The organism is Rhodococcus pyridinivorans (genome assembly GCF_900105195.1).
GTDB classification, from domain to species: Bacteria; Actinomycetota; Actinomycetes; order Mycobacteriales; family Mycobacteriaceae; genus Rhodococcus; species Rhodococcus pyridinivorans.
This window is the reverse complement of the sequence record NZ_FNRX01000002.1, coordinates 4586297-4816982: the sequence shown is the minus strand read 5'-3', so window position 1 is coordinate 4816982 and position 230686 is coordinate 4586297. Positions and strand designations below refer to the sequence as shown.

210 protein-coding genes, 6 tRNA genes, 5 pseudogenes and 1 riboswitch (2 of these 222 cut by a window edge) are annotated in these 230686 nt (G+C 68.3%); of the genes and pseudogenes, 119 read left to right on the top strand and 102 right to left on the bottom strand.

The genetic code is table 11. From position 1 onward, the window contains the following. From BLV31_RS22890 to BLV31_RS22850, 8 genes and pseudogenes are all read left to right on the top strand, one after another. Positions 1-443: the final stretch of an IclR family transcriptional regulator gene (locus tag BLV31_RS22890; RefSeq protein ID WP_371850704.1), read on the top strand. 451 nt of this gene lie to the left of the window's left edge; 443 of the gene's 894 nt are visible here — the last part of the coding sequence; the start codon falls outside the window, past its left edge; it ends in the stop codon at positions 441-443. A 105-nt stretch (positions 444-548) separates the two neighbouring features. Next, entirely contained in the window at positions 549-1415 is an 867-nt protein-coding gene (locus tag BLV31_RS22885) for an alpha/beta fold hydrolase (protein WP_064061690.1), read from the top strand. A gap of 169 nt (positions 1416-1584) precedes the next feature. Next, positions 1585-2763, top strand: coding sequence for an acyl-CoA dehydrogenase family protein (locus BLV31_RS22880; RefSeq protein WP_064061691.1), 1179 nt, complete (start codon positions 1585-1587; stop codon positions 2761-2763). 34 nt (positions 2764-2797) lie between these two features. Further along, positions 2798-3721, top strand: coding sequence for a VOC family protein (locus BLV31_RS22875; RefSeq protein WP_064061692.1), 924 nt, complete (start codon positions 2798-2800; stop codon positions 3719-3721). Between the two features lie 218 nt (positions 3722-3939). After that, on the top strand, positions 3940-4260 hold the full coding sequence (locus BLV31_RS22865; RefSeq protein ID WP_064061693.1) for a hypothetical protein: 321 nt from the start codon (positions 3940-3942) through the stop codon (positions 4258-4260). Between the two features lie 396 nt (positions 4261-4656). Further along, positions 4657-4908: an FAD-binding protein gene (locus tag BLV31_RS25970; RefSeq protein WP_367889063.1), complete on the top strand. Its 252-nt coding sequence runs from the start codon at positions 4657-4659 to the stop codon at positions 4906-4908. Positions 4909-5523: 615 nt separating this feature from the next. Continuing rightward, positions 5524-7488, top strand: a complete 1965-nt coding sequence (locus BLV31_RS22855; RefSeq protein WP_064061694.1) for an ATP-binding protein — start codon at positions 5524-5526, stop codon at positions 7486-7488. 114 nt (positions 7489-7602) lie between these two features. Then, positions 7603-8289 (top strand): annotated as a pseudogene (locus tag BLV31_RS22850) (MFS transporter); the annotation flags it as partial. A gap of 53 nt (positions 8290-8342) precedes the next feature. Here the strand turns inward: BLV31_RS22850 and BLV31_RS22845 are convergent. Further along, entirely contained in the window at positions 8343-8861 is a 519-nt protein-coding gene (locus BLV31_RS22845; protein ID WP_064061695.1) for a flavin reductase family protein, read from the bottom strand. Positions 8862-9117: 256 nt separating this feature from the next. Between BLV31_RS22845 and BLV31_RS22835 the strand changes: the two genes are divergently transcribed. Beyond that, positions 9118-9714, top strand: a complete 597-nt coding sequence (locus tag BLV31_RS22835) for a TetR/AcrR family transcriptional regulator (protein WP_255312751.1) — start codon at positions 9118-9120, stop codon at positions 9712-9714. A gap of 70 nt (positions 9715-9784) precedes the next feature. Here BLV31_RS22835 and BLV31_RS22830 read toward each other — a convergent pair whose 3' ends face one another. From BLV31_RS22830 to BLV31_RS22805, 6 genes are read right to left on the bottom strand one after another with little or no spacing between them, the layout of a single operon-like run. After that, entirely contained in the window at positions 9785-10915 is a 1131-nt protein-coding gene (locus BLV31_RS22830) for an acyl-CoA dehydrogenase family protein (protein ID WP_064061696.1), read from the bottom strand. Between the two features lies 1 nt (position 10916). Next, a complete protein-coding gene (locus tag BLV31_RS22825) occupies positions 10917-12149 on the bottom strand; it encodes an acyl-CoA dehydrogenase family protein (RefSeq protein WP_039585803.1) in 1233 nt (410 codons plus the stop codon). 39 nt (positions 12150-12188) lie between these two features. Then, positions 12189-13373, bottom strand: coding sequence for a lipid-transfer protein (locus tag BLV31_RS22820; RefSeq protein ID WP_064061697.1), 1185 nt, complete (start codon positions 13371-13373; stop codon positions 12189-12191). Then, complete coding sequence (locus tag BLV31_RS22815) at positions 13370-13780, bottom strand: hotdog family protein (RefSeq protein ID WP_019290114.1); 411 nt, start codon at positions 13778-13780, stop codon at positions 13370-13372. The genes BLV31_RS22820 and BLV31_RS22815 overlap by 4 nt, the downstream gene beginning before the upstream one ends. After that, positions 13777-14184, bottom strand: coding sequence for a Zn-ribbon domain-containing OB-fold protein (locus BLV31_RS22810; RefSeq protein WP_064061698.1), 408 nt, complete (start codon positions 14182-14184; stop codon positions 13777-13779). The genes BLV31_RS22815 and BLV31_RS22810 overlap by 4 nt, the downstream gene beginning before the upstream one ends. After that, positions 14181-14735, bottom strand: coding sequence for an FAS1-like dehydratase domain-containing protein (locus BLV31_RS22805; protein WP_064061699.1), 555 nt, complete (start codon positions 14733-14735; stop codon positions 14181-14183). The genes BLV31_RS22810 and BLV31_RS22805 overlap by 4 nt, the downstream gene beginning before the upstream one ends. Positions 14736-14929: 194 nt before the next feature. Here BLV31_RS22805 and BLV31_RS22800 point away from each other — a divergent pair, with 194 nt between their 5' ends. Together BLV31_RS22800 and BLV31_RS22795 are read left to right on the top strand one after the other, a co-directional pair. Then, on the top strand, positions 14930-15706 hold the full coding sequence (locus BLV31_RS22800) for an SDR family oxidoreductase (RefSeq protein ID WP_006551924.1): 777 nt from the start codon (positions 14930-14932) through the stop codon (positions 15704-15706). After that, positions 15703-16617 carry an SDR family oxidoreductase gene (locus BLV31_RS22795; RefSeq protein ID WP_006551923.1) on the top strand — a complete coding sequence of 305 codons (915 nt, stop codon included), beginning with the start codon at positions 15703-15705 and terminating at the stop codon, positions 16615-16617. Before BLV31_RS22800 ends, BLV31_RS22795 begins: the two co-directional genes overlap by 4 nt. Positions 16618-16675: 58 nt before the next feature. On the opposite strand, the gene BLV31_RS22790 is transcribed toward BLV31_RS22795, so the two are convergent. The 3 genes from BLV31_RS22790 to BLV31_RS22780 all read right to left on the bottom strand — a co-directional run bounded on the left by BLV31_RS22790 (position 16676) and on the right by BLV31_RS22780 (position 19064). Then, positions 16676-17335, bottom strand: a complete 660-nt coding sequence (locus BLV31_RS22790) for a GNAT family N-acetyltransferase (protein WP_006551922.1) — start codon at positions 17333-17335, stop codon at positions 16676-16678. Positions 17336-17425: 90 nt separating this feature from the next. Further along, complete coding sequence (locus BLV31_RS22785) at positions 17426-17899, bottom strand: nitroreductase family deazaflavin-dependent oxidoreductase (protein ID WP_006551921.1); 474 nt, start codon at positions 17897-17899, stop codon at positions 17426-17428. Position 17900: 1 nt separating this feature from the next. Further along, positions 17901-19064: a steroid 3-ketoacyl-CoA thiolase gene (locus BLV31_RS22780; RefSeq protein WP_033096885.1), complete on the bottom strand. Its 1164-nt coding sequence runs from the start codon at positions 19062-19064 to the stop codon at positions 17901-17903. A gap of 180 nt (positions 19065-19244) precedes the next feature. Here BLV31_RS22780 and BLV31_RS22775 point away from each other — a divergent pair, with 180 nt between their 5' ends. Further along, complete coding sequence (locus BLV31_RS22775) at positions 19245-20498, top strand: cytochrome P450 (RefSeq protein WP_064061700.1); 1254 nt, start codon at positions 19245-19247, stop codon at positions 20496-20498. Positions 20499-20580: 82 nt separating this feature from the next. Here the strand turns inward: BLV31_RS22775 and BLV31_RS22770 are convergent, their stop codons facing one another. Genes BLV31_RS22770 through BLV31_RS22740 form a run of 7 tightly spaced genes read right to left on the bottom strand, consistent with a single transcriptional unit; the run spans position 20581 to position 27014 of the window. Next, entirely contained in the window at positions 20581-21846 is a 1266-nt protein-coding gene (locus BLV31_RS22770; protein ID WP_064061701.1) for a hypothetical protein, read from the bottom strand. A 60-nt stretch (positions 21847-21906) separates the two neighbouring features. Continuing rightward, a complete protein-coding gene (locus BLV31_RS22765; RefSeq protein WP_064061702.1) occupies positions 21907-22482 on the bottom strand; it encodes a nucleotidyltransferase family protein in 576 nt (191 codons plus the stop codon). Positions 22483-22492: 10 nt separating this feature from the next. Next, the gene (locus tag BLV31_RS22760) at positions 22493-22906 is read right to left on the bottom strand and encodes a nuclear transport factor 2 family protein (protein WP_064061703.1); all 414 of its coding nucleotides are present in this window, start codon (positions 22904-22906) and stop codon (positions 22493-22495) included. Next, positions 22903-23784 (bottom strand): TIGR03619 family F420-dependent LLM class oxidoreductase, encoded by an 882-nt coding sequence (locus BLV31_RS22755; RefSeq protein WP_006551915.1) that lies wholly within the window; start codon positions 23782-23784, stop codon positions 22903-22905. Before BLV31_RS22755 ends, BLV31_RS22760 begins: the two co-directional genes overlap by 4 nt. An 8-nt stretch (positions 23785-23792) precedes the next feature. Continuing rightward, positions 23793-24968 carry a thiolase family protein gene (locus BLV31_RS22750; RefSeq protein ID WP_064061704.1) on the bottom strand — a complete coding sequence of 392 codons (1176 nt, stop codon included), beginning with the start codon at positions 24966-24968 and terminating at the stop codon, positions 23793-23795. Continuing rightward, the gene (locus BLV31_RS22745; RefSeq protein ID WP_019290103.1) at positions 24968-26029 is read right to left on the bottom strand and encodes a thiolase family protein; all 1062 of its coding nucleotides are present in this window, start codon (positions 26027-26029) and stop codon (positions 24968-24970) included. The genes BLV31_RS22750 and BLV31_RS22745 overlap by 1 nt, the downstream gene beginning before the upstream one ends. 13 nt (positions 26030-26042) lie before the next feature. Continuing rightward, entirely contained in the window at positions 26043-27014 is a 972-nt protein-coding gene (locus BLV31_RS22740) for a Zn-ribbon domain-containing OB-fold protein (protein WP_064061705.1), read from the bottom strand. A 90-nt stretch (positions 27015-27104) separates the two neighbouring features. Here BLV31_RS22740 and BLV31_RS22735 point away from each other — a divergent pair, with 90 nt between their 5' ends. Further along, on the top strand, positions 27105-28142 hold the full coding sequence (locus BLV31_RS22735) for an LLM class F420-dependent oxidoreductase (RefSeq protein ID WP_064061706.1): 1038 nt from the start codon (positions 27105-27107) through the stop codon (positions 28140-28142). Positions 28143-28202: 60 nt separating this feature from the next. Here BLV31_RS22735 and BLV31_RS22730 read toward each other — a convergent pair whose 3' ends face one another. Then, positions 28203-29732, bottom strand: coding sequence for an AMP-binding protein (locus tag BLV31_RS22730; protein ID WP_006551910.1), 1530 nt, complete (start codon positions 29730-29732; stop codon positions 28203-28205). 141 nt (positions 29733-29873) lie between these two features. Continuing rightward, the gene (locus BLV31_RS22725) at positions 29874-30761 is read right to left on the bottom strand and encodes a crotonase/enoyl-CoA hydratase family protein (protein WP_232333431.1); all 888 of its coding nucleotides are present in this window, start codon (positions 30759-30761) and stop codon (positions 29874-29876) included. Positions 30762-30806: 45 nt separating this feature from the next. Between BLV31_RS22725 and BLV31_RS22720 the strand changes: the two genes are divergently transcribed. The 4 genes and pseudogenes from BLV31_RS22720 to BLV31_RS22705 form a co-directional block, all read left to right on the top strand. Then, a complete protein-coding gene (locus BLV31_RS22720) occupies positions 30807-32474 on the top strand; it encodes an acyl-CoA synthetase (protein WP_019290099.1) in 1668 nt (555 codons plus the stop codon). 8 nt (positions 32475-32482) lie between these two features. Further along, positions 32483-33595: an NAD(P)H-dependent flavin oxidoreductase gene (locus tag BLV31_RS22715; protein WP_024102947.1), complete on the top strand. Its 1113-nt coding sequence runs from the start codon at positions 32483-32485 to the stop codon at positions 33593-33595. 275 nt (positions 33596-33870) lie between these two features. Further along, positions 33871-35091: a CaiB/BaiF CoA transferase family protein gene (locus BLV31_RS22710; protein WP_064061058.1), complete on the top strand. Its 1221-nt coding sequence runs from the start codon at positions 33871-33873 to the stop codon at positions 35089-35091. A 93-nt stretch (positions 35092-35184) separates the two neighbouring features. Further along, positions 35185-35412, top strand: a pseudogene (locus BLV31_RS22705) (nitronate monooxygenase); the annotation flags it as partial. Here BLV31_RS22705 and BLV31_RS22700 read toward each other — a convergent pair. The 4 genes from BLV31_RS22700 to BLV31_RS22685 form a co-directional block, all read right to left on the bottom strand. Continuing rightward, positions 35378-35899: a DUF3253 domain-containing protein gene (locus tag BLV31_RS22700; protein WP_033096870.1), complete on the bottom strand. Its 522-nt coding sequence runs from the start codon at positions 35897-35899 to the stop codon at positions 35378-35380. The pseudogene BLV31_RS22705 and the gene BLV31_RS22700 overlap by 35 nt on opposite strands. 118 nt (positions 35900-36017) lie before the next feature. Next, positions 36018-37652 (bottom strand): long-chain-fatty-acid--CoA ligase, encoded by a 1635-nt coding sequence (locus BLV31_RS22695; protein ID WP_064061059.1) that lies wholly within the window; start codon positions 37650-37652, stop codon positions 36018-36020. Between the two features lie 4 nt (positions 37653-37656). Then, positions 37657-38772: an acyl-CoA dehydrogenase family protein gene (locus tag BLV31_RS22690; protein WP_064061060.1), complete on the bottom strand. Its 1116-nt coding sequence runs from the start codon at positions 38770-38772 to the stop codon at positions 37657-37659. Positions 38773-38787: 15 nt separating this feature from the next. Continuing rightward, complete coding sequence (locus BLV31_RS22685) at positions 38788-39972, bottom strand: acyl-CoA dehydrogenase family protein (RefSeq protein WP_006551901.1); 1185 nt, start codon at positions 39970-39972, stop codon at positions 38788-38790. 132 nt (positions 39973-40104) lie between these two features. Between BLV31_RS22685 and BLV31_RS22680 the strand changes: the two genes are divergently transcribed. From BLV31_RS22680 to BLV31_RS22625, 12 genes are all read left to right on the top strand, one after another. Next, positions 40105-40290, top strand: coding sequence for a ferredoxin (locus tag BLV31_RS22680; protein WP_006551900.1), 186 nt, complete (start codon positions 40105-40107; stop codon positions 40288-40290). Positions 40291-40423: 133 nt separating this feature from the next. Then, positions 40424-41350: a 3-oxoacyl-ACP reductase gene (locus BLV31_RS22675; RefSeq protein ID WP_006551899.1), complete on the top strand. Its 927-nt coding sequence runs from the start codon at positions 40424-40426 to the stop codon at positions 41348-41350. A gap of 469 nt (positions 41351-41819) precedes the next feature. Further along, complete coding sequence (locus BLV31_RS22670) at positions 41820-42584, top strand: MlaE family ABC transporter permease (protein WP_006551898.1); 765 nt, start codon at positions 41820-41822, stop codon at positions 42582-42584. A 16-nt stretch (positions 42585-42600) separates the two neighbouring features. Next, positions 42601-43449, top strand: coding sequence for an MlaE family ABC transporter permease (locus BLV31_RS22665; RefSeq protein ID WP_024102955.1), 849 nt, complete (start codon positions 42601-42603; stop codon positions 43447-43449). A 10-nt stretch (positions 43450-43459) separates the two neighbouring features. Continuing rightward, positions 43460-44638, top strand: coding sequence for an MCE family protein (locus BLV31_RS22660; protein ID WP_064061061.1), 1179 nt, complete (start codon positions 43460-43462; stop codon positions 44636-44638). A gap of 2 nt (positions 44639-44640) precedes the next feature. After that, entirely contained in the window at positions 44641-45660 is a 1020-nt protein-coding gene (locus BLV31_RS22655; protein ID WP_064061062.1) for an MCE family protein, read from the top strand. Next, the gene (locus BLV31_RS22650; protein WP_019290089.1) at positions 45657-46715 is read left to right on the top strand and encodes an MCE family protein; all 1059 of its coding nucleotides are present in this window, start codon (positions 45657-45659) and stop codon (positions 46713-46715) included. The genes BLV31_RS22655 and BLV31_RS22650 overlap by 4 nt, the downstream gene beginning before the upstream one ends. Continuing rightward, entirely contained in the window at positions 46712-48040 is a 1329-nt protein-coding gene (locus BLV31_RS22645) for an MCE family protein (RefSeq protein ID WP_064061063.1), read from the top strand. The genes BLV31_RS22650 and BLV31_RS22645 overlap by 4 nt, the downstream gene beginning before the upstream one ends. Continuing rightward, positions 48037-49254 (top strand): MCE family protein, encoded by a 1218-nt coding sequence (locus BLV31_RS22640; RefSeq protein ID WP_024102958.1) that lies wholly within the window; start codon positions 48037-48039, stop codon positions 49252-49254. Before BLV31_RS22645 ends, BLV31_RS22640 begins: the two co-directional genes overlap by 4 nt. After that, positions 49251-50663 (top strand): MCE family protein, encoded by a 1413-nt coding sequence (locus BLV31_RS22635; protein WP_019290086.1) that lies wholly within the window; start codon positions 49251-49253, stop codon positions 50661-50663. Before BLV31_RS22640 ends, BLV31_RS22635 begins: the two co-directional genes overlap by 4 nt. Further along, a complete protein-coding gene (locus BLV31_RS22630) occupies positions 50663-51175 on the top strand; it encodes an Rv1363c family protein (protein WP_006551890.1) in 513 nt (170 codons plus the stop codon). Before BLV31_RS22635 ends, BLV31_RS22630 begins: the two co-directional genes overlap by 1 nt. After that, positions 51172-51801 carry a hypothetical protein gene (locus BLV31_RS22625; protein ID WP_006551889.1) on the top strand — a complete coding sequence of 210 codons (630 nt, stop codon included), beginning with the start codon at positions 51172-51174 and terminating at the stop codon, positions 51799-51801. The genes BLV31_RS22630 and BLV31_RS22625 overlap by 4 nt, the downstream gene beginning before the upstream one ends. 10 nt (positions 51802-51811) lie before the next feature. On the opposite strand, the gene BLV31_RS22620 is transcribed toward BLV31_RS22625, so the two are convergent. Then, positions 51812-53323: an alpha,alpha-trehalose-phosphate synthase (UDP-forming) gene (locus tag BLV31_RS22620; RefSeq protein ID WP_006551888.1), complete on the bottom strand. Its 1512-nt coding sequence runs from the start codon at positions 53321-53323 to the stop codon at positions 51812-51814. Between the two features lie 85 nt (positions 53324-53408). Next, positions 53409-53618: a hypothetical protein gene (locus tag BLV31_RS22615; protein WP_016692417.1), complete on the bottom strand. Its 210-nt coding sequence runs from the start codon at positions 53616-53618 to the stop codon at positions 53409-53411. A gap of 195 nt (positions 53619-53813) precedes the next feature. On the opposite strand from BLV31_RS22615, the gene BLV31_RS22610 reads away from it, so the two are divergent. The 3 genes from BLV31_RS22610 to BLV31_RS22600 all read left to right on the top strand — a co-directional run bounded on the left by BLV31_RS22610 (position 53814) and on the right by BLV31_RS22600 (position 56473). Then, entirely contained in the window at positions 53814-54614 is an 801-nt protein-coding gene (locus BLV31_RS22610; RefSeq protein WP_064061064.1) for an alpha/beta fold hydrolase, read from the top strand. Positions 54615-54848: 234 nt separating this feature from the next. After that, positions 54849-56240 (top strand): lysine N(6)-hydroxylase/L-ornithine N(5)-oxygenase family protein, encoded by a 1392-nt coding sequence (locus BLV31_RS22605; RefSeq protein WP_064061065.1) that lies wholly within the window; start codon positions 54849-54851, stop codon positions 56238-56240. Beyond that, on the top strand, positions 56237-56473 hold the full coding sequence (locus BLV31_RS22600) for an MbtH family protein (RefSeq protein WP_006551884.1): 237 nt from the start codon (positions 56237-56239) through the stop codon (positions 56471-56473). Before BLV31_RS22605 ends, BLV31_RS22600 begins: the two co-directional genes overlap by 4 nt. 9 nt (positions 56474-56482) lie before the next feature. On the opposite strand, the gene BLV31_RS22595 is transcribed toward BLV31_RS22600, so the two are convergent. Beyond that, positions 56483-58192, bottom strand: coding sequence for a threonine/serine exporter family protein (locus tag BLV31_RS22595; RefSeq protein ID WP_072740527.1), 1710 nt, complete (start codon positions 58190-58192; stop codon positions 56483-56485). A gap of 145 nt (positions 58193-58337) precedes the next feature. On the opposite strand from BLV31_RS22595, the gene BLV31_RS22590 reads away from it, so the two are divergent. Beyond that, a tRNA-Thr gene (locus BLV31_RS22590) sits at positions 58338-58412 on the top strand. Between the two features lie 32 nt (positions 58413-58444). Here the strand turns inward: BLV31_RS22590 and BLV31_RS22585 are convergent. From BLV31_RS22585 to BLV31_RS22575, 4 genes are all read right to left on the bottom strand, one after another. Then, the gene (locus tag BLV31_RS22585) at positions 58445-58732 is read right to left on the bottom strand and encodes a hypothetical protein (RefSeq protein ID WP_006551882.1); all 288 of its coding nucleotides are present in this window, start codon (positions 58730-58732) and stop codon (positions 58445-58447) included. 189 nt (positions 58733-58921) lie between these two features. Beyond that, on the bottom strand, positions 58922-59080 hold the full coding sequence (locus BLV31_RS25635; RefSeq protein WP_248846194.1) for a hypothetical protein: 159 nt from the start codon (positions 59078-59080) through the stop codon (positions 58922-58924). An 88-nt stretch (positions 59081-59168) separates the two neighbouring features. Beyond that, positions 59169-59411, bottom strand: a complete 243-nt coding sequence (locus tag BLV31_RS22580; RefSeq protein WP_064060439.1) for a hypothetical protein — start codon at positions 59409-59411, stop codon at positions 59169-59171. A gap of 180 nt (positions 59412-59591) precedes the next feature. After that, on the bottom strand, positions 59592-60065 hold the full coding sequence (locus tag BLV31_RS22575) for a YflT domain-containing protein (RefSeq protein WP_006551879.1): 474 nt from the start codon (positions 60063-60065) through the stop codon (positions 59592-59594). A gap of 134 nt (positions 60066-60199) precedes the next feature. Between BLV31_RS22575 and BLV31_RS22570 the strand changes: the two genes are divergently transcribed. Both BLV31_RS22570 and BLV31_RS22565 read left to right on the top strand, forming a co-directional pair. Further along, complete coding sequence (locus BLV31_RS22570; protein ID WP_019290080.1) at positions 60200-60811, top strand: TetR/AcrR family transcriptional regulator; 612 nt, start codon at positions 60200-60202, stop codon at positions 60809-60811. 71 nt (positions 60812-60882) lie between these two features. Continuing rightward, positions 60883-61752 carry a ribokinase gene (locus tag BLV31_RS22565; RefSeq protein ID WP_006551877.1) on the top strand — a complete coding sequence of 290 codons (870 nt, stop codon included), beginning with the start codon at positions 60883-60885 and terminating at the stop codon, positions 61750-61752. A gap of 17 nt (positions 61753-61769) precedes the next feature. On the opposite strand, the gene BLV31_RS22560 is transcribed toward BLV31_RS22565, so the two are convergent. The 3 genes from BLV31_RS22560 to BLV31_RS22550 all read right to left on the bottom strand — a co-directional run bounded on the left by BLV31_RS22560 (position 61770) and on the right by BLV31_RS22550 (position 63303). Continuing rightward, positions 61770-62600, bottom strand: coding sequence for a hypothetical protein (locus tag BLV31_RS22560; protein WP_019290078.1), 831 nt, complete (start codon positions 62598-62600; stop codon positions 61770-61772). A gap of 62 nt (positions 62601-62662) precedes the next feature. Continuing rightward, positions 62663-62977, bottom strand: a complete 315-nt coding sequence (locus BLV31_RS22555; protein WP_006551875.1) for a DMT family transporter — start codon at positions 62975-62977, stop codon at positions 62663-62665. Positions 62978-62990: 13 nt separating this feature from the next. Further along, a riboswitch (guanidine-III (ykkC-III) riboswitch) is annotated at positions 62991-63056 on the bottom strand. 40 nt (positions 63057-63096) lie between these two features. Then, positions 63097-63303: a hypothetical protein gene (locus tag BLV31_RS22550; protein WP_006551874.1), complete on the bottom strand. Its 207-nt coding sequence runs from the start codon at positions 63301-63303 to the stop codon at positions 63097-63099. 47 nt (positions 63304-63350) lie between these two features. Here BLV31_RS22550 and BLV31_RS22545 point away from each other — a divergent pair, with 47 nt between their 5' ends. Next, positions 63351-63644, top strand: a complete 294-nt coding sequence (locus tag BLV31_RS22545; RefSeq protein WP_033096855.1) for a hypothetical protein — start codon at positions 63351-63353, stop codon at positions 63642-63644. A 25-nt stretch (positions 63645-63669) separates the two neighbouring features. Here the strand turns inward: BLV31_RS22545 and BLV31_RS22540 are convergent, their stop codons facing one another. From BLV31_RS22540 to BLV31_RS22525, 4 genes are read right to left on the bottom strand one after another with little or no spacing between them, the layout of a single operon-like run. Continuing rightward, entirely contained in the window at positions 63670-65169 is a 1500-nt protein-coding gene (locus BLV31_RS22540) for an MDR family MFS transporter (RefSeq protein ID WP_139192989.1), read from the bottom strand. Positions 65170-65225: 56 nt separating this feature from the next. After that, the gene (locus BLV31_RS22535; protein WP_006551872.1) at positions 65226-65651 is read right to left on the bottom strand and encodes an HIT family protein; all 426 of its coding nucleotides are present in this window, start codon (positions 65649-65651) and stop codon (positions 65226-65228) included. Positions 65652-65676: 25 nt separating this feature from the next. Beyond that, positions 65677-66192, bottom strand: a complete 516-nt coding sequence (locus BLV31_RS22530) for an ArsR/SmtB family transcription factor (RefSeq protein ID WP_231412891.1) — start codon at positions 66190-66192, stop codon at positions 65677-65679. After that, the gene (locus tag BLV31_RS22525) at positions 66189-67298 is read right to left on the bottom strand and encodes a serine hydrolase (protein ID WP_033096853.1); all 1110 of its coding nucleotides are present in this window, start codon (positions 67296-67298) and stop codon (positions 66189-66191) included. The genes BLV31_RS22530 and BLV31_RS22525 overlap by 4 nt, the downstream gene beginning before the upstream one ends. A 131-nt stretch (positions 67299-67429) precedes the next feature. Between BLV31_RS22525 and BLV31_RS22520 the strand changes: the two genes are divergently transcribed. The 4 genes from BLV31_RS22520 to BLV31_RS22505 all read left to right on the top strand — a co-directional run bounded on the left by BLV31_RS22520 (position 67430) and on the right by BLV31_RS22505 (position 72442). Continuing rightward, positions 67430-68095 (top strand): nucleoside/nucleotide kinase family protein, encoded by a 666-nt coding sequence (locus tag BLV31_RS22520; protein WP_024102972.1) that lies wholly within the window; start codon positions 67430-67432, stop codon positions 68093-68095. Between the two features lie 10 nt (positions 68096-68105). Beyond that, the gene (purD, locus tag BLV31_RS22515) at positions 68106-69359 is read left to right on the top strand and encodes a phosphoribosylamine--glycine ligase (protein WP_006551868.1); all 1254 of its coding nucleotides are present in this window, start codon (positions 68106-68108) and stop codon (positions 69357-69359) included. Between the two features lie 84 nt (positions 69360-69443). Beyond that, positions 69444-71210 carry a CocE/NonD family hydrolase gene (locus BLV31_RS22510; protein WP_248846193.1) on the top strand — a complete coding sequence of 589 codons (1767 nt, stop codon included), beginning with the start codon at positions 69444-69446 and terminating at the stop codon, positions 71208-71210. 32 nt (positions 71211-71242) lie between these two features. Next, complete coding sequence (locus BLV31_RS22505; protein WP_019290068.1) at positions 71243-72442, top strand: pyridoxal phosphate-dependent aminotransferase; 1200 nt, start codon at positions 71243-71245, stop codon at positions 72440-72442. Positions 72443-72469: 27 nt separating this feature from the next. Here the strand turns inward: BLV31_RS22505 and BLV31_RS22500 are convergent, their stop codons facing one another. Next, the gene (locus BLV31_RS22500) at positions 72470-74113 is read right to left on the bottom strand and encodes a GMC oxidoreductase (RefSeq protein WP_064060435.1); all 1644 of its coding nucleotides are present in this window, start codon (positions 74111-74113) and stop codon (positions 72470-72472) included. A gap of 145 nt (positions 74114-74258) precedes the next feature. Between BLV31_RS22500 and BLV31_RS22495 the strand changes: the two genes are divergently transcribed. From BLV31_RS22495 to BLV31_RS22455, 9 genes are all read left to right on the top strand, one after another. After that, positions 74259-74873 (top strand): TetR/AcrR family transcriptional regulator, encoded by a 615-nt coding sequence (locus tag BLV31_RS22495; protein WP_006551864.1) that lies wholly within the window; start codon positions 74259-74261, stop codon positions 74871-74873. A gap of 44 nt (positions 74874-74917) precedes the next feature. Then, on the top strand, positions 74918-76339 hold the full coding sequence (gene purB / locus BLV31_RS22490; protein ID WP_006551863.1) for an adenylosuccinate lyase: 1422 nt from the start codon (positions 74918-74920) through the stop codon (positions 76337-76339). Positions 76340-76453: 114 nt separating this feature from the next. Then, a complete protein-coding gene (locus BLV31_RS22485) occupies positions 76454-77056 on the top strand; it encodes a TetR/AcrR family transcriptional regulator (RefSeq protein ID WP_019290064.1) in 603 nt (200 codons plus the stop codon). After that, on the top strand, positions 77053-77481 hold the full coding sequence (locus BLV31_RS22480) for an HIT family protein (protein ID WP_064060434.1): 429 nt from the start codon (positions 77053-77055) through the stop codon (positions 77479-77481). The genes BLV31_RS22485 and BLV31_RS22480 overlap by 4 nt, the downstream gene beginning before the upstream one ends. A 4-nt stretch (positions 77482-77485) precedes the next feature. Further along, entirely contained in the window at positions 77486-79087 is a 1602-nt protein-coding gene (locus tag BLV31_RS22475) for an L-lactate permease (RefSeq protein ID WP_024102976.1), read from the top strand. A 76-nt stretch (positions 79088-79163) separates the two neighbouring features. Next, positions 79164-80192: a Dyp-type peroxidase gene (locus tag BLV31_RS22470; RefSeq protein WP_024102977.1), complete on the top strand. Its 1029-nt coding sequence runs from the start codon at positions 79164-79166 to the stop codon at positions 80190-80192. Next, positions 80189-81007 carry a family 1 encapsulin nanocompartment shell protein gene (locus BLV31_RS22465; protein ID WP_006551857.1) on the top strand — a complete coding sequence of 273 codons (819 nt, stop codon included), beginning with the start codon at positions 80189-80191 and terminating at the stop codon, positions 81005-81007. Before BLV31_RS22470 ends, BLV31_RS22465 begins: the two co-directional genes overlap by 4 nt. 213 nt (positions 81008-81220) lie before the next feature. Continuing rightward, positions 81221-81511, top strand: a complete 291-nt coding sequence (locus BLV31_RS22460) for a type II toxin-antitoxin system Phd/YefM family antitoxin (protein WP_006551856.1) — start codon at positions 81221-81223, stop codon at positions 81509-81511. Then, positions 81508-81786, top strand: a complete 279-nt coding sequence (locus BLV31_RS22455) for a type II toxin-antitoxin system RelE family toxin (RefSeq protein ID WP_024102981.1) — start codon at positions 81508-81510, stop codon at positions 81784-81786. The genes BLV31_RS22460 and BLV31_RS22455 overlap by 4 nt, the downstream gene beginning before the upstream one ends. 56 nt (positions 81787-81842) lie before the next feature. Here the strand turns inward: BLV31_RS22455 and BLV31_RS22450 are convergent, their stop codons facing one another. The 3 genes from BLV31_RS22450 to BLV31_RS22440 all read right to left on the bottom strand — a co-directional run bounded on the left by BLV31_RS22450 (position 81843) and on the right by BLV31_RS22440 (position 83945). Then, on the bottom strand, positions 81843-82322 hold the full coding sequence (locus tag BLV31_RS22450; RefSeq protein ID WP_064060433.1) for a MarR family winged helix-turn-helix transcriptional regulator: 480 nt from the start codon (positions 82320-82322) through the stop codon (positions 81843-81845). A 58-nt stretch (positions 82323-82380) separates the two neighbouring features. Further along, positions 82381-83133 (bottom strand): cutinase family protein, encoded by a 753-nt coding sequence (locus BLV31_RS22445; protein WP_064060432.1) that lies wholly within the window; start codon positions 83131-83133, stop codon positions 82381-82383. Between the two features lie 149 nt (positions 83134-83282). After that, positions 83283-83945 carry an alpha-ketoglutarate-dependent dioxygenase AlkB family protein gene (locus tag BLV31_RS22440; RefSeq protein WP_024102984.1) on the bottom strand — a complete coding sequence of 221 codons (663 nt, stop codon included), beginning with the start codon at positions 83943-83945 and terminating at the stop codon, positions 83283-83285. Between the two features lie 120 nt (positions 83946-84065). On the opposite strand from BLV31_RS22440, the gene BLV31_RS22435 reads away from it, so the two are divergent. Both BLV31_RS22435 and BLV31_RS22430 read left to right on the top strand, forming a co-directional pair. Then, the gene (locus BLV31_RS22435) at positions 84066-84896 is read left to right on the top strand and encodes an SDR family oxidoreductase (RefSeq protein ID WP_064060431.1); all 831 of its coding nucleotides are present in this window, start codon (positions 84066-84068) and stop codon (positions 84894-84896) included. Between the two features lie 44 nt (positions 84897-84940). After that, positions 84941-85912 (top strand): phosphotriesterase family protein, encoded by a 972-nt coding sequence (locus tag BLV31_RS22430; protein ID WP_064060430.1) that lies wholly within the window; start codon positions 84941-84943, stop codon positions 85910-85912. Between the two features lie 36 nt (positions 85913-85948). Here the strand turns inward: BLV31_RS22430 and BLV31_RS22425 are convergent, their stop codons facing one another. Together BLV31_RS22425 and BLV31_RS22420 are read right to left on the bottom strand one after the other, a co-directional pair. Then, a complete protein-coding gene (locus BLV31_RS22425; protein WP_064060440.1) occupies positions 85949-86668 on the bottom strand; it encodes a 2OG-Fe(II) oxygenase in 720 nt (239 codons plus the stop codon). Positions 86669-86750: 82 nt separating this feature from the next. Next, positions 86751-87179: a MarR family winged helix-turn-helix transcriptional regulator gene (locus tag BLV31_RS22420; protein ID WP_033096969.1), complete on the bottom strand. Its 429-nt coding sequence runs from the start codon at positions 87177-87179 to the stop codon at positions 86751-86753. An 89-nt stretch (positions 87180-87268) separates the two neighbouring features. Here BLV31_RS22420 and BLV31_RS22415 point away from each other — a divergent pair, with 89 nt between their 5' ends. Further along, complete coding sequence (locus tag BLV31_RS22415) at positions 87269-89167, top strand: ABC transporter ATP-binding protein (protein WP_024102988.1); 1899 nt, start codon at positions 87269-87271, stop codon at positions 89165-89167. On the opposite strand, the gene BLV31_RS22410 is transcribed toward BLV31_RS22415, so the two are convergent. The 3 genes from BLV31_RS22410 to BLV31_RS22400 are packed head-to-tail and all read right to left on the bottom strand — an operon-like array spanning position 89118 to position 92732. Then, positions 89118-90767, bottom strand: a complete 1650-nt coding sequence (locus BLV31_RS22410) for a (2,3-dihydroxybenzoyl)adenylate synthase (protein ID WP_071936283.1) — start codon at positions 90765-90767, stop codon at positions 89118-89120. The two genes, BLV31_RS22415 and BLV31_RS22410, sit on opposite strands and share 50 nt — an antisense overlap. A 43-nt stretch (positions 90768-90810) precedes the next feature. Then, a complete protein-coding gene (locus BLV31_RS22405) occupies positions 90811-91593 on the bottom strand; it encodes a 2,3-dihydro-2,3-dihydroxybenzoate dehydrogenase (RefSeq protein WP_064060429.1) in 783 nt (260 codons plus the stop codon). Further along, entirely contained in the window at positions 91590-92732 is a 1143-nt protein-coding gene (locus BLV31_RS22400; RefSeq protein WP_024102991.1) for an isochorismate synthase, read from the bottom strand. Before BLV31_RS22400 ends, BLV31_RS22405 begins: the two co-directional genes overlap by 4 nt. Before the next feature lie 178 nt (positions 92733-92910). Here BLV31_RS22400 and BLV31_RS22395 point away from each other — a divergent pair, with 178 nt between their 5' ends. The 5 genes from BLV31_RS22395 to entS all read left to right on the top strand — a co-directional run bounded on the left by BLV31_RS22395 (position 92911) and on the right by entS (position 112734). After that, entirely contained in the window at positions 92911-100719 is a 7809-nt protein-coding gene (locus BLV31_RS22395) for a non-ribosomal peptide synthetase (RefSeq protein WP_064060428.1), read from the top strand. 94 nt (positions 100720-100813) lie between these two features. Further along, positions 100814-101842: an ABC transporter substrate-binding protein gene (locus BLV31_RS22390; RefSeq protein WP_064060427.1), complete on the top strand. Its 1029-nt coding sequence runs from the start codon at positions 100814-100816 to the stop codon at positions 101840-101842. A 110-nt stretch (positions 101843-101952) separates the two neighbouring features. Then, a complete protein-coding gene (locus BLV31_RS22385) occupies positions 101953-111330 on the top strand; it encodes a non-ribosomal peptide synthetase (RefSeq protein WP_064060426.1) in 9378 nt (3125 codons plus the stop codon). Beyond that, on the top strand, positions 111252-111473 hold the full coding sequence (locus tag BLV31_RS22380) for a phosphopantetheine-binding protein (RefSeq protein ID WP_006551840.1): 222 nt from the start codon (positions 111252-111254) through the stop codon (positions 111471-111473). Before BLV31_RS22385 ends, BLV31_RS22380 begins: the two co-directional genes overlap by 79 nt. A 10-nt stretch (positions 111474-111483) precedes the next feature. Further along, complete coding sequence (gene entS / locus BLV31_RS22375; protein ID WP_072740531.1) at positions 111484-112734, top strand: enterobactin transporter EntS; 1251 nt, start codon at positions 111484-111486, stop codon at positions 112732-112734. A gap of 68 nt (positions 112735-112802) precedes the next feature. On the opposite strand, the gene BLV31_RS22370 is transcribed toward entS, so the two are convergent. Beyond that, entirely contained in the window at positions 112803-113201 is a 399-nt protein-coding gene (locus tag BLV31_RS22370; protein ID WP_072740526.1) for a hypothetical protein, read from the bottom strand. Positions 113202-113275: 74 nt separating this feature from the next. Continuing rightward, a complete protein-coding gene (locus BLV31_RS22365; protein ID WP_072740525.1) occupies positions 113276-114709 on the bottom strand; it encodes an MDR family MFS transporter in 1434 nt (477 codons plus the stop codon). A gap of 108 nt (positions 114710-114817) precedes the next feature. On the opposite strand from BLV31_RS22365, the gene BLV31_RS22360 reads away from it, so the two are divergent. Together BLV31_RS22360 and BLV31_RS22355 are read left to right on the top strand one after the other, a co-directional pair. Beyond that, positions 114818-115705, top strand: coding sequence for a phosphoribosylaminoimidazolesuccinocarboxamide synthase (locus BLV31_RS22360; protein WP_006551836.1), 888 nt, complete (start codon positions 114818-114820; stop codon positions 115703-115705). Positions 115706-115711: 6 nt separating this feature from the next. Further along, complete coding sequence (locus BLV31_RS22355; protein ID WP_072740524.1) at positions 115712-117859, top strand: S9 family peptidase; 2148 nt, start codon at positions 115712-115714, stop codon at positions 117857-117859. Positions 117860-117942: 83 nt separating this feature from the next. Here BLV31_RS22355 and BLV31_RS22350 read toward each other — a convergent pair whose 3' ends face one another. Continuing rightward, entirely contained in the window at positions 117943-118635 is a 693-nt protein-coding gene (locus tag BLV31_RS22350; RefSeq protein ID WP_006551834.1) for a response regulator, read from the bottom strand. Continuing rightward, positions 118632-120185 carry a sensor histidine kinase gene (locus BLV31_RS22345; RefSeq protein WP_006551833.1) on the bottom strand — a complete coding sequence of 518 codons (1554 nt, stop codon included), beginning with the start codon at positions 120183-120185 and terminating at the stop codon, positions 118632-118634. The genes BLV31_RS22350 and BLV31_RS22345 overlap by 4 nt, the downstream gene beginning before the upstream one ends. A gap of 262 nt (positions 120186-120447) precedes the next feature. Here BLV31_RS22345 and BLV31_RS22340 point away from each other — a divergent pair, with 262 nt between their 5' ends. The 3 genes from BLV31_RS22340 to bluB all read left to right on the top strand — a co-directional run bounded on the left by BLV31_RS22340 (position 120448) and on the right by bluB (position 123196). Beyond that, complete coding sequence (locus tag BLV31_RS22340) at positions 120448-121812, top strand: cation:dicarboxylate symporter family transporter (protein ID WP_033096838.1); 1365 nt, start codon at positions 120448-120450, stop codon at positions 121810-121812. Positions 121813-122040: 228 nt separating this feature from the next. Continuing rightward, the gene (locus BLV31_RS22330; RefSeq protein WP_019290035.1) at positions 122041-122535 is read left to right on the top strand and encodes a glutathione peroxidase; all 495 of its coding nucleotides are present in this window, start codon (positions 122041-122043) and stop codon (positions 122533-122535) included. 1 nt (position 122536) lies between these two features. After that, a complete protein-coding gene (gene bluB / locus BLV31_RS22325; protein ID WP_019290034.1) occupies positions 122537-123196 on the top strand; it encodes a 5,6-dimethylbenzimidazole synthase in 660 nt (219 codons plus the stop codon). 82 nt (positions 123197-123278) lie between these two features. Here the strand turns inward: bluB and BLV31_RS22320 are convergent, their stop codons facing one another. Further along, entirely contained in the window at positions 123279-125405 is a 2127-nt protein-coding gene (locus BLV31_RS22320; RefSeq protein ID WP_064061094.1) for an oxidoreductase, read from the bottom strand. Between the two features lie 138 nt (positions 125406-125543). Between BLV31_RS22320 and BLV31_RS22315 the strand changes: the two genes are divergently transcribed. Further along, a complete protein-coding gene (locus BLV31_RS22315) occupies positions 125544-126248 on the top strand; it encodes a DUF2334 domain-containing protein (RefSeq protein WP_024103003.1) in 705 nt (234 codons plus the stop codon). Between the two features lie 58 nt (positions 126249-126306). Beyond that, on the top strand, positions 126307-127950 hold the full coding sequence (locus BLV31_RS22310; RefSeq protein WP_064061095.1) for an FAD-binding dehydrogenase: 1644 nt from the start codon (positions 126307-126309) through the stop codon (positions 127948-127950). Between the two features lie 94 nt (positions 127951-128044). Here the strand turns inward: BLV31_RS22310 and BLV31_RS22305 are convergent, their stop codons facing one another. After that, positions 128045-128689, bottom strand: a complete 645-nt coding sequence (locus tag BLV31_RS22305) for an MBL fold metallo-hydrolase (RefSeq protein WP_064061096.1) — start codon at positions 128687-128689, stop codon at positions 128045-128047. Between the two features lie 188 nt (positions 128690-128877). Between BLV31_RS22305 and BLV31_RS22300 the strand changes: the two genes are divergently transcribed. From BLV31_RS22300 to purM, 12 genes are all read left to right on the top strand, one after another. Further along, complete coding sequence (locus BLV31_RS22300; protein ID WP_064061097.1) at positions 128878-129273, top strand: LLM class flavin-dependent oxidoreductase; 396 nt, start codon at positions 128878-128880, stop codon at positions 129271-129273. Positions 129274-129399: 126 nt separating this feature from the next. Then, on the top strand, positions 129400-129645 hold the full coding sequence (gene purS / locus BLV31_RS22295) for a phosphoribosylformylglycinamidine synthase subunit PurS (RefSeq protein ID WP_006551824.1): 246 nt from the start codon (positions 129400-129402) through the stop codon (positions 129643-129645). Beyond that, positions 129642-130319: a phosphoribosylformylglycinamidine synthase subunit PurQ gene (purQ, locus tag BLV31_RS22290; RefSeq protein ID WP_006551823.1), complete on the top strand. Its 678-nt coding sequence runs from the start codon at positions 129642-129644 to the stop codon at positions 130317-130319. Before purS ends, purQ begins: the two co-directional genes overlap by 4 nt. Positions 130320-130667: 348 nt before the next feature. Further along, a complete protein-coding gene (locus tag BLV31_RS22285) occupies positions 130668-131018 on the top strand; it encodes a VOC family protein (RefSeq protein WP_064061098.1) in 351 nt (116 codons plus the stop codon). A 72-nt stretch (positions 131019-131090) separates the two neighbouring features. Next, positions 131091-132386, top strand: a complete 1296-nt coding sequence (locus BLV31_RS22280; protein WP_064061099.1) for a M18 family aminopeptidase — start codon at positions 131091-131093, stop codon at positions 132384-132386. An 80-nt stretch (positions 132387-132466) separates the two neighbouring features. Further along, entirely contained in the window at positions 132467-133057 is a 591-nt protein-coding gene (locus BLV31_RS22275) for a Uma2 family endonuclease (protein ID WP_006551820.1), read from the top strand. 67 nt (positions 133058-133124) lie between these two features. Continuing rightward, positions 133125-135404, top strand: a complete 2280-nt coding sequence (gene purL / locus BLV31_RS22270) for a phosphoribosylformylglycinamidine synthase subunit PurL (protein ID WP_024103009.1) — start codon at positions 133125-133127, stop codon at positions 135402-135404. A gap of 2 nt (positions 135405-135406) precedes the next feature. After that, complete coding sequence (locus BLV31_RS22265) at positions 135407-137182, top strand: alpha/beta hydrolase (RefSeq protein WP_064061100.1); 1776 nt, start codon at positions 135407-135409, stop codon at positions 137180-137182. Further along, positions 137179-137865: a CPBP family intramembrane glutamic endopeptidase gene (locus tag BLV31_RS22260; protein ID WP_081263449.1), complete on the top strand. Its 687-nt coding sequence runs from the start codon at positions 137179-137181 to the stop codon at positions 137863-137865. Before BLV31_RS22265 ends, BLV31_RS22260 begins: the two co-directional genes overlap by 4 nt. Before the next feature lie 11 nt (positions 137866-137876). Then, the gene (locus tag BLV31_RS22255; RefSeq protein ID WP_024103011.1) at positions 137877-138263 is read left to right on the top strand and encodes a sterol carrier family protein; all 387 of its coding nucleotides are present in this window, start codon (positions 137877-137879) and stop codon (positions 138261-138263) included. A gap of 98 nt (positions 138264-138361) precedes the next feature. Further along, complete coding sequence (gene purF, locus BLV31_RS22250) at positions 138362-139945, top strand: amidophosphoribosyltransferase (RefSeq protein WP_006551815.1); 1584 nt, start codon at positions 138362-138364, stop codon at positions 139943-139945. 137 nt (positions 139946-140082) lie between these two features. After that, positions 140083-141156 (top strand): phosphoribosylformylglycinamidine cyclo-ligase, encoded by a 1074-nt coding sequence (purM, locus tag BLV31_RS22245; RefSeq protein ID WP_006551814.1) that lies wholly within the window; start codon positions 140083-140085, stop codon positions 141154-141156. A gap of 225 nt (positions 141157-141381) precedes the next feature. Here purM and BLV31_RS22240 read toward each other — a convergent pair whose 3' ends face one another. The 4 genes from BLV31_RS22240 to ygfZ form a co-directional block, all read right to left on the bottom strand. Continuing rightward, positions 141382-141573, bottom strand: a complete 192-nt coding sequence (locus BLV31_RS22240) for a DUF3073 domain-containing protein (RefSeq protein ID WP_006551813.1) — start codon at positions 141571-141573, stop codon at positions 141382-141384. A 194-nt stretch (positions 141574-141767) separates the two neighbouring features. After that, positions 141768-142748 (bottom strand): asparaginase, encoded by a 981-nt coding sequence (locus BLV31_RS22235; protein ID WP_006551812.1) that lies wholly within the window; start codon positions 142746-142748, stop codon positions 141768-141770. Next, positions 142745-143446: an MOSC domain-containing protein gene (locus tag BLV31_RS22230; protein WP_064061101.1), complete on the bottom strand. Its 702-nt coding sequence runs from the start codon at positions 143444-143446 to the stop codon at positions 142745-142747. Before BLV31_RS22230 ends, BLV31_RS22235 begins: the two co-directional genes overlap by 4 nt. Then, positions 143443-144573 (bottom strand): CAF17-like 4Fe-4S cluster assembly/insertion protein YgfZ, encoded by a 1131-nt coding sequence (gene ygfZ, locus BLV31_RS22225; protein WP_006551810.1) that lies wholly within the window; start codon positions 144571-144573, stop codon positions 143443-143445. The genes BLV31_RS22230 and ygfZ overlap by 4 nt, the downstream gene beginning before the upstream one ends. A gap of 56 nt (positions 144574-144629) precedes the next feature. Here ygfZ and BLV31_RS22220 point away from each other — a divergent pair, with 56 nt between their 5' ends. The 6 genes from BLV31_RS22220 (at position 144630) to BLV31_RS22195 (ending at position 153761) form a co-directional block, all read left to right on the top strand. Beyond that, entirely contained in the window at positions 144630-145484 is an 855-nt protein-coding gene (locus tag BLV31_RS22220) for an aminodeoxychorismate lyase (RefSeq protein WP_064061102.1), read from the top strand. 241 nt (positions 145485-145725) lie between these two features. After that, positions 145726-147225 (top strand): cytochrome ubiquinol oxidase subunit I, encoded by a 1500-nt coding sequence (locus BLV31_RS22215; protein ID WP_006551808.1) that lies wholly within the window; start codon positions 145726-145728, stop codon positions 147223-147225. A 12-nt stretch (positions 147226-147237) separates the two neighbouring features. After that, the gene (gene cydB, locus BLV31_RS22210; RefSeq protein WP_006551807.1) at positions 147238-148275 is read left to right on the top strand and encodes a cytochrome d ubiquinol oxidase subunit II; all 1038 of its coding nucleotides are present in this window, start codon (positions 147238-147240) and stop codon (positions 148273-148275) included. Positions 148276-148277: 2 nt separating this feature from the next. After that, the gene (cydD, locus tag BLV31_RS22205) at positions 148278-150005 is read left to right on the top strand and encodes a thiol reductant ABC exporter subunit CydD (protein ID WP_019290026.1); all 1728 of its coding nucleotides are present in this window, start codon (positions 148278-148280) and stop codon (positions 150003-150005) included. 17 nt (positions 150006-150022) lie between these two features. Then, on the top strand, positions 150023-151669 hold the full coding sequence (gene cydC / locus BLV31_RS22200; protein ID WP_174556295.1) for a thiol reductant ABC exporter subunit CydC: 1647 nt from the start codon (positions 150023-150025) through the stop codon (positions 151667-151669). Positions 151670-151964: 295 nt separating this feature from the next. Beyond that, the gene (locus tag BLV31_RS22195; RefSeq protein ID WP_024103016.1) at positions 151965-153761 is read left to right on the top strand and encodes a BCCT family transporter; all 1797 of its coding nucleotides are present in this window, start codon (positions 151965-151967) and stop codon (positions 153759-153761) included. 75 nt (positions 153762-153836) lie between these two features. On the opposite strand, the gene BLV31_RS22190 is transcribed toward BLV31_RS22195, so the two are convergent. The 7 genes from BLV31_RS22190 to BLV31_RS22165 all read right to left on the bottom strand — a co-directional run bounded on the left by BLV31_RS22190 (position 153837) and on the right by BLV31_RS22165 (position 157850). Further along, the gene (locus tag BLV31_RS22190; protein WP_006551803.1) at positions 153837-154499 is read right to left on the bottom strand and encodes a heme-binding beta-barrel domain-containing protein; all 663 of its coding nucleotides are present in this window, start codon (positions 154497-154499) and stop codon (positions 153837-153839) included. A 184-nt stretch (positions 154500-154683) separates the two neighbouring features. Then, positions 154684-154989: a DUF1416 domain-containing protein gene (locus BLV31_RS22185; protein ID WP_006551801.1), complete on the bottom strand. Its 306-nt coding sequence runs from the start codon at positions 154987-154989 to the stop codon at positions 154684-154686. A 2-nt stretch (positions 154990-154991) separates the two neighbouring features. Beyond that, the gene (locus BLV31_RS22180; protein ID WP_006551800.1) at positions 154992-155828 is read right to left on the bottom strand and encodes a sulfurtransferase; all 837 of its coding nucleotides are present in this window, start codon (positions 155826-155828) and stop codon (positions 154992-154994) included. A 105-nt stretch (positions 155829-155933) separates the two neighbouring features. Next, a complete protein-coding gene (locus BLV31_RS22175) occupies positions 155934-156398 on the bottom strand; it encodes a DUF4395 domain-containing protein (RefSeq protein WP_072740522.1) in 465 nt (154 codons plus the stop codon). A 118-nt stretch (positions 156399-156516) separates the two neighbouring features. Further along, positions 156517-156600, bottom strand: a complete 84-nt coding sequence (locus BLV31_RS25965; RefSeq protein WP_363887211.1) for a putative leader peptide — start codon at positions 156598-156600, stop codon at positions 156517-156519. 45 nt (positions 156601-156645) lie between these two features. Then, entirely contained in the window at positions 156646-157071 is a 426-nt protein-coding gene (locus BLV31_RS22170; RefSeq protein ID WP_072740521.1) for a thioredoxin family protein, read from the bottom strand. Continuing rightward, positions 157068-157850, bottom strand: a complete 783-nt coding sequence (locus tag BLV31_RS22165) for an LmeA family phospholipid-binding protein (protein ID WP_081364962.1) — start codon at positions 157848-157850, stop codon at positions 157068-157070. The genes BLV31_RS22170 and BLV31_RS22165 overlap by 4 nt, the downstream gene beginning before the upstream one ends. A gap of 165 nt (positions 157851-158015) precedes the next feature. On the opposite strand from BLV31_RS22165, the gene BLV31_RS22160 reads away from it, so the two are divergent. The 6 genes from BLV31_RS22160 to pstB all read left to right on the top strand — a co-directional run bounded on the left by BLV31_RS22160 (position 158016) and on the right by pstB (position 164027). Next, on the top strand, positions 158016-158825 hold the full coding sequence (locus tag BLV31_RS22160) for a winged helix-turn-helix transcriptional regulator (protein WP_006551796.1): 810 nt from the start codon (positions 158016-158018) through the stop codon (positions 158823-158825). After that, on the top strand, positions 158822-159733 hold the full coding sequence (gene mshD, locus BLV31_RS22155) for a mycothiol synthase (protein ID WP_033096825.1): 912 nt from the start codon (positions 158822-158824) through the stop codon (positions 159731-159733). The genes BLV31_RS22160 and mshD overlap by 4 nt, the downstream gene beginning before the upstream one ends. 276 nt (positions 159734-160009) lie before the next feature. Next, positions 160010-161134 (top strand): phosphate ABC transporter substrate-binding protein PstS, encoded by a 1125-nt coding sequence (pstS, locus tag BLV31_RS22150; RefSeq protein WP_006551794.1) that lies wholly within the window; start codon positions 160010-160012, stop codon positions 161132-161134. 88 nt (positions 161135-161222) lie between these two features. Beyond that, a complete protein-coding gene (gene pstC / locus BLV31_RS22145; RefSeq protein WP_006551793.1) occupies positions 161223-162278 on the top strand; it encodes a phosphate ABC transporter permease subunit PstC in 1056 nt (351 codons plus the stop codon). A 3-nt stretch (positions 162279-162281) separates the two neighbouring features. Then, positions 162282-163205, top strand: a complete 924-nt coding sequence (pstA, locus tag BLV31_RS22140; RefSeq protein ID WP_006551792.1) for a phosphate ABC transporter permease PstA — start codon at positions 162282-162284, stop codon at positions 163203-163205. A gap of 45 nt (positions 163206-163250) precedes the next feature. Continuing rightward, positions 163251-164027, top strand: coding sequence for a phosphate ABC transporter ATP-binding protein PstB (gene pstB, locus BLV31_RS22135; RefSeq protein WP_006551791.1), 777 nt, complete (start codon positions 163251-163253; stop codon positions 164025-164027). An 88-nt stretch (positions 164028-164115) separates the two neighbouring features. Here pstB and phoU read toward each other — a convergent pair whose 3' ends face one another. From phoU to BLV31_RS22105, 6 genes are all read right to left on the bottom strand, one after another. Beyond that, positions 164116-164838 carry a phosphate signaling complex protein PhoU gene (gene phoU / locus BLV31_RS22130; RefSeq protein WP_072740520.1) on the bottom strand — a complete coding sequence of 241 codons (723 nt, stop codon included), beginning with the start codon at positions 164836-164838 and terminating at the stop codon, positions 164116-164118. An 85-nt stretch (positions 164839-164923) separates the two neighbouring features. After that, the gene (locus BLV31_RS22125; protein ID WP_254778518.1) at positions 164924-166786 is read right to left on the bottom strand and encodes an LCP family protein; all 1863 of its coding nucleotides are present in this window, start codon (positions 166784-166786) and stop codon (positions 164924-164926) included. Positions 166787-167556: 770 nt separating this feature from the next. Next, a complete protein-coding gene (dusB, locus tag BLV31_RS22120; protein WP_024103024.1) occupies positions 167557-168699 on the bottom strand; it encodes a tRNA dihydrouridine synthase DusB in 1143 nt (380 codons plus the stop codon). 192 nt (positions 168700-168891) lie between these two features. Beyond that, entirely contained in the window at positions 168892-169845 is a 954-nt protein-coding gene (locus tag BLV31_RS22115) for an acyl-ACP desaturase (protein ID WP_024103025.1), read from the bottom strand. Between the two features lie 205 nt (positions 169846-170050). After that, positions 170051-170653 (bottom strand): DUF937 domain-containing protein, encoded by a 603-nt coding sequence (locus tag BLV31_RS22110; RefSeq protein ID WP_019290016.1) that lies wholly within the window; start codon positions 170651-170653, stop codon positions 170051-170053. Positions 170654-170739: 86 nt separating this feature from the next. After that, a complete protein-coding gene (locus BLV31_RS22105; protein WP_006551784.1) occupies positions 170740-171201 on the bottom strand; it encodes a hypothetical protein in 462 nt (153 codons plus the stop codon). A 187-nt stretch (positions 171202-171388) separates the two neighbouring features. Between BLV31_RS22105 and BLV31_RS22100 the strand changes: the two genes are divergently transcribed. Further along, on the top strand, positions 171389-172027 hold the full coding sequence (locus BLV31_RS22100) for a hypothetical protein (protein ID WP_064061890.1): 639 nt from the start codon (positions 171389-171391) through the stop codon (positions 172025-172027). A gap of 84 nt (positions 172028-172111) precedes the next feature. Here BLV31_RS22100 and BLV31_RS22095 read toward each other — a convergent pair. Further along, a tRNA-Lys gene (locus tag BLV31_RS22095) sits at positions 172112-172184 on the bottom strand. Positions 172185-172517: 333 nt separating this feature from the next. Here BLV31_RS22095 and BLV31_RS22090 point away from each other — a divergent pair. The 8 genes from BLV31_RS22090 to BLV31_RS22055 all read left to right on the top strand — a co-directional run bounded on the left by BLV31_RS22090 (position 172518) and on the right by BLV31_RS22055 (position 177019). Next, on the top strand, positions 172518-173177 hold the full coding sequence (locus tag BLV31_RS22090; protein ID WP_006551782.1) for a TetR family transcriptional regulator: 660 nt from the start codon (positions 172518-172520) through the stop codon (positions 173175-173177). 100 nt (positions 173178-173277) lie between these two features. Then, positions 173278-173350: transfer RNA gene (locus BLV31_RS22085), tRNA-Glu, on the top strand. Between the two features lie 54 nt (positions 173351-173404). Continuing rightward, a tRNA-Asp gene (locus tag BLV31_RS22080) sits at positions 173405-173478 on the top strand. 39 nt (positions 173479-173517) lie between these two features. After that, positions 173518-173594, top strand: a tRNA-Phe gene (locus tag BLV31_RS22075). A gap of 85 nt (positions 173595-173679) precedes the next feature. Next, positions 173680-173753, top strand: a tRNA-Asp gene (locus BLV31_RS22070). Positions 173754-173977: 224 nt separating this feature from the next. Then, on the top strand, positions 173978-175216 hold the full coding sequence (locus tag BLV31_RS22065) for a glycosyltransferase family 4 protein (protein ID WP_006551781.1): 1239 nt from the start codon (positions 173978-173980) through the stop codon (positions 175214-175216). Beyond that, positions 175210-175941, top strand: coding sequence for a class I SAM-dependent methyltransferase (locus BLV31_RS22060; RefSeq protein WP_024103028.1), 732 nt, complete (start codon positions 175210-175212; stop codon positions 175939-175941). The genes BLV31_RS22065 and BLV31_RS22060 overlap by 7 nt, the downstream gene beginning before the upstream one ends. Beyond that, on the top strand, positions 175928-177019 hold the full coding sequence (locus BLV31_RS22055) for a glucosidase family protein (RefSeq protein WP_064061891.1): 1092 nt from the start codon (positions 175928-175930) through the stop codon (positions 177017-177019). Before BLV31_RS22060 ends, BLV31_RS22055 begins: the two co-directional genes overlap by 14 nt. 1 nt (position 177020) lies before the next feature. Here BLV31_RS22055 and BLV31_RS22050 read toward each other — a convergent pair whose 3' ends face one another. Next, positions 177021-177683, bottom strand: coding sequence for a class I SAM-dependent methyltransferase (locus BLV31_RS22050; RefSeq protein WP_006551778.1), 663 nt, complete (start codon positions 177681-177683; stop codon positions 177021-177023). Beyond that, on the bottom strand, positions 177658-177891 hold the full coding sequence (locus tag BLV31_RS22045) for a hypothetical protein (RefSeq protein WP_064061892.1): 234 nt from the start codon (positions 177889-177891) through the stop codon (positions 177658-177660). Before BLV31_RS22045 ends, BLV31_RS22050 begins: the two co-directional genes overlap by 26 nt. Positions 177892-178683: 792 nt before the next feature. Between BLV31_RS22045 and BLV31_RS22035 the strand changes: the two genes are divergently transcribed. Genes BLV31_RS22035 through BLV31_RS22015 form a run of 5 tightly spaced genes read left to right on the top strand, consistent with a single transcriptional unit; the run spans position 178684 to position 182090 of the window. After that, the gene (locus tag BLV31_RS22035) at positions 178684-179082 is read left to right on the top strand and encodes an ArsR/SmtB family transcription factor (protein ID WP_033096821.1); all 399 of its coding nucleotides are present in this window, start codon (positions 178684-178686) and stop codon (positions 179080-179082) included. Next, a complete protein-coding gene (arsB, locus tag BLV31_RS22030) occupies positions 179079-180176 on the top strand; it encodes an ACR3 family arsenite efflux transporter (protein WP_019290010.1) in 1098 nt (365 codons plus the stop codon). The genes BLV31_RS22035 and arsB overlap by 4 nt, the downstream gene beginning before the upstream one ends. Positions 180177-180179: 3 nt before the next feature. Further along, on the top strand, positions 180180-180593 hold the full coding sequence (locus BLV31_RS22025; protein WP_072740566.1) for an arsenate reductase ArsC: 414 nt from the start codon (positions 180180-180182) through the stop codon (positions 180591-180593). A 14-nt stretch (positions 180594-180607) separates the two neighbouring features. Further along, on the top strand, positions 180608-181669 hold the full coding sequence (locus tag BLV31_RS22020) for an ArsO family NAD(P)H-dependent flavin-containing monooxygenase (RefSeq protein WP_006551771.1): 1062 nt from the start codon (positions 180608-180610) through the stop codon (positions 181667-181669). Between the two features lie 13 nt (positions 181670-181682). Continuing rightward, on the top strand, positions 181683-182090 hold the full coding sequence (locus BLV31_RS22015; protein ID WP_064061893.1) for an arsenate-mycothiol transferase ArsC: 408 nt from the start codon (positions 181683-181685) through the stop codon (positions 182088-182090). Between the two features lie 52 nt (positions 182091-182142). Here BLV31_RS22015 and BLV31_RS22010 read toward each other — a convergent pair whose 3' ends face one another. Further along, positions 182143-182634, bottom strand: coding sequence for an ArsI/CadI family heavy metal resistance metalloenzyme (locus BLV31_RS22010; RefSeq protein ID WP_006551769.1), 492 nt, complete (start codon positions 182632-182634; stop codon positions 182143-182145). 97 nt (positions 182635-182731) lie between these two features. Between BLV31_RS22010 and BLV31_RS22005 the strand changes: the two genes are divergently transcribed. Continuing rightward, positions 182732-183091, top strand: a complete 360-nt coding sequence (locus tag BLV31_RS22005; RefSeq protein WP_006551768.1) for an Rv2640c family ArsR-like transcriptional regulator — start codon at positions 182732-182734, stop codon at positions 183089-183091. A gap of 124 nt (positions 183092-183215) precedes the next feature. On the opposite strand, the pseudogene BLV31_RS22000 reads toward BLV31_RS22005, so the two are convergent. The 7 genes and pseudogenes from BLV31_RS22000 to BLV31_RS21970 all read right to left on the bottom strand — a co-directional run. Beyond that, positions 183216-183782: pseudogene (locus tag BLV31_RS22000) on the bottom strand (LLM class flavin-dependent oxidoreductase); the annotation flags it as partial. Further along, positions 183779-184147, bottom strand: coding sequence for a carboxymuconolactone decarboxylase family protein (locus BLV31_RS21995; RefSeq protein ID WP_006551766.1), 369 nt, complete (start codon positions 184145-184147; stop codon positions 183779-183781). The pseudogene BLV31_RS22000 and the gene BLV31_RS21995, both read right to left, overlap by 4 nt. Then, entirely contained in the window at positions 184144-185043 is a 900-nt protein-coding gene (locus BLV31_RS21990) for an NAD(P)-dependent oxidoreductase (protein WP_006551765.1), read from the bottom strand. Before BLV31_RS21990 ends, BLV31_RS21995 begins: the two co-directional genes overlap by 4 nt. Further along, a complete protein-coding gene (locus tag BLV31_RS21985) occupies positions 185040-185789 on the bottom strand; it encodes an SDR family oxidoreductase (RefSeq protein ID WP_006551764.1) in 750 nt (249 codons plus the stop codon). The genes BLV31_RS21990 and BLV31_RS21985 overlap by 4 nt, the downstream gene beginning before the upstream one ends. 26 nt (positions 185790-185815) lie before the next feature. Beyond that, entirely contained in the window at positions 185816-187285 is a 1470-nt protein-coding gene (locus BLV31_RS21980; protein WP_006551763.1) for an aldehyde dehydrogenase, read from the bottom strand. A 160-nt stretch (positions 187286-187445) separates the two neighbouring features. Further along, positions 187446-188276 carry an oxygenase MpaB family protein gene (locus BLV31_RS21975; RefSeq protein WP_019290003.1) on the bottom strand — a complete coding sequence of 277 codons (831 nt, stop codon included), beginning with the start codon at positions 188274-188276 and terminating at the stop codon, positions 187446-187448. A gap of 46 nt (positions 188277-188322) precedes the next feature. After that, complete coding sequence (locus tag BLV31_RS21970; RefSeq protein ID WP_019290002.1) at positions 188323-188919, bottom strand: TetR/AcrR family transcriptional regulator; 597 nt, start codon at positions 188917-188919, stop codon at positions 188323-188325. A gap of 87 nt (positions 188920-189006) precedes the next feature. Between BLV31_RS21970 and BLV31_RS21965 the strand changes: the two genes are divergently transcribed. The 9 genes from BLV31_RS21965 (at position 189007) to BLV31_RS21925 (ending at position 197918) form a co-directional block, all read left to right on the top strand. Then, a complete protein-coding gene (locus BLV31_RS21965) occupies positions 189007-190233 on the top strand; it encodes a cytochrome P450 (protein ID WP_039587648.1) in 1227 nt (408 codons plus the stop codon). A 76-nt stretch (positions 190234-190309) separates the two neighbouring features. Then, a complete protein-coding gene (locus BLV31_RS21960; RefSeq protein WP_016693012.1) occupies positions 190310-190870 on the top strand; it encodes a TetR/AcrR family transcriptional regulator in 561 nt (186 codons plus the stop codon). Between the two features lie 75 nt (positions 190871-190945). Further along, on the top strand, positions 190946-192133 hold the full coding sequence (locus BLV31_RS21955; RefSeq protein ID WP_006551758.1) for a cytochrome P450: 1188 nt from the start codon (positions 190946-190948) through the stop codon (positions 192131-192133). Then, positions 192126-192911: an SDR family oxidoreductase gene (locus tag BLV31_RS21950; protein ID WP_064061894.1), complete on the top strand. Its 786-nt coding sequence runs from the start codon at positions 192126-192128 to the stop codon at positions 192909-192911. The genes BLV31_RS21955 and BLV31_RS21950 overlap by 8 nt, the downstream gene beginning before the upstream one ends. Continuing rightward, positions 192908-194296, top strand: a complete 1389-nt coding sequence (gene cyp51, locus BLV31_RS21945; protein ID WP_064061895.1) for a lanosterol 14-alpha demethylase — start codon at positions 192908-192910, stop codon at positions 194294-194296. Before BLV31_RS21950 ends, cyp51 begins: the two co-directional genes overlap by 4 nt. A gap of 7 nt (positions 194297-194303) precedes the next feature. Continuing rightward, positions 194304-194498, top strand: coding sequence for a ferredoxin (locus BLV31_RS21940; RefSeq protein ID WP_006551755.1), 195 nt, complete (start codon positions 194304-194306; stop codon positions 194496-194498). A 15-nt stretch (positions 194499-194513) separates the two neighbouring features. Further along, a complete protein-coding gene (locus BLV31_RS21935; RefSeq protein WP_006551754.1) occupies positions 194514-195065 on the top strand; it encodes a Cif family virulence factor in 552 nt (183 codons plus the stop codon). Further along, positions 195059-196318, top strand: a complete 1260-nt coding sequence (locus tag BLV31_RS21930) for a hypothetical protein (protein WP_064061896.1) — start codon at positions 195059-195061, stop codon at positions 196316-196318. Before BLV31_RS21935 ends, BLV31_RS21930 begins: the two co-directional genes overlap by 7 nt. Positions 196319-196340: 22 nt before the next feature. Continuing rightward, positions 196341-197918 carry a GMC oxidoreductase gene (locus BLV31_RS21925; protein WP_006551752.1) on the top strand — a complete coding sequence of 526 codons (1578 nt, stop codon included), beginning with the start codon at positions 196341-196343 and terminating at the stop codon, positions 197916-197918. Positions 197919-197967: 49 nt separating this feature from the next. Here the strand turns inward: BLV31_RS21925 and BLV31_RS21920 are convergent, their stop codons facing one another. Both BLV31_RS21920 and BLV31_RS21915 read right to left on the bottom strand, forming a co-directional pair. After that, the gene (locus BLV31_RS21920) at positions 197968-199431 is read right to left on the bottom strand and encodes an FAD-dependent oxidoreductase (RefSeq protein ID WP_064061897.1); all 1464 of its coding nucleotides are present in this window, start codon (positions 199429-199431) and stop codon (positions 197968-197970) included. A gap of 23 nt (positions 199432-199454) precedes the next feature. Next, the gene (locus BLV31_RS21915; RefSeq protein WP_024103036.1) at positions 199455-200300 is read right to left on the bottom strand and encodes an LLM class F420-dependent oxidoreductase; all 846 of its coding nucleotides are present in this window, start codon (positions 200298-200300) and stop codon (positions 199455-199457) included. Between the two features lie 163 nt (positions 200301-200463). Between BLV31_RS21915 and BLV31_RS21910 the strand changes: the two genes are divergently transcribed. Next, complete coding sequence (locus BLV31_RS21910) at positions 200464-201147, top strand: TetR family transcriptional regulator (protein WP_006551749.1); 684 nt, start codon at positions 200464-200466, stop codon at positions 201145-201147. 47 nt (positions 201148-201194) lie between these two features. Here BLV31_RS21910 and BLV31_RS21905 read toward each other — a convergent pair whose 3' ends face one another. The 6 genes from BLV31_RS21905 to BLV31_RS21880 all read right to left on the bottom strand — a co-directional run bounded on the left by BLV31_RS21905 (position 201195) and on the right by BLV31_RS21880 (position 208933). Continuing rightward, on the bottom strand, positions 201195-202022 hold the full coding sequence (locus tag BLV31_RS21905; RefSeq protein WP_037217111.1) for a hypothetical protein: 828 nt from the start codon (positions 202020-202022) through the stop codon (positions 201195-201197). Positions 202023-202191: 169 nt separating this feature from the next. After that, positions 202192-202299, bottom strand: a complete 108-nt coding sequence (locus BLV31_RS21900) for a methionine/alanine import family NSS transporter small subunit (RefSeq protein WP_006551747.1) — start codon at positions 202297-202299, stop codon at positions 202192-202194. Beyond that, entirely contained in the window at positions 202296-203900 is a 1605-nt protein-coding gene (locus BLV31_RS21895) for a sodium-dependent transporter (RefSeq protein ID WP_019289992.1), read from the bottom strand. The genes BLV31_RS21900 and BLV31_RS21895 overlap by 4 nt, the downstream gene beginning before the upstream one ends. An 84-nt stretch (positions 203901-203984) precedes the next feature. After that, entirely contained in the window at positions 203985-205103 is a 1119-nt protein-coding gene (locus BLV31_RS21890) for a lysylphosphatidylglycerol synthase transmembrane domain-containing protein (protein ID WP_006551745.1), read from the bottom strand. Then, a complete protein-coding gene (locus BLV31_RS21885; RefSeq protein ID WP_064061898.1) occupies positions 205104-206534 on the bottom strand; it encodes an HAD-IB family hydrolase in 1431 nt (476 codons plus the stop codon). Then, a complete protein-coding gene (locus tag BLV31_RS21880; RefSeq protein ID WP_072740565.1) occupies positions 206531-208933 on the bottom strand; it encodes a glycerol-3-phosphate 1-O-acyltransferase in 2403 nt (800 codons plus the stop codon). Before BLV31_RS21880 ends, BLV31_RS21885 begins: the two co-directional genes overlap by 4 nt. Before the next feature lie 164 nt (positions 208934-209097). Between BLV31_RS21880 and BLV31_RS21875 the strand changes: the two genes are divergently transcribed. Then, entirely contained in the window at positions 209098-210609 is a 1512-nt protein-coding gene (locus tag BLV31_RS21875) for a bifunctional aminoglycoside phosphotransferase/ATP-binding protein (protein ID WP_064062130.1), read from the top strand. 70 nt (positions 210610-210679) lie between these two features. Here the strand turns inward: BLV31_RS21875 and BLV31_RS21870 are convergent, their stop codons facing one another. Both BLV31_RS21870 and BLV31_RS21865 read right to left on the bottom strand, forming a co-directional pair. Then, complete coding sequence (locus tag BLV31_RS21870; protein WP_064062131.1) at positions 210680-211573, bottom strand: universal stress protein; 894 nt, start codon at positions 211571-211573, stop codon at positions 210680-210682. 148 nt (positions 211574-211721) lie between these two features. Continuing rightward, positions 211722-213254, bottom strand: coding sequence for a CYTH and CHAD domain-containing protein (locus BLV31_RS21865; protein WP_064062132.1), 1533 nt, complete (start codon positions 213252-213254; stop codon positions 211722-211724). Positions 213255-213417: 163 nt separating this feature from the next. Here BLV31_RS21865 and BLV31_RS21860 point away from each other — a divergent pair, with 163 nt between their 5' ends. Then, positions 213418-213963: a flavodoxin domain-containing protein gene (locus BLV31_RS21860; RefSeq protein ID WP_037217072.1), complete on the top strand. Its 546-nt coding sequence runs from the start codon at positions 213418-213420 to the stop codon at positions 213961-213963. A gap of 46 nt (positions 213964-214009) precedes the next feature. On the opposite strand, the gene BLV31_RS21855 is transcribed toward BLV31_RS21860, so the two are convergent. Both BLV31_RS21855 and BLV31_RS21850 read right to left on the bottom strand, forming a co-directional pair. Continuing rightward, positions 214010-214516, bottom strand: coding sequence for an SRPBCC family protein (locus BLV31_RS21855; RefSeq protein ID WP_006551738.1), 507 nt, complete (start codon positions 214514-214516; stop codon positions 214010-214012). A 28-nt stretch (positions 214517-214544) separates the two neighbouring features. Further along, on the bottom strand, positions 214545-215465 hold the full coding sequence (locus BLV31_RS21850) for a pseudouridine synthase (protein WP_064062134.1): 921 nt from the start codon (positions 215463-215465) through the stop codon (positions 214545-214547). A 174-nt stretch (positions 215466-215639) separates the two neighbouring features. On the opposite strand from BLV31_RS21850, the gene BLV31_RS21845 reads away from it, so the two are divergent. Together BLV31_RS21845 and BLV31_RS21840 are read left to right on the top strand one after the other, a co-directional pair. Next, positions 215640-216629, top strand: a complete 990-nt coding sequence (locus BLV31_RS21845; RefSeq protein ID WP_051121583.1) for an alpha/beta hydrolase — start codon at positions 215640-215642, stop codon at positions 216627-216629. Further along, positions 216619-217485 (top strand): oxidoreductase, encoded by an 867-nt coding sequence (locus BLV31_RS21840; RefSeq protein ID WP_064062135.1) that lies wholly within the window; start codon positions 216619-216621, stop codon positions 217483-217485. Before BLV31_RS21845 ends, BLV31_RS21840 begins: the two co-directional genes overlap by 11 nt. Before the next feature lie 50 nt (positions 217486-217535). Here BLV31_RS21840 and BLV31_RS21835 read toward each other — a convergent pair whose 3' ends face one another. The 5 genes and pseudogenes from BLV31_RS21835 to BLV31_RS21815 all read right to left on the bottom strand — a co-directional run bounded on the left by BLV31_RS21835 (position 217536) and on the right by BLV31_RS21815 (position 222141). After that, entirely contained in the window at positions 217536-217970 is a 435-nt protein-coding gene (locus BLV31_RS21835) for a GNAT family N-acetyltransferase (protein ID WP_072740567.1), read from the bottom strand. A gap of 81 nt (positions 217971-218051) precedes the next feature. Next, positions 218052-218723, bottom strand: coding sequence for an aspartate/glutamate racemase family protein (locus tag BLV31_RS21830; RefSeq protein WP_064060241.1), 672 nt, complete (start codon positions 218721-218723; stop codon positions 218052-218054). Between the two features lie 6 nt (positions 218724-218729). Then, positions 218730-220288 (bottom strand): annotated as a pseudogene (locus BLV31_RS21825) (NCS1 family nucleobase:cation symporter-1). Positions 220289-220428: 140 nt separating this feature from the next. Continuing rightward, a pseudogene (locus tag BLV31_RS21820) lies at positions 220429-220863 on the bottom strand (GntR family transcriptional regulator); the annotation flags it as partial. Between the two features lie 102 nt (positions 220864-220965). Then, positions 220966-222141 (bottom strand): RNA polymerase sigma factor, encoded by a 1176-nt coding sequence (locus BLV31_RS21815; RefSeq protein ID WP_072740564.1) that lies wholly within the window; start codon positions 222139-222141, stop codon positions 220966-220968. 165 nt (positions 222142-222306) lie between these two features. On the opposite strand from BLV31_RS21815, the gene BLV31_RS21810 reads away from it, so the two are divergent. Beyond that, the gene (locus BLV31_RS21810) at positions 222307-223194 is read left to right on the top strand and encodes an oxidoreductase (RefSeq protein ID WP_064060239.1); all 888 of its coding nucleotides are present in this window, start codon (positions 222307-222309) and stop codon (positions 223192-223194) included. Between the two features lie 29 nt (positions 223195-223223). On the opposite strand, the gene BLV31_RS21805 is transcribed toward BLV31_RS21810, so the two are convergent. The 3 genes from BLV31_RS21805 to BLV31_RS21795 all read right to left on the bottom strand — a co-directional run bounded on the left by BLV31_RS21805 (position 223224) and on the right by BLV31_RS21795 (position 226484). Next, complete coding sequence (locus tag BLV31_RS21805; protein ID WP_064060238.1) at positions 223224-225524, bottom strand: DEAD/DEAH box helicase; 2301 nt, start codon at positions 225522-225524, stop codon at positions 223224-223226. A 76-nt stretch (positions 225525-225600) separates the two neighbouring features. After that, complete coding sequence (locus BLV31_RS21800) at positions 225601-226023, bottom strand: organic hydroperoxide resistance protein (protein ID WP_006551727.1); 423 nt, start codon at positions 226021-226023, stop codon at positions 225601-225603. Continuing rightward, positions 226020-226484, bottom strand: coding sequence for a MarR family winged helix-turn-helix transcriptional regulator (locus tag BLV31_RS21795; protein ID WP_006551726.1), 465 nt, complete (start codon positions 226482-226484; stop codon positions 226020-226022). Before BLV31_RS21795 ends, BLV31_RS21800 begins: the two co-directional genes overlap by 4 nt. 150 nt (positions 226485-226634) lie before the next feature. On the opposite strand from BLV31_RS21795, the gene BLV31_RS21790 reads away from it, so the two are divergent. Beyond that, positions 226635-229064 (top strand): ATP-dependent Clp protease ATP-binding subunit, encoded by a 2430-nt coding sequence (locus tag BLV31_RS21790; RefSeq protein ID WP_033096806.1) that lies wholly within the window; start codon positions 226635-226637, stop codon positions 229062-229064. Positions 229065-229126: 62 nt separating this feature from the next. Here the strand turns inward: BLV31_RS21790 and BLV31_RS21785 are convergent, their stop codons facing one another. Together BLV31_RS21785 and treS are read right to left on the bottom strand one after the other, a co-directional pair. Next, positions 229127-230461, bottom strand: coding sequence for a maltokinase N-terminal cap-like domain-containing protein (locus BLV31_RS21785; protein ID WP_248846176.1), 1335 nt, complete (start codon positions 230459-230461; stop codon positions 229127-229129). Between the two features lie 56 nt (positions 230462-230517). Next, positions 230518-230686, bottom strand: partial view of a maltose alpha-D-glucosyltransferase gene (gene treS / locus BLV31_RS21780; RefSeq protein WP_033096804.1) — the final stretch only. 1655 nt of this gene lie beyond the right edge of the window; the window shows 169 of its 1824 coding nt (coding positions 1656-1824); its start codon lies off the right edge, out of view; its stop codon occupies positions 230518-230520.

Genomic DNA, 230686 nt, shown 5'->3' with positions numbered 1-230686 from the left:
CCACCGCCGGCGGCAAGGCGCTGCTCGCCGGACTAGAGCCGGAGCGGGTCGATGCCCTCTACCCCGGCCCGCAACTGCCGCGTCGCACCGAGCGGACCATCACCGATCTGTCGACCCTGCACCTCGAACTCAACCGCATCCGCCGTCGCCACGGTCTGGCCTTCGAGACCGGAGAGGCCACCGCCGGTATGTCCTGTGCGGGCGCCGCGATCCGCAGCCCTGCATCGCCGGTCGCCGCGATCTCCCTGTGCGGTCCCACCCGCCCCGGCCACCTCGAACGCATCGCGCCGCTGGTCGCCGATGCGGTCCGCACGATCTCGCGCGCGCTCTATCCCGAACTCGACACCCCTCGACGCAATCGCGCCGCACGCACGTCCGGAGCGTCGTGGTCGCCGCAGGTCATGGAGCGAATGCTCGCCACGCAGTCGAACGGCTGGATCTGACGGCCGGAGCCGGCAACATCACGCACCGCCCCGCGGCGGGCGGAACATCCCGGTGATCGGGAACGTTCGAGCCGCGTGAGGTGGATCACTGGAAACCTTCTCGTCATGACGACGGAATCGACTTTCGAGAACACGGCGAGAGAACTCGCGACCGACCGCGGCACCCTCCGCTACCACGAAGCCGGTCAGGGTGAACCACTCCTGCTGCTCCACGGCTCCGGACCGGGCGTCACCGGCTGGCGGAACTACCGCGGTGTGCTCGCCGATCTCGCCGAGCACTACCGGTGCCTCGTCCTGGAGTTCCCCGGCTTCGGCGTGAGCGACCCGTGCGAAGGACACCCGATGGCGATGGCCTCGGTCGCGGTGACCGACTTCCTCGACGGACTCGGCCTCGACCGCGTGTCGATCATCGGGAACTCGATGGGCGGCATCGTCGGGACGCAGTTCGCGATCGCGCAGCCCGAGCGGGTGAAGAAGCTCGTCACCATCGGAGGCGCCGGCCGTTCGGTCTTCGCGCCGTCGCCGGGCGAGGGCATCCGGCTGCTCATGGAGTTCACGGACGACCCCACGCGCGACAAGCTCGTCCGTTGGCTGCGGTCGATGGTCTACGACCCCGCGATCGTCACCGAGAAACTCATCGAGGAGCGGTGGGCACTGGCCACCGAACCGAAGACCCTCGAGATCGCCCGACGCATGTACAGCACCGCGGCCTTCGCTGCGGGCGCGAAGGCCGCTGCCGCCTCCGACGCCACCCCGTACTGGGCGCAGCTCCACAAGATCACCGCACCGGTGCTGCTGACCTGGGGTCGCGACGACCGTGTCAGCCCCGTCGACATGGCGATGCTTCCCATGCGCGAACTGCGCCGCGGCGAGCTCCACGTCTTCCCCAACTGTGGCCACTGGACGATGATCGAGGCGCGCGAGGCGTGGCTGTCGGCGGTGCTCGCGTTCCTTCGCCGCGACGACGCTTAGGCACCGTCCGCGCGGACTCGTAACCCGCTCCCGCTCAGCCCCATCGACCGCTCCCGCTCAGTGGAAAAACGACGATACGGGAGCGGTCCACCTGAGACCGTAGGCGTCAACGGAACCGACGCTCACCACGCCGTATCGGGGGCGTCACCCTCACAGAGCTGGAGAGATCATGGGACAGGTGCTCGACTCCGTTTCGGAGTTCGCAGACGAGATCCGCGCGGACGGCGCCGAAGGCGACACGCTGATGCGGCTGACCGACCGCAGCGCGAAGAGGCTCCGCGACGCCGGCGTCATCCGTCTCCTGCAACCGAAGGAATTCGGGGGCCTCGAGGCGCACCCGCGCGAGTTCGCGGAGACCGCCATGGCCATCGGCGCCATGGACGGCGCGACCGGCTGGGTCAGCGGCATCGTCGGTGTCCACCCGTGGGAGATGGCCTTCTTCGACCCGAAGGCCCAGGAGGAGGTGTGGGGCGAGAACCCCGACACCTGGATCGCCTCCCCGTACGCACCGATGGGTGTGGCGACCCCCGTCGACGGCGGATACATCCTCAACGGCCGCTGGTCGTTCTCGTCGGGCACCGACCACTGCGACTGGGTGATGATCGGTGCGGCCGTGGGCGACAAGGACGGCAACCGCCTGAACCCGCCACAGAGCCTGCACGTGTTGCTGCCGCGGTCGGACTACCGGATCGACCACGACAGCTGGAACGTCGTCGGCCTGCGCGGCACGGGTTCGAAGGATCTCATCGTCGAGAACGCCTTCCTCCCCGAGTACCGGACCCTGCGCGCCGAGCGCGTCATGGGCGGGGTGGCGTGGCAGGACGCCGGACGCGACGAGACGCTCTACAAGTTCCCCTTCTCGTGCATCTTCCCGCTCGGCATCACCTCGTCGCTCATCGGCATCGCCGAGGGTGCGCTGAACTGCTACATCGAGTCCCAGCGCGAGCGGGTCACGGTGTCCGGCAACGCGATCAAGCAGGACCCGTACGTGCTGTCGAACCTCGGTGACGCCGCAGCGGAGATCGCCGCGTCGCGCGCCGCCCTGCTCGAAACCGTCGACCGCTTCTGGGATCTGACCGAGCGGGGCATCGAGGTCACCTTCGAGCAACGCGCGATCGGACGCCGGACCCAGGTCGCCGCGGCATGGCGGGCCGTGCGCGCCGTCGACGAGATCTTCTCGCGGGCCGGCGGCGGCGCGCTGCAGCTGAGCAATCCGCTGCAGCGCTTCTGGCGCGACGCCCACGCGGGTCTGAGCCACGCCATCCACGTCCCCGGTTCGATCTTCCACGCCGCGACGCTCACCCAGCTCGGCGAAGAGCCGCAGGGCATGATGCGGTCGATGATCTGACATCACATCCATTACGGCGAAGGAACATTCGGATATGACGGATATTCGGGGCCTGGGTTATCTCAGGATCCAGACCACAGACATCGTACGATGGCGCGAACTCGTCGTCGACGGACTCGGCATGGCGATCGGTACCGGCCCGGAACCCGACGGCCTGTACCTGCGTGTCGACGAGCGGCGGGCACGCCTGATCGTGCTGCCCGGTGAGGTCGACAAGGCACTCGCCGTGGGCTGGGAGGTGCGCGACGAGTTCGCGCTGCGTAGCGTGCGCGAAGCGGTCGAGAAGGCCGGCATCGCCGTCGAGGTCCTCTCCGAGGAGGAGTCGACCTACCGCGACGCCGAGCAGGTCATCGCATTCGACGATCCGGGCGGCACCCGCACCGAGGTGTTCTTCGGTCCGGTGCTCGACCACAGCCCCCTCGTGACGCCGTTCGCCGGTGTCTTCCACACCGGTGAGGAGGGACTCGGCCACGTCGTCCTGCCCACCGCCGCGTTCGCGGAGTCCTACGAGTTCTACACCGAGGTACTCGGGTTCCTGCCGCGCGGAGCGACGCGGCTCGGTGGCCTGTCGGCACCGCCGCCCGTGCGACGCGTGCGGTTCCTGGGCGTCAACCGCCGCCACCACAGCCTCGCGTTGTGCCCGGCTCCCCCCACCGCCGAACCCGGTCTCGTGCACCTGATGCTCGAGGTCGAGACGCTCGACGCGGTCGGTCAGGCCCTGGACCGGGTGAACAAGTTGGGCTTCTCGATCTCGTCGACCCTGGGCCGGCACACCAACGACAAGATGGTCTCCTTCTACGTGCGTGCCCCCGGCGGATGGGACCTCGAGTTCGGTACCGAAGGCATGCTCGTCGACGAAACCTTCTACACCGCAGAAGAAATCACCGCGGACAGTTACTGGGGTCACGACTGGTCGGGCTCCGAGCCGCTCGCGGCGTTCTCGCCTCCGGTGGGCTGATCGAGTTCGTCCACCCGGATGCCTTCCGACGATGCCACGGCGTACGACGCCGTGGCATCGTCGCGTCGGTGGCCCTGTCCGATCGCCTCGGTACACCCGGGAGGGCGGCTCCCGGTGAGCGGGACCGGAAGGCGGTGCGTCACAGGCTTCGGGGAGAGTGATGTGGATTACAGATCGTGCCGGATCCTCACGCATCTCGACGCGGGCCGTCCCTACGCATGCCCGACCCGACGTCCCGAAACACCCACAACACCGAACGCACGGAACCGGCCACCTACAAGCACTGCCCGAACATGCATGTGGTGCAGGCAGGAATGACGGCATCGACCCTTGCCGAGGCCGGCTATCCGGGGGAACCGGACCTGCTCGACCTCGAACCGGGATTCTTCGATGCCCAGGGATTCCGTTCGGTGCGGCGCGAGGCGATCACCGAGGACGTCGGAGACCGCTGGCGGATACTCGACAGTGCCGTGAAGTACTGCCCGGCCTTGCTGCTACACGGGTGCCTCCATCGATGCGTTGCGCGCGCTCGTCCGTGAACACGGCCGGGGGCCGGACGATATCGAACACATCGAGGTTCGGCTCAACCCCGGCGCCTACAGCCAGCGGGTGTTCCACACGCCGGCAACGAGTATCGAACCCGACCATCGTGCCGCGATCCACGGAGCCTTCAACCTCCCGGGCGGACCGGCCAGTTCACCATGTACCAGAACGACAATCAGGCGTTCCTGGTCATCGACGAACAGGCCTACGAAGAAGGAATGGCCACACCGACTTCGAGTCCGCAACTCCGTCACCAGCCGACCTGGGTGTGAGACGGTGTCGGAGCTCGAGTCCGAAATAGGTCTTCCCGCAGGAACTCTCGGATCGACGGTGGAGCTCTACAATCGGCACGCCGAATCGGGGACGGATCCGGTCCTCGGAAAGAAGGCGGAGTGGGTGCGGCCCCTCCGATCGCCGATCGCCGCGATCGATCTGCGTGGCATGACCGAAGGTTTCACCCTGGGGGACTGCAGACCTCGGTGGACTCGGAAGTTCTTCACGTGGGCGGAGATCCGATTCCCGGTCTGTATGCGGCGGGCCGTTGTACGTCCGGCCTCTCGGCGTGGGGCTACTGCAGCGGCATCTCCCTCGGTGACGGTAGCTTCTTCGGCCGGCGCGCGGGAATGCGCGCGGCGGCGAAGTGAGTGGCACCGGGATGTCCCCTCGGATGCGATGAGCGGAGCATTCCGGATCCGGGTCCAGGAGGGCTCCGCGTCTCGTGTCGTGCGAGCGTGCCACGGGGCGATGCCGGGTTCGCGACCCCTGCCGTGCGCCGGCTCTGCAATTCGCGCCGGCGGTCGGCGACCGGACCTCGGTGCCGGGTGCGCGGCCTGATCGGGTATTCGAGCACGCGAGGATCGTTGTCGCCGTAGACGAAAAGGGCGGACCTCCTCACCGTCCTCCGCACGCATTGTGTATGTTCGACGCCGCGAACAGGGGGCATCGATGAACGAACACAGGACTGGGCACGGTTGTCGGGGGCCGGCGGGGGCGGGCTGCCGCCGGGATTCCTCGTCGTCTCCGGTGCGGAAGTGTGCGGTCCAGCCCTCGACGGCGGTGCTCGTCCTGCGGCGATCGACGGTTCGGCCGACCGGTTCGTAGGGAGCCGGTCCTCGGGCGAGGACGACCGGCACGGAATTCGTCTCCGTGCCCGGGACGAAGTATTTGCCCGAACGAGGATCTGGTGTAGAACGTTTCGGAAAGATGTAATTTTTGTCCGAAAAGCACGTTCTCTTCATTGTGAAAGGGAGATCCGAGAATTGGAGCCGAGCCGAACAGGTGCGCTGCAGATCGGTCGCTGGCGTCTCAAATACAGACTCGCGGCCGTGCTGTCGATTCCCCTCGTCCTCGCTGTCGCTCTCGGTGCCGTGCGCGTCACGACTCAGCTCGACGAGGCGCAGCGGTCGGCCGCATTGTCCGAGCAGACCGTTGTCGCGCCGGCGCTGCTCGACTTCTCCATCGCTGTGATCAGCATTACCGCCGCCACGAGCCTCGGATTCACGCCCAAGAGCGTGGCCGCGGACGATGTGACGCAGTCCATGGACACTCTGAGGGAACTCGCCGCAGGAAGCGATCTCAGCTCCGATGTCGCCGTAGAACTCGATGCGCTGCTCGCGCAGGGCGACCAGCTCTACGCCGCGGTCATGAACTCCTCCCTCGGAGCCGAGGAGTTCGGTCGCCTGACCACCGACTTCCTGGTGCGGTGCAGGGATATCTTCCGAGATCTGTTCGATCAGTTCGAGAACCACGACGCTCTCGTCGACGCCACGAACCTGCTCCTGATGTGGGACGCGCAGCTCAACCTCCTCGACCAGATGGAGTCCTTCCGGCTGCTGGCCACCAACCCCGAAGCCGCCCGGATCCTGGCGACCGGCGCCATGAACACCGAAGAGTCGACGCTGCGGCTCCTTCGAGGATCGGGGCTCGATACCGGGCAGATCGACGGGATGCTCGGCGATATCGAAGCGCGCCGTAGGTTGATCGAGAACTTCACGCCGAGCAGGCAATTCGGGGAAGACCTTCGCAACGCCGTACTTTCGGCGTCCCGGTCTTATGCGGAAGGGATCGACAGCGCCAGCGCGCGTATCATCGGGACGCTCGAAGAACTGGCGGACGAGACACGTACCGCGGCCACCCGCGACGCGCTCTTCGTCACGGCAGCACTCGTACTCGCCCTGCTCCTCGCGATAGCAGTCATCCGTTCCCTGTCGGTGCCCCTGGGACGTCTGCGAGACAACACTCTCGCAGCGGCGAACACCGAGCTTCCCGCCGCCATCGCGGCGGTCAAGGACGGAGCCGACATCGACACCGTCCGTCTCGCTCCCGTCGGCACCGATACGGACGAGGAGATCGGCGAACTCTCCCGAGCGGTGGATTCGATGAACACGCAGGCGCTGCGTCTCGCCGGCGAGCAGGCCCACCTGAGGAAACAGGTGAACGTGATGCTCGAGACGCTGGCACGCCGCAACAAGACCCTCGTCGAACAGCAACTCTCGCTGATCGAATCTCTCGAATACGAGGAGAAGGATCCCGCCCGGTTGCAGAGCATGTTCGCTCTCGATCATCTGGCGACGCGCATGCGGCGTACCGGCGAATCCCTGTTGGTTCTCGCGGGCACGCGCCCGCGTACTCGCAGCGGGCCCGCACCGCTCGGCGACGTGCTCCGCGGTGCGGTGTCCCAGGTGGAGAACTACCAGCGGGTGCAGATCGGGAACACCCCGCGCGGATATCTCGTCGGTAAGGTGGTGAACGACGTGGTGCATCTGGTGGCCGAACTCGTCGACAACGCGCTGCGGGCTTCCCCGCCCACCACTCCCGTCAGGTTCGAGTTCTCCTCCGCCGTGGAGGGTGGCCTGCTTCTCGATATCGCCGATCGCGGAATCGGTATTCCCCGAGATACCATGGAGGAGATCAATATCCGTCTCGCGGCGGGTGAGAATGCCGATGTCGACGCCCCGCGTCAACTGGGATTGTTCGTGATCGGGCGTCTGGCGGCCCGCAACGGCATGAGCGTGCGTCTGAGGCCGACCTTCGACACCGAGACGAACGCCGGTGTCACGGCGTCGGTCTACTTCCCGGCCGCTCTCCTCAGCGAGGTGCACACGGTCCAGCCCACCGTGATGACGGAACGCCCCCGCCGGCTCAGGACTGAGGAACTTCCGTCCTTGGTGCCGTCGACGACGCCCGCCGGAGGTGGTATTGCCCACGGAAAGCATCGTGGTTGACGTGTGACCCCCGACGGACCCGTCGGGAAGATGCACTGCGGACCCGGGGGCGCGGCCACGGATGCCCCGTCAAGCGTTCGATGTCGTTGTTGAAGCGTTCGAGCCGGGGTTCGCGATCCGTTGGTGGATCTGCGCGTCACCGCCCGCCGGCCCGTGCTGCTCACCAACAGTGCTTCGATCGTGGTGGGTTTCGCGATGTACGCCCAGTCGCTGATTCTTCCGCAGATCCTGCAGCTGCCGGAAGAGACCGGTCACGGACTCGGCCAGTCCATGATCATGATGGGTCTGTGCATGGCACCGGGTGGTCTGATGATGATGGCGGTCTCTCCCATCGGAGGAAAGCTCTCGGCTGGCCACGGCCCGAAGACCACGCTGCTGGTGGGCTGCTTGATCATCGCTCTGGGGTACACGGCAGGGCTGCTGTTGATGGGATCGGTCCTGGGCCTGGCAGTCGTCGCCACGATCTGCAGAACGGGAGTCGGGTTCGCATACGGTGCGATGCCCGCCCTGATCATGGGGGAGGTCCCTGCCACGGAGACGGCATCCGCCAAAAGCGTGAACAGTCTCATGCGGTCGGTCGGCACGTCCTCCGCTTCCGCCGTCGTCGGTGTCGTCCTCGCACAGATGAGCGTGCCGTTCGCCGGTCATACCATTCCCACGGAGTCCGGCTTCCGGGTCGTCCTGCTGACGGGCGCAGGCGTCGCGCTTCTCGCGGCTGTCCTCACCGTCGCCGGTCCGCAGTCGCGCCGGGCCCGTCTCGCGAAGGTTGCCGCCGGCGCGACGCCCTCCGTGAGGGTGTGACGACGACTTCCTCCGCCCGTCGGTAGCGGCGGACGGAGGAAGTATCCGCGGAGTTACCGCGCGTCGAGCCCGAACGCCCCGCGGTAGAACACCATCGGACTCCGGTCGCCGACGCACTCCAGTTCGGCGACCCGGCCGATGACGACGTCGTGATCACCCGCGACGTGCACGTCCTCCACCGATGCGTGCACCCGCAGCAGGACATCCGGCAGCGACGGAGTGTCCCAGCGGGACAATTCCCAGTGGAGACCGTCGAACTTCGGACCGCGGCTCGACCCGAAACGCGCGCACAGATCACTCTGGTCGGCACCGAGCACGTTGACGGTGAACCGGCCGACGCGGCGGATCCGCGGCCACGCGCGCCCGCGGTGATCCGCGCAGAACAACACGAGGGGCGGTTCGAGCGAGACCGACGCGAACGACTGGCATGCGAAGCCGGTGGGCCCGTCCTCGTCGAGACCGGTCACGACGGTGACGCCGCTCGCGAACCGTCCCATGGCACGTCGCATCTCGTCGGGGCCCGGCAGTTCGATCCTGTGGTCGGTGTCGCGGGCCGGTATCCGGGTCTGCATGTGGCTCACTCCGATTCGATCGTGGAGGTCGACTCCGACCGTCCTTCTCCGACTCCGACGTTACGGCCCGAGAAAGTCGGGACGGACCGGCTTCTCGCTCAGTGGACGCTCGGATCCGATGCCGTCCCAGCACGACGTCCGGTGCCCGTGCTCCCACCGTTCGGGACCGTGGACGATCCGCGATGCGACAATCTGCCGGGCGGTTCGGTGCAGAATCGACGGGTCGTCATCGTGGAAAGGGGGACCGGTGCCCAGAATAGGTAAGGCGCGGGACGGAGCCGAGCCGACCTCGGTCGAACAACGGCGACGCCATGTGCGGATCCTCGAGGCTGCAGCGCAGCTGGGGTCCGAGCACGAATTGGCCCGCGTGCAGATGACCGAGGTGGCGAAGAACGCCGAGGTCGCGATCGGCACCCTGTACCGATACTTTCCGTCGAAGACGCACCTGTTCGTGGCGTTGCTGCTCCACCGGCTCGAGCTCGGCGCCGACCGGTTGCCCGAACGGAAACCGGGGACGAGCGCGCGCGAGGCGATCACCGAGACGCTCGTCGAGATGACCCGCCGGTTCGTCGACCGACCACGCCTGGCCTCCGCGATGTTGCTGTCCAACAGCACCGCCCCGGCCTCGGTGGTTCCGGACTCCACCGAGGTGAGGCGGACGTTCCACCGAATCCTGTTCGAGAGGGCAGGCCTCGACGAGCCGACAGAGGAGGATCGCAACGCCGTGCGGCTGCTGTCGATGTTGTGGTCCGGACTGCTGGTGACCTATCTCAACGGCGGAGCGACCCTCGAGGAGACCGAGGCCGATGTGCGGAGGAGCTGCGACCTGCTGCTCGCGCACCTGTCGGAGTAGGGCACCGGAAACGACGCGAGTCCCCCTCCGCGGTCTGCGGAGAAGGACTCACGTCATCGGTGCGAGAAGACTATCCGGCCGCACCGATCGGGGGTGCGGTGTCCAGGACGTCCCCGAGGGCAGCTGCCGTCGCGTCGGCGCCGCCGAAGGTGAACGCAAGCTGCCGGCCCCACAGGAAGTAGCGGTGGATGGGGTAGTCGATGTCGGCGCCGATGCCGCCGTGCAGGTGCTGGCCGGTCAAGCCCACCCGCACACCGCCGCGGGACGCCCACCACTTGGCGACCAGGGCCGCGGAGTCGGCTTCGTCCTCGCGTCCGACGTCGATCAACCACGCGGCCTTCCGCACCGTGAGTCGGATCGCTTCGGTGTCGAGGTAGGCATCGGCCGCGCGCAATGCGACAGCCTGATTCGTCGACAGCGGGCGGCCGAACTGTACGCGCTCGGAGGTGTACTTCGCCGTTGCCCGCAGCGTCTCCTCGCACACCCCGAGCTGAACGGCAGCCAGAGCGATGCGGATACGACGACGGGTCCAGGTCGCGATCTCCTCACCGTCACCGGGCAGGACGTCCTCGGCTCCGATGTGCACGTCCGTGAAGCGCACCGCGGCTTCGGCGCCACGTCCGGTCACGGCGACCGGGACGGCCTCGACGCCGGTCGCGTCCACCGGGGCGACCACCACGGCGACCGAGTCGTCGTCGCAGCGGACCGGGACGACGACGCCGGCGATGATGGGAGCCCACGGAACGGACGGAATCTCACCGCTGATGACGAGATCGTCGCCCTTGCGGATCGCTGTCACCGTGGGGCTCGCGCCGGGGGTGTCGTCGAATGCGCCGGTCAGGACGACCGACCCGTCGATGAGCTTCGGAACGTAACGCTCGACCTGGGTTTCCGTGCCGAACTGTGCGAGCGGAAGAGCCGCACCGGCCACGGTGGACCACACGGGAACGGGTGCGACGCGGCGGCCCTGCTGCTGCAGGATCGTCGTGAGCCCGAGCATGCCCATGCCGGCGCCGCCGACGGACTCGGGCAGAGCGAGTCCGAGGATCCCGGCGTCGGCGAGTGCCTGCCACAGGGTGGCGTCGAAACCGCCCTCCTTGCGCTCCACCTCGACCACACGCTCGATCTTGGCCAGCGAACCGAAGACCTGCGACGCGAGGTCCTCGACCGCGATCAGGTCGTCATCGAGTTCGAATTCCATGTCAGCTCCTCGTCTCGGCCGGCGTCTTCACCGCAGCCTGTGCCGTCGCGTCGGGGCGCCTACGGGCGCCCAGGGTCATTCCGAGGGTCTTCGCCGCCACGATCTCGCGCATCACCTCGTTGCTGCCACCACCGAAGGTGTTGTTCTGCGCGCGTCGACCGAGCGCTTCGACGCGGCCTTCGATCACGGCGCCGTGGCTACCGGGACGCAGCAGACCGCGGGCGCCGAGCACCTCCTGCAACATTCCGTACGCGGCGACGACACCCTCGGTTCCGAACACCTTCGCTGCGGCGGAGTCGCCACCGTCGAGGGTGTTGGCCGCGATGTCCGACACCAGGCGCAGGTTCACGAGGTCGGCTGCCGACAGCAGCGCGTAGACCTCGGCGAGAGTCGAACGCACCCACGGGACGTCGAACAGCACACCGGGGCCGAAGGGCTCCTGCTTCGCCCAGGCGAGGACCTCGTCGTACATCTCGTTGGCGATGCCACCGCGGGCGGCCAGCGCGACACGCTCGTGGTTGAGCTGGCTCGTGATGAGGGTCCAGCCGCCGTTGAGCTCGCCGACGACGTTGCTCAGCGGAACGCGGATGTTCTCGTAGTACGTGACCGCTGTGCTGATTCCGCCGACGGTCTGGATCTCGGTGGCGGAGAAGCCCGGCGACGAGGTCGGCACGAGCACGACCGAGATCCCCTTGTGGCGAGGCGCGTCCGGATCGGTGCGCACGGCGAGCCAGATCCAGTCGGCGAAGATGGCCGAACTCGTGAACAGCTTGTTGCCGTCGATGACGAGTTCGTCACCGTCGATGCGTGCCCGCGTCTGAAGTGCAGCGAGGTCGGTGCCGGCACCGGGCTCGGTGTACCCGATCGCGAACTTCAGTTCACCCGTGAGGATCTTGGGAAGGAAGAAGTCCTTCTGTTCCTGCGTGCCGTACTTCATCAGTGCCGGCGCAACGGTGTTGAGAGTGACCAGCGAGACCGGTGCGCCCGCACGGATCGTCTCGTCGTAGAAAACGTACAGCGCCTCGGGATCCTCCCCGCGTCCGCCGTACTCCTCGGGCCACCCCAGGCCGAGCCAGCCGTCGGCGCCCATCTGCCGGTAGATCTTGTCGAAGACCGGTCCACCCTCGGTCTGATCGACCAGGGCGCGTCGATCGTCGTCGTCGATGATGCGGGCGAAGTACTCCCGCAGTTCGGTGCGCAGCCGCCGTGACGTGTCGGACAGCTCGGGATGCATGTGGTCTCCTGAGAGGTGGTCGGGGCCCGGGTTGCGGGCCTAACGGTCGGCCGAGAGGACGATCGCGCTGTGCGGCACCGGCGATCCGCCCGTGACGAGCACGTTGTCGAGTGTCTTCGCCGGCTGGTTCACGGAGGTGCCGCGGATGAGCCGGACGCCTTCGGCGATGCCGTTGACGCCGTGGATGTAGCCTTCGCCGAGCTGACCGCCGTGGGTGTTGATCGGCAGTCGCCCGTCCACCTCGAGGTTGCCGTCGGCGATGAAGTCCTTCGCCTCACCGCGACCGCAGAAGCCGTACTCCTCGAGCTGGAGCAGGACCATGGGGGTGAAGGCGTCGTACAGGATCGCGGCGTCGATACCTTCGGGACCGAAGCCGGCCTGTGCCCACATCTGCCGGGCGACGAGTTCGACCTCGGGCATCGCGTCGATGTCCTCGCGGTAGTAGCTGCTCATCGAGATCTGCTGAGGGCCGACGCCCTGCGCCGCGGCGGTGATGATCGCCGGAGGATGCGGAAGATCTCGCGCGCGTTCGGCACTCACGATGACCAGTGCCTGGCCGCCGTCGCTCTCCTGGCAGCAGTCCAGCAGGCGCAGCGGGTCGGCGAGCATCCGGGAGTTCTGGTGGTCGTCGATGGTGATGGGGCGCTCGTAGAACCAGGCCTTGGGATTGTTCGCCGCATGCTTGCGCGAGAGCACCGAGATCTGCCCGAAGTCTGCACTGGTCGCCCCGTACTTGTGCATGTAGGTGCGCGCCAGGAAGGCCTCTTGCTGAGCAGGAGTGAGCAGACCGTAGGGGTTGATCCAGTTCCGGTATTCCTGGTCGGTGTTCGAGTTGTACGCGAACGGCGGCGGACCGGCACCGAACCGGTGGCCCGAGCGCTCGTTGAAGGCGCGGTAGACGACCACGACGTCGGCGACACCGCTCGAGACGGCCAGCGCGGCCTGCTGCACGGGCGCGCAGGCACCGCCGCCGCCGTGAGGGATCCGGCTGAAGAACTTCAGTTCCGGGATGCCCAGCGCGCGGGCGACGGCGATCTCTGGGTTGGTCTCCATGGTGAACAGTGCGAAGCCGTCGACCTCTTCGACACCGATCTGTGCGTCCTCGAGAGCGGCGAGGACCGACTCGCACGCGAGTTGCCATTCGCTACGGCCGGAGTTTTTGGAGAACTCGGTGGCTCCGATGCCGGCGATGGCGGCGGCTCCGGAGAAGCCCTTGACGGTCATCGTGTCTTCCTCTCGTAGGGCTCCACCACGACCTCGGCAGTGACGTGGACGCCTCTGCTGTTGCGGCCCTGCACCTTCAGGGTGACGGCTGCGCCGTCGACGGCGGTCACCTCACCGTTCATGTGCATGGGGTCGCCGGGGAAACAGGGCACGCCCAGACGCAGCGACGCGCGGCGCACCCGCGCCGACGGCCCGGTCCAGTCGGTGACGTACCGGTCGACGAAACCGTTCGTGGCGTTGATGCTCATGAAGACGTCCGGTGTGCCGCGTCCGAGTGCGGCGTCCGGGTCGTGGTGCACGTCCTCGAAATCCTGCGAGGCGATCGCGGTAGCCACGATGGTGGTGCGATCCATAGGCAGGGCGAGTTGGGGAAGTTCCTGTCCGACAGTGCATTCGGCGAGGTTCATGCGTCTCCTCCGGGCTTGCGCAGCTGGGGCAGGATCTCGCCGTGTGCGTGCTCGGAGAATCCCACCTCGAGTTCCATGCCGATCTCGAGGGTGTCGTGGTCGGCGCCCGCGATGTCGGCGACGATGCGGATCCCCTCGTCGAGGTCGATCAGTCCGACGGCGAGCGGGTACTCGAAGGCCGGATCCTGCGGGTGGTGAATGACAGTCCAGCTGTGAAGCGTTCCGCGCCGTGAGGATTCGACGGTCTTCCATTCGAACGAGCGGCACGCGGGGCATGCCGGACCCGGAGGATGGCGCAGAGTGCCGCACTCGCTGCACTGCTGGATCTCGAGTCGGCCCTCACGGACGGCGTCGAACCAGAACTGGTTGTCCTGGGTGATGGTGAGCCGGGGGACGGCGGTCATCGCGTCTCCTTGTCGGTGTTCGGGTTGAACCGGAGCATCCGGAAGCGTTCCTCGGCGACGACTTCGCCGTTCTGGTCCTCGTAGCGCTTGTACAGCGTGAAGAATCGGCCGTGGCCGAGACCCGTTCGCTTGACCTCGGATACGGACTCGATCGTGTAGTGGGCGGTGATGTGGTCGCCCGGGACGAGTTCGCGGTGGTAGTCCTGCTCGACGTTTGTCGCGACGACGGAGGTGAAACCCTCCCGATCGAGGTCGGCAAGCATCCGGGAGTATGCGAAGTCCTCCACGACGCCCTCGGCGCGCTTGCGCTGCACGTCACGCCAGCGGCGGTAGCCGGCCATGATCCAGGTGGAGATCATGGCGGGCGGGCACACGACGGAGTCGCGTCCGGTCTCGCGCGCGGCCTCGGCGTCGACGTAGATCGGGTTGAAGTCGTCGTGGGCCTCGACCCAGTTTCGGATCATGGCGTCGTTGACGGCGTATCGGGCCACGCGGGGTGGTTCGGCCACCTGCCCGACGTACTTCTCGTAATCCTGCTCGACGGTCTGCATGGCCCAGTCACTCCTCTTCGACGCGCGCGTTCGTCGTCACGCTAAGTGGGGCCGACAAGCGAGTTCCCGTGATTCCCACTGAGCAGGAGCAGTGGCGGGGTGAGGGGGAGCTGGTACCGAACCAAGCGATTGCTTGGTAAGTTGTCGACGTGAGACCCGCGCATCCCGCGGGATGAATGACGTGGAGGCAGCGAATGGATCTGGGACTCGACGGCGCGGTCGTGCTCGTCACCGGGGGAATACGGGGAGTCGGTGCAGGCATCACCAGGGTGTTCCTGCGTGCCGGTGCGACCGTCGTGACGTGCGCTCGCAACGAGCCCGAACAGCCTCTCGAGGTGGACGGGCGGACCGCGGAGTTCCTGACGTGCGACGTCCGCGATGCCGATCAGGTGGCCGCGCTGATCGAGACCATCGTCGACCGCCACGGGCGGCTCGACGCCGTGGTGAACAATGCCGGCGGGTCACCGTACGCGCTGGCGGCCGATGCCAGCCCGAAGTTCCACGCCAAGATCGTGGAACTGAACCTGCTGTCCCCGCTGCTGGTCGCGCAGGCCGCCAACGCGGTGATGCAGAAGCAGGACACCGGCGGCTCGATCGTCAACATCTCGAGCGTGAGCGGATCCCGCCCCTCGCCGGGCACCGCGGCATATGGTGCGGCCAAGGCAGGCGTCGACAGCCTCGCACAGTCGCTCGCCGTCGAGTGGGCCCCGAAGGTACGGGTGAACTCGGTGGTGGTCGGCCTGGTCGAAACCGAACAGTCGCACCTGTTCTACGGAGACAAGGCCGGCGTCGCAGCAGTCGGCGAGACCGTTCCGCTGGGACGGCTGGCCCAGCCCGAAGATATCGGCCACTGCGCCGCATTCCTGGCCTCTCCGCTGTCGGCCTACGTCAGCGGATCGACATTGACCGTCCACGGCGGCGGTGAACGCCCTGCCTACATGGCAGCGGCCGAAACGAAGGAGACGAAGTGAGTGGACTGCTGGACGGGCGCGTCGTCATCGTGACCGGCGCCGGACGAGGCCTCGGTCGCGCGCATGCCCTGGCATTCGCCGCGGAAGGCGCCAAGGTCGTCGTCAACGACATCGGTGTCGGCAGTGACGGAACCGCCACGGGGGAGAGCCCCGGTGAGCTGGTCGTCGAGGAGATCCGTGCGGCCGGGGGAGAGGCCGCCGTCAACGGCGACGACGTCGCCGACTGGGCCGGCGCCGAGAACCTCGTCAGGACCGCCCTCGACAACTTCGGCCGGCTCGACGTGCTCGTCAACAACGCCGGATTCCTGCGCGACCGCATGCTCGCCAACATGAGCGAAGAGGAGTGGGACGCGGTCATCCGCGTGCACCTCAAGGGGCACTTCGCGCCGATGCGTCACGCCATGACCTACTGGCGCGCCGAGGCCAAGGCCGGCAACCCCGTCGACGCCCGCATCATCAACACCAGCTCGGGTGCCGGCCTGATGGGCAGCATCGGCCAGGGCAACTACGCCGCCGCCAAGGCCGGTATCGCGACGCTCACGATCCAGGCCGCAGCCGAATTCGGCCGCTACGGGGTAACCGTCAACGCGATCGCACCCTCGGCGCGCACCCGCATGACCGTCGGGGCCGGTGGCGCGATGGCCGAGATGATGGCCGCACCCGAAGAGGGTTTCGACGCCATGGCGCCGGAGAACGTCTCGCCGCTGGTCGTGTGGCTCGGCAGTGCCGAAGCGAAGGACGTGACCGGTCGCGTGTTCGAGGCCGAGGGCGGCAAGGTGTCGCTGGCCGACGGGTGGCGCCACGGTGAGGCGATCGACAAGGGCGACCGTTGGGATCCGAAGGAACTCGGTCCCGTCGTCGAGAAGCTGATCGCAGCGTCGCAGCCGCCGACGCCGGTCTACGGAGCGTGATGTCCCCGCGCGTTTCCGGTGGTCATCACCGGAAACGCGCACGGACGGCGTCGCCGCTCTAGGCGGGCGTGCGGACGATGAGGGTGGAGCCGGGGAAGTAGGCAGCGAGTTCGGAACGTGCCTGCTTGAGCGTGGCGGTGCCGTAACCCTGCTTGCGGAACTCGGGATGCACCCAGATCCGCACCTCGACCTCGTTGCCGGTCAGCTCGCCGAACGCGAACCCGATGGCCTTCGGCTCGTCGCCCGAAAGATCTTCGGCCACAAGCCACATGCCGGACTCGTCGTCCATCAGCTCGCTGCCGCGCTGCCGCTCGGATTCGACCTGTTCGTCGCTGTCGTCACCCAGCTGGTCGGCGCAGCGCTGCTTGAACAGCGCCGTGTCGGCCGCGCTGTGGGAAATGGGCCGCAACCGGAAATGCGCGCCGGTCGCGTACGGACGCGCCGCTGTCGTCCACTGCAGCACCGCATCGAGATCGTCGAGTTCTTCACGGATCTTCTTCCGCTCCGCCTGGGTCAGACGGCGGAACGGAAGGTTCAGCACGGCCTCCGCGCAGAACTCGTCGGTGTCGAGCAGCGAGGCGAGCTTCGCGACCGCGTCGCCCCGATCCTTGCTCTCGACGATCACGTCGAGCACCTCGTGGCGTCGTTCGAGCGCCCGGAGCAGCGCGGCCGCGATTTCCCGCCGGTCGAGCACCTTGTCGTGATCGGTGGTTTCCATCGTGCGACATCCCTTCGTCGAGAACCTGGACGTACGAGACTCAGTATTCCCGCACGGGACCGTCCCGGCGAACCGTGCCGGGAGGGACGCTCACTCGCACACGACGACGGGAATCACACGGTCGGTCCACGACTGGTAGTTGTCGAAGTCCGGGTACATCGCCGTCAGACGTGGCCAGTAGGCCGCTCGTTCCTCGTCGCTCGCGACCCGCGCCCGCATGGTCCGGATGCGCGACTTGATCTGCACCGTGGTCTCCGGGTTCGCCTGGATGTTGCGGAACCACAAGGGGTGCTTGGGCAGTCCTCCCTGGGAGGCGACGAGGACCACCTTGTCGCCGTCCTCGAGGAACAGCAGCGGGACCGTTCGCGGTTGCCCGGTCTTCCGCCCGATCGTGGTCACCAGGCACACCGGGATGCCCCACGGGAAGGCGCTTCCCACGCGCCACTTCCCGCCGATGCGACCGCCGGTCGCCCGGTACGCCGCGACGTTGAACCGCGACATCCACTTGATGATCGAGATCGTGGCCTTCGAGTCGAGGCCCTTCGGCGCCGCTTCGGTGCCCATGTCAGATGCGCTCGATGATGGTGCCCGTCGCCAGCGCTCCACCGGCGCACATCGAGATCAGAGCGGTCGACGCGTCACGCCGCTCGAGCTCGTGCAGCGCGGTGGTGATGAGGCGGGAGCCGGTGGATCCGACGGGGTGGCCGAGCGCGATCGCGCCACCGTTGACGTTGACCTTGTCCATGTCGGGTCCGTGCACCTGGGCCCAGGACAGCAGCACCGACGCGAACGCCTCGTTGACCTCGAACAGGTCGAGATCGCCGACGCTCATGCCCGCCTTCTCGAGAACCTTCGCGGTGGCCTGGACCGGGCCGTCGAGGTGGAACTCGGGTTCGGCGCCGACGAGAGCCTGCGCGACGATCCGCGCCCGCGGCTTCAGTCCGAGTGCCTTCGCGCGGTCGGAATCCATGAGCAGCACGGCCGCGGCTCCGTCGGAGATCTGCGACGAGGTGCCGGCGGTGTGGATGCCACCCTCGAGCACGGGCTTCAGCTTCGCCAGCGACTCGGCCGACGTCTCGCGCAGACCCTGGTCGCGGGTGACGGTCGCCTTCTCGCCGGTGCGGTTGCCCTCCTTGTCGACGACGGGTGCGACGACCGGCAGCACCTCGCGGTCGAACCGGCCCTCGTCCCAGGCCTGCTTCGCGAGCTGCTGTGAGCGCACGCCGAGTGCGTCGACGTCCTCGCGGGTGATGCCGCGGCGCCGCGCGATGCGTTCGGCGGCCTCGAACTGGTTGGGCATGTCGATGCTCCAGGACTCCGGCCGGCGCGGGCCCGCCTGGTCGCCGACGTTGGCGCCGAGGGGCACCTGGGTCATCGCCTCGATGCCGCAGGCGATGCCCACGTCGATGGCGCCGGTGGCGATGAGGCCTGCGATGAGGTGATTGGCCTGCTGCGCCGATCCGCACTGGGCGTCGATGGTGGTCGCGCCGACCTGCCAGGGCAGCCCCGCGTTGAGCCATGCGGTGCGGGTGATGTTGTTGGACTGGGCGCCCGCCTGGGTGACGCAGCCACCGATGACCTGTTCGACGAGCTCGGCGTCGATGCCGGCGCGTTCGACGAGTCCGGCCTGGACGGCGCCCAGGATCTCGGCAGCGTGCAGGCCCGCGAGCCATCCACCCCGCTTGCCGATCGGGGTCCGTGCGGCCTCGACGATGACTGGTGTGCCCACTTCGGGCTCCTTTCTCCTACGTTCTTCGCAAAATAGAACAGGTTTCTCCGAGAGGCAACAGAACTCGATTATCCACGGGACGTGCAGATCTCTTGGTCGCGCGGCGCGCCTGTGTTTGAATGGTTCTAGAACGTGTTACAAATCACGCGAGCGGTACTCGCCAGGGCAGGAGAGATATCAGTGGCGCAGCCGAACATCCCCGAAGACATCGACTTCACCGACCCCGATCTGTACGCAGACCGTATGCCGTTCGAAGAGTTCGCGGAACTGCGTAAGACGGCACCGGTGTGGTGGAACAAGAAGTCTCCCGACGTCGGTGGTTTCCACGACGAGGGTTTCTGGGTTGTCTCCCGGCACGAGGAGGTCCGAGAGGTCTCCCGCCGGAGCGACGTGTTCTCCAACTGGGAGAACACTGCGATTCCGCGGTTCAACGACGACATTCCTCGTGAGGCCGTCGAGCTGCAACGTCACGTCCTGCTCAACAAGGACGCCCCCGAGCACACCAAGCTGCGCAAACTCGTCGCCCGAGGCTTCACGCCCCGTGCGATCAACGGCCTGCGCGACGAGCTCGACCGTCGCTCCAAGATGATCGTCCAGGAGGCCTGCCAGGCCGGTCGGGGCGACTTCGTCACGCAGATCGCCGCGGAACTGCCGCTGCAGGCGATCGCCGACCTCATCGGTGTGCCGCAGGAGGATCGCGCCAAGCTCTTCGAGTGGTCCAACCAGATGACGGGCTACGACGATCCGGACAACACCGCCGATCCGGCGGCAGCGTCCATGGAAGTCCTCGGGTACGCCTACCAGATGGCCGCGGCCCGCAAGGAGAACCCGGCCGACGACATCGTCACCACCCTCATCGAGGCCGACATCGACGGTGACGAACTCGCTCCCGAGGAGTTCGGCTTCTTCTTCATCGTGCTCGCGGTGGCCGGCAACGAGACCACCCGCAACGCGATCACCCACGGCATGGTGGCGTTCCTCGACAATCCGGAGCAGTGGGAGATCTTCAAGCGCGACCGGCCGAAGACCGCCGCCGACGAGATCATCCGCTGGGCCACCCCGGTCACGTCGTTCCAGCGCACCGCCCTCGAGGACACCGAACTCGGCGGGCAGACGATCAAGAAGGGCGATCGCGTCGTCATGCTGTACGCGTCGGCCAACAACGACGAAGAAGTGTTCGACAACCCCCGCGAGTTCGACATCCTTCGTGATCCCAACCCGCACCTGGCATTCGGTGGAACGGGCGCGCACTACTGCCTGGGCGCGAACCTCGCACGTATGGAGATCGACCTGATCTTCAACGCGATCGCCGATCACATCCCGGACATCACGAAGATCGGCGACCCGCACCGTCTGCGGTCGGGCTGGCTCAACGGCATCAAGGAATTCCAGGTCGACTACAAGACCTCGGGTGGGTGCCCGGTCCAGCACTGACCGAACCGAACACCGACCGAACCGAACATCGAGGTCCCCGGCCGCCCCTGCGCGCCCGGGGACCTCGCACATCCCGTGTCGTCTACAGGACCTCGGACCTGCGGCCGATCCACCACATCGCGGCCCCCGCCGCGAGCACACCGGCTACCGATACACCGGTCGTGAGAACCGTCCACGAGTCCGGCGTCCACCCGGACGGAGAATCGGTGAGAGGCGTGTAGGCGGTCCATCCGAATCGGGTGAGCAGAGGCAACGCCATCACGGCGGGCAGCGAGAAGGACGCGGCGGTGACTGCGCTCGTCGACGGTAGTGCCGCGCTGATCGTGTACGCGGCTGCCACCGGAAGAACGAAGAAGGTCGCCAGGAGGTGGACGTTGTCCCAGGGCGCACGAGTGAAGATCGCCGTGATCGTGACGAACGCGAGCACGCCCACTCCGGCCGTCGGCCTCGGCGCGCGACGGCCCAGCCACGCGCCGACGGCGGCGAGCACGACCATCACGGCCGGCAGGAACCATCCGCCGGGAATCCACGAGGGAGCGGTACCCGCGGCGACGGCCACCGCGAAGGCGGCGAGCAGGACCGCTCCGCTTCTCTCGCGCAGCCACAGGGCAGCACCGATCACGAGTGGGACAGCGACGATGCCCCACAGCCATCGCCCGTTCCCGCCGGGACTCGCATCCGGAGACCACACGGCACTGTGAAGAGACCGATACAGCACGACGGCGACGAGCGGTAGGCCGATACCGACCACCGTTTCCCTCACATCCCATCGTCGTTCGTCGACCGAATCGGGAGCACCGGCACGCATCACGAGAGCCGCTGTTGCCACCGCGATGACAGTCACCGAGAGAACCGTCCACACTGTGTTGGCGGGCTGCGCCGACACCTCGAGGTACACGGCGCTTCCGGACGAGGAGGCCGCGAACTCCCGGTATTCCGCGACGGGTTCCGCGGTGAGCAGCGCGGCAACGACGCCACCGGTCATCACCGCGGGGAGCCGGGTGCCCGCAGTTCGGGCGCAGCAGACGACGAGGGCACCGAGCACCAGGCCTGCACCGACCGCCGAGACGTACATGTCGAACCGCCACGCACCCGGCAGGGCGACGACCGCCACGAGTGCGGCTCCGGCCACGACGGCGCCGAGCGCGCCCACCCGGTGGCGTAACCACAGCGCGATCGACGCGGCGACGAGCGCTCCCGTGGCAGACGCGGTGATACCCGAAGTCTCCACGGCACCGAAACCGAACCCGGTATCGAGTGGATAGGTGTCGACGCTCGGCGCGGCGAGGACGGTTCCGGCGGTGAAACTGCCGACGGCTGCGAGTGCGTAGAGAATCCAGGAGGGCACCCCCTACCTTCTCCGAGCGGTCACCGGGACGCGGCGCCGACACGCCGGGCGACGATGCGATCAGGTCAGGCGGCGAAGATCCTCGGGGGTATCGACGTCTCCGGGGTCGGCGAGCCCGGTGCAGTCGAGACGCCGCACGCGTTCACGATTGCGGGCGAGGAAGGACCGCGCGCCCTCGTCACCGGTGGCGTCGGCGGCGGCGCCGAGCGCGTCGGCGATGTCGAAGACCACCGGATGACCGGGGTGATCTCCGAAGACGGGGAGCGTGACCGTGCCCGGCCGGTGCTCGTCCAGGACGTGGCGCACCAGATCGGCCGTGATGCCGGGAAAGTCGACGACGGTGAGCGCAACCCTGTGGTGGGCTCGTGCCGCGTCGACCCCGCGGCGCAGGGATGTCGACATGCCGACGGTCCAGTCGGGGTTGTAGACCGCTGTCGCTCCGGTAGGGCACGCGGCGGCCACATCGTCGCCGAACGCCCCGACTACCACCACGACCTCGTCGCAGCCACCGCCGAGCAGTGCATCGACGACGGTATGCAGCAGGGGACGGCCACCACGGTGGGGGAGCAACGCCTTCGCGCGTCCACCCAACCGAGAGCCGTCCCCTGCTGCGAGAACGATTCCGGCGGTCGGCATACCGCCGATGCTACGAGACCGGCCGCAGAGTCTTCATCGCGCGATCCACTTCCCAGAACGCACGCAGCGACACGATCCTGCCGTCGTCGTCGACCCGGTAGACGAACACGCCCTCCGCGTCGATGAGATTGCCCGCCATCGTGGTGCGGATCGTGCCGATGTTGACGCACTCGTTGCCGCACACCAGCACGTCGTCGACGAGGAACTCGAGCTTGTCGGTGTTCGCGATGGTCATGTCGTAGAACTTCGCGATCGCCTCGGCACCGTGATGCCCCTTGCCCTCCGGATCGAAGCCGGACGGACCCACCGGATCCTCGACGCACGCGTTCTCCGCGAACAGCGCGAGCCACTCGTCCTTGCGTTTCCCGCTCGCCGCCGCCTGCGACGCCTTCGCTGCGATACGCGCCGGGTGTTCCTCGCTCATGCGGCATCCCTTCCGGGAATGTACTTGTCGGCGAACTTCCGCAGCGATTCCTGCTTCGCCTCGAGCGGGGAGTCGAAACCGTGGCCGTCGAAGATCCACGGCACCACGATGATGTCGGTGACCCCGGCGTCGGCCAGTTCGGCGTAACCGGAACCACCGAACCTGTCGACGCACACCGTCTGGATCTCGAACGGCAGGTTGCTGCGGCCGTACTCGGCCCGCAATTCGCGCAGTCGGGTGATGACCCCGACCAGATCGTCGAACCCGATCATCGCCGACGTCCAACCGTCACCGACCCGGGCCGCACGACGCAGTGCCACCTCGGTGTGCCCACCGACGTAGAGCGGTACCGGTGCGGTGGGCGCGGGACTCATCTGCAGCCGGTCGAAGTCGTAGAACTCGCCGTGATGTTCGACCATGCCGCCGTCGAGGATCAGCTTCAGAACGTCGATCATCTCGTCGACGCGCTTGCCGCGCTTCGCGTAGGGCACACCGCACCACTCGAATTCCTCCGGCGCCCAGCCGATTCCGACACCCAGTCCGAACCGGTTCCCGGTGAGGTTCGCAACGGATCCGACCTGCCGCGCCAGCAGCACCGGATTGCGGGAGCCGAGCTTGAGCACCTGGGTGTAGAACCGGATCGTCGACGTGCTCGCCGCCATCGACGCCGCGGCGATGAGCGGATCCACCCAGGGGGTGTCGGGCGTCCACATCCGCGAACCGTCGGGGGTGTACGGATAGTCGACCGTCTGCTTCTCCATGTAGAACAGGGAGTCGGGCAGTGCGATCGAGGTGTATCCGCACTCCTCGGCGGTCTGCGCGATGCCGGTGAGCTGGTCGAGTGGGGTCATCGCGACCCCGACGGTGAACGAGACCATGATGCCTCCTAATTCGTGGGCCGGTCGGAGCCCACCACCCACATGGAGAAGTACTGGGATCCACCGCCGTAGGCATGTCCGAGTGCCTTGCGGGCGCCGTCGACCTGGTGATCTCCCGCCGTGCCCATCACCTGGATCGCGGCTTCGGCGAACCGGATCATGCCCGATGCCCCGATGGGGTTGGAGCAGAGCACGCCGCCGGACATGTTGACCGGAAGCCGACCGCCGATCGCCGTCTCGCCGGCCTCGGTGAGTTTCCACCCCGACCCCTCGGACGCGAAACCGAGGTTCTCGAGCCACATCGGCTCGAACCACGAGAACGGCACGTAGATCTCGGCGCAGTCGATCTCGCCGAGCGGATCGGTGATACCGGCCTGCTTCCACAGTGCTGCGGCAGCGACCCGTCCGGCCTCCGGATTCACCTGATCGCGCCCGGCGTAGGTGGTGGGTTCGGTGCGCATCGCCGTGGCATGGATCCACGCCACCCGGCGGCCGGCCTGCTCGGCGGCCTTCGCGGTGTCCTCGTCGCCGAGCACGACCGCGCACGCACCGTCGGACGACGGGCACGTCTCGTCGTACCGGATCGGATCCCACAGCATCTGCGAGGCCTGCACCTTCTCGAGCGTGATGTCGGGCTGCTTCAGATGCGCGTACGGATTCTTCGCGCCGTTGAGGCGGTCCTTGACCGCGACCATCGCCCCGATGTGCTCGGGCGCACCGGACCGGCGGATGTACGAACGGACGTGCGGCGCGAAGTAGCCGCCCGCGCCGGCACCGACCGGCATGGTGAACGGGACCGGTGTGGACAGCGCCCACATCGCGTTCGACTCGGACTGCTTCTCCCAGGCCACCGCGAGTACCCGGCGGTGCACGCCGGCCTGGACGAGGCTTGCCGCGACGTTCGCCGTCGAGCCCCCGACGGACCCGGCGGTGTGCACGCGCAGCATCGGCTTGCCCGTGGCGCCGATGGCGTCGACCATCGACAGTTCGGGCATCATGACGCCCTCGAACAGGTCGGGGGCCTTGCCGATCACCACGGCGTCGATGTCGTCCCAGCCCACCTGGGCGTCCGTCATGGCGCGGTCGATCGCCTCGCGGACGAGGCCGGACATCGACACGTCGTGCCGCTTGGCGACGTAATGGGTCTGCCCGGTTCCGAGGACAGCTGCGGGTTGCTTCGCCATCAGTTGCGTCCCTCCAGAACGGCTACCAGATTCTGTTGCAGCACAGCACCGCTCGTCGCGTGCGCGAGTGCACGTCCGGCCGTGCCGTCCATGATCGCCTGCGCTGCGTAACCGATGCGCTCGAGACCGCCGGAGAACATCGGGTTGCCCGTCAGCGGCCCACCGGACGGGTTGATCGTCGTCGACTCGCCCAGGCCGATCGCCTCGCGCAGGATGAGTTCCTGGTGCGTGAACGGTGCATGCAACTCGGCGACGTCGAAGGCGGTGTCCCCGCCGGTGACGGCCTGCGCTGCGGCCCGGGTCGAGGGTGAGACGGTCAGATCGAGTGCGCCGAAGTTCGGTGAATCGGTGCGATGCTCGATCCCGGTGATCCACGCCGGGTTCTCGCACAGCTCGCGCGCCCGGTCGCCGGTCGCGAGGACGATCGCGGCCGCGCCGTCGGTGACGGGGGCGCAGTCGTGCTTACGCAACGGGTCGGCGATGTACGGCTGGGCGAGCAGTTCGTCGATGTCGAAGTCGCCGGAGAGTTGCGCCTTGGGATTGTCCTTGGCGGCGGCGCGGCTACGGACCGCGACCTCCGCCATCTCGCGGTCGGTCCACTTACCGGATTCGAGACCCAGGCGGGCCTGCAGGCCCGCGAGCGAGACGGAGTCGACGCCCAGAGGGGCCACGAGGTACGGATCGAGCTGCAGGGACAGGGTTCGGCGCAGAGTGCCGGCCGAGGACTTGCCGAAGCCGTACACGAGGGCGGTGTCGACCTCACCCGTGATGAGCTTGACCCACGCCTCGTAGAGCGCCCAGGCCGCATCCATCTCGACGTGCGATTCGTTGATGGGCGGGACGGCGCCGATCGCATCGATCGCCGAGATGAACGAGAATGCTCGTCCGGCAAGGTAATCGGAGGAACCCGAACACCAGAAACCGATGTCGGACTTGGTGATGCCGAGCTTGCCGTACAGCTCCTGGAAACACGGGACGAGCATCTCGACGCCGTTGGTGGTGCCGAACGTCTCGCGCACGTGCGGAGCGTGCGCGAAGCCGACGACTGCGATGTCTGTCATGTGTCCGCCGCTCTCAGAGGTGGTGTTCGAAGGTGTCGTAGTCGGCGTCGGGTTCGCCGGTGGGACGGAAGTACTCGATGTTGCGCAGCGTGTGATCCCACTCCTCGCGAGGACGCCATTTCGCTTCGACACGCATGCCCATCCGCACCTCGGACGCATCGCATTCGAGGATCAGGTGCAGGAACGGGATGTCGGCACCGTCGAGCAGTACGTAGGCGGCGACATAGGGCGGCTCGATCTGCTGGCCGAGGAACGGCACGTTCACGATGCAGAAGGTGGTGACGATGCCCTTGTCGGACACTTCCACGGGTTCCTTCGTCGGTACACCGTCGGTGGGGCTCGCACCGCGCGGGGGCACGTAGACCTTCCCGCCCGGGCCGGTGCGGCCACCGATGATCCTGCCGTCCTTCAACCCTCGCAGGTACCAGGATTCCTCGGGGGAGGCGGAGTGCCGGTAGTCCAGATCGACGGGAGTGGTGATCATCGTGACCGGATCACCCTCGGCCGCTGCGACGGTGATCGTCGCCTCGCCGGGTTCGAACGCCTCGATGTCGTGGATCGCGCCGGTGCGCTCGGCCGCCCAGCGCACGCGCACACGCAGACCCGTCTCGATGTCGTCCGGGGAGCCGACGTCGACGGCGTGCAGGAGTGCGGTGTCGGTGCCGTCGAGGCGGATCAGTGCCCAGGCGAAGGGCCGGTCGAAGGGCTGTCCGGGCAGCGGTTCGGCGTTCCACGTCCAGCTCATCACGGTGCCGGTCTGTCCGACCTCGACGACATCGGTGAGTGGTTCATGGGTGACCGCGTCGTATTCGGGGGGTGGGACGAGGACCCGTCCGTCGGATCCGCGGGCGCCGAGAATGCGGCCGTCGCGCAATCCGGTGACGAAGGCTCCGACGGTCGGCCCGGTGGATCGTGTGTAGTCGAACTTCAGATTCAGCGGTGCGCTCAGCGGTGGCTCGGCAACCGCGCTCTTTCCCAGGCTCACAATTTCGAGTAGAACAGGTTCTAGTGGTGCTGGCAAGAGCGGCGCGCGAACTGCATCTCTCCACGATTCGCCCGACAGGAAAGGCGTCCAATGAAACTGGGACTGCAACTCGGCTACTGGGGTGCTCAGCCGCCCTCGAACGCACCGGAAGTCGTTGCTGCGGCCGAGGCCGAAGGATTCGACGCCGTCTTCGCCGCCGAATCGTGGGGATCGGACGCGTTCACGCCGCTGGCCTGGTGGGGCTCGTCCACGGAACGGGTGCGGCTCGGCACGTCCGTCGTGCAGATCTCCGCGCGTACTCCGACGAGTTGCGCGATGCACGCGCTCACGCTCGATCACCTCTCGGGTGGCCGGCACATCCTCGGCCTCGGCGTCTCGGGGCCACAGGTGGTGGAGGGCTGGTACGGGCAACCGTTCGCCAAGCCCCTCGCACGGACCCGCGAGTACGTCGACGTGATCCGCAAGGTGCTCGCGCGCGAAGCGCCGGTGACCGGCGACGGACCGCACTTCCCGCTGCCCTACGCAGGCACCGGATCCACCGGGCTCGGTAAACCGCTCAAGCCCATCACGCATCCGCTGCGGTCGGACATCCCGATCTGGATCGGTGCCGAAGGTCCGAAGAACGTCGCGCTCACCGCCGAGATCGCCGACGGCTGGCTCGCGATCTACTACACCCCGCGCCTGGCGCCGATGTACGACGAGTGGCTCGACGAGGGGTTCGCCCGGCCGGGCGCCCGGCGCACCCGCGAGGACTTCGAGATCGCGGCGACCTGCCAGGTGGTGATCACGGACGACCGCGCAGGGACGATCGCGGCGATGAAACCGGTGACGGCACTGTACGTCGGGGGAATGGGCGCGCCGGAGTTGAACTTCCACGCGCAGGTCTACCGGCGGATGGGATACGAGGCCGTGGTCGACGAGGTGACCGCGCTGTTCCGTGCCGGCCGTAAGGACGAGGCGGCGGCAGTGATCCCGGACGAGATGGTCACCGAGACGATGATCGTCGGCAATGCCGACGAGGTGCGCGAAGGTGTGAAGCGCTGGGAGGCGGCCGGCGTGACGATGCTGCTGGTGGGTTGTCGCGATGTCGACCAGGTGCGCACGATCGCCGAGGTGGTGCTGCGCTAGATGCCGCCGCGGGCGGAAACCCTTCCGTGAGGACGGTTTCCGCCCGCCGCGGGCGGGGCGTCAGGAGGCGTAGGCCGCCTTCAGCTTGCCCTTCACCAGCTTGCCCGTGGGGGTGCGGGGCAGTTCGTCGACGAAGTCCACCGACCGCGGCACCTTGAAGTGGGCGACCCGCTCGCGGACGTACGCGATGAGGTCGTCGGCGAGATCGGGTGATGTGGTGGCACCGGACGACACCTGCACGACGGCCTTGACCTCCTCGCCCATCTCCGGATGGGGTACGCCGATGACGGCGACGTCCTCGACGGCCGGGTGCAGGGCGAGCACGTTCTCGATCTCCTGCGGATAGATGTTCACTCCGCCGGAGATGATCGTGAACGACTTGCGGTCGGTCAGATACAGATAACCGTCCTCGTCGAGGTAACCGAGGTCGCCGACCGTGGTCCATGTGGGATGCTCGGGATGCTGCGACGCCGCGGTCTTCTCGGGATCGTTGTGGTACGAGAACGGAACCTTCTCGTACTCGAGGTAGATGGTCCCCACCTCACCGGCCGGGAGTTCCCGCCCTTCCTCGTCGCAGATGTGCGCGGGCCCGAGCACGCTCTTGCCGACCGAACCCGGGTGTTCGAGCCATTCCTGGCTGTTGATGAACGTGATCCCGTTGGCCTCGGTGGAGCTGTAGTACTCGTAGATCACCGGTCCGAGCCAGTCGATCATCGACCGCTTGACCTCCGGCGGGCACGGCGCGGCGGCGTGGACGAGCACGCGCAGACTCGACAGGTCGTGGCGGGCACGGATCTCGTCGTCGAGCTTGAGCATGCGGACGAACATCGTCGGCACCATCTGCCCGGCGGTGATCTTGTGCTCCTCGATGTGCCGGAGCGCGGTCTCGGCGTCGAACTTCTCGGCCAGGACCACCGTGCCGCCGAGCGCGTGGATCGCCCCACCCCAGCGCAGAGGCGCTGCGTGATAGATCGGGGCGGGGGAGTAGTAGACGTCGGAGTCGGTGAGGCCGAAGAGGAACTGTGCCACCGTCACCAGCGGCTCACCGGGTTCGTCGACGCGACGTTCCGGGAGATCCGGCTGGATTCCCTTGGGGAAGCCCGTGGTTCCCGACGAGTACAGCATGATGGCGCCGCACGGTTCCTCCTCGAGCCGCGGACCGGCCCCGGCAAGGGCGTCCTCGTACGACTCGAAACCGCGCACGGCGCCGCCGAACGCGAGTCGCGCGGAACCGATCGTGACCTTCTCGCCGACCTGTTCGGAAAGCTCACCCAGCGTCGTCGAGACGATCAGGGCCTTCGCGCCGCTGTCCTCGACGATGTACGCCACCTCGCCGGCGGTGAGGTGGCTGTTGACCGCCGTGATGTACAGCCCGGACCGCATTGCGGCCCAGAACACCTCGAATGCCTCCGGCCGGTTGTCGGTGAGGAGGGCGACGACGTCGCCGGGGCGGAGCCCGGCATCGTGCAGCACTCGGGCGAGCGCCGCTGACCGGTCGTCGAGTTCGCGGTAGGTCAGGCTCCGGCCACTGTCGGCCAGGACGACGGCGAGTTTGTCCGGGGCGGTTCGGGCGTGCACTCCTGGATACATGGGGGCTCCTCATTGCCTCGACATCGCCTCGACGAACACTGTGATCTTGTGGTCTGGATCACGGCCGACAATGTAGCAGAGCTAAGGAGATGGTTGTGACCGTGCTCTCACGGGTGGGAGTGCGGTCCACAGTGGCGCAGGTCAGGAACCCGAGAACTTCGGGGCGCGCTTCTCCGCGAACGCCCGCGGCCCCTCCTTGGCGTCGGCGCTCTTGAAGACGGCGGCGCCCAGTTCGGCGTCGATCCGGAACGCCTCCTCCTCGTGCAGACCTTCCGCGTCGCGGATGGTCCGGAGGATGGCCTGCACGGCGACCGGGCCGTTGTTCGCGATCGTCTCGGCGATCTCGAGGGCCTTGTCGAGTGCGGTGCCGTCGGGGACGACGTAGCCGATGAGCCCGATCTCCTTGGCCTCGGCGGCCTTGATGTGGCGGCCCGTGAGCAGGATGTCGGCGGCGATCGTGTACGGGATCTGCCGGACGAGGCGCACGGCGGATCCGCCGAGCGGGAACAATCCCCACTTCGCTTCGGAGACGCCGAATTTCGCGCTCTCGCCGGCGACACGGATGTCGGTGCCCTGCAGGATCTCGGTGCCACCGGCGATGGCGGCACCCTCGACGGCCGCGATGAGTGGCTTCGTCAGACGGCGGCCCTTCAGTAGTGCGGGGAGCCGACTGAGATCCCACCCACCGCCGTTGCTCCGCTCGCCCTGCTCGAACTTGTCTCCGGGAGGCGCTGCATTCATGGCCTTGAGATCGGCACCCGCGCAGAACGCTCCACCGGCGCCGGTGAGGATCGCGACGCGGATCTCGGGATCGTTGTCGACGCGATCCCAGGCCTCGTTCATGATCGCCATCATTTCGCCGGACAGCGCATTTCGTGCCTCGGGGCGGTTGAGAGTGACGATCAGAACGTGGCCGCGTTGCTCGACGAGGCAATGCGGTGCGCGGGACGAAATGTCCGAATCGGCTGCGCCGGGGGCTTCGGTAGCGGACACTGGCGGGACTCCTCGCAGGATTGTGAACTGGATCATATTCAGGTCTTGTCAGAAACGGTAACACGTTCTACTTTTGTCAGCGTGGCCCTAAATATCGCAGACCTCGTCGAACACGCAATCGACCTCGTTCCCGAGCGCGTCGCGCTGGCCTCGGACGGACGTGAGGTCACCTACGCACAGCTGGAGGAACGAGCCAACCGACTTGCTCATTACCTGCGCGAACAAGGTGTGAAGCCGGGCGACAAGGTCGGCATCTACTCGCGCAACACCATCGAGGCCGTAGAGGCGATGATCGCGGTCTTCAAGATCCGCGCGATCATGATCAACGTCAACTACCGCTATGTCGAGAACGAGTTGCAGTACATCTTCGACAACTCCGACATGGTCGCGCTCGTCCACGAACGTCGCTACTCCGACAAGGTCGCGAACGTCCTGCCGAACACTCCGCTGGTGAAGACCGTCGTGGTGGTCGAGGACGGCACCGACGTCGACTTCTCGGCCTATAGCGGCATCGAATACGAAGCGGCACTGGCGCAGAGCAACCCGGAACGCGACTTCGAAGACCGCAGCGCCGACGACATCTACATGCTCTACACCGGCGGCACCACCGGTCACCCCAAGGGCGTGATGTGGCGTCACGAGGACGTGTGGCGCGTCCTCGGCGGCGGTATCAACTTCATGACCGGGGAATGGGTCAAGGACGAATGGCAGCTGGCGAAGGAGGGCGCCGAGAATCCCGGTCTCGTGCGCTATCCCATCCCGCCGATGATCCACGGTGGCGCCCAGTGGGCGCTGTTCCAGTCGTTGTTCAGCGGCGGCAAGGTCGTCATGCACCCCGAGTTCTCGGGCCACGAGGTGTGGCGCATCATCGACGACCACAAGGTCAACGTCATCTTCATCACCGGCGACGCCATGGCCCGCCCCATGCTCGACGCACTGGAGGAGGGCAACCCGGCCACCGGTCAGCCCTACGACCTCTCGACCCTGTTCGCCATGGCATCGAGTGCGGCCCTGTTCTCCCCGTCCATCAAGGACCGTTTCCTCGACCTGCTGCCCGGCAAGATCATCACCGACTCCATCGGCTCGTCCGAGACCGGCTTCGGTGGCATCGGCATCGCCGAGAAGGGCAAGACCCTCGGCGGCGGCCCCACGGTGAAGATCGACGAGTCGACCACCGTCCTCGACGACGACGGCAACCCGATCGAACCGGGTTCCGGAAAGGTCGGCATGGTCGCGCGCACCGGCAACATCCCGCTCGGCTACTACAAGGACGAAGCCAAGACCAAGGCGACCTTCCGCGAGTACAACGGGATCCGCTACTCGATCCCCGGTGACTACGCGCGCGTCGAGGGTGACGGCACCGTCACAATGCTCGGCCGCGGTTCGGTCTCGATCAACAGCGGCGGCGAGAAGGTCTACCCCGAAGAGGTCGAGGGCGCACTCAAGCAGCACCCGGCGGTCTTCGACGCCCTGGTGGTCGGTGTGCCGGACGAGCGCTTCGGCGAGCGGGTCTGCGCCGTCGTCGCCCTGCGCGAGGGCGAGCAGACGACGCTCGACGAACTCATGACGACGGCACGGTCGAAGATCGCAGGGTACAAGGTGCCGCGCGCGGTGTGGTTCGTCGACGAGATCAAGCGGTCGCCGGCCGGCAAGCCCGACTACCGGTGGGCCAAGGACCAGACCGGATTGCGTCCGGCCGACGAGGTCTACAACAACGGCGACGGCAACGGCGCCGCGGCGACGGGATAGAAGGACGCATGCAAACCGGCCTCAGCAAGAAGTTCGGTATCGAGTATCCGATCTTCGGATTCACGCCTTCCGAACACGTCGCGGCGGCGATCAGCCGCGCGGGTGGACTCGGTGTCCTCGGGTGTGTGCGGTTCAACGACCCGGAGGAACTCGACGCCGTCCTGACCTGGATGGACGAGAACACCGACGGCAAACCGTACGGCGTCGACATCGTGATGCCCGCCAAGGTGCCCACCGAGGGCACCGCGGTGGACCTCGACAAACTGATCCCCGCCGAACACCGTGCCTTCGTCAACCGCACGCTCGAAGAACTCGGTGTGCCGCCGCTGTCCGACGACGTCGGCAAGGCGAGCGGTGTTCTGGGCTGGCTGCATTCGGTCGCGCGTTCGCACGTCGACGTGGCACTCGCACACCGGCCCGCCCTGATCGCCAACGCCCTGGGGTCGCCGCCGAAGGACGTCATCGACCTCGCGCACGAGAAGGGAGTGCCGGTCGCGGCACTCGCGGGTGCGGTCGAGCACGCGAAGCGGCACGTCGAGAACGGTGTCGACATCGTGATCGCGCAGGGCTACGAGGCCGGCGGGCACACGGGTGAGATCGCATCGATGGTGCTGTGGCCCGAAATCGTCGATGCGCTCGGCGATTCCGCGGCAGTGCTCGCCGCCGGTGGTGTGGGATCGGGACGGCAGGTCGCGGCGGCGCTGGCCCTCGGCGCCTCCGGTGTGTGGATGGGTTCGTACTGGCTCACCACCTCGGAGTACAAGCTCGGGGCGGCCGCGCACGGTCCGTCGTCGATCCAGCGCGCGTTGCTCGGAGCGAGCTCGTCCGACACCGTGCGGTCGCGGATCTATTCGGGAAAGCCCGCGCGTCTGCTCAAGACCAAGTGGACGGAGGCGTGGTCGAAACCCGGTGCGCCCGAACCGCTGCCGATGCCGCTACAGAACATCCTGGTGAGCGAGGCGCATCAGCGCATGTCGGCGGCCGATGACCCCGAGGCCGTCGCGATGCCGGTCGGGCAGGTGGTGGGGCGGATGAACGAGATCCGTCCCGTCGCGGAGATCATGGCCGACCTCGTGCGGGGCTACGACGAGGCCGTCGATCGGCTGAACGAGGCGCGATAGGACCACAGTGGTGGGGTGGCAGGTGCCCGGGGTGGAGTGATCCGCCCCGGGCACCGTCCCTTTCCGGGATCTGCGTCGGCCGGGGTGTCGCCGGACAGGGGGGCAGCGGCGGTCGGGGGTGGGGGTCGACGGCTGAGGTGTGCCCGATCCGGCACTACCCTGGGGTGGACGTGACGCGAGCGGTACCGGTCGTGAATCGCACCGCAGCGGACTCGAAGCGTTCACCGAGGAGGAGGCCGTTCACCTCGGTTACCGAGCAGAGGACGGAAGACGCAGTGACACAGGCCGAGTCGCAGGCAACCGGAGCGCTCACGGACATCAGGGTGCTCGAACTGGGCACCCTGATCGCCGGGCCGTATGCAGGACGCCTGCTCGGCGACATGGGCGCCGACGTCATCAAGATCGAGGACCCGAAGCGGCCCGACCCGCTCCGCACCTGGGGGCAGGGCGAACGGGACGGGCACCGCTTCTTCTGGACGGTGCACGCCCGCAACAAGCGGTGCATCACCCTCGATCTGCGGGCGCCCGACGGGCAGGAACTGTTCCGGCGTCTCGTCGCCGAGTCCGACGTGGTGGTCGAGAACTTCCGTCCCGGCACGCTCGAGAAGTGGGGGCTCGGCTACGACCTGCTCTCCGAGATCAATCCGGGCATCGTGCTGGCTCGCGTCTCCGGATACGGGCAGACCGGTCCCAAGGCCGGGCAGGCCGGCTACGCGTCCGTGGCCGAGGCTGAGAGCGGTCTGCGGCACCTGAACGGCTATCCCGGGCAGGCGCCCCCGCGACTCGCGCTCTCCCTGGGCGACTCCCTCGCCGGGATGTTCGCCGTGCAGGGCGTCCTCGCCGCGCTGCTCGGCCGCGAACGGACCGGACGCGGGCAGGTCGTCGACGTGGCGCTCACCGAGGCGTGCCTCGCGATCCAGGAATCGGTGATCCCCGACTACGACGTCGCAGGCGTCGTCCGCGGCCCCTCCGGCACCCGGCTCGAGGGCATCGCCCCGTCGAACCTGTACCGGACGTCCGACGACATGTGGATCGTCATCGCCGCCAACCAGGACACCGTCTTCCGTCGCCTGTGCGCGGCGATGGAGCGCCCCGAGCTCGCCGACGACCCGCGCTTCGCCGACCACCTCGCGCGCGGCGTGAACCAGGACGAGCTCGACGCCCTCATCGGCGAGTGGGCGGCGACGTGGACGCTCGACGACCTGCTGGCGCACCTGTCGTCGTCGGGTGTGGTGTCCGGGCCGGTGAACACCGTCGCGGAGGTCGTCGCCGATCCGCAGTTCCGGGCACGGGACATGATCGTTCCGCATCACGACGAGCGCACCGGCGCAGACGTACTCGGCCCCGGTGTGGTGCCGACGCTCACCGGGACGCCGGGTTCGGTGCGTCGTGCCGGCCCGCCCGTCGCGGGATACGACAACGCGGCGGTCTACGGCGAGATCCTCGGACTGAGCGACATCGAGCAGAAGGAACTGCGCGAGCGCGGAATCATCTGAGGTACGCAACGCGAGGCGAAGGCTCGCAACGTCGGCAGTCACTACCGGTGTTGCGAGCCTTCGTCCGTTGTTGCGTGCCTTCCGCGCAAGGTCACCCCGCAGGTGGAGGTGGCGCTGCAGCATCCGAAGGTCACGCTCATCGCCAACGCACTCGGCACCCCGCCGGCCGACATGATCGAGCACATCCACACAGTCGGTCGCAAGGTCGCGGCGCTGTGCGGTTCGCCGAACCAGGCCCGCAAGCACGCCGACGCCGGTGTCGACATCATCATCGCTCGGATTCGTCTCACCGGGAGGGACGAGGGTGCTCGAGGTTCGGTCCGGGTGCAATCCGGATCGGGCCTCGTGCCGTCTCCATGTCCACCGGCTCGCCCTTCTGCGTGATCACCACGTGGCCGCTGCGTTCGAGTTCGGCGGCCACCGAGCGTGCGGCGTCCATGAGGTCGCGCCACGAGTCGCCACCCGCGACCCGCGCGGCGTCGCTGGGACAGATGGTGGACGGATCCCGTTCCCGGAGCAGCGCGCAGATCGTGGCCGCCAGCCGTTCACGATCCGCATACTCGTCGCGTGGTTCCCACCACGGATGCCCGCGTTCACCGAGCGCGACCTTCGCGTCCTGGACGCGGTGCCGTGCGGAGTCGCCGTCGCTCTTCACGAGACGCCGAGCGCGCATCAACTCCGCCACGAGTTGCTTTTGCAACGGTTCAGGAATCGTGGGGTCGGTGGCACGCCAGCGCCGCCCGTTCACCACCACATATCTGCCGTCCGGCGTGCGCTCCGCCCCTCCGGATGACCCGTCGGTGTCCATCGGTCCCGCCCGTCACTCGACTCGACGGCGACGGAAGTCCTTCCGGACTTGTCGCCGAACAACCACCGTCGCGGCACAACTGTACGCGCGGGAGCGCGTCGGCCGAGGGGCGACGACGCTATCGCGCAGAAGTGCCGAGGGAGGCCGGTTCGAGAAGCTGCACCAGTTCGTCCGACAACAACCGGAATTCGGAATCGCCACGTTCCCGAAGCCACACCGGATCGCTGCAGGACCAGCGTTCGGCGGCCAGAGAACGGGTCAGGACCTTGAAGGTCGCGGTGCGGGGGAACTCGCTGCAGACACGGATCAGACCGGGCATCTGCTTGGGGCCGAGATCGGTCTGTGCATCGAGGAAACGCGCGAACGCGACCGGGTCGAAGTCGGAGCCCGCCGCAGGGATCACCGCGGCCATCACCCGGTCGCCGACGTTGCGATCGGGCACCCCGTACACCGCGACCTGAGCGAAGCCCTCGTACCGCATCAGGATGCGCTCGATGGGCGCCGCACCGAGATTCTCACCGTCCACCCGGAGCCAGCCCGAACTGCGCCCGGCGAAGTACACGAAACCGTTCTCGTCCTGGTAGGCGAGGTCGCCGCTGTGATAGCGCCCGTCGCGGAGGCGTTCGGCGTCGGCCTCGGGATTGTTGTAGTAGCCGTCGAACAGACCGGCACCGCGCACGTTGACGAGCTCGCCCGTCGCGGCGTCGGCGTTGGTGATCCTGCCGTTCGCGTCGAACACCGCTGCCGGGCAGCGTTGCCCCGTCTCGGGATCGAGGATCTCGATGCCCTCGGGAAGTCTGCCGAGGGATCCGGCCGGGGCGTCGGGTGCCGAGGCGATCGCGATGCCGCCCTCGGTCGAGCCGAAGCCGTCGACCACCCGCGCGCCGAAACGGCGGGTGAACTCGGCGACGGCGGTGGCAGACGCCTCGTTGCCGTACATGATGCGCAGCGGGTTGTCGTGGTCGTCGGGGTGTTCGGGTGTCGCCACGATGTACGACAGTGGTTTGCCGACGTAGTTCGCGAAGGTCACGCCGTAACGGCGGACGTCGGGAAGGAAACCCGACGCCGAGAACCGGCGACGCAGGGCGATGCTGCCGCGCGCGGCGAGTCCGATCGACCAGCCGGCGATCATCGCGTTGGAGTGGAACAGGGGCATCGACACGTACACGGTGTCGTCGGAGCCGAGACCGAACCGCGTGGCGAGCATCGTCGCGGGATCGGTGAACTTGCGGTGCGTGCACCGCACGGCCTTCGGGTCGCCGCTCGTGCCCGACGTGAAGATCAGCATGAACAGGTCGTCGGGGGAATGCGCGGCAGTCTCCACGACCGTGCCGGCGAACGGGGCGAGCATCGCCGTCCACTCGGGGGAGTCGACGTCGATCACCCGCACGTCGCCGAGATCCACACCGTCGAGCAGGGACGCATGTGCGGCCTCGGTGAACATGACCCGGCAGTCGGCGAGCGCGATGTCGCGGGCGAGCGCCGCACCGCGCCGGGTCGTGTTCAGGCCCACCACCACCGAACCGGAGAAGGCCGCGGCGCCGAGCAGCAACGAAAACTCCGGGACGTTGTCCATGAGGATCCCGATGTGCTTCGGTGCCGGGCCGTCGAGCAGGTCGCGCAGCAATGCGGCGCGTCGCCGGGACTGTGCGACGTGTTCGCGCCAGGACAGTTCGGTCTCCTCGAAGCGCAGTCCTCGATCGTCGACGTCGGCGAGTCGTTCGAGCAGTTCGGTGACGGTGAAGGCGGTCATGCGATCAGGCCGGGACGGCGGCGAGTTCGCGTCCGAGCGCGCGCAACTGGTCGGTGGCGGAGCCGAGCAGGAACTCGTGGTGCTTGGCCGCGAGGAAGTAGCGGTGCACCGGATGGTCCTCGTCGAGTCCGACACCGCCGTGCACGTGCACGGTGGTGTGCGCGACACGGTGTCCCGCATCGGCAGCCCAGAAGGCCGCGGTGCGCAGGGCGTCGTCGTGACGCTCACCCGAAACCATGCGGAAGGCGGCCTGCCACAACGTCAGACGCACCGCCTTGACGTCGATATAGGCGTCGGCGAGTCGCTGGGAGACGGCCTGGAAACTGCCGATCGGGCGGTCGAACTGGACGCGTTCGCGCGCGTACTGCGCGGTGAGCTCGAGCGCCTGCTCGAGGACGCCGCACTGGTAGGCGGCGGAGCCGAGCAGGCTGCGGTCGCGCAACCACGTCGCCACGGCGAGGCCGTCGGTGCCGAGGACACGATCGGCCGGGAGCGCGACCTGCTCGAGGGTGACGATGCCGCGACTGTCGAAGTCGGTGGTCTGCTGACGGGTGATCGAGACACCCGGATCGTCGGGTCGCACGAGGAAGACCGACACCGAGTCGCCGATGGTGGCCGGGACGAGGAAACCGTCGGCGACCGGCGCCGAGTCGACGACGATCTTCACGCCGTCGAGCACGTGACCGTCGCCCGTGGCCTGCGCCCGGGTCGCCGGGGTCGTGGGATCGGGGTTCAGTTCCTCGGCGAGCGCGGCGGAGAGGATCTGCTCGCCGGTCGCCGCAGGGCGTCCCCACTCGGCCTGCTGCTCGGCGGCGCCGAACTCCGCGATCGCCGACGCGCACGCGGCGATCGAGCCGATGTACGGGACGGCGGCGACGCCGCGGCCGAGTTCGCGCAGGATGCTCGCCTGCTCGAGCGGGCCGTAACCGTCTCCGCCCAGCGACTCGGGAAGAGCGGCGCCGAGCACGCCCGACGATGCGAGCGTGTCCCACAGGGTGCGGTCGAGGCGGTCCTCGGAGGCGTCGAGTGTGCGCAGGTGCTCGTTGGTGACGATGTCCGCGACGATGCTGCGGGTCAGTTCTGCGAGATCCTGCTGGGCCTCGGTAAGGGTGAAGTCCACGGTGCGCGTCCTTTTCTAACGCTTGGCGGGCGGCTGGCCGAGAGCGGTCATCGCGATGATGTCGCGCTGGACCTCGTTGGTGCCGCCACCGAAGGTGAGGATGAGGGAACTGCGGTGCATGCGTTCGATCCGTCCGCGGAGCAGCGCGCCGGCCGAGTTCTGCCGTACAGTCGCCGCGGGTCCGAGGACCTCCATGAGCAACCGGTAGGCCTCGGTCGCGAATTCGGTTCCGAACACCTTGTTGGCGGAGGCGGCCTCCGGGCCGAGCGGGGTCGTGCCGGCGCTCGAGGCGATGTCCCAGTTCATCAGCTGCAGGTATTCGGCCTCGGCGTGGACGCGTGCCAGGTTGATCTGGACCCATTCCTGGTCGATCACCCGTCGCCCGTCGGGCAGATGCGTCTCCTGCGCCCAGCGCCGGACCTCGGTCAGTGCGGTGCGCACGGGGCCGGCGGAGGTGAGCGCGACCCGTTCGTGGTTGAGCTGGTTGGTGATGAGCGCCCAGCCGCCGTCGACCTCGCCGACGAGTGCGGACGCCGGGACGCGTACGTCCTGGTAGTAGGTGGCGCTGGTGTCCGGACCGGCCATGGTGTGCACGGGGGTGTACGAGAATCCGGGAGTGTCGGTCGGCACGATGAAGACGCTGATCCCCTTGTGCTTCTTGACATCCGGGTTGGTGCGCGCGGCGAGCCAGACGTAGTCGGCGTAGGCGATCAGGCTCGTCCACATCTTCTGCCCGTTGATGACCCACTCGTCGCCGTCGCGCACCGCGGTGGTGCGCAGGGAAGCGAGGTCGGTGCCGGCGCCCGGCTCGGAGTAGCCGATCGAGAAGTGCAGTTCCCCTGCGGAGATGCGGGGGAGGAAGAACTCCTTCTGCTCGTCCGTGCCGTAGTGCATGATCGTCGGCGCGACCGAGTCGATGGTGAGGAACGGGACGGGCGCGCCGGCGATGGCCGCCTCGTCGGTGAAGATCAGTTGGTCCATCGCGGAACGGTTCTGGCCGCCGTACTCCTCGGGCCAGCCGAGGGTGAGCCATCCGTCCTTGCCCATCTGCTGCACGACCTCGCGGTACACGTTGCCGACGCCGTACTCCCCGGTCGTGGCCGCGAGCGCCTCGCGGCGCTCGGGTGTCATGATCTGTGCGAAATAGGCCCGCAATTCCTCGCGGAGGGCTTGTTGCCCGGGGGTGTAGGAGATGTCCACGAACGCTCCGTTTCGTCGCTGCGTGTCCCCGCGAATCGTCTCTGTGGGATCATCGCGAATCATTGCACAGAATTGGAACGCGTTCTAGTCTGGACTCGATCGGTCGGCGCGAATGTGAAGCGAGGTCCCGGAATGGATGTCAAGGTCGACTTCGACCGCTGTGAAGCGAACGGCGTGTGCGTCGGGCTGGCGCCCGACGTCTTCGATCTCAACGACGACGACGAGCTGATCGTCACGCATCCCGTACCCGAGGGTAGCGAGGACGTCGTCCGCGAGGCCGTCGCCCAGTGCCCGCGTGCGGCCCTCGCCGAGGCATGAGCGTCGGACGGTGACCGGCACCGACCCTTGTCGGGAAAAATAACAAGTTCTACATTCTCGGTGCCCCCGGGTCCTGGTGGGGAGAGTACCGGCGTGCGGCCGGCAATCGGCCCGAATCTCGAGGAGTACGTGGATGAGCGCGGACGCCAACGGTGGCGCGGAGAACGACGATCGGGTGTCTCTCGAAGGGCGGGTCGCCGTCGTCACGGGAGCCGGAGCGGGACTCGGACGTGCCGAGGCGCTCGCGCTCGCGCGGGCCGGAGCATCGGTGGTGGTCAACGATCTCGTGGAGAACGACGCGGTGGAGGACACCCTCGCGCGGATCCGCGATCTCGGTGCCGAGGCGGAGTTCGTGCCCGGCAGCGTCGCCGAGCGTGAGACGGCCGATGCGATGCTCGCCGCGGCGCACGGCAAGTTCGGTGGTCTCGACATCGTCGTCAACAATGCAGGCATCACGCGGGATCGGATGCTGCCCAACATGTCCGACGACGAGTGGGATTCGGTGGTCGCCGTGCACCTGCGTGGTCACTTCCTGTTGTCCCGCAATGCCGCGGCCTACTGGCGCGACCGGTCGAAGCAGGAGGGTGGCCCCGTCTACGGGCGTCTGGTCAACACGTCCTCGGAGGCCGGTCTGCTCGGGCCGCCCGGGCAACCCAACTACGGTGCCGCCAAAGCCGGCATCACCGCGCTCACCCTCTCGGCCGCCCGGGGTCTCGAGCGGTACGGGGTCCGGGCGAACGTGATCTGCCCCCGCGCGCGCACGTCGATGACCGAGGCGGTCTTCGGCGACGCGCCGGACGACGGCATCGATCCGCTCTCGCCCGACCACGTCGCGAATCTGGTCGCCTATCTCGCCTCCCCGGCGGCCGATCGCGTCAACGGGCAGGTCTTCATCGTCTACGGACCCATGGTGGCCCTGATGGCCGCGCCGGTCGTCGAGCAGCGTTTCGACGCCGACGGGCAGTGGACCCCCGCAGCGCTCGCCGACGAGCTCGGCGGTTACTTCGCCGATCGTGATCCAGGCCGGACATTCTCGGCCTCGGCGGCTCTCGATCTGTAGTTCCGGCATCCCCTGCTGTTCCTGTTCGGGGACAGCAGGGGATGCCGTGTCTTCGTCTCCGGGCCGGGATCCTGCAACTACGGGTGACGGACACCGGGGTTCCGGTAGCGTCACGCCCACTCGGGCCGTTCCTCCGGCTCTCGCCCGGCCCCGCGTTTTGGCCTGGTACGTGTTCTAATTTTTTCCCCTCCTGCGACGACCCGATCGGGCCGTGACGGCCTCTCGTGCCGAGGTGATCGAGCTCGGGCCCGGCGTCGAGAATCTCACCGAAATCCCAGGGTAAAACCACTTATGAGCGTGTCGATGCGCGTCGGTCGACGCCCGTGTGTCCGTTCGGACGGAAATGGATCGAGATGCCCCTCGACGGATCTTTGACAGGTGAACACGTTCTAGTTACTATGACCCGGGTCACAGCACACGCCATCGATCGGCCGCGCGCCGACGACGTGAGGATCGAAGGGGGTACACGATGGTAGACCTCCTCGAGGTTCCCTTACGGGCCGTCGGCGGACTGTTCGCCATGACCGGCGAGACCGCCCGGGCGGCCTTCCGTCGCCCCTTCCAGCGGCGCGAGTTCATCGACCAGGCATGGTTCGTCGCACGCGTCTCGCTCGTGCCCACCGTGCTCGTCGCGGTGCCGTTCACGGTTCTGGTGAGCTTCACCCTCAACATCCTGCTCCGGGAGATCGGCGCGGCCGACCTCAGCGGAGCGGGTGCGGCCCTCGGCGCGGTGACGCAGGTGGGTCCCATGGTCACGGTGCTCATCGTCGCCGGTGCCGGCGCCACCGCGATCTGCGCCGATCTCGCGGCGCGCACCATCCGCGAGGAGATCGACGCGATGCGTGTGCTCGGCATCGATCCGATCCAGCGTCTCGTCGTGCCCCGGGTGCTCGCGTCCACCGTCGTTGCCCTACTGCTCAACGGTCTCGTGTGCACGATCGGCATCCTCGGCGGGTTCGCCTTCTCGGTCTTCCTCCAGGACGTCAACCCCGGCGCGTTCATCAACGGCATCACCCTGCTCACCGGCTTCGGAGAACTGATGATCTCCCAGGTCAAGGCGGGGCTGTTCGGCATGATCGCGGGGCTGGTCGCGTCCTATCTCGGTCTCAATGTCAAAGGTGGAGCGAAGAGTGTCGGCGACGCCGTCAACCAGACGGTCGTGTTCGCGTTCATGGCGCTGTTCGTGGTCAACCTCCTCGTCACGGCCGTCGGCATCAAGCTGACCGCGGGATGAGGGGAGCGGAGATTTCATGGCAGTGATGTCCTGGCGCTTCCCCCGTGCGGTTCGGCGCATGACACGTGCGTCGTCCACCGTGGACCGGGTGGGGGAGCAGGCGCTGTTCTTCGGGCGCGCCCTCGCGACGGTCCCCCGGGCGCTGATGCACTACCCCAAGGAGACGGTGCGTCTGGTCGCCGAGATCAGCATGGGCACCGGCGCACTCGCCGTCATCGGCGGCACCGTCGTGATCGTCGGCTTCCTGACGCTCTTCACCGGCGGCATCATCGCCGTGCAGGGCTTCAGCTCACTCGGCAACATCGGTGTCGAAGCGCTCACCGGCTTCTTCGCGGCCTTCATCAACGTGCGTATCGCGGCCCCGACGATCGCCGGCATCGGGCTGGCGGCCACCATCGGCGCCGGCTCCACCGCCCAGCTCGGCGCCATGCGTGTCTCCGAGGAGATCGACGCGCTCGAGACCATGGCGATCCCGTCCATCCCGTATCTGGTGTCCACGCGCGTGCTCGCCGGGATGATCGCGATCGTCCCGCTGTACTCGCTCGCCGTGATCGCCTCGTTCGTCGCGAGCCGCTTCGCGACGGTGGTGCTCTACGGCCAGTCGGCGGGCGTGTACGACCACTACTTCACGACCTTCCTGATACCCACCGACATCCTGTGGTCGTTCGTCCAGGCCATCGTGATGGCGATCGCCGTGATGCTCATCCACACCTACTACGGTTTCACCGCAGGTGGCGGCCCCGTCGGTGTGGGTGTCGCGGTCGGCAACGCGGTGCGGGCCTCGCTCGTCGCGGTCGTCACCGTCACCCTGCTCATCTCGCTCGCCGTCTACGGCGCGACCGGCAACTTCAACCTGTCGGGGTAGGGCGCGCGACATGGACACTCCTTCGTGGAAGAAGAAGTTCGCCGCCTTCGGTCTCGTGGGCGGCCTCGCCGCGATCGTCGCGGTGGCACTGACGATGTTCGCCGGTGGGTTCACCTCGACGGTCCCGCTCACCGTCACCTCGACCCGGTCGGGTCTGGTGATGGAACCCGACGCCAAGGTGACGATGCGCGGCGTCGAGGTGGGCCGCGTGGCGTCGATCGAGCACACACCGGCCGGTGCGGTCCTGCATCTCGACATGCAGCCCGGGCAGATGCAGCTCATCCCGTCGAACGCACGGGTGGCGATCGAATCCACCACCGTCTTCGGTGCCAAGTTCGTCGACATCGTCGTCCCCGACGATCCGTCCTCGGTGCCGATGCAGGAAGGCGCCGTAATCGCGGCCGACAACGTCACCGTCGAGCTCAACACGGTCTTCGAGCACCTGTCCGACGTGCTCGCCCAGATCCAGCCCGAGAAGCTCAACGCCACCCTCGGCGCGCTGTCGGAAGCGCTCAACGGACGCGGCGACGCCCTCGGTGCCGCCCTGGCCGAGGCCGATGCGTATCTCGTCGAGATGAATCCGTCGCTGCCGCAACTGCAGGCCGACCTCGTCTCGGCTGCGCAGGTGACCGACGTCTACGCCGACACGGCCTCCGACCTCATGACCACGATCGGCAACGCCATCGACGTCGGCAACACCGTCGTCGACGAACAACAGCAACTCGATCTGCTACTGATGAACCTCACCGGTCTCGCGAACACCGGACGGGACGTCCTGGGGGAGAACGAAACACAGTTGACCACCGCACTCGACAGCCTGAGCCGCACCACCGGCCTGCTCGGTGAGTACTCGCCGCAATTGACCTGCTTCATCGTCGGTCTCAACGACGCCCGGGTGGCGTTCGAACCGATGGCCGGCACCGGGGAGTACGCCGCGCTGATGCTGAGCACCAGCTTCATGGGTGGCGCGACGCCGTACAACGACGCCCAGGATCTGCCCGTGGTCGGCGCGACCGGCGGACCGAACTGCTGGGGCCTGCCGAACTTCGACCCGCGCCGCGACGGTCACGCGCCGTTCGTCGTGTCGAACACCGGCGAAACGCCCTACAAGCCCGCAACGGAAGCCTGGATCCGCTACCCGACGATCTTCCAGTACCTGTTCGGCGACCATCTCGCGGGCGGGCGGTGACCATGAGAGCGACCACCGTCAAGTTCCTGATCTTCGCCGTCACGATGACGTTGATCTTCGCCGGGCTGGCCGTCGTGTTCAGCCAGGCGCGGTTCACCGGCACCGAGAACTACCGGGCCACCTTCACGGACGTCTCCGGTCTCGGTGCCGGCGACAAGGTCCGCATCGCCGGGGTGCAGGTCGGTTCGGTTAAGACGGTCGACATCGGCCGCGACAACACCGCCGAGATCGAGTTCGACGTGGATGCGAAGCACACGCTGTTCACCGGCACCCGCGCCACCGTGCGATACGAGAACCTCGTCGGCGACCGGTATCTCGAACTGCTCGAAGGTGCCGGCAGCGTCGACGTCCTGCCCGCCGGTGGCAACATCCCGATCGAGCAGACCGAACCCGCCCTCGATCTCGACCTGCTCCTCGGCGGGTTCAAGCCGCTGTTGCAGGGCCTCGACGCGCAGCAGGTCAACGACCTCTCCGGAGCTCTGTTGCAGGTCTTCCAGGGGCAGGGCGACACGCTCGTGTCGCTGCTGGGGAACACCAACTCGTTCACCAACTCACTCGCCGACCGCGACCAGCTGATCGGCGACGTCATCGACAACCTCAACGCCGTCCTCGGCACGATCGACGATCACGACCGCGAGTTCGAGAACACGATCGAACAGCTGCACACCCTGGTGGGCGGGCTGTCCGCCGATCGTGATCCCATCGGCGCGTCGATCCCGCCGATCGCCTCCGGCACCGCGGATCTCGCCGCGCTGTTGCAGAACAACCGGCCCGACTTGCAGACGGTCATCGCCGAGACGAACCGCACCATGACCCAGCTCGACCTCGGCAAGGATGACATCAACCGCACGCTCGAACGCCTGCCCTCCGACTACAAGAAGCTCATCCGCGTGGGTGCATACGGAAACTTCTTCCAATTCTTCCTCTGTGCCAATACTTTCAAGTTCTCCGGACCGGACGGAACCACCATCCGGTACACCACGGCGAACCACGACACGGGAAGGTGTGCGAAGGTCGAATGAGTGCACCCCGTGACCCCAACTACATCCGGACGGGCATCATCGGCCTGGCCGTGTCCGCCGCGATCGTTCTCGCCGGTCTGCAGTACGACCAGCTGCACTTCCTCTCCGGGGGTCTGAGCTACTCGGCGCGCTTCCAGGACGCCGGCGGTCTGGTGCCCGGCGACGACGTCATGCTCGCCGGCGTGAACGTCGGCGACGTCACCGAGGTGCGCCTCGACGGTCAGGCCGTGCTGGTGAGTTTCCGCATCCGGGACGGTATCGGGCTCGGCGACACCACCGGAGCCGACATCAAGACCAACACCGTGCTCGGCCGGAAATCGCTGGCGCTGCGCCCCGGTGGCGACGGTGTGATGCGCCCGAACTCGATCATCGGTATCGAGCACACCAATTCGCCGTACTCACTGACCGACGCACTCGGCGATCTCACGACGACCGTCTCCGAACTCGACACCGATCGCATCAACGACTCGCTCGACGCGCTGTCGCAAACCCTCGAGAACACCCCGCCCGAGATCCAGGGCGCCCTGGAGGGCATGACCCGCCTGTCGCAGTCGATCAACGCCCGCGACGAGTCGTTGCACCAACTGCTCGAGCGTGCCGAGAGCGTGACGGGCATCCTGGCCGAGCGCAGCGACCAGGTCAACGCGCTCATCGTCGACGCGAACGCCCTGTTCGGCGAACTGAGCCTGCGCCGCGACGCCATCACCGAACTGATCGCGAACATCTCCTCCGTCTCACGTCAGCTCACCGGGCTCGTGCAGGACAACCAGGCGCAGATGGCACCGACACTCGAGAAGCTCAACCTCGTGACGGCCAACCTGCAGGCGAACAAGGAGAACATCGCCGGGGCGCTCGACGGCCTGGGCCCGTACATCAGCGCACTCGGGGAATCCGTCGCCAGCGGACCGTTCTTCAACGCCTACGTGTCCAACATCCTGCCGGCGCCGTGGTGGAAGGCCATCGTGGACAGCCAGGTCGCGCCCGATCTTCTCCCCGAGGATCTCCAGGACGTGATCCCGGACGGGCCCCCGACTATCAAGAGGGACGGCGAATGAGTACCGATACCGCCCCGACGACCGCCCGCCGTCGCCCACCCCTGCTGGTGCCGGTGATCATCGGCGCCGTCGTCGTGCTCGTGCTCGGCGCCCTCGCCGTGTTCGTCCTGCCGGACCTCGGCAAACGCACGATCCACGCCGAATTCGCGTCCACCAGCGGCCTGTACGAGGGCGACGACGTGCGGGTGCTCGGCGTCTCGGTGGGGCGCATCAGCGACATCGAACCCCGCGACGACCTCGTACAGGTGACGATGAAGGTCGACGACGGCGTCGAGATCCCGTCCGATGCGAGTGCCGTCGTCATCGCGCAGAGTCTCGTCTCGGCGCGCTTCGTCCAGCTCACCCCTGTGTACTCGGGTGGCCCGACGATCGAGGACGGCGCGACGATCCCGATGCAGCGCACGGCCTCTCCCGTGGAGTGGGACCAGATCAAGACCGAACTGATGCGATTGTCCGAAGCGCTCGGTCCCGAGGAACTCGATCCGCAGGGATCTCTCGGCCGGTTCATCGACACCGCGGCCGAGAATCTCGAGGGCAACGGGCAGACCGTGCGCGAGGCCCTTCGGGAGCTGTCGGACACGATGCGCACGCTCTCGGAGGGACGCACCGATCTGTTCTCGACGGTCCGCAACCTGCAGACCTTCGTGTCGGTCCTCTCGTCGAGCAACGAACAGATCGTGCAGTTCGGCGGTCGTCTCGCGTCGGTCTCGGACGTGCTCGCGCAGAGCTCCGACCAGCTCGGTGTCTCCTTGTCCGAGTTGAACATCGCCGTCGGCGACGTACAGCGGTTCGTGCAGGACAACCGGGCCGAGCTCACCGAATCGGTGGAGCGGCTGGCCGATGCGACCGAGGTGCTGGTCCGCAAACGTCCCGAGATCGAGCGGGTGCTGCACTCCGGCCCGACCTCCCTCGCGAACTTCTACAACATCTACAAGCCGGCGCAGGGTTCGCTCACGGGCGCACTCGCGATCAACAACCTCGCCAACCCCGTCGAGTGGATGTGCGGGTCGGTCGCGGCCGCCGCGAACGCGACCTCCGAGCGCAGCGAGGAACTGTGCCGCCAGCAACTCGGCCCGGTGCTGTCGTCCATCAACGCCAACTACCTTCCGCTGCTGGTCAATCCGCTTGCCGGTGTGCAGGCCTTCCCCGACGACATCGTCTACACCGAAACCTGGCTCGAGGAGGCGTCGGCAGGTCGTGGCACCGCGCCCGAGCCGTCGTCCTCGGAGACCGCGTCGCCGGTCGACGGGATCCTCGGTGGCCTGCCGTCGCTGCAGGTCCCGCAGGATCTGGGTTCTCTGCTGCAGCCGGGAGGAGTGCGATGACCGGCCGCTCGATGTTCCGCCGCCTGGGCGTCGCGGCCACCGCGGTCGCGGTGAGCACGACGCTCACCGCCTGCGAGTGGGACGGACTCAACTCGATTCCCATGCCCGGCAGCGCCGGCCGCGGGGAGGGTGCCTACGAGGTGCAGATCGAGATGCCCAACGTGACGACCCTGACCCAGAACTCGCCCGTGCGGGTCGACGACGTCACTGTGGGGTCGATCTCGGGGATCGAACTCGACGGCTGGCACGCGCTCGTGACGGTTTCGCTCGACGAAGGCGTGATCGTTCCGGCCAACTCGCTCGCCCGGATCGGGCAGACGAGTCTGCTCGGGTCGCAACACCTCGAACTGATCCCGCCCGTCGGCGAACCCCCGCAGGGCCGGCTCGAGGACGGCGACGTCATCCCGCTCGAACGCGCCGGTGCGTATCCGACCACCGAACAGACACTCTCGTCGCTGTCGGTGGTGCTCAACGGTGGTGGACTCGCGCAGATCAACGACATCACCACCGAACTGAACGCGGCGCTCGTCGGCCGGGAGGACTCGATCCGGAATCTGCTCCCGCGCCTGGACGAACTGGTGTCCACCCTCGACACGCAGCGCGGCGACATCATCGCGGCGCTGGAGGGCATGGACCGGCTGGCCGCGACCGTCGACGACCAGAACGCGACACTCGTCCGCGCCCTCGAGGAGTTGCCACCCGCGCTGGAGGTGCTCTCGGATCAGCGTTCGAACCTCACCGCCGCGATGAGTTCGCTCGGTGAACTGAGCACCGTGGCGAGCCGGATCGTCGAGACCTCGAACGACGATCTGAAGGCGAATCTCGAAGGGCTCGCGCCGACGTTGAAGGCCCTGGCCGATTCGGGCAGTGCCCTGACCGAGGTGCTCGGTGTGCTGCTCACCTATCCCTTCCCGCAGGCGGGCATCAACAACATCATCCGCGGCGACTACGCGAACCTCGCGATGACGATCGACCTCACCCTCGACCGCCTCGACCTGAACTTCCTGTCCGGGACGCCGCTCGCGGGACGCCTCGCCGGCCCGGAAGGCATCCTCGGCCGCGACGCGGGACTCGCCGCACAGGCGACGGACCCGTTCCGCGCACCGCTCGAACCACCCCCGCCGCCGCCTCCCGGTCCCGAAGGGAAACTGACGATCCCCGGCATCGGTGAGATCACCATTCCCGGCCTGCCCCTGGGGGTGCCCGCACCATGATGCTCACGCGGTTCGTCCGCATCCAGCTCACGATCTTCGCGATCCTCACGGTCGTCGGACTCGTCGTGATGTCGCTGATGTACGTGAAGTTGCCGGCGCTGTTCGGGATCGGACGGTACGAGATCGTCGTCGAACTGCAGTCGACCGGCGGTCTGTATCCGCACTCGAACGTCACCTATCGCGGAAACACCGTCGGCACCGTGCGGAGCGTCGCCCTGTCGCCGACAGGGGTCGAGGCGTTGCTGTCCATCGACAGCGACGCGAAGATTCCCGCCGATGTGGACGCGGCGGTGCGCAGCGTCTCGGCTGTCGGCGAACAGTACGTCGATCTCGTTCCCCGAGCCGACGGTTCGGGCGGCGAACGCCTGGCCGACGGCGACGTGATCCCGATCGACCGCACGAGCGTGCCGCAGGAGGTCGGTGCCCTGCTCGACCAGGCCGACGTGTTGCTCGCCTCGATCAGCGACACCCGGCTGCAGACCGTGGTGGACGAGGCGTTCGACGCGTTCAACGGCTCCGGACCCGAACTGCAGGAACTGATCGACTCGACGCGCCTGTTCGTGCAGGAGGCCTCGGCGAACAGTGCCGAGACACGGCAGTTGATCGACCAGATCGGTCCGCTGCTCGACACGCAGGTGGTCACGAGCGATGCGATCCGGTCGTGGACACGCGACATGGTCACCTTCACCGACCGCCTGCGCGAGAGCGACCCCGACCTGCGAGCCCTGCTCGACGTCGGACCGGGTGCCGCTGCCGAAACCGAATCCCTGTTGCAGGAACTGAAACCGACCCTGCCGTTGCTGCTTGCGAATCTGGTGAGCGTCGGAGAGGTGGGTGTGGTCTACAACGCCGGCATCGAGCAGATCCTGGTGCTGTACCCGCCGATGACGACGGCCCTGATCACCGCGGCCGGCGCCGGCCCGCCCGAGGACGGTGCCGTGGTGGACTTCCACCTGCAGGTCAACGATCCGCCGCCGTGCCTGGCAGGCTTCGTGCCGCCGGAGCAGTGGCGCAGTCCGGCCGATACCTCCGTGGTCGACACACCCGGCGACATCTTCTGTCAACTGCCACAGGACTATCCGAACGCGGTCCGCGGCGCCCGGAACGTACCGTGCATGGAGTACCCGGGCCGTCGCGCACCGACGCCCGACACGTGCCGCACCGGGTACAGCCCTACCTATTCGGACAATCCGTGGACCGGACCGCCGACACCGGTGGCCTCGGAGAACGTCGCACCCACACCCGCTTCCTACGGTGAGCGCGGCGACACGGCTCCCGCCGGGGTCGCGGCGCGACGGATCGATCCGCAGACCGGGACGTACATTGGTCCCGACGGCACCGTGTACACGCACGCCGATCTCGGTGGAGATCGGAGCTTGGAGAGTTACATGAAGGCGCAGCAGGGCTGATGGCAGACGAGATCGACAAGAAGACGAAGCCGGCATGGGCCAAGCCGGTCGCGATCATCGCGTCCGTGCTGGTCATCGCGCTCGTCGCGGCCGGTGCCTGGCTCATCGTCGACAGGCAGTCCGCGAACGAACGCGACGAGAAGCGGGAGGCGTACCTGCAGGCCGCGCGGCAGACGGTGCTCAACCTGACCACCATCAACGCCGATACCGCCGACGCCGACGTCGCACGTCTGCTCGAAGGCGCAACGGGCGATTTCAAGGCCGAGTTCGAGGGCCGCGAAGGGCCTTTCGTGGAGGTCGTGCAACAGGCCGGCGTCGACACCACCGGTGAGGTCCTCGAAGCGGGGATCCAGAACGAGGACGGCACGTGCGCGTCGTCGCTCGTCGCCTCCCGCGCGATGGTGAGCAACGCCGACCAGACCGAACCCGAAGCACGCGACTTCCGTCTGCGGGTGACGATCTGCGACGAGAACGGCAGATTGCTGGCGTCGAAGGTGGAGTTCGTGCCGTGACCGACGAGAAGGACGATCGCGTGACGCTCGACAAGACGACCGACGACACTGTGGCCGGTGGGACCGCAGAGAAGGACGGATCCACCGCCGCCGAGACCTCGGCCGCCGACACCTCCGTCCCGGACGCGATTTCGGATCCGAAGGCCTCGTACCTGCCACACATCGCGATCGGATTGTCTTTCGTGGCAGTGGTTTTCGCGGTCCTGGTGGGATGGCTCGCCTACGGCACCGTCCAGCAGTCCGCCGCCGAGACGGCACGGACGGAGGCAAGGGTCGCTGCGGAGGAACAGGCGGTCGCGATGCTCGCCTACACCCACGACCAGGTGGACGCGCAGACCGACGCCGCCGCGGAGGGTCTCACCGGCGACTTCCGCGACGAGTACACGAATCTGATGAAGAACATCATCGCGCCGGGCGCCAAGGAGAAAGCGATCAGCGTGCAGGTGAGCGTGCAGGCGTCGTCGGTGGTCTCCGCCGACGCCGACAACGCTGTGACCCTGCTGTTCCTCAACCAGATCACGACGAGTTCGGAGAACCCCGAAGCGGTGAGCAGCGGCAGTCGGGTGCGCGTCGAACTCGAAAAGCAGGACGGGCGTTGGCTCGTCAGCCGGTTGACCCCGATCTAGAAGAGAGCCGTCAGGTGGGGTCGGGTTCGCCGGCCTCACCCGGCGCGATCAGCGCGCGTCCGGCGGCGCCGGTGTTGGCGAGGGTGTCGAGGAACGAACGGGCCCAGCGATCCACATCGTGCGTGAGCACCTGACGGCGCAGCGCACGCATCCTCTTGCGGCCGTCCTCGCGCGGCACCTCGATCGCGGCCTGGATCTTGTCCTTGACGTCCTCGAGGTCGTGCGGATTGCACTGGAACGACTGCCGCAGTTCGGCTGCGGCACCGGTGAACTCGCTGAGCACCAACGCGCCGCCGAGATCGCTGCGGCACGCGATGTACTCCTTGGCGACGAGGTTCATGCCGTCGCGCAAGGGGGTTACCAGCATGACGTCGGCCGCGACGAAGAACGCGATGAGCTCGTCGCGGGGGACCGGGCGGTGGATGTAGTGCACCACCGGACGCCCCACCTCGGCGTACTCACCGTTGATGCGACTGACCGTCCGCTCGATCTCGCCGCGCATGTGGACGTAGGAATCGACGCGCTCCCGGCTCGGGGTCGCGAGCTGCACCATCACGGTGTCCTTCGGGTCCATGCGACCCTCGGCGAGAAGTTCGTGCACCGCATCGAGCCGCACGTCGATGCCCTTGGTGTAGTCGAGGCGATCGACGCCGAGCAGAATCGTCTTCGGGTTGCCGAGTTCCTTGCGCAACGCCTTGGCGCGATCGCGGATGGCCTTGCTCCGCGACTGCTGGTCGAGCCGGCCCGATTCGATGGAGATGGGGAAAGCGCCGACGCGCACCGAGCGGAAGCCGACCTGGACCACGCCGAGCTTGGACCGGATGCCGATGTTACCGCGTGAGGTCTGGGCACCTGCCAGACGTCGGGCGAGATACAGGAAGTTCTGGGCACCCCCGGGAAGATGGAAGCCGATGAGGTCGGCGCCGAGGAGACCCTCCACGATCTCGGTGCGCCACGGCAGCTGCATGAACAGCTCGATCGGCGGGAACGGGATGTGCAGGAAGAAGCCGATCGTCAGATCGGGACGGAGCATCCGCAGCATCTTCGGCACCAGCTGCAGCTGGTAGTCCTGGATCCAGACGGTCGCGCCCTCCGAGGCGGCCTTCGCGGTCTCCTCGGCGAAGCGGCGGTTGATCTCGACGTAGGAGTTCCACCATTCGCGCCGGTACTCCGGACGCACGATCACGTCGTGGTAGAGCGGCCACAGCGTGGCGTTGGAGAACCCCTCGTAGTATTCGGCGATGTCCTCGGTGCTCAACCGCACCGAGTGCAGGGTCAGCCCGTCCTCGACGATGACGCCTGACTCGGCGTCGGCCACGCCGGCCCAGCCGACCCAGGCGCCGTTGTTCGAACGCAGGATCGGCTCGAGTGCGGTGACGAGCCCGCCCGGACTGCGCTTCCAGCGGGTGGTGCCGTCGCGAAGCCGTTCGAGGTCGACCGGCAGGCGATTGGCGACGACCACGAAGTCCGACCCGGCGTGCGAGTCGTGGTTCCCCGCTGCGTCCGCTTCGCCTGCTGTCACGTTGTGGTCCTCTTTCGGGGCCGGTGCCGTCGCCGGCCCGGCAGTGTGGGTGCCGACATCGGCACCGGGATGGGTGTCGAGCTCGTCAGTGCTTGTCGCTGGGACCGATGCCGAGCATCGACAGCAGCATGCGGCACTCGTCCGCGTTCTCTGCGTAGGCAGCGACGACTCGCTGCGCCTGTCGTGCGGTTTCGTCGGCGACGGGTTCGAGATCCTCGTCGGCGATGTCGTTCGCGGTGGTCGGGTCCGCGGCCATGATGTCCTCCCGGGGTCGCTGCTCTGTGCGAGCACGCATCGTCCTTCGACTCTAGGAGAATCGGACAGCTCGCCGCCACCCGCCTTCCGAGGGCGGTCCTGGCACGGTCCTGCACGTCTACGTCGCGGTACCGTAGGACGGTCGTGCAGTAGGTACACCGTGTGTGTTTCCGGCGCACGACGTCACAGCGCCGACCCGCGGCGCACAACCGCGCTCTCGTCGAGGAAGGTATTCATGCCCATTGCCACCGTGAACGGCATCCCGCTGAACTACCAGGTCAAGGGAACGGGCGATCTCGTCGTCCTCATCATGGGAACGGGTAGTCCGGGGCGCGTGTGGGATCTGCACCAGGTGCCCGCGCTCGTCAAGGCCGGCTACCGGGTCGCCACCTTCGACAACCGCGGCATCGCACCGTCGGGCGAGAGCCTCGGCGGCATGACCATCGACGACCTGGTGAAGGACACCGCCGGCCTGATCGAACTGCTCGGCGGCCCCGCCTACGTGATCGGCACGTCGATGGGTGCGCGTGTCGCGCAGGAGCTGACGCTCGCCCGTCCCGAACTCGTCCGCAAGGCCGTTTTCCTGGCCGGTCACGCCCGCATGGACCAGTTCCAGCTGACGCTCACCGAGGGCGAGCGGCAGCTCTACGACAGCGCCGTCGAACTGCCGCCGAAGTACCAGGCCGCCGTCACGGCCGTGATGAATCTGTCGCCGGCCTCGCTGGCCGACGAGCACACCGCCCGCGACTGGCTGGACGTCTTCGAGTTCAGCGGCGGAAAGGTGTCGGCGGGCGTGCGGGCGCAGCTCGGCATGGACCGGGAGTTCGATCGGCGCGCGGCCTACCGCGGCATCACCGTGCCGTGCCTGGCCGTCGGATTCGCCGACGACCGGATGATCCCGGCCTATCTGTCGCGCGAGGTGGCGGACGCCATTCCGGGTGCGCGCTACGAGGAGATCCCGGACGCGGGGCACTACGGCTATCTCGAGCGGCCCGAGGCGGTCAACAAGATCCTGGTGGACTTCCTGGCTTCCTAGAGGAGTCCCTTCACACGGGAGATCGGCAGGCGGGCGCGGTGGGATCGGCGACGATCCACCGCGCCCGCCGTCGTCGAAATGCGACGAAGGTCCCTGTGATCCGGGAGATCGGGACGTCCCGCGGACCGTCGGGCACTGGTACGCTCACCGAACAAAGGTTAGCCTGAGCTACCTTCGAGTCTCGTACGAACCGATCACGGGCCCCTCCGGACCCCCTAGTACGGAAGTTGAGTGATGACCGACCGTTCCAGCCTTGTCGCCGATGACGCGGGGAGGTCGGAGGGCAACTCGCAAGGAGACGTCTTCGACCTCGTCGGTATCGGTTTCGGCCCCTCGAACCTGGCGCTCGCGATCGCCGTCGAGGAGCACAACACCGACAACCGCTCCTCGGCGATCCGGGCACGTTTCTTCGAACGTCGGTCGGCCTTCGCCTGGCACCCGGGCATGCTGCTCGAGGGCGCCACGATGCAGATCGCGTTCCCCAAAGATCTGGTCACCTTCCGCAACCCCGCGAGCTCGTACAGCTTCTTCTCCTACCTGCACGACCGTGGCCGTCTCGTGGACTTCGTCAACCACCAGACGTTCTTCCCCACACGTCACGAGTTCCAGGACTATCTGCAGTGGGCGGCCACGCGCGTCGACGCCGACGTCCGCTACGGAACCGAGGTCGTCTCGGTCGAGACCGTCCGCAACCACAACGGGGTCGCCGATCTGTTCGCCGTGCGGACCGCCGACGGCGCCGTCGTGTACGCGCACAGCGTCGTGGTCGGAGTCGGACTGCGTGCCCGGCTCCCGAAGTGGGCGACCGAGTCCGCCCGCTGCTTCCACAACCACCACTTCCTCTTCCACATCGAGGACATGCCGGAGCCGCAGCACCAGCGCTTCGTGGTGGTCGGTGCCGGGCAGAGCGCGGCCGAGGTCGTGCAGTACCTGCACACGCACTACCCGCAGGCCGAGGTCCACAACGTCTTCAACCGCTTCGGGTACAGCCCGGCCGACGACAGCCCGTACGCGAACCGCATCTTCGACCCGCAGGTCGTCGACGAACTGCACGCGGCCCCGCTGTCCGAGCGTGAGCGTCTGCTCGCCCTGCACCGCAGCACCAACTACTCGGTCGTCTCGCCCGAACTCATCGAGGCGCTCTACGCGACCGAATACCGCGAACGGGTGAGCGGTCGTCGCCGCTTGTTCATGCGTCGTGCCTCGGAGGTCGTGTCGGCGATCGAGAGCGAGGCGGGAGTCACCGTCGAGATCCGCGACAATCTCGAAGGCGACACCGAGACCCTCGAGTGCGATGCGGTGGTCCTCGCGACCGGCTTCGAGCCCACGCCTCTCGCGCCGCTGCTGGGTGATCTCGCGCCCGAGGCACCCGTTCTGTCCGTCGCCCGCGACTACCGTCTGCCGCTGCCCGAGAACGTCACGGCCGACGTCTACCTGCAGGGTGGAACCGAGAAGACACACGGTCTGACCGCGTCGTTGCTGTCCAACGCAGCGATCCGCGCGGGTGAGATCCTGACCTCGATCGTCGAACGCCGAGAGCTCCGTCTGCCCGGAGCCGGGGGAGGAATCGACAAGCTTGGTAGGATATCGGACCATCACACCTACGCAACAAGTGAGGCGAGATGAGCACGAATCCATTTGACGACGAAGACGGCCGCTTCTACGTCCTCATCAATGATGAGGAGCAGTACTCGCTGTGGCCGACCTTCGCCGAGGTTCCGCAGGGGTGGCGGGTGGTATTCGGCGAAGAGTCGCGCGCCGCTTGCGTCGAGTACGTCGAGCAGAATTGGACCGATATGCGTCCGAAGAGCCTTCGCGACGCAATGGAAGCCGACGAGAAGGCCCGCCAGGGCAGCTGAACGCTTCCGTCAGATCCGCCGAGAGTCACGCCCGCGCCGAAAGCGCAGCGTGGCTCTCGTCGTTTGTACGGACGATCCTGCCTCCCGGCCCGACGACGACCCGTGTGGGTCGAGAGGTATCGGGCCCGTGGCCAGGGGACCCGACGCGATCGGGCCCGTCGGTATCGGACCGGTGGCGATCGGACCCGTCGCGATGGGGCCCGTCCCGGGAGCTGTGGGTATCGGGCCGGTGTGCAGCGATCCCACCGGGATGGGGCCCGTGGCGGGGCCGGGCGCCGGACGCCACACCGGGCGGTTCTTGTCGAGCCGGATCCGGGGGATCCGCCGCAGCTGCGGGCGACGCAGCGCGCCGACGCGGAGGACACCGCGCGGGTTGCGCGTGCGGCGGGCGAGCCATTCACCGAGCGTGACACCCGCGGCGAGCGCGCACCCGATACCGAACGCCGAGAACAGTGCCGTCATGCCGGTGGCCATCTGATTGCGGAGCATCGCGTACAGGCCGCGATAGAGGGCGAGACCGGGCAGCAGCGGCGTGATGCCGGCGACCGCGACGACCAGCGGTGGCGTGAGCGCGCGGCGGGCCATCAGACCACCGGCGAAACCGATGACGGTCGCGGCCAGCGCCGACGAGATGATCGGACCGAGCGACAACCCGAGCGCGAGCTGGTAGCCGAGGCTGCCGGTGGCGCCGGCGAGCGCGGCGACCGTGAGAGCGCGACGTTCGGCGTAGCAGGCGACGGCGTAGAACAACGCCGCCGCGGCACCGGCGAGGATCTTCGTCGGCAGCTGTGTGAGGTCGGGAAGTGCCTCGTAACTGATGAGAGGGAGTTCGGCGCCGAACACCGACGCGACCCGCAGGGTCGTCGCGACACCCGCGACGATGCCGCCCGTCATCATCAGCACTTCGAAGAAACGCGCCGACGCCGTGATGGGGGCCCCGGTGATGGCGTCCTGCACCGAACCCACGAGCGACAGACCGGACAGCAGCACCGTCACGCCGGCCGCGATGATGAGTCCCGGTGACACTTCGATCCCGATCGTCTCCCGTATCCCGTACAGCGTGATCGCCGGGGCTGTCGCGACGATGCCGCCCACCAGATGCTGGAAGAAGAACGGCAACCCGGCCGCGTTGAGTTTGCGGTTGACGCGGTCGATCACGAACGTCGAACCGAAGGCGACGAGCGCAACCAGCGCGTCGCCGCCGAGGAGCACGGAGATCGAGGCGGCCATCGCCGACCACGCGATCGTCGCCACCCAACGGTTGTACGGATGCGCCTTGGTGGTGATGGCGAGCAGTTCTTCGTGCGCCTGCGCCGGGGAGATCGCGTCGCGGCGGACGCGGCGGGTCAGACGGTCGACGGCCGCGAGCCGCGTGAAGTCCATCGAGCGGTAGTGCACCACCCGCATCGTGCTCGACGGCGGCATGGTCGGTCCGCGATAGGCCGACAGCACGATCGAGTTGTAGGTGACGTCGACGTCGCACTGCGCCAGACCGTAGGTGGCAGCGACGAACCGCACCTGTTCGGCGGTGTCGATCGCGCCGGTGCCCGAGGCGAGCAGGACCTCACCGACACGCACGGCGACGTCGAGCGCCTCGGCGACCACTGCATCGTCGGTCAGATCGATCGGCTGCAGTGGCGCCGGCGCCTCGGTGACCGCGTCGATGGTCGCGCGGCGGGTACCGAGAACCCGATCGAGGAAGTCGTCGAAGCGGCTCACCGTCCGCGGCCTCCGGTACGGCTGGGGGAAACGGGGAGGGTGGGCATGCAATCCACCGTAACGAAGGCGGGTGGGTGCGCGCCGAGAGTGTGACGCGCTATATGATGGCGTCGCTCACGCGTCGTCCGCGACCGTCGAGTTCTGTGCCTCCTTAGCTCAGTGGTAGAGCACTCGCCTTGTAAGCGAGCGGTCGTCAGTTCAATCCTGACAGGGGGCTCCAGTAGGGCCCGTCGCGTACCGCGCGGGCCTGTTTCATCCGGTGCTGCTGTGAACCGCTGCGAAGACCACGAACACGGCGAACAGTGCCGCGACGCCGAGGCACGCACCGATCAGAGCTTCGCGGCGATGCGTCGCCGTGCCCCTGTCGACCCGTTCGAGACCGATCCATCCGCACACCACTGCGACCAGACCTGCGGGGATCGCGACGAAGTCGCCGATGACGGGTACGAAGGCGAAGACGAGCGCGACGATCCCTGCGGTCAGTGCCGTGTTTCCGGCGCCGTTGCGGGGCGGGACCGGGGTGAAGCGGTCTGCGGTCATCGTCCCTCGATCCGGGAGGCAGACATGCACGGGCGGGTGTTCGCCCGGACCGGATCCCTGTCCCGTCGAAGGCGAGAAGGACAATTTACATCGGAACACGGGGCTCCGGGAGGGTTGCCGGGCCGTTGCCGTCCTGCTCCGGCCGGTGGTGTTCACCGAGGCGGAGTGCTCGGCGCTCGGACAGGTCGATCACCGGCGCAATCGTGTGCGCGGCGCCTCGTGGAGGTCGTGCGCCGCGGCGACGCGCCCGAATACGAGGGCGACCACCGGGGATGCCGTGAGCCATCCGAGCAGCGGCCACCGATCCAGGTCATATCCGGAGAACGGTTCGGGCGCACGGAGCGTCAACGGATCCGCCGCAGTTCACCCGGTTGTTCACCCTCCGCACGTCACTGCAGGGGCGTGTGAATACGGAAGTGACGAAATGGATCGGATATCAGGACTTCAAGGATTCGAATGCGTCCATATCGACGAATATCAGCCGTCCGTCGTCGAGTGCCACAGCCCAGCGGCGCACGCGCGCCCAGTCGCGACCCAGCTTGTCGCCCACGGCTTCCTGTGCTGGACCGAAGTCTTCGACGATCGTGCCGGGACAGGCCTTGGTGCCCGCGACACCCGCGCGTACGACGACCTTCGAGCCCACAGCAGGCTTCGGGGGAGTATTCGACGATCCGGCCATAACTCGAATCATGCCATCAGTGGAAAGAATCGACCGGGCAAACACGGATTATCCGCATCGGACGAATGTGGCGATTCGGGTGGAATATCCCTTTCGTGTTGTTCTTTCCACCAGAAACGACTTCGCCCACGCCGGTCGGCGTGGGCGAAGAGGTTCTCGAATCGGAGAAACAATGGCCGGTCAGCGCAGTGCGAGCTTCTCGCGCGCCTGATCGACGAACTCGGAATCGACCATGAGGTCGTAGCGCGAGGCCTCGATGCTCTTTCTCGAGACGAAGTCGCGGCGTCCCCCGGTGCTCCAGTGGGTGAAGAAGCCGAGTGATCCGCCCCACACCGCGCCGAAGACGACAGCGGTGAGGATCACGGTGGCCATGCCGGTGGCAGGCAGGAGCAGTGCCAGGAGCAGACCGAAGAGCAGGCCCGTCCAGACGCCTGCGGCGGCGCCGCGAAGGGCGGCCTTGCCGTTGGTCATGCGGCCTTCGATGTGTTCGACGGTGGTGACTCCCTGGCCCACGACCCGCAGGTACTCGACGGGAAAGCCTTCGTCGGACAGGTGGTCGATGGCCCTCTCGACGGCGTCGTAGGTGCGGTAGCTCTCGAGGACGGTTTCGGATTCGGTGTAGTGCCCGGGTGTCGGTGCGTAGATATCTGTCATGCGTTCCCCTTCGTCGACGATTGGAACGATACGCTCATCGTAGCGTATCGTTTCGTAGTGTTTGATTCGGGGTCGCCTTGTCGGGGAGACTCGGGAATCCTGCGGGTGTATGCCCGCGCGAGGAGGATGTAGACATGGTGGGCGAGGTCGAGACGGAATCCGTGGCCCTGACGTCGCGGCGCCCCGTCAAGGAGCGTGCCGGGACCGACGCACGCATCGTGAAGGCCGCGCTCGAGATCCTGCGGCTTCACGGGCCCAACCGCGTCACCGTCGAGGCGGTCGCGGCGCTGTCGGGCGTCGCGAAGACGACGATCTACCGGCGCTACGCGAACCGTGAGGAGATCCTCGACGCGGCATTGCACTCGCAGGTCGCCTCACCGTGCGTGCCCGACGGGCTGTGCGTCTACGACCGCGTCAAATGGACCCTCGAGCTGATCCGTCGCGGACTGTCGAACGAAGTGGGCATGGGCAGTGTCGGCGCACTGCTCACCGACCAGGAACCCGAGTTCACCGAGTCGATCCGGGAGATCATCAATGCCCGGAGCGAGGTCGTCGCCGACGTGCTCCGCACCGCGATCGAGTCGGGCGCGATCCGCAAGGACATCGACGTCGACACCGCCGTCTCGATGCTCGTCGGCGCGTATCTCGGCGCCTACCTGCGTCACGGCGAGGTGGGGGAGTCCTGGGCGGACGAGGTCGTCCACATCGTCTGCCCCGAACTGGAACCGGACCCGCAGGGGCAGTGATCGTAGGCCCGCCCTTCGGGTCGATCAGTCGTAGGCCCGCCCCGCAGGTCGATCGGTCGTAGGCTCGACCCGTGACCGAGTCGAGTCGATGCGTGGTGGCGGTCGTGGGATCGCTGAACCTCGACTTGACGGTCGTCGTGGCACGTGCTCCCGAAGAAGGTGAGACGGTACTCGGCCGGCATCTGCGCACCTATCCGGGAGGCAAGGGCGCGAACCAGGCCATCGGTGCTGCCCGCCTGGCTCCCACCGCCATCGTCGGCGCGGTGGGCAGCGATCATGCCGCTGACGTACTGCGCGGCGTGCAACAGAGGGCAGGGGTCGACACCTCCCATCTGCGCACCACACCGGGCCCGACCGGCCGGGCCGTCATCCTCGTCTCCGACGACGGGCAGAACCGGATCGTCGTCGTACCCGAGGCCAATTCGTTGCTCGAGGCCGAGGACGTGACCGCAGCACTCGATGCCCTCGATCCCGCGGTGGTGCTCACCCAACTCGAGCTGCTCCCCGCAGTGACCTGGGCCGCCGCCCAGTGGGCGCGCGATCACGACCGCCGGTTCGTGCTCAATCCGAGCCCGGTGATCGACCTGGACGAATACGTCCTCGCCGGCGCCGATCCGCTCGTACTCAACGAGCAGGAAGCCCTGCACTACGCGGGTCTTCCCGCAGGGACCCCCTTCGACGCGATCGTGACCCGCCTGCTCGAACAGGTGCGCACCGTGGTGATCACCCGTGGTGGGGAGGACGTCGTGGTCGGAACCGAGGACGCGATCGAACATCTGCGGGTCCCGCAGGTCGAGGTCGTCGACACGACGGGGGCGGGCGATCATTTCGCCGGCACGCTCGCCGCGTTGCTCGGCACGGGGGAGGACCTGTTCGCGGCAGCGCGCCGGGCATCGGCCGACGCTGCCCGGCTGGTCGCATCCCGCCGCTCCGATCGCTGACACGGCGAGGAACTACGTCAGGGCGGCGGAAGCAGCTCGCCCTTGCCGCTGCGCAACCAGCGCCCGGGAAGCCGGCCGGCGAGGTCGCCGAGCGGACCGACGGCCCCGCGCAGCAGCTCGACCGTTTCCTGCAACATGTCGATGCTCGCGTTCATCTGCGAGATGCCGGGCGTGAGATGCGCGAGGGTCTCCGAGAGCGAGACGATCTGATCGAGCGGACCGCCCTCGGCGAGCAGTCGTTCGAGGGCGCCCCGTTCGGAGAGCAGGACGTCGAGGACGCCGCCCTGGGCGAGGGCCCGCTCGACGACCCCACCGGGCCGGATCGCCACATCGACGATGCCGCCCGGCGCGGTGAGCCGTTCCACCGCGCCGTCCTGGGCGAGCAGCCGTTCGAGCGGGCCGTCGTGCGCGGTGAGGCGATCGAGCAGACCCCCTTCCGACACGAGACGGTCGAGGGCACCGTCGTCGGCGAGGATCCGGTCGAGGGGACCACCCGGTGCGGTGAGCCGGTCGACGGGTCCGCCCGGTTCGAGCAACCGATCGAGCAGACCACCCGGCTCGGTGAGCCGATCCACGGGACCGCCCGGCGCGAGCAGCCGGTCGAGGGGACCGCCGGGACGCAACGCGTGACCGAGTCCACGGTCCTCCGACGTGAGCTTCGAGATCTGCTGCAGCAGACCCACCGAACTGCGGGTGTCGGGCAGGCCGACCGCGCCGAGCGCGGAGTAGGTGGTGGGCGACACCGCGACCCGCACGGTGCCGACGACCGTCTCGGCGACGCTCAGGGCGACCTCTGCGGCGGTCAGACCCACACGCACCGGCATCACGAGTACGGACCCGAGGTTCATGGAACCGACTGTAACGGTCAGTGCTCGAGAACGTCAGTCCGAGAACGTGAGGCCCGAGAACGTCAGTGCACGAGTTTGAGACCGACCACGCACAGCACGATGCCCGCGATCAGTGCGAGCTTCAGCAGCGAGGCGGTCTCGGTGCCGGTGACCATCGCATATCCGACCGTGAGAGCGGCGCCGATACCCACCCAGATCGCGTAGGACGTCCCGACCGGCAGGGTGCGCAGGGCATACGCGAGCCCGGCCATGCTCAGGACGAGGGCGACGACGAACACCAGTGTCGGGGTGAGCCGGCTGAAACCGGCAGATCTGCCGAGGGCTGTAGCCCACACGGCTTCGAGCACACCGGAGAGGACGAGAACGATCCAGGCCATGACGTACAACGCTCCTGCACCGTCTTGTCGCTGGCCGGGTACGGTGCGCTCGTCCGGGAGGCCGACCGGCGGCCACCTCCGTCGAGGTTAGGAATTCCGGGCGAGTATTGGCAAATTGCTCAGGACACGCGCAGTAGCTGCGATTCCTGCGCAATCACCGTGCACGAACATCCGCCGTCCAGTTCGATGCAGTCGAGAACGAGGGTGTGCCGCACGATCTCGAAGTCGACGCAGTCGGGTTCGGTGCAGTCGACCCGAGTATCGGCGTGGAGCACGAGAGTGCCGTGGCAGTGGTCGAGATCGTGGTTGCACTGTGAACACGTCATGCATCACTTGATAGCACTGCCGTCGGACAGGTTCTCCGAGCTCATACATGGGGATCACGGACGTGGTCGGGAAGGCCGCGCGGAACGCGTGGTCGTTGTTCGTCGCCGAGCCCGCACTCGGCCTGCTCGACGCCGTCTTCGGCGGGGTGCCCGCACCCATCGTCCGCACGGCCTACCGCCTCACCGCGATCGACGCGAGATCCAGCGTCCGTCCGGCAGCGCCGCACGCGACACCTCGTGGGTCGAACTGGACGCCTTCCTCCACGAACCGTGTGCGGACAGCAACGCGCCGGCCGCCACGCTTCCCGTCGAACAGGGAAGTCGTGACGACCGGCGCGTGAGTGCCGGGCCGGTGTGTACTGCCGGCTAGTGCGTTCCGGCGGTCTCGGGGGCCGACACCTCCACCCCATCCGCCTCGGGCTCCGGGGCCCGTCGGACGAACAGGGAGCCGACGACTGCGATCACCGCGATCGCCGCGCCCCACGTGAACGCGCCGTGGACACCGTCCGCGAGCGCACCGGCGGGATCGCCCGCGCTCTCGGCGCCCGCGACGGTCGTGCGGGTCAGCACCGTGATGAACAACGCCGTACCGGCCGCACCGGCGACCTGCTGCATGGTGCTGACGATGGCGCTGCCGTGGGAGTACAACTGCCGCGGCAGCGCTCCGAGTGCCGAGGTCAGCAGCGGCGAGAACATCAACGCGAGGCCGATGTTGAGCAGCACGTGCCAGGCGATGACCGTGCCGATCGTGGTGGTCGCGTCGAAGGTCGTCATGCCCCACATCGCGACGCAGGCGATGACCGCGCCCGGTGCGACGAGCGGCCGCGGACCGAACCGGTCGAACAGGCGTCCGACGATGTAGCCGAGCAGACCCATGACCAGACCACCGGGCAGCAGCATCAGGCCGGTGGTCAGCGTCGACTGACCCAGCACGTTCTGCAGGTAGATCGGCAGCAGGATGAGGGTGCCGAACAGCGACATCATGCTTACCGAGACGAGTGCAACCGCGAGCGAGAACGCCGGGGTACGGAACGCGCGCATGTCCAGCAGGGCGCCGTCGCCGAGGCGGATCTGACGCAGGACGAAGACCGTCAGCGACGCGATGCCGACGACCAGCGGCAGCCACGGCGGCATGAGCGGATCGCCCTCGGCGGCCTCACCGAGACTGCTCAGACCGAAGACGAGACCGCTGAACCCGAGGGCCGACAACACCACCGACGGGGCGTCGAGCGGAACCGCGACCGGTTCGGTGACGCTGCGGATCCAGCTCAGGCCGAGCGCCGTCGCGACGACCGCGATCGGCAGCACCAGCCAGAACATCCACCGCCAGCTCAGCTGGTCGAGCACGACGCCACCGATGGTCGGGCCGACCGCGGGAGCGACCGCGATGACGATCGAGATCACGCCCATCGTGCGACCGCGACGATCGGCGGGAACCAGGTTGAGCACCGTCGTGAACAGCAGCGGCAACATCACCGCGGTGCCCACGGCCTGGACGACACGACCCAGCACGAGGACCGGGAAGATCGGGGCGCTCGCGGCGATCAGGGTGCCGAGCAGGAAGCTGCCCATCGCGATCGCGAAGACCGTGCGCAGCGACAGCCGGGTGAGCAGGTAACCCGTGATCGGGATGACGACGGCCATGGTCAGCATGAACGCCGTGGTGAGCCATTGGGCGGTGGCTGCGCCGACGTCGAACTCGACCATCAGCTTCGGCAGCGCGACGCTCATGATCGTCTCGTTGAGGATGACGACGAATGCGGCCCCGACGAGAACGGCGATCAGAAGACCGGCGCGCGGTGCGGCAGCGGCCTGCGGCTCGGCCGTACCGGCCGAGGCTGGGGAACTCGGTGGAGTAGAAGACACGAGGAACACAACGGGATACCGGTCGGAATTGTTCCGCCGATATCCCGTCGAGCGGATCAGTCGGGGACGTGCTCGCCGTGCCCCTGTTCGCGCAGGGCGTCCTTGATCTTGCGATGCGCGCGGTCGAGCGATTCGGGCGACGGATCCTTCTCGGCCGTCGCGAAATCGAAGTCGCCGAGGGAGTAGGCGGGGAAGACGTGCAGGTGCAGGTGGGGGACCTCCAGGCCGGCGATCATCAGGCCGGCGCGCGGGGCGTCGAAGGCGGCGGTGACGGCGCGACCGAGGATGCGGGCGACGTCGTTCACCTTCGCCCACAGGTCGTCGTCCACGCTCTGCCAGTGATCGACCTCCTGCCGTGGCACGACCAGCACGTGTCCCTCGGTGAAAGGGTTGATGGTCAGGAAGGAGACGACGTCGTCGTCCTGCCAGACGAAACGGCCCGGCAGTTCACCGGCGATGATCTTGCTGAACACGGAAGTCATACCGGGAGGATAAGGGACACCGGGTTCACCGGAGCTGTTCCCCGACATCGGCCGCCGCGACGGTGAGGACCAGCAGCGGCACGACCTTCTCCGGCGCGATCCGGTAGCGGTTTCGGCTTCCCTGCTCGACCACCCGCGCAGCCGACAGAGCCCGGAGATGGTGGTAGAGCCGGCCGGTCGACGTGAGGTCGGTGGCCTCCTGGAGTTCGGTGGCGGTGGCGGGCCCGCGCAGCAGAGTCCGCACGATCGCCAGCCTCGCGGGGTTGCCCAAGGCGTCGAGGACGGCGGCGACGGGAACGGGATCGAGTGCGAGGGATGCGCCCGCGTCGTACTCGATGTTCCAGCGGACGTTGCCGTGCAGGGAGACGAAGCCCCCGTAGGTCACGGACCCCGTGCTTCCTGCCACGTCCGCCACGGGACCGGTGCCACCGGGACCGTCCCCGGCGCCCCGGCGGGTCGCGTCGCCCTCGAGGATCCGCACACGGCGTTCGAGATCCGCGAGCCGGGCCTCGTACTCGTCGTTCACGTCGCCGTCGCTCACATCGCGCAGCGTATCCGCTCGAGAAAATCGGGATCGTTCGCTGCCGCGGCGAGCATCTCCTGATGGGCGAACGATTCGAGGGCTTCCGCGTAGTCGCTGTCCGACATGCCGGACGCGAGCATCACCGTGGTCGCGATCGTGTCGTCATCGCGGCGGAAGGTGACTGCGTCGGTGAGGATGCCGGGCAGGCTACCGCCCTTGAATCCGACTCCCTCGAATCCCGGAACCGTGGACGGTTGCCATTCGAGGTGGGTACGCGCGAGGTCACCGCCGGCACCGAACGAACCGTCGGCGATCGCGCGATGCAGGGCGGTGAGCTCGGCGGCCGATCCGGTGTTGTCGAAACGCTGGACGCGGTCGACCCGGGCGAACAAATCCTCCGGCGCCGGGTGCTGCACCGCTTCGGCGCGGTAGGCGGGTTCGGAGGCGTAGCGGCGCGCGGCGTCCCAGACCGCCGACGAATCGTCGAGTGTCGGGTCGAGCAGCGCGAGTGTGTTGCCGAGCATCGTCGGCGGCGTGAAGTCGTCCCAGCCGCCCTGGGCGGCGGCCTCGCGCAGGGCGTCGTCGCCGAGGCGGTCGCGCAGGTAGTCGGGGACCGCGTTGTCGCTCTCCTGGATCATCGCCGACACCATCTCGTCGAGAGTGACGGTGTCCTCCGGGTCGTTCACACCGAGCCGTTCGAGAGCCCGGGGGTGTGCGCCGCCGTCGGTGTCCGGGAGATGCCAGCGTTCCCAGTCGGCGAGCGGTACGCGCTCGTCGGGGGAGAGTTCACCGGCTGCGACGGCGCGGGCATAGGCGGCGAGATGCACGACCTTCACAGCCGACGCGAGCGGTTGCCGCTCGTCGGGTCGTTGTTCGAAGGTCCCGCCGTTGCCGTCGTCGACCGCGATGGCGACCGTGTCGGGGTTCTCGGCGAGGTAGCCGATCCAGCCTTCGGCGGTGCTCACGTCCGCGGCGGGGGTGGGCATGCATTCACCGGCTGGGGCGGACGCGTCCGCCCCAGCCGGTGCAGGGATGTCGGACTCCGGTGGAGTGCTCTGCCCGCATCCGGCCAGAGCGATCACGACGCTCGTCGCGGCGAGGGTGGTTCCGATCCTGTTCGGCATGGCGGTATCCGTCCGTGTCGGGGTGACAGTTCGAAATTCCGAACTTTCGAAATAACGATAGATCAGTCGGGTGGGCGTGTCGAGAGCTCACGGCGACTCCGACGGTCGCGGGCGGTCGTATCGTCGGGCTCATGGAAGGTGACGGGAGCGTGCGGGAGGCGCCGCTGCGCGTGCTCGTGGACGAACTCGTCACACACGTCCTCGTCGGGCTTCCCGCGGATCGGCGCACGGTCGTCGGTCTGTGCGGGCCGCCGGGTGCCGGGAAGAGTCGCGCCACGGCGCTGCTCGTCTACGCCCTCCGATGCGCGGGGGTCTCCACCGGACAGGTGCCGATGGACGGCTACCACCTGTCCAACCGGCAGCTCGACACCTTCGGCGCGCGGGACCGGAAGGGGGCGCCCGACACCTTCGACGTGGCCGGCTTCCGCGACATGCTGAGCCGGGTGCGGCAGTGCCGCGACGAGACGATCTACGCCCCGGATTTCTCCCGGCCGCTCGACGAACCGATCGCGGCGGTGCACGCTGTGCCGGCCGATGCCCGGGTGATCGTCACCGAGGGCAACTACCTGATGTTCGAGACCGGGGGATGGGAACACATCCGCCCGCTGCTCGACCTCGTCATCTACATCGACGCACCCCGCCGCACGCTCACGCGACGTCTCGTGCGCCGGCACCGCCACCACGGACGGGACGAGGACGGCGCACGCGAATGGGTGCGGACCGTCGATCTGCCCAATGCGGAAGCCGTTCAGCGCACGCGTTCCCGCGCCGATCTCGTGTGGAGACCGGTCCCGTAGTCTGTCCTGCGTGCGCGTACTCGTTATCGGCTCCGGTGCCCGTGAACATGCTCTTGCTCTCGCCCTGTCCCGCGACCCCGGCGTGACCGCCGTGCTGGCCGCGCCGGGCAACCCCGGTATCGCGAACGTCGCCGAGCTGTTCCCCGTCGATGCGGCCTCCGCCGACAACGTCGTCGCCCTCGCCACCGCGCAGAAGGCCGACCTCGTCGTCATAGGTCCCGAGGTTCCGCTCGTCCTCGGGGTCGCCGATGCCGTCCGCGCCGCGGGCATCCCCTGCTTCGGACCGTCCGCCGCCGCCGCACGCATCGAGGGATCGAAGGCGTTCGCGAAGGACGTCATGGCCGCCGCCGGTGTGCGCACCGCCCACAGCGAGGTCGTCGACACACCCGCGACCCTCGACGAGGCGCTCGACCGGTTCGGACCGACCTGGGTGGTCAAGGACGACGGTCTCGCTGCCGGTAAGGGCGTCGTCGTCACCACCGATCGCGCCGCCGCCCGCGACCACGCCGCCGAGATCCTCGAGAACGGGCACCCCGTCCTGCTGGAGTCCTTCCTCGACGGTCCCGAAGTCTCGCTGTTCTGCCTCGTCGACGGCGAGACGGTCGTGCCGCTGCTCCCGGCGCAGGACCACAAGCGCGTCGGCGAGGACGACACCGGCCCCAACACCGGTGGCATGGGTGCCTACACGCCGCTGCCGTGGTTGCCCGAGGGTAGCGTCGAGCGGATCGTCTCCGAGGTCGTGGAGCCCGTCGCGGCCGAGATGGTGCGCCGCGGATGCGGTTTCTCCGGACTGCTCTACGCGGGTCTGGCGATGGGCGCCGAGGGCCCGGCCGTGGTCGAGTTCAACTGCCGTTTCGGCGACCCGGAGACCCAGGCCGTGCTCGCTCTGCTCGAGTCCCCGCTGGGCGAGGCCCTGAAGGCGGTCGCCGCCGGCACGCTCGCCGAGCTTCCGCCGCTGCGCTGGAAGGACGGCGCCGCGGTGACCGTGGTGCTCGCCGCCGAGTACTACCCGTCCACCCCGCGCACCGGCGATGTGATCACCGGCGCCGAGGGCGACACGGTGCTGCACGCCGGCACGAAGCGTCGCGAGGACGGCGCGCTGGTCTCCGCAGGTGGGCGCGTGCTCAACGTGATCGGTGTGGGTGCCGATCTCGCGTCCGCGCGCGAGGCCGCTTATGATCGGCTCGCCGACGTCAAGCTGCCGGGCGGTCACTTCCGCCGCGACATCGGTCTGGCGGCCGTCGAGGGCCGGATCTCGGTCTAGCCTTTCACTCTCGTCCTTCACCCTTGCACCTACCGGGTGTATGTTGCACACTCGGTGCATTTCGATGCCGCCAGGGGTGACTGCATGGTTTCTCGAAGACGAACGCCGACGCCGGACCCGACACCGCTACGGCACCACCACGTCGTCGTCCACGGGTTGCCGGACGACGTCCTCGTCGAGCGCGACGTGCCCATCCGCACGGGCGACGGCACCGTACTGAGAGCCGACGTCTACCGTCCTGCCGACTCCGGTGAGCACGACCGCTGCCCCGTGCTGGTCGCCGTCACCCCCTACGGCAAGGACGCCGGCGTCGACCGGTATCCCGTCGACTTCGACGACCTCGCCGAATCCGGCAACCACATCGGCGATCTCGAGATCAGTGACTGCACCTCCTTCGAAGCACCGGACCCCGCCTACTGGGTTCCTCGCGGCTACGTCCTCGTCGTCGCGGACATGCGCGGTCATCACGCTAGCGGCGGCCGTCCCCGCCTGCTGCTCGGCCGGGCCGCGCTCGACTGCGCGTCCGTCGTGGAATGGGCCGGTGGTCAGGAGTGGAGCAACGGCCGCGTCGGCCTCGCCGGCGCCGACTATCTCGCCACACTGCAGTGGTACACCGCCGCGCTCAACCCGCCCTGTCTCGCGGCCATCGCACCCTGGGAAGGTGTGAGCGATCCCTGCCGCGACATCCTCACCCAGGGCGGCATCCCCGAGACCCGCTACAGCGAGTTCTGGTACAGCGCGATGAACACCGGGGCCCGCTGCGGCGCCGCCTCCCTCCGGCGGTTCACCCCGTGGTTGCGGCGCCGTTTCCCCGACTTCTTCCGTCACCTCGCCCCGCCGCCCCGGCTCGAGGACGTCACCGTGCCCGCGCTCGTCGGCGTCTCGTGGTCCGATCAGGGCCCACGCGCCCGCGGGTCGGTCGAGGGTTACCGCCGCATCGCGTCGGAGCACAAGTGGCTCTACACCCACGGCCGGAAGATGTGGCAGACCTTCTACGGCAACGAGGCCCTCGACTACCAGCGACGATTCTTCGACCGCTTCCTCAAGGACGAGGACAACGGCTTCGAGGACACCCCGCGCATCCGTCTCGAGACCCGCCACGACCTGCGCACCTATTCCGAACGCCTCGAATCCGAGTGGCCGGTCCCCGACACCCGTTACGTCGCATTCCACCTCGACCACGCGAACGCCGACCTGAGCACCACCCCGTGCGAGAGCAGCCAGTTCCGCCGCACCTTCCCCGTCGCGGGCGACGAACTCGTCTTCACCCACACCTTCGACGAGGACACCGAGATCACCGGGCACGCGGCGCTGCGTTTGTGGGTGCAGGCGAAGGACGCCAACGACATGGACCTGTTCGTCGGGCTCGCCAAGCGCGACGAGCACGGCCGCGACGTGTGGTTCGAAGGCCACGGCGGCTACGAGAAGGGATTCGTCGCCCACGGGTGGATGCGGGTCTCGCGGCGGGCGCTGGACCCGGAGGCCTCCACCGCCTACCGGCCCGTCCACGACCAGACGAAGTACTGGCCGTTGCTGCCCGACCAGATCGTGCCCGTCGACATCGAGATCATGCCGCACAGCACCTTCTTCGAAGCCGGATCGAGCCTCGTGCTCGTCATCGCCGGCCACGACCTCGACGAGAACCCACGCGTCGGGCACGATCGCACCCTCAACAAGGGCTTCCACATCGTGCACGCCGGCGGACAGTTCGACTCGCATCTGCTGTTGCCGGTCGTGCCGCAACCGACGCCCGAACCCGACGCGGAGGCCACGCAGGTGAAGGTCGTCGATCGTCAGGACTATCCGATCGCGTGGGGTGCCCTCACCCGACTTCAGCGCGTCCGGCTCTGACGAACGACGCGGGGCGTACTACCGTCGTCGACGTGCGCCCCGAATCCCAACGCTCCGGTATCGAGACGTTCCATGTCATGGATGTGTGGAAGGCGGCCGCCGAGCGGCAGCGCAGCCACGGCGACGTCCTGAGTCTCGCCGCCGGACAACCGTCGACCCCCGCACCCGCTCCCGTGCTCCGGGCCGCCAACCTGGCGATCGATGCGGAACTGCTGGGTTACACGGAGACCTTCGGCATCCTGCCGCTGCGCGAGGAGATCGCGGCGTACCACCGCCACAAGTACGGCATCGACGTCGACGCGGACGACGTCGTCGTCACCACCGGCTCGTCCGGCGCCTTCACCCTGGTGTTCCTCGCGGCCTTCGACGTCGGCGACACCGTGGTCGTCGCCCGCCCCGGCTACCCGGCCTACCGCAACACCCTCGCCGCGCTCGGTTGTCGTGTCGTCGAACTCGACTGCGGTCCGCAGACCCGCTACCAGCCCACCGTCGCGATGCTCGAGGAACTCGACGCTCCGCCTGCGGGAATCGTCGTCGCCAGCCCCGCCAACCCGACCGGCACGATGATCGAACCGTCCGAGCTCGCGGCGCTCGCGCGCTGGTGCGACGAGCACGGCAGCCTGCTCATCTCCGACGAGATCTACCACGGCATCGAGTTCGGCACCGTCCGGTCCGAGACCGGTGAGGGCACCGGATCACCGGCGACCTCGACGGCGTGGGCGACCTCGCGCGACTCGGTGGTGATCGGCTCGGTGTCGAAGTACTTCTCGATGACCGGTTGGCGGCTCGGCTGGATGCTCGCGCCCGAGACGATGCGTCCGGCTCTGCAGCGACTCGCGTCGAACATGACGGTGTGCCCGCCGTCGGTCTCGCAGTTCGCGGCGGTCGAGGCGTTCGGGACCGAGGCCCGCACCGAACTCGACGGGCACGTCTCCCGCTACGCGGTGAACCGGGAACTGCTGCTCGAAGGGCTGCCGGATCTCGGCATCACGAAACTCGCACCGGCAGACGGCGCCTTCTACGTCTACGCCGACATCGGCCATCTGCTCGACGGCGAGAACTCGACGGCGTGGTGCGCGCGGCTGCTCCACGACACCGGGCTCGCGCTCGCACCGGGCGTCGACTTCGACACCGTGCGCGGCGGCGAGACCGTGCGGCTGTCGTTCGCGGGTTCGACTGCCGACGTCACCGCGGCGCTCGACCGGCTCGCGGCCTGGCTGCCCGTCTCCTGAACGCCGTGCCGGACCGCCGCGGCCGGGTCACCGCCCGTCGGCGATGATCCGCGCGATGTTCCGTTCGGCCAGCGCCGCGATGGTCAGCGACGGGTTCGCGGTGCCGGTGCTGCCCGGGATCAGCGCGCCGTCGACGACGTAGAGACCGGGATGGCCGTGCACGCGGCCGTAACCGTCGGTCGCCTCGCCGAGCACCGCACCACCGAGTGGATGCGCAGTGAAGGTCGCGTTGACGTCCTCGGCCATCGGCGATGCGCCCGGGATCGTGCCACCGGCCTGCGCCATCGCGTTGTGCACGGCCCGCAGGGCGTCGACGCTCTCGCGTTCGCCACCGGTCGGCCAGTTCAAAACCGCCCGATCGGCACCCGGGTCGTACGCGAAGTCGGCACGGGTGGGGTCGAGGGTCATGCCGAGGGAGGCGAGCATCCCGACGTCCTTCGCGGTGCCCGCGACGAACCAATTCTCGAGGCTCAGCGGCAGACCGGACTCGTCGACGATCCGCGACGCCGACGGCGCGCCCTGGTCGCCGCCGAAACCCTCGGTGAGCGCGAACGAGCGGACGAGCACCGCGTCGCCGTTGGTGCCCCAGCCCCGGCCCACGCGCTCGTCGAGGTTCGGCAGCGAACCGGTGTGCCGCGCCTTGACGAGCAGTTCGGTCGTGCCGATCGATCCGGCGCCGAGGACGAGGCGGTCGCACGTGATCGTGGTAGTGCGCAGCACCACCCCCGTCGGGTCGACGGCCTGCACGTCGAGCCGGTAGCGGCCGTCGCCGTTCTGACCGATCGCAAGCACCCGGTGACCGTGGCACACCAGGGTGCGCCCGGTCGCCTCTGCCGCCGGGATGTAGTTCTGCGTGAGATCGAACTTCGCGCCGTTCGAGTTGCCGAGATTGCTCTCGCCCGCGACGGCCGATCGGCGGACCGAGCCGGCGAGTTCGGCGCGCACGACGTCCCAATCCCAGATGCCGTCGATGCGGTGCGGGCTGTAACCGGCGGCGCGCGCGTCGTCGTCCCATCGCCGCGAGTGCGTGAACTCGGCGGCGTTGTAGATGTCGTCGGGCATCGGGTCGAGGCGCAGCATCGAGCGCACCTTCGGGTACCAGGTGGAGGTCATCTCGTCGTAGGACAGACGGCCGCCGAAGACGTGCTCGAAGAGGTGCCGTTCGGGAGCGATCATCACTCCGGTGAACACGATCGATCCGCCACCCACCGCCGCGCCGCGCCACACCGACATGTTCGGGTAGTCGACCACATCGAGGACACCGGCGAAGTCGTCGCACACCACCGGGATGCCCGTCGGTCCGGTGAAATGGGTGCGGTGGTGGTAGCCGCGACCATCGGCGAGCAGGTCGGTCGTGAAGATCTCGCGGTGCGGGTCGCGGGGCCAGCGCATGCCGCGCTCGAGCATCGTGACCCGGTTCCCGGCCTCGGCCAGGCGCAGCGCGGCGACGCTCGCACCGAAACCGGAGCCCACCACGACGACCTCGGAATGCTCCGGCGGGGAGGGCGGCGGAACGAACAGTTCGGGCACGAGTCGGCGGTACTCGTCGACCCCGACGGGCAGCGCGTCCGCACGCGGGAGGCCGATACCGGACATGCCCGGCGCCGCGGCGCCGGCACCCGCCAGGGCGGCCCCGAGAAGCGATGCCTGCAGAAAGCGTCGACGTCTCATCCGGTACGGCTCCGATCGTTCGATGATCTACTCGCGGGGCTGCGCTCGCCGAGGACTCGACACGCGCGGGCGGGCGCAATGGTACCGGTTGGTCTCCACTTCCGTTTTCCCCTGGTGAGACGGTCGGGACTGTCACCATGAGAAGGTGTCGATTGCTGCGACCCCGAAGGGCGAACGGCGCCGTCAGGCGCTGGTCGAGGCAGCGGCCGACCTCATCCTCGAAGGGGGGATCGACGCCGTCCGCCACCGGGCCGTCGCCACCCGCGCGGGCCTGCCGCTCGCATCGACCACCTATTACTTCGAATCGCTCGACGACCTCGTCGCATGCGCGGTCGACTACAACAGCGAGCGGGAACTCGACGCGATGCGGGAGCGCGTCCGCGACATCGAGCCGCTCCCGCGCAGTCTCGAGGGCACGGCCGATCTCATCGTCGAACTGCTCATCGGACCGCGGGACTGCGACGGCGGCATCGACCGCGAACGCCTGATCTCCCGGTACGAGCGGTGCGTCGCGACAGCCCGCTATCCGGAACTGCGTGACGTGCAGGTCCGCATGCGCGAGCAGATCGACCACCTGCTCACCGACCTGCTCGAACGCTGCTGCCGATCGGTGCGGCCCCGCGAGGTGCGTCGGCTCGTGGCGGTCGTGGACGGCGCGGTCCTCGGCGGACTGGGCGAGCTCGATCCCGACCCGCGCTCGCTCGCGCGCGGCATCCTGCTCGACGTCGTCGAGACCGTCGCGCCCCCGGTCGAGGATTGAGGTCGGGGAATACGGGAGCAGACCCGGACCGTAAACTCACTTGTGTGAGCCACATCCCCAACGTCCTCGCCACCCGCTACGCCAGCCCCGAACTCCGGGACCTGTGGTCGCCCGAGTACAAGATCGTGCTCGAGCGGCAGCTGTGGCTCGCGGTGCTGCGGGCGCAGGCCGAACTCGGGATCGACGTTCCCGCCGAGGCGATCGCCGACTACGAACGCGTGATCGAGCAGGTCGACCTCGAGTCCATCGCCCAGCGCGAGCGCGTCACCCGCCACGACGTCAAGGCCCGCATCGAGGAGTTCAACGCCCTCGCCGGTCACGAGCACGTCCACAAGGGCATGACCAGCCGCGACCTCACCGAGAACGTCGAGCAACTGCAGATCCTGCGGTCGCTCGAGCACGTCCACTCCCACGGTGTCGCCGTGGCCGCACGCCTCGCCGAGCGCGCCACCGAGTACGCCTCGCTCGTCATGGCCGGTCGCTCGCACAACGTCGCGGCGCAGGCCACCACCCTCGGCAAGCGTTTCGCGTCGGCCGCCGACGAACTGCTCATCGCGCTGCAGCGCGTCCGGGAACTGATGGCCCGCTACCCCCTGCGCGGGATCAAGGGCCCGATGGGCACCGCACAGGACATGCTCGACCTGCTCGGCGGTGATTCCGCCAAGCTCGCGCAGCTCGAGCAGAAGGTCGCGCAGCATCTCGGCTTCGCGAACGTCTTCACGAGCGTCGGCCAGGTCTATCCGCGTTCGCTCGACCACGACGTGCTCTCCGCGCTCGTGCAGGTCGGCGCCGGTCCCGCGTCGTTCGCCCACACCATCAGGCTCATGGCCGGCCACGAACTCGTCACCGAGGGCTTCCAGCCCGGCCAGGTGGGGTCGTCCGCGATGCCGCACAAGATGAACACCCGCTCGTGCGAGCGCGTCGACGGCCTGCAGGTCGTCCTGCGCGGCTATGCCTCCATGGCCGCCGAGCTCGCCGGCGCGCAGTGGAACGAGGGCGACGTCTTCTGCTCCGTCGTCCGCCGTGTGGCCCTTCCCGACGCCTTCTTCGCGATCGACGGCCAGATGGAGACCTTCCTGACGGTCCTCGCCGAGTTCGGTGCCTACCCGGCGGTGATCGAGAAGGAACTCGTGCGGTACCTGCCGTTCCTCGCGACGACCAAGGTCCTCATGGCCGCGGTCCGGGCCGGGGTGGGTCGCGAGACCGCACACGAGGTCATCAAGGAGCATGCGGTCTCCGTCGCACTCGCGATGCGCGAGGAGGGTCGCGAACCCGATCTGCTCGACCGTCTCGCCGCCGACGACCGGCTGCCGCTCGACCGCGCCGCGCTCGACGCGGCACTGGCCGACCGGGAGGTCTTCGCCGGAGCTGCGGTCGCGCAGGTCGAAGCGGTCGTCGCGGCGGTGCAGGACCTCGTGACGCAGTATCCGGAAGCAGCGAAGTACACGCCGGCGCCGATTCTGTAGGAAGCCGATTCGACAGGAATCACGGGAACCGACTGCCGGGGGGAGTGTCCGATGGGGGTGGCGGTATCAGCAGGAGAGAACGAAGTGTCGGTGAAACCGGGAAATACGGGTCGGTTGCGTGACGCAGCGCGAACACGCACCGCGCTGCTCGATGCAGCGCGCGAGGTGTTCCTGCGCGACGGATACGCGGCGGCGGCCACGGAGGAGATCGTCTCGGTGGCGGGGGTGACGCGCGGTGCGCTCTACCACCACTTCGCCGACAAGCGGGATCTGTTCCGCGGTGTCATCGAACGACTCCAGTCGGAAGCGGAGAGCTCCCTGGTCCCGGCCGAACCGGTCGAGGACGCCTGGGGGGGCTTCACCCAGGCCGTGCTCGCCTCGCTCGACGCGGTCTACGACCCCGCGACCCGCCGGCTGCTGCTCATCGAAGCCCCCGCGGTCCTCGGCTGGGCCGAGGTCCGCGAGACCCACCGGCACTCCTCGCTGAAGGCCATCGAGCGCATGCTCGTCACCCTCGATCCCGAGACCTACGAGGCGTCGCCCACGCGGACGTCGGTGCTCGCGCACCTGCTCGTCGCGGCCGTCGAGGAAGCGATGCTGTGTCTCGCGCACAGCGACGACCCGGTGCGCGACCGTCCTACGGTGCAGGGCGAACTGCTACGCCTGCTCGAAACCGCCCGCGGACCCGCACGTGCGGAGGAGTCCACGCCACAGTGACGGACTGCATCTTCTGCGCCATCGTGGCCGGGCAGTCGCCGGCCAGCGTCGTGCTCGACGATCCCGACGTGCTCGCGTTCATGGACATCCGCCCGTTCACTCCCGGGCATCTGCTCGTGATTCCGAAGCGGCACGCCTCCGGACTGGCACAACTCGATCCCGACGACGGAGCGAAGGTGTTCACCGCCGGGCAACGGATCGCCACGGCGATGCGCGCGTCCGACCTCCCGATCGAGGGCGTGAACATGTTCCTCGCCGACGGCGCCGCCGCCGGCCAGGAGGTCTTCCACGTGCACCTGCACCTCGTGCCGCGCAGCGCCGGGGACGGCTTCGGGATCCGAGCCGATTGGCGGACACCGAACCGGACCGTGCTCGACGGCACGGCCGCCACCATCCGCACCGCCGTGCAGACACCCCGGTCGTGATGCAGTGACAGGTGCATACGTTCAGCCGATCGCGCCGGTCGGCGGGTCGCTCGCGTGGTCGGCACTGGTGGCGGTACTCCCGCTGCTGACCATGCTCGTCCTGCTCGCCGTCTTCCGACTGCGGTCGCATTCGGCCGCGGGAATCGCGGTGGTCGTGGCCCTGATCGTGGGCACCGCCGTCTACGGCATGCCGGTCGGGTCCGCGCTCAGTGCCGGTGTCGAAGGTGCGGTCTTCGGTCTCTTCCCGATCATGTGGACGGTGGTCAACGCCGTCTGGGTGTACCGGCTCACCGTCGAATCCGGGCACTTCGACGTCCTCACCCGCGCCTTCGGGCGAATATCCCCGGATCCGCGGATCCTCACCATCGTCATCGCCTTCCTGTTCGGCGCGCTGCTCGAGGCGGTCGCCGGTTTCGGCACCCCCATCGTCGTCGCGACCGTCGTGCTCATCGGTGCCGGTCTGCCGCCGGTGCGTGCGGCCGCGGCGTCGCTGCTCGCCAACTCGGTCGTCACCCCGCTCGGCGTCATGGGCACACCGATCCTGACGATGTCGCGCGTCTCGGAGATCCCGATCGACGAGATCGGACCGGTCGTCGCGCGTCAGGTCTGCCTGCTCGCGGTGTTCGTTCCGCTCGTGCTGGTCGCGGTGGTCGGCGGATGGCGCGGAGTTCGCGAGACGTGGCCGGTCGCGCTCGTCGTCGGACTTGCCTTCGGCGCCGCCCAGTTCGTGTGCGCGAGCTATCTCACCGTGGGGCTGAGCAACATCGCCGGTGCCGTGGCCGGTCTGCTCGTGCTGCTGGTCGCGGTGAAGGTGCACCCCATGCATCGGGAGGCCCGCCGGGCCGCATCCGACCGGATCCACGACTCGCGTCGACGCGTCGTCGAGGCGTTCGCCCCCTACGCCCTGATCGTGGTCGTCTTCCTCGTCAGCCGGTTCGGTCCGGTGGCGTCGCTGTTGTCGAACGCGAGCCTGTCGTTCCCCTGGCCGGGTGTGGACGTGACTACGGCCGACGGGGACGTTCCCACCGCGGAGACCTTCACCATCGATCTGCTCACTGCCCCGGGCAGCCTCGTCTTCGTCGCCGCGCTGCTGTCGATACCGGTGCTGAAGGTCGCGGTGGCCGACGCGGTGCGATGCTTCGTCGCGGCGGTCGTGCAGTTGCGGTGGTCGTTCGCGACGGTGACGGCGGTCCTCGCCCTCGCGTACGTGATGAACCTGTCCGGGCAGACCGCCACGATCGGCGGTTTTCTCGCCGGTGCGGGCGTGGCGTTCGCGCTGTTGTCGCCGGTGCTCGGCTGGCTCGGCGTCGTGGTCACCGGCTCGAACACCGCCTCCAACGCGATGTTCGGCAGCCTGCAGGTCGCCGCGGCCCAGCAGTCGGGACTCGACCCGACCGTGCTGGTCGCCGGGAACATGGCCGGCGGCACCACCGGCACCCCGATCGCACTGCAGAACCTCGCGCTGGTGTCGTCGGTGAAGGGACTGTCCGGCAAGGACGGGCTGCTCATGCGCCGGATCTGGCCGCTGAGCATCGCCGGTCTCGCGGTGCTCGCCGTCCTCGTGTGGCTGCAGTCCACCTCGGTGCTGGGCTGGATGGTGCCTTGACGCTGCAGTTGTGCAGTGACGAACGTCGGCGTGCCGCGAACGCCTGTTTCGTGCGGGGTGCACTAGCGTTGTCGGAGTGGTTCGTGCACAACCGATACTGACCCCGCTCACCGAAGCGGCGATCTTCCTCGTCGTCACCGTCGACGAAGGCGCAGAGGACACCGTGCGGGATCTGCTCGAAGATCTCTCGGGCCTGCGCCGCTCGGTCGGTTTCCGCATCCCGGAGGGCGGCCTGTCGGTCGTCACCGGCATCGGCTCGGATATGTGGGACCGGCTGTTCGACGGCCCCCGGCCCGCCGGACTGCATCCGTTCGTCCCGCTCGACGGCGGTCGGCACCAGGCCCCCTCGACCCCCGGCGACCTGTTGTTCCACCTCCGCGCGTCGACGATGGACCTGTGCTTCGAACTCGCCGCGAAGATCAACGATAGGCTGCGCGGTGCGGCTCGGGTCGTCGACGAGACGCACGGCTTCCGCTATTTCGAACGCCGCGACCTGCTCGGCTTCGTCGACGGAACCGAGAACCCCGAGGACGACGAGGCCGTCGAGGCGGCCCTGGTCTCCGACGAGGATCCGGACTTCGCCGGCGGTAGCTACGTCGTCGTCCAGAAATACCTGCACGACCTCGCGTCGTGGAACTCGTTGACCGTCGAGGAGCAGGAGCGGGCGATCGGCCGGACCAAGCTCGACGACATCGAGCTCGACGACGAGACCAAACCCGCGAATTCGCATGTCGCACTGAACGTGATCGTCGACGAGAACGGGGTCGAGCAGCAGATCGTGCGCGCGAACATGCCGTTCGGCAGCTTCGGCGCCGACGAGTTCGGCACCTACTTCATCGGTTACTCGGCCACCCCGGAGGTGACCGAGCAGATGCTGCGCAACATGTTCCTGGGCAGCCCGCCCGGCAACACCGACCGCATCCTGGACTTCTCCACCGCGGTGACGGGATCGCTGTTCTTCTGCCCCTCGCTGGAGTTCCTCGAAGATCTTCCGCCGTCACCGGCGGAAATTCCCTCCCACGAAGATCCGAGTGCCTCGACCGCCGGCCGGCCTGCCGACGGATCACTCGGAGTTGGCGCTCTGCGAAGGAGTTCGACCCTGTGAACAATCTGTATCGCGACCTCGCCCCGATTTCCGAGGCAGCATGGACCGAGATCGAGGAGGAGGCCGCACGCACCTTCAAGCGACACGTCGCCGGGCGCACCGTCGTCGACTTCTCCGGACCGCACGGCACCGACTTCGCGGCGGTGGGTCTCGGCCGCACCCGCGAGATCGAACCCCCGGCCGCCGGAGTGCGGGCGCGTCAGCACCGCGTCGCGCCGGTCGTCGAACTGCGGGTGCCGTTCACGCTGTCGCGCGAGGAGATCGACAGCGTCGAGCGCGGTTCCCGCGACATCGACCTCGACCCCGTCAAGGAAGCGGCCCGCCAGATCGCCTTCGCCGAGGACCGCGCGATCTTCGAAGGCTACGCGGCCGCGGGTATCGAGGGCATCCGGGCGTCGTCGTCGAACCCGTCCCTGCAGCTGCCCGAGGATCCCCGCGACTTCCCGGAGATCATCAGCCAGGCGCTGTCGCAGCTGCGACTGGCGGGTGTGGGTGGCCCGTACTCGATCCTGCTCGGCGCCGACGAGTACACCAAGGTCAGCGAGACGTCCGATCACGGCTACCCGATCCGCGAACAACTGCGCCGCCTCATCGACGGCGACCTCATCTGGGCCCCGGCGATCGACGGCGCGTTCGTGCTGACCACGCGCGGCGGCGACTACGACCTGCAGGTCGGCCAGGATCTGTCGATCGGCTACCTCTCGCACGACGCAGAGACGGTGAACCTGTACTTCCAGGAGTCGTTCACCTTCCTCGTCTACACCGGCGAGGCCTCGGTTCCGCTGGTGCCGACGACGCTCGAACTCCCGCACTGAGCCGGTCCCGGGGCGTCCGCGCGTGCGGCGCCCCGGGTCACCGACCGTCCGGCCGGATCACGACGGCGCCGGCGCGGGTTTACCTACGATCGTCCTGCTGTGCTGGGCGGCCTTCGGCCTCGTCCTGGCGTTCGTGGCCTCCCGTCGAAAGCCGGTGTCGGAACCGGCGCGAACGGAATGACCTGAGACTTCTCATAGTAATTCGCTAGAATTATGTACATGACGACTCTTCCTGTTGCCGACGCGCGGGCGCAATTGTCACGACTGGTCGATGAGGCCGAGCGCACACACGAGCGATTCGAGATCACCCGCAACGGGCACCGCGCCGCGGTGCTTCTCGGTGCCGACGATTACGACGCGATGCAGGAGACGATCGCGGTGTTGTCGGATACGGATCTGCTGCGGGCGCACGTCGAGGGCCGAACGGAGGTCGAGTCGGGAGACGTCGTCGATGTACAGGAATTGACGCAGCTGATGCGTGATGCTCGGTCGTCCGAGGAATGAGCACTCCGGACCACCCGTATCGGCTGGTGATGGCGAGGTCGGCTGCACGCGCCATGGCGAGGTCGTTGCCGGAGAAGGTAGCAACTGCGGTATACGAGTTCGTCACAGGACCCCTTCTCGAGAATCCGAAGCGGGTGGGGAAGCCGTTGAATCCGCCTCTTGCGCCGGCGTACAGCGCCCGGCGAGGTGAATATCGCGTCCTGTATCTGATCGATGATGCGAACCGCACGGTCGAGGTCACCGCGATCTCGCACCGTGCCGATGCGTATCGATAGAAGACGGTCGGACAGTGCTGCCGCGAGCCGTCGGGGTTGCGGCAGCTACCGAGCTGTCAGAGTGCTCCGGCCTTCAACGCCGCCGCGTTGACGCGCACGAGCGCGGCGTGCAGGTCCTGGAGTTCGTCGAGCCCGACACCGAGGGCATCGACGACCTGTCCCGGCACCGACTCGGCCTTGGCACGCAGCGCCCGGCCGGCGTCGGTGAGCTCGAGGACGAGTTGCCGTTCGTCGGCCGCGCTGCGCGCGCGGGTGATCAGGCCCAGCGCCTCGAGTCGCTTGAGCAGGGGAGACAGCGTGGGCGAGTCGAGCTGGAGTAACTGCCCCACTTCCTTGCTCGTCAGCGGCGAGCGTTCCCACAGGGCGAGCATCACCAGGTACTGCGGGTGGGTCAGTCCCAGCCTGTCGAGGATCGGTCGATAGACCGCGAGCACGGCGCGGTTCGCCACGGCGAGAGCGAAACACACCTGCCGCTCCAGCGCGAGAGGATCATCACCGGAAGCAGGGAGGTGGGTGGCCGGGGACTCGACGCTCATGAACCGACGATACCGAACCGGTATATCCCGGCCCGGGTTCTCCCGGGTGCGACGATCCTCACGGGTCGTAGTCGGGATAGGTCGTGTGCAGCCTCAGGTAGCCGGTGACGTTCTCGCCCAACCACCCTTCGCTCTCCTCCGGTGTCACGCCGTCGCAGACCGCGTCGCCCTCGATGCAGATCCGTTCGACGGCGATCGTGCCGAAGTCGTCGCGACCGCCACCGAGCGTGATGCCCGGGACGACCTCGCCCGGGAACAGCGTTTCGACTCCCCGGGTGTCACGCGGGTCGGAGTACAGCACACCGCTGATCCGCTCCGGCGGCACCGAACCGTCGGCCGCGATCTCGGCGAGGACGTCGCCGGCGATCGACGCGCCCTGCGAGTAACCGAGGACGACGAGCTCGCTGTCGGGGCACGAACCGTGCCGGACGGTGATCGTCTCGCGCAGGCGCTGATGCCCGATCCTCTTGGACTCGTCGTACGCGAGTCGCCCCGATCCCTCGCTCGACCCGGACTCCGGCACCGGAACCACGACGGCGGGATAGCGGATGTGCTCGACCACCGTGCCGGGTGCCGCGTACCGCGCCGAGATCTTCGCGAGGGGTGAATCGGGATCGATCGAATCCGGGGTGTCGATGTTGCGGGTTCCGTCGACCGCGATGACGAACCGCTCCGGGCACGGACGGAAGGTCTCCGCGCCGGCGGTGGGCGCGGTGCCGTCAGTGGCGGCGGCGGCGACGACGGGTCCGGTCAGGCCGAGGGCGAGTCCTGCGATGATCGCCAGGACACGACGACAAGCGAAGTCGGGCATGGCAGTCTCCTGTGATCGACCCCGACACCGATGACTACCGCACGAGAATATCGTCCGATTTGACGTATTTCTCGTCGGCGAAACGCTACTCCGAGTGTAGTTGGTTGCAAAGTCACAGACCGAACGTTCGGAATTTTCGAGCGGTTCGATCAAGCAAGTCCGGTACTCCGCAGGGTGATGTTGAGGCGCCCCGCGGTGAGTCCGCAGCGGGAACTGCCGGTGTCCGGATACACGACCGGCACCCCGTGATAGGCGAACCGCGACGGACCGCCGAAGACGAACAGATCGCCGGACTCGAGACGCACGTCGGTGTACGGCCGGCCGCGCGACTCGGTGTTGCCGAACCGGAACAAGCAGGCATCCCCGAGACTGAGCGACACGATCGGCGCGCTCACCCGCTCGTCCTTGTCCTGATGCATCCCCATCCGCGCGTCGCGGTCGTAGAAATTGATCAGAGCGGTATCGGGCTCGTACCCGCCCCCGGCCGCCGGATCGTCGTAGGCATCGGCGACGGCACGCCGCCCGAGTTCGACGAGCCGGTCGGGAAGCGGCGGAACGGGAGCGTCGTCGACATCGACCGCGGTGCGGGTGTAGCGGTACGGCGACCAGTGCCATCCGAGGCACACCGTGCTCACCGACATCCGTCCGCCACCCGGAAGCAGGGTGTGCCGCATCGGCGCCGGCGGGCGCGCCCAATCACGACACAGCTCGACGAGCTCGCGCTGTTCGCCCGGGTCGAGCCAGTCGGGCACATGCACGGCGCCCGGCGCGATCTCGCGTCGCGGACGGGAGACGGAGAACAATTCGTCCATCCCGGGTGCTCGACCTCCGTGCGTGTGAGCGGTACCTACAGCCGGTGATACGTGTAGACAGGTTCAGTACCAACTGTGCCGCACGGGACGGCACTGCGACTCGACGGGGAGGTATCAGCGATGAAGGTCGAAGGCAGAGTGGCCGTCGTGACAGGCGGGGGCGGCGGAATCGGCGGCGCCATCGCTGCCGGCCTCGTCGAGCGAGGTGCACGAGTGGTGGTCGCCGACCTCGACGAACACGCGGCGCAGCGCGTCGTCGCGACGCTCGAGGAGGAGACGCCGGGGAGCGCCGTCGCGGTGGCGGCGGACGTCTCCGACGACGAACACATCCGCGGCCTCGTCGAGCGCGCCGAAGCGGAGTTCGGTCCCGTGGACCTGTACTTCGCCAACGCGGGTGTCACCGGTGTGCCCGGCCTGGAGATCGAGGACTCGGTCTGGGAGCAGTCCTTCGACGTCAACCTGCGCGCACACATCCGTGCGGCGCGACTGCTGGTACCCCGATGGGTCGAACGTGGCGAGGGCTATTTCGTGGGCACGGCGTCGGCGGCCGGCCTGCTCACACAGATCGGCTCGGCCACCTACTCGGTCACCAAGCACGCGGCCGTCGGTTTCGCCGAGTGGCTGTCGGTGACCTACGGCGACAAGGGTGTGAGGGTGAGCTGCCTGTGCCCGATGGGCGTCAACACACCTCTGCTGTACTCGGGGGACGCATCCGGGCACGCACTCGGTGAACTCGCCACCCGGGCCGTCACGACCGCCGGTGCAGTGCTCGAACCCGTCGACGTCGCGGAGACGGTGTTCGCGGCAATGGAGGAGGAGCACTTCCTGATCCTTCCGCACCCGGAGGTCCTCGAGATGTACCGGAACAAGGGCGCCGACTACGACCGGTGGCTGCGCGGCATGCGTCGCTACCGTCAGGCCCTCGAGGAGTCGACTCCCACCGATTCGTGAAATCGATTGCCCCTGCCCACGTTGGTGTCCTAGCGTCACCGGTCATGACATCCGTCGACACCGTTCGCGGCCCTCTCGACACGGGCCGTCTGGGCAGAGTCCTCATGCACGAGCACGTCTTCGTACTCGGCGAGGAGATCCGCACCAACTTTCCCGACTACCCGAGCCCGTGGGACGAGGACGAACGCGTCGACGACGCGGTCGCGAAGTTGAAGGCGTTGTCGGAGCGCGGCATCGACACGATCGTCGATCCCACGGTGGTCGGTCTCGGCCGGTACATTCCGCGCATCCAGCGCGTCGCCGAACGGGTGGACATCTCCATCGTCGTCGCGACGGGCCTGTACACCTACAACGACCTGCCGTTCCAGTTCCACAACGTCGGGCCGGGGTTGCTGGTGGACGGACCGGAGCCGCTCACCGAACTGTTCGTGAAAGACATCCGCGAGGGCATCGCCGGCACGGGGGTGCGTGCAGGAATGCTCAAGTGCGCCATCGAGATTCCGGGACTCACGCCGGGCGTCGAGCGCGTGATACGAGCGGTGGGGCAGGCGCACGTCGAGACCGGTGTGCCGATCACGGTGCACACCAATCCGCATACCGGGTCGGGGCAGGTGGCGCAGCGGGTGCTCGCGGAGGAAGGTGTCGACCTCACCAAGGTGGTGATCGGGCACAGCGGTGATTCGACCGATCTGGACTACCTGCGTCGCATTGCCGACGCCGGTTCGATTCTCGGGATGGACCGCTTCGGCCTCGATCTGCTGTTGCCGTTCGAGCAGCGCGTCGACACGGTGGTCGCGCTCGTGGAGGCCGGTTACACCGAGCGCATGGTGCTCTCGCACGATGCGTCGTGCTTCATCGACTGGTTCCCGCACGACGTGAAGCAGACCGCCGTGCCCAACTGGAACTACAACCACATCAGCGACGAGGTGCTGCCGGCCCTGCGCGAACGGGGCGTGACCGACGAGCAGATCACCACGATGCTCGTGGACAATCCGAGGCGGATCTTCGAACGCTGAAGCGGCGTAGGCCGCGTCGGGTAGCACCGAGGACGCTCAGGCGGCGTCGTGCAGTACCAGGCCGAGCGTGCGACGCAGGCCCGATCGGACGGTGCTCACGCCGTGCCGGACCGGCGCCCGCGACCATCCGCGCGCCGACCGGATCGGTCGGTCGCGGGTGGTGAAGATCAGCGCGTGGCCTTGCTCGAGCACGGTGACGGTGCCCCGCGACTGCGCGCGGGGCCGTTGTTCGACCAACAGGAACTCGCCGCCGGTGTAGTCGACGCCCGCCCGGTCGAGCCCGATCACGACCTGCAGTGGGAACACGAGGTCGCCGTAGAGATCGCGATGCAGGGCGTTCCAGTCGCCGGTGGCGTAGCGCAGCATCAGCGGGGTGGGGTCGGTCTGGCCGGCCGCGTGGCACATGTCGAGCCAGTCGTCGAAGTCGTCGGGCCAGGGTGCCGGATCGCCGAGGCGTTCGGCCCACGAGCGCGCGACGGGGAGCAGCTGCCGGTAGAACGCCGAGCGCAGGTGTGCGACGGCGTCGGGGACGGGTGAGCCGAAGTACTTGTAGGTGCCGTGCCCGTACCCGTAGCGGCTCATGTCGACCGTGGTGCGGAAGCGGGCGTCGTCGTCCCACAGGGCCGCGAGTTCGGTGCATTCGTCGTCGCTCAACAGCGGCCCGGTGAGGGCGCAGCCGTTCTCGTCGAGCTCGCTCGTCAGCTCGGGCAGGTTCAGTGCGTCGACGCGCGACTGCAGACTGTCGATGGTCTTCACAGGGCTCTCCTCGATCGGCACGGACACTCGTAGGGAAGACGTCGCTGCCGTCGGGAATGTGAGTACCCGGAACCGGAAGGGATCAGCGCGGCCGGTCGTCGACGAGTTTGTGCAGCAGATCGGACAGTCGTGCGCGTTCCTCGGCGTCGAGCCGGTCGAACATCTCGACGGCGTCGGCATCGCGGGCCGAGGCCAGCTCGGCCCGGATCCTGCGGCCCTCGTCGGTCAGCCGCACGCAGACCGCGCGTCGGTCGGCGGGATCGGGGAGTCGCTCGGTGAGACCCCGCGACTCCAGGCGATCGACGACCTCGGTGGCCGAGCGGGGGACGATGCGCAGTTCCTTGGCCACGACGCCGAGGCGGATGGGGTCGTCGGCGCGTCCGATGACGTCGAGCGCCCGGTACTCGTGGGGTGACAATCCCCACGGCTGGAGGAGGTCGTGCCAGCGTCGGCGCAGCGTACGCGTGGTGGTGAGGAGGAGATCGCGCAGTGCGACGGGTGAATCCGGCATGGTGGTCACAGTACCTCACTTGACGGTTAACACTCAATGAGGCAACCTCAACAAGTGCGAGTCACGAACCACGAATCGAGGTGGCGCACATGATGCAGCCCCCACCCACTCTCGGCGGCAAGCCGGGCAGCCGCGGCAGGATCGACAAGAAGGATCTCGAGCAGCTCCGCGAGGCCCCGGTGAGCCTGCGCCGTATCGGCGCCCTCTTCGCGCCCTATCGGTGGAAGATCACCCTCGTCGTCGCGCTCATCATCGCCTCGTCGGTGATCTCCCTCGCGACGCCCTTCCTCGTCCGCGCCGTCATCGACGATGCCATCCCGCACCAGAACGTGAGCCTGCTGTTGTGGGCCGTCGGCGGCATGCTGGCCGTCACCGTCGCGAGCTCGCTCCTGTCCGTCGTCCAGACCTGGATCTCCACGACCGTCGGCCAGAACGTCATGCACGGTCTGCGTACCCGGGTCTTCTCCCACCTGCAGCGACAGTCGCTGAATTTCTTCACCCGCACCCGCGGCGGTGAGATCCAGTCGCGGCTGACCAACGACATCGGTGGCATGCAGTCCGTGGTCACCAACACCGCGACCTCACTGGCGTCCAACGTCACCACCGTCGTCGGCACGGCGATCGCCATGGCGGTCCTCAGCTGGCGACTGGCTCTGCTCTCCCTGATCGTGCTCCCGCCGGCCATCTGGCTCACGCGCCGGGTCGCGCTCATGCGCCGCGCCGTCACCGCCCGTCAGCAACGGCGCCTCGCCGACATGCAGTCGCAGATCGACGAAGGACTGTCGGTCAGCGGCGTGCTGCTCGTCAAGACGCTGGGCACCGGCCCGGCACTGTCCGACAAGTTCGCCCGCACGTCGGAGGAACTCGCCGATCTCGAGGTGCACGCGCAGTTGTCCGGCCGCTGGCGCATGGCCACGATGAACATCGTCTTCGCGGCGATCCCCGCCGTCCTCTATCTCGTCGCCGGTCTGCCGGCCACCTCGGGCGGCATGACGATCGGCACCCTGGTGGCCTTCACCGGCTTGCAGGGCGCGCTGTTCCGGCCGCTGATGAGCCTGCTCGACGTCGGTGTCTCCGTCACCAGTTCGCTGGCCCTGTTCAGCCGCATCTTCGAATACCTCGACCTTCCGGTCGACATCGACGACCCGCGCGATCCGGTGCCCGTCGACCCTGCGACCGTCGCCGGCCGGGTGCGGTTCGAGAACGTGAGCTTCCGCTACGAAGGAGCGCACCGCAACGCCCTCGACGGCATCGATCTCGACGTCCCGGCGGGGGCGCAGGTCGCGCTCGTCGGCGAGACCGGCTCGGGCAAGACCACGCTCGGCTCGCTCGTCGCACGACTGTACGACCCGGTCGAGGGACGCGTGAGCATCGACGGTGTCGACCTGCGCGACATGAGGCTCGCCGATCTCGCCGGACTGGTCGGCGTGGTGTCGCAGGAGACCTACCTCCTCCACGCGACCGTCCGGGAGAACCTGCGCTACGCGAAGCCGGACGCGACCGACGACGAGATCGAGGCCGCGGCCCGCGCCGCACACATCCACGACCTGATCGTCTCGCTGCCGGACGGCTACGACACCGTCGTCGGCGCCCGCGGATACCGCTTCTCGGGTGGTGAGAAACAGCGACTGGCGATCGCCCGCACGCTCCTGCGCGACCCGCGTGTCCTCGTGCTCGACGAGGCGACCAGCGCCCTCGACAACGACACCGAGCACGCCGTGCAGCAGGCCCTCGACGCCGCGCGCAGCGGACGCACGACCATCACCATCGCGCACCGGCTCTCGACCGTGCGCAACGCCGACGAGATCGTGGTCCTCGACCGGGGCCACATCGTCGAACGCGGAACGCACGACGACCTCGTCGCCCGCGGTGGCCGCTACGCAATCCTCGCCGCTCGAGCCGAACGGGGTGAAGTCATCCCGTCGTCGCGGAGCGAGATCAGTCCTTCAGAGTGGCCGCGAGGGCGCGCCGCAGTTCGTTCCGGCTGATCTTGCCCACACCCGTGACCGGGAAGGCGTCGACGAACTGCACCTTGTCGGGGATCTTGTACTCGGCCAGCCCTCGCTCCCTCAGGAACTTCTTGAGCGCGAGGGCCTTCGGCGCTTCCCCCTCGGTGACGACGAAGGCGCAGGTGCGCTCGCCGAGATACTTGTCGGGCATCGACACCACCGCCGCGTCGAGCACGGCCGGGTGCGCGATCAGATGATTCTCGACCTCCTCGGCCGCGATCTTCTCGCCACCGCGATTGATCTGGTCCTTCGCGCGTCCCTCGACGACGATGTAGCCGTGCTCGGTGAGCCGGACGATGTCGCCGGTGCGGTAGAAGCCGTCCGGGGTGAATGCCATCGAATTGTGTTCCGGCGCATTGTAGTAGCCCCGGATCGTGTACGGGCCGCGGGTGAGCAGGTGGCCGGTGGTGCCCGCGGCGACGGGCTCGTCCGTGTCGTCGACGACGCGGATCTCGTCGTCGGGGCTGATCGGCCGGCCCTGGGTGGTGACGATGGTGTCCTCGTCGTCGTCGAGCCGGGTGTAGTTGACGAGACCCTCCGCCATACCGAAGACCTGCTGCAGCGTGCAGCCGAGTTCGGGGCGAACGCGTTTGGCGGCCTCGGCCGGGAACTTCGCACCACCGACCTGCAGCACCTCGAGCGACGACAGGTCGCGTTCGGTGCGGGCCCGCGCCGACAGCCACGCCTGCGCGAGGGGCGGGACGAGCGACGCCATCGTCACGCCCTCGCTCTCGATGAGGGCGAACGCGGTGTCGGGGCTCGGATCCGGAGCGAGGACGACGGTGCCGCCGGCGTGCAGCACACCGAGGATGCCCGGCGAGCTCATCGGGAAGTTGTGCGCCGCCGGCAGCGCGACCAGCATGCGGGTGTTCTCGTCCACTCCGCAGATCACCGCGGATTCGCGCACGGAGTACAGGTAATCGGCGTGGGTGCGGGGGATGAGCTTCGACGTTCCGGTCGTGCCACCCGACAGCTGCAGGAAGGCAACGTTTCCGGCGTCGTTCTCCGTGATCGGCGCCGCTTCGCGGTCGCGCAACGACCCGAGCGCAGTGAATTCCTCGGCCTCACCGGCGACCACGACCACCGGCGGATTCTCCATCTCGGAGGCGACCTGCCGGGCGAGCACGCGGTAGTCGAATCCGCCGTGTTCGGCGGCGATCACGTACGCTGCGGCGTCGCTGAACCGGCAGAAGTAGCCGATCTCCGACGCGCGGTGCGCGGGCAGGGAGAAGACGGGGAGCGCACCGAGGCGGAAGACCGCGAAGAGCACTTCGGTGTACTCGACGATGTTCGGCAACTGCAGGACTACTCGGTCGCCCTTCCGGACCCCGAGGTCGGCGAGACCGGCGGCGACGCGGGCCGAGGCGTCGTCGAGTTCGCGGTAGGTGATGCGCCGCCAGGTGCCCGTCGCGTCGTGTCCGACGACGGCGATGCGACCGGCGAACCGGGCGGCGCGGGCCGGGAGGAATTCGCCGAAGGTCTCGTTCGTCCAGTAACCGGCTGCGCGATACCGCTCGGCGAACTCCTCGGGGTAGCGGGCGGTGTCGGCGAGCGGCGTGCGCTCGAAACCGGTTGTCACGGAACGGTTCCTTTCGGGATCAGGGTCGATGCAGGTCTGTCGGTCAGGCGCGGAGGGTGGCGCCGCCGTCGATGTAGAGCGCCTGCATGGTGATGTGACGAGCACGATCGGACAGCAGGAACTCGATGGCCTCGGCGATGTCGGCGGGCTCGGCGATGCGGCCGAGGGGGATGCCGACCTTGAACTGCGACAGGTCACCTTCGATGGCGCTGCGTGCGCCGGCGTCGTCGTTGGGGTCCTCCCACAGCGAGCGCTGCATGGCGGTGTCGGTGGAACCCGGCGCGACGATGTTGGCGCGGATCCCGTATTGCGCCAGCTCGAGTCCGAGGATCCGGACGATCATCGTGGACGCGGCCTTGGACGATCCGTAGGCGCCCATGCCCATGCGCGGCACGCCCGCGGAGTTCGATCCGACGACGACGATCGAACCCGACCTCCGCTCCCGCATGGCCCGTCCGACCGAACGCAGGACCGACAGCAGGCCGGTGACGTTGACGTCGTACATGTGCTGCCAGTCCTCGGGATCGGAGTCGAGCACCGAGCCCGTGGTGAAGACACCTGCGACGTGCGCGAGATGCTCGATCGGTCCGTGCTCGGATTCGATGTTCTCGACGAGGTAGGCGACGGCGTCGTGGTCGCGGATGTCGACGGGGTAGGTGGGGACGGAGCCGCCGAGCAGCGCGACAGTCTTGCGCAGTCCTTCGGCGTTGCGGTCGGCGAGCACGAGACGGTGACCGGCACGCGCCAGGGCCTCGGCGGTCGCGCGGCCGATACCCTGCGCGGCTCCGACGACGAGCGTGACGGGGAATGGTGCGGTCTCGGTCATCGGAGTACTCCCAGTGCATCGAGGACGGTGCCGAACTTGACGGTCGTCTCGGCCAGTTCGTCGGCAGGGTCGGAGTCGGCGACGATACCGCCCCCGGCGTAGGCCGTGAGCCCGACACCGTCGGCATCGAGGACGGCGCAGCGGATCGTGACCAACCATTCGCCGTCGCCCGCGGCGTCGCACCATCCGAGGGCACCGGCGTAGAAGCCCCGGTCACCCTCGGTCGCGAGGATCAGATCGCGGGCGGCCGCGGTCGGCGTGCCGCAGATCGCGGGGGTGGGGTGCACCGCGAGTGCGAGATCGAGGGCCGTGACACCCGGATCGTGCAGGCGACCCTCGATGGGAGTGCCGAGATGCCACAGCTGGCGCGTGCTCGTCACGGTCGGCTGCTCGGGGATGTCGAGGTCGACACACAACGGTTCGAGCGCGGCGCGGATCGCATCGATCACGTGCGCGTGCTCGGCGAGGTTCTTCGCGGAGCCGGCGAGCCTGTCGGCCGTCGCCCGATCGATCCCGGGGTCGCAATGCCGCGGTGCGGATCCGGCGAGGGGGTGAGCGGTGACCCGATCTCCGCGACGGCGCACGAGCACCTCCGGGCTCGACCCAACCAGGTGACGTCCCGTCCACACGCCACCGGCTGCTGTGAGGTCGACGAGGAAGCCGTTGTGCAGCGGATCGTTTCGCGTGAGAGCGACGAGGAGGTCGTGCGGGGTGACGGGCCGGTCGGCGCGCAGGGCGAGTGCCCGGGCCAGGACCACCTTGAGAAGGTCGTTGTCGTCCGAGCGGAGCAGGCGCAGTACGGTCTCGACCCGATCGATGTGCTCGCCTTCCGACGGCAATGCGCCCGTGATCGTGATCGGGGGCAGGTCGGCGGCCGGTGCGTCGTAGTGCGCGGGGGAGTGATGGAGTGTGTTCGGAGCGGTCAGTGCGGCCGGACCGTCGGGTGCGAAGGGCAGTGCTCCGACGATCGCGGCGACCTGTCCGGTGCGCAGGGCGTCGGCGGCGGCGGACGCGCGGTCGAAGTGTTCGCTCACGCCTTCGGCGATCACCGTGCCGTGCGGGCGGGACAGGACGAACGGGTGCGCGACGGGCCGCTCGGCCCGGTCGGTAGCGGTTGCGCCGAGGACCGGCACTTGCATTCTCGTACCTTCCGGTTGAGGAGGTCTGCTGGCAGGACCGCGCCACAGGACACACGATCACTGAGCAACATATACGGTAAGCCTAACCTTTGGTACTGTGCCCTCCGGCGCCGCAGCGCGCACATCAGCGGATTCCGTTCCCAGCCAATCGTTTCGATCGAAGGAAAGAGGATCTCCAGTGCCCCTAGCCGGACCGGACGCCTCACGGCTCGCTCTGTCGCGCGCACAGTCGGGCGTATGGTTCGCCCAGCAACTGAACCCCGACAACCCGCTGTTCAACACCTCGGAATGCATCGAACTGCGAGGCGCGGTCGACGAGGAAGCGCTGGTCACAGCGGTTTCCAAGGCGGCATCCGAGGCCGAGGTGCTGGTCGCGGGGTTCGAGACCCTCGCCGACGGTACAGTCGTCCGGATTCCCGGTGCGCGCACACTCGATCTCGCCCCGACCGTCGACTTCACCTCCGCGGCGGACCCCTGGCAGGCGGCCCACGAGTGGATGGCGCGCGACCTCGAGCGGCCCGTCGACCTGTCGGTGGATCCGTGCGTCCGGGCCGCGGTCCTGCGACTCGCCGACGATCACGTCCTGCTCTACCTGCGTGCCCATCACATCGTCCTCGACGCCTTCGGGTTCTCGCTGTTCAACCGGCGCACCGCCGAGCGCTACAGCGCCGCGGTCGCCGGTACGGAAGTTGCTGCCGCACGGTTCGATTCGGTCGAATCGGTGATACGGGAAGAATCGGACTATCGCGACTCGGCCGACTTCGACGCAGACCGTGACTTCTGGAACGCGTACCTCGACGGCGTGGACGAAGCGGTCGCCCTGCGGCCCGGCCCGGGTGGCATCGCGCGGCGCTCCCGTGGCGCGCGCTTCACCCTCGACGCCGACCGGCAGCGCGGTCTGGTGGCTCTCGGCAAGGAGGTCGGCGCGAGTTGGGGTGACGCGGTCACCGCGCTCGTCGCCGCCTACCTGCGCGGAGTTACCGGCCGCGAGGACCTCACGCTCGGTTTCCCCGTCATGAACCGGCTCGGCAGCGCCGCACTGCGGGTGCCGATCACCGCGGTCAATGTCGTTCCGCTGCGCCTGAAGCCGACCGCATCGGCCACGCTCGTCGAGCTCGTCGCGCAGGTGCGCGACGGAGTGGCGCTGTGCCGCAACCACTATCGTTACCGCACCGAGGACATACAGCGCGACCTGCGACTACCGACCGGATCCCGCGGCGTCATCGGCCCGTCGGTCAACGTCAAACCGTTCGGCGACTCGCTCCGGTTCGGCGACATGCGTGCGGCCGTGCACTCGGTCGCCCGAGGACCCCTGCAGGACTTCATGGTCACCGTGCGGCCCCTCGACGGCAGTGCCGGACTCGAAGTGTTCGTCGACGTCGACGCCGACGTCTACAGCGAGGCGGATCTGACGATCCACACCGAGCGGCTGGAGATGCTGTTCGGTTCGGTGGCCGAGCGGGATCTGCACACCCCGCTCGCGCAGGTGTCCGTCCTGACCGCCGACGAGCGACGGACGATCCTCGACGACTGGAGCCGCAGCCCGGACATCCCGTTCGACCCCGGCCTGACCCTCGTCGACCTGCTGCGAGAGAGGATCGAGGCGGCCCCCGACGCACCGGCAGCGGCGGACGCCCATGTGACGCTCACCTACGCACAGTTCGGCGCGCGGGTGCACCGCCTGGCCCGCCACCTCGTCTCGAGCTTCGATCTCGGCCGGCCGCACGCGCGGGTGGCCCTCGCGCTGCCCCGCACCGTCGACGCGCTGATCGCGATCCACGCCGTCCTCGAGACCGGCGCCGCCTACGTCCCGCTCGACGTCGATCAGCCCCTCGAACGCCTCGCCCACATCCTCGGCTCCACCGACCCCGTCTGCATCCTCACCACCCGCACGACCGACGACCGGGTCGCCGAGGTGACGGGGGTGCCGAAGCGCGTCGTGCTCGAGGATCTCGACCTCGACGCCGTGTCCGACGCTCCGCTCGACGACTCGGAGCGCGGCCCGCTGACACCCGACTCGATCGCCTACGTGATCCATACGTCCGGCTCCACCGGCAGACCGAAGGGCGTCGTCGTACCCCACCGTGGGCTGGTCAACCTGTTCCACAGCCACCGCGCCCAGGTGTTCACCCGTGCCGCCCGCGAGGCCGGCCGCGAATCCGTCCGCCTCGGACTGGCCTGGTCGCTCGCATTCGACGCGTCGTGGCAGCCGTTGCTGTGGATGCTCGCCGGGCACACCGTCGACATCGTCGACGAGGCGACTCAGCGCGACCCGGCGGCACTCGCACGCCGCGCCCTCGACGAGGGATGGGATTTCGTCGAGTTCTCACCGGGCCGGCTCGAGCAGTTCGTCGACGACGGCCTGTTCCCGGACGGCACCGTGCCCACCCTCGGTTTCGGCGGCGACGCCGTCTCCGAGCGGTTGTGGAGCCGCCTGCGCGAACGCCGGGGTGCGGCCTTCAACTTCTACGGCCCCACCGAGTGCAGCGTAGACGTCCTCGTCGCGGAGGTCGCCGACGCCGAGACACCGGTCGTCGGCCGTCCCGTCGCCAACCTGCGCGTCCACGTCCTCGACGCGGGACTCGCACCCGTGCCCGCCGGAACCGAAGGTGAGCTGTACGTGGCCGGGCCGGGTGTGGTCCGGGGATATCTCGACGCGCCTGCACTCACCGCCACGAGGTTCGTCGCGAATCCGTACTCGGAGGACTCCTCGGGTCCGTACGCCCGCCTGTACCGCACCGGCGATCTCGTCCAGTGGACCGAGGACGGCCGCCTCGCCTACCGCGGCCGGGTCGACAACCAGGTCAAGGTCCGAGGATTCCGCATCGAACTCGGCGAGGTCGACACCGCTCTGCTGCGCATCCCCGGTGTCTCCCGCGCCGCGACCGTGGTGCGCACCGATCCCTCCGATACCGCGCAGCTCGTCGGTTATCTCGTCGGACAAGACGTGCCCGAACCGGTCGAGGCCCGCCGTCTCGTCGCCGAGTTCCTGCCCGGGTACATGGTTCCCGCGGCCCTCGTCGTCCTCGACGAGATGCCGTTGACCTCCAACGGCAAGCTCGACCGCACGGCGCTGCCCGAACCGGACTTCTCCTCGATGGTCTCGTCCCGCACCGCGGAGACCGAGACCGAACGGACGCTGTGCCGGATCTACGCCGACATCCTGGGTCTCGACACGGTGGGCGCGGACGACGACTTCTTCGCGCTCGGCGGCCACTCGCTCAGCGCCGCGACACTGCTCGCCCGCATCCGTGACGAGCTCGGTGTGGAGTTGCCGATCCGGACGGTCTTCGATCATCCGCAGGTCGTCGCGCTCGCCGCGCACTGTGGAGACCACCCGACCGCCGCTCCGGCCGGACCGGCGCTCGTCCCGCGCGGTGAGAACGATCCGGCGGCCCTGTCCCTTGCACCACTGTCGTATGCGCAGCAGCGGCTGTGGTTCATGTATCGCATGGAAGGGCCCAGCCCCACCTACAACGTCCCCATCACGGTGGACCTGCACGGACCGGTCGACCCGGATGCTTTGCGGCAGGCGGTCTCCGACGTGCTCGCGCGCCACGAGAGTCTGCGCACCGTTCTCGTCGAACGCGACGGCGTGGGGATGCAGCAGGTGCGCGGAGTGGAAGAAGTTGCCGGGGTCGCCGTTCCCTTCTCGGTCGAGACCGTCGACCGCGACGCGCTCACCGGGCGCCTGCATTCCGAGGCCCGGCACGCGTTCGATCTCGAACGCGAGATCCCGTTGCGGATCCGGTTGTTCACGATGGCGCCCGACGAGCACGTGATGCTCGTGCTCGCCCACCACATCGCGAGCGACGAATTGTCCACACCCCTGCTGCTGCGCGATCTCGGCACCTTCTACTCCGCGCACGTCCGCGGCGACTCCCGCGAGCCTGCACCGTTGCCCGTGCAGTACGCCGACTACGCGATCTGGCAACGCGAACTGCTCGGCGAACAGAACGACGAGAACTCGCTCGCCGCACGGCAACTCGCGTTCTGGCGCGAGGAGCTCGACGGTCTCCCTGCCGAACTCGGCCTTCCCGCCGACCGCCCGCGTCCGGCCGTGGCGTCCTATGCGGGCGGCGGTGTCGAACACCGGATCCCGGCCGATCGTGCGGCGGGGATCCGGGAGGCCGCGCGCACGACCGGCACCACGATGTTCATGATGGTGCACGCGGCGGTGGCGGTCGCACTGTCGCACAGCGGCGCGGGCGAGGACATCCCGCTCGGATCGCCCACCGCGGGACGGCCCGCACCCGAACTCGACGACCTCGTCGGCTTCTTCGTCAACATGGTGGTGCTGCGCACCGACCTCTCGGGCGACCCCACGGTGCGGGAGCTGCTCGCCCGGATCAAGGACACCGACGTCGCGGCGTACTCGCACCAGGACGTCCCGTTCGACCGCGTCGTGGAGACCCTCAACCCCGAGCGCAGCGCCGCCCGGCACCCCCTGTTCCAGGTGATGGTGCAGTATCAGAGCCCGCCCGCCATCACGGGATTCGACGAGCTGACGCCGACACCCTCGTTCGTCGCGAACGACACCGCGATGTTCGACCTCACCTTCGATGTCATCGAGGAATCCGGCGGCGGTCTGTGCGTGCGCGTCGAGTACGCCCGCGACCTGTTCGACGAGTCGTCCGCCGAGGCCTTCGCCGCGCGGGTCGAGCGGGCGTTCGCCGCGGTGTGCGCCGATCCGGACGCGAGGCTCTCGCAGCTCGATCTGCTCACCGGCTCCGAGCGCGAGGTGCTGCGTGCCGGTGATGCGACCGCGCTCCCGGACCCGTCCGGCCCGCACCGTGGCAGCGCCGACGGCTCGGCGACCCGCAGCCTGCCCGCACTGTTCGCCCGCACCGTGGAGCGCTACGGCGACGAGACCGCGCTGGTCACGTCGTCGAGTCGCCTGACCTTCCGTGACCTGGATGCGTGGTCCGACCGGATCGCCCGTCACCTCGTCGCGAACGGGATCGGCCCCGACAACGTCGTGGGACTGAGTCTTCCGCGGGAATCCGTGCTGGTCGCAGCGATCCTCGGTGTGTGGAAGTCGGGAGCGGCCTATCTGGTGCTCGACCCGGAACAGCCGGCGGAGCGGAACGAGTACATGCTCCGCGACGCCGGTGTGGGTGTCGTGCTCGATGCCGACGCGGTCGATTCGATCACCGATCACCGCCCGGATGTGCACCGCCCGGACGTGCACCTGCCGGTCGTGCACCCGGACACCACCGCCTATCTCGTCTACACCTCCGGATCCACCGGCACCCCGAAGGGTGTGGTGGTACCGCACCGCGGTGTCGTGAACCTGTGGGAGACGGTGCGCACCCGTACCGTCGGCGATCCCGCGACGCGCCGACGCACCGTGCTGCTGAGCTACACCTTCGCGTTCGACTCGTCCGTCGAGCCTCTCCTCGCGATGCTGGGCGGCCACACCGTGCACGTGCTCGCCGAGGACCTCATGGCCGATGCCGAGGGGATCGTCCGGTACGTCCGGAGGCACCGCATCGACGCACTCGACTGCGGTCCGGTGCTCGCCGGTCGCCTGCTCACCGAGGGGCTCCTCGACCCTGCCGCGCCGCACCGTCCCGAGTCCATGGTGCTCGGCGGCGAGGCCGTCCCGGGTGAGCTGTGGTCGCAGCTCGCCGCGGAAACCGATGTGCGCGTGAGCAACATGTACGGTCCGACGGAATGCACCGTCGACGCGACCGGCGTCGTACTCACCCCGGGCAGCACCCCGAACATCGGAACGCCGATCCACGGCGGCCGGGTGTACGTCCTCGACGCGCACCTGCGGCAGGTGCCCCCGGGCGTGCCCGGCGAACTGTACGTCGGCGGCCCGCACGTCACCCGCGGCTATCTCGGCCGGAGCGCGCAGACCGCGGGACGGTTCGTGGCCGACCCCTTCGGCACCGGCGGCGAGCGCCTGTACCGCACCGGCGATCTGGTGCGCTGGAGGATCTCCGGCACCGACGGCCCGGTGCTCGACTACCTCGGCCGCACCGACGACCAGGTGAAGATCCGCGGCTTCCGCATCGAACTCGGTGAGATCGAGACCGTGCTCGGCGGCCATCCCGCGGTGAGTGCCGCGGCGGTCGTGGTCCGCGAGGACGAACCGGGTCGAAAGCGGCTCGTCGCCTACGCGGCCGGAACGACGGACCCCGACACCCTCCGGATGTACGTCGCCGACCGGCTGCCCGACCACATGGTCCCCGCCGTCACGGTCGTGCTCGACGAGCTCCCGGTCACCCGCAACGGAAAGATCGACCGCAGAGCACTTCCCGAGCCGGTCTTCACGCCGGCCACCGAGAGTCGCCTGCCGGCGGACGAACTCGAACAACGCCTGTGCGAGCTGACGGCGTCGGTGCTCGGACTCGATGCCGTGGGCCCCGACGACGACTTCTTCGCTCTCGGTGGCGATTCGATCGTGTCCATCCAGCTGGTGTCCGCGGCGCGCGCCGCCGGGATCCGGTTCACCGCGCGGCACGTCTTCGAACACCGCAGCCCGGCGGGACTCGCCCGCGTCGCGGAGATCGAGGACGGGCCCGGGACGGTCGACGTCGAGGCGGCACTCGGGGACGTCCCGGCGACTCCGATCGTCCACGACATGCTCGACCGTGGTGGACCGTACGCCCGCTACGCGCAGTCGCGGCTGCTCCTCGCGCCCGCAGGGCTGACGCTCGACCGGCTGACCGACGGCGTCCAGGCCCTGCTCGACACGCACGACGCGTTGCGGGCCGTCTTCGATCCGCAGGCACGGGTGCTCGACGTCCGCCCGGTCGGTTCCGTCGACGCCGCCGATGTCGTGACCCGCGTGGACGTCTCGGACTCGGTCGACCTGCAGGAGGCGATCGTCGCCGCGACCGGGATCGCCTATGCCGAACTCGATCCCGCCGCCGGCGCGCTCGTGCGCGTGATCTTCTTCGACGCCGGTCCCGACGCGCCGGGACGGGTGTTCGTCGCGGTGCACCACCTCGTCGTCGACGGTGTGTCGTGGCGCATCCTGGTGCCCGATCTCGCCGGTGCGGTCGACGGTGTCGCCCCGGTGCGCGCAGGCACGTCGCTGCGCCGCTGGGCGCGGGGACTGCTCGACGGAGTGCCGGCGCGCAGATCCGAATTGTCGTTGTGGCGGCGCATCCTCGCCCCGGCGGGACGCGTGCGTCTGGCGTCCGGTGATCCGGATCCCACGCGGCACACCATGGCAGAAACCGCGAGGGTGCAGGTCGAGGTTCCCTCCGAGCTCACCGACGCGCTGCTCACGACCGTTCCCGAGCGGTTCCACGCCGGTGTCGAGGACGTCCTGCTCACAGCATTGGCGCTGGCGTCCGCGCGGGTGTGCGGCGAAGGGGCGGTCGCGGTCGACCTCGAAGGGCACGGCCGTGAGGAACAGGCCGTTCCGGGGGCGGATCTGTCGCGCACGGTGGGGTGGTTCACCACGCTCTATCCGGTGCGCCTGGACGTCGCGGGACTCGATGTCGCCGACGCGTATGCCGGCGGAGCGAGCGCGGGTGACGCTCTGAAACGCGTGAAGGAACAGCTGCGGGAGATCCCCGACAGTGGAATCGGATTCGGGATGCTGCGGCATCTCGACCCAGTGGGCGGCCCGGAACTCGCGAGCGTCGGCGCTGTGGACATCGGATTCAACTATCTCGGCCGGTTCACGCTGGGCGAGACCGAAGGGCAGGCGTGGGCCGGTGCTCCGGAGGGTTCGGCGCTCGGTGGGGCCACCGAAGCCGACATGCCCGTGGCGCACGCCGTCGAGATCGGTGTGCTCACCGACGATTCCGGTGCCGAGCCGGTGCTGCGCGGGATGTTCGGGTACAGCCCCGATCTCGTTCCTGCGGAGAGAGTGTCGGCGTTGGCCGACGAGTGGATCGCGGCGCTGCGTGCGCTCGCCGGGCACGCGTCGGACGAGGACGCGGGCGGGTTCACACCGTCCGACCTCACGCTCGACGACCTCGACCAGTCGGAGATCGACGATTTCGCGCTCGAATTCGGCTGAGGACGGAGCGCTTGGCGAGGCGGTCTCTTTCGGTTAGCCTAACCAACCATGACCGGGGCAACGCGCCCCGGCGGGAGACTCTGGGAGAACAACGATGCGCGTTCTGGAACGCAAGCGCGCGCGGGGCGCCGCGGCGCTCGGCGCGGCAGCCCTGCTGGCCGTCGGACTTGTGGGATGTTCGAGCGACGGCGACAGCAGCAGCACGGAGAGCGGCACCGACTCCGCCGCGACGCGCACCTTCGAAGCGCAGAACGGCAGCATCGAGATCCCGGCCGACCCCCAGCGGATCGTGTCCTGCGGCTACGCGACCCTCCCGCTCATCCAGGCCGGCGCGAACCTCGCCGCCGTATGCGAGTGGAGCCGCGAGCTCGACAACATGGACGAGGAGACCCTGGCCGCCTACGAGGCGCTGCCGAAGGTCGCTCCCGACGGCGCCGTCTCGGAGCTCAACTACGAGGCAGTCACCGCCGCAGATCCCGACCTCATCATCATGGGTGTCCCGGCCCGCGTGCAGGAGCAGGTCGACGTGGCCAAGCTCGAGGCGCTCGCCCCGGTGGTCTTCGTCGGGCTCACGGTTCCGGGCGAGTGGCGCGAACTCGGTGAGCAGTACGCCGATGCCGCGAACGTCAGCGACTCCTACGGGGAGTTCAAGGAGGAGTACGAGGCTCGCGCTGCCGAGATCGCCGACAAGTACGCCGACTCGCTCGGGGGCCTGAAGTTCGCCGGCGTCTGCGGTGTGTGCGGTACCGAGCCCGGTGAGTTCTCCCGCGAATACGCCTCGTCGTACACCACCAACCTGTTCGACGATCTCGGGTTCGACTTCTTCGGTGAGCCGACCGATCCCGAGGGAGTTCACGCCGAGTACCTGTCGGTCGAGCAGTTGCCCGAGAACCTCGGCGAGGCCGACGTGATCGTCTACGGTGTCGAGGCCGACGGTTCGTTGCCGCCCGAGCTGGAGGAACTGTTCGCCTCCCCGCTGTGGCAGGATCTTCCCGCCGTGAAGGCCGGCAACCTCGTCGCCGTCAAGCACTCCAGTGCAGCGACCTACGAAACCGCTCTGCTGGCACTCGATTCCATCGATGCCGAGTTGGCGAACCTTCCGGCCAACCAGAACCAGGAGTAGTCGCTGCTGCGGGCCCGCCCCGCACCACCGACCGAACGGCCCCCGACGTCCCGGCGCGGGGGCCGTTCGTCGTCCGTGCCCGAAATGACCGTCCATACCGAAAGCGACAGATGACCCGTTCCACTGCGCTCGAAGACATCGTTCCGCTCTCGCCGCTGCAACAGGGCCTGCTCTACCTGAGTACCGTTGCGGCGCCGACCGGCTCGACATCCGACGACACGGCTGCGGCCGATCCCGACGCCTACACGGTGCAATCGGTGGTGCGACTCTCGGGGGCCGTCGACGAGGAGCGGATGGCGGCCTCCGCGCAGGCGCTGCTCGACCGTCATCCGGCGCTGCGCACGTGCTTCCGTCCCCGTAAGGACGGCCGTACGGCGGGTCTCGTCGTGTCGGGCGTGGAGAATCCCTGGCGCAGCGAGGATCTGTCCGGTCTCGAACGCGCCGAGGCGGAACGCCGGCTCGAGCAGATCGTCGAGGACGACCTGTACGACTGGTTCGACCTGACGCAACCGCCGCTCGTTCGCTGGACCTTCGTGCGGTTCGGCGCCGACGAGGTGCGCCTGCTGCTCACCGCCCACCACATCGTCGTCGACGGCTGGTCGTCCCCGATCCTCGTGCGCGAGCTGCTCGAGATCTACGCCGCCGGGGGATCGGCGTCGGGCCTGCCGTCCGTGCGCCCCTACCGCGACTACCTCGCGTGGCTCGGGCGCCAGGACCGCGAGGCCGCCCGGTCGCTGTGGCAGGAGGCGCTCGACGGTGTGAGCGAGCCGTCGCTCGTGGCACCGCCGGGAGCGACCCGCTCGTCGGAACGCTGCGGCGAACTCGAGGTTCCGGTCCCCGACGGGCTCGGCGCGAAGCTCGCGGAGCTCACCCGCGCGAGCGGCGTCACGCTCAACACGGTGCTGCAGACCGCGTGGGCGATGCTCCTGTCCGGTCTGCTCGGCCGCGACGACATCGTCTTCGGCGCGACGGTCTCGGGCCGCCCTCCGGAACTCGTCGGCGTGGAATCGATGATCGGGCTGTTCATCAACACCGTTCCGGTGCGGGTGCGGCTCGATCCCGCCGCGACCGTCACCGAACTGTTGCGACGCGTACAGCTCGAGCAGTCGCGCACCGTCGATCACCAGTACCTGGGCCTGTCCGAGGTGCAGCGCGCCGTCGGGATCGGTGAACTGTTCGACACCCTCACCGTCTTCGAGAGTTATCCCGTCGACCGCGACGCCCTCGAGCGAGCGCAACGCGCCGGGGGAGTGACGATCACCGGCGTCGACGGACGCGACGCCACCAACTATCCGCTGGTCCTCACGGCCGGCATGTCCGATCGGCTCGTCGTCAAGCTCGACCACCGCCCGTCGCTGATCGACGCGGACGAGGCCGCCGCCCTGGGCGCCCGCCTCGTCGCGATCCTCGAGGCCCTGTGTGCCCGGCCCGATGCGCCTGTCGCCGACCTCGACATCCTGCCGTCCTCGGAACGGGAACGTGTACTGGGCACCTGGTCCACCGCACCCGCGGCACCGTCGAGCGGCACCGTCGCCGACCTGCTCGCGCACCGGTTCACCACCGGCACCGACCGACCCGCAGTGGTGTGCGGTGAGCAGGAATCGTCGTTCGGTGAACTCGGCGCGGCCTCGGCGCGACTGGCGAGGTTGCTCGTCGACCGCGGCGTGCGACCCGACGACCGGGTCGGTCTCGCGCTTTCCCGGACCGGCGCCATGGTCGACGCGATCGTTGCCGTCCTCACCGCCGGAGGCGCCTATCTGCCGCTCGACCCGTCCTATCCCGCCGACCGGTTGAAGCACATGATCACCGATGCCGCACCGCGTCTGGTGATCACCACCGAGGCCGTGCGCGCGGGTCTCGGTGAGGTGCTCGACGGGGTCGACGTGCTGGTCCTCGACGACCCGGATGTCGAGTCCACACTGTCGGCGCTGTCGTCGGCTCCGCTCACGGACGCGGACCGGCGCGCTCCGCTCCGCCCGGATCATCTGGCCTACGTCGTCTACACCTCCGGCTCCACGGGTCTGCCGAAGGGCGTGGCCGTCTCGCACGCCAATCTCGCCGACCTGCACGCCGCACAGGCCGCCGGGCCCATGCACGCCGCCGGTCGTGCGCCGCGCGACGGGCAGTGGCACGTCCTGCTCACCTACCCGTTCGCCTTCGACTCGGCGGTCGCCGCGCTCACCTGGCTCTTCGAAGGCCATGTGCTGCATGTGCTTCCCGACGACAACCGTGCCGACGTCGACCGCATCGTCGACTACGTGCGCACCCACGGCATCGACTACGTCGACACCGTGCCCGTGCTCATGAACCGCCTGCTCGACGCCGGTCTCCTCGAACCGGGTGGGCACGTTCCCGCGATCGTCACCGTGGGCGGCGAAGCGGTGAGCACCGCGCTGTGGCAGCGACTCGCCGCGAGCGACGTGGTGGCGACGAACTGCTACGGACCCACCGAATGCACCGTCGACGCGACTTCCGCGCATATCGCGGGGGACACCGTGACGATCGGCGGTCCCACTCCCGGGACGAGCGTGCGGGTCCTGGACCACTGGCTGCGTCCCGTGCCCATCGGAGTGGCCGGTGAACTGTACGTCTCCGGAAACGGTGTCACCCGTGGCTATCTCGGCCGCCACGACCTGACCTCGGCACGCTTCGTCGCCGATCCCTGCGGGTCCGCGGGTGCCCGCATGTACCGCACGGGTGATGTCGTGCGCTGGACGGACGACGGCACACTCGAATACGTCGGCCGCGACGACGACCAGGTCAAGATCCGGGGATTCCGAGTGGAACCCGGCGAGATCGAGACCGCGCTCACCGCGCATCCGGCCGTGCGGAACGCCGTGGTGGTCGCACACACCGACCACCGGGGGACCACCCGCCTCGTCGGGTACATCGTCGGCGACGGACCCGACACCGCTGAGGTGCGGGCCGCGCTCGCCGACCGGTTGCCCGACTACATGGTCCCGGCGGTGCTCGTCACTCTTCCCGTCCTTCCGATCACGGCCAACGGAAAAATCGACCGGAAGGCGTTGCCCGAACCGGACTTCTCGTCCCTGGCGGGTGCCGGCGAACCGCGCACCGAGACAGAGCGGACGCTGTGCGCCACCGTCGCCGACGTCCTCGGCCTCGACCGCGTGGGTGTCCACGACGACTTCTTCACCCTCGGGGGCGATTCGATCGTCTCCATCCAACTCGTGTCGCGTCTACGCGCGGCCGGCCTGCGCGTGACCGCCCGTCAGGTCTTCGAACTGCGCACCGCAGCCGCACTCGCCACAGCGTGCGAGGCACCCGCCGAGGAACCCCGACGAGCCCGGACGGCGGCGACCGGCCCGGTGCCCGTCACGCCGATCGTGCACGAATCCCTCGCGTCCGGATCGTTCGACTCGCTGCGCCGATTCACCCAGTCCCGGACGCTCGTCGCTCCCGTCGGCCTGCGGGAGATGGATCTGGTCACGGGTGTGCGGGCGCTGCTCGCGGCCCACCCCATGCTGCGCTCGCGGTTCACCGTCGGCGACTCGGAACCGTCGGGGCGTACTCGTCGCGGTGCGACATGGATCGTGCCCGAGGACATCCCGGAGGCCGCGACGCTCGTCCGGCGAGTGGATCACTCGACCACGGAACAAATTTCGTGGAACGACCTCATCGCCGAAGCGTCGGCGGAGGCTGTCGACGCACTCGACCCCGAAGCCGGGGTGATGCTCCGCGTGGTTTTCCTCGACCCGGGACCGCAGCAGGCCGGACGGATCGTCGTCGTCGCGCACCACCTCGTCGTCGACGGCGTGTCGTGGCGGATCCTGGTGCCCGACCTCGCCGGTGCCGTCTCCGCGGCCACCCGCGGGGAGACGCCAGCGCCGGAGGACACCGGGACGTCCTTCCGGGAGTGGGCGGAATCGCTCGTCGAAGCGGCCTCGTCCGAGCGGATCACCGGATCGTGGCCGCTCTGGGAATCCGCCCTCGCCGCCGAGAGTTCGCCCGCGGTGGGAAGCCGCGCCCTGGACCCGCAGCGCGACATCGTGTCGACCTCGGCGTCCGTCGAGATCGACGTACCGGTCGACGTCACCGAACGCATCCTCACCACGGTGCCGTCCGCCCTCGGTATCGGCACCGGCGATGTGCTGCTCGCGGCCCTCGCACTCGCCGTCACCGACGTCTGCGGCGGATCCGCCCTGCGAGTGCATCTCGAGGGTCACGGACGCGAGGAACAGATCGTGCCCGGTGCCGACCTGTCGCGTACCGTCGGGTGGTTCACCTCCCTGTACCCCGTGACGGTCGAACTCGGCGGAGACCGTGCACTCGACGGCGGTGCTCCGCTCCGGGCCGTCGCCCACGCGACCGAATCGCTGAAACGCATTCCCGACAACGGAATCTCCTTCGGTCTCCTGCGTTTCCTCGGCGACGACCGCGACCGCTTCGATGGCTACCGGACCCCGGAGGTGATGTTCAACTACCTCGGCCGGATGACCCTCGGCGATACCGCCGACTCCGCGTGGTCGGCCGCACCCGAGGCGGCCGCGCTCGGTGGTTCCGTCGATCCGGCCATGCCCCTCGACCACGTCCTCGACGTCAACGCGATCACGGAGGACGGACCGGACGGACCCGCTCTCTCGGCGGTGTTCACCTACGCCACCGGTGCTCTCGACGCCGATCGGGCCCGCCGGATCGGGCAGCGCTGGCTCGCGGCACTGCACCTTCTCACCGACACGGTCTCCGGCGGTGCCGTGGGCGTCCCCGTGCCGTCGGTGCTCACGGCGTCCGGGTTGTCCGTCGACGAGGTGCTCGCACTGCACGCCGAGAATCCGGACGGCATCGAGGACGTCGTGCCGCTGACACCCCTGCAGCGCGGCATGTACTTCCTGGCCGGACTGAACGAGCCGTCGGGATCGGGCAGTGTCGCCGAGGGTGTCGATGTCTACACGATGCAGACCGACCTCGCCCTCGACGGCCGCGTCGACGCCGGCACGATGCAGCGCTCGGTGCGTGCACTCGTCGACCGGCACGCCGTTCTGCGCACCGGCTATCGACTCGGCGCAGCGGGCGAACCGATCGGCGTCGTCCGTCGCGCCGCCGAACCGCACTGGGAGGTCGTCGATCTCGGGACCGTCGAGCCCGGCGAACTCGACACGCGGGTGGCGGAACTGCTCGCCGCCGACCGCACCCGCAGATTCGATCTCGCGGCCGCACCCCTGGTGCGCTTCACGCTGGTGGTCGCGGGACCGACGCGTGCGCGACTGCTGTTCACGATGCACCACCTCGTCTCCGACGGTTGGTCCACCCCGCTGCTCGTGCAGGAACTCCTGCAGATCTACGCCGCCGGGGGTTCCGCCGCCGGACTCGCGCCGGTCGTGCCGTTCTCCGACTACCTCGACTGGCTCGGCGAACAGGACGTCGCGGCCGGTGTCGAAGTGTGGCGCGAGTTGCTCGACGGCGTGGACGAACCCACCCTCGTCACACCGTCCGGTACGGCGCTGCGACCGCAGTTTCCCGCCGAACTGACGGTCGCCGTGCCCGACGGGCTGTCGCGGCGGCTCGTCGAAGCGAGCCGCGCACAGGGCGTCACGGTCAACGGACTCGTGCAGACCGCCTGGGGCCTTCTCGTCGGGTCGCTCACCGGCAGAACCGATGTCGTCTTCGGTGCGATCGTCTCCGGGCGCGTCCCCGACGTGCCGGGCGTGGAATCGATGATCGGCCTGTTCATCAACACCGTCCCGGTACGCGTCCGCACGCAGGCGGGGGAGTCGATCACCGATCTCGTCACTCGCACGCACGGCACCCAGAACCGCGTGATGGACCACCAGTACGTCGGTCTCGCCGACATCCGACGTGCCGTCGGGATCGGCGAACTGTTCGATACCCTCCTCGTCTTCGAGAACTACCCCGTCGACCGCGACGCCCTCGACGCGGCGCAACGGGACGGCGGCGTGCGGGTCGGGTCGGTCGGGGGTTCGGACGCCACGAACTTCCCGCTCGTGCTGGTCGCGGGACTGGAGGACGAACTGCACCTCGGCCTCGAGTACCGGACCGATCTGTTCACCGAGGACGACGCCACCGCACTGGGGGAGCGCCTCGTCCGCATCCTCGACCAGCTCGTCGCCGAGAACCCCGGCACCGTGGCGCAACTCGATGTGCTCACGACCGCCGAGCGGGCCGGTCTGCGCAGCGACCGGTCGACGACCCCCGCGGCCCCGTCGAGCGGAGCGGCGACCGTCGCCGATCTCCTGGCGCGGCAGATCGCTCGCACCCCGCACGCACCTGCGGTGGTCGCCGACGGCACGACACTGTCGTTCGCGGAACTGGGCGGGCGCTCCGCGCGACTCGCGCGGCTCCTCGTCGACGCCGGAGTCGGACCGGAGACGGTCGTGGGACTCGCGCTGCCGCGGTCCGAGCACATGGTCGTCGCGATCGCGGCGGCGATCTCGTCGGGTGGCGTGTACGTGCCGATGGACCCGTCCTATCCGCAGGATCGACTGGCGCACATGGTTTCCGACTCTCGACCACAGGTGATCGTCACGGTCGCCTCGGTTCTCGACGGTATCGTCCCCATCGCAGGCGACACGAGGATCGTGGTGCTCGACGACCCCGACCTGCAACTCGGCGAATTCTCCACCGCCCCACTGACGGATGCCGACCGCCGCGGTGCGCTGCGCCCGCACAACGGCGTGTACGTCATCTACACCTCCGGTTCGACCGGACTGCCGAAGGGTGTCGCGGTCACGCACGCGAACCTGCTCAACCTGTTCGAGAGCCACCGCGCGGATCTCTACGTCCCGACCGTAGCGGCGTCCGGACGCGATTCCGTCGGCGTCGGGCACGCGTGGTCGTTCGGTTTCGACGCCTCGTGGCAGCCGACCCTGTGGCTGCTCGACGGACACACGGTGCACGTCTTCGACGAGGACACCATGCGTGATCCCGAACGGATGGTCGCATACACGCTCGAGCACGAACTCGACTTCCTCGAGGTCACCCCGTCCTTCCTCGACCGCATGCTCGCTGCCGGACTGTACGAGAGCGGACACCGCCCCGCCTCCGTCGGATTCGGTGGCGAGGCAGTCAATCCGGCGTCGTGGCAGCGACTGCGGGAGCTGACCGACGGGCGCGCCTTCAACCTCTACGGACCGACCGAATGCACCGTGGACTCTCTCATCGGGGCCGTCACCGACGCCGACACACCGTGCCTCGGCCGGGCCGTGCACGGCGCCGGCGCGTACGTCCTCGACGCGATGCTCCGGCCCGTCCCGATGGGTGTGGTCGGCGAACTGTACGTCTCCGGTGCCGGTGTCGCCCGCGGATATCTCGGCCGACCCGACCTCACGACGGTGCGGTTCGTGCCGAATCCTTTCGCCGACGACGGCACCCGCATGTACCGCACCGGCGACCTCGTCCGGCGGGTGCGTGGTGCCGACGGCCGGCCCGTGCTCGAATTCCTCGGCCGCGGCGACGATCAGGTCAAGATCCGCGGCTTCCGGGTCGAACTCGGTGAGGTGGAGGCCGCGCTGACCGCGGTGCGCGGGGTGCGGGACGCGGTCGTGGACGCGCACACCGACAGTCGTGGAGTGACGCGTCTGGTCGGCTACGTGACCCCGGACGGTGCCGTCGATCCGGCGGTCGTCCGTGCCGCCGTTGCCGAGCGTCTGCCCGACTACATGGTGCCCGCCGTGGTGCTCGTACTCGACGCCTTCCCCGTCACTGCCAACGGCAAGGTCGACCGGAAGGCGTTGCCCGAGCCGGACTTCTCGTCGCTGGTCGGGGCGCGTGCACCGCGTACCGACACCGAGCGGGTCCTGGCGGGACTCGTCGCGGACGTGCTCGGACTCGAACGGGTGGGGATCGACGACGATTTCTTCTCCCTCGGTGGCGACTCGATCGTTTCGATCCAGCTCGTGTCGAAGGTCCGGGCGGCCGGGCTGTGGATCACCACGCGTCAGGTGATCGAACTGCGCACCGTCGAGGCACTCGCGGCCGCGATCGACAGTGGCGGCGGACAGACCCGTCCGGCAGCCGTCGGCGACGTGGCAGGCGAGGTGACCGTCACGCCGATCGTGTGGGACACCCTCGAGCAGTGGACGGGGTTGTCCCGGTTCTCGCAGGCGCGACTGCTGGTCGCGCCGGTCGGGCTCACGCTCGACACCCTGCGTACCGCGGTCGAGGCACTCGTGGCCGCCCATCCGATGCTGCGCTCGACCTTCCGTGTCGACGACGAAGGCCGGCCGTCGTGGACGGTCCCCGAGACCGTTCCCGACCTCACCGCAGCCGTGCGGCGCGTCGACGCCACGGGCCGGGACTGGGACGAGTTGTTCGACGAGGAGCGTGAGAACGCGTACGCCGCACTCGATCCCGAGAACGGGACGATGGTGCAGATCGTGTGGTTCGACTTCGGGCCGCAGCAGGCCGGACGCGTCCTGATCGTCGTGAACCACCTCGTGGTGGACGGCGTGTCGTGGCGGATCCTCGTCCCCGACCTCGCCGACGCCGTCGAACAGGCCGAACGCGGGGAGACGGTGACCCTGTCGTCGAGCGGCACACCCTTTCGGGTGTGGGCGGACGAACTCGCGAAAGCGGCACGCTCGGAGCGGATCACCGCGTCGTGGTCGGCCTGGCAGCGTGCCGTCGACGCCGACGAACCGATGCTCGGTTCGCGCCCGCTCGACCCGGCACGCGACACCGTCCTCTCGACCCGGTCGACCCGCGTGCAGCTGCCCGTCGACGTCACCGAGCGGGTCCTGGCCGCGAACGTCGTCGACGACATCCTGCTCTCGGCCCTCGCCGTCGCGGTGGCGTCGGTCCGGGGTGGCGACCAGGTCCGCATCGACCTCGAGGGACACGGCCGGGAGGAGCAGGTGGTCCCCGGTGCCGACCTGTCGCGCACGGTCGGCTGGTTCACGTCGATGTATCCGGTGACGGTGGATCTGGCGGAGGTCGACGTGGCGTCCGCGTCCCGGGACACCGACGCCGCGGGCGCGGTGCTGCGTGCGGTGGCCCGCGCGTCGCGGGAACGACCCGACAACGGCATCGGCTTCGGCCTGCTGCGTCGACTGAACCCGGACTTCGGCGACCGCTTCGCCCGGTACGTGCCGCCGGCCGTCGTCTTCAACTACCTCGGTCGGCTCACGCTCGGCGAGGCGTCGGGCAGCCCGTGGTCGGGTGCACCGGGCGCCGCTGCGATCGGGGGTTCGGTGGATCCGGACATGCCGCTCGACCACGTCCTGCAGGTGGACGCGATCACCGAGGACACCCCGGACGGCGCGGTTCTGGAATGCGAGTTCGCCGCCGCAGCGGACGTGGTCGACGCGGACACGCTCGCCGAGATCGCGCGGATCTGGCAGGAGACGGTGCAGGTCGTCGTCGCCGCGAAAGAACTCACCGGCACCGCTTACCAGGGCACAGCGCCTGCACACATCGAAACAAGGAGAACACCATGCTCGATCGCACTACCGTCCTCGCCGACACCGCCCGGATCCTGGACATCGACGTCGACGAACTCGACCCCTCGGTGAGCCTCGTCGACCAGGGACTCGACTCCGTCCGGCTGATGGCCCTCGTGGAACAGTGGCGTAGCGCCGGCGTCGAGGTCGACTTCGTGGACCTCGCCTCCGCCCCCGACCTCGAGCAGTGGATCGCGCTGCTCACCCGCGGATGAGCGGGTGATCGTGGCCGTCTTCGAGAAGCTCCTCATCGACCTCGACCCGCTGCGGACCAGCCGCGAGTTCCGGTACCTGTTCACCGCACGCGTCGTGTCGCTGTTCGGTCTCGGTTTCCTCATCGTGGCCGTGCCCGTGCAGGTGTACCAGCTCACCGGCTCGACGGCGCAGGTCGCCGCCGTCTCCGCGGTGATCGGTGCGACCACCTTCGGGGCCACCTTCGCGGGCGGGGTGCTCGCCGACCGGTACGACCGGCGGAACGTCATCGCCCTCGCCCGCGGCACCGCGGGCGTCGCCTTCGCGCTGCTGGCGATCAACGCGTTCCTGCCCGAACCGCAGATGTGGGCGATCTACGTGCTCGCCGTCGTCGACGGCATCGCGGGCGGGATCTCGTCGACCGCGCTCATGGCGGTAACCCCCAGCCTGATCCCGCGCGACAAGCTCGCCGCGGCCGGCGCGCTCATGGCGCTGACCGCCGACCTCGGCTCCATGATCGGCCCGGCGCTCGGCGGTGTCGTCATCGCCGCCGGTGGTGTGGGTGTGGCCTACGCGCTCGCGGCGTTCACCACCGCGATCACCACCTTCTGCATCACCCGCCTGCCGTCGCTGCCGCCGACGCACGTGGCGGAGGAATCACCGCTGAAGTCGGTGGTGTCGGGTTTCCGGTACGCGGCACACAACCGCGTAGTGGGGCAGGTGCTGATCGTCGGATTCCTCGCGATGCTGCTGTCCGGCTGGGCCGTGCTGATCCCGGAGTTCGCCGACGAGGTGCTCGGCGTCGGACCGTCGGTGGTCGGCCTGCTCTACACCGCACCCGCCGTCGGAGCCGTGGTCGGCTCGCTGACCAGCGGCTGGACCGGCTCGATCCGCCGGTACGGGCTGGTGGTGTACCTGCTCATGGCGGTCTCCGCCGCCGGTCTGGTGGGTGCCGGCGCGACCGGCGTCCTCGCCGTCGTGCTGCTCGGTCTGGCCGCGCACGGTTTCGGCGACTCGCTCGCGGACGTCGTGCGGTACGCGACCGTCCAGCGCAACACCTCCGACGAGTACCGCGGACGGATCGCGGCCGTGTGGGGCGCGCAGGTGACGGCCGGTACCTCCGTCGGCGCGGTCGCGGCGGGCGTCGTGGCCTCGCTGGTGCCGATCTCGATGGCCCTGACCATCTACGGCGTGGCAGGTGTGGTGATCATCGCGATCATGTTCGTTGCGACCCCGACGCTGCGGCGGTTCGAGGACACGGGCGATCTCGAAGCTGTGGGCTGACCTGCGGGTCGACGAGCGGGGCCGGGGTGATCCCCGGCCCCGCCTTCGCGTCGATCAGCGCTTTCGCGTCATACCCGTCCGTCGCGCGCCCAGGCCTCCACGGCCGAATACCCTTCGCTGACGCCCTGGGTGTAAGCGACGAGCGCGCCGTACAAGCGGGATCCCTCGGTGGCGAGTTCGATGGTGCCCACCCAGTCGGCAGCGCGTGCCATGACGTGCGCGCAGATGTCCTGCCGGTCGCGTGTCGCGGACGACACGATCCGGAACGCCTCGTCGGCGATCCGGAAGGTCTCGGCGACACCGCGCCAGAAGTACTCCGCGTCCATGGCAGAGCGCAGCGACTCGTAATCCGTCGTGTCCTGCATCGCCGTAGCGTGTACCAGTCGCTGCAGAGCATGCTCCGCAGCTCCGACGGGGTAGTACGTCACGTCGTCGATGGTGTCCTTGCCGCCGCTTGTCGTTCTCACCGCAGAGATGGTGCCCGATCTCGAGCGAATACGAAACAGCTCGTAGGTAACGGTATAGGCACGCGGCGTGTCGCCTACCCGGCCGCTGCCGGACGGTTCGGGATCAGGCACACGCACGACACCAGCAGGACGGCGCAGACCAGAACGGCGACGAACACCGGCGCCACCGAGTCCGCCAACTGCGCCGCACCGGGAGTTCCGGTGACGGTCTCGTCCGCCGCTGCGCCCCCGAGGGCTGCATTGGCCAGCGCACCGAACACCGCCACGCCCACCGCGCTGCCGATCGCACGTGCGAAGGCGTTCGCGCCCGTGACGACGCCCCGCTCGGACCAGTCGACGCTGGACTGCGCCGCGATCAGCGCGGGACTGGCGATCAACCCCATCCCGAGTCCCACGAGCACGCAGCAGAGCGCCACTTCCCCGGGAGCCGAATCCACCCCGACCTGCGTCAACAGCGCCGCGCCGCACAACAGCGGCACCGCACCCACCAGACCGGTGTTGCGAAAACCGATCCGCAGATAGAGCCGGCCCGACTGCGCCGCCGCGATCGGCCAGCCGATCGTCATCGTCGCCAGCGTGAAGCCCGCGACGAGCGCCGTGGTCCCCAGCGCGCCCTGCACGAACGACGGAACGTACGAGGTCAGACCCAGCACGACCGCGCCCACCAGGCACGACACCGCGCTGGTGGTGACCAGCACACGTCGCGTGAACAGCCGGATCGGCAGAATCGGCTCGGCGGCGCGGGACTCGATCCACACGAACACCGCGATCAGGGCTGCACCGGCGGCGAAGATGCCGATCCCGGTCGCCGACGTCCACGCCCATGACTGCCCGCCCTCGAGCAGGCCGAGGATCAGCAGGGCGGCGCCTACCGCGAGTGTCGCCGCGCCGGCCCAGTCCACGCGCGGTCGCGGTCCCGACGGCGTGTCCTCGCGGAAGTTGCGGACGAGCACCCACGCCGCGAGGGCACACAACGGCAGGTTGATCCAGAAGATCCACCGCCACGACAGGAAGTCTGCGAAGACACCGCCCACGGCCGGGCCGATCACCGCCGACATGCCCCACACACTGGCGAGATAGCCCTGCGCCTTGGCGCGCTCGGCGACCGTGTAGATGTCCCCGGCGATCGTCTGTGCCATCGGCAGCACCGCACCGGCGCCGAGTCCCTGCACCGCGCGGAACGCGATCAGCGTCGGCATGCTCCACGCCACCGCGCACAGCACCGAACCCGCCGCGAACACCCCGATCCCGAACAACAACAGCGGAGTGCGGCCGAAGACGTCGGAGAGTTTGCCGTAGACCGGGACGAGCACCGCCTGCGTGAGCAGATAGGCGGAGAACAACCACGGGAACTGCGTGAAGCCGCCCAGGTCCGCGACGATCGTCGGGATCGCGGTCGCCAGGATGGTGCTCTCGAGCGCCACGAGGGAGGTGGCGAGCATCAGAGCGATGAGGATCGGGCCCCGCTCGGACCCGAACCCGACGTCCACTCGCGACGATGCGGCCATGCCACTCCTGTTCCCACTCGTACGTTCGTTGTTCCACCCGGCGGTGAACGAGTGGGATATCCGCCACGGGGTGCGGTACGCCCACTCGATGAGCACTAGGGTGTCAGCGTGCGTCCTTCACTCGAGTCCTACCAACACCTCGCCGGCGGCAAGGTGCGTGATCTGTACGTGATCGACGACGAGCACCTGCTCCTCGTCGCCAGTGACCGGATCTCGGCCTACGATCACGTGCTCGAGACCCCGATCCCCGACAAGGGGCGGGTCCTCACTGCGATGAGCGTGTTCTTCTTCAAGCTGCTCGACGCCACCAACAACCACCTCGCGGGAGAACCCGACGACGAGCGTATCCCCGAGGAGGTCCTCGGCCGCGCACTCGTGGTCAAGCGCCTCGAGATGGTGCCCGTCGAGTGCGTCGCCCGAGGCTTCCTCACCGGCTCCGGCCTGCTCGACTACCAAGCCACGGGCTCCGTCTGCGGTGTCACCCTGCCCCAGGGGCTCGTCGAGGCCAGCAGACTGCCCGAACCGATCTTCACCCCGGCCAGCAAGGCTGCGCTCGGCGACCACGACGAGAACATCTCCTTCGACGACGTCGTCGAGAAGGTCGGTCTGAACCTGGCGATGAAGCTGCGCCAGGACACGCTCGATATCTACGACCGCGCCGCCATGTACGCGTCCGACCGCGGCATCTTGCTCGCCGACACCAAGTTGGAGTTCGGTCTCGACAAGGCCGGCAATCTGGTGCTCGCCGACGAGGTCCTCACCCCGGATTCGTCCCGCTACTGGGACGCGAACGAGTACGAGGAGGGCAAGGTTCAGCCCAGCTTCGACAAGCAGATCGTCCGGAACTGGCTCACCGGACCCGAATCGGGCTGGGACCGCGCCTCCGACACCCCGCCCCCGCCGCTGCCGCAGCACGTCGTCGACAAGACGCGAGCTCGCTACATCGAGGCGTACGAACGTATTTCGGGACTGTCCTTCGACGATTGGATCGGCTGACCGCATATGACCTCCTCGAAGATCACTCCGCCGGTCGCGAAGAAGGTGCCGCTAGAGCGCACCCATCACGGGCACACCTTCGTCGACGACTACGAATGGCTGCGCGACAAGAACGACCCCGAGGTCGTCGCGTACCTGGAAGCGGAGAACTCGTACACCGAGGCGCAGACGGAACATCTCGCTCCGCTGCGTGAGGCGATCTTCGAGGAGATCAGGTCGCGCACCCAGGAGACCGACATGTCGGTCCCCACCCGGATGGGTGACTGGTGGTACTACGCCCGCACCGTCGAGGGCAAGCAGTACGCGATCCAGTGCCGGTGCCCGATCGCCGACGCCGACGACTGGACACCGCCCGATGTCACGCCTGGTGTGGAACTCCCCGGCGAGCAGGTGCTCCTCGACGGCAACGTCGAGTCGGAAGGGCACGAGTTCTTCTCGCTCGGGGCGTTCTCGATCAGCCACGACGGCACGCTGCTCGCGTACTCGACCGACGTCGTGGGCGACGAGCGCTACACCCTGCGCATCAAGGACCTCACCACCGGTGAGATGCGGGCGGACGAGATCCCCGGCACCGCACCGGGAGCGACGTGGGCGCTCGACCACAGCCACGTCTTCTACCAGACGGTCGACGAGTCGTGGCGGCCCGACACCGTCTGGCGGCACAAGCTCGGCACCTCCGTCGACGAGGACGTGAAGGTCTTCCACGAACCCGACGAGCGGTACTGGGTGTCGATCGGTTCGACCCGCAGCGAGAAGTACCTCATGATCTGGGTCGGCTCGAAGATCACCACCGAGGGATGGGTGCTCGAATCCGAGAACCCCACAGGCGAATTCCGTGTGATCCTGCCGCGCCGCGAAGGTGTCGAGTACGGTGCCGAGCACGCCGTGATCGCCGGTGAGGACCGCTTCCTGATCCTGCACAACGACGTCGACCCCGAGACGGGGAAGAAGGCCGAGAACTTCGTCCTCGCCGAGGCTCCCGTCGACGACCCGTCCGCGCTGCGCACCCTGATCGAGCACCGGCACGACGTGCGCCTCGAGGACGTCGACGCGTTCGAGGGACACCTCGTGCTCGGCTACCGCCGCGAAGCCCTCACCCGACTCGCGGTGTGGCCGTTGACCGACGAGGGTTACGGCAAGCTCACCGAACTCGAGTTCGACGAGGAACTCTTCGCCGTCGGACCGGGCGCGAACCCCGAATGGACCCAGCCCACACTGCGTCTGGGCTACACGTCGTTCATCACCCCGAGCCGGGTCTACGACTACACCGTGAGCACCGGTGAGCTGAAGCTGCTCAAGTCGCAGCCGGTGCTCGGCGAGTTCGACCCGACGCTCTACGAGCAGCGCCGCGAGTGGGCGACCGCCGAGGACGGCACGAAGATCCCGCTGTCGATCGTCGCGCGCAAGGGCACCCCCGAGAACGCGCCCACGCTGCTGTACGGCTACGGCTCGTACGAAGCGAGCATCGACCCGGCCTTCTCCGTCGCACGCCTGTCGCTGCTCGACCGGGGCATGGTCTTCGCGGTCGCGCACGTGCGCGGCGGCGGCGAGATGGGCCGGCACTGGTACGAGAACGGCAAGTCGCTGACGAAGAAGAACACCTTCACCGACTTCGTGGCGTGCGCGCGGCACCTGATCGACGCCGGCGTCACGAGCCCGGAGAAGCTGGTCGCCGACGGCGGCAGTGCCGGTGGCCTGCTCATGGGTGCGGTCGCGAACATCGCACCCGAGCTGTTCGCGGGCATCCTCGCGAACGTCCCGTTCGTCGACCCGCTCACGTCGATCCTCGATCCGTCCTTGCCGCTCACGGTGATCGAATGGGACGAGTGGGGCAACCCGCTCGAAAACCCAGAGGTGTACGAGTACATGCGCTCGTACAGCCCCTACGAGAACGTCGAGGCCAAGGATTACCCGGCGATCCTCGCGATCACCAGCATCAACGACACGCGCGTGCTCTACGTCGAACCCGCCAAGTGGGTCGCCAAGCTGCGCGCGACGAAGACCGGCGATGCGCCGTTGCTGCTCAAGACGGAGATGAGCGCGGGACACGGCGGTGTGTCGGGCCGGTACGAGAAGTGGCGCGAGGTCGCGTTCGAGTTCGCGTGGGTGCTCGAGACGTCGGGCGCCTGCCGCGCGGAGACCGCTGCGGGCTGAGCTCGGTATCCGCTCGCGTTCTCGCTATTCGCCGCAGCAATTGCCGACGCGAATGACGAACTGTGTAGCCGATAGCAGACCGCTCACCTGCGCAGTTCGTACCGGACCTGAGGCCGGCCGGCGCGGCCGTACTCGGTGATGCGGGTCGCGGCTCCGTCGTCGGCGAGCCGTTCGAGGTAACGCCACGCCGTCACGCGTGAGACCCCCACGGCCGATCCGACTTCCGCAGCGGTTCGCGGCCCGTCGGCGTGATGAAGGAAATCGGTGATCTTCGACAGCGTGTCGGGGGAGATGCCCTTGGGTGTGGACGGACGGGAACTGCTCGTGCGCAGAGCCGACATGGCGCGATCGATATCGTGCTGGCCCGCCGCGGTCTCGGCGTCGCGCAACGCCGAGCGGTAGGCCACGTACTGTTCGAGCTTGTCCTGCAGTGCCGCGAAGGTGAACGGCTTGAGCAGATACAGCACCACACCCCGCGCGACCGCCGTCCGCACGACCTCCAGATCGCGGTTCGACGTGACGGCGATGATGTCGGGACTCGGACGACCGGCGCTCAGGCGTGCAGCCACTTCGAGGCCGCTCGTGTCGGGGAGCCCGATGTCGAGCAGCACCAGATCCACCGGTGTGCCCACCCGCGCAGCCGACGCGACCGCCCGCACGGCGTCGCTACCCGTGTGCGCGACACCTACCACCTCGAATCCGTCCACCCTCCCGACGTATTCGCGGTGGGCCTCGGCGATGAGCGGTTCGTCCTCGACGACGAGCACCCGGATCACGACCGGCTCTCCAAGGGGATCACGGCGACGATCATCGAACCCAGCGACGGTTCGGTGCGCAGAGTTCCCCCGTGACGCGCCACGACCTGGGCGACGAGTGCGAGTCCGAGGCCGCGCTGCTCGGACTTGGTGGAGTAGCCGCGCTGCATGGCCTGGGCCAGCACCTCCGGCGACATCCCCGGCCCGCTGTCGGCGACCTCGACGATCATCGACGAATCGTCCCGACGCACAGTCACCTCCACCCATGGGTCGTCCGACGCATGGGAGGCGTCGATGGCGTTGTCGATGAGATTCCCGACGAGGGTGACGATATCGCGCGCCGGGATGGACGGAACCGGGCCCAGTTCCGTGTCGTCGGTGACGGTCAGTTCCACACCTCGCTCGGCCGCCTCGTCGATCTTGCCGAGCAGCAACGCCGACAGCGCCGGCTCGTGGATGGCACTTGTCAACCTGTCGATCAGGTGCTGGGAGACCGCCAGTTCCTGCGTCGCGAACGCGACCGCGTCCTCCGTCCGGCCGAGTTCGACCATCGTGACGATGGTGTGCAGACGGTTCGCCGACTCGTGGGCCTGCGCCCGCAGCGACTCGGCGAATCCGCGGACCGAGTCGAGTTCACCGAGGACACCGCGCAACTCGGTGTGGTCGCGGAGGGTGACGACGGTGCCGATGCGGCGCTCGTTCCAGTTCACCGCGTCGCTGTTGACGACGAGGGTGCGGTCGCGCGTCAGGTGCACCTCGTCGCGTGCCTCGCCGGTGGTTGCGAGTTCGCGCAGTGTCTCGGGCAGGGCGTCGAAGGGGACCGGCCCGGTCGGGGGAAGGCCGAGCAGGCGGCGTGCCTCGTCGTTGACGACGTCGACCTGCGGTGAGGCGCCGGGTGCTCCACCGAACACCAGCAGCCCTTCGCCGATCGAGTGCAGGACGGCGTCGTGGTGTTCGTACATGCGCCGCAGCTGGTCGGGATCGAGCCCGAGGGTCTGACGGCGCAGGCGCCGCGCGATCAGGTATCCGCCCGCCGCGGTGACCACGAGCCCGGCCGCCACCAGGCCGACGATGCCCGGAAGGCTCCGCACGAAGTTCTCGGCGATCCTCTCCCGTGTCACCCCGACCGACACGAATCCGACGAGCGTGCCGTCGTCGTAGACCGGCGCGATGGTGCGGATCGACGATCCGAGGCTGCCCGTGTACGTCTCGGTGAACGGCGTGCCCGAACGGGCCTCATCGGTGTGGCCCGTGTACGGCAACCCGATCTGCTCCGGCACCGGATGTGTCACGCGGATGCCCTCGGGGTCCACGACGACGACGAAGTCCACCCCTGTCGCCTCGCGGATCTGCTCGGCGCGGGGCTGGAGCGCTGCGGTCGGATCGGGGGAGAGCAACCCGTCCGCGACCTCCGGGAAGAGCGCGGCTGTCACTGCGATATCCGTCACGGTGCGGCGAGTGGCCTCGTCGGCGTCGCGGCGTTCGTCGACGACGATGAGCGCACCCGCCACGATCGCTATCACCGTGAACACCACCAGCTGGAGGATGAGCAGCTGGCCCGCCACGCTCATCGGCGGTCTCGCCTGGCGACGGTTCACCGTTCACCTCCCGTGAACACTATGTACACAAACTTCTCCCGCGGCGACCCGGCCACCACCATGTCCTTATGTGGACGTGATGCCGGTCACCACCCGGGCGCGGAGCGGCCCCTACCAGGGTCCCGTAGTACCCGACCGAACCACGGTCGATTCCCGAGTCCTCGCCGGTGCGTCACCGCATCCCGTTATCCGTGAACATCGCGCGACGAGCCCGCGCATGATCGAAGGGCACTCCATGAGCACCACAACCGTGCGGGGCGAGAAACGCCGCGACCGTACCCACTGGCTGTACATCGGCGTCATCATCGCCGTCGTCGCCGGTATCGCCGTCGGATGGCTGGCCCCCGAGACGGGCAAGTCGCTCGGTGTCCTCGGCACCATGTTCGTCGACCTGATCAAGATGATGATCAGCCCGGTGATCTTCTGCACCATCGTGCTCGGCATCGGGTCGGTCCGGGCAGCGGCGAGCGTCGGCCGGATCGGTGGACTCGCGCTGATCTACTTCGTGGGCATGTCGACCGTGGCCCTCGCAATCGGCCTGGGTGTGGGCAACCTGCTCGACCCGGGCTCGGGGCTCACCCTCGATCCGGCCAACGCCGGCTCGGGTGCCGAACTCGCCGAGAAGGCGCATGCCGCCGGCGGCACCGTCGACTTCATCGCGTCGATCATCCCCACCTCCCTGTTGTCCGCACTGACCGAGGGCAGCGTCCTGCAGACCTTGTTCGTGGCGCTGCTCGTCGGCTTCGCCATCCAGGGCATCGGCAAGTCGGGTGAACCGATCCTGCGGGGCATCGGCCACCTGCAGAAGCTGGTCTTCCGCATCCTGACGATGATCCTGTGGCTCGCCCCGATCGGTGCCTTCGGTGCCATCGCCAACGTCGTCGGCCAGACCGGTCTGAGCGCGGTCCTGCAGCTCGGTGTTCTGATGATCGCCTTCTACCTCACGTGCGTCGTGTTCGTCTTCGGTGTTCTCGGATCGTTGCTGCGAGCGGTCTCCGGTGTCTCGGTGTTCAAGCTCGTGAAGTACCTCGCCCGCGAGTACCTCCTCATCTTCGCGACGTCGTCGTCGGAGTCCGCGCTGCCGCGTCTGATCGCCAAGATGGAGCACCTCGGTGTCCAGCGCACCACCGTCGGCGTGGTCGTGCCCACCGGTTACTCGTTCAACCTGGACGGCACCGCGATCTACCTGACGATGGCCGCCCTGTTCGTGTCCGACGCGATGGGCAGTCCCCTGAACATGGGTGAGCAGATCTCGCTCCTGCTGTTCATGATCGTCGCCTCGAAGGGTGCGGCCGGGGTCACCGGTGCCGGTCTGGCGACGCTGGCCGGCGGTCTGCAGAGCCACCGCCCCGACCTGCTCGACGGTGTCGGCCTGATCGTCGGTGTCGACCGGTTCATGTCCGAGGCGCGTGCCGTCACCAACTTCTCCGGCAACGCCATCGCGACCCTGCTCATCGGCACGTGGACCAAGTCGGTGGACCGTGACCGCGTCGACGAGGTGCTCAGCGGACGGCTGCCGTTCGACGAAAGCATGATGGTCGACGATCACGAGCCCGCTCCCGAGCGCGAACCGGCGAAGCTGGAGAAGGTGTCCGTCTGATCCGGCATCCGCTACGACAATGGCTGTCCGCTACGGAAATTTTCCGTAGCGGACAGCTATTTCTGTAGCGACTACGCGCCGGCGGCGTTATCACGACATCCGCCGGCTCGAGGACCTCGACGAGGAGAAGGTCCGGAAGTGGGTGAGACAGGCCGCCGCGCTGCCGGGGGAGAAGATGTAGCACGCCGATGTTCGGGGGAGTGATCGGGCACACGATAGTTTGGATGCATGACCACGCCTCTCCAGGACATCCCGATCAACACCCTCTCGGGTGAACCCACGAATCTCGGCTCGTACGAGGGCCACGCGGTACTCGTCGTGAACGTCGCGTCCAAGTGCGGCCTGACCCCGCAGTACACGGCACTCGAGAAGCTCGCGCAGGAATACCGCGACCGCGGACTGTTCGTCGTGGGCGTGCCGTGCAATCAGTTCATGGGTCAGGAGCCCGGAACGCCGGAGGAGATCCAGGAGTTCTGCTCCGCCACCTACGGCGTGACCTTCCCGCTGCTCGAGAAGATCGAGGTCAACGGCGAGAACCGGCATCCGCTCTACGCCGAGCTCACCAAGCACCCGGATGCCTCCGGCGAGGCCGGCGACATCCAGTGGAACTTCGAGAAGTTCCTCATCGCTCCCGACGGCACGGTCGCCGCGCGCTTCCGTCCCCGCACGGAACCGGATGCGCCCGAGATCCTCGACGCCCTCGAAGAGATCCTGCCGGCCTGACATGTTCGGCACAGAAGCGCGGGACGCGCTGTACGACATCATCCGCATGCGTCGCGACGTCCGTGCAGAATTCAGCGGGGAACGGCTCGACGAGGACACGCTGATGCGCATCCTGCGGGCCGCCCATCACGCACCCAGTGTCGGCAACACCCAGCCCTGGGACTTCGTCGTCGTACAGGACGAACAGCGGCTGAAGGAGTTCGCCGAGCACGTCGCCGGTTGCCGGCAGGCGTTCGCCGACTCGCTCCCCGAGGACCGGAAGAGCACCTTCGACCCCATCAAGATCGAAGGCATCGTCGAATCGGGGACCGGCGTCGTCGTCACCTACGACCCCGAACGCGGCGGCAAGCACATCCTCGGCCGTCACACCATCGACGAATCCGGCCTGTTCTCGGCCGTGCTGGCGATCCAGAACCTGTGGCTCGCCGCGACCGCCGAGGGTCTCGGCGTGGGATGGGTGTCGTTCTACGAGGAGGACTTCCTCGCCGACTTCGTCGGAGTGAGCGCACCCGTGCGTCCCATCGCGTGGCTGTGTGTCGGGCCGGTCACGCGGCTCCAGGAGATACCCGACCTCGAACGGTTCGGCTGGCGCAAGGGGCGCCAGCTCGAGGAGGCCGTGCACCGCGACAGGTTCGCGGCGCCGGGTGACCGGGAAGCCTGATCCGACGGGTGGCGACCGGTTCGTGAGTGCGCGAGCCGGCCGCCACCCGCTGTTTCACAGATCGGTCGTCACCTGCCTGTTTTCAGAGTTCGGTCGCGACCTTCCAGGCACTGTGGATGGCGCCCTCGATGTAGTCGACCCGACCCGCGTCCCCGACGACGCGGACATCGATGTCCGAGCCGGCCAGTTCGTCGGCGAGCGGTGCTGCCGCCGACACACCGGACGCGACCACGACCATGCGGGCGCGTACCGATTTCGTCTCGCCACCCACGGTGAACTCCACCGTCTTCGGGGTGATGCGCTGAACCGTCGCACCACGATGCACCTCGAGGCCGACCTCGCGCGCGTGCTTGACAGCGGTCCACCGGCGCGGCATCGCCATCGGCACCCCGAGCTGCTTCCCCTCGGCGAGCAGCGTCACCCGGCTTCCCCGCTCGGCCATGAACTCCGCGAGTTCGAGCCCGACGAGCGACCCGCCGATCACGACGACGTCCTTCGCCATCGGCAGGAAACGCAGGAACCGCCGGCTCAGATCACGGATCCTCCGAGGGCTCGTGGTGATACCGGCGAGCCTGCCCACCCGGCCCATCACCCGCAGCACCGGGGACTGATCGGAGACGTCGCCCGCACCCGTCATGAGCGCACGCATGCTGTCGCCGGTGTGCACGTGCGGCAAGTCCCCGCCCGGCACGGTGGGACGTTCCCGCACGGCGCCCGTCGCGACGACCACCACGTCCGGCTTCAGGGCGCGGATCGATGCGGAGGTGGCCTCGGCGCCGAGCCGCACGTCGATGCCGAGGCGGGTGACCTCGGCCGTCAGCCATTTCAGCAGCCGCTCGTTGTCGGGGGTGGTGAGGGTCGAGAACCACAGGGTCCCGCCCAGCCGGTCGGTCTTGTCCAGGACGGTGACGCGGTGCCCGCGCTCGGTGGCGACCCGCGCAGTCTCGAGGCCGCCCGGCCCGGCACCCACCACGACGACGTGCTTCGGCGCCGCAGTGCGGACGAACGGCACGAGTGTCTCGTTGCCCAGCGCCGGATTGACCGCACAGATGGGCGTGGCATCCCAGAAGTTCTCCTGCACGCACACATAGCAGTTGATGCACGGGCGGATCTGCTCGCTGCGGCCCTGCTTCAGCTTGGCGACGAGCGCGGGATCGGCCAGCAACTGACGTCCCATCGCGACGAAGTCGGTGACGCCCTCGGCGATCATCCGCTCGCCGAACTCCGGCAGCATGCGGCCGACGGTGATGACGGGGATCGACACCGCACGCTTGATGACCGCCGCGTTGTGGGTGTAGTAGCCGACCTTGTCCGGCAACGGGCCGTCGGTGAAATTCGCGAACGCGTTCAGCGCGGTGCCAGTGACGTGGAGTGCATCGGCACCGGCCTGCTCGAACAGCACTGCGGCAGCAGCGGATTCCTCGACGGTCAGGCCGTCCGTCTCACCGTATTCCTGCCCTGCCAGCCGCACGATGACGGCGAGGCGGTCGCCGACCTCGGCCTTGACCGCGCGGATCACCTCGCAGGTCAGCCGGGCCCGGTTCTCCAGCGACCCGCCGTATCCGTCGGTGCGCTGGTTCGTGTAGCGGCTGAGGAAGGCGCCGAGCACGTAGTTGTGGGCGGCGTGGATCTCGACGGCGTCCGCTCCGGCGGCGGCGACCCGGCCCGCGGCCTCGGCGAACATCCGGATCAACCATTCGATGTCGCTCTCGGATGCCTCGTTGTAGGTGGCCTGCACGCCACCCTGGATCGATGCCATGCGCTGCAGTTCCGCGGGCGTGCAGTCGGCCATGGCGCTCATGTCGCTCGGCGGCTTCGGGATGCTCGGCACGAGCTGCGGCCGGCCCTGCAGGGTGTCGATACGGGCGACCTTGCCGTGGTGCACCATCTGCACGCACAGTTTGCTGCCGGCCTCGTGGACGGCGTCGGTGAGTGCGCGGAGGCCGGGGATGAACCGGTCCTCGGACAGGCCGGGTTCCTTCGTGCTGGTGCATCCCGCCGGATAGGCGACCGCGCAGCATCCGGTGACGATCAGCCCGGTGCCTCCGGCCGCGCGGGCGACGAAATGATCGATGTCGCCCTGCTCGATCTCCCCGTCCTCGCAGAGGTTCATGTCCATGGCGGGCATCACCACGCGGTTGTCCAGGGTGATCGGCCCGATGGTGCCGGGGGAGAGAAGGCGCGTATAGGTCTGGTTCGGGACTGCCACGCCCGGACGGTATGCCCGGCTCCGTGTGGCCGTCGACACTGTCCCGATGAACGGGATGCGGATCGCCGGCCCGAGTCTTCATCCGGACTTCCCGGTCGGGCAGGACGCCGTTCACCCGAGTGCAGCAGGCTCGGGGGCATGAGCGGACGGATGATCGTGTCGGTGTCGGGGATCCGGGACGTCACGCGCGACCTCGTGGACGCCTTCGCCCGTGAGACGGACGCGCGTGGAGTGCCGTTGTCGCTGTTCGTCGCACCCCGCCTGAAAGACCACTACCGCCTCGTGCGGGATCCGGCGACGCAGGAGTGGCTGCTCGAGCGACGCGAGGGCGGCGACGCGATCGTGCTGCACGGTTACGACCAGGCGGCGACGAAGCGACGTCGCGCCGAGTTCGCGACGCTGCCCGAGCACGAAGCACGGTTGCGCCTGCTCGCCGCCGACCGTGTGCTCGAGGAGACCGGACTGCGCACCCGGCTGTTCGCACCACCGCGATGGCGCGCGTCGCCGGGCGCAGTGACAGCACTTCCGCAGGTCGGTTTCCGGATGATGGCGGACAACGCGGGGATCCACGATCTGGTGGCGGGCACCGTGACGAAGACGCGGCTGTACGCGCTCGGTGACGGTGCGGGGTCGGACGTGTGGCGCTGCCGTGCGATGGTGATGGGCGCGTCGCGGACGGCGCGGCGCGGGGAGCTGCTGCGTCTGGCGATCGCCGCTCCCCGGCTCGCCGAGTCCGGACCCCGGCAGGCGATCCTCGACGCCGTCGACCTCGCGCTGCACCACGGTGCCGAACCGACCGTCCACGCCTGGCGGCCGCGTCCGTCGAACAGCCGCGTGGCGTGATCCCGCCTGGCCCGCCGGTGCTCCCGGTCGCCGCATCCGCTCGGTAATGTTGGCGGCCATGGATGCTGACGTGATCGTGGTGGGGGCGGGACTCGCGGGGCTCGTGGCGGTCGGTGAACTGATCGACGCCGGTCGCAAGGTTCTGCTGGTCGATCAGGAGAACTCGAACAACATTGGTGGGCAGGCCTTCTGGTCGTTCGGTGGGTTGTTCTTCGTCGACAGTCCCGAACAGCGACGACTCGGGATCAAGGATTCCTACGAACTCGCCTTGCAGGACTGGATGGGGACCGCCGGCTTCGACCGCGAGATCGAGGACCGCTGGCCGCGGCGCTGGGCCCAGGCCTACGTCGAGTTCGCCGCGGGGGAGAAGCACGCCTGGCTCGAGCAGCGCGGGCTGAAGATCTTCCCGATGGTCAACTGGGCCGAACGCGGCGGATACGACGCTGCAGGGCACGGCAACTCGGTCCCGCGATTCCACATCACCTGGGGTACCGGTCCGGGCCTCGTCGAGATCTTCGAGCGCAAGCTCCTCGAAGGCGTCGAACGCGGTCTCGTCACGCTGAAGCACCGCCACCGGGTCGACGAACTCGTCGTCACCGACGGCGCCGCCACCGGTGTGCGCGGAGCGATCCTCGAGCCCACCGACGCGGCGCGCGGCGTGGCGTCCTCCCGCACCGTCGTCGGGGACTTCGAGTTCTCCGCCGGAGCCGTGATCGTCACCTCCGGCGGGATCGGGGGCAACTACGACCTCGTGAAGAAGAACTGGCCGAAGCGGATGGGGGAGCCGCCGAAGCATATGCTCAGCGGGGTGCCCGCGCACGTCGACGGCCGGATGCTCGAGATCACCGAGAAGGCCGGCGGGAACATCGTCAACCGCGACCGCATGTGGCACTACACCGAGGGCATCACCAACTACGACCCGGTGTGGCCCGATCACGGCATCCGCATCCTGCCCGGCCCGTCGTCGCTGTGGCTCGACGCCACCGGCAAGCGGTTGCCGGTGCCGTTGTTCCCCGGCTTCGACACGCTCGGCACCCTCGAGTACATCGTGAGCACGGGTTACGACCACACCTGGTTCGTGCTCGACCAGAAGATCATCGAGAAGGAGTTCGGGCTCTCCGGCTCCGAGCAGAATCCCGACCTCACCGGGCGCAGCCTCCGCCTGCTGCTGCAGCGGGTCAGGTCGGGTGCCCCCGGACCGGTCGAGGCCTTCAAGGAGCGCGGTGTCGACTTCGTCGTCCGCGACACGCTCGCCGATCTCGTGGCGGGCATGAACGAACTCACCCCCGAGGCGCCGCTCGACTACGAGCAGGTGCGTTCGGTGGTCGAGGCCCGGGACCGCGAGATGGACAACAAGTACACCAAAGACCTGCAGGTCGCGGCGGTGCGCTCGGCGCGGGCCTACGTACCCGACCGCGTCGTCCGCATCGCGGCGCCGCACCGGATCCTCGACCCCAAGGCCGGACCGCTCATCGCGGTCAAGTTGCACCTGCTCACCCGCAAGACGCTCGGCGGGCTCGAGACCGACCTGTCCTCGCGCGTGCTGCGGTCGGACGGGTCGGTCTTCGACGGCCTCTTCGCCGCCGGTGAGGTCGCCGGCTTCGGTGGTGGCGGCGTCCACGGCTACCGGTCGCTCGAGGGCACCTTCCTCGGCGGATGCATCTTCTCGGGCCGGGCGGCGGGTCGCGCCGCCGCCCGCTGAACCTCCCGTCGGCGTCGACTGGGACAGCAGAGCGCAAAACGGTCGTAGGAGCGCGAAACATCCCGCGCCGACGACCGTTTCGCGCTCCGCAGCGTCAGACCTCGACGCCGTCTTCGTGCGGCAGCACGCGGAATTCGGTGCCCTCCGGCGCCATCTCGCTGTACCGGCCGTAGAAGATGCCGCGACCGTTGTCGTTGACGATGCCCTGGTGGATCGGCACGGCGACCCGCGGATTCACCGCGCGCAGGTAGTCGATCGCCTCCCAGATCTTGAGCCACGGCGCGGTCGACGGCAGGGCCAGCACGTCGACGCGCTCGTGCGGGATGTACAGCGAGTCGCCGGGGTGCAGCAGCCGCGACGGATTCTCGTCGTCGCCCACGAGGAAGGCCATGTTGTCGATGACGGGCATGTCGGGGTGGATCACCGCGTGCCGTCCGCCGGTGCCGCGTACGGTCAGCGAACCCACCGAGAAGGAGTCGCCGGGACGCACCGCGGTCCAGTCGCCGTCGAGCAGGTTCGCCGACTGCGGGTCGGAGAACAACTGCGCTCCGGGGTTGGCCTCGAGGAGCGCGGGCAGCCGGGTGGTATCGGCGTGGTCGGGATGCTGGTGGGTCACGAGGATCGCGTCGAGTCCGGTGATGCCCTCGAACCCGTGGGAGAAATTTCCGGGGTCGAAAAGGAGCTTCGCGCCGAGGTGTTCGACGAGGATGCAGGAATGGCCGAAATGGGTCAGTTGCATGTCGTCGAGTATGCCGTCGGGAGGAGCCCGATGACCGACTCACGGACAGGAACTCCGCTTCGGCATCTTCCTCACGCCGTCCGCTGCCGATCCGGTGGGCGTCGTCGACCTCGCCGTGGTGTCGGAGAGCGCCTGGACCGCATCGCAGCCCCGGCGAAGCGGTCGACGCACTGATCGAGGCGATCGAAGTGATCCGCGCTCTGTGGTCGGACGAGAAGGGCGCGGCCGGGATCGACGGCACGTACTACCGGCTGACCGGCGCGAAGCGGGGCCCGTTCCCCGCGCACGCTCTCGGCATCTGGCTCGGCGCCTACGGCAAGCGGATGCTCGACGTCACCGGCCGCTTCGCCGGCGGATGCCTGCCGAGTTCGTTCGCCGCCGGGCCCGAGAAGCTGGGGGAGATGAGCGCCCGCGTCGACGAGGGCGCGCACCGTGCCGGGCGTGATCCCGCCGCGATCCGCCGGCTCTACAACATCTCCGGCACCTTCGCGGAGACCGCGGACGGGTCGCGGTCCGACCTCGAACGTTTCGCCGGTGAGGTCGCGCCCCGCGTGCGCGAACTCGTTGCTGCCGAGCGGCGTTGAACGGGGGTGACGGGTCTCGCACGAGCGGGACCTCGGCCGATGCCCTTCCCGGTGGCCACGGCCGGTAAACTGCTGGATGTCCGGTGTCCGTCCCCGGGCGCCAGCACTACTACCGAGGAGCAGCACGTGGCGCGTGTCGTCGTCGAAGTCATGCCCAAAGCCGAGATTCTCGACCCCCAGGGTCAGGCCATCACCGGGGCGCTGTCGCGGCTGGGCTTCGCGGGCGTGACCGACGTCCGTCAGGGTAAGCGTTTCGAGCTCGAAGTCGACGGCAGCGTCGGCGACGAGGAGCTCGAGAAGATCGCCGAGTCGTTGCTCGCCAACACGGTGATCGAGGACTGGGCCATCCGGCGGATCGACGGTGACGCATGAGCGCACGCATCGGAGTCATCACCTTCCCGGGCACGCTCGACGACGTCGACGCCTCCCGCGCGGTGAAGCTCGCCGGTGGTGAGGCCGTGAGCCTGTGGCACGGGGACGCCGATCTCAAGGGGGTCGACGCGGTGATCGTGCCCGGCGGCTTCTCCTACGGCGACTACCTGCGCTGCGGTGCCATCGCACGGTTCGCACCGGTGATGGGCAAGGTCGTCGAGGCCGCGCAGAAGGGCATGCCCGTCCTCGGCATCTGCAACGGCTTCCAGGTGCTGTGCGAGGCGGGTCTGCTGCCCGGCGCGCTCACCCGCAACGCCGGTCTGCACTTCGTCTGCCGCGACGAGTGGCTGAAGGTCGAGTCGAACACCACCGCGTGGACCTCGCGCTACGAGGCCGGCGCCGAGATCCTCATCCCGCTCAAGTCGGGTGAGGGCCGCTACCAGGCATCGGAGAAGGTGCTCGACGAGCTCGAGGGTGAAGGTCGCGTGGTGTTCCGCTTCGCGGGCGACAACCCGAACGGTTCGCAGCGCGGCATCGCCGGCATCTCGTCGGCGAACGGCCGGGTCGTCGGTCTCATGCCGCACCCCGAGCACGCCACCGAGGCGCTCACCGGCCCCAGCGATGACGGACTCGGCATGTTCTACAGCGTGCTGGACGCGGTCGTCAACGCGTGACCGCCTGACCGGAATTTTCCGGCGAAGCCCCCATCGACCCTCCCGGGTCGTGGGGGCGTCGCTCGTTCCGGCGGGCTCGAGGAATCCTTCGAACCGAAGTTCCGGAACAGGAGAGACGGAACGAGGGACCCCGCGACCGTCCCGATCGGCTGCGGAATCCCTCGTCCCTACAACCCGGAGCTCGACCCCCCGATCAAGTCCCGGGCGCGATGTCGTCGTCATCCCCCATGCGCGACATCGCGGATCAGTCTGCCGGAGCCGAATCGTCCTGTCCTGAGTAGGACTACCCAAATCGGGCCTGTCCGTCGACGGGCGTTGCGTGTCGGTCCCCGGCGGTACCGTCGCGCCATGACAGCGACCATCGCGATGATCACCTTCGACACCACCGACCCGGCTCCGATCGCGACGTGGTGGGCCGAGCGTACGGGCGGCCGCATCGAGCAGGAGAACGACGGCTGGTTCTTCATCGTCGCCCTGCCGCAGGGCATCAGGCTCGGTTTCCAGAAGGTGTCCGATCCGACGCCCGGGAAGAACCGCGTGCACCTCGATCTCACGGCCCCCGATCTCGACGCCGAGGTCGAGCGCTTCGTGCAGGCCGGCGCGAAGGAGGTCCATCGCGAGAACATGGGAGACGACTTCCGCTGGGTGACGCTCGCCGACCCCGAGGGCAACCTGTTCTGCGTCGCCGAGGGCCACTGACACTCGGTACGAGGGGAGCGGCGCGGCTCTTTCGTTCAGCACCGAGACTGTCCGTGATGCGAAGATGCAGTCATGTCTTCCACGCGTGCCGATGCTCGGGGTCTCTGTAATTTCGTCGACCTGTCGCCGTCGCCGTTCCACGTCTGCGCCACCGTCGCCGCGGCGCTGACCGAGGCGGGCTTCGTCGAACTGCACGAGCAGCAGGCCTGGCCCTCCGAGCCGGGACGCTTCTTCCTGGTGCGCGGCGGGTCGCTGATCGCGTGGAGCACCGAGGGTGTCGCCGACGATCCGGCCGCGCCCTTCCGCATCGTCGGCGGGCACACCGACAGCCCCAACCTGCGGGTCAAGCAGCATCCCGATCTCACGTCGGCGGGCTGGCGGATGGTGGGGCTCGAACCGTACGGCGGTGCGTGGCTCAACTCGTGGCTCGACCGCGACCTCGGCATCTCCGGCCGCTTCACCGTGCGCGCGGCGGAGACGACCGAGGACGTCCTCGTCCGAGTCGACGCGCCGGTCCTGCGTGTCCCGCAGCTCGCCATCCACCTGTCCGAGGACCGCAAGGGCGTCCAGCTCGATCCGCAGCGCCACGTCAACGGCGTCTGGGGAGTCGGCACCGAACCGCGCTCGTTCATCGCGTGGGTCGCCGAGCAGCACGGAATCGACCCGGGCGCGGTGCTCGGCTGGGAACTGATGACCCACGACCTCGCACCGAGCGCGGTCGTCGGGCCGGGCCGCGACCTGGTCAGCGCACCGCGTCTCGACAACCAGGGCACCTGCTACGCCGGACTGCACGCCCTTCTCGCCGCCGCGGAACACGTCGCAGCGCACGGTGGCCCGATGCCGCTCCTCGCCCTGTTCGACCATGAGGAGGTCGGCAGCATGTCCGACCGCGGCGCCTTCTCGGAACTGCTCGACACCGTCCTCGAACGGATCGTCCTGCTCCGGGGTGGCGGCCGGGAGGAGTTCCTCCGCGCCCGCGCCGGCTCGATCGTCGCGTCCGGCGACATGGCGCACGCCACGCACCCCAACTACCCCGAGCGGCACGAACCCGCCCACCGCATCGCGGTCAACGGCGGACCGGTCCTGAAGGTGAACCAGAACCTGCGCTACGCGAGCGACGCGACCGGCGCCGGAGCCTTCGCGCTGGCCTGCGAGCAGGCGGGGGTCCCGCTGCAGCGGTACGTGCACCGCGCCGACCTGCCGTGCGGCTCGACGATCGGCCCGATCACCGCGTCGAGGACCGGCATCACGACCGTCGACGTCGGCGCCCCGCAGCTCGCCATGCACTCGGCGCGCGAGTTCATGGGCGCGGACGACGTGGCGAGCTATGCGCAGGCCATGACCGCTTTCCTGACCCCGGCATCGTGACCGCGTTCGCCCGCCCCGAAGCACCCGCCGGTGACACACTGAAGACGGTCGTGTCCGGTCGGAGAGAACGGGGGAATGCAGTGGACGTCCCGTCCTACCCCGATCATCTGCTGTCCCTCGACGAGTGGGCGGCCCTGCCCGAATCCGACGGGCACCATGTGGAGGTGTGCGAGGGCGTGCTCCTCGCCGCGCCCGCGCCGGGGGCGGCGCACGATCATGCCGCGGTGACCCTGGCGTTGCTCCTCGACGAGAAGCTGCCCGACGAATGGTGCGCGCTCGGAGGCGTCGAGGTGCTGGTCGCGGAGAAGCCGCTGACGGTGCGGTGCCCCGACGTGATCGTCGTGGGACGCTCCCTCGTCGACGCCGATCCCGATCGGGCGCCGATCTCCGAGGTGAAGCTGGTCGTGGAGGTCACCGTCGACGGCACGGCCCGCACCGACCGCGTCACGAAGTTCTCCGAATACGCGGAGGCCGGCGTCCCGCAGTACTGGATCGTCGATCTCGGCGGACCGCCGGTGATCGCGACCTTCACGCTCGTCGACGGGTGGTACCGATTCGACGGGGAGCACTCGGGCACCGTCACCCTCGATGCGCTGGGCACCGAGGTGGCCGTCACACCGTCGGGGTTCGTGCCCGCACCGGTGAACCCCGTCGCGCCTGCACAACGATAGACTGATCCGCGGCAGTTCCCGCCCGGCCTGCCGTTTTCGATCCCAGAGTGAAGGGACCCGACGCCCAGTGTCACCGCACGTGGATACCGTCTCCCACGCCGCCGAAACCCCCGACGCCGCTCAGCCCTATCGGGAGCTGGGTCTGAAGGAAGACGAGTACACCCGGATCAAGGAGATCCTGGGCCGTCGCCCCACCGACGCCGAACTCGCCATGTACTCGGTGATGTGGTCCGAGCACTGCTCGTACAAGTCGTCGAAGGTGCACCTGCGCTATTTCGGCGAGACCACCACCGACGAGATGCGTGAGTCGATGCTCGCGGGCATCGGTGAGAACGCCGGCGTCGTCGACATCGGCGACGGCTGGGCCGTGACCTTCAAGGTCGAGTCGCACAACCACCCGTCCTACATCGAGCCATACCAGGGCGCCGCGACCGGCGTGGGCGGCATCGTCCGCGACATCATGGCCATGGGCGCCCGCCCGATCGCCGTGATGGACCAGCTCCGCTTCGGCGCCGCCGATCACCCCGACACCCGTCGCGTCGTCGACGGTGTCGTGCGCGGTGTCGGCGGCTACGGCAACTCCCTGGGCCTGCCCAACGTCGGTGGCGAGACCGTCTTCGACGCCTCCTACCAGGGCAACCCGCTCGTGAACGCGCTGTGCGCGGGTGCGATGCGCGTGGAGGACCTGCACCTCGCCCACGCTTCCGGCACGGGCAACAAGGTCATCCTGTTCGGCGCCCGCACCGGCCTCGACGGCATCGGCGGCGTATCCGTCCTCGCCTCCGAGACCTTCGACGACAGCGCCGGCGGCCGCCCCAAGAAGCTCCCGAGCGTGCAGGTGGGCGACCCCTTCACCGAGAAGGTGCTCATCGAGTGCTGCCTCGACCTCTACCGCGAGAAGCTCGTCGTCGGCATCCAGGACCTCGGCGGTGCCGGTCTGTCCTGCGCGACCTCCGAGCTCGCCGCCGCCGGCGACGGTGGCATGCACATCAACCTCGAGCGTGTCCCGACGCGCGCGAAGGGCATGACCCCGGCCGAGGTGCTGTCCTCGGAGTCGCAGGAACGCATGTGCGCGGTCGTCACGCCCGACAACGTCGACGCCTTCATGGACGTCTGCAAGAAGTGGGACGTCCTGGCCACCGTCATCGGTGAGGTCACCGACGGCGACCGCCTCGTCATCGACTGGCACGGCGAGACCGTCGTCGACGTGCCGCCGCGCACGGTCGCGCACGAGGGCCCGGTCTACGAGCGCCCCGTCGAGCGCCCGGCCTCGCAGGACGAGCTGATCGCGAACACCACCGCCGGCCTGAAGCGTCCGGAGACCGCCGACGAGCTGCGCGAGACGCTGCTGAAGATGCTCGCGTCGCCGGCGCTGTGCAGCCGCAAGTGGATCACCGAGCAGTACGACCGCTACGTGCGCGGCAACACGGTGCTCGCCGAGAACGCCGACGCCGGTGTGGTCCGTATCGACGAGGAGACCGGCCGCGGCATCGCGCTCGCGACCGACGCTTCGGGCCGCTACACGCAGCTCGATCCGTACACGGGCGCCCAGCTCGCCCTCGCCGAGGCCTACCGCAACGTCGCCGTCACCGGTTCGACGCCGAAGGCCGTCTCGAACTGCCTGAACTTCGGTTCGCCCGAGGACCCCGGCGTGATGTGGCAGTTCCAGCAGGCCGTGCGCGGCCTCGCGGACGGCTGCGCGAAGCTCGGCATCCCCGTCACCGGTGGCAACGTCAGCTTCTACAACCAGACCGGCGCCACCGCGATCCTGCCGACCCCGGTCGTCGCGGTGCTCGGTGTAATCGACGATGTGCACCGTCGCATCCCCACCGGCGTCGGCCTCGAGCCGGGCGAGACGCTGATCCTGCTCGGCGAGACCCGCGACGAGTTCGACGGCTCCATCTGGGCGCAGGTCGAACACGACCACCTCGGTGGTGTCCCGCCGAAGGTCGATCTCGACCGTGAGCGGCTGCTGTCGGAGATCCTCACCGCCGGTTCGCGCGACGGCCTGATCTCCGCCGCACACGACCTGTCCGAGGGTGGTCTCGCGCAGGCCGTCGTCGAGGCCGCACTCGCGGGCGAGACCGGCTGCCGCGTGCTGCTCCCCGAGGGCGCCGATCCGTTCGTGACGTTGTTCTCCGAATCTGCCGGCCGCGTGCTCGTGGCCGTGCCGCGCACCGAGGAATCGCGCTTCACGGGCATGTGCACCGCACGCAACATGCCGTGGGTGCGCATCGGCGTCGTCGACGAGGGATCCGACTCCGTCGAGATCCAGGGCCTGTTCTCGATCCCCATGACCGAGCTGCGCGAGGTGTGGGAAGGGACCCTGCCTGCCCTGTTCGGGTAACCGTGCCGGCCACCCAGGTCGATCGACTGGCGGCGTTCGAGGCCCGGCAGGGCCGGATCATCGCCGCGGTCACCGACTTCGGTGAGCGCCACCCCCTCACCGCGCGGGTGTGGGGGTGGCTCGGCCTGGACTTCACGGGCGTCGCCTTCGCCGCGCTGTTCTTCTGCTGGTCGCTGACGCCGTCGCTGCTTCCGCGCGACTGGCTCTTCCAGGGCCTGATCGGCGGCATCAACGCCGCGATCGGGTACGGCGTCGGATGCGTCGTCGGCTGGCCCGTGGCCCGCTTCCTGCTCCCCGCGTGGCGATGGTGGCCGCCGCCGCTGCCTGTGCTGCGTGCCATCAAGGTCGCGGTTCCGGTCGCGGCCGTTCTCGCGTCGCTCGTCGCGCTCGTGCTCTCCGCCGGCGAGCAACGCCAGCTCGCCGCCCTGATGGGTGTCGAGGGCACCACGACCTCGGGATATCTGCGCACCATCGTGCTGAGCGTCGCGGTCGCTGCCGCCCTCATCGCTCTGTGGCGCGGGTTGCGCGACATCGTCCGCTGGGTGTCGATGCTGCTCATGCGCCGCACCCGGATGCCGCTCGGTCTCGCCCGCACGCTCGGCGTTCTCGTCGTCGTGCTGGCGACCTTCATGCTCATCGACGGCGTGCTCGTCCGAGGCTCCTACGCGATCGTCAATCAGGCGTTCGGCCTGGAGGACGACACCACTCGTCCCGGGGCGATCCAACCGGTCGACCCCGCAAAGTCCGGCAGTCCCGAGTCCCTCGCGGCCTGGGAGACGCTCGGATTCGAGGGTCGCAACTTCGTCTCGCGAGGACTCGACGCCGAGGAACTGACCGCCGTCAACGGCAGTCCCGCACCGGAACCGATCCGCGTGTACGTCGGTCTCGACACCGCACCCACCCCGGAAGAACGCATCGACCTCGTCCTCGCGGAACTCGAGCGGACCGGTGCCTTCGACCGCTCGACGCTCGTCCTGATCCCCACCACCGGCACCGGCTGGGTCAATCCCACCGCGGCCCGCGCGATGGAGCTCGTGCACAACGGCGACCTGGCGATGGTGGCCTGGCAGTACTCCTACCTCCCGAGCTGGATCTCCTTCCTCGCCGACCGTGAGAAGGCTGCGGCCGCAGGCAAGATGCTGATCGAGCGGGTACACGAACGCTGGTCGCAGCTGCCCGAGGACGACCGCCCCGATCTGTTCCTCTACGGCGAGAGCCTCGGCACGCAGTCGGGGGAGGGTGCCTTCGACAGCCTTGCCGAGATCCGCGCCCAGATGGACGGGGTGTTGTGGGTGGGCCCGCCCAACTCCAACCGTCTGTGGCGGCAGCTCGTCGAGCGCCGCGATCCCGGCACGACCGAGGTGCAACCGGTGTACGCGGACGGTCTCGTCGTGCGCTTCGCAGACAGCCGGGAGGCGATCCACGAGCCCGACACACCGTGGCTGTCGCCGCGCGTGCTCTACATCCAGCACGCCTCGGATCCCGTCGTCTGGTGGTCGCCGGACCTGTTGTTCTCCCGCCCCGACTGGCTGTCGGAGCCGCCCGGACGCGACCGGCTGCCGCAGATGCGGTGGTTCCCCTTCGTCACCTTCTGGCAGGTCTCCGCAGACCTCACCAACGCTGCCGGCGTCCCCGACGGACACGGCCACAACTACGGGTCGGCGGTGCTCGAGGGATGGATCGAGATCACCCAGCCCGAGGGCTGGAGCGAGAACGACACCGAGCGGGTGCGCATCGCCCTCGAGGCGTTCGCGGAGGACGACGGGCCCGAGAAATGACATCGCGAGTCGCTGCAGTGACCGGTACCGCCATGAGCTGCACCGCTGCGGGATGTGCCGCCGCGCTGGTCGCGTGGAACAACCTCGTCCTCCCGGCGATGGATCTCGGTCCGCGCGGCCGGGCCGCAGCGAACGCCGGATTCGGTGTCGCGCTCGCCGCGGCGACCCGCGCGGCCGGGGTCTCCGCAACCGAGCTCGGCTGGCGCGGGGCAGGGAAGGGCCTGCGGTGGGGGACCGCGTCGGTGGTCCTGCCCGTCGCGGCCTACACGGTGATGCTCGCCGTCCCACCCGTACGACGGCGGATGGCCGCCGGAGCGCGACGCGCCGACCACACCGAGTGGGTCTTCGTGCACATCCCCTTCGGGACGGTCCTGGCCGAGGAGCTGCTGTTCCGATCGGTTCTGTACGCCCTGACCCGCCGCGAGTCACGGAGGTGGCACCGGGTGCTGACCTCGGTAGCCTTCGGGCTCTGGCACGTCGCCCCCGCCCGGCACGCCGGGGACTCGGTGCCCGGAACCGTCGCGCTCACCGCCCTGAGCGGGGTGGTGTTCGACGAACTGCGACGACGGACCGGCAGCGTCGTCGCGCCGATGCTCCTGCACCTGGCGATCAACGCCGGCGGGGCCGTCGCCGTGGGCATCGCGACGAGGCTGCGTACTTCCGAGCGCGACGCGCGTCGCTAGGGTGTGCTGCCATGGCACCCCGGAGACCCGTCGACCCCGCCGAACTGCGCGCAGCTCTCGAACGGGTGGGTCCGTGGATGAGGGGGGAGAGCGACGAGAAACCGCCGCGCTCCGATCTCGCCGCCGCTGTGCGGCTCAGTGCCCGCAGCCTCGAGCAGATAGCCCCTGGGTCGAGTGTGGAGGTTAGGGTGCCGCCTTTCGTGGCCGTCCAGTGCATCGAAGGCCCGCGTCACACGCGGGGGACACCACCGAACGTCGTCGAGACCGATCCGCGGACGTGGCTGCGTCTGGTGGTCGGCAGCATCGATTTCGCCGGGGCCGTGGACTCGGGTGCGGTGGAGGCGTCGGGTGGGCGCGCAGCGGAGATCGGACGGCTGCTCCCGATCGCCCGACTCTGACGTTTGCCGGGGTTCACGCCGGGCGTCCGGGAAGAAGCACCCCGCGCTGCCCGTAGAATGGGGGGAGCCCCGCTTGTCCAGCCTCAGGGAGCACGTCCGTGACCAGTGCCGATCTGTCGGTCCACACACGTAATCTTCTCGCCTCCACCGAACCCGAGAACGAACCCCGCGAAGAGTGCGGAGTGTTCGGAGTGTGGGCTCCCGGCGAGGACGTGTCGAAGCTCACTTACTACGGTCTCTATGCGCTGCAGCACCGAGGGCAGGAAGCTGCGGGCATCGCCGTGGCCGACGGTTCGCAGGTGCTCGTGTTCAAGGATCTCGGTCTCGTCAGCCAGGTCTTCGACGAGCAGACGCTCGCCGCGATGACCGGCCACATCGCCATCGGCCACTGCCGTTATTCCACAACCGGGTCGACGACCTGGGAGAACGCGCAGCCGATCTTCCGCACCACCGCCGCCGGCTCGGGCGTCGCGCTCGGCCACAACGGCAACCTCGTCAACACCGCCGAACTCGCCGAACGCGGACGTCGTCTCGGCGTGCTCGATCCCACACGGCCCGGTGCGGCGAACTCCGACTCCGACACCGTCGGTGCGTTGCTCGCTCACGGCGCGAAGGACAGCACGATCGAAGAGGCCGCGATGAAGCTGCTCCCGCAGCTGCGCGGCGCGTTCTGCCTGACCTTCATGGACGAGCACACCCTCTACGCGGCCCGCGACCCCTGGGGTATCCGCCCGCTGTGCCTCGGACGCCTCGACCGCGGCTGGGTCGTCGCCAGCGAGACCGCCGCCCTCGACATCGTCGGTGCCTCCTTCGTTCGCGACATCGAGCCCGGCGAACTGCTCGCGATCGACGCGGACGGTGTGCGCTCGTCGCGCTTCGCGAACCCCGAACCCAAGGGCTGCGTCTTCGAGTACGTCTACCTCGCGCGCCCCGACTCGACCATCGCCGGTCGCTCCGTCCACGCGACCCGCGTGGAGATCGGCCGCCGGCTCGCGAAGGAACACCCGATCGACGGCGATCTGGTCATCCCGGTACCCGAGTCGGGCACCCCGGCCGCCGTCGGTTACGCGCAGGGCTCGGGGATCCCGTACGGCCAGGGCCTGATGAAGAACGCCTACGTCGGCCGCACCTTCATCCAGCCCAGCCAGACCATCCGCCAGCTCGGTATCAGGCTCAAGCTCAACCCGCTGCGCGAGGTGATCCGCGGTAAGCGCCTCGTCGTCGTCGACGACTCGATCGTGCGTGGCAACACCCAGCGCGCCCTGATCCGCATGCTGCGCGAGGCCGGTGCTCTCGAGATCCACGTGCGCATCGCCTCGCCGCCGGTCAAGTGGCCCTGCTTCTACGGCATCGACTTCGCGTCGCCGGCCGAGCTGATCGCCAACGGTGCAGGTACCCGCGACACCGTCGAGGAGGGGCACGACTACGACGAGATGGTCGAGATGGTGCGCAGGTCGATCGGTGCCGACTCGCTCGGCTACATCTCGATCGACGGCATGATCGGCGCCACCGAGCAGCCCGCATCCCGTTTGTGCGCTGCATGTTTCGACGGCCACTACCCGATCGCCCTCCCCAGCGAACATCAGGCGGGCAAGGACGTCCTCGCCGGCGTCGTCGACACCGATTCGGCCACCCCGACCGTGTTGGACAACGACAACGCGGACGTTCTCAGTCGGCCGTAGAAGCTGGTCGGGTACCGTAAGTGCCGCGGTCGGCACGGTTCGGCGTGCGTTTCGCATGCCCGGACGCAGGTGTGCCTGCCCGCATGTAGCCAGATATTTCACGACAAGACACAACTCGAGGCTGGAGCCGACAACTCATGACCGAGGACGCAACCCCCGGAGCTTCCTACGCCGCGGCGGGCGTGGACATCGAGGCCGGTGACCGAGCCGTCGAACTGTTCGCCCCGCACGCGAAGAGGGCCACCCGCCCGGAGGTCATGGGCGGCCTGGGTGGGTTCGCCGGTCTGTTCGCGCTCAAGGACGGATACAAGGAGCCGCTGCTCGCGGCGTCCACCGACGGTGTCGGCACCAAGCTCGCGGTGGCGCAGGCACTCGACAAGCACGACACGGTCGGTCTCGACCTCGTCGCCATGGTCGTCGACGACCTTGTGGTCTGCGGCGCCGAGCCGCTCTTCCTGCAGGACTACATCGCCGTCGGCCGCGTGGTGCCCGAGCGGGTCGCGGAGATCGTCGCCGGCATCGCCGAGGGCTGCGTCCAGGCCGGTTGCGCGCTGCTCGGTGGCGAGACCGCCGAGCACCCGGGCGTCATGGCGGCCGACGACTACGACCTGTCCGCGACCGGCGTGGGTGTCGTCGAGGCCCAGAAGCTGCTCGGACCCGACCGCGTGCGCCCCGGCGACGTCGTCATCGCGATGGGCGCCTCGGGTCTGCACTCGAACGGCTACTCGCTCGCCCGCAAGGTGCTGCTCGACATCGGCAAGATGAGCCTGACGGCGCACGTCGACGAGTTCGGTCGCACCCTCGGCGAGGAGCTGCTCGAGCCCACCCGTATCTACGCCAAGGACTGCCTCGCGCTCGCCGCCGAGACCGAGGTGCGTACCTTCTGCCACGTCACCGGTGGTGGTCTCGCCGCGAACCTCGCGCGCGTGATGCCCAAGGGGCTCGTCGCAGAGCTCGACCGCACCACCTGGAGCCCGGCTCCGGTCTTCGGCCTCATCGCGCAGCGCGGACGGGTCGAGCGGGTCGAGATGGAAAAGACCTTCAACATGGGCGTCGGCATGGTGGCCATCGTGGCCCCCGAGGACGTCGACCGGGCTCTGGCGGTGCTCACCGCCCGGCACATCGACTGCTGGACGCTCGGCACGGTCCGCAAGGCGCAGGACGGCGCCGACGAGCGCGCGGTGCTGCTCGGAGACCACCCGCGCTTCTGACGGGCGCGCGTCGCCCGACGCGAACACGACGAAAGGCCGGTTCCCCCAGGATGAATGGGGGAACCGGCCTCTCGGCTACTGCCGTGTTGTGAACTCGGAAGTCACAGGCTCGAAGGCTGCGGACGGTGACGAGCGCCGTCCGGCCTCGCGTCGAACGCCGACCACACCACCGACGGAGGGGGAGCCGAAAGTCGGCCTCCCCCTCCGTCGGAGAGTGATATCAGGTCAGCGACGCCAGTCGTCGTCGTAGTCGTCGTCCCAACCGGAACGTTGCTCGGCGAAGACTTCGTCCCGCTGCGAGTTGGTTGCTCCGCCAGACAGCTCTCGCTGGAGGCTCTCGAAGTCGGTGGACGGCGAGCTGTACTTGAGTTGCCGTGCAACCTTGGTCTGCTTTGCCTTAGCCCGGCCGCGGCCCATGGCCAACCCCCTCGCGCTTTGACGGGGCGGCCTGGGGAAAAGTGGCGGCCCCGGTGTGTTGAGTATTTTCCTGACGCCCACTTTAGCGTGGAAACTTCGGTTGCGCCTCCACACACCCGGCTGGGCCGGTGTCCGTTACGCCTCATAACGACCCGACCTGCATGAATGCTGTTGAAATGTGATAGAGATGCCCTTCAGAACACCCCCGGGACGGCCCGGACGGTGCCGACTCGCACGCCACCACCGAAGACCGGTGCCGACGAGAGCACCGCCAGCCGTTCGGAATCGAAGGTCGCGGCGTTCGCGGCGGCACCCGCTCCGAGGCGGTGGAGCAGGGCCGCGGTGAGCGGGAGGCGTGCCCGCTCGTGCCCGTCGTCGATCTTGAAGGCGAAAGATGTGCCGTCCGGCAGCGCGCCGGCGTGGATCCCGTCGGCGCCCGCCTTGCACAGCAGACCGCCCACCGCGCGCATGAGCTTCAGATCGTCCTTGCCGGTGCCGGAGATCAGGAACGGATGCTCGCGCACCGCGTCGGCGACGGCGCGCTCGGGCGTGCCGACCTCCGCCGTCGCGAGCCGCGAGTAGGCGCGGGCGAGATTGAACAGGGGGACGGGCACGATCGGCAGACCACAGCCGTCGATTCCGAGATCGGTGTCCTCGATGTCGCCGGTCAGTTCGAGGATCGTCTCGGTCACCAGCTGCTGCAGCGGGTGGCCGGCGTCGGTGTAGCCGTCGGTGTCCCAGCCGTTCGCCGCGCACGCCGCGAGCATCGCCGCGTGCTTGCCCGAGCAGTTCATGTAGATCGACCGCGGCGTGCGTCCGGCGGCGAGCACCTCGGCGCGGGTGAGTTCGTTGCCGGGCAGATCCGTCGGGCAGCGCAGGTCCTTCTCGGTGAAACCGGCACCGGACAGGATCCGCTCGACGGCCTCCACGTGGTCGGCCTCACCTTCGTGCGACGCCGTGGCGATCGCGAGTTCGGCGGAGTCGCGGGGGACGAAGCCGGCGCGCAGCAGCGCGACCGCCTGCATCGGCTTGTTCGACGACCGCGGATAGATCGGCGTGTGCACCTCGCCCAGCGAGACGAGGACCTCGCCGTCCGGGTCCAGAACGATCAGCGAGCCGCGGTGGATGCACTCCCGGAAGCCCGAGCGCACCACCTCGACCAGTTCGACGCTCAACGACTCTCTCCCTTCCGTGCCCGCCCCTCCTGTGGTCGTCCGGCGAGGCGGCGGGCCTTGTCGGCGACGCTGGGAGCGATGTCGGCCTGCTGCTCGAGCATCGCGGCGACCCGCTCGTGGCCCTGCCCGGTGAACAGATCGCGCACCGTGGCCGCGTGGGAGGGGACGTGCTCGACGACGATGCGGTCGCCCGCGGCCACCGGTCCCTCGGAGATCACCTTCAGGTACGCGCCGCAATCGCCGCGAGCGACGAACCGGGTGGCCCAGTCGCCCTCCTCCGAACGGATCGCGAAGGTGCGGCAAGGGGTACGGGGGCCGGTCACCTCGAGGAGCAGACCGCCGTCGCCGACGCGCCACCGCTCGCCGATGACGGCGTCGGTGGGGGAGAACCCGGCGACGTGCAGATTCTCGCCGAACCAACCGATGGGCAGTTCCCGGTCGAGTTCGGTGCCCCAGCGGCGCGACTCGTCCTGAGAGAAGGCGTAGACGGCCTTGTGGACGCCGCCGTGGTTGGCGGTGTCGCACTGGCGGTCGCCGGTCAAGCCGAGCTCGCCGACGTGCACCGGCCCGTCGACGGGACGCTTGTCGATCGCGGTGACGGGATTACGCCGCAGTCCGGTCTCGTGCAGCGTGTGCACGACGCAGACCGCTGCGACGGTCCCCGACGCCGGCCGCGTGCCGGCCGTCTCGGCGGTCACCGGCCGCGCAATCGGTCGACCGCCGCCCTTCCTGCCTGGATGCCGTCGTCGGGAGGGATGGAGTCGGGGTCGATGGACGCCGCGCACGGTCCTGCGACGAGGGCCGTGTCGGGCGTGATGGTGCGCTTGACGAGCGCAAGCGCGATCGGCCCGAGTTCGTGATGGTCGACGATCGTGCCGATGCGTCCGACCGCGCGACCTCCGGCGGTGATGTCGTCGCCCGTCTCGGGTCGTCCGTCGGCCGAGCCGTCGAGATGGAGAAGGACGAGATGTCGCGGGGGCTTGCCGAGGTTGTGGACCCGCGCGACGGTCTCCTGACCGCGGTAGCAGCCCTTGTCGAGGTGGACGGCGCCGTACTGCTCGGGTCCGCCGACCCAGCGGGCCTCGTGGGGGATGGTGCGCTCGTCGGTGTCGACACCGATCCGGGGACGGACCGCTTCGACGCGCAGGGCCTCGAACGCCCAGCTGCCGGCCGGACGCGCGCCGGCGTCCCGCAGGGCGGTGAAGATCGCGGTGAGCGACTCGCGTGGCACCAGGAGGTCGAAGGAGTGCTCGGTGGGCCACGGCATGCGGCGGACGAAGCCACCGGCGGGCAGGGCGACGGCGGCATAGGGTTCGGCCGGCAGCGCGTCGATCCCGAGCACGGCGAGCACGGCGGGGCTGCCGGCGTCCGGCCCGAGGAGGCTCAGGACCGCGAGTTCGTTGCCGTCGCGGGGTTCTGCCTTCGCCCAGAACACCATCTTCTTCAGGAAGGCCAGCAGGTCGGGTCCGCGGTCGGCTTCGGTGTCGATCCACGTCACGCCGTCGAGGTCGGTCTGCACGAAGTGGTGTTCGACGCGGCCGTTCGCGTCGAGGCTCAGGTTCTCGGCGGAGGTGCCGTTCGGGAGCGACGCGATGTGCTGGCTGGAAATGGTGTGCAGCCAGCTCAGGCGTTCGTCGCCCGGAACAGCGAGGACGAAGCGGGTGGAACGGTCGACCACGGCGGCGGACGTGGCGGCGGCACGTTGCTCGCCGAGCGGGTCGCCGTAATGCCAGGGAAGTCCGGCATCGGGCCCGCCGGAAGGCGAGGCGACTGCGCCGGGAAGTGCGAGAAGGGCGCTTTCGGACACGATCGGAGACTCGGTCACGACACCAGTCTATGGGGAACCGGCCGACAGGTCTGCCAGTGGCTAGGCTGAGCGCCATGGCTGAGCGGGTGCTGGTGACGCTGGACGGCGAGGTGAGGGATGCGGACGCACCCCTTCTGCACGCCGACGATTTCGGTGTTCTTCGTGGCGACGGGGTGTTCGAGACGTTGCTCGTGCGAGGCGGCCGGGCGCGTGCGCTCGAACTGCATCTCGCCCGGCTCGCGGCGTCCGCGGCCGCCGCACAGTTGCCCGAACCCGATCGCGACGACTGGCGGCTCGCCGTCGACGTGGCACTCGAACAGTGGGGCGCCGAGCAGGAGGGCGTGCTGCGCCTGGTCTACACGCGTGGTCGTGAGGGCGCCGACACGCCGACGGCCTTCCTGCTCCTGACGCCGGTGGCCGAGCGCGTCGGCATCGCACGGCGCGACGGCGTGTCCGTGGTGACCCTCGAACGGGGTTTTTCGACCGATCTGGCGCAGAAGGCGCCGTGGCAGCTCCTCGGTGCCAAGACGCTGTCGTACGCGACGAACATGGCGGCACTGCGTCACGCCGAGTCGGTCGGCGCCGACGACGTGATCTTCGTCAGTGCCGAGGGCTACGTGCTCGAGGGTCCGCGGTCGACGGTGCTCGTCGCGCGTGGCCGGACATTGCTCACTCCGCCGCCGGAGCAGGGGATCCTCCCCGGCACCACGCAGCAGGCACTGTTCGACCTGGCGGGGGAGCGGGACTTCACGGTCCGGTACGAGCCGCTGCGCCCGGCGGATCTCGTCGTCGCCGACGGTCTCTGGCTGATCTCCAGCGTGGCGCTCGCGGTGCGGGTGCACACCCTCAACGGGCACGCGCTGGTCTCGCGGGTCCAGGAGGGCGAGATCGAAGGCCTCGTCGACGAGGCGGTCGACGCCGCTTCGTGAGCGAATCGGTCGATGCAGCTTCCTGAGTGGCGGCGGGTGTGCCCCCGCGGGTGATCCGTATCCGATGTGACGTGAGTCCGATGTGTCGGGCGACACGAACCTGTCCCACTTCGCGCAATCGCTACTACATTCGGTAGTAGCAAGGCCGGAGCAGTACTACCGGCGTGTCTTCGCGAACGAGAACCGCAGCGTCGGCCCCGCTCCGGATCTCCGTATCGACCGGGCCTCACTCGGAGTGGCAATGGACGTCTTGGATCTGTCCCGGTGGCAGTTCGGGATCACGACGGTGTATCACTTCATCCTCGTGCCGTTGACGATCGGCCTCGCGCCGCTCGTCGCGATCATGCAGACGATGTGGGTGGTCACCGGCAAGGATCACTGGTACCGCCTCACGAAGTTCTTCGGGAAGATGTTCCTGATCAACTTCGCGCTCGGTGTCGCGACCGGCATCGTGCAGGAATTCCAATTCGGCATGAACTGGAGCGAGTACTCCCGCTTCGTCGGCGACGTCTTCGGCGCACCCCTCGCCCTCGAAGGTCTCGTCGCCTTCTTCATGGAGTCGACCTTCCTCGGCCTGTGGATCTTCGGCTGGACGCGCCTGCCGAAACTCGTGCACCTCGCGACCATCTGGCTCGTCGCGATCGGCGTGAACGCCTCCGCCTTCTTCATCATCGCGGCGAACTCGTTCATGCAGCATCCCGTCGGGGCCACCTACAACCCCGAGACCGGCCGCGCCGAGCTGACGAGCATCTGGGAACTGCTCACCAACAACACCGCGCTCGCAGCCTTCCCCCACGCGGTCGCCGGCGGATTCCTCACCGCCGCAACCTTCGTCGCCGGCATCGGTGGCTGGTGGATGGTCCGCAACATGCGACGCGCCGCCGAGATCCGCACCTCGGAACCCGAGGAGGCCCAGCGCCTCGAGAACGACGCCCGCGGACTGTTCCGCCCCGCGACCCGCCTCGGCCTGATGGTCATGATCATCTCGGGCATCGGGTTGTTCGTCACCGGTGACGTCCAGGCCAAGCTCATGTTCGAGCAGCAACCGATGAAGATGGCCTCGGCCGAGTCGCTGTGCCACACCGAGACCGACCCCAACTTCTCGATCCTCACGATCGGCACGCACAACGACTGCGACGGCGTGATCCACGTCCTCGACGTGCCCTACGTGCTGTCCTTCCTCGCGCAGGGCGAGTTCAGCGGCGTGACCCTCCAGGGCGTCGAGGACCTGCAGGCGCAGTACGAACAGCAATTCGGCCCCGGCAACTACAAGCCCAACCTGTTCGTCACCTACTGGTCGTTCCGCGCGATGATCGGCCTCGCCGCCGGTTCCGCGGCCCTGGCCCTGGCCGGGCTGTGGGTCACCCGCGGCGGCCGGGTGCCCGACCAGAGGTGGTTCTCGACGCTGTCGCTCGTCGCGATCCCCACGCCCTTCCTCGCCAACAGTGCGGGCTGGATCTTCACCGAGATGGGCCGGCAGCCCTGGGTGGTGCATCCGAATCCCACGGGCGTGGACATGATCCGGCTCACCGTCGACCAGGGTGTCTCCGATCATGCGGCAGGAACGGTGCTCACCTCGCTGATCGCCTTCACCCTCGTCTACGCAGCGCTCGGCGTGGTGTGGTTCTGGCTCATCCGCAAGTACGCGATGGAAGGCCCGCAGGAGCACGACGCGCAACCGCCGGGCTCCGACGACGACACCGACGACACGCAGCCGAAACAGCTGTCCTTCGCGTACTAGGAGTGGGCGGACATGGGACTTCAGGAAATCTGGTTCATTCTCATCGCAGTATTGTTCACCGGCTACTTCGTCCTCGAGGGGTTCGACTTCGGTGTGGGCATGCACTTCCCGGTGCTCGGCCGCGGTAGGACCGTCGAGGCGGACACCCGGCGCCGGGTGCTGCTCAACACGATCGGTCCGGTCTGGGACGGCAACGAGGTCTGGCTCATCACCGCGGGTGGTGCGCTGTTCGCGGCGTTCCCCGAGTGGTACGCGACCCTCTTCTCGGGCTTCTATCTCCCGCTGCTGCTGATCCTGCTCGCCCTGATCGTGCGGGTGTGCGCCATCGAGTGGCGCGGCAAGGTCGACGATCCGACCTGGCGTCGCCGCTGCGACTGGGGGATCATCTTCGGCTCGTGGGTGCCCGCCGTGCTGTGGGGTGTGGCGTTCGCGAACATCGTGCGCGGCGTGGCGATCGACGCCGACAAGCAGTACGTCGGCGGATTCTTCGACCTGCTGAACCCGTACGCCCTGCTCGGCGGTGCGACGACGGCGCTGGTCTTCGCGCTGCACGGCGCGGTGTTCATCGCGCTCAAGACCGAGGGACAGGTCCGGACGGATGCCGTGGCGATGTCGCGGAAGCTGGCCGTGCCCGCCGTCCTCGTGGCCGGTGCGTTCGTGGTGTGGACCCAACTCGCCTACGGCAAGGGCTGGACGATCGCGCTCGTCGCCGTGGCGGCGATCTCCCTGCTCGCGGTGGTCGCGCTGACCATCGTCGCGCGTGAGGGCTGGGCGTTCGTGTTCACCACCGTCGCGATCGCCGCGACCTCGGTGTTGCTGTTCGCGTCGCTGTTCCCGAACGTCATGCCGTCGACCCTCGACCCGTCCTGGTCGCTGACGATCGAGAACGCGTCGTCGAGCCCGTACACACTGAAGGTCATGACGTGGGCCGCAGCGTTCATGACCCCGGTCGTCCTCGCCTACCAGGGCTGGACGTACTGGGTGTTCCGTCAGCGTCTGTCGACCGACCACATCCCGCACTCGATCGGTCTGAAGATCGGCTCGAAGTGAGCATGACGCAGTCCGCAGCCCCCGCCGACGCGCCCGCGCGTCGGCGGGGGCCGGTGGACCCGCGGTTGTGGCGCTACTCGGCCGCAGCCCGCGGATATCTCGTCCTGACCGTGGTCACCTCGGTGGTCGATGTCGTGATGGTCGTCGTCACCGCACTCATGATCGGACGGGTCCTCGCGGGCGTCATCACCACCGACGCCCGGTCCGTCGGCGACTGGACGACCGAACTGGCGATCCTCGCGGTGGCGATCGTCGTGCGGGTCGCGGTGACGTGGCTGCAGTCGCGGTACGCGCACCGGTCCGCGACCCGCGTGGTCGCCGAACTCGAACACGAGGTCCTCGATTCCGCGGCGAATCTGCCCCCGCGCGAACTCGACCCGCGACGCGACGAGATCGCGGTGGTTCTCACCCGCGGACTCGACGGGCTGAAGGAATATCTCACCGGCTATCTGCCGGCGCTGCTGCTGGCCGTGATCCTCACCCCGGTGACGATCGTCGTGATCGCCCTGCACGACCTCACCTCGGCGGTCATCGTCGTGATCACGCTGCCGCTCATCCCGATCTTCATGATCCTCATCGGCCTGCTCACCAAAGGCAAGGCCGACCGCACCCTGCGCGCGATGACGACACTGTCGTCACAACTGCTCGACCTCCTCGCGGGTCTTCCCACACTGCGCGCCCTCGGTCGTGAGAAGGGGCCCGCCGATCGCGTGCGCGAACTCGGCGACGAGCATCGCGCGACTACGATGTCGGCCCTGCGCGTGGCCTTCCTGTCCGGCACGGTCCTCGAATTCCTCGCGACGCTGTCCGTCGCCCTCGTCGCCGTGAGCATCGGTATGCGCCTCGTCTACGGATCCATGCCCCTCGAAGCCGGCATCATCGCGTTGATCCTCGCGCCGGAGGCCTACCTCCCGCTGCGCACCGTCGGCAGCAAGTTCCACGCCGCCGAGGACGGGATGGCGGCGGCCGACAAGGCATTCGCCGTGCTCGACTCGGTGCCGGACGCCGCCTCCTCTCGCCGCGCCTCCTCGCGTCGCACCTCCACGGACACGATCGGCACCGACCGGGTCGCGAACTGCGAGATCGTCTTCGACGGCGTCTCCGTGCCCGGCCGCGACGGTTGCGCCCCGCACCGGCTCGACGCGATCTGCCGTCCCGGCCGGATCACCGCGTTCACCGGCGCCAACGGGGCCGGCAAGTCCACCGCCCTGCTGGCGCTGCTCGGGCTCGCCGAGCCGAGCGAGGGGACCGTCACCGTCGACGGACGTCCCGTCGCGGGCGACGAGAACTGGTGGTCGCAGATGGCGTGGCTTCCGCAGCGGCCGGTGCTGCTGCCGGGCACGCTCGCCGACAATCTGCGACTCACCGGTGTCGACCCGGAGGCCACCGAACTCGACGACGTCTGCGCCGCCACCGGCTTCGACAGCGTGCTCGCCGAACTCCCGGACGGCTGGCGGACCGTCGTGGGGGCCGGCGGCACGGGCCTGTCGCTCGGCCAACGTCAGCGACTGGCGCTCACCCGCACCCTCGCCTCCCCGCGCCCGGTCCTGCTGCTCGACGAACCCACGGCCCACCTCGACGAGGACACCGAGGCCACCGTCCTGTCCACGCTGCGCGGGCTCGCCGCGGCCGGCCGCACCGTGGTGGTCGTGGCGCATCGCCCCACCCTGCTCGCCATCGCGGACGAGGTCGTCACCGTCCACGCAGCACCGACGGAGGTGTCCCGGTGAAGGATCTGCGCCGGGCGATGGCCCTGCTCGAGCTCGAGCCGCGCCGAGTGCTGCTCGCCGTCCTCGCCGGTGTCGCGACCCTCGGCAGTGCCCTGCTGCTCGCCGGTCTCTCGGCGTGGCTGATCGTGCGGGCATGGGAGATGCCGCCCGTCCTGGACCTGACCGTCGCGGTCGTCGCGGTGCGGGCGCTGGGAATCTCCCGCGGGTTGTTCCGCTACTTCGAACGACTCGCAACGCACGAGACCGCGCTGCGCGGCACCACCTCGGCCCGCGCGAATCTCTACCGGCGACTCGCGGACGGCGACCCGGCCGCCGCCCTGGGCGTGGGACGCGGCGACCTGCTCGCGCGCACCGGTGCCGACGTCGACGCTCTCGGCGACGTCGTGGTGCGCGCACTCGTGCCCATCGCCGTCGCGGCCGTGCTCTCCCTCGCGGCGGTCGTGACCCTCACCGTCATCGCTCCCGCTGCCGGCGCGGTCCTCGCCGCGGCGCTGCTCGTTGCCGGACTGTTCGCACCGTGGCTGTCCGCCCGCGCCGCGGCCCGTGCGGACGCCGATGCGAACGCCGCACGGACCCGGTTCACCGAGGACGCGGTCACGGTGCTGGACCACGCGGCGGAACTGCGGGTCGCGGGACGGCTCGACACGATCACCCGGCGGGCCCGCGCCGCGAATGTCGCCTCCGTCCGTGCCACCGACCGTTCCGCGGTCCCCGCGGCGTTCGCCGACGCGGCCGCACCCCTCGCGGTCGGCGCGAGTGTGCTCGGTGCGCTCCTCGTCGGTATCGCCGTCTTCGGCTCCGGTCCGGCGGCCATGAGCCCGACGACACTCGGCATCCTCGTCCTGCTGCCGCTGTCGGCGTTCGAGGCCACCGCCGTCCTCCCGGCAGCCGCGCAGACCCTCAACCGCGCACGCCTGGCGGCCGGTCGCATCACGGAGATGCTCGACCGCGCCGACAGGACGGTGCCGCACGGCATCGAACCGGCCGACGGACCCGGCCGGCTACGTGCGGTGGGTCTGCGAGGCGGATGGCCCGGCGGACCGTCCACGGAACCGGTCGACCTCGACCTGAGGCCGGGCTGTCGCGTCGCGATCGTGGGCGGCAGCGGCAGCGGCAAGACCACCGTGCTCATGACGCTCGCGGGTCTGCTCGCCCCACGCGGAGGCGTAGTGACGCTCGACGGTGTCGACCTCGCGGACATCGATCCCGCGGCCCTGCGCCGCAAGATCGGCTTCTTCGCGGAGGACGCCCACCTGTTCGACACGTCGATCCTCGAGAACCTGCGTGTCGCGCGGGGCGACGTGGACGAGGACGAGGCACTGGCCGCCCTCGGCGCCGTGGGGCTGGGGGAGTGGGTGGACGGACTCCCGCAGGGAGTCCACACCGTCCTGGGGGCCGGAGCCCGCACGGTCTCCGGTGGGCAGCGCCGTCGCCTCCTGCTGGCCCGGGCTCTGCTGTCGCCCGCACGGATCCTGCTGCTCGACGAACCCACGGAACATCTCGACGACGAGAGCGCCGACCTGATGCAGCGACTCCTCCTGGACCGCGACGCACGCTTGGTCGGCCCCGAGCGCACCGTCGTGGTGGTCACCCACCGCCTGCCCGCGGATACCGCCGCCGACCTGGTCGTTCGCGTCGAGAAAAATGCGTTGCCCGCCTCGTGAACGAAGCGTAGTTTCGCTGGTACACGAGGAAGGAGGTGGTCTGGAAGTGATTGATATTCGGACGCGTGAGGTGGCTACCCGCTAGCTGCTCGAGACGACGGAATTCACCGACCGCGCGCGGCTGGCGAATCCCAGGTAGTCACCCGGCCCCCGAGCTCCCGGTCCGTCCGATCGGGACCGCCGGTCCACGGAGCGATCCGTGCGGCGGTGCGGCTCGGGGGCTGTTCGCATTCGTGCAAAATCGGCGTTTCGGGTGTACAAGTTCGTCCGTTCTGGGTACACCGGTTTGGTGCCGATACTTCAAAAAGCTCACGATTCGTTAAGATTGCGCACGTCACCGGGGGTTTTCTTCTCTTCTGCGCTCATCGCGCTGCTCTTCGTCGTCGTGACGATCGCGTTCACCGACGGCGTCGATTCCATCTTCAGTACCGCGTCCAACTGGATCATGACGAACCTCGGATGGTTCTACATCCTGGGCGTCACGACCTTCCTGCTCTTCCTCGTCGGAATCGCCTTCACCCATTACGGCCGGGTCCGGCTCGGCGGCGACGACGAACGGCCCGAGCACTCGACCCTGGCGTGGTTCGCCATGTTGTTCGCCGCCGGTATCGGCACGATCCTCATGTTCTGGGGCGTCGCCGAGCCGATCTCCCACTTCGCGAACCCGCCCATGCAAGATGTCGAGCCGCAGTCCGTGGAGGCCGCGGAAGAGGCCATGGGCTTCGCGCTCTACCACTTCGGACTGCACACCTGGACGATCTTCGCCCTGCCCGGCCTGGGCTTCGGTTACTTCATCTACAAGCGGCACCTGCCGCCGCGCGTCAGCTCGATCTTCGCGCCCCTCCTCGGAGGTCGCATCTACGGCCCGATCGGCAAGACCATCGACGTCGTCGCGATCATCGGCACCATCTTCGGTGTCGCGACCTCGGTCGGCCTGGGCACCCTGCAGATCAACGCCGGTCTCGCGCAGCTGTTCGACATCCAGGAATCCGGGATCGTCCAGATCGCCCTCATCGCGATCGTGACGGTGATGGCCGGCATCTCGGTCGCTCTCGGTCTCGACAAGGGCATCAAGCGCCTGTCGAACATCAACATCGGCATGGCCGTGATGTTGCTGGTCTTCGTGCTCGTCACCGGACCGAGCCTGTTCCTGCTCAAGGGCATGATCGAGTCGGCCGGTATCTACGCCGAGGCCCTGCCGCGCCTGGCGTTCTGGAACGACACCTTCGCCGACTCCGGCTGGCAGAACACCTGGACGGTCTTCTACTGGGCGTGGACCATCACGTGGTCGCCCTTCGTCGGCATCTTCATCGCGCGCATCTCGCGAGGCCGCACCATCCGCGAGTTCGTCGGCGGTGTCCTCGGTCTGCCCGTGCTGTTCTCGGTGATCTGGTTCAGCATCTTCGGGATGGGCTCGTTCCACATCGAACTCGAGGGCAACGGTGGTCTCGTCGAGCGGGTCGTGGGCGACGGGGACATCCCGGGTGCGTTGTTCGAATTCCTCGGCAACTTCCCCCTCACCGGCCTGGTGTCCGGCATTGCGATCATCCTGGTGGTGATCTTCTTCGTCACCTCGGTGGACTCGACCGCGATGGTGCTCGACATGATGGCGGCCGGTCACGAGGGGAAGGCGCCCATCCATCAGCGCTTGTTCTGGGCGGTGCTCATGGGCCTGGTCGCAGCGACCATGCTCGTCGCGACCGGTAAGGACGGGCTCGACGCCCTGCAACAGGTCATCACCGTGGTGGGGCTGCCGTTCTTCGTGATGGGCTTCATCATGATGTACAGCCTGGTGCGCGGTATCCGCGAGGACCTGGGCGAGCGGCCGGAGCCGATCACCCGTCAGTGGCCCGAGGTGCGGTCGGCCGAGGAACTCGAGGCTGCTCAGGAACTACCCGCACCCGAGGTCGTCATCCACACGCGGGCCATCCCGGACGAGTGCGAGGACGGCGAGAACGCAGCCGAGGATGCCGAGGACGCCGGAATCCACCGGGTCCATGCCGGCGAACCCGATGCGCTCCGTGTACGAGGCGACGGTGAACATGCCGACAAGAAGAGTGCCACCGGCACGACGGTCGTCGAGGAGAACTGAGAAAAACGGTCCGGGTCTGTTCCCTCACAGGGGAACAGACCCGGACCGTTCGAGTCTCGGAAGAAAGAGACCTGGTCAGCCGATGTGGCGTGACAGGCGGGCGGACATCCGGGGCTTCAGTTCGCCGTCGGCGGTGACGCGCTCCTCGACGTAGGCGAGGTCGCCGCCGTCGACGATGCCGTAGAGGCGCTTGGCGCCACCGACGACCTCACCGGACTTGGTGCGGATCACGACGTCGGTCGCGAGCTCCCACGAGGACTGGGTGAGTGCGGTGCCGTAGTACAGCTCGACGACGCCGGAGCTGTGCGTCAGCAGCAGTTCGAGCGTCTCGGGATCGTCGCTGTCGGGCGCGCCCGTTCCGGACACGCGCCAGAAGCCGCTCTCGCGCCGATCCTCGCCCACGTATTCACCCGAGTCGTCGAGACGCCACGTGCGCGACTCCCACACTAGATACGCGCCGCCGTTGTGCGCGACGGTGATCTGCTGACCGAACGGATAGTCGCCGGTCTCGGGATCGTTGGCTTCACCCTCGCCGCGCCACACACCGACCAAGGGAAGGACGGCGAGCAGGGCAGGGCTCAGGTCGGGGCCGAGCCGCAGGTTCGCGGTGTCCTCGGCGCCCGGCAGCCCGGCCAGGACGGGAAGGTTCAGCTCGGCGGTGGCGCGAGCGCGCTCGGCGGCCCGGGCGATCGCCTCGTCGCCGCTACGCCGCTGGGCGTCCGATCCGTCGTTCGTCACGATCCGTCGGAGACCACGCGGTAGATGGTGTACAGCGCGAACCAGGTGATGAGGAGCGCCGCGGCGACCAGCAGGATTTCGAAGAAGATGACCACGCGGTCATTCTAGACAACCCCTTTTCCGGTACGACGAAGGGCTCCGCTCCTGGTGGAGCAGAGCCCTTCGTCGGGGTGTTCCGGCCGGATTACTTGGCGACCGTCACGTCCACGTTGTGCACGCCGGGAGCGGTGGGGCTCACGGTGGAGGTGCCGTTGCCGGAGCTCGACAGGGCGCGGATCTTCCAGTCGCCGGGGGCGGCGAAAAAACGGAAGTCGCCGGTCGCCGAGGCGACGACCTCGGCGGTGAACTCGTCGGTGCCGTCGAGCAGGCGCACGAACGCACCGCCCACGGGCTCGCCGTCGGCGTTCAGGACACGGCCGGTGATGACCGTCTCCTTCTCGGTGTCCACGCCGGCGGGCAGGGTCTGGGTCTGGACAGGGGCGCCGCACATGATCAGTTGACCTCCAGTTCGATGGGTGCACCGACGAGCGAGCCGTACTCGACCCAGCTGCCGTCGTAGTTCTTGACGTTCTTCTTGCCGAGGATCTCCTGGAGCACGAACCAGGTGTGGCTCGAGCGCTCACCGATACGGCAGTAGGCGATGGTCTCCTTGCTGTCGTCGAAGCCCTTCTCGGCGTACAGCTTCTCGAGGTCCTCGTCGGACTTGAAGGTGCCGTCCTCGTTGGCGGTGGTGCTCCACGGGATGTTGATGGCGCCGGGGACGTGGCCGCGCTGCTGCGCCTGCTCCTGCGGCAGGTGCGCCGGGGCGAGGATCTTGCCGGAGAACTCGTCGGGCGAACGCACGTCGACGATGTTCTTGGTGCCGATCGAGTCGATGACCTCGTCGCGGAAGGCGCGGATGGAGTAGTCGGGCTCGGCGGCCTTGTACTCGGTGGCCGGGCGGGTGACCTCGTCCTTCGACAGCGGACGGCCGTCGAGCTCCCACTTCTTGCGGCCGCCGTCGATGAGCTTGACGTCCTGGTGGCCGTAGAGCTTGAAGTACCAGTAGGCGTAGGCGGCGAACCAGTTGTTGTTGCCGCCGTAGAGCACGACCGTGTCGTCGTTGGCGATGCCCTTGCGTGAGAGGAGCTCGGAGAACTGCTCACGGTTCAGGAAGTCGCGACGGACGGCGTCCTGCAGGTCCTTGCGCCAGTCGAGCTTGACGGCACCTTCGACGTGGCCGCCGTCGTAGGCGGAGGTGTCCTCGTCGACCTCGACGAAGACGGTCTTCGGCGCAGTGAGGTTCTGCTCTGCCCAGTCGGCGGAGACCAGGACGTCGGAGCGAGCCATGGGTGTTCCTTTCGGTGAGGGAATCCGGGAGGTTTCCGTGACCGGAACCCGTGCGAGGGTCCGTGCCAGGGTGAGGTGTGGGATGTCGAGTTCGGTGACCGCCGGTCAGGCGGGCACGCGACGCATTCGAGCGACCAGCGGGTGGATCCGGCAGCCGAGACACACGCCGAAGGCGGCGTTGAGCAGCGCCGCGAACAGCGCGAAGCCTGCGGCCACCGAGCCCACGACGATGGCGTCGGCGAAGAACGCGACCGTTCCGACGAGGGCGAAGACGAATCCGACGAGCTGCGCGAACCGCAGCGGCTCCACCGGCTCGGTCTCGATCGGAGCACCGAGGCGGGGAGCGACGAGCCTCGCGAACAGCGCACCGTACGGGCTGCGTCGCGGGCCGAGTGCCGCTCCGAGAGCGAACACGATCGTCTGCAGGGCCAGGATCACGGCCGCTGCGACGGGAGAGAAGGTGGCGACGACCAGGGCGAGGACGAGGACGCCGGTGGTGATCCACGCCGCGAAACGCGGGCCACGGACGTCGACCTGCCGACCGGACGTGCGGGGAGTGGATACGGGCATGGGGAATCTCCTGCTGGATTCTGATTCGCTGGGCGGAGGGTATTCATACGACCGCGGGGCGACGCATCGGTTCGGCGGCATCGGTGCCGCAAGGATCGGGGCCAGCCCGTCGATGCGTTCAGCAGGGACAACAACAGCCACCGAGGCGGCACAGATCGACTGCGCGGCGTCGGGTGAGCATCAGCTCGTGGCGGTTCTGCACGCGAGGGAGTTTAACGCACGTCCCCTCGGGGGTGGACCCCCGGGATCACAACGACGACAGGGCTGTGCGCAGGTCGTCGACGGACGGAACGCCGGACGCGCGGAACCGTTCGCGCCCCTCGCCGTCGAAGACGAAGGTAGTGGGCAGCGACAGCACCCCGAGTTTCCGTGCCAGGACCGGATTTTCGTCGAGATCCAGCTCGACCTCGCGTGCCCGACCGGGATCGCGGTCGAGAACCTGCACGACGACCCGTCGCACGGCCGCGCACGGTCCGCACCACGGCGCGGAGAAATGCAGGACCACTGGTACGCCGTCACCGACACCCGCTGTGGCCAGCGCGGGATGGAGTTCGTGGGTGCCCGCCGAGGCGCCGGCGCCGGTGGTGCGGAGCTTGCCGGAACGGGTGCGCAGGGCCGTTCCCACCGCCAGTGTGGCGACTATCACGACCACGAGGACGATTACTGCGATCATGCGGGCGTCTGCACTTCCTGCAGATCGATGACGACGTCGCGGGCCTCGCCCTCGATGACGATCCGGGAGCCCCGCGCCTCGACGAAGGTGGGCCGCACGCCGAACGGCAGATTCTGCGGCTCGATCGTCGTCGTGAACAGTCCGAGCACCGCCGGCTTCAGGACGTCGGGAACCGAGAAGTCGGCGCGTCCCTCGGGGCCGAAGTAGAGATCCGACGCGACGATGTGGACGCGGTCGCCGTCGAGCACCAGATCGGCCTGGACACTCACCGTCGCATCCACCGGTCCGACCGGCACCGTCCCCGTGAGGACGACCCCGCCGGCGGTCGTCGGACCGGACCCGCCGGATCCGCCCGTCCCGTCGGACTTGCTCGCCGGGGGAGCGGAAACCTGCAGGTCGGGGATGCCGTAGAGCTGTCCGAGCTCGGTGGCGTCGAGCATGACGCGGCCGTACAGCAGGTCGACGGGCACCGACCGGATCGACCCGTCGAGCAGCTCACCGGCCTCGGCGTGCGCACCGATCAGATTGGCCTCGACCGTGATGTCCCCGAGCAGATCGGTGTGGACGTTGTCGGCCACGATCTCGACGTTCTCGTAGTGACCGTCGCGGGCCTGGAGGAGGAAGGGGAAGCCGTGGATGGTCACCGCCGGATCGGATTCGAGAACGCCACCCTCCCGCAGCGCACGCGAGACGCGGTATTCCGACCACGCCGCCGCGCCGAAGTCGGCGAGGACTGCGAGTCCGAGCAGGACTACGAGACCGAAGATCAGTTTGCGCACGCCCACCATTGTGTCGGACGCGCCGTCGGTCGGGCCGCGCCCGTCCGCTCCGAGGCCGTCCACGGAATTCTCGTGCTTACATGGCGGTAACAATCGGGGCGTTAGTCTGTTGCACGACGTTTACGACCCCTATCCGCGCTGGTCGCGCGAAGAACTGGAGGCCCGGTGGAGCTGCTCCTTCTGACCTCCGACCCGAATCCGGATGCGGTCCTGCCGTCCTTGGCGCTGCTCCCGCATTCGGTCAGGCCGGCTCCTACAGAAGTTTCGTCGCTGCTCGAGGCGGGTTCGGCGGATATCGCCATCGTCGATGCCCGCTCCGATCTCGCGGCCGCGCGAGGACTGTGCCGACTGCTCGGCAGCACCGGGTCGGCATTGCCCGTCGTCGCCGTGCTCACCGAAGGCGGACTCGTGGCCGTCAACCCCGAATGGGGACTCGACGACATCCTGCTGTCCAGCACCGGACCGGCCGAGCTCGACGCGCGCCTGCGCCTGCTCATGGGCCGCTCAGGTGTCGCGGTGGGACCGGAGAACACCGGCAAGATCACTCTCGGGGAACTCACGATCGACGAGGGCACCTACACCGCCCGCCTGCGCGGACGTCCCCTCGACCTCACCTACAAGGAGTTCGAACTCCTCAAGTACCTCGCCCAGCACGCGGGTCGGGTGTTCACCCGCGCCCAGCTGCTGCAGGAGGTCTGGGGTTACGACTTCTTCGGTGGTACCCGCACCGTCGACGTCCATGTCCGACGTCTGCGAGCGAAACTCGGCCCCGAGCACGAAGCGCTGATCGGAACGGTCCGCAACGTCGGCTACAAGGCGGTGCGTCCCTCCAACCGCGTGGGCAAGGGTGGCAATGCCACTCCCGATGTCGACGACGACGATGTGGACGACACGCTTCTCGACGACCCCCGTGCGGAGGAATCCGGCGCGGGTGACTCGGGCGCAGGGGAGTCCGGGGCACAATTCCTTCCGTGAGCACCGATACGGAATTCGTCGACCACCCGTCCACCGACCACGCCGAAGCCGTACGCGCCGTGGTGTCGCGGGCGACGCAGACCGACGGCACCGCGCCGATCTCCGAACAGGCGGTGCACTCCCTCGGACGGGAGGGCGCGGCCCGGCATCTCGTCGCGTTCGGAGAGGACGGTGAGGTCGCGGGCTACGCGAACGTCGTTCCTGCCCAGGACGGTCATCCGGCGATGGCAGAGGTGGTCGTCGACCCGCCGCAGCGCGGGCACGGACTCGGCCGCGAACTCGTCGAGCGTGCACTCACCGAGGGCGGCGACGGCACCCGCGTGTGGGCACACGGCGACCTGCCCGCCGCGCAGGCGGTGGCGCGCCGTCTCGGTCTGACCGGTGTCCGCGAACTCCTGCAGTTGCGTCGATCCCTCGAGCAGGACGATCTTCCCGCCCTCGAGGTGCCCGACTCGGTGCTGCTGCGCACCTACGGCGGCCCGCAGGACGACGCCGAACTGCTCCGCGTCAACGCGGCGGCCTTCGAGTGGCATCCCGAGCAGGGGCGTTGGACGGCCGCCGACGTGGAGGAACGCCGACGCGAGTCGTGGTTCGATCCCGAAGGCCTGTTCCTCGCGTTCGATCCCGCCGAGCCCGACAAGCTGCTCGGATTCCACTGGACCAAGGTGCACCCGGCCACGGCGTCCGACCCGCAGCTCGGCGAGGTCTACGTCGTGGGTATCGACTCGTCCGCGCAGGGCAGAGGGCTCGGTCGCCTGCTCACCCTCGCGGGTCTGCACTATCTGCGCGATCGGGGTCTGCCCGGTGTCCTGCTCTACGTCGAGGGCGACAACACCGCGGCGTTGAACACCTACGGCAAACTCGGCTTCGAGCGGTTCCACGTGGACGTCGCCTACGCCCGGGCGTGACCCTCTCCGATCGGGTGGACGAACGGCGTGAAGGGTGGACTCTGCCACCCGACACGCCGATCGCGGTCAGGATTCGAGTGATGGTCGCAACACCATCGCCAGGTGTATCCGGCTTGTTCATCCGGCGTTAACCTTCGGTAGTCCGAGTGTCCACCGTCTCCTCCTAACTTCACTAGCGGGTCGAGTGCCGCAGACCCGGCGCCGGCGTCGCCCGCGCCTCGATGCCGCCGCCGCTCGGCGCCGCGGTCGTGTGAAGTTACTTCCGGAGGAGAACAGGTGAACCTCAAGCGCAATGGCGCCCTGCTCGGTGTTGTGGCCGCTGGAGCCCTCACGCTCGCCGCGTGCGGTACCGACAACAATGCCGGGTCGGTCGACGTCGATGCGTCCGCGTCCGCTGCAGCCTGCGACGGCAAGTCCAACCTCTCGGGTGCCGGCTCGTCGGCCCAGAAGAACGCGATGGACCAGTTCGTCTCCACCTACATCGCGGTGTGCTCCGAGAAGGGCACGAACGTCAACGTCGCGTACAACCCCACCGGTTCCGGTGACGGCCGCACGCAGTTCATCGCGAACCAGATCGATTTCGCCGGCTCGGACTCGGCCATCAAGGACGAGCAGGCGGCACAGGCCGCCGAGCGTTGCGCCGGCAATCCCGCATGGAACCTGCCGCTGGTCTTCGGCCCGGTCGCACTGGCCTACAACGTCGAGGGTGTCGACGAGCTCGTGCTGAACGCCGAGACGGCCGCGAAGATCTTCAACGGCTCGATCACCACGTGGAACGATCCGGCCATCGCCGCTCTCAACGAGGGCGCTGAGCTGCCCGACGCGAACATCACCCCGATCGTGCGCTCGGACTCGTCGGGCACCACCGACAACTTCCAGCAGTACCTCGAGACCGCGTCGAACGGCGCATGGACCTCCGGTGCCGGTTCGGACTTCACCGGCGGTGTCGGTGAGGGCGCGAAGGGTTCTGCGGGTGTCGCGCAGGCCGTCTCCGGCTCGCCGAACTCCATCACCTACGTCGAGAAGTCCTTCGCCGACCAGAACGGTTTGAGCATCGCGCAGATCGACAACGGCTCCGGACCCGTCGAACTGACCGAGGAGACCGCCGGCAAGGCCATCGAGGGCGCCGAGTTCGTCCCGGCCTCCGAGGGCGACCTCACGCTCGACCTGTCGTCGATCTTCGGCAGCTCCGAAGAGGGTGCCTACCCGCTGGTGCTGGCCACCTACGAGATCGTGTGCTCGGCCGGCTACGACGCCGACACCGCCGCGGCCGTCAAGTCGTTCCTGATCTCCGCCGCCAACGAGGGCCAGGAAGGCCTGTCCGAGCAGGGCTACGTCCCGCTGCCCGACGCCTTCAAGACCCGCCTCACCGAGTCGATCGACGCCATCGCCGCCGGATGACCCGCCGATCCCTCGGTCCGGTGAGTAACCGAGGGATCATCGACCCGCCCGTTCCTGAGGAATACGCTGAGAAGGATTGCGAGCGCACATGAGTGACGCGCACAACACGTCGGTCTCTATCGCGACCGACGAACCGACCCGCTCAGGAACGGGCGGTGCAACCGGCATCACGGAGGACACGATCAGCACCCCACCCCCATCCCCGGACAGGGCACGCAAGACAGTCGTGCGGCCGGGAGACAGAATCTTCGGCTCGCTCGCCTCCGGCTCCGCCGTCCTGATCTCCGTGATCATCGGCGCGATCGCAGTCTTCCTCGTCTGGCGTGCCGTCCCGGCGCTGCAGCGCAACCAGGTCAACTTCCTCACCAGCCGTGACTGGATCACGCAGGACATCACCGACATGGCGTTCGGTGTCCTCGACCTGTTCCAGGTGACGGTGCTCGTCTCCTTCTTCGCGCTGTTCCTCGCCATGCCCGTCGCGCTGGGCATCGCGATCTTCCTCACCTCGTACTGCCCCGACCGGCTCCGGAAACCGCTGGCGTATGTCATCGACCTGCTCGCCGCGGTCCCGTCGATCGTCTACGGCCTGTGGGGCATGCTCGTCCTCGCCCCGTTCCTGCGCCCCGTCGCGGAATGGCTCAACACCACCCTCGCCTGGTTCCCGCTCTTCGCCACCGGCAGCGGGTCCATCGTGGGCGGCGGAACGATCTTCACCGCCGGCATCGTCCTCGCCGTAATGATCCTGCCGACCATCGCCGCGGTGAGCCGCGAGGTGTTCGTGCAGACCCCGACGGCCCACATCGAGGGCGCGCTCGCACTCGGCGCGACCCGCTGGGAGGTCGTGCGGACCACCGTCATCCCGTTCGGCAAGTCCGGCTACATCAGCGGTTCGATGCTCGGTCTCGGCCGCGCGCTCGGCGAGACGATGGCGCTGTACCTCATCCTGCGCACCACCTCGCAGGCGTTCTCCTGGTCGCTGTTCGACGGCGGCGCGACCATCGCGTCCAAGATTGCGCTGGGATACGCCGAATTCAACAACGACATCCAGGCGGGCGCCTACATCGCCGCCGGTCTCGTGCTCTTCGTGCTCACCTTCGTGGTCAACGCCGCCGCGCGCATGATCGTCGCAGGAAAGAAGGACTGATCCATGTCGACCACCACCACGTCGACCACCGCGCTCTCCTCGCCGGTCAAGCCCCCGGCCTTCCAGCGGGTCAGCGGGCGTCGCCGCATCAAGGACACCGCAGCCACCGTGCTCGTCACGCTGTCGGTCGTCGTCGCGCTGATTCCCCTGGCCTGGGTGCTGTTCACCGTAGTCGCCAAGGGCCTGCCGGCCCTGACCTCGCCGACCTGGTTCACGCACTCGCTGAGCGGACTGACGTCCTCGTCGATGGGCGGCGGCATCTACCACGCCCTCGTCGGCACCCTCCTGCAGGGACTCGTCTGCGCGATCATCTCCATCCCGCTCGGCGTCTTCGTTGCGATCTACCTCGTCGAGTACGCCGGCCGGTCGCGGCTCGGCCGGATCACGACGTTCATGGTCGACATCCTCAGCGGTGTCCCATCGATCGTCGCGGCACTGTTCATCTACGCACTGTGGGTGTCGACCTTCGGGATGCCCAAGTCGGGCTTCGCGGTGTCGCTCGCGCTCGTTCTGCTCATGGTGCCGGTGGTCGTGCGCAGCACCGAGGAGATGCTGCGCATCGTCCCGCAGGACCTGCGCGAAGCGTCCTACGCCCTCGGTGTCCCCAAGTGGAAGACCATCGCGCGCATCGTGCTGCCCACCTCGCTCGCCGGCATCATCACCGGCATCATGCTCGCCCTGGCCCGCGTCATGGGCGAGACGGCGCCGCTGCTGATCCTCGTCGGCTACGCGCCCTTCATCAATCTCGACCTGTTCGGCGGTGAGCAAGGCACCCTCCCGGGCGTCATGGTCGCCGAGATGAACAACCCGACCGACGCCGGTTCGCAGCGCATCTGGGGCGCCGCGCTCACCCTGATCCTGGTCATCGCGGTCCTCAACATCGCGGCCAAGTTGATCAGCCGGTACTCGCAGGTCGGCAAGAAGTAACCCACAGACCTCTTCTCACATCGATACACCAGTAGGGAGCCGGTAATGGCTAAGCGTCTGGATCTCAAGGACGTCAACATCTACTACGGCAAGTTCCACGCCGTGGCCGACGTGACGCTGTCCGTGCCGCCGCGGAACGTCACCGCCTTCATCGGCCCGTCCGGTTGCGGCAAGTCCACCGTGCTCCGGTCGATCAACCGCATGCACGAGGTGACGCCCGGCGCCCGTGTCGAGGGATCCATCCTCCTCGACGGCGAGGACATCTACGATCAGAACGTCGACCCGGTCGGTGTGCGCAAGACGATCGGCATGGTCTTCCAGCGTCCCAACCCGTTCCCCACGATGTCGATCCGCGACAACGTCGTCGCCGGCCTCAAGCTGCAGGGTGTGCGCGACCGGAAGACCCTCGACGAGATCGCCGAGAAGTCGCTGCGCGGCGCCAACCTGTGGAACGAGGTCAAGGACCGTCTCGACAAGCCGGGCGGTGGCCTCTCCGGTGGTCAGCAGCAGCGTCTGTGCATCGCCCGCGCCATCGCGGTCCAGCCCGACGTGCTGCTCATGGACGAGCCGTGCTCGGCCCTCGACCCCATCTCGACGCTGGCCATCGAGGACCTGATCGGTGAGCTGAAGAAGGACTTCACCATCGTCATCGTCACGCACAACATGCAGCAGGCCGCGCGCGTGAGCGACCAGACGGCCTTCTTCAACCTCGAGGCGACCGGCCGCCCGGGTGGTCTGGTGGAGATCGACGACACCGAGAAGATCTTCTCGAACCCGAGCAAGAAGGCCACCGAGGACTACATCTCCGGCCGCTTCGGCTGAGCCGCCACTACCTACACGAGACCCCGACCGGATCCGTCCGGTCGGGGTCTCGTCGTTCGTGTGCTTACTGCACTCGACAGTCGTGGGCTCAGGGGTTCTGCGCTCGGTGGCGCTCCGGGTAGACGGTCAGACTGTCCACCTTCTCCACGAGCTGACGGATCTCCTCCTCGGTGGGGAGCTTGCCGGTCACGAGGAAGATGACGCGGCGGCCCACCTCGACGGCGTGATCGGCGAACCGCTCGTAGAAGCGGCCGAGCAGGGCGACGTCGACGGCGGCTGCGACGCCGTGCGCCCATTCGCGGTCCATGAGCACGGTGAAAAGGTGTCGGTGCAGATCGTCCATCGCCTCGTCCTCGTGGTGGAGGCGGGCGGCCCGGGCGGGATCACGGGTCTCGAGAATCTCCCGTGTGGCGGCACCGAGGGCGACCGCGATCCGTCCCATCTCGGCGAAGTAGCCCTTCACCTCGTCGGGGAGCACGTGCTTGGGATGACGTCGGCGGGTCGCCTTCGCGATGTGCAGTGCGAGCGCACCCATGCGGTCGATGTCGGCCACGATCTGGATGCCGCTGACGACGGCACGCAGATCGCCGGCGACCGGACCCTGCAGGGCGAGCAGCTGGAACGCCTTCTCCTCGCAGATCGTGACGAGTTCGGTGATCTTCTCGTGCTCGTCGATCACCTGCTCGGCGAGAGCGAGATCGGCTTCGAGAAGAGCTCTGGTGGACCGCTCCATCGCGGTCCCGGCGAGCCCGGCCATCTCCCCGAGGAGATCGCCGAGTTCGCCCATCTGTTCGTTGTAGACGACGCGCATAGTGGCACAGCCTACGACCTCGAGCGGTCCGAACGGCGAGCATCGGATGAACCAGAGGTGAACGTCGACGGCCGAACAGTGGTGTCTACGTGCACAGATCGTCGGCGGCGTTGGTGATCGCGAGATCGGCGGGGAGCTCGACCGACGACTCCGACCGGGTCCGGATCTGCATCGGGGCGAGCGGCGTGCCCGCGGGGGTGGGAGCGACGACGGTGCCGTCGAAGCTGGTACCCAGGACGATCTCCACGATGCTGCCCAGCTGGGCCGAGGGCGGAGCCTCCTGCAGCACCGCACCGGGGAAGGCCGAGGCCACCGTCGCAGCGTCGGTCTCCTGTCCTTCGCTGAAGCGGATCACGGTCTGCTTGCTCGTCCCGGAGGCATAGTTGCCGATCGAGTAGACCGGAAAGCCGTAGGCGGCGACCTCCTCGGCGGTGCCGGCCGCCAGCCCGGACAGACCCGACGCGTTCGAGACCTGCACCGACACCGTCGACGGATCGACAGCGAGCTGCGCGGGCAGCGGTTCGGCCGGGGGAGCGGACGCGACCTCCGTCGGGTCCTCCCCCCGCTTCTCACCCGGCAGAGGGAGATCGTCGATGATCGCGGTGAAGATCGCCTTGATGTCGTCCGTGCGCGGGATCTCGTTGCCCCAGTCGTTGGTACCGGCCGTGGGGATGGTCAGGAAGGACACCGCACCCGCCTCGACGTTCTGCATCGAACGCCCGAGTTTGACGAGCGACTCGGCGTTGACGTTCTCGACGAAGGTCGCGCGGGTGAAGGCGCTGATGAAGCCGTTGAGCTTCACGGGATCGAACAGCACCTTGTTCGACAACGTCGAGCGCAGCAGCGACGACAGGAACTTCTGCTGCCGGCTGATCCGGCCGTAGTCGCTGTTGCCCTCCTGGTCGATCTTGCGGGCGCGGACGTAGTCGAGTGCCCGCTTGCCGTCGAGCGTGTGGGTGCCGGGAGTCTCGATCAGGGGACCGAGTTCGTTGTCGTACAACGGTATGGAGGTGCACACCTCGACGCCGCCGATCTCGTCGACCATCGATTCGAAGCCGGCGAAGTCGATGCCCACGAAATGGCCGATCCTCAATCCGGACATCTTCTGGATCACCTTTACCAGGCACTTCGGTCCGCCGAGGGCGTAGGTCGCGTTGAGCTTGTCGCCTTCGGCGGCCGGATAGAGCTCGGAATCGTATTCGCCGGTCGTACTGTCCCATCCGCGACAGACCGGTCGATCGACGTCCAGATCGCGGGGGAACGACACCGCGACCACGCGGCTGCGATCGGCGGGGATGTTGACGAGGATGACGGTGTCGGCACGAGCGCCCTCGGCGTCGTCGGCCGTCCCGGCGCCGATCTCACCGCTCGCACCGGCGCGGGTGTCGGTGCCGATGATCAGATAGGTCTCGTCGCCGGTCTGACCGACCGGGTCGACGATGTCCTCCGACTCGGTGTCCAGCGCGGCGATCTGGGAGAAGCCGGCCTCCGTGGACCGGACGTATCCCCACACCGCACCGTTACAGAGGAGCGCGAGGACCGAGACGAACGCCACCGCCGCTCTCGCCGCGAACCTCAGACGCTTCCGCTTGCGCTGTTTGCTCTGCGCGAGCCGGCCGAGAGTCGCGTTGCCCACCGTGCGGGGCCGAGCGGAGCCGTGCGCCTTCTCGTCCGTCGTCCGGTCTTCGTTCTCGTCCTCGGCGGGCGTCGCAGCGCCCTCGGGGGACACCGCATCGATCTTGACGGTCGGCTGTTCGTCCGCGATCGGCGGTTGCTGTCGAGGAGGCGTCTGCGGCGGTCTGACGGTCTGCGGCGACCCGGCGGGAGGCACCGGGCGCGAGTCCGCGGGAGGCACCGGGCGCGAGTCCGCGGGAGGCACTGCTCGAGGGGGCTGCGCCGAGGTCGGGGGAGTCGGTACCGGGGGCGGAACGGACGGGGGGCCCGCCATCCGATCGGGAGCCTGGATGTGCGGCGGGACGGGCTTCTCCGGCGGCCGGGGCCGGGACGGTCCCGGGGGCACCCGGGGAGCACCGGGCTGCACCGGGGGGGCGACCGTGGTCGGCGGTCCCGAAGAAGCCGGCGGCACCGGAGGGCTGGGAGGTCCCGACGGAGTCGGCGGCGCAGCCGGAGGCGGCGTCCTGCGCGGGAGTTCCGCTCGACCGGCATCGTCCTCGGTCGCGACGTGCCGGGCGGATTCCGGGTCGCGGGGACGGGCCGGGGGCAACGACGAGGTGGACGTGTGCGGCGGATCGGCCGGGGGCGGATCCGACCGGGGGGACGGATCGGATCGTCGTCCCATCTTGTCGAGCAGTTCGGCGACCGTGAGCTGCTCCGGATCGTCCGAGTCCGCGGCCCGGCGGTTGCGTGCACTCTCGTGGCGACGCGAATCGGGATCGGTGTCGTCGGAGCGGTGCACCCCACCCGAGCGGCTGCGGCGGGACGAGCGGGATTCGCGGTAGCTGCTGTCGGCGATCGGCCGTTCCCAGGGAGCGCGAGGATCCGGGGATCCTGTCTCGTGCTCCTCGTCCACCGATACCTGCTCTTTCCGCGGTCGCACCGCCTCGGATCCGTCGTCGTCCACGTGATCGCTCACCGGCGACCGTCGCGAGGACTCCGCAATGATACTGATCGTCTGTTTCATGTGACGGTGACGCAGCTGTGTCGCACGACATCCACCGGTCGATCCGTCTATCGTCCGGGACTACATGCCGGGACGGGTTACCCGCCCGAGTGCATCATGTCGGCGCCCTCGGGCACGCAGGTGTCCTCGGGATCGTCGAGCCAGCCGTCGGGCAGAGCGACGCTGCTCGGGGAGCCCTGACGTCCCCGCGGGCCTTCGGCATCGGCGGGGAAGGGTACGTCGTGGTCGAGTTTGCCCAGCAGGTCGTCGAGTTCGGCGAGCGTCGACACGCGGGCGAGGCCGTTGCGGATCTCCGAACCCGCAGGGAAACCACGCAGATACCAGGCGATGTGCTTGCGCATGTCGCGCAGACCGCGATCCTCGCCGTGGTGATCGGCGAGCAGTTCGGCGTGTCGCCGCATGATCTGCGTCACCTCACCGAGATTCGGCGGGGTGGGGATCGGGCGACCGCCGAGCGCGGCGCTCAGTTCGGCGAACAACCACGGACGTCCGAGGCAACCGCGACCGACGACGACGCCGTCGCAACCGGTCTGCGCCATCATCTTCTCGGCGTCGGAGGCGTCGAAGATGTCGCCGTTGCCGAGCACGGGCACGTCGGTGACGTGCTCCTTCAGCCGCGCGATTTCGTCCCAGTCGGCCGCTCCGGAGTACCGCTGCGCAGCGGTCCGGGCGTGGAGGGCAACGGCCGCGGCACCCTCAGCGGCCGCGATGCGACCGGCGTCGAGATGTGTGTGGTGCTCGTCGTCGATCCCGATGCGGAACTTGACCGTGACCGGGATGTCGGTGCCCTCGGTCGCGCGGACGGCGGCCGCGACGATCTGCCCGAACAACCGGCGTTTGTAAGGGAGGGCCGACCCTCCGCCCTTGCGGGTCACCTTCGGGACCGGGCATCCGAAGTTCATGTCGATGTGGTCGGCGAGGTTCTCGTCGACGATCATCTTCGCCGCCGCGTAGGTCGTGCCGGGATCGACGGTGTAGAGCTGCAGCGACCGCGGCGTCTCGGTGGGGCCGAAGGTCGTCATGTGCATGGTGACCGGGTGCCGCTCGACGAGGGCGCGGGCGGTGACCATCTCGCAGACGTACAGGCCCGACGTGCTGCCGGCCCGTTCGAGTTCGAGTTCGCGGCACAGCGTGCGGAATGCGACATTCGTCACTCCCGCCATCGGCGCCAGCACGACCGGGCTGTTCAGTTCGAGCGGGCCGATACGGAGGGAAGACATGGGTACCTCTGGAAAACGTTGTGTGACAAAGAAATAGCGTGCCCGTCAGTGATGGGCCGCGGAAACGACTGTGCCCGGCACCGAAAACGGCACCGGGCTACAGGATAACCTCCGCCGGACTCGGGCGGCTGTGTGCATCCGGACTCGGGCGGCTGTGTGCATCCGGACTCGGGCGGCTGTGTGCATCCGGACTCAGGCGTGCGCGCCCACCTTCTCGCGCTTGGCAGCCTCGCGGGCGAGGGAGCGATCGCGCATCTCCTCGAACCGTCCCGCCTGACGTTCCAGTTCGTCGAGGAAGTTGCCGAGCTTGTCGAGATCCTGCTGCGCCTCGCTGCCGAGATCTCGCTCGAAGATCCTCCACTTGCGCAGCACCGGCATCACGACGTCGTCGAGGTGCTGACGCAGGTCGTAGATGCCGTGCTTGGCCATCAACACACCGTTGCGACGGAAGTTCGGCATGCCGGCACCCGGCATCTGGAAGTTCTCGAGCACCTCGACGATCGCGGCGAGCGTCTGGGCCGGAGCGATGTCGATCGCCGCGTCGCAGATGTTCCGGTAGAAGATCATGTGCAGGTTCTCGTCGGCGGCGATGCGCTGGAGCATCTTGTCGGCGATCGAGTCGTCGCAGGCACGACCGGTGTTGCGGTGCGACACGCGGGTCGCGAGCTCCTGGAAGGTCACGTAGGCGACGGAGTGGAGCATGCCAGTCGAGTTGGGGGACGCGAAGCCGTTCGTCATGTGCTCCATGCGGGCGTTCTCGAGTGCGACGGGATCGACACCGCGCGTGACGACCAGGTAGTCGCGCATGACGATGCCGTGGCGGTTCTCCTCCGCGGTCCACCGGCCGACCCAGGTGCCCCAGGCGCCGTCGCGCGAGAAGCTCTCGGCGATCTCCCGGTGGTAGGAGGGCAGGTTGTCCTCGGTGAGGAGGTTGGTGATCATGGCAGCCTTGGCGACCTCGTCGAGCTTCGACTGCTCGGGTTCCCAGTCGACACCGCCCATCGCGGCGAAGTTCCGGCCCTCGTCCCACGGCACGTAGTCGTGGGGGTGCCAGTCCTTCGCCATCGAGAGATGCCGGTTGAGGTTCGCCTCGGCCACAGGCTCCAGCTCTCGCAGCAGCTCCAGTTGAGTCAGGACTCGCGTCATACTCTTCTACCCCTCACATCGTGTCCGTGTATTCCGCCGGCCTACGGAGGAGGGGAGCCCGGCCGTTCGTCGCCGCGGCACGCGGTGCACCGGTGGCCCCCCACATTCGCCCGGATCACGGTACAGGTCCGAGCGGCTCGAGGACAGTACCGTCCCGCTCGTGCCGTATCACACGGACGAGCGGAACGTGCGGTTCCGGAGGGTTTCAGCGCTTGCCTCCACCGAGAAGTCCCCCGAGGAGACCGCCGAGTCCACCACCCGAACTGCCGCCGAGCACGCTGCCGAGGACGTCGCCGATCCCACCGCCGGAGCCGACCGATCCACCACCGGCGTTCTTCAGCAGACCCCCGAGGAGATCGGCGAGACCTCCGCCCTGCGGAGCGCTCGCGGTGTTCGTTCCCGCACCGCCACCGATCTGCTTGGCGAGATAGGACAGCACGATGGGGGCGATGATCGGCAGGACCTTGGCGATCAGATCGTTCCCACCGGCGCCGTTCACGGAACCGAGGGTCGAGATCACCTGATCCTTCTTGTCGCCGAAGACATTGGAGACGATCCTGTCGCCGTCCTCGGTGTCGATCCCGTCGACGTCGACCTGACCCTCGGCCAGGTTCGACTCGGAGTGCTTGCCCAGCGCGGAGAGCAGCGAGGCCGCCCCGGTCGGATTCTGGGCGTTGGCGTCGAGACCACCGACGAGGGTGGGGAGTGCGGCGCGGACGGCCGTCTCCGCCGTCGCGTTGTCGACACCGAGTCGCTGCGCCACCTGGTCGACGGGAATGCGGGACATCAGATCGTCGAGACTTGCCATCGTTCCTGCCTTGACTCGTGGGTGCCCCGAAGTGGCCACCCGGTGCCGAGAGGGTATCGGGACGAAGCCCGTTGCAGCGGGAGGCGTCAGTCGAGCGAGGCGGCGCTCGTCGGCGAACGGCGCAACGCGATCAGGCAACACAGCAGTGCGACGAGCGTGCCGCTGAGCAGGAGCACTGTCCCGTTCTGATTGGTCAGGGTCGTACTGCGGTTGAGTTCGACGTACTCGCCGTGGGTCTGGAACAGACGCGTCCAGAACACCGCGGCCGTCGCGACACCGATCAGCGTCCCGGCCCAGCCGACGGCCACCGAGTCGAACAGTGCGGCAGCGAGGAGCAGGATCGCGGCCACGACCAGCGGTACCGCGAGGGACTCGTACAGCGGTAGACCCGGGACCGCGACACCGGCGAGATCGCCCTCGGGGAAACCGTCGCGCAGCGCCGACAGGGGAATCTCGGTGGGTCGTATTCCACCGACCACCGGCAACACCGACCCGATTCCCAGAGCGACGGCGGCCAGGAACAGGCCCAGGTCCACGAAACTGCGCATGTTCCTCCCCGGACGATGAACATTCGATTACCCCTGCGGCTCACCGTATACAAAGACGGGCAACCGCACCGGGTGAAATTCGCAGTGCGAAGAGACCTGCCCGAATGCACTGCTCCGAATGCGGTGGTCCGTAGGGTGAGATGCGCACGGCAGGTGCACATGGACCGATCGGCCAGGAAGGTTCGAAATGACGGACATGAATGTCGACGAGACCGGTTCGCGGAAAGGCTTGCCGCCGTGGGCGAAGAAGGCCATCGCCGTGGTCGTGGCGCTGATCGTGCTCGTCATCGCCTACTACACCCTGGCGGCGTTCGTTCCTCGCTGGTGGGCGCAGCGGATCGCAAACCTCGCCGAGGGCGGCTTCGCGCGCGGAGTGCTGTGGGGTCTGCTCTTCGGCATCCTGTGCACGGCGATCCCCATCGCGCTGCTCGCGTGGATCTGGCAGGTCCGCAACTGGCGGTACAGCCGCGGGCTGCAGATCACCTTCGGCGTGCTCGCGCTGGTGGTCGCCCTGCCGAACCTCATGACCCTGGCGGTCGTGCTGGGTACGGGGAACGGTGCGCACGCGGGGGAGCGGATCCTCGACGTGGACGCGCCCGGCTTCCGCGGCGCCACGCTGATCGGCGCGATCGTCGGAGCTCTGTTCGCGGTGATCTTCGTCGTCGCGCTCACCCGCTACCGCAAGCGCGGACGTGATCTGAAGCAGGCCCGCACGGATCTCGAGCAGCGCCGGATCGAGCAGGAGCGCCTCGAGGCGCGCCGTGAGGCGGAGAAGGAACTCGGCCGGAACACCGACGACGTCCCGCCCGGCTCTCACCGTCTCTGACGAAGGACCCGGACTCCGACGAAGGACCGTGGGACGTTCCGGAACGACGAACGCCGGCGTCGTGTACGACGCCGGCGTTGCCGGTGCCCCCAGTAGGGCTCGAACCTACGACCTGCGGATTAAAAGTCCGTAGCTCTACCAACTGAGCTATAGGGGCATGGGCGCACAGTGTAACCACACCGCAGTGATCAGACCGCATGGTCCGGTGACCACATCACAGGGTGAGCCACGCTGCGCGATCGATGATATCGGACATCCGGCGGTGCGGACGCCACCCGTGACGAATGGAAAGAGGCTCGGGTGCCCACCCCCTGCTCCGCACCCGAGCCGGACAAAGCGTACCACTCGGTGTGTTCTGTGGAAACCCGGGTGTCGGGGGTGGAGTTTCACATTTCACCCGGTGGAACACGGCCTGGAACCGGGGTTGTGAGGGGGCAGACTAGAGTTGTCTCGTGGGGGAACACAGGAACGTGGAAGGCCGAATTTCCCCATGCCTCGTCAACAGGAGCGTGCGCGTCGTACGCGGGCTGCGATCGTCCGATCGGCAGCCACCGAATTCGCGCGGCGAGGTTTCGCCGCAGCATCGATCAACGCCATCCTCGAGCAGTCGAACGCCACCAAGGGTGCGATGTACTTTCACTTCGCGTCCAAGGAGGATCTGGCCCGGGCGGTGCTCGACGAAGGACTCGAGCACTACCGTGCCATCGTCGGCAGGTGGATGGACGTCCCCGATCTCGACCCCTTCGAGCGGCTGCACGGTCTCGTCGGTGATCTCGGTGCGGCTCTGCACGACGACGTGGTCATCGCCGCGGAGTTCCGTCTGGTCACCGAACCCGAGTTCGCGGAGGAGGTCAGGCTGCGCGGCAGCGTCCTGTGGGGGCGGGCCGGCTACCAGCTGGCGCGCGAAGCGCAGGAGAAGGGCCTGTTCCGGCCCGATGTCGACCTCCAGCGTTTCGTCGAGGCCATCGCGTCGTCACTCGCCGGTCAACGCTATCTCGCCGACCTCACGTCGCCGGAGACCGACGTCCGCGCCCGTTTCGAGGCCTGCGTGGAGGTGCCGCTCGAGGCGATGGCATCGGAGCAGTGGCTCGCGCAGTGGCGGGAGAAGGGCTGGCCGAGCAGGCCCAACAACGACGAATCAGCCACTTGACCTGCTGATTTGTGATTCGCGAATGCCGTGGCATAAGCTGTCCAAGCTCCCAACGGAACGCCAAACCCGTTGAGGGTGCGGTTCGGAGAAATCCGATCGGGCCCCCTTCGTCTAGCGGCCTAGGACGCCGCCCTTTCAAGGCGGTAGCGCGGGTTCGAATCCCGTAGGGGGTACGCTTCGACCTCGTCGAAGTGTGCAGTATCTTGGTGTGAGAAGTGAATATATATGGCCCTGTGGCGCAGTTGGTTAGCGCGCCGCCCTGTCACGGCGGAGGTCGCGGGTTCGAGTCCCGTCAGGGTCGCTCCAGAGTTTCGATCGGCATTCGGTTCGGGTGCCGTCCGGCCAGGTAGCTCAGTTGGTACGAGCGTCCGCCTGAAAAGCGGAAGGTCGCCGGTTCGATCCCGGCCCTGGCCACCACGGTTGTCCGGCGAACAACCATCAATTTCATATCTTCGACCCACCGGTTGCGGTGGGTCGAGCTGTGGGAACTCCGGTTCCTCATGGCCCTGTGGCGCAGTTGGTTAGCGCGCCGCCCTGTCACGGCGGAGGTCGCGGGTTCGAGTCCCGTCAGGGTCGCTCCAGGCGAAGCCCCGGCATCACATCGATGCCGGGGCTTCGCCGTCGTCACCTGTTCGCGGTCCGGTGTCTGCGTCGTGGTCCCACTCGTATCGCCGATCCGCACCGGGTGCGGTCCGGCTCGCTATCGTGAGGACACAAAACATGTTCTAGTGTGTGCCCTACACAACTAGTGGACATCTGTCCGAGTGACCTGGCCCTCCGAGCGAACCCCGAGGTGGAATGTGCGCGTAGCTCTGTTGTCGTACCGGAGCAAGCCGCATTGTGGGGGTCAGGGGGTCTACGTCCGCCATCTCAGTCGCGAACTCGTCGCCCAGGGGCACACCGTCGAGGTGTTCTCCGGGCAGCCGTACCCCGAGCTCGACCCCGGCGTGACGCTCACGAAGGTGCCCAGTCTCGATCTCTACCGCGACGACGATCCGTTCCGCACCCCGAAGCTGGGTGAGTACCGCGACTGGATCGACGTCCTCGAGGTCGCCACCATGTGGACCGCCGGTTTCCCCGAACCACGCACCTTCGGTCTGCGCGCCGCACGACTGCTGCGCGACCGCCTCGGCGACTTCGACGTCGTGCACGACAACCAGTCGCTCGCGTCCGGCTTGCTGCGCATCGCCGAGGACCTTCCTCTCGTCGCGACGATCCACCATCCGATCACCCGCGACCGCGAACTCGATCTCGCCTCCGCGACCACCCTCAGCCGTAAGGTCACGCTCCGGCGCTGGTACGGATTCCTGCGCATGCAGGAGAAGGTGGCCCAGCAGATTCCCACGCTGCTCACGGTGTCGGAGAACTCGGCCGACGACATCCGCACCGCCTTCGGGATCGAATCCGAACGCATCCACACGATCCCGCTCGGCGTGAACACGGAGGTGTTCGCGCCGCGGAAGGACGAGCGAGTTCCCGGTCGGATCGTCTGCGTCGCGAGCGCCGACGCCCCGCTCAAGGGTGTTCCCACCCTGCTCGAGGCGGTCGCGAAGCTGCGCACCGAACGCGAGATCGAACTGGTCCTCGTCTCGAAACTCGCCCCGGGCGGCGCCACCGAGAAGCTCATCGACGAACTCGCGATCGGCGACGTCGTGCGCACCGTCTCCGGGATCGACGACACCGAACTCGCCGACCTGCTCGCCTCCGCCGAGATCGCGGCGGTGCCGTCGCTGTACGAGGGATTCTCGCTGCCGGCCATCGAGGCGATGTCGTGCGGAACACCGCTCGTCGCGAGCCGCGCCGGGGCCATCCCCGAGGTCGTCGGGGGCGCCGGTCGGCTGGTGCCTCCGGGCGACGCCGAACAGCTTGCAGCAGGGCTCGCGGGCCTGTTCGACGACCCGGCCGAGCGTCGGCGTCTCGGCACGAAGGGCCGCGAGCGTGTGCTCGAACGCTACAGCTGGGCGGCCGTGGCCGCGCAGACCGCCGCGATCTACGACAAGGCGATCGCCGCGCATCGAGAGGGGAAGAACGGATGCTGACCGTCGACTTCGACCGCCTGGGCGTCGTACCGGGGATACGCGCTCTCGACATCGGGGCCGGCGCGGGGCGCCACTCCTTCGAGCTGTACCGCCGCGGCGCGGATGTCGTCGCCTTCGACCAGAACGCCGACGACATGAAGGCCGTCGCGGACATGTTCGTCGCGATGGAACTCGAAGGCGAGGTCCCCGAGGGTGCGCTGGCCCGGGCCGAGGTCGGCGACGCGCTCGCGCTGCCGTACGACGACGCGACCTTCGATCTCGTGCTCATCTCCGAGGTGCTCGAGCACGTGCCGGAGGACGAGCGGGCCATCGCCGAACTCGTCCGGGTCCTCAAACCCGGTGGTGTCGCGGCCGTGACCGTGCCGCGCTGGCTGCCGGAAAAGATCTGCTGGGCACTGTCGGATGCCTACCACGAGGTGGAGGGCGGGCACATCCGCATCTACAAGGCCGACGAACTCGCCGCGAAACTCGCCTCAGCCGGTCTGACGGTCTCGGGCACCGACCACGCCCACGCACTGCACGCACCGTACTGGTGGCTCAAGTGCGCCGTCGGCGTCGACAACGACGACAATCCGCTGACGAAGGCGTACCACCGGCTGCTGGTCTGGGATCTTATGAAGGCCCCGTGGATCACTCGCACGGCCGAGAAGATCCTCGATCCCGTCATCGGGAAGAGTGTCGTGTTCTACCTCGAGAAGCCGGGAAACGCCGGTGCGGCGCGGTGAATCCGCGCGCGTGACGGTGCCGTCGGTGCCGGGTGTGCTGTCGCCGGAACAGAGCCTGGCGACGGGCCGGGCCATCGCGCGGATGCAGGAGCCCTCGGGCGCCGTCCCGTGGTTCCCCGGTGGGCACATCGACCCGTGGGATCACATCGAATCCGCGATGGCGTTGACCGTCATCGGTTTACGCGAAGAGTCGGACGCCGCCTTCGAGTGGTCGCGGCGGACGCAGCGCGCCGACGGGTCGTGGCCCATCCAGTTCCGGGGCGACATCGTCGAGAACCACGACACCGACAGCAATTTCACGGCCTACATCGCCGTTGGCGTATGGCACCACCATCTCGTGACGGGTGATCGCGGGTTCGTCGAGCACATGTGGCCGACGGTGCGGGCAGCGCTCGACCTCGTGGTCGACATGCAGTTGCCGGGCGGCCAGATCTCCTGGGCGCGAGGCGACGGCGGGATGTTCGACGAAGCGCTGCTCACAGGCTGTTCGAGTATCCACCAGAGTCTGTGGTGCGGTCTGCGGATCGCCGATCTGATCGGTGAGGCGCAACCCGAATGGGAGGTCGCGCTGATCCGTCTCGGCCACGCTCTGCGTCGGCATCCCGAGGCGTTCACGCCCAAGCCCGAGTACTCGATGGACTGGTACTACCCGATCCTCGGGGGAGCGGTGCGCGGCACCGATGCGCACGAACGGATCCGCGAACGCTGGTCGGATTTCGTCGTCGACGGTCTCGGGATCCGGTGCGTCGACCATCGTCCGTGGGTCACCGGAGCCGAGACGTGCGAACTGGTCCTGGCGCTCGACGCACTCGGCCACGCCGGGCGTGCCCGCGAATTGTTCGCGGCCATGCAGCATCTGCGCGACCCGGACGGTTCGTACTGGACCGGTCTGGTCTACGCCGACGGCAAGCGCTGGCCGGTGGAGGTCAGTTCCTGGACCAGCGCAGCGGTGATCCTCGCCGCCGACGCGCTCTCGCGCACGACGGGAGGAAACGCGATCTTCCGGGATGCGGCGGCACCCGCCGACCAGGTGGGCGCCGACCGCTGCACCGAGCGTTGCCCGGTGCTCGTCCGGTAGTTCAGCTGCCGGGCCGTGATCCGACCGTGCCGGCGGTGCGTTGGAGAACCCGCAGCGAGGACGTCACCGACTTCTCGACGAACTCCCCGCTCTCCAGTGCGAGACAGTAGATCTCGTACGGAGGCCGGCCGCCGTCCTTCGGGTCGGGGAAGACGTCGTGGATGATCAGGGCGCCGCCGATGCGCACCCATCTCGCCCAGCCGTCGTAGTCCGCCCGGGCCGCCTCGCTGCTGTGTCCGCCGTCGATGAACACGAACGAGGCGGGGGTGCGCCAGAACGACGCCACCACAGGAGAATTGCCGACCACCGCGACGACGTGCGATTCGAGGTCGCCGTCGGCGAGAGTGTGCCGCAGTGCGCCGACCGTGTCGAGGCGGCCGGTGTGCGGGTCGACCAGCGACGGATCGTGGTAATCCCAGCCGGGCTGATGCTCCTCCGAACCGTGGTGGTGGTCGACGGTGACGATGGTGCCGCCGGTCGCCTTGGCCGCAGCGCCGAGATACACGGTCGAGCGGCCGCAGTAGGTGCCGATCTCGACGCCGACGCCGTCACCGAGATACTGCACCGCAGCCTCGTGCAGTGCGGTTCCCTCGTCCTGGGGCATGAAACCCGGTGTCGCCTCAGCGAGTTCGATCGCCTCACGGGGCAGGGTGGTGCGGGACATCGGATGGATCTCCGTTCTTCTCGCGTGATGCGGTGTATCCCGAGCACCCTACCGACCGATCGCGGCGTCCGATGCTCTCGGACACGACGGTGAGACTGTCGAGATCGCGGATCGCGGCGCACGACCGCTCGACCATCACCGCGAACATGCGGTCGCCGCGCTCGGTCCTCGTGGCGATCCGGCCCGTTCCGATCCGCTCGACCTGCACGTGCGTACCGTGCCACTGAGCACGGCCGAGAGTCGTTCGGGAGTCAGGTCGTCCACCGACAACTACAGATCGGTCATCGTGCGCTCCGGCCGGGGTTTGCGGGTAGAGGTGCGAAACGCTCGGGGTCGCGGGTCGTCCGCCACGCGGCGGCGACCGGGGCGAGCTCGGTGGGCTTGGCGCCGTTTCGGTGGGCGCCGCGTCGATCGGTCCGGAATGAGCACGGACCTGCGCGTCGTCCCTGAAACGGTGCAGTACCTGAGGATCCCAGCTGTTCGCACGCACGAGCACGTCACCACAGCCCTGCAGGTAGGTCGCGAGCCGTCCGGTCAGCTTCCGCGAACGAAAGATCCTCGGGCGTCGACTCGTCGACGGTCGCGAGGACCGACCAGATGCGATCTGTCGACCGGGCTACGACGGGACACGCCGTGCCGCCGCCACCGGACTCGTTGTACGGGGGACTGACGGAGATCACCGCGAATCTCCCACCTCGGCGAGCCAATGCGCGGTGATCGCTGTTTCATAGGCCATGACCACGGCTGTGGTCAGTGGATGTTCGGTATCCCGCGGTCGGCACAACGATTGGGGTCTCGGTTCAAGAACCGATTCCATCCGTTCCACAGTTCGTCGATGAGCTCGAGGAGCCGTTCACGAGAAAGCGTGAACTGGGTACTGGTTGTCATGGGCGGTGATCCTAGGAATGTGAACCGTCAGGTTCTGTGGGAGGAGGTTCTGCCCTGACCGGATGTGGCAAGACGATTTGCCGGCTGATTCGATCAGTGTCAATATTGATGGGTGTCGATTCAAACTGATAGTGGTGACCTCTGCTGCGCACCACTGGTACGGGAACCTCTGACGGAGGACTGGGCCGCAGACCTGGCCCGGATGTTCAAGGCGATCGGAGACCCGGTACGCCTACGGCTGCTCAGCCTGATCGCCAGCCATGAGGGCGGCGAAAGCTGTGTCTGCGACATCAGCCCGGCCTTCGACCTGTCCCAGCCGACCATCTCGCATCACCTCAAGGTGCTGCGCGAGGCCGGCCTGCTCGACTGCGAACGCCGTGGCACCTGGGTGTACTACCGGGTGATCCCGTCAGCCCTGGCGCAGTTGTCGGCCGTGCTCTCCGCCGAGGTAGGGGTGTTGCCGGGTTCGGGCTGTGCCCCGGCCAGCGATGCCGTGGAGTCGGCCCGATGACCGCGACGAACACCGAACACCCGGCTGTCGTCGGGAAGATGTCAACCCTCGACCGGTATCTGGCCGTGTGGATCGGCGCCGCCATCGTGGTGGGTCTGTTGCTCGGCCGCCTGATCCCCGGACTGGGTGAAGCGTTGAGTTTCATCGAGATCGACGGCATCTCCCTGCCGATCGCCCTCGGTCTGCTGATCATGATGTACCCGGTGCTGGCGAAGGTGCGCTACGACCGCCTCGACACCGTCACCGGCGACCGCAAACTGCTGGTCTCGTCGCTGATCCTCAACTGGATCCTCGGACCCGCACTGATGTTCGCACTCGCCTGGCTGATGCTGCCGGATCTGCCCGAATACCGCACCGGCCTGATCATCGTCGGCCTCGCGCGCTGCATCGCCATGGTCATCATCTGGAACGACCTCGCCTGCGGCGACCGGGAAGCCGCGGCGGTGCTGGTGGCGATCAACTCGGTGTTCCAGGTGATCATGTTCGCCGTGCTCGGCTGGTTCTACCTGTCGGTGCTCCCCGGCTGGCTCGGCCTCGAACAGGCCGCCCTGGACGTATCGCCATGGCAGATCGCCAAATCGGTGCTGATCTTCCTCGGCATTCCCCTGGTCGCAGGGTTCCTCACCCGACACTTCGGCGAGAAGGCCAAGGGCCGCACCTGGTACGAGGACACCTTCCTGCCGAAGATCGGACCGTGGGCCCTGTACGGGTTGCTGTTCACCATCGTGATCCTGTTCGCCTTGCAGGGCGAGCAGATCACCTCCCGCCCGCTGGACGTGGTGAGGATCGCGCTGCCGCTGCTGGCGTACTTCGCGATCATGTGGGTCGGCGGATACCTGTTCGGCGCCGCGATCGGCCTCGGCTACGAACGCACCACCACCCTCGCGTTCACCGCGGCGGGTAACAACTTCGAGCTCGCCATCGCCGTGGCGATCGGCACCTTCGGCGTGACCTCCGGGCAGGCCCTGGCCGGGGTGGTCGGACCGCTCATCGAGGTTCCCGTCCTGGTCGCCCTGGTCTACGTCTCCCTCGCCCTACGGAAGCGCTTCACCCGTCACGAGTCGGCGCAGGTGCCGGCGCCACGAAAGGTCTGATCCGTGAGCACACCGAGTGTGTTGTTCGTCTGTGTCCACAACGCCGGCCGCTCGCAGATGGCCGCCGGGTTCCTCACCGCTCTGGCCGGGGACCGGATCGAGGTGCGTTCGGCCGGCAGCGCCCCGGCCGAGCAGGTGAACCCGGCCGCGGTCGCGGCGATGGCCGAGGTCGGCATCGACATCTCGACCGAGAACCCGAAGATCCTCACCACCGAGGCGGTGCAGGCATCGGATGTGGTGATCACGATGGGCTGCGGGGACACCTGCCCGGTCTTTCCCGGCAAGTCCTACCGCGACTGGGTGCTCGACGACCCGGCTGGGCAGGGCCTCGAGGCGGTGCGTCCGATCCGCGATGAGATCCGCGCCAAGGTCGAAGCCCTCATCGCCGAGCTGACCGCCCCGCCCACCCCGCGCTGACGCGAGGCTCTCCGATGACGACGAACGTCGATGTCGTGGTGATCGGCGGTGGGCAGGCGGGTCTGGCTGCCGGCTACTATCTGCGCCGGGCGGGGCACCGCTTCGTGATCCTCGACGACCAGGAACGGCCGGGTGGGGCGTGGCCGCACATGTGGTCCTCGCTGCATCTGTTCTCCCCGGCGGAATTCGCGTCCCTGCCCGGGTGGCCGATGCCCCGCTGGCCGGACGGATTCCCGCCGGCACGGCATGTCGTCGACTATCTCACCGCCTACGAAACCCGCTACGGCCTGCCGATCGAGCGGCCGGTGCGGGTGCAGGCGGTACGCCGCGACGGCCCTGATCTGCTGGTCGACACCGACCGCGGGCAGTGGCGGGCGCGGCGGGTGATCAGCGCCACCGGTACCTGGCAGCGACCGTTTCTGCCGAGCTATCCGGGCATAAATGTGTTCACCGGGCGGCAGTTGCACACCGTCGACTACCGTAGCGCGGCCGAGTTCACCGGCTCGGACGTCGTAGTGGTCGGGGGTGGCAACTCCGCGGCTCAACTCGTCGCCGAGATCTCCACCACCGCGAGAACCATCTGGGTCACCAACCGGCCCCCGCGGTTCCTGCCGGATGGCGTCGACGGCCGGGCCTTGTTCGAGCTCGCCTCCCGCCGTGCAGTGGCCCTGGCTGCCGGACGGACTGATCCCGGCGGCATCGCCGCCCTGGGGGACATCGTGATGGTCCCGGAGGTGCTTGCCGCCCGTGAGCGCGGCGTCTTGACCGCGCTGCCGATGTTCGATCGGCTCACCGTCGACGGCATCGCCTGGGGTGAGCGTCACCAGCGGGCTGATGTCGTGGTGTGGGCGACGGGATTTCGGCCCGCCCTCGCACACCTGCGCCCGTTGCGGCTGCGCGATCACACCGGCACGGTGCCGGTCGCCGGCACCCGCGCACTCAAGGAACCGCGCCTGCACCTGCTCGGCTACGGCGACTGGACCGGACCCGGTTCGGCCACCCTCCTCGGCGTCGGCCGCACCGCCAAGGCCGCTGTCGCCGACCTCGACCTCGACCTCGACACCCGACCTGCGTGAAAGGACCTCGACCGTGAGCACACCCTCGGTGCTGTTCGTCTGTGTGAAGAACGGCGGAAAATCCCAGATGGCCGCCAGACTGATGAAAGCCGCCGCCGGCGACACCCATACGGTGCACTCCGCCGGCACGAAACCCGGCACCAGCATCAATGCCTTGGCCGCCGAAGTACTCCTCGAAGTCGGCGTCGATATCACCGGCCAGACCCCGGTACCGGTCGACCCCCAGCTGGTTCGGAACGTCGATCTCGTGGTCACCCTCGGCCGCGAAGCCCGTCTCGATCCGGTGCCCGGGACACAGTTCGAGAACTGGGACACCGACGAGCCGTCCGAGCGCGGCATCGACGGCATCGAACGGATGCGGCTGGTCCGCGACGACATCGCCGCTCGCGTCACCGACCTCGCCCACCGGCTCCGTCGCTGAAGACACCGATGTCGGCCACCCGAATCCGGTGGCCGACATCGAGGTGGGTTGTTCAGCAGCAGGACGGTGCGGCCGGGGCCTGCTGTGTGTCCTCGGCCGGGGCCGCAGCGGTGCCGCAGCACACCCCACCCCCGGCGGTGGCCGGATCGTCGAGATGCTGCGGGCTCGAACCGAAGGTCTCCGAATCGGCGAGGACGGTGTACACCTCCCACTTCTCCCCAGCCGGGCCGGTGACCCACACCTTGTCCTGGGTAGCGAAGCAGCAGGTGGTGCCGATCTCCTCATCGGTGAACAGCCCTTCGCCGGTCAGGCGGGCAATCTCGGCATGGACCTTCTCGCTCGATTCCACCTCCACGCCCAGGTGGTTGATGGTGCCGCCCTTGCCGGGGTTCTCCAGCAGCACGAGCTTGAGCGGCGGCTCGGCGATCGCGAAGTTCGCGTAGCCCGGCTTGACCTTGGCCGGTTCGGTGCCGAACAGCTTCGAGTAGAAGGCGACCGCTTCTTGCAGGTCGTCGACGTTGAGGGCGAGTTGTGCGCGGGACATGACATCCTCCACTTGTGTGACATATGTCGAAACTCTGGACGGGTACAGGATGCGCCACCTTTTCGACATATGTCAAGTAAGTGGATAAGCTCGAACCATGCCGAAAGCTCTGCCTGTGATCGACGTCAGCGCCCCGATCTGCTGCGAACCGGTTTCGGCCGCGCCGATGAGCGACAACGCAGCTCTCGAACTCGCCCTGCGGCTGAAGGCGCTGGCGGACCCGGTCCGCATCAAGCTCATGTCGATCCTGCTCACCGCCGACGACGGCGAAGTGTGCACCTGCGATCTCGCCACCGGCGTCGACCTGACCGAATCCACCGTCAGTCACCACCTCGGGCAACTGCGCAAGGCCGGCATGGTCGTATCCGAACGCCGCGGGATGAACGTCTTCTACCGCCCTCGCGCCGAGTCTCTCGAAGCCCTGCGGATGGTGCTGGACCCGAACTGTTGTCGCTGATCCCGACGTGGTGTCGATTACCTGCCATATGGCCCGGAAGGACGTACATCGAGCAGAAAATCGGGGGTTGGGCGCGCAGCGGCCTTGGTTGGGTCGCTGGTCCGGTGAAGACTGTGTGCAGGACGACGGCGTCGGCCACGCGTCCCGCCAGGTCGAGCGTGCGCTCGCCGAGCGCGACCATGAGGATCGGGATGCGGTCGACGTCCTCGGCGGTGCGTCGCAGATACGGGAAGTCGCCGGCTGGGCCGTGCCGGTCGACGACCGCGTCACCGCGCCACAGCGTCCGGAGCAGATCGACGGTGTCCTCGAGCCGCGCCGACGTCTCGCGAGGCAGACCCATGAGAGCGAACAGCACGTCGAAGCCGCGGCCGAGCCCGAGGGCGTAGCGGCCGCGGCTCAACCGGTGCAGTGTGGTCGCCATCGTCGCTGTGACGAGGGGATGGCGGGTGTGCGGATTGGTCGCCGCGGTGCCGATCCCGAGCGTGCGGCTCGTCGCGGCGGCCGCACCGGCCAGCGCTGCTGCGTCCTTGGTGTCGAACCGTTCCGACAGGAAGGCCGAGCCGAGACCGATGCGTTCGGCGACGACGATCTCGTCGAGCAGCGCCCTCGGGTCGTCGGCGTGCCCGGCGAGGCCGTAGAATCCGAGTTCCGGACAGTCCGGCTCCGGTACGGATCCGCCGGGGATGCTCACGAGCGGGCCGCCGCCTTCCGTCGCTGCAGCACGCTGCCCACTGCGTTGTCGAGCTTCGAGCCCAGCGGCCAGCCCACGTAGTGGCACAGGAACAGGGCGATCTCGCGGAGCTGCTGCTCGTCGAGCTCCTCGTTCTTCAGCGCCGCTTCGATCTGGATTTCGGCGATGTCGGGGGCCCCCTGTGCGGTGAGTGCCCCGAGCAGCAGCAGTCGCCGATCACGAATGGTCAGCCCGGGCCGGGTCCAGATGTTCGCGAACAGGTGGTCGGCGGTGACGGCGAAGTGCTCACCGGGACCGTCCTGCATTTCCCAGCCGTAGACCTTGGACATCATCTCCAGGCCGCGGCGGCGGGTCTCGTCGGTCATGCGTGCTCCTTCCGGGAACGGGTCCGTGCGATCTCGCCCGTGCCGACTCCGAGGCCGGGGCCGAGGTCGGACAGCGCCCGGGCTCCGAGCGGCAGGGCGATTCCGAGGCGATCGCCGAGATCGAGTGCGAGCGCGAGATCCTTCTCACCCAGGGCGCGCACGCGCGAGACGATCGGGAACCAGGAGTCGTCCTCTGCGAGGGGAGATGTGGTGTCGCGCCACATGATCGAACCGGCGCCCCCGGTGATCGCGTCGGTGTGCCGGACGACCCTGCCGAGCTCGGTGAGGTCGATGCCCGCGGCCTCGGCGAGTCGCTGTGCCTCCGTCGCCGCGGTGAACGCGATGAAGTGGAGCAGGTTGCGGGCGAGCTTCATCCGGGTTCCCGCGCCGACGGGACCGGCGTGCACGACCAGCGACGCGAAGGTGCCGAACGGTTCTTCGATCTTGGCGAAGCCGTCGTCGGTCGCGCCGACCATCACTGCGAGAGTGCCGTTCTTCGCACCGCCGGCGCCGCCGCTGACCGGTGCATCGACGAAGTCGACTCCCTTCTCGGCGCACTTCGCGGCGAGTTCGACGGCGGTGGTGTCGGAGATCGTCGAGTGCACCGCGACGACCGTGCCGGGCCGGGCCGTCGCGAGAAGTCCGTCCGGACCGGTGACGACGTCGCGGACCTGGGCGTCGTCGAGGACCGTCACGCACACGAGGTCGCAGTCGGCGGCCAGCTCCGCCGGGTTCGACGCCGCGGCGGCACCCTTGTCGGTGAACGGGCTCATCGCCTCGGGCACCACGTCGAGCACGGTGAGGCCTCCGGGTCGGGTGAACAGCCGCTCGGCCATCGGTGCCCCCATGTTGCCCAGCCCGATGTAACCGACCCGGCCGATCGTGGAGCCGGTCACGAGCGGATCACCTGCCCGCCGTCGACGTTGAAGATCTGCCCTGTGACCCAGGCGGCCTCGTCGGAGAGCAGGAACAGGCACATGCCGACGAGATCGTCGGGAGTGCCCATGCGCTTGAGCGGCAACTGCTTCACCATGTCGGCGACCATGTTCGCGGGGGTGGTGGTGCGGGTCGCCTCGGTGTCGATGGGGCCGGGGGCGATCGCGTTGATGCGGATGTTCGACCCGCCGAGCTCGACGGCGAGTTGCTGTGTGAGACCGTTGATCCCGACCTTCGCGAGCCCGTAGAAACCCGAGTACAGCCAGGCCGCCGTCGACGACTGGTTGACGATCGACCCGCCGTTCTTGGTCATGTGCGGCCACACTGCGCGGGTGACGTTGAGGGCGCCGTCGAGGTTCACGCTCATGAACTTCTTGTAGTAGTCCCACGGAACCGTCAGCAGCAGATCGAGTTTCATGCCGCCGTAGATGGCGGCATTGTTGACCACGTGGTCGATGCCGCCGTAGGTCTCGACGGTCGACACGGCGAGTGCCTCGGCGGAGGCGGGGTCGGAGACATCGACCGACGTGAAGCTCGCGATGCCGCCGTCGGCGACGATCTGTTTGGCAACCTGCTCGCCGAGTTCGGCATCGATATCGGCGACCACCACGTTCGCGCCCTCGGCGGCGAGCGCACGCGCGTACGCCTCGCCGATCCCCTGGGCGGCGCCGGTGACGATCGCGGTGCGACCGGTGAAACGTGCCATCGGAAAAGTCCTTTCGGAAGTTCGGGTCAGCTCGCGGGTTCGGCGACGAGCTTGGTCTCCAGGTATTCCTCGAAACCGGCCACACCCATCTCGCGGCCGATCCCGGACTGCTTGTAGCCCCCGAACGGGGCGTCGGCGGCGTACCAGATGCCGCCGTTGACGCCGAGCGTGCCGGTCCGTACACCTGCGACGATCCGCGCGATGCGGTCCGGATCGGTGCCGTACACCGAACCCGAGAGGCCGTAGGGGGAGTCGTTGGCGATGCGGATCGCGTCGTCGTCGCCGTCGTGAGGGATGATCACGAGCACCGGGCCGAAGATCTCCTCCCGCGCTGTACGCGCGGAGTTGTCGAGGCCGGCGATGAGGGTGGGTTCGACGAAGAATCCCCGCTCGTGTTCGGCGGGACGTCCGCCGCCGGTGACGATCGTGCCGCCTTCCTCGACGGCGAGGCGGATGAAGCCCTCCACCCGCTGTCGCTGCTTCTCGGAGATGAGCGGCCCGCACACCGTGCCGGGATCGCGCGGGTCGCCGGGCCGGATGCCGCTCATGGACTTCGCGGTCAGGGCCACCGCTTCGTCGTACCGTTCGCGGGGAACGAGCAGACGCGTGGTGATCGCGCAGCCCTGGCCGGCATGCGTGCACACGGTGAAGGCCGCCATCGAGCAGGCGCCGCGCAGGTCGGCGTCGTCGAGGACGATGAACGCCGACTTGCCGCCGAGTTCGAGGAAGACCTTCTTGAGGTTCTCTGAGGCCGCGCGCATCACGGCCCGGCCGGTCGCGGTGGAACCGGTGAACGAGATCAGGTCGACGCGCGGATCCTCGCTCAGCTGTGCGCCGAGCCTGTGGTCGCTCGAGGTGACGATGTTCAGCACTCCCGGCGGGATGTCGGTCTCCTCGGCCGCGATCCGCCCGACCAGGGCCGCACACCACGGGGTGTCCGGGGCGGGCTTGAGCACCACGGTGTTCCCGGCGGCGAGAGCGGGCCCGAGCTTGGCGAAGTTGATCTGGTGCGGGAAGTTCCACGGCGTGATCGCGCCGACGACCCCGACCGCCTCCTTGAGCAGATAGCGGTGGGTGGGGATACCCATGGGGGAGGCGTTGCCGAGATCCTGCGTCCACGCGTAACTTTCGGCGAGGTCGGCGAAGTAGAGCAGATCGTCGATGGGGCCTTCGAGATGCGCGGCGCTCGTGAGGAATCGGGGAGCGCCGACCTCGGCGATGGTGATCTCCCGCAGTTCCTCGATGTGCTCGCGCAGAGCGTCGCGCAACTGACGGAGGCAGCGGGCCCGGAAGGCGTGGTCGCGTGACCAGTCGGTGTCGTCGAAGGCGCGACGCGCGGCCGCGATCGCGGCGTCCATGTCGGTGGCGGTGCCCTCGGCCGCGTGGCCGAGCAGTTCTTCGGTGCTCGGATCGGTGATCGCGAAGGTGCCTCCGCTGCCGGGTACGAGCTTGCCGTCGATCAGAAGGGTGGAGCTGTCGGTAGGGCGAAGTGTCATCAGACGTTCCCTCGGTTCTGGACAGGTGTCTGGACTATAGTTCGGCGACGCGATCGAATGCAACGGTTCGTCCGAAACGGACGAAACCGGTGTCGTGTGCGAGGAATTCGACGAATCTCGCACACAACACCGGTCTCGACGAGGGTCCGGTGGTCTCCGGTCAGAACACGCGCAGTCCGAGGTGTCGCCGCGTGCGCAGATCGAGCAGATATGCCTTCCACAGCAACGGCCACACCCACGGCGTGACGCGGTGCAGGCGCCGGACCGCCACGAGATAGCGGTCGAAACGCCGCTGGTCGTCGGCGGTCCACGGGTAGTGCATGAGGTCGCGGAACTCCGGCGGCAGCGCACCGCGCGTGATCAGTTCGAACGACCTGCCGAGCACCCGGTGGATCCCGCGGCCCAGTCGTCCGAGACGCACCTCGAGGAACGCGAGATTGCAGAGTTCGGTGAGGTACTCGCGCACCTGCTCGTTCATGGAGATGTCGGTGACGCCGGCCTTCCACAGTTCCTCGTACTCCTCGCGGGTCGTGGGCCACGACTCCGGTCGGACGTTCAGTGTCGTCGCGAGGGTTGCGCCGTCGCGAAGGATGCGGGCGTACTGCTCCTCGGTGAGCGGGCCGTACAGGAATTCGTGCTGGTCGATGAAGTACTCGAGCAGGCAGACCGCGACCCACAACTGCAGGGCGGGGGAGTTGGCGCTGTAGCGGACCTCCGCGCCGGGTGGCGACGTGACCCGCGCGTGGATCTTCCGCACCGACTCGCGGACGAAATCGCGGTCGGCGTCGTTACCGAACACCGCGACCGCCAGATAGGTGCCGGTCGTGCGGGCCCGCTTGACCGGATGGAGATCGGCGCGGCCAGTATCGACCGTGCTGTCGACGACGCCCTGGCCGACGCCGGGATGGGCGAGCTGCATGATGACGTTGGCGGCGTTGATCGTGCCACCGAGCGGTGAGACGAGATCGCCGAGAGTGTCGATCGTCCGCATGACCCCTCCATCTGAAGACGGACGTGTTCAGTTGATGCGTGCCACTCTAGCGTGTCTTCGTGGGGTCGAGGGAGGCGCCGGCCAGAACTCCGCGCACGACCGCTTCGTAGATGCGGTCGAGATCGAGCTCGTCGCCCAGGAAGCCGCTGCTCTGGAGAACCGCGAAACCGTGCAGGGCGGCGAACATGCCGACCGCGGCCTCGAGCGTCTCCTCCTCCGGAACGCCGCAGGATGCGAGCATCGTTCGCAGAGCGACGTTGGCGTCCAGTGCGGCGGCGAGCAGACCGTCGCGATCGACCGGTGCAGTGGTCAATGCTTCGTAGCGGCGGGGATGTTCGACGGCCCAGATGTGGTGGGCGTCGATCAGCGCGCGCAACCCGTCGACGCCGCTGCGGCCCATCGCGACCTCCCGCAGATGCGCTCCGAGATCGCTCATCGCGCGGATCTGCACGGTCGCCCGCACATCGTCGAGATTGCGGACGTGGTTGTACAGCGAGGCCGTGACGATTCCCAAGCGCGACGAGAGGGTGCTCATCGTGAGCTGTTCCCATCCCAGCTCGTCGACGATCCCGAGCGCGGCTGCGACGACCTTGTCGCGGGTCAGTGTCCGCCGACGCACGGGTCGGGAGTTGTCGTCTGCCATGAAAGCAGTCTAAGGGGCTTCCATTCCAAACGAAGGTGAGTAGTTTGTAAACGAATACCATTCGTACAATCCCACGAGAGCGGCTTCATGACGACTTCACCCACAGATCTCAAGAACCCCGACGTCTTCGCCCAGGGGGTCCCGCACGGCTACTTCTCCGAACTCCGGCGCACCTGTCCGGTCCACCGCCAACCCGAGGAGGGCGGCGCAGGCTTCTGGGCCGTCACCCGGCACGCCGACGTCATCGCGGTCTCCCGCGACAGCACGACTTTCTCCTCGGCCCTCGGGACCACCCAGATCGACGATTTCGACGAGGAGACGCGCCTGAAACAGGCGTCCATGCTGCTCAACCTCGATCCGCCGGAGCACACCCGCCTTCGGCAACTCGTGAGCCGTGGCTTCACCCCGCGCATGGTGAAGACGCTCGAGGAGCGTATCCGGCGGACGTGCGAACGCACCGTCGACGCCGCGATCGAGGCCGCACGCGACGGCACGGTGATCGACTTCGTCCCGGCGATCTCGGCTCCACTGCCGCTGGAGGTGATCGCAGCGCTGCTCGGCGCACCGGCCGAGGACGTCAGCAAGCTCTACGACTGGTCGAACCGCATGATCGGCTGGGACGACCCCGAATACGGCACCACCCAGGAGGACGGCGAGCTCGCCGCCGCCGAGATCTTCCTGTACGCCAACGAGATTGCCGCGCAACGACGCATCGAACCGCGCGACGACATCGTCTCGAAGCTGGGGTGTCCCGACGAGAACGGCGACACGCTCTCCGAGATGGAGTTCGACATGTTCTTCGTCCTGCTCGTCATCGCGGGCAACGAGACGACGCGCAACGCGATCTCGGGCGGGATGCAGGCCTTCGTCGATCATCCCGAACAATGGCGCCGGCTGCAGGACGATCCCGGTCTGATCGACAGCGCCGTGGAGGAGATCCTGCGCTGGGTCACGCCCGTGGTCGGCTTCCGCCGCACGCCCACCTGTCCGGCCGCGATCGGCGACCAGCAGGTCGAACGGGGCGACAAGGTGATCGTCTACTACCCGAGCGCGAACCGCGACGAGGAGGTCTTCGACGACGCGCACGTCTTCGACATCGGGCGCGAGCACAATCCGCACGTCGCCTTCGGTGGGACGGGTGTGCACTTCTGCCTCGGGGCACATCTGGCGCGACTCGAACTGCGGATCATGTTCGAGACCCTCGCCGCCCGGATCGACCGGGTCGAGCCGGCGGGTGAACCGCGGCGGTTGCGATCGAATTTCATCAACGGCATCAAGTCCATGCCCGTCCGTATCCACCCCCGAGAGCGCTGAATTCGCCGAATGAACGCGCTGCGGGCATTGCCGACCCCCTCCAACCGTAGTAATGTCCAGACACGTGTCCAGAAACGTGAATCTCGAATCGACCCGTCGCCGCCTGACCGAGAAGCAGGCCGACACGGTTGCGAGGCTCACGCAGGCCGCGGTCGAGGTGCTCCGCGAGGAGGGATTCACGGGGTTGACGGTGCGTATGGTCGCCGCCCGCGCCGGTGTCGCCCCGGCCACTGCCTACACCTACTTCTCGTCGAAGGAACACCTCGTCGCCGAGGTGTTCTGGCGTCGCTTGGCCAACGCTCCCACGGCCGACGCCGAGAGCACGAGCCGTGCCGATCGGGTGGTCGCGGTGCTGCGGGGAATCGCGCTGTTGCTGGCCGACGAACCCGAACTCGCCGCCGCCGTCACCAGTGCACTGCTCGGTCACGACCCCGATGTCGAACACCTGCGTGCGCGCATCGGACTCGACATCCGTCACCGGATCTCGGCAGCGCTCGGCGCCGACTCCGATCCCGACGAACTCGAAGCACTCGAACTGCTCTACGCCGGCGCGCTGGTCCGGGCCGGCATGGGCTACGGCACCTACGAGAAACTCGCCGACAGGCTGGAGACATCCGCCCGACTTCTATTGGAGTGAGCCATGATCCAGGCATCCCCGGGCTCCGCGTCGCACGCAGGGCCCGCTTCGCCCGATCCACCGACGCTCGGCCCCGTGATCTTCAACCCGTACGACTACGCCTTCCACGAAGATCCGTATCCCACCTACCGCCGCCTCCGTGAAGAGGCGCCGGTCTACCACAACCCCGACCTCGAGTTCTGGGCCCTGTCCCGTCACGCCGACGTCGTCGCGGCCTTCCGCGACAACACGCGACTCTCGAGTGCGAACGGTGTCTCGCTCGATCCGTCCGCCTACGGGCCCAACGCCCACAAGGTGATGTCCTTCCTCGCGATGGACGACCCGCGCCATATGCGCATGCGCCGGCTCGTCTCCAAGGGATTCACTCCGCGGCGCGTCGCCGACCTCGAGGAACGCATCCTCGAACTGACCCTGCGCTATCTCGAACCCGCTGCAGAAGCAGGGGAATTCGACTGGATCTCGGAGTTCGCAGGCAAGCTGCCCATGGACGTGATCTCCGAACTCATGGGCGTGCCCGAATCCGACCGCAGCGAGATCCGCCGTCTCGCCGACCTCGTCGTCCACCGCGAGGAGGGCGTGCTCGACGTGCCGGTCGCCGCGATGGAGGCATCGCTGCACCTCGTCGGCTACTACGCCGACATGCTCGCCGAACGCCGGAAGAAGGAGACCTCCGACCTCACGTCGGCGTTGCTGGCAGCCGAGATCGACGGCGACCGGCTCACCGACGACGAGATCATCGGGTTCATGTTCCTCATGGTGGTCGCGGGCAACGAGACCACCACGAAACTCCTCGGTAACGCCCTCTACTGGGGCGCGCACAACAAATCCGAGGTGGCGCAGGTCCTCCGCGATCCGGCTCGCGCACCGCAGTGGGTGGAGGAGACCCTCCGCTACGACACCTCGAGCCAGATCGTCGCCCGCACCGCCGTCGCCGATATCGAACTGCACGACGCCACCATCCGGTCCGGCGACAAGGTGCTGCTGCTCATCGGATCCGCCAACCGCGATTCCGACGTATTCGACACCGCCGACGACTTCCGCATCGGACGCGACAGCTCCCAGAAGATCGCCAGTTTCGGTGGGGGAGTGCATTTCTGCCTCGGTGCACATCTGGCCCGCCTCGAGGCGAACATCGCGCTCGAACAGTTCGCCCGGCGCGTCGCCGACTACGAGATCGACGAGGACCGCTGCGAACGTGTCCATTCCACCAATGTCCGAGGCTTCGCGGCCCTTCCTGTAGAGGTCACCGAACGACATGCCTAGATTCGAACCCCATCCCGAACGCCGTCCCGCGCTGGTCGCCGGAGCCTCCTCCGGAATCGGTACCGCCACCGCCTACGCGCTCGCCGAGGCCGGGCACCCCGTCGCGCTCGGGGCGCGCCGCGTGGAGGAGTGCGCGGCGATCGCGGAGAAGATCCGCGGTGAGGGCGGCGAGGCCTTCGCCCACTTCCTCGACGTGTCGTCCACCGAATCCGTCGACGAGTTCGTCACCGCAGCGGAAGAGGCTCTCGGCGCCGCGGAGATCGTCGTCTCGGGAGCGGGCGACATGGATTTCGCGCTGCCCCACGAGATGGACCCCGACCGGTTCGCCTTCCAGGTCAACGTGCACCTGATGGGCACCCAACGCCTGGCCCATCGCGTGCTCCCCGGCATGATCGAACGCAAGCGCGGCGACTTCGTCGTGATCGGATCCGACTGTGCCGTGCTTCCCCGGCCCTGGATGGGTGCCTACAACGCCGCCAAGACCGGCCTCGAAGCGCTCGTCCGCGAGATGCGGATGGAACTCGAGGGTACGGCTGTCCGCGCGTCGGTCGTGCGCCCCGGACCGACGCAGACCGGTGCCGGCATGACCGCGCCGGCGGAGGTGCTCGAACCGATGCTCGAAGACTGGGGCACATGGGGTTTCGCCCGACACCCCTACTTCCTTCGCGCATCCGACATCGCCGCGGCCGCGCTCTCGGTCGTCTCGGCCCCCCGCGGCGCCCACATCGTGCTCATCGAGGTTCAACCCGAAGCGCCCCTGCGGAAGGACAATCCATGACCACACTCGTCGAGCCCCGGCGTGTGTCCGGCGGCGAACACGAACACGGCCACCTCGAGGAACTGCGCACCGATCCCATTGCGCTCATGCGCCGGGTGCGCGAGGAGTGCGGCGACGTCGGGGTCTTCCAGCTCGCCGACAAGAAGGTCGTACTCCTCTCCGGTGCGGAGGCCAACGAGTTCTTCTTCCGTGCCGCGGACGAGGATCTCGATCAGCAGGCCGCCTATCCGTTCATGAAGCCGGTCTTCGGTGAGGGTGTCGTCTTCGACGCCAGCCCCGAACGCCGCAAGGAGATGCTGCACAATTCGGCGCTGCGCGGCGAACAGATGCGCGGTCACGCGGCGACCATCGACCGCGAAGTGCAGGACATGGTCGCCCGGTGGGGCGACGAAGGCGAGATCGACCTGCTCGAATTCTTCGCCGAGCTGACCATCTACACGTCGTCGGCCTGCCTGATCGGCAAGAAGTTCCGCGACCAGCTCGACGGACGGTTCGCCCACCTCTACCACGACCTCGAGAAGGGCACCGACGCATTGGCCTTCGTCGATCCCTACGCGCCGATCGAGAGTTTTCGGCGACGCGACGAGGCCCGCCGCGGGCTTGTGGAGCTCGTGCAGGAGATCATGGACGGACGCATCGCGAACCCGCCGCAGGGCAAGGAGGACCGCGACATGCTCGACGTCCTCGTCTCGATCAAGGACGAGGACGGCAAGGAGCGGTTCAGTGCCGACGAGATCACCGGCATCTTCATCTCGATGATGTTCGCCGGCCACCACACCACCTCCGGCACGGCGGCCTGGGCGCTCATCGAACTGCTGCGCAACCCCGAGTGCATGCAGCAGGTCACGGCAGAACTCGACGTCCTGTACTCCGACGGCGAGAGCGTGAGCTTCCATGCACTGCGGCAGATCCCGGTACTCGAGGCGGTGCTCAAGGAGACGCTGCGCCTGCACCCGCCGCTGATCCTGCTTCTTCGGGTCGCGCGCGACGACTTCGAGGTCGCCGGATACCGGATCTCGGAGGGCGATCTCGTGGGTGCGACACCGGCGATCTCCAACCGGATCCCGGAGGACTTCCCGGATCCCGACGCCTTCGATCCCGGCCGCTACATCGACCCCAACCAGGCGGACATCGTCAACCGGTGGACCTGGATCCCGTTCGGGGCGGGCCGGCACCGCTGTGTGGGAGCGGCGTTCGCGCTCATGCAGCTGAAGGCGATATTCTCGGTTCTGCTGCGCGACTTCGAGTTCGAACTGTCCCAGCCGCCCGAGACCTACCGCAGCGATCACTCGAAGATGGTGGTCCAGCTCGAACAGCCGTGTGCTGTGCGGTACCGGCGTCGCACCCGCGCGGCGTCCGGCACCGGCACGGCAACGCAGGAGTGAGGTTCGGATGAGGATCGAAGCAGATCTCGATCTGTGTCAAGGACACGCGATGTGCTCGATGGAAGCCCCGGACGCCTTCACGGTCGCCAAACGGGGTGAGGTGGAGATCCTCCTCGACCCCGTGCCGGAGGAGATGCACGCCGACGTACGAGCAGCTGTGAAGTACTGCCCCACCCAAGCCCTTCGCATCGTCGAAGACTGAGGACCAGGAGACAGGATGGCCACGTTCGATCGTGCCGAGCTCGACGAGATGATCACCCGCTGGGTCGACGCCAACAAACGCGCCGAGGCCGAAGGCGACTGGAAGCCTTTGGCCGACCTGTACACCGAGGACGCCACCTACGGCTGGAACTACGGTCCGAAGGACGAGTTCATGGCCGTGGGCCGCGAGGAGATCCGCGACCTCGCATTGGGCCAGGAGATGGACGGGCTCGAAGGCTGGCAGTATCCCTACCAGCAGTTCGTCGTCGACGAACGCTCCGGCGACGTGATCGGGTTCTGGAAGCAGATCGCCGACGCGACCCGCGAGAACGGCGAGCACTACTCCGTGCACGGCATCGGCGGGAGCTGGTTCCGGTACGGCGGCAACTTCCAGTGGTCGTGGCAGCGCGACTTCTTCGACTTCGGCAACGTCTCGCACCTGTTCCTCGAGATGATCACGGCGGATGCGCTGTCCGACGGCATGCAGAAGCGGATCGAGCGATCGACGGGGAAGAAGCGTCTTCCCGGCTGGTACCGGGTCGGCGAGTCGCCGGTTCCGTTGTGGTGACCGGCGTGGACACCGGCGGATCGTTCGCCGCGCTCTCCCGCACCGACCTCGCCGCGCTCGTCCCCGAACTGTTGCTGTGCGGTCAGCTCATCGACCGTTCGGGGATGGCGCATCTGATCTCGGCGTTCGGTCGGGAGGGCATGGCGGAGGTGGCCATCGAGGAATGGCAGGCGTCGTCGCCGTGGTACACGCGCCGCATGCAGCGTGCCCTGAAGTTCGAGGGCGACGACGTCGTCACCATCTTCAAGGGCATGCAACTCGATATCGGGGCGCCCCCGCAGTTCATGGACTTCCGCTATCGCGTCGACGACCGCGACCACGGCGAGTTCTCGCTCGACCATTGCGGGGCGCTGATGGACGTCGAGCCCCTCGGCGACGCCTACGTGACCGCGATGTGCCACGACATCGAGGACCCGACCTTCGACGCCACCGCGCTCGCCACCAATCCGCACGCCCGGGTGCGGCCGATCCATCGGCCGCCCCGCTCGCCGGCCGATCGGCACCCGCACTGCGCGTGGACGGTCACCATCGACCCCTCGTACGAACCACCGGCTGTCGCACCTCACACCGAAGCGCTCGGCCGGTCCGCGGCCGTGGCACTCGAGCTGAGCCCGATCGACCGCGACGGCGAAGGGAGACACGACTATTCGGGTCCCCTCCTCGCAGACCTCCGGTTCGACGAGTTCTCGAAGTCGGCCCTGGTACGCATCGCCGAGGAGGTGTGCCTGCAGCATCACCTGCTCGCTCTGGGCTTCCTCATGAGTGTGCGCAAGCGAACCGACGAGCAGTCCGCGATCGAGCTGACCCGCAAGCAGCTCACGGGTATCGCCGGCATCACGTCCGAGCGCATCCGTACCGCGCTGGGATTGCCGCGCTCGTTCGCCGGCCTGTCCGCGGTGCTCGACGTACACCCGATGCTGGCACCGGACCGGTATGTCGATCGGGTGATCTGTTTCGACGACGACGCGCTGGGTCTCCGGATCAACCGGCGAGGTGGCGCCTTCGACGACGGGTCCTGGCCCACTTTGATCGACCCCGAACACCTCGGTCCGCTCGACGCTCTGGTGCGCGGTGTGGACCCGCACTTCACCACCCGCCTGGTCTCCGCGACCGAAGAGGCTCTCGTCGTCGAGGTGTTCCGTGCCGAATCCCCGGCGAACGAGTGCGACGAGGTCGCCATCACGCGCTTCAGCACGGGTTCGTCCTTCGTCTTCGAAGATCGGGGAATCCCACTCCCGCTCACGGTTGTCTGACCACGCTCCAGGAGAGCCCTTCGTGAATATTGCGCTGTCCCGCCGTACCTTCCTGCGGGGAACCGTCGTCGGCGGTGCGGCCGTTGCCGCGTTGTCGTTGTCCCCGATCCCACGCGCACGCGCCGAGGTCACCGAGGAGCGCCATCGGGCGGTCGTCGTGGGCAGCGGATTCGGCGGTGCGATCACCGCGTTGCATCTCGGCCGGGCCGGTGTGCAGACCCTGGTCCTCGAACGGGGCATCCGCTGGCCCACGGGACCGAATGCCGAGACGTTCCCTCACATGCTGCAACCGGACCGGCGGATGTCGTGGTTGTCGTCCGCCCCGGTGATGACCGGTACTCCGCCGATCCCGACCGAACCGTTCACCGGGCTCATCGAACGGGTTCCGGGGAACGGCATGGACGTCATGTGCGGCGCGGGGGTCGGCGGGAGTTCGCTGGCCTATCACGGCATGACCGTGCAGCCCGACGGGCAGCGATTCTCCGATTCGGTGTCCTCGCGTATCGACTACGACCTGCTGGCCTCCGACCACTACCGGCGGGTGGCGCGGATGCTGCAGGTCGCGACCATCCCGGACGATCTGCTCGACCACGATCGGTACCGGTCCTCACGACAGTTCCTGGACCGTGCAGGCTCGGAGGGCTACGACACGTTCAGGGTGCCGATGTGCATCGACTGGGACTTCGCGCGACGGGAGCTGACCGGGGAACTGAAACCGTCCTACACGACGGGCGACGTCATCTACGGAGTCAACAACGGCGGTAAGTTCTCGGTCGACGTCACCTATCTCGCCGAAGCTGAACGCACGGGGCACGTCACGGTCGAGCCGCTGCATCGGGTCGGCGACATCGAGCGCGCTCCGGACGGCACCTGGATCGTGCACGTCGACCGGATCCACACGGATGGGAAGGTTCTCGAACGCAAGCGGATCCTCGCACAGTCGCTGTTCCTCGGTGCCGGATCGGCCGGCACGACCCGTCTCCTCGTGAAGGCGAAGGCGAAGGGGTTCGTCCCCGATCTTCCCGACGGCGTCGGAACGGGATGGGGCAACAACGGCGACCGAGTGTTCGCCGTGACGAGTCCGCTCGTCAGCCCCGGCGACCATCAGGGCGGCCCCGCCTGTGTGGGTATGCGCGACTACACCGATCCCGCCGGACCGTTGATGATCGTCACCGGCCCGGTGCCGTTCCCCGACGATGTGGGAACGACCACGATGATCGGTCTGGGGATCGTCGACGGCCGAGGAGTTTGGCACTACGACGCCGGCCGCGACGATGCGGTCCTGAACTGGGATCAGGCCTACGACCGGGAACTCACCCGCGCGATCGAGGCCCGCATCCGGCGGATCGCGGGACCGGCCTCGATCGTCATCGACGTCAACGCCGTCGACATCAACACCTTCCATCCGCTCGGGGGTGCGCCGTTCGGGGCGGTGTGCGACGACGCCGGTCGCGTGCACGGCCAGCCCGGCCTGTATGTGGTGGACGGCGCGAAGATCTCGGGATCGACCGGGGCGTGCAATCCGTCGATGACGATCGCGGCACTCGCCGAGTACGGCGCCGATCGGATCGTCTCACGCGACCTGGATCGCGTGTTCTGACCTGACGGGTGGTTCCGGTGGCTCGGCCGCCGGAACCACCCGTTCGGTCTCAGCCCTTCGCGGCCGACAGACCGGCGCGGCGACCGAAGAAGCTTCCGTCCCCCAGCGACGTGCCGCTCGCATAACCCCACGCGCACACGCCCGACGTGCAGCGACCGGCGGCGAACAGGCCGGGGATCGGATCGCCGGACACGTGCAGCACTTCCGAGTTCACCGAGGTGCGCAGACCGCCGAGCGTGAAACCTGCTGTGCAGTTACGGAGATCGAGCGCGGCGATCGGGCTGCCGATGGGCTTGACCCACTCGCTCTTCTTGCCCAGCACCGGATCGCTGCCGTTCTCCGCGTGCCTGTTGTAGACCTCGACGGTCGCCTGCAACGTCCCGGCAGGCAGTTCCATGTCGGATTCGAGTTCGGCGACGGTCTCCGCGACCCACTTCGGACGGAACCGGAAGAAGGGCGTCGAACTCGTTGCCGCACAACCCTCCTCGTACGCCTGCTCGTCGATGATCAGATAGGCCTGGTTGTCGTTCTTCAGCAGCGTGAGCTGACCGATACGGCCCGGATAGGTGTCCTCGGGGACGTACCGCTGACCGCGGCCGTTGACGAGGATGCCGCGGGCCATCAACTGCGGGTCGCCGAAGAAGGCGACCTCGGTGGCGTCCATGTGCGCGAGATCGGCGCCGAGCGCCTGCGCCATGCGGATCGCACGGCCGTCGTGCTCCTCGATCGCCGCACCCGGGCGACCGCTGAGCTGCGGCGCGTACGACTCGACCATCTCCTGGTTGTACGCGAAACTGCCGGTCGCGAGGACGACGCCGCGGCGGGCCCGGATGTGGACGTCCTTGCCGTACTGCTTGGCCGTCAGGCCAACGACGCGTCCGTCGCCGTCGACGATCAACCGCTGCACCCGCACGTCGTATTCGGCACGCACACCGAGGCTTTCGGCGACCTGGGAGAGCGGCTGCATGAGCATGTACCCGCCACCCTTCTCGCCGGTCCGCTTGTCGGTCATCTGCGGAACGTGGCCGCGCGGGGCGGGCGTCGCGATCTCGTTGAAGGGCGCGGAGTTCTCGCCGCCGGAGTACATCAGGCCGTCGTCACCGGGGATCTCCCACCCGGGTTCGCCCCAGAAGCTCTCCTTGAACACCACGCCGTTGTCCACGAGCCACTCGTAGTGTTCGACGCTCCCCTCGCAGTACTCGATGATCTTCGCTTCGTCGGCGCCCGGCCCGAGCGCGGCGAGCATGAACGCCTTCATGTTCTCGGGCGTGTCGTCGAATCCGAGGGCCTTCTGCAGCGGGGTGCCGCCGCCGAGGTAGACGATGCCGCCCGACAGTGAGGCCGCACCGCCCCAACCGCCGGTCCGCTCGAGCACGAGCACGTCGGCACCCGCGCGGGCGGCCTCGATGGACGCCGAGACACCGGCGATGCCGTAACCGGCGACGACGACGTCGGCTTCGTGGTCCCAGGTGGAGACGCTGCCGGCGGGAAGGGGGTGGAGATCGGTGCTCATCGGGGTCCGTTCGGGGTCGGTGATCAGTGGTCGAGTTTCGAGGCGAGTCGGCCGATGTACGCGACGACGTCGTCCTGGGCGCGGTCGGGCAGACCGAAGATCACCTCGGTGACCCCGGCGTCCTCCCAGATCTTCAGTTGTTCGGCGTCGTGACGGCCTGCCAGAGCGAGGATCTCGGGAGTTCCGGCACGACCGGCGTCGGCCCAGGCCTTGTGGAGACGGGCGACGTTGTCGACGACGTTGTTCTCCGTGGGGGTGGTGATCCAGCCGTCGGCGTGGCGGACGATCCAGTCGAAGTTGCGGTCGGTGGAACCGGCGCCGAGGAAGATCGGGGGCCGTGGTTGCTGCACGGGTTTCGGCCACGCCCAGCTCGGCCCGAATGCGACGAAGTCTCCCTCGTAGGAGGCTTCTTCCTCGGTCCACAGCGCCTGCATCGCTTCGAGATACTGGCGCATGGCGGTGCGCTTCTTCTTCGGCGGTACGCCGTGGTCGGCGAGTTCTTCTGCGTTCCAACCGAATCCGACACCGAAGTTCACCCGGCCGCCGGAGAGGTGATCGAGGCTCGCGATGGTCTTGGCGAGCGTGATGGGGTCGTGCTCGAGGGGCAGTGCGACGGAGGTGCCCAGTTTGATCGTCGACGTCACCGCGGCTGCGAGCCCCAGCGCCACCCACGGATCGAGGGTGCGCATGTAACGGTCGTCGGGAAGGGTCTCGTTGCCCGTTCCCGGATGCGCGGATTCGCGGCGGATCGGGATGTGGGTGTGTTCGGGCACGTAGAAACTGTCGAAACCGCGACTCTCCGCGGTCGAGGCAGCGACTTCGGGCCGGATTCCCCGGTCGCTCGTGAACAGGGTGATTCCGTGGCGCACAACAGCCCCTCTCCAGACGGTGACGGAGAAAATGTAACGCGTTCTACATCCGGAGGGAAGAGATTTCCGGACACCTGTCCGGTTGCGGCCGGTCGGCCGTACGAAAAGGCAGTCGTCCCACGCTGAACTATCCTCGGAACGGGCATGAACGGAAGGTGGCGTGATGACGGAGCAGTCGACGACGGAGACCGCGGGCGAGGAGTCGGCGTCGACGCAGACCTCGCGGCCGGCCCTCGGGTCCACCCGGTCGCCCGGTGCGGGCCTGCGACCGGCACAGCGGGCGCGGTACATGCGGATCATCGCCTCCGCCGAGGAGCTCGCCTCCGAGGGGGGATACGACGCCGTGCAGATGCGGGCGGTCGCAGACCGATCCGGTGTCGCTCTCGGCACGGTCTACCGCTACTTCCCCTCGAAGAACCACCTGCTCGTCGTGGCGCTCGTACTCGAATTCGAGACCGCCGCCGAAGCCGTGACCACCGTGGAGATCCCTGGCGACAGTGCCGCCGAGCGCCTGATGGGCGTCCTGCGCGGAGTGATGCCGCGTCTGTCCGAGAACCCGCTGCGCTACGACGCGCTCATCCGGGCGGCGATGTTCGCCGACGCGTCCTCGGCGCCCGAACTCGACCGTCTCGGTGAGGTGCTCACCCGACTGTTCGCGCAGGCGGCAGGCATCGACATCGTCACCGAAGAGGTGCTCAACGCCGTGCGGATCATCGCCGACGTGTGGATGTCGGCGCTGGTCGCCTGGGTGGCGGGCCGGCAGTCGGTCGACGATGTGCTCGCGCACATGGACACCGCCGTCACGCTCGTGTTCGACCGGCTGAACCGACTGCAGCGGGCGAGCTGACGCCCACCCGCTGCAGTTCTGGGCTCCGCTCGGGAGCTCTGGTTCGATCAGGCCGGCACGTCCACGATGCCGATCGTGGGCAGGAAGAAGCACTGCGTGTCGCCGTTGCGCACGTTGCCGAAGACGGCCGAGAGCACGGTGCCCGACCCCGTCTCGACCGGCGCGACCCGCACGCCACCCAGCGGCAGGGTGTCGGCGATGAAGGTCGTGATGGCCTGCTCGACGATGCCGCGGGCCTGGACGGGAAGGCCGGCCGGAATGGCTCCCGCCGCGGTCTCCTCCGGCGTGCCCATCGGGACGAAGCCACCCTGGAAGGTGTTGACGTTGAACCACGCGAGCTGGATGCCCGAGGTGTCGGCGTCCTCCTCGAGGCCGACGGGGACGAACGCGAAGAGCGTCTCACCGGGCGAGACGACGTTCAGGGTGCCCGGCAGCGGCGACAGGCTGCGGTTCGGCCATGGCCCGGGCAGAGCACCCGCAACGGCGGGCACGGTGCCCAGCGGCAGGTCGCCGTCGGCCGTGCAGAACGGTGCGCCGGTGGGGTAGAGGAACGGTTCGACGCCGAGGCGACGCAGGAACTCCATGCCGTCCTCGTAGGCGCCGAGCGGTGTCGCTTCGGCCGCGTCGACAGCGCTTCCGCGTGCGTTCGCGATCGCTTCGGCGGCAGCGAGAGTCGTGGGATCGACGCCGGGCAGCGCGCGGAGAGCCTCGAGCGAGCTCACGAGCGGGCTCGTGGCGGGCGCTTCCGCCGGTGCTGCCGGGTCCGTGGGTGCGGGTTCGGCGCCGGCGATGGTGGGAAGCGCCAGACCTGCGGCGACGGTCAGGGCTGCGGCGGCCGAGATGCGACGCATCCGATTGCGGTGTCTGCGGCTCATATGGGGTTCTCCTCCTGTGGGTCGTGACACCCGGACGGGCTCTACCTAACTCTAAACTAGAGGTTTAGAGTACGACCGCTCCAGGAGACCACAAGGGCGGCGCTCCGGCCAGAGCGCCGCCCCGTGGTGTTACCGAACCGACACCCATGTGAGTCGGTGGTGCGGATGATCAGTCCGGATCGTCCGGATGCTTACGCAGATGCAGGATGCTCAGCAGGAGACCGCCCCACAGCGTGACGAGGGCGAGAATCATCATGGCGACGGCCGCTGTGCTCATCGGGTACCTCCTGTGGACGAGTCGGGTCCGGGTAAGGGAGCACCGGACGAAGCAGGCGCCTGGGCGGATGCGGGCGGACGGTTCTCGTCCAGCTCGTATTCCTCGTCGATTCCCCTGCGCCAGGGGATGAACGTCAGGAGGACGGCGAGGATGATCACGCCGGCCTGCACGCTCCAGCCGAAGGCCGTGACCAGGCTGTCGGGAAGACCGCCGTAGCCGTCGCGGACACGGTCGCGGATCTCGCTGAACAGCATGTAGCCGAGGACGAGCGGGGTGATGATGCCCGTGAACACCATCCAGCCCGTGCCGACCTTGAACGACGACACCGAGTTGAGGTGGTCGCGGAGTTCGGGCAGACGACGATAGATCCACGCGACCACCACGAGCGCCACGAAGGCGACACCCACGATGCCGAACTGGTTCGCGAAGCGGTCCACCACGTCGAGAGTGTTCAGGCCGGTGGTGGTGGGGAAGAGCAGCAGCGACACGATTGCCGACACACCACCGATGGCGAGTACCGCCGGCACCCGGCCGAGGCCCGTCTTGTCCTGGAAGGCCGAGACGGTCACCTGGATGATACTGATCATCGACGTGAACCCGGCGAAGACCAGCGAACCGAAGAACAGCACACCGAAGAGCGGGCCGCCGGGCATCTCCGAGACGATCGTCGGGAAAGCGATGAAGGCGAGGCCGATACCGCCCGCGACCACCTCACCGACCTCGACACCCTGCGCCTGGGCCATGAAGCCGAGAGCGGAGAAGACGCCGATGCCGGCGAGCACCTCGAAGCTCGAGTTCGAGAACCCGACCACGAGACCCGAACCGGTGAGGTTCGTCTTGCGCTTCAGGTACGACGCGTAGGTCACCATGATGCCGAAGGCGACGGACAGCGAGAAGAAGATCTGCGCGTACGCCGCGATCCACACCCCGGTGTCGGTCAGCGCCGACCAGTTCGGGGTGAAGAACGCATCGAGACCGGCGGTCGCGCCGTCGAGGGTCAGCGACCGGACGACGAGCGCACCGAACAGCAGGACCAGCAACGGCACGAAGAACCGATTGGCGTTGCCGATACCGCGCTGGACGCCGAGAGCGAGCACCGCGAGCGTCGCGATCCAGACCAGCAGCAGCGTCCACGCGACGCCCGGCACGAAGCTCAGGCCGAAGGTCGCATCGGTGTCCTGGTTCAGGAACGAACTCATGAAGAAGCCTTCGGGGTCGTCGCCCCAGGCCTCGGTGATCGAGAAGAAGGTGTACCGCGCGGCCCAGGCCACGATCACCGCGTAGTACACGCCGATGACGAAGCACACCAGCACCTGCCACCAGCCGATGAATTCGGCGCCGCGGCGCAGTCTGCGGAAGGCCAGCGGCGGCGATCCGCGGAACTTGTGCCCGATCGCGTAGTCGACCAGGAGAAGGGGGATACCCGCGGTCAGCAGCGCGACCAGATACGGGATCAGGAATGCGCCACCACCGTTCTCGTAAGCGATGTACGGGAAGCGCCAGATGTTGCCGAGTCCGACCGCCGAGCCGATTGCGGCCATGATGAACACCGACCGGCCCGACCAGACTTCCCGTTTACGTGTGACCTCGTGCTGTGCCACGGACCTCGTCCCTCCATTCATCCGGATGGAGGACAACGCTAGCGCCCCGACCGGCGCGCGGGCGATCTTTTCGGGTCGGCGCCTTCAGTCGTCGTCCCAGAGCCGCAGGTCCGGGGGAGTTTCGTCCTCGTCCCCCTCCTCGCCGACGTTCCGGTAGCGGAATGCGAAGACGATCCAGCCGACCGCGGCGACGAGCACGAAACTGATCAACCGGTAGACGACCACCGCCGACAGGGCCTGCGCGCCGGTCATGCCGGAGGCGGTGAGCGCCGGCACGAGCACGGCGTCCATGACACCCAGACCGGCGGGGAGCAGCGGGATGGCACGGCTGGTGGCGGTTCCGGCCGCGTAGGCGACCGCGATACCGGCCAGGCTCGGCGCGCCACCGACCGCGTATGCGGCGAACGCCAGGCACGCACCGTCGCATACCCAGTTGCTCAGCGACCAGCCGAACGCGCGGGCCGCATGAGGACGATCGAGTTGCACCGCGCTCAGCTGGCCGACGATCTTCCGCCACGCTCGCGCACCCGCCTGCTCCGGCTTCTTCCGCAACCGGTTCAGGCTCCGCAGGGCGATCAGGCCGATCGATTCGAACGAACCAGGATTGCCGGCCGCGTACTGGATGAGCACGACCAGCAGCAGCAGACCGCCGAGCGAGAAGATCAGCGAGAACGGGTTGTTGCTGGCGCCGACGAGCAGAGCGCCGACGATGCCGAGCAGTGCGAGTCCGGCGGCCTGGAGGAGCCCGGCCATGACCAGCTGCCAGGTCGCCACCACCGGGGGTGCGCCCCAGCGCCGCATCTGTCGGTAGGTGAAGGTCGTCCCGACCACCGGTCCGCCCGGCAGGGTCACGCTCATGGAGTTCGCCGCGAGGGCCACCGAAAGCGATTGCCATTGCGAGACCTTCACACCCGCCGCGGACAGTAGCGCCCGCTGCACCCGTGCGAAGGTCGACATCTCCGCCATCGAGGCGAACACCGCTGCCGCGACCCAACCCCAGTGAAGATGCCCGAGGCCGCGGACGCTGTCGGACAGTTCCGGCCACACGAGCACGATCTCGACGGTGAGCACCACGACGAGCAGAGCACCGACGATCCACTTGAGATACCGGCGTCGCTTCGGGGTGAGCGGCCCGCTCTCACCGTGCGGGCTCTCGTCGGCTCCGTCGTCCGGCTCCTCGGGTGTCACGGTCTCGTTCGTCATCTAGTCGGTGGGCCAGCTCGACAGCGTGCGGCGGTAGAGGTCCTCGACTTCGGCGATGTGCTCACCGAAGTTCTCCCGCGACCAGCCGCTCACGTCGATCGGTTCGAGCACCGCCACGTCGACGGTGCCCGACCGCAGCAGGGTCGAGTGCTTCCACAGGATCTCGCCGGCGTTGCGGATCACGACCGGCACGATCGGGACACCGGCCTGCATCGCGATGTGGAAGGCGCCCTTCTTGAACCTGCCGATCGCCGGGGTCAGCGAGCGTGTGCCCTCGGGGGCGATGACGATCGACGTACCCTCGCGGAGGGTGTCGACGACGGGTGCGAGCGCCGCAACCGCCTGCTCGGTGTTCGTGCGGTCGACAAAGGTGGCGCCGACGAACCGCAGAAGCGGCCCGAACAACGGGTCGTTGGCCATCTCCTTCTTCGTTACGCCCGTGAAGTCCTGCCTCAGGACCTTGGCCAGCACCACCGGGTCGAGCTGACTCTGGTGGTTGAAGATGAACACCGCCGGCCGGGCGGCCCACGCATTCGCTTCCCCGACGATGCGTACGTTCACTCCGGCGAGGGCCAGGGAGACCTCGGTGCCGATGCTGATGATCGAGTCCAGCGCGGTCTTGCGGCTGCGGTTGATCAGACCGAGACCGAGACCCGTCCACACCGAGCCGAACATCCCGCCGTAGGCGGCGGCGGTGCGGACGAGTTCGCGTGCGCCTGGCGTACCGCGCGGCCGGAACCGCATGATCGGCCAGTCGCGTTCGATGGCGAATCGGGTGAGAGTGCGATCCGGGTTCGTGGCCGTGGGGTTGCCGGCGACGGCCAGGAACTCCACGTCCTCGCCACCGTTGGAATAGGTGTAGCTGGCCTCGGCGTCGATGCCGTGTGTCTCGACGAAATTGCGTGCCGCCTCCGCTTTGCCGCTGCGCCACAACGATTTCCCGTCGACCCGTCCGGTGAGCACACCGTTCTCGACCTCGAGTGGGGTGAACAGGATGTGCTCGACGCCCAGCGCGTCCCCGGCGGCCTGGATCTGGTAGCGGGACGCCGACGAGGCGATCACCACCGTGTGGCCCGCGTTCTGGTGCGCGCCGATGAGTTGCCACGCCTCCGGATAGAGGTGTCCGGCGATCGTCGTCATGAACAGCCGGCGGCCGATCTCGTAGAGCTCGTCCTCGGTGTGACCGCGCCACGCCTTGAAGGCGATCGCGACGAAGCGTTCGAAGTCCTCCTCGGTCTCCGTCCCGCGGATCCCGTTGATCATCGTCGCGGCCAGTTCGGATGCGGAGACCTTCCCGGCGAGCACCCGGTCGCGGAAGAAGTGGACACCGGAGAAGCCGTGCACGATGGTGCCGTCGAAATCGAAGAAGGCCGCCACCTCGGGTCCCTGCGGACCCGTACGCACCCGTTCGAGGGCCTGCTCGAGGTTCACCGTTCCACCTTTCTGTTCGACACGTCGAGCGACTCGGCCAGCGCGACCCGCTGGGCCAACTCGGACAGCTCCGCTGCGAATGCCTTCCTGCGCTCGCGGACGGTCTCGGGGTCCTCGTCGTGGTCGAGCAATCCTCGATTGCGCGCCAGGTCGAGCGCGGACGCGAACAACTCCGACGACACCGATTCCGGCCCGTACAGGCGGCGCTGCAGCAGCATCTGCCGGCCCACCGCCACACACTCCGACAGGAAGGCGGCGCGGTCGACCTCGAGCTCCGGATCCCGGACGGCGAGGCGCTCGGCGACGACGAGCTGCGCGTCGAAGAACGACCGCAGCGTGCGGTGCGACATGAAGAAGCCGGTCTCGACGAGACCGGTCAGCGCTTCGTCCTTCGTCGGCAGGGTGTCGCCCCAGGACGGGACGAGCCAGGCGAGCTCGTCGCGCATCTGGGTCTCGTAGGTGTCTCGGTCGGGGAAGAAGAACTCGAACTTCAGCAGGTCGCGCAGGTTCTTCGCCTCCTCCCACGCCACCCGGACAGGATCGTCACCGAGATTGGCGTGCGCGTAGAGGATGGCCAGCTCCATGATCGACCGGTTGACGAACCAGTGCACGCCGCTGTTGCGGTAGAACGCCGCGACGAGATGCTGACCCGGCTGGATCGAGTAGACCGGTTCCTCCCCGCCGGCGTAGGTGGTGACCACCCCCGCGTGGGTGAGCGACGAGAGCACGTCCTCGAGCCCACCTTCGACGTCGAGGATGTGGAGCCCGCCCTGCGGGACACCGCGGCGATCGAGATAACGGCGGACAGGTGCGATCACGGCCCGCACCTCCTCGAGCGTCAGCGAGCGGTCGCGCACACCGAGCAGGGCCAGGGTGACCAGGCAGTTCACCGTCACCGGAGTGTTGCAGTTGATGCCGACCGCGACTTCGAAGGCGACCTTCTGCAGCGCCTTGCGGCGCAGCACCCGTATCTCCTCGGAATCCGTCGGCGCCGCGGACGGGTCGGCTGCCGGCGCCGGTGCGGTCAGGTCCGGATCCCCACCGGCGACCAGCAGTTCGCGCATCGACACGGGATCGCCGAACCGCACGTACACGTTCCCGGCCCGCTTGCGCTGATTGCGGGCGTAGCGCACCAGCCATCCCAGGCCTTCGGTTTTCTTCGTCGCGCCGGTCTGTTCGGCGGCGACCGCCGCGACCTCGGCGAGTCCCTCGTAGGTGATCGAGACCGGCACCAGCATCGCGTCCTCGACGCGTCCGCCGCGGATCGCGTTGGCGACGTAGCTGAGCAATCCGTAGCGCGGGGCCCGGAGCTTGCCGGTGCGGGTCCGGCCGCCCTCGAAGTACCACTCGAGGTTGAACCGCTTGCTCAGCAGGAACGCGAAGTACTCCTCGAGCGCGGCCTTGTAGACGTCGTCGTCTGCGAAGCTGCGCCGGATGAACACCGTGCCGGTGCGGCGGGCGACGGGACCGATCGGCCAGAAGGTGAGGTTGGCCCCGCCCATGATGTGGTTGCCGGGAAAATCGTTCGCCGCCAGGATGTCGCCCAGCACGAAGGCATCGGCGTAGGACCGGTGCGAGGGGAGGAAGACCAGGGCGTACCGGCGGTTGGACTCGCGCAGTGCGCGCAGACCGGCCTCGTCGGCGTGCACGGTCCATGCCGACGCGTGCAACGGCCGCATCGCCTGCGTGAACAGGTCGGTGACCAATCGTGACTGCACGGCCACGAGTTCGTCGAGGGAACTGCGCGCCCGCGACTCGACCTCGGCGTGCGAGAGGCCGTGCTCGGCGGCGATCTCGTCGAGACGGCGCCGGAAGATCGGCGAGTCCATGATCTGGGCGGCGACGAGCCGCGGGACCTTGTAGCGGTCGCCGATCACCGCTCGCTCCGCGCGTTCGAGCGCGACGACGGCGCGGCGGGTCACGTACCGCGCGAGTGCCCCGTCGTCACCGTCACCGCCCTCCGCCCTGAGCGCGTCCCGCAGTTCGGACAGGCGGGCCGGTTTCGCGACGACGATCCGGTAGCGGTCGGCACCCTTGCGCACGAGCCATTTCTGCAGCAGCAGATTCGGATTGCGTGGGTTCGTGAGGGCGAGGACGTCGGCGAACCGGATACGCCGCGCACCGTCGCGCTCTGCCGGGAGCCACACGATCCGCAAGGGCAGGATCAGCGGATCGTCGGTGCGGGTCACGAGCTCCTCGGTGAGCACCCGTGAGTCGAGGTCGAGCGACTCGGGGCGGGTCGGCGTGCGGTACTCGGCGGGAAGCTCGTCCGAGCGCAGCCAATCCTCGATCATCGTTCGTTCGAGAGCCGTCGTGTACGCGAGGACCGCCACCGTGGGTCCGTCGTCCGCCCGCACGGTGTCGTCTCCTCGTACCCGGCTCGGTTGATCGTTTCTCATCTCACCCCGTCCAGAAGTCACCTCGGTGTGAAAGCTACCTGTCGCGGCCGGTTCGTTCGGGCGATCCGGAGGAGAACACACACACTGTGCGGATGCACCGGTGGGCGCTGTGCAGATGCACCGGGGGAGTGTCTGAACGACAATATGGTGGACGAGAGGACTCGGTGGGAGCCGCCGACGACAGGGAGGGCGCAGTGACCACAGGTGCCGGACCGGAGGGTGTCGGCTACGCGGGGGTGAGGGAGACGCATTCGTCGGTGGTCTTCTTCGTCGGCGAGCGCGTGCACAAACTGAAGAAGCCGCTCGACCTGGGCTTCCTCGACAACCGCACGCGTGAGGCCCGTGAACGGATCTGCCACCGGGAGGTGGAGCTCAACCGGCGTCTCGCACCGGACGTCTATCTGGGCGTCGCGGACGTCCACGGCCCGGACGGACAGTTGTGCGAGCACCTCGTCGAAATGGTGCGGCTGCCCGACGACCGGCGCCTGGCCGCCGCGGTCCGCCGAGGTGAGGACGTGTCGGTGGTGATCGACGAGGTGGCACAGCAGGTCGCCGCACTGCACGCCTCCTCGCCGCACGGTCCCGAGATCGACCGGTGTGCCTCCGCGGATTTCGTCGCCGAGCTGTGGGATCTCAGTCTCGACCATCTCGGCCGGCTGGAGGTAGGGGCGGATCGTGCCGGGGCGTTGACGCGGATCCGGGAGTCCGTGCACCGTTACCTCGCCGGCCGGGCGGTGCTGTTCGACGAACGCATCGCGGCGGGCCGGGCCGTGGACGGACACGGCGACCTGCTCGCCGACGACATCTTCTGTCTCGACGACGGTCCGCGCATCATCGACTGCCTCGAGTTCGACGACGAGTTGCGCTACGGCGACGCAGTACTCGATCTCGCCTTCCTCGCAATGGATCTCGAACGTCTCGGTGCCGAACCCGCAGCACGGCGGTTGCTCGAGCAATATGGTGAGGTCTCGGGCGATCACCCGCCTTCCTCTCTCGTGCACCACTACATCGCCTATCGAGCGTTGGTGCGCGCGAAGGTGACCGCCCTACGCTACGAGCAGGGTGATGCAGCGGCGCGGGAAACGGCGACCGGTTTCGTCGAGTTGCTCGAGGGACATCTCGACCGGGGACGCGTGCGCATGGTGCTCGTCGGTGGTGTCTCCGCGACCGGCAAGACGACACTGTCGCGCACGGTCGGTGCGTATCTCGGAGCGGATGTAGTGCGCAGCGACATCGTCCGCAAGGAGTTGGCGGGTCTGCAACCCACCGACCGCACCGGCGACGGTACGGATGCCGGTCTGTACGCACCGACGCATTCCGAGGCGACCTACCGCGAACTGCTGCGCCGTGCCGAGACCGCTCTGGCCCGGGGACGATCCGTCGTGCTGGACGCGACCTGGTTGTCGTCCGGGCAGCGCGACGCGGCCCGCAAGGTCGCGGACGGTGCTTCCGTGGATTTGATCGAGATCGAGTGCCGTGCAGACAAGGGAATCCTGTTGCAACGGATGGCATCCCGAGCCGAGCGCGGCGACGATGCCTCCGATGCGACCCCTGCCGTGCTCGAACAGCAACTCCGCCGGCGGGATCCGTGGCCGGAGGCAGCGGCGATCGATACGGGTGTCGAGACCGTCGACGCGGCGCGACTGGAGAGCATGCTCGGTCCAGCGCCCTGGTGATCGCGCCCCGAGAACAGTGAACGGGGATCGCTTCGTCGAAGCGATCCCCGTCGGACCGGAACGATCGGTTCTAGACCTTGCGGGCGATGAGCACCGAGCACGGAGCCTTGTGCAGCAGGTTCTGGCTCGTGGATCCGAGCAGGGCGGCGCGGAACTGGCCACGTCCGTGGCTTCCGACTGCGACGAGTTGGGCGTCGTCGAGGTGCGCGAGCAGGACCTTCGAGGCCGGGCCCCGGTCGATCACACGCTCGACGGTGACCTCGGGGTGGCGATCACTCCAGCCGGCCAGCGTCTCGGCGAGAACCGCGGTCTCCGAGGTCTCCACGGCATCCCAATCGACCAGCGCGGCCGTGGCGCCGACACCGAGTGCGGCGTCACCGAGCCAGGAGTGCACTGCCCGCAGCGGAACCCCGAGGGCCGACGCGAGATAGAACGCGTGAGTGACTGCGGCAGAGGACAATTCGCTACCGTCCACACCGACGACGATCGGCCGGGAATCGGGCAGCGGAGAATCGGTGTTGCCGCGCCACACGACCACCGGGCAGGGCGCATGGTTCGCGACGCGCAGAACGGTGGAGCCGAGGAGGAAGTTCTCCAGCGCACCCGCGCCGGTGGCGCCCATGACGACCAGGCGTGCGTCCTCGGCGGCCTCGAGCAGCGACTTGGCTGCGGGACCGGGACCGATGAAGCTGCTGATCTCGAGCTCGGGGTGATCTGCGCGGACTCGCTCGGCGGCGTCGGCGAGGAGCTTCTTGCCGTCCTCCTCGAGCTGCTGGATCATCTGCGACTGCACGAGCACTGCGGCCTCGCTGTAGAAGATGCCCTCCGGGGGCATCGAGTGCACGAGGTGGAGGGGTGCTCCGATGCGCGACGCGACGGCACCGGCCCACCGCGCTGCCGCTACAGCCGTTTCGGAGCCGTCGACGCCTGCGACGACTGCCTTGCGGGTGCTCGGTGTGCTCATGGATGTCTCCTTCTCGTTGCGGCGCGCGGCTTCCCGCGCGCAGGTCGGCCCGAGGCCACGTTACCGCCACGACGCGGCCGTGACCCGGTGTCGACGATCTTCATGATCCCCGATCGGGGAGGCCCCGACCAGAGCCTTCCGGCCTCGATCAGGTCCACAATCGGCGAGCGGCGCGGTATGCCTTCCGCCATCCGCTGTCCAGATGTGCGGCCTGCGCGTCGCCGATCTCGGTCTCGATCCGGAACAGGATCCCGAGCCCGAAACTGGTCTCGGCGGTGTGGCCCTGCTCGGAGAGCATGTCCAGGAGGTGTTCCCGCGCCACGACGGAGTCCTGGAATTCACCGAGCAGATCCTGGAAGTCGTCGAATCGGTCGAGGATCCGCCCGGAACGCTTCGGATGCAGCGGCGCGATCACCTCGATGGCATACCGCATCCGTTTGGCGCCCTTGCGTGCCCGGTGCATCAGCGCGTCGCGCTCCGCCGGGTTCTCGGCGTCGCCGACCCTGTCGACGCGGCGCGAGACCTTTTTCGACAGCGCTGCGACCGCGCGCAACAGTTCCTTCCGTGCCACTTTCGGCCGTGCCCCCGCCGCTTCTGTGGCGGGCGCTATGTCGGTGATCGCCGCGTCGAGGCGGGTGAGCAGCCCGACGTACCGGTCCGAGTCCAGTGTGTCGACTGCTTCGAGGCGGGCGGCCTCCGACCGTGCCGAGAAGTACTCGTCGATACGGGCTCTCGTCGCTTCCCGGTGCGATTCGACCGGGATGTCGGCCACGCGATCCGTGAGCCGTTCCCATTGGACCTCGAGATCACGTGACGGGCTGAGACGTCTTCCGAGCCAACGGAGTTCGTCGACGAGATCGGGATCCACGACGATCTCGTCGGAATAGGTCTGCAGTGCGCTGCGCAGACGCCGCGCGGCCTTGCGCATGCTGTGCACCGCGTCGCGTGCGTCGCGGCGGACGGCGATGTCGGACAACCCCAGGGTGTGCAGTTCGCTCGAGAGATAGTCGCGTACCGGGATCAGGCCCTTCGCGATCGGCGGGCGGGCGGGGAGCAGGTCGCCGAGCACGCGGTGGAGCTTCGACGGGCTCTCCGAACGGGTGATCCCGACGGCCGCGAAGCGTTCCTCGAGTGCTGTGAGGAATCGGCCGATCGTCCTGTCGCCGAGGGTGGAATTCCACTCGACCTCGATCTCCTTCCAGCGGATCTCGGATCCGTCGGCGCTGCGCACGGCGTCGACGTCGTCGACCACCACCTCCGCGACGAAGCCGCCGTCGGACGACCGGAGCCGGTGCCGATGTCGTCGGGTCACGAGCAGAGCGGCCAGGCTCAACGGGGCGCCACGGCGGATGCCGCGCAACAGGGATCCGAGGTCTGCGGGAACGTCCTCGGCCGAGTCGTCGCCGAGGGGGAAGTGCAGTTCGGTGCGGGTGTCGACACCGGAGGGCAGTTTGAGATGCCATCCCGCGTCGTCGCCGCCCTCGCGCCTGCGGAGCGTGATCTTCGAGCGCAGCAGGCACAGGTCGGCGGTGTCGTAGTACTGGGCCGACAATTCGAACCGGTCGACGTCGATCGCATCGACGGACGGCAGTCCCGTCAGGTCCGGAAGCGGCCGGTCGCCGGTGGCGGAGTACTTGCGTTCCGCCTCCTCCGCGACGGTCGCCGACGATGTGCTGGGCATCCATCTGCTCCTCTCGGTGCGCGTTGCCTCCACCTTGCCACGCGGTCCGATATGAGGGGATTCGTCCGACTGTGATCTGCCGATACCGGGCAAAGAGCACTTCGGCCCTGGTCAAGGCCCGGTTTCGGGGTGATCATGGTTCGACGCGGGTCCGGAGGTAGTGATGAAGGTTCTTGTTTCGGTGGCCAGTCGGCACGGTTCGACCGCGGAGATCGCGACTGCGCTGGCCGCGTCGATGCGCCACCACGGCGCGCAGGTCGACGTGAACGCGCCCGAGCACGTCGACGAGGTCGACGCGTACGACGTCGTGGTGCTCGGCAGCGCCGTCTACCGCAGTCGCTGGCTGCGCAGCGCGCGGGAGTTCTCCGACCGGCACGCGGCCGAACTGCGCGAACGCGACGTCTACCTGTTCTCGTCGGGTCCCGTCGCCTCGGGCGGGAGGTCGGTGAACACGTGCTACGACGCGTGCGCCGTCGCCGAACGCATCGAGGCCGTCGAACATCGCACCTTCCCGGGGAAGCTGGATCCGGCGGTGCTCGGCACCGGCGAACGGATGGTCGTCAGGATGGTCGGCGCCCCTTCCGGTGACTTCCGGGACTGGGACGCGATCGGTGCTTGGGGTGCGCGCATCGTGGCGCGCACGACCGCGCGGGAGCGCGACCTCGATGGCATCGGTTCGGCTCCCGCGCGACGTGGGGCGCGCCGCTAGGCGGATATTCCACCCGGGTGATCGGCCCGAGTCCCGAGCCGGGCGATCAGCCCGAGCTGCCCTGGTAGTGCGTGCTCAGTTCGGCTGCGCGGTCCCAGATCGACCAGTCGACCGGGCGTTCCTCCAATTGGGCCTCGACCACCTCGAACCCGGCGTGCCAGGCGGCGCCGTGTGCGAGGGCGTCCTCCTCGTCGTCGGTGGTGTGGGTGAGGGTGAGCCAGCACCCGCCGGAGCCGTCCGGAGTGAGTTCCCAGTGCAGAACGTCGGTGTCCCAGAGGTATTCCAGGATCCGTGCGGGCCGTACCGTGAGGACACTGCCCATGCTGGTGTGCCCTTCGGGCAGGCCGAAACGGCGGGTCTGTTCCTGCGTCGAGCGGAATTCGAGTGTGGCGCCGGGTGTGAGCGCGAACTCGACGTCGGCAGGGAACCAGGCGCGGAGATGTTGCGGATCGGTCAGGACCCGCCACACCTTCTCCGGCGGGTGGGGGAACGAGCGTTCGAACCGCAGGGCCACCCGCCCGTCATAGGTACGCGAGATGCTGCCGATTTCCATGGAAACCTCCAAGACGAGAACTCGCCGGTCAGCGGGGTCCTGGTGTGCTGTTACTCCATGCTGCCAGGTTTCGTCGGCTTACGAAGCGGGTCGGCCGACCTGTGATCGGATCGTGGAACGACAAGGATCTGGCCAGAAGCTGCAGCGGATTCGAATAATCCTGTGGCTCGAGCTCGTACACCTCCGGATAGAGGTTGTCGCCGAGAATGGGGATTCCGAGCGAGTTCATGTGTACCCGGAGTTGATGCGTCCGGCCGGTCTCGGGACGCAGACGGTAACGCGCACGGTCGTCGGCCGTGTCCACCAATTCGATCGAGGTCACGGCGTTGACGGGACCGTCGACCTCGCGGGCCTGCAGCACGCCGCGCTCCTTGACGATGCGGCTGCGGACCTCGCGAGGGAAGTCGAGGCGCGGCGCGGCCGGGGCGATCGCCTCGTACTCCTTCTCGACGAGACGCCCGTCGAACAGCATCTGGTACGCGCGTCGCGCCTCGCGCCGGACGGTGAACACCAGGACGCCCGCCGTGAGCCGATCGAGCCGATGAACGGGGGACAGTTCGGGCAGGTCCAGATCCTTGCGCAACCGGACCACGGCGGTCTCCGTCACCCAGGAACCACGCGGGGTGGTCGCCAGGAAGTGCGGCTTGTCCACGACGAGTAGGTTCTCGTCACGGTGGAGGACGTCGATCTCGAAGGGAACGCGCGGTTCGGCGGGCGGATCACGGTAGAGATACACGAATTCGCGTGGGACGTACGGGGTCGAAAATGTGACCGCTGTGCCGTCCTGTACGACCACTTCGCCGGATTCGATCTTCTCCGCGATGCGCGCCGCATCGTTCGGGAAGCGTGTGAGCAGGAACTCCGCTATGGTCTCCCAGCTGGGATTTTCCGGCAGTCGCAGGCGGGTGGGGTTCAGGCCGTCGCGAACGGGGAGGGGAGCTTCGGGCACGGGTCGGAGGTTAGCGGTGCGCCCGGAATGCGAGCGCCGAAGGCCCGACGATAACGCTGCCGGACTTTCCACGATAACGATTGTGTGCAAGCCTGCTTAAGGTTTCTGCACCGTCGATACCCTGGGACGGAAGTGAAGAATGTTACTGGAGTGCAAGGGGAGCATGTTGTGACGATGTCGGCGAAAACCGGAACACGTCGGCGGGGGGGACGCGCTCTCGTGCGGCTGCTGGTGGCGGCACTGGTCCTTCCGCTGGCGCTCGCGTTCAGTGGGCTCGGCGCCGGCACGGCTGCGGCCGATCCGTACGATCGCTTCCACGAGGACATGGTCGCCGCCCCGGGTGGGGTCGGGGCGATCAAGGTACGCATCTGGCGGGCGAACAACGGCAGCAACAAGGCCGTCTATCTGCTCGACGGTCTGCGCGCCACCGACGATGTGAGCGGCTGGGAACACGAGACAAACGCGGCGTGGCTCGCCGATCACGGCGTCAACGTGATCATGCCGGTGGGCGGACAGTCGAGCTTCTACGCCGACTGGTACGCGCCGAGCAATTTCAACGGCCAGCCCTACACCTACAAGTGGGAGTCCTTCCTCACCCAGAACCTCCCCGACCATCTCGCGAACGTCTACGGCATCGACCGCAACAACAACGCGGTGGTCGGCCTGTCGATGGGCGGTAACGCGGCGCTGATCCTGGCCGCCTACCACCGCGACCAGTTCAAGTTCGCCGGCTCCCTCTCGGGTTACCTCAACCTCTCGGCCCCCGGTATGCGCGAGGCCATCCGTCTCGCCATGCTCGACGCCGGCGGATACAACGCCGACGCGATGTGGGGACCGCCCTGGGACTCGGCGTGGCTGCGTCACGACCCGTTCGTCGCGGCGCCGCAGATGCGCGGACTGCCGATGTGGGTCTCCGCGGCGAGCGGTCTGCCCGGCCAGTACGACCGGCCGAACTCGCTCGTGGGCAGCTTCAACACGACCAACGCCATGGGTCTCGAAGCGCTCGCCCGCACGCAGAACCGCGCCTTCCAGGTGCGCCTGCTGACCCTGGGTATCGATACCGCACACTTCTCGTTCCCGATCGTCGGTACCCATTCGTGGGGTTACTGGCAGGACGAGCTGTGGGCGATGCTCCCGATGCTCAAGTCCTCGATTGGCGCCTGACGCCACCACCTCGCTGGTCGGCCGCACCGTCGTCGTGACGGGGGCCACCAGCGGTGTGGGCGAAGCGACGGCCCGCGCCCTCGGGGCTGCCGGCGCCACCGTCGTCCTCGCCGGTCGCAACGTCGACCGGGGCAAGCGCATCGCCGCCGAGATCGGCCCCCGGGCCGAGATGATGTCGCTCGATCTCGCCGACCTCTCGGCGATCCGTGCCTTCGCGGACGCCTTCGCCGATCGCCGGATCGATGTCCTGGTCAACAACGCCGGGGTCATGGCGGTGCCGCTGGGTCGCACCGCCGACGGGTTCGAGATGCAGATCGGAACGAACCATCTCGGACACTTCGCCCTGACCGGACTGCTGTTGCCGCGTATCACCGGCCGCATCGTCACGGTGTCGAGCGCCGCCCACCTGATAGGCCGGATCGATCTCGACGACCTCAACTGGGAGCGCCGCCCATACAACCGCGCCGCGGGGTACGCACAGTCGAAGCTCGCGAACCTGTTGTTCGCGCTCGAGCTCGAACGACGCCTCGCCGCCGCCCGCTCACCGCTGCGCGCCGTCGCGGCCCATCCGGGCTACGCGGCCACCGAGGTAGGCAGCCACACGGGGACGTGGTTCGACCGGTTGTTCGGTTTCGGCAAGACGATCCTGCAGCGCACCCCGGATCAGGGAGCCGAATCGGTCGTGCTCGCCGCTTCCGATCCGGGCATCGCGGGCGGCTACATCGGTCCGCGTCTCCTGCTCTACGGAGCGCCCGGTGTCGCCACCGTGGGGCGTCGGGCCCGCGACCGCGAGACCGCGACGCGGCTGTGGGAATTGTCGGAGAAGCTCACCGGAGTGCACTTCGAGATCGGCTGATAGCGTCGTCGCCCGCACCCCGTGACCGCCGGCCGACGGGCGCCCCGCGGTCACGGGGTGCGGCGCATCGGCACGTGGTCGATCCCCGCCTCGAGGTAGTTCGCTCCGGTGCGCACGAACCCGAATCGCGCGTACCAGTGCTCCAGGTACGCCTGCGCCGAGATGTCGACCACCCCCGGGCAGGTCCCGAGCGCCGCCTCGATCAACTCCGCGGCGAGGCCGCGCCCGCGTGCGTGCCGGGCGGTGGCGACACGGCCGATGTGGGCGACGTCCCCGTCGTCGTGGAGCACGCGCAGCGTCGCGAGGACCTCGTCACCCTCCCGCGTCCAGAACAGTTCGGTGGTCGGGTCGAGATCGCGGCCGTCGAGTTCCGGTTCGCTGGTGATGCCCTGCTCGAAGACGAATACATCGGTCCGCAGAGCGACGATCCGATACAGACTCTCGGGGTCGGTCTTCCTCAACGGGGCATGGTGGATGGACAGCACGTCCCGATCGTAGGGGGCGGGCTTCACCCGGCTGTGACGGTGGGGCGGGGCTTCACCCGGCTGTGACGGTGGGGCGGGGCTTCACCCGCCCGTCGTGAACCCGTCGAGCAGTCCCGCATAGCGCTTCGGCGGGGGCGTCGCGAACTCTCCTCGCTTGCCGGTCGCCAGGCCCATCGCGACCAGCGACGGCACGGTCAGCGTCGCGGCCGCGACACCATCGACCACCGGCACCCCGATCTCCGCGGAGATGTGGGCGCACAGGTCGGCCATCCCGGCGCAGCCGAGCACAATGGTGTCGGAACCGTCCTCGCTCAGGGCGTCGAGGCACGCCTCGGTGACGATCTTGCGTGCGTCGGGATCGCTGTCGAGGGCCAGCACCGGCAGGTCGCACCCGTGCACGCCCCGGCACGCGTCGCGCATACCGTAGCGGTGCGCGAGGTCCCACGCGCGTCCGGTCGTGCGGGCCAGCGTCGTGACGACGGAGAAGCCGCGCCCCAGGACCGCGGCGGCGCGCATGGCGGCCTCGGCGATGCCGACGACGGGCCCACCGGCGAGCTCGCGCGCCGCGTCCAGTCCGGGATCGCCGAAGCACGCGATGACATAGCCGTCGACGCTGTCGCGTTCGCCCTTCTCGATCTCGGTGAGGATGCCCGGCACGGCGAGCGCCTCGTCGTAGTGGCTCTCGATCGAGGGTGGGCCCATCGTGGCGGTCATCGACCACGTGGTGTTCGGGTTGACGACCTTGATGAACATGGAGGATCAGACTGCTTCCTGTGCGACCCGGTCGGGGAGACGGACTGCGAGGCGGGTGCGGGTCGCGAGCAGGTGGTAGACGACGAAACCGAGACCGCAGCCGATGAACCAGCTGTACTGGGCGGCGGTTCCCATGCCGGGCGCATCGTTGAACAGCACAGGGATCATCGCTACCACGGCGCCGACGACGGTCGCGATCACCGCGGCCGGGTTGTAGCCCTTGCGGTAGAGGTACGCGCCCTTCTCCGACATCGTGAACAGGTCGTCGACGATCACCTTCTGCTTGCGCACGAGGTAGTAGTCGGCGATGAGGATGCCGAACAGCGGACCGATGAACGCGCCCAGGGTTTCCAGGGTGTAGTGGATGACCTCGGGGTTGTCGTACAGATTCCACGGGGTGATGAGCACCGAGCCCACCGCGGCCCACCGCGGCGATCATGCCGCCGGCGCGCCAGCTGATCTTCTGCGGGTTGACGTTCGAGAAGTCGAAGGCCGGGGAGATGAAGTTCGCGACGATGTTGATGCCGATCGTGGCGATGGCGAAGGTCAGCGCGCCGAGCACGATCGCGAAGGTCGAATCGATGCGGGCGACCGTCTCGACGGGGTCGGTGATCAGTTCGCCGTAGACGGGCAGCGTGAGCGACGCGGTGATCACCACGAGCAGCGAGAAGACCAGGAAGTTCACCGGCAGACCGAGGAAGTTGCCCTTCTTGACGGCGGCGTAGGACTTCCCGTACCGGGAGAAGTCGCCGAAGTTGAGCATCGGGCCGGAGAAGTACGAGACCACCAAGACGATCGCGCCGAGCATGACCGGCACCGACGCCCATCCGGTGTGCGTGACCTCACCGAGGGTCAGATCGATTGCGCTCCAACCGGCCTGGGAGATCAGATAACCGCACAGCAGGAACATCACGACGTAGACGGCCGGCCCGCAGAAGTCGATGAACCGCCGGATCGACTCCATGCCGCGCCAGAACACGCAGGCCTGCAGCACCCAGAGCGTCAGGAAGCTGGCCCATCCGAGTGCGGACAGGCCGGCGAACCCGTAGTCCTCGACCACCGCATAGGGTGCGAGCGAGGGGAACAGCTTGATCAGCACCACGTCGAGTGCCGCCGAGGCGAGGAAGGTCTGGATCCCGTACCACGCCACCGCGATCAGACCGCGGATGATCGCGGGGATGTTCGCACCGAGGACGCCGAAGACGCTGCGGCAGATCACCGGATAGGGCGCACCCGTGACCTGGCTGGGCTAGTGCGTTCCGGCGGTCTCGGGCCGACACCTTGGCGACGAGATTGCAGAAGAAGTAGACGATCGTGATGCCCACGAGCAGGGCCACGAGGACCTGCCAGCTGGCCAGACCGAGAGCGAACAGGCTTCCGGCGGTGACGTACCCGCCCACGCTGAGGACGTCGGACATCCAGAACGCGAAGATGTTGTACGAACCCCACCGCTGGTTCTTCAGCGGGGCGAGGTCGTCGTTGGTCAACCGCGGGTCGTATCCGGTCGCGGGCGGCGGGGCTGCGGCGGGGACGTTGCCGGCGCTCGGTGTCAGCACTTCGGTCATGCCTGCTCCTGTGCGAGGGGGAGCCGCCCGTGTCCCGGTGCGAGCCCGGTGGGCGGAGTCGAATCGATCGACGGAACATCAACGGCGGTGGTGAATTCCGATGTACAGACCGTAATGGAGCGATATTGCCGGAGAGTTACCCGGCTCTCGCGGTGATAGCCACGCGAGTCGCCTTCCTGCACAGCGCATTCGAGAAGACGGTGCGACTCTTCGACGCGCCGGCAGTCCTCCTCGGTGGCGTTGCGCACGGCCGCCGTGAGCGACGCCGATTCGAGAGTCTCACGGACTGAATACATCTCGCGTAGCTCCGCGATCGTCAGCTGGTCGACGATGTATCCATGGTTCTGCCGGTGGGTCACGAGACCTTCGCCGATGAGGGTCTCGAGTGCTTCCCGGACCGGGATGCGACTCACCCCGAACAGCTCCGTGACCTCCCCGACGGGGATCGGTGTGCCCGGGGGTGCGGCTCCGGAGAGGAAGGCGCGGCGCAACTCTTCGAGGATCACGTCCTGCGGGCGGCCCGGTACGTCGACGCGGAGCTCGTCCAGCAACGCGGATCTACGGCGTGGTGCCACGACCGGGTCCTCCTTCGTCCCCGGAATGCGAGTGCTCGACTCCGCGAAGGTAGTCCCGTCGTGTTACGTCCTCGTCTCCGCCGTGTGACGGGGATGCCCACCTCATACCCCGCCGCGCGGAGGGAAGGTCGGCAGCGTCGGCATCGGCCGCGGTGAGGTGGGCGTACCCGTGGTGGGGCGAGGCGTCCCGGTGTTCGGCGTGTCGCTCTCCTCGGTGTCCCGGCGCGGGCGGTCCTCGTCCGGCTCGGTCCCGCGACCCGGCCCGCCGCGCCTGGTGAAGCCACCGGCGGTCGATGTCGCCGTGGTGGCGGAAGCGGCGGTGGATTCCGCAGCGGGCTCGGCGGTCGCTGCCGAGGTGGGGGTCACCACCGGTGCCTCGAGCTCGGGTTCCCCCGTCGTCGTCTCCGCGGGCTCGGTGGGCGTGGTCTCGGTTGTCGCTGCAGTCGTGCTCGTCGCCACCGGCGACCCGATGTCGAGCGTCGGCTCGGCCGCAGGACGCAGGACCTGCCGCTCGACGGGCTCGGCCTGCGGGAACACGAACAACGCACCGACGCCCAGCACCGCGAACACCGCCACCGACGCCGCGATGACGGGAACGGTGCGCTTCGCCCGACGATCGCGACGGGGGAAGCCCTCCCGGTCCAGCGGTTCGAGCCGGCGCCCGAGATCGAGCAGTTCCGCCTCCGAGGGCTGCACCGTGAGCAGCCGTCCACGCAGGTGCGCGGGCAGAGGGGTGAAGGGGAGAAGCGAGAACGTTCCGAGCACATTCGGCATGCGGGGCACCGCACGGTCGACGAAGTCCTGCGCATGGGCGAGGACACGTCCGTCGCCGGCGGAACCGAGCAATGCCTCGATCTCGTGGGACGAGAAGTGATGCCGGACCGTCAGGTCGACGACCTCGCGCGCGGTGCCGTCGAGCAGGTGGACCGCCTCACGGACGTCGAGCACGTCGGAAGCGGCCTGATAGGCGGGGTCGGCCGCGGGGAGATATTCGAGGGCGGAGCCGGTGCGCTCGAGCACGCGGATGCATTCGGCACGGACCACGGCGTAGAGCCAGGCCCGCAGGAGACTCTCGTCGCGCAGCGACCGGATCCGCGCGGTCGCCGTCCAGACCGCGTCGTACACCACGTCCGAGGCCGATGACACGGCGACGAAGCCGCACGCGTACGCGTACAGGCCGGGGGCGAAACGGTCGAAGACCGCTGCCGTGGCGTCCGGCTCCCCGTTCCGCAACGCTGCGGCGAGTTCGCGGTCCGGACGTCCGGGGTGGTGCCCCATCGATGGAACCTCCCTGTCGTGCATGCGCCCCCGCGCGCCTGCGGTCGTGAGTTCCGGGGAAGTCTACGAGCAGGTGCGCCCCACGGCGAGGATGCGATCCATCGGGACCGTCGACGCCGGAAACGGGAGTGTCGCCACGCGGCGCGCGTCCGTAGGGTGGCGGGCATGGGGTGGACCACGAACGATATTCCGGATCTGTCGGGACGCACGATGATCGTGACGGGGGCCAACAGCGGACTCGGTGCAGAGACCGCCCGGGCGCTGGCGCACGCCGGTGCCGAGGTGGTGCTCGCGTGCCGCGATGTCGCCAAGGGTGAGTCGGTCGCGGCCGATCTCGGCGACCGCGCCACCGTGCGCCGTCTGGACCTGGCGGATCTCTCGTCGATCCGTGCCTTCGCCGACGAGGTGCGTGCCGAGCACGAGCGTATCGACGTCCTGGTCAACAACGCCGGCGTCATGGCGGTACCGCTGCGGCGGACGGCCGACGGTTTCGAGATGCAGATCGGGACCAATCACTTCGGCCACTTCGCGCTCACCGGGTTGCTGCTCGACCGCATCACCGACCGGGTGGTGACGGTCAGCAGCACGATGCACCGCATCGGCAGCATCGATCTCGACGACATCGATTGGGAACGTCGCCGCTACGAGCGGTGGCTCGCCTACGGGCAGTCGAAGCTCGCGAACCTGTTGTTCGCGTACGAACTGCAGCGACGCCTGACCGCCGCCGGATCGAGCGTGAGTTCGCTTGCCGCGCATCCGGGTTATTCGTCGACGAATCTGCAGTACCGCAGCGAGTCCTGGCACGGGAAAATCGTCGAACTCGTCACCCCGATCATCGGGCAGTCCCCGCAGCAGGGTGCGCTCCCGACGCTCTACGCGGCGACCTCACCGAATGCGGAGCCGGGTGGCTACTACGGGCCGGATTCCTTCTTCGAGATGCGCGGCCGGCCGAAGCTGGTGCAGTCCACCTCGCGGTCACGCGACGAGATCCTGGCGCGGAGGTTGTGGGAACTGTCGGAGCGGGTGTGCTCCGTCGAGTACTCGATGCCCTAGATCTTTCGATACCGTAGATCCTGCAGTTCTCAGGTCAGGGTGAACGAGACCGGCGGCAGATCGTCGCGTCGGCACAGTCCGGTCTGATCCACGAGGTCGAGGGTGCGCAGATAACGCCGGACCAGATCGCCTGCCGAGAGCCCCGCATCCGATGCGGTGCGCAGGGCGGCGGCGAGTCCGTCCCCGCGTGCCCAGCGGTGGATCGCGGCGACGGCGATCGGATCCGGATCCGGCCCCACTTCCAGGCCGAGACGCTCTTCGCGTCCGGCAAGTTCGCTCCACAGCCGTGAGGTGGCGCGCAGCGCCTCGTCGATCGCCGGGGTGGTGCGTCCCGGGACTCCGACGGTGCGGCGCCGGGTCTCGCCCAGAGCGCTCGAGGCGACGGCGGCGAGTTCGGCCGGTGTCAGCCCCGACCACGCGCCCGTCCGCACGCATTCGGCGACGAGAAGGTCGTTCGCGCAGTAGATCCGGCCCAGACGACGACCGTCGTCGGTGACGTAGGCCGACCCGCCCATCGGGTCGCGGAGCAGATAACCCCGCTCCTCGAGCAGATCCAGTGTGCGATCGAAGGTCTCGACGAGGCGTCCGGTGACCGTGTCGATCTGCGACCGCATCCGTTCGGTGTCGCCGTGCACCGCGGCGCGTCGCGCAGAGAGGGCGAGGAGGCGCTCCCTATCGCCGCGTCGATGCGCAGGATGCGACCGCACCGCCCGTGCCAGCGACGTCACCAGCTCGGCCGAACCGGAGCGTCGTGCCTCGGCGAGCCGGTCGCACAGGTGCCGGTACTCGGTGAAGCCCTCGGCGTCCCCGAGTTCGGTGTCGAGATCACGCAGCGCCGTCGTGTTCGCGCGGACGGCGTCGGTGAGCGCCGCGACGGATCGTTCGGCCTGGAACTGGGCGAACGAGCGTCGCAGGAACTCGCGGGAGCCGGGGATGCCGCGACCGGCGACCAGGTTGACCGCGGTGTTGTAGCCGACGCGCAGCGAACTGTGGAGCGGGTACGAGCGTGCGCCGGCGAGGCCGGCGACGGCCGCGGGGGCGGCCTCGGGACTCCACAGCACGACGGCGTGGCCTTCGACATCGATGCCGCGCCGACCGGCGCGACCGGTGAGCTGGGTGTACTCGCCGGGGGAGAGGCGCACCGGTCCGTCGGCGGTGGGTTTGACGAGGCGTTCGAGGACGACGGTGCGCGCCGGCATGTTCACCCCCACGGCGAGGGTCTCAGTGGCGAACACGACCCGCACGAGACCGCGGGCGAACAACTCCTCGACGGTGTGACGGAAGGCCGGGATCAGACCGGCGTGGTGCGCGGCGAAACCGCGTTCGAGTCCTTCGAGCCACTCGGCGTGACCGACGGCGTCGAGATCTGCGGGCGGCAGCGCTGCGGTGTGCCGGTCGGCGACCGCGCGGATCTCGGCGACGTCGGCCGCCTCGGTGAGCCGAACCGACGATTCGAGGCATTCGGCGACGGCGCCGTCGCACCCGTTGCGGCTGAACCGGAACCAGATGGCCGGCAACAGTTGTTCGGCCTCGAGCCGGGCGACGACCTCGGGCAGGTCGGCACCGGCCGGTCCGGGTGCTCCGCGCGCACGTCGCCGTCGTCGTCCACGGCCGGTCGCGGGGCCGGGCGCGGCCTCGACGAGCTGGCGGTGGGCGATGTACCGCTCGAGGGTCTCGTCGACGGTGCCGGACGGGGACAACAGGTCGAACAGCCGCCCGCCGGCGAGCATGTGCTGGGTGAGCGGGACGGGCCGGGTCTCCTCGACGACGACCGCGAGGTCGCCACGGACGCCGCGCAGCCAGCCGCCGAACTCCTCGGCGTTGCTCACCGTGGCCGACAGGCTGGTCAGCCGCACGTCATCGGGAAGGGAGAGGATCGCTTCCTCCCACACCGCACCGCGCTCGCGGTCGGCGAGATAGTGCACCTCGTCCATGACGACGTGGGTGAGTCCGTGCAGGAGCGGGGAGCCGCCGTGCAGCATGCTGCGCAGCACTTCGGTGGTCATGACGACCACGGGCGCGCGCGGGTCCAGCGAGATGTCGCCGGTGAGCAGACCGACGCGGTCGTCGCCGAAGCGACGCGACAGGTCGAAGTACTTCTGGTTGCTCAGCGCCTTGATGGGGGTGGTGTAGAAGCAGCGTCCGCCCGCTGCGAGCGCGAGACGGGCGGCGAATTCACCGACGACGGTCTTGCCCGCCCCGGTGGGGGCGCACACCAGGACGTCGCGGTCGTCCTCGAGGGCTCGGCAGGCCTCGACCTGGAAGTCGTCGAGGGGGAAATCGAGTTCGGTCGCGAACAGCGCGAGCTGCGACCGGTCCTGCGTGCGCACGTGTCCACGCTACGGGTCGGCGCGGACATGTGCGCAGCGCAGGGTGACTCAGTCCTCCGTCACCTTCGAGGGTGACTCAGTCCTCCGTCACCTCGAGGGTGACGTCGATGTTGCCGCGGGTCGCGTTGGAGTACGGGCACACCTGATGGGCCTTCTCGGTGAGCTCGAGCGCCTGCTCGCGGGGGAGGTTCGGAAGAGTCACCTCGAGGGTGACGGCGAGACCGAATCCGCCGCCGTCGGTCGGGCCGATGCCGACGCGGGCGCCGACCGCGGAGTCGCTGACGTCCGCCTTCTCCTGTCGGGCGATCATCTGCAGTGCCGAGTGGAAGCACGCGGCGTACCCGGCGGCGAAGAGTTGTTCGGGGTTGGTGCCCTTGCCGCTGCCGCCCATCTCGGTGGGGATGGACAGGTCGAGGTCGAGCTTGCCGTCGCTGGTGCGGGCGTGGCCGTCGCGGCCTGCTCCGGTGGCGAGTGCTTCGGCGGTGTAGATGATGTTCACGATGTCCTGCCTTTCTTCGAGAGTGCGCCGGGTGCTTCCTGCAACGCGGCGGTCAGGCGGTGGAGCGTCTCGCGCAGCGCGACCAGTTCGTCGACGTCGAACCGGCTGTCCCGCGTCACGCAGCCGGGGATGTCCGTGGCCTCTGTCCGGAGTGCATCTCCCGCTTCGGTGAGGTGGACGACGACACGACGTTCGTCGGTCTGCTGCCGGCGTCGTTCGACGTATCCGGCGGCCTCGAGCCGTTTGAGCAGGGGGGAGAGTGTGCCTGTGTCGAGATCGAGCGAGTCGCACAGATCCTGCACGCCTCGCGCATCGCGTTCCCACAGCGCCAGGAGCACCAGGTACTGCGGGTAGGTGATGCCCAGCCGATCGAGATGTGGCCGATATGCGGCCGTGATGGTGCGGGAGGCGCGGTAGAGCGCGAAGCACACCTGCTGGTCGAGTTCGAGTGGAGACGGCACGGGAATGAATGTAGCGCCCCGTTTTGTTGTACACAACATTAATGGCCACAACTCGATACGTGTTCCGGATCACTTCCATGTGGGAATTGAGAGCGCTCTGGGCACGTTAGTTGAGTGAGAATGGCTCAAGTTCGACAGAAAGGCTTCGGAATGCCGGCATTCTTCGGGCCTGGTGACCCCGGCCGAATCGACATCACACGTTTCATGAGCCGCGGTACCCAGGACCTCCTCGCCCACGCAGCGCGCTACGCCACCGACCGTGGTGACGCGGAACTCGACGTGCTGCACCTCCTCCGCGCGATGGCGGAGCAGGATCCGTCCCGCACGGTCATGACGCGCGCCGGAGCCGACCCCGCCGACGTCGCTGCCGCCGTCGACCAGCGGCTGCCGCAGAGCCGCCCCGGTGAGGCCGTCTCCGCACCCGCACTGACCGGTGCCGTGAAGACCGCACTCCTCGAAGCGCACCAGCTCTCGCGTGCGCTCGGCTCCACCTACATCGACCCCGAGCACCTGTTCTTCACGCTCGCGGCCGACCAGACCCGCGCTCCCGGACGCCTGCTGGCGTCCCTGGGCGTGACCCCGCAGGCGTTGCAGACCGCACTGCAGCCCACCCCCGCAGCTCCCGCCGCGGAGGAGACCCCGACGCCGACGCTCGACAAATTCGGCGTCGACCTCACCGAGCGGGCGCGCGGCGGCGGCATCGACCCCGTCATCGGCCGTACCGACGAGATCGAGCAGACGATCGAGATCCTCGCGCGACGCACCAAGAACAACCCGGTGCTCGTCGGTGAGGCCGGCGTCGGCAAGACCGCCATCGTCGAAGGACTCGCCCAGCGCATCGTCGACGGGGACGTCCCGGACATCCTGCAGGACAAGCGGATCGTCCAGCTCGACCTGACGGCGATGGTCGCCGGAACCCGATACCGGGGCGACTTCGAGGAACGTCTCACCACAGCGCTCGACGAGATCACCGCCCAGCAGGGCAAGCTCATCGTCTTCATCGACGAGATCCACACCGTCGTCGGCGCAGGCGCCGGCAACGAGGGCGCGATGGACGCGGCGAACATCCTCAAGCCGAAGCTCGCCCGCGGTGAACTGCATGTCGTCGGTGCGACCACCCTCGACGAGTACCGCAAGCACATCGAGAAGGATCCGGCGCTCGAACGCCGTTTCCAGCCCGTCACGGTCGACGAGCCAGCACGCGACGACGCCGTCGCGATCCTGAAGGGTCTCGCCGATCGGTACGCCGAGTTCCACAAGGTCCGGTACACCGACGAAGCGCTCGAAGCGGCCGTCGACCTGTCGATGCGGTACCTGCCCGACCGGCACCTGCCGGACAAGGCGATCGACCTCGTCGACCAGGCCGGTGCACGACTGCGCCTGCGGGTGCCGCGCACCGACGTGACCGAACTGCGTTCGAGGCTGGACGAACTCGAAGCGGAGAAGGATCGCGCCGTCGAGGCCGAACAGTACGAGGATGCCTCGCGCATCCGCGACGAGATCCTTCGCGTCCAGGCTCGGATCGACGGTGGCGACAGCGAGGGCAACGGAGAGGGAACTCCGACCGTCGACCCGGAGCTGATCGCCGAGATCGTCTCGCGGGCCACCGGAGTCCCCGCATCGCGGATGACCCGCGCCGAGAAGGAGAGGCTGCGCACGCTCGAGGACGAGCTGCACAAGCGCGTCGTCGGACAGGACGAAGCCGTCCACGCCGTGGCACGTGCCGTGCGGCGCAGCCGCTCCGGCATGAGCGACCCGCGTCGTCCGGTGGGCAGCTTCCTGTTCCTCGGTCCCACCGGCGTCGGCAAGACCGAGCTCGCGAAGGCCCTCGCCGAGGTGCTCTTCGGTGACGAGCGCACCATGCTGCGCATCGATATGAGCGAGTTCGGCGAACGCCACACCGTGAGCCGTCTCGTCGGCGCCCCTCCCGGTTACGTCGGTTACGGCGAGGCCGGACAGCTCACCGAACAGGTGCGTCGCCACCCCTACTCGGTGGTGCTGCTCGACGAGATCGAGAAGGCGCACCCGGACGTGTTCAACACACTGCTGCAGGTCCTCGACGACGGTCGCCTCACCGACGGTGAGGGACGCACGGTGGACTTCACCAATACCGTCGTCATCATGACCAGCAACCTCGGTTCGGACATCATCTCGAGCCGCGGAGGCGCGCTCGGCTTCACCACCGGTGACGCCGAGGCGGCCGAGAAGCCGCTGCGTGACCGGGTCATGGGACGGCTGCGCGAATCGATGCGGCCGGAGTTCCTCAACCGCATCGACGAGATCGTGATGTTCCGCAAGCTCGACGACGACCAGCTGCACCGGATCACCGAGCTGCTGCTCGACGACAGCCGGAAGCGGCTGCAGAGCAGGGGGATCGACCTCGAGTTCACCGCCGACGCGGTGGCGTGGATCGCCCGCAACGGTCACCAGCCCGAGTTCGGTGCCCGTCCGTTGCGCCGCTCGATCTCCCGGGTGGTCGACGACCGCATCGCCGACATGCTGCTCGACGACGCGCTCGCCGAGGGCAACCGGGTCACGGCGGACGTCGTGGAAGACGAACTGCTGCTCCAGGTGAGCTGACCCGCACGACGAGGAAGGGGAGAGATGCCACGGCATCTCTCCCCTTCCCGCGTTCGGGGGGGTCAGCGGGCGGTGAGACGACGGATCGCCTCGAGCGGCAGATGAAGCCACGAGGGACGGTGCCGAGCCTCGTAGACCACCTCGTAGACCGCCTTGTCGAGCTCGTAACCACGCAGCAGGACGTCGGAGCCCCGTGGATCCGTGCCCGAGGCAGCTGCGTAGCCGTCGCAGAAGGCGGCACAGTTGCGTTCGGCCCACTCCCGGGCCCGGAACTCCCGCTGCGACTCCACCGCCGTGCCTTGTTCGGATTCACGGATCGAATGATGCGCGGCGTAGTCGAACGACCGCAGCATTCCCGCCACGTCCCGGAACGGACTGTCGGGCTTGCGGCGCTCCTCGAGCGACTTCGCGGGTTCGCCCTCGAAGTCGATGAGCAACCAGCGCTCGGGGGTACGCAGCACCTGCCCGAGATGCAGGTCGCCGTGGATGCGGTGCACCGGAACCTGACCCAGCGCCGCAACCTCATCGAACCGGGCCCGGACCGCGTCGGTGAGTTCGGCGAGCTCGGGGACCTCGGCCGCCGCACCCTCGAGCCGGCGGATCATGCCCTCGGCCAGTTCGGCGGCGGCGCGCTCGTCGGTGCCGAGCGCGGAGCCGAGATGGGCGTGCACATCCGCCACGGCCGCACCGATGCGATGGGATTCCCCGGCGAAGTCGGTGCCCACCTCGTCGGCGCGCAGGTCTCCTTCCAGGAGCAGGTCCCGGACACTGCCGAGTGCCATCGACCAGCCGTCGGCCGAGTTCGCCGCGAAGTCCTGCACCATCGCCAGCGTGGTGCGGACCCCGTCGACCTCCGCTTCGATCCATGCCCGGATCGGGGCGATCGACCGACATCCGTCCTCGCCGAGCGCGAGCGGCAGTTCGACGTCCGGATTGATGCCGAGCGTGAGCCGACGAAACATCTTGAGCAGCAACTTCTCTCCGAGGACCACGGAGGTGTTGGACTGCTCCGTGCTCAGCGCACGCCCACGCAGGCCCGGTTCGATGACCGCACCCGGCACGGTGTGGAGATCCACCGGGCCGGCGGGGGTGCCGCTCGCCAGATTGCGCGAATACCGGTCGAGGATCTCCTGATCGCGGAGGCCGTCGTAGACGTGCAGGCCGTGGTCGTGGGAGTCGTCGGGGCCGACCACGCTCCACGACTGCAGTTCCTCGGGGAGATGGGAACGGAAACCGAGGGGCACTTGATAGATCTGGTCCGCGGTCGAGTCGAACGAGACCTTCACGATCAGATGGTCGGCCCCGAAACCGGACTCCTCCACGAGCGGATGACGCAGGACGACACCGATCCCGGTGATGGTGTGGCCCTTGGCCGCGAACCATCGCTGGTGCGGCATCCATTCGCGCAGATCCTCGACGAGCCGTTCGTCCGGGTAGAGCTCGTTGTTGGTCGTCACGGCTGCACCGCCGCTTCCGCTTCGCTGCTCACCGGGTGTTCGCCCGGTCCCTCCTTGGACGGATCGGGTTGCAGCGCGAACCAGAAGAATCCGTGACCGGGCAGGGTGATCATGTAACCCTCCTCCGTGATCGTCGGGAACGGGACGGACCCGGTCAGCTCCACC

What these genes read in the sequence shown, in the direction of transcription:
- BLV31_RS21920 (WP_064061897.1), bottom strand. Translation starts at nt 199,431, where the DNA reads ATGAGCACCGATCTCCACCCCCTTCCCGCCGGCAGCGTCTCCACCTGG.
- BLV31_RS21815 (WP_072740564.1), bottom strand. Translation starts at nt 222,141, where the DNA reads ATGGGGCACCACCCCGGACGTCCGGACCGCGAACTCGCCGCAGCGTTG.
- BLV31_RS21855 (WP_006551738.1), bottom strand. Translation starts at nt 214,516, where the DNA reads ATGGAAATCGGCAGCATCTCGCGTACCTATGACGGGCGGGTGGCCCTG.
- BLV31_RS22610 (WP_064061064.1), top strand. Translation starts at nt 53,814, where the DNA reads ATGCCCATTGCCACCGTGAACGGCATCCCGCTGAACTACCAGGTCAAG.
- pstB (WP_006551791.1), top strand. Translation starts at nt 163,251, where the DNA reads ATGGCTAAGCGTCTGGATCTCAAGGACGTCAACATCTACTACGGCAAG.
- BLV31_RS22260 (WP_081263449.1), top strand. Translation starts at nt 137,179, where the DNA reads ATGACATCGCGAGTCGCTGCAGTGACCGGTACCGCCATGAGCTGCACC.
- BLV31_RS22525 (WP_033096853.1), bottom strand. Translation starts at nt 67,298, where the DNA reads ATGCCGAACAGGATCGGAACCACCCTCGCCGCGACGAGCGTCGTGATC.
- BLV31_RS21790 (WP_033096806.1), top strand. Translation starts at nt 226,635, where the DNA reads ATGCCGGCATTCTTCGGGCCTGGTGACCCCGGCCGAATCGACATCACA.
- BLV31_RS22180 (WP_006551800.1), bottom strand. Translation starts at nt 155,828, where the DNA reads ATGGCTCGCTCCGACGTCCTGGTCTCCGCCGACTGGGCAGAGCAGAAC.
- BLV31_RS22695 (WP_064061059.1), bottom strand. Translation starts at nt 37,652, where the DNA reads ATGACCGCCTTCACCGTCACCGAACTGCTCGAACGACTCGCCGACGTC.
- BLV31_RS22365 (WP_072740525.1), bottom strand. Translation starts at nt 114,709, where the DNA reads ATGGCCGCATCGTCGCGAGTGGACGTCGGGTTCGGGTCCGAGCGGGGC.
- BLV31_RS22865 (WP_064061693.1), top strand. Translation starts at nt 3,940, where the DNA reads ATGCCCGACCCGACGTCCCGAAACACCCACAACACCGAACGCACGGAA.
- BLV31_RS22380 (WP_006551840.1), top strand. Translation starts at nt 111,252, where the DNA reads ATGCTCGATCGCACTACCGTCCTCGCCGACACCGCCCGGATCCTGGAC.
- BLV31_RS21950 (WP_064061894.1), top strand. Translation starts at nt 192,126, where the DNA reads ATGCCTAGATTCGAACCCCATCCCGAACGCCGTCCCGCGCTGGTCGCC.
- BLV31_RS22100 (WP_064061890.1), top strand. Translation starts at nt 171,389, where the DNA reads ATGACGGACATGAATGTCGACGAGACCGGTTCGCGGAAAGGCTTGCCG.
- BLV31_RS22415 (WP_024102988.1), top strand. Translation starts at nt 87,269, where the DNA reads ATGATGCAGCCCCCACCCACTCTCGGCGGCAAGCCGGGCAGCCGCGGC.
- BLV31_RS22790 (WP_006551922.1), bottom strand. Translation starts at nt 17,335, where the DNA reads ATGGAAACCACCGATCACGACAAGGTGCTCGACCGGCGGGAAATCGCG.
- BLV31_RS22405 (WP_064060429.1), bottom strand. Translation starts at nt 91,593, where the DNA reads ATGACCGAGACCGCACCATTCCCCGTCACGCTCGTCGTCGGAGCCGCG.
- BLV31_RS21975 (WP_019290003.1), bottom strand. Translation starts at nt 188,276, where the DNA reads ATGCGGACGATCGACACTCTCGGCGATCTCGTCTCACCGCTCGGTGGC.
- BLV31_RS22660 (WP_064061061.1), top strand. Translation starts at nt 43,460, where the DNA reads ATGGACACTCCTTCGTGGAAGAAGAAGTTCGCCGCCTTCGGTCTCGTG.
- cydB (WP_006551807.1), top strand. Translation starts at nt 147,238, where the DNA reads ATGGGACTTCAGGAAATCTGGTTCATTCTCATCGCAGTATTGTTCACC.
- BLV31_RS22550 (WP_006551874.1), bottom strand. Translation starts at nt 63,303, where the DNA reads ATGACGTGTTCACAGTGCAACCACGATCTCGACCACTGCCACGGCACT.
- BLV31_RS22110 (WP_019290016.1), bottom strand. Translation starts at nt 170,653, where the DNA reads ATGGCAAGTCTCGACGATCTGATGTCCCGCATTCCCGTCGACCAGGTG.
- BLV31_RS22400 (WP_024102991.1), bottom strand. Translation starts at nt 92,732, where the DNA reads ATGCAAGTGCCGGTCCTCGGCGCAACCGCTACCGACCGGGCCGAGCGG.
- BLV31_RS22510 (WP_248846193.1), top strand. Translation starts at nt 69,444, where the DNA reads ATGGTTTCTCGAAGACGAACGCCGACGCCGGACCCGACACCGCTACGG.
- BLV31_RS21940 (WP_006551755.1), top strand. Translation starts at nt 194,304, where the DNA reads ATGAGGATCGAAGCAGATCTCGATCTGTGTCAAGGACACGCGATGTGC.
- BLV31_RS22750 (WP_064061704.1), bottom strand. Translation starts at nt 24,968, where the DNA reads ATGGCGAAGCAACCCGCAGCTGTCCTCGGAACCGGGCAGACCCATTAC.
- BLV31_RS22420 (WP_033096969.1), bottom strand. Translation starts at nt 87,179, where the DNA reads ATGCCGGATTCACCCGTCGCACTGCGCGATCTCCTCCTCACCACCACG.
- BLV31_RS22310 (WP_064061095.1), top strand. Translation starts at nt 126,307, where the DNA reads ATGGATGCTGACGTGATCGTGGTGGGGGCGGGACTCGCGGGGCTCGTG.
- BLV31_RS22570 (WP_019290080.1), top strand. Translation starts at nt 60,200, where the DNA reads ATGGTGGGCGAGGTCGAGACGGAATCCGTGGCCCTGACGTCGCGGCGC.
- BLV31_RS21860 (WP_037217072.1), top strand. Translation starts at nt 213,418, where the DNA reads ATGAAGGTTCTTGTTTCGGTGGCCAGTCGGCACGGTTCGACCGCGGAG.
- BLV31_RS21880 (WP_072740565.1), bottom strand. Translation starts at nt 208,933, where the DNA reads ATGAGAAACGATCAACCGAGCCGGGTACGAGGAGACGACACCGTGCGG.
- BLV31_RS22545 (WP_033096855.1), top strand. Translation starts at nt 63,351, where the DNA reads ATGGGGATCACGGACGTGGTCGGGAAGGCCGCGCGGAACGCGTGGTCG.
- phoU (WP_072740520.1), bottom strand. Translation starts at nt 164,838, where the DNA reads ATGCGCGTCGTCTACAACGAACAGATGGGCGAACTCGGCGATCTCCTC.
- BLV31_RS22820 (WP_064061697.1), bottom strand. Translation starts at nt 13,373, where the DNA reads ATGACCGTCAAGGGCTTCTCCGGAGCCGCCGCCATCGCCGGCATCGGA.
- BLV31_RS21935 (WP_006551754.1), top strand. Translation starts at nt 194,514, where the DNA reads ATGGCCACGTTCGATCGTGCCGAGCTCGACGAGATGATCACCCGCTGG.
- BLV31_RS22575 (WP_006551879.1), bottom strand. Translation starts at nt 60,065, where the DNA reads ATGACAGATATCTACGCACCGACACCCGGGCACTACACCGAATCCGAA.
- BLV31_RS21910 (WP_006551749.1), top strand. Translation starts at nt 200,464, where the DNA reads ATGACGGAGCAGTCGACGACGGAGACCGCGGGCGAGGAGTCGGCGTCG.
- BLV31_RS22500 (WP_064060435.1), bottom strand. Translation starts at nt 74,113, where the DNA reads ATGAGACGTCGACGCTTTCTGCAGGCATCGCTTCTCGGGGCCGCCCTG.
- BLV31_RS22800 (WP_006551924.1), top strand. Translation starts at nt 14,930, where the DNA reads ATGGATCTGGGACTCGACGGCGCGGTCGTGCTCGTCACCGGGGGAATA.
- BLV31_RS22340 (WP_033096838.1), top strand. Translation starts at nt 120,448, where the DNA reads ATGAGCACCACAACCGTGCGGGGCGAGAAACGCCGCGACCGTACCCAC.
- BLV31_RS22810 (WP_064061698.1), bottom strand. Translation starts at nt 14,184, where the DNA reads ATGACCGCCGTCCCCCGGCTCACCATCACCCAGGACAACCAGTTCTGG.
- BLV31_RS22115 (WP_024103025.1), bottom strand. Translation starts at nt 169,845, where the DNA reads ATGACGCGAGTCCTGACTCAACTGGAGCTGCTGCGAGAGCTGGAGCCT.
- BLV31_RS21890 (WP_006551745.1), bottom strand. Translation starts at nt 205,103, where the DNA reads ATGACGAACGAGACCGTGACACCCGAGGAGCCGGACGACGGAGCCGAC.
- BLV31_RS22745 (WP_019290103.1), bottom strand. Translation starts at nt 26,029, where the DNA reads ATGACAGACATCGCAGTCGTCGGCTTCGCGCACGCTCCGCACGTGCGC.
- BLV31_RS22875 (WP_064061692.1), top strand. Translation starts at nt 2,798, where the DNA reads ATGACGGATATTCGGGGCCTGGGTTATCTCAGGATCCAGACCACAGAC.
- BLV31_RS22605 (WP_064061065.1), top strand. Translation starts at nt 54,849, where the DNA reads ATGACCGACCGTTCCAGCCTTGTCGCCGATGACGCGGGGAGGTCGGAG.
- BLV31_RS22445 (WP_064060432.1), bottom strand. Translation starts at nt 83,133, where the DNA reads ATGCCCGACTTCGCTTGTCGTCGTGTCCTGGCGATCATCGCAGGACTC.
- BLV31_RS22440 (WP_024102984.1), bottom strand. Translation starts at nt 83,945, where the DNA reads ATGGACGAATTGTTCTCCGTCTCCCGTCCGCGACGCGAGATCGCGCCG.
- BLV31_RS22390 (WP_064060427.1), top strand. Translation starts at nt 100,814, where the DNA reads ATGCGCGTTCTGGAACGCAAGCGCGCGCGGGGCGCCGCGGCGCTCGGC.
- BLV31_RS22825 (WP_039585803.1), bottom strand. Translation starts at nt 12,149, where the DNA reads ATGCATCCCGAGCTGTCCGACACGTCACGGCGGCTGCGCACCGAACTG.
- BLV31_RS22730 (WP_006551910.1), bottom strand. Translation starts at nt 29,732, where the DNA reads ATGTATCCAGGAGTGCACGCCCGAACCGCCCCGGACAAACTCGCCGTC.
- BLV31_RS22435 (WP_064060431.1), top strand. Translation starts at nt 84,066, where the DNA reads ATGAAGGTCGAAGGCAGAGTGGCCGTCGTGACAGGCGGGGGCGGCGGA.
- BLV31_RS22830 (WP_064061696.1), bottom strand. Translation starts at nt 10,915, where the DNA reads ATGGAATTCGAACTCGATGACGACCTGATCGCGGTCGAGGACCTCGCG.
- BLV31_RS22640 (WP_024102958.1), top strand. Translation starts at nt 48,037, where the DNA reads ATGACCGGCCGCTCGATGTTCCGCCGCCTGGGCGTCGCGGCCACCGCG.
- BLV31_RS22560 (WP_019290078.1), bottom strand. Translation starts at nt 62,600, where the DNA reads ATGAACCTCGGGTCCGTACTCGTGATGCCGGTGCGTGTGGGTCTGACC.
- BLV31_RS22645 (WP_064061063.1), top strand. Translation starts at nt 46,712, where the DNA reads ATGAGTACCGATACCGCCCCGACGACCGCCCGCCGTCGCCCACCCCTG.
- BLV31_RS22450 (WP_064060433.1), bottom strand. Translation starts at nt 82,322, where the DNA reads ATGAGCGTCGAGTCCCCGGCCACCCACCTCCCTGCTTCCGGTGATGAT.
- BLV31_RS22725 (WP_232333431.1), bottom strand. Translation starts at nt 30,761, where the DNA reads ATGATCCAGTTCACAATCCTGCGAGGAGTCCCGCCAGTGTCCGCTACC.
- BLV31_RS21965 (WP_039587648.1), top strand. Translation starts at nt 189,007, where the DNA reads ATGACGACTTCACCCACAGATCTCAAGAACCCCGACGTCTTCGCCCAG.
- BLV31_RS22220 (WP_064061102.1), top strand. Translation starts at nt 144,630, where the DNA reads ATGGCTGAGCGGGTGCTGGTGACGCTGGACGGCGAGGTGAGGGATGCG.
- BLV31_RS22285 (WP_064061098.1), top strand. Translation starts at nt 130,668, where the DNA reads ATGACAGCGACCATCGCGATGATCACCTTCGACACCACCGACCCGGCT.
- BLV31_RS22845 (WP_064061695.1), bottom strand. Translation starts at nt 8,861, where the DNA reads ATGCAGACCCGGATACCGGCCCGCGACACCGACCACAGGATCGAACTG.
- BLV31_RS22280 (WP_064061099.1), top strand. Translation starts at nt 131,091, where the DNA reads ATGTCTTCCACGCGTGCCGATGCTCGGGGTCTCTGTAATTTCGTCGAC.
- BLV31_RS22520 (WP_024102972.1), top strand. Translation starts at nt 67,430, where the DNA reads ATGGAAGGTGACGGGAGCGTGCGGGAGGCGCCGCTGCGCGTGCTCGTG.
- BLV31_RS22650 (WP_019290089.1), top strand. Translation starts at nt 45,657, where the DNA reads ATGAGTGCACCCCGTGACCCCAACTACATCCGGACGGGCATCATCGGC.
- BLV31_RS22460 (WP_006551856.1), top strand. Translation starts at nt 81,221, where the DNA reads ATGTACATGACGACTCTTCCTGTTGCCGACGCGCGGGCGCAATTGTCA.
- BLV31_RS22170 (WP_072740521.1), bottom strand. Translation starts at nt 157,071, where the DNA reads ATGATCGCAGTAATCGTCCTCGTGGTCGTGATAGTCGCCACACTGGCG.
- BLV31_RS22185 (WP_006551801.1), bottom strand. Translation starts at nt 154,989, where the DNA reads ATGTGCGGCGCCCCTGTCCAGACCCAGACCCTGCCCGCCGGCGTGGAC.
- BLV31_RS22760 (WP_064061703.1), bottom strand. Translation starts at nt 22,906, where the DNA reads ATGAGCGAGGAACACCCGGCGCGTATCGCAGCGAAGGCGTCGCAGGCG.
- BLV31_RS22635 (WP_019290086.1), top strand. Translation starts at nt 49,251, where the DNA reads ATGATGCTCACGCGGTTCGTCCGCATCCAGCTCACGATCTTCGCGATC.
- BLV31_RS21845 (WP_051121583.1), top strand. Translation starts at nt 215,640, where the DNA reads ATGTCGGCGAAAACCGGAACACGTCGGCGGGGGGGACGCGCTCTCGTG.
- BLV31_RS22630 (WP_006551890.1), top strand. Translation starts at nt 50,663, where the DNA reads ATGGCAGACGAGATCGACAAGAAGACGAAGCCGGCATGGGCCAAGCCG.
- BLV31_RS22535 (WP_006551872.1), bottom strand. Translation starts at nt 65,651, where the DNA reads ATGACTTCCGTGTTCAGCAAGATCATCGCCGGTGAACTGCCGGGCCGT.
- BLV31_RS22585 (WP_006551882.1), bottom strand. Translation starts at nt 58,732, where the DNA reads ATGACCGCAGACCGCTTCACCCCGGTCCCGCCCCGCAACGGCGCCGGA.
- dusB (WP_024103024.1), bottom strand. Translation starts at nt 168,699, where the DNA reads ATGTCTTCCCTCCGTATCGGCCCGCTCGAACTGAACAGCCCGGTCGTG.
- BLV31_RS22010 (WP_006551769.1), bottom strand. Translation starts at nt 182,634, where the DNA reads ATGTCCCGCGCACAACTCGCCCTCAACGTCGACGACCTGCAAGAAGCG.
- cydD (WP_019290026.1), top strand. Translation starts at nt 148,278, where the DNA reads ATGACGCAGTCCGCAGCCCCCGCCGACGCGCCCGCGCGTCGGCGGGGG.
- BLV31_RS22455 (WP_024102981.1), top strand. Translation starts at nt 81,508, where the DNA reads ATGAGCACTCCGGACCACCCGTATCGGCTGGTGATGGCGAGGTCGGCT.
- BLV31_RS22215 (WP_006551808.1), top strand. Translation starts at nt 145,726, where the DNA reads ATGGACGTCTTGGATCTGTCCCGGTGGCAGTTCGGGATCACGACGGTG.
- cydC (WP_174556295.1), top strand. Translation starts at nt 150,023, where the DNA reads ATGGCCCTGCTCGAGCTCGAGCCGCGCCGAGTGCTGCTCGCCGTCCTC.
- purQ (WP_006551823.1), top strand. Translation starts at nt 129,642, where the DNA reads ATGAGCGCACGCATCGGAGTCATCACCTTCCCGGGCACGCTCGACGAC.
- BLV31_RS22815 (WP_019290114.1), bottom strand. Translation starts at nt 13,780, where the DNA reads ATGAACCTCGCCGAATGCACTGTCGGACAGGAACTTCCCCAACTCGCC.
- BLV31_RS22700 (WP_033096870.1), bottom strand. Translation starts at nt 35,899, where the DNA reads ATGGACACCGACGGGTCATCCGGAGGGGCGGAGCGCACGCCGGACGGC.
- BLV31_RS22600 (WP_006551884.1), top strand. Translation starts at nt 56,237, where the DNA reads ATGAGCACGAATCCATTTGACGACGAAGACGGCCGCTTCTACGTCCTC.
- BLV31_RS22615 (WP_016692417.1), bottom strand. Translation starts at nt 53,618, where the DNA reads ATGCGTGCTCGCACAGAGCAGCGACCCCGGGAGGACATCATGGCCGCG.
- BLV31_RS22385 (WP_064060426.1), top strand. Translation starts at nt 101,953, where the DNA reads ATGACCCGTTCCACTGCGCTCGAAGACATCGTTCCGCTCTCGCCGCTG.
- pstA (WP_006551792.1), top strand. Translation starts at nt 162,282, where the DNA reads ATGTCGACCACCACCACGTCGACCACCGCGCTCTCCTCGCCGGTCAAG.
- BLV31_RS22755 (WP_006551915.1), bottom strand. Translation starts at nt 23,784, where the DNA reads ATGGTCTCGTTCACCGTCGGGGTCGCGATGACCCCACTCGACCAGCTC.
- BLV31_RS22735 (WP_064061706.1), top strand. Translation starts at nt 27,105, where the DNA reads ATGAAACTGGGACTGCAACTCGGCTACTGGGGTGCTCAGCCGCCCTCG.
- BLV31_RS22885 (WP_064061690.1), top strand. Translation starts at nt 549, where the DNA reads ATGACGACGGAATCGACTTTCGAGAACACGGCGAGAGAACTCGCGACC.
- BLV31_RS22430 (WP_064060430.1), top strand. Translation starts at nt 84,941, where the DNA reads ATGACATCCGTCGACACCGTTCGCGGCCCTCTCGACACGGGCCGTCTG.
- BLV31_RS22655 (WP_064061062.1), top strand. Translation starts at nt 44,641, where the DNA reads ATGAGAGCGACCACCGTCAAGTTCCTGATCTTCGCCGTCACGATGACG.
- BLV31_RS21830 (WP_064060241.1), bottom strand. Translation starts at nt 218,723, where the DNA reads ATGTTCATCAAGGTCGTCAACCCGAACACCACGTGGTCGATGACCGCC.
- BLV31_RS22005 (WP_006551768.1), top strand. Translation starts at nt 182,732, where the DNA reads ATGCCGAAAGCTCTGCCTGTGATCGACGTCAGCGCCCCGATCTGCTGC.
- BLV31_RS22765 (WP_064061702.1), bottom strand. Translation starts at nt 22,482, where the DNA reads ATGCCGACCGCCGGAATCGTTCTCGCAGCAGGGGACGGCTCTCGGTTG.
- BLV31_RS22240 (WP_006551813.1), bottom strand. Translation starts at nt 141,573, where the DNA reads ATGGGCCGCGGCCGGGCTAAGGCAAAGCAGACCAAGGTTGCACGGCAA.
- BLV31_RS22580 (WP_064060439.1), bottom strand. Translation starts at nt 59,411, where the DNA reads ATGGCCGGATCGTCGAATACTCCCCCGAAGCCTGCTGTGGGCTCGAAG.
- arsB (WP_019290010.1), top strand. Translation starts at nt 179,079, where the DNA reads ATGACCGCGACGAACACCGAACACCCGGCTGTCGTCGGGAAGATGTCA.
- BLV31_RS22105 (WP_006551784.1), bottom strand. Translation starts at nt 171,201, where the DNA reads ATGCGCAGTTTCGTGGACCTGGGCCTGTTCCTGGCCGCCGTCGCTCTG.
- BLV31_RS22315 (WP_024103003.1), top strand. Translation starts at nt 125,544, where the DNA reads ATGAGCGGACGGATGATCGTGTCGGTGTCGGGGATCCGGGACGTCACG.
- bluB (WP_019290034.1), top strand. Translation starts at nt 122,537, where the DNA reads ATGTTCGGCACAGAAGCGCGGGACGCGCTGTACGACATCATCCGCATG.
- BLV31_RS22345 (WP_006551833.1), bottom strand. Translation starts at nt 120,185, where the DNA reads ATGAGCGTGGCGGGCCAGCTGCTCATCCTCCAGCTGGTGGTGTTCACG.
- BLV31_RS22665 (WP_024102955.1), top strand. Translation starts at nt 42,601, where the DNA reads ATGGCAGTGATGTCCTGGCGCTTCCCCCGTGCGGTTCGGCGCATGACA.
- BLV31_RS22675 (WP_006551899.1), top strand. Translation starts at nt 40,424, where the DNA reads ATGAGCGCGGACGCCAACGGTGGCGCGGAGAACGACGATCGGGTGTCT.
- BLV31_RS22020 (WP_006551771.1), top strand. Translation starts at nt 180,608, where the DNA reads ATGACGACGAACGTCGATGTCGTGGTGATCGGCGGTGGGCAGGCGGGT.
- BLV31_RS21905 (WP_037217111.1), bottom strand. Translation starts at nt 202,022, where the DNA reads ATGAGCCGCAGACACCGCAATCGGATGCGTCGCATCTCGGCCGCCGCA.
- BLV31_RS21970 (WP_019290002.1), bottom strand. Translation starts at nt 188,919, where the DNA reads ATGGCAGACGACAACTCCCGACCCGTGCGTCGGCGGACACTGACCCGC.
- BLV31_RS22060 (WP_024103028.1), top strand. Translation starts at nt 175,210, where the DNA reads ATGCTGACCGTCGACTTCGACCGCCTGGGCGTCGTACCGGGGATACGC.
- BLV31_RS21995 (WP_006551766.1), bottom strand. Translation starts at nt 184,147, where the DNA reads ATGACCGACGAGACCCGCCGCCGCGGCCTGGAGATGATGTCCAAGGTC.
- BLV31_RS21985 (WP_006551764.1), bottom strand. Translation starts at nt 185,789, where the DNA reads ATGGCACGTTTCACCGGTCGCACCGCGATCGTCACCGGCGCCGCCCAG.
- BLV31_RS22805 (WP_064061699.1), bottom strand. Translation starts at nt 14,735, where the DNA reads ATGCAGACCGTCGAGCAGGATTACGAGAAGTACGTCGGGCAGGTGGCC.
- BLV31_RS21900 (WP_006551747.1), bottom strand. Translation starts at nt 202,299, where the DNA reads ATGAGCACAGCGGCCGTCGCCATGATGATTCTCGCCCTCGTCACGCTG.
- cyp51 (WP_064061895.1), top strand. Translation starts at nt 192,908, where the DNA reads ATGACCACACTCGTCGAGCCCCGGCGTGTGTCCGGCGGCGAACACGAA.
- BLV31_RS22305 (WP_064061096.1), bottom strand. Translation starts at nt 128,689, where the DNA reads ATGCAACTGACCCATTTCGGCCATTCCTGCATCCTCGTCGAACACCTC.
- pstC (WP_006551793.1), top strand. Translation starts at nt 161,223, where the DNA reads ATGAGTGACGCGCACAACACGTCGGTCTCTATCGCGACCGACGAACCG.
- BLV31_RS21980 (WP_006551763.1), bottom strand. Translation starts at nt 187,285, where the DNA reads ATGACACTTCGCCCTACCGACAGCTCCACCCTTCTGATCGACGGCAAG.
- BLV31_RS22555 (WP_006551875.1), bottom strand. Translation starts at nt 62,977, where the DNA reads ATGGCCTGGATCGTTCTCGTCCTCTCCGGTGTGCTCGAAGCCGTGTGG.
- BLV31_RS22255 (WP_024103011.1), top strand. Translation starts at nt 137,877, where the DNA reads ATGGCACCCCGGAGACCCGTCGACCCCGCCGAACTGCGCGCAGCTCTC.
- BLV31_RS22670 (WP_006551898.1), top strand. Translation starts at nt 41,820, where the DNA reads ATGGTAGACCTCCTCGAGGTTCCCTTACGGGCCGTCGGCGGACTGTTC.
- BLV31_RS22880 (WP_064061691.1), top strand. Translation starts at nt 1,585, where the DNA reads ATGGGACAGGTGCTCGACTCCGTTTCGGAGTTCGCAGACGAGATCCGC.
- BLV31_RS22785 (WP_006551921.1), bottom strand. Translation starts at nt 17,899, where the DNA reads ATGGGCACCGAAGCGGCGCCGAAGGGCCTCGACTCGAAGGCCACGATC.
- BLV31_RS22090 (WP_006551782.1), top strand. Translation starts at nt 172,518, where the DNA reads ATGCCTCGTCAACAGGAGCGTGCGCGTCGTACGCGGGCTGCGATCGTC.
- BLV31_RS22175 (WP_072740522.1), bottom strand. Translation starts at nt 156,398, where the DNA reads ATGCCCGTATCCACTCCCCGCACGTCCGGTCGGCAGGTCGACGTCCGT.
- BLV31_RS22680 (WP_006551900.1), top strand. Translation starts at nt 40,105, where the DNA reads ATGGATGTCAAGGTCGACTTCGACCGCTGTGAAGCGAACGGCGTGTGC.
- BLV31_RS21870 (WP_064062131.1), bottom strand. Translation starts at nt 211,573, where the DNA reads ATGAGCACACCGAGCACCCGCAAGGCAGTCGTCGCAGGCGTCGACGGC.
- BLV31_RS21865 (WP_064062132.1), bottom strand. Translation starts at nt 213,254, where the DNA reads ATGCCCAGCACATCGTCGGCGACCGTCGCGGAGGAGGCGGAACGCAAG.
- BLV31_RS22125 (WP_254778518.1), bottom strand. Translation starts at nt 166,786, where the DNA reads ATGGCGGGCCCCCCGTCCGTTCCGCCCCCGGTACCGACTCCCCCGACC.
- purM (WP_006551814.1), top strand. Translation starts at nt 140,083, where the DNA reads ATGACCGAGGACGCAACCCCCGGAGCTTCCTACGCCGCGGCGGGCGTG.
- BLV31_RS22355 (WP_072740524.1), top strand. Translation starts at nt 115,712, where the DNA reads ATGACCTCCTCGAAGATCACTCCGCCGGTCGCGAAGAAGGTGCCGCTA.
- BLV31_RS22050 (WP_006551778.1), bottom strand. Translation starts at nt 177,683, where the DNA reads ATGTCCCGCACCACCCTGCCCCGTGAGGCGATCGAACTCGCTGAGGCG.
- BLV31_RS22715 (WP_024102947.1), top strand. Translation starts at nt 32,483, where the DNA reads ATGCAAACCGGCCTCAGCAAGAAGTTCGGTATCGAGTATCCGATCTTC.
- BLV31_RS22330 (WP_019290035.1), top strand. Translation starts at nt 122,041, where the DNA reads ATGACCACGCCTCTCCAGGACATCCCGATCAACACCCTCTCGGGTGAA.
- BLV31_RS21785 (WP_248846176.1), bottom strand. Translation starts at nt 230,461, where the DNA reads ATGCCGCACCAGCGATGGTTCGCGGCCAAGGGCCACACCATCACCGGG.
- BLV31_RS21810 (WP_064060239.1), top strand. Translation starts at nt 222,307, where the DNA reads ATGGGGTGGACCACGAACGATATTCCGGATCTGTCGGGACGCACGATG.